Annotated in this window: 202 protein-coding genes, 6 tRNA genes, 3 pseudogenes and 1 CRISPR repeat array (1 of these 212 cut by a window edge); of the genes and pseudogenes, 89 read left to right on the top strand and 122 right to left on the bottom strand. The window is 46.3% G+C overall.

The features are described 5' to 3' along the window. On the bottom strand, positions 1-191 hold the 5' portion of the coding sequence (locus tag ZMOB_RS01075) for an integration host factor subunit alpha (RefSeq protein WP_011240950.1). The gene continues 151 nt to the left of window position 1, outside the view; only the first 191 of its 342 coding nucleotides appear in the window; it begins with the start codon at positions 189-191; its stop codon lies beyond the left edge, outside the window. Positions 192-447: 256 nt separating this feature from the next. Here ZMOB_RS01075 and ZMOB_RS01070 point away from each other — a divergent pair. Next, positions 448-534, top strand: a tRNA-Leu gene (locus ZMOB_RS01070). 469 nt (positions 535-1003) lie between these two features. Here ZMOB_RS01070 and ntrX read toward each other — a convergent pair. The 4 genes from ntrX to dusB form a co-directional block, all read right to left on the bottom strand. Continuing rightward, positions 1004-2431 (bottom strand): nitrogen assimilation response regulator NtrX, encoded by a 1428-nt coding sequence (ntrX, locus tag ZMOB_RS01065; protein ID WP_014500384.1) that lies wholly within the window; start codon positions 2429-2431, stop codon positions 1004-1006. Continuing rightward, entirely contained in the window at positions 2431-4734 is a 2304-nt protein-coding gene (locus tag ZMOB_RS01060) for a sensor histidine kinase (RefSeq protein ID WP_014500383.1), read from the bottom strand. The genes ntrX and ZMOB_RS01060 overlap by 1 nt, the downstream gene beginning before the upstream one ends. Before the next feature lie 133 nt (positions 4735-4867). Next, positions 4868-5182, bottom strand: coding sequence for a helix-turn-helix domain-containing protein (locus tag ZMOB_RS01055; protein ID WP_011240953.1), 315 nt, complete (start codon positions 5180-5182; stop codon positions 4868-4870). Between the two features lie 12 nt (positions 5183-5194). After that, the gene (gene dusB / locus ZMOB_RS01050) at positions 5195-6220 is read right to left on the bottom strand and encodes a tRNA dihydrouridine synthase DusB (protein ID WP_012816959.1); all 1026 of its coding nucleotides are present in this window, start codon (positions 6218-6220) and stop codon (positions 5195-5197) included. Positions 6221-6371: 151 nt separating this feature from the next. Here dusB and ZMOB_RS01045 point away from each other — a divergent pair, with 151 nt between their 5' ends. The 3 genes from ZMOB_RS01045 to ZMOB_RS01035 all read left to right on the top strand — a co-directional run bounded on the left by ZMOB_RS01045 (position 6372) and on the right by ZMOB_RS01035 (position 8774). Continuing rightward, positions 6372-7532 carry a bifunctional 2-C-methyl-D-erythritol 4-phosphate cytidylyltransferase/2-C-methyl-D-erythritol 2,4-cyclodiphosphate synthase gene (locus ZMOB_RS01045; RefSeq protein WP_014500382.1) on the top strand — a complete coding sequence of 387 codons (1161 nt, stop codon included), beginning with the start codon at positions 6372-6374 and terminating at the stop codon, positions 7530-7532. Beyond that, positions 7526-8083 carry a hypothetical protein gene (locus tag ZMOB_RS01040; protein ID WP_012816957.1) on the top strand — a complete coding sequence of 186 codons (558 nt, stop codon included), beginning with the start codon at positions 7526-7528 and terminating at the stop codon, positions 8081-8083. Before ZMOB_RS01045 ends, ZMOB_RS01040 begins: the two co-directional genes overlap by 7 nt. A 142-nt stretch (positions 8084-8225) precedes the next feature. Beyond that, on the top strand, positions 8226-8774 hold the full coding sequence (locus tag ZMOB_RS01035) for a CinA family protein (RefSeq protein WP_224453008.1): 549 nt from the start codon (positions 8226-8228) through the stop codon (positions 8772-8774). A gap of 94 nt (positions 8775-8868) precedes the next feature. Here the strand turns inward: ZMOB_RS01035 and ZMOB_RS09755 are convergent. The 3 genes from ZMOB_RS09755 to lipA form a co-directional block, all read right to left on the bottom strand. After that, positions 8869-9632 (bottom strand): IS5 family transposase gene (locus ZMOB_RS09755; protein WP_099045773.1). Its coding sequence is split into 2 segments (ribosomal slippage): positions 8869-9299 and positions 9299-9632, totalling 765 coding nucleotides; the frame shifts between segments, so codons are not numbered across the junction. A 174-nt stretch (positions 9633-9806) separates the two neighbouring features. Next, a complete protein-coding gene (locus ZMOB_RS01025) occupies positions 9807-10250 on the bottom strand; it encodes a type II toxin-antitoxin system RatA family toxin (protein ID WP_014500379.1) in 444 nt (147 codons plus the stop codon). Further along, positions 10250-11221, bottom strand: coding sequence for a lipoyl synthase (lipA, locus tag ZMOB_RS01020; RefSeq protein WP_014500378.1), 972 nt, complete (start codon positions 11219-11221; stop codon positions 10250-10252). Before lipA ends, ZMOB_RS01025 begins: the two co-directional genes overlap by 1 nt. A 100-nt stretch (positions 11222-11321) precedes the next feature. Here lipA and ZMOB_RS01015 point away from each other — a divergent pair, with 100 nt between their 5' ends. Both ZMOB_RS01015 and ZMOB_RS01010 read left to right on the top strand, forming a co-directional pair. Next, complete coding sequence (locus tag ZMOB_RS01015; protein WP_011240960.1) at positions 11322-11951, top strand: carbonic anhydrase; 630 nt, start codon at positions 11322-11324, stop codon at positions 11949-11951. A gap of 54 nt (positions 11952-12005) precedes the next feature. Then, positions 12006-12863 carry a hypothetical protein gene (locus tag ZMOB_RS01010; RefSeq protein ID WP_252507290.1) on the top strand — a complete coding sequence of 286 codons (858 nt, stop codon included), beginning with the start codon at positions 12006-12008 and terminating at the stop codon, positions 12861-12863. A 54-nt stretch (positions 12864-12917) separates the two neighbouring features. On the opposite strand, the gene ZMOB_RS01005 is transcribed toward ZMOB_RS01010, so the two are convergent. From ZMOB_RS01005 to serB, 3 genes are all read right to left on the bottom strand, one after another. Beyond that, positions 12918-14264 (bottom strand): TldD/PmbA family protein, encoded by a 1347-nt coding sequence (locus tag ZMOB_RS01005; protein WP_041573416.1) that lies wholly within the window; start codon positions 14262-14264, stop codon positions 12918-12920. A 124-nt stretch (positions 14265-14388) separates the two neighbouring features. Beyond that, the gene (locus ZMOB_RS01000) at positions 14389-15834 is read right to left on the bottom strand and encodes a cytochrome-c peroxidase (RefSeq protein ID WP_014500375.1); all 1446 of its coding nucleotides are present in this window, start codon (positions 15832-15834) and stop codon (positions 14389-14391) included. A 423-nt stretch (positions 15835-16257) separates the two neighbouring features. Next, a complete protein-coding gene (gene serB, locus ZMOB_RS00995) occupies positions 16258-17139 on the bottom strand; it encodes a phosphoserine phosphatase SerB (RefSeq protein ID WP_014500374.1) in 882 nt (293 codons plus the stop codon). Here serB and miaA point away from each other — a divergent pair. The 4 genes from miaA (at position 17132) to ilvC (ending at position 21610) form a co-directional block, all read left to right on the top strand. Next, positions 17132-18070: a tRNA (adenosine(37)-N6)-dimethylallyltransferase MiaA gene (gene miaA, locus ZMOB_RS00990; RefSeq protein WP_014500373.1), complete on the top strand. Its 939-nt coding sequence runs from the start codon at positions 17132-17134 to the stop codon at positions 18068-18070. The genes serB and miaA overlap by 8 nt on opposite strands. Positions 18071-18223: 153 nt before the next feature. Further along, a complete protein-coding gene (ilvB, locus tag ZMOB_RS00985; protein WP_014500372.1) occupies positions 18224-20011 on the top strand; it encodes a biosynthetic-type acetolactate synthase large subunit in 1788 nt (595 codons plus the stop codon). Between the two features lie 21 nt (positions 20012-20032). After that, positions 20033-20545 (top strand): acetolactate synthase small subunit, encoded by a 513-nt coding sequence (ilvN, locus tag ZMOB_RS00980; RefSeq protein ID WP_011240967.1) that lies wholly within the window; start codon positions 20033-20035, stop codon positions 20543-20545. Positions 20546-20590: 45 nt separating this feature from the next. Then, a complete protein-coding gene (gene ilvC, locus ZMOB_RS00975; protein ID WP_011240968.1) occupies positions 20591-21610 on the top strand; it encodes a ketol-acid reductoisomerase in 1020 nt (339 codons plus the stop codon). 705 nt (positions 21611-22315) lie between these two features. On the opposite strand, the gene trxB is transcribed toward ilvC, so the two are convergent. The 15 genes from trxB to rpsB form a co-directional block, all read right to left on the bottom strand. Next, positions 22316-23272 (bottom strand): thioredoxin-disulfide reductase, encoded by a 957-nt coding sequence (trxB, locus tag ZMOB_RS00970; RefSeq protein ID WP_012816950.1) that lies wholly within the window; start codon positions 23270-23272, stop codon positions 22316-22318. A 310-nt stretch (positions 23273-23582) separates the two neighbouring features. Beyond that, positions 23583-24002 carry a CatA-like O-acetyltransferase gene (locus ZMOB_RS00965; RefSeq protein WP_252507289.1) on the bottom strand — a complete coding sequence of 140 codons (420 nt, stop codon included), beginning with the start codon at positions 24000-24002 and terminating at the stop codon, positions 23583-23585. Between the two features lie 88 nt (positions 24003-24090). Continuing rightward, on the bottom strand, positions 24091-24444 hold the full coding sequence (locus ZMOB_RS00960; protein WP_012816949.1) for a VanZ family protein: 354 nt from the start codon (positions 24442-24444) through the stop codon (positions 24091-24093). Positions 24445-24503: 59 nt separating this feature from the next. Then, complete coding sequence (gene rpmE / locus ZMOB_RS00955) at positions 24504-24731, bottom strand: 50S ribosomal protein L31 (protein WP_011240972.1); 228 nt, start codon at positions 24729-24731, stop codon at positions 24504-24506. A gap of 128 nt (positions 24732-24859) precedes the next feature. Next, positions 24860-25336 (bottom strand): 3-hydroxyacyl-ACP dehydratase FabZ, encoded by a 477-nt coding sequence (gene fabZ / locus ZMOB_RS00950; RefSeq protein WP_011240973.1) that lies wholly within the window; start codon positions 25334-25336, stop codon positions 24860-24862. A 6-nt stretch (positions 25337-25342) separates the two neighbouring features. Then, positions 25343-26014 carry an OmpH family outer membrane protein gene (locus tag ZMOB_RS00945; RefSeq protein WP_011240974.1) on the bottom strand — a complete coding sequence of 224 codons (672 nt, stop codon included), beginning with the start codon at positions 26012-26014 and terminating at the stop codon, positions 25343-25345. Then, positions 26014-29241: an outer membrane protein assembly factor BamA gene (gene bamA, locus ZMOB_RS00940; RefSeq protein WP_014500371.1), complete on the bottom strand. Its 3228-nt coding sequence runs from the start codon at positions 29239-29241 to the stop codon at positions 26014-26016. The genes ZMOB_RS00945 and bamA overlap by 1 nt, the downstream gene beginning before the upstream one ends. A 128-nt stretch (positions 29242-29369) precedes the next feature. Next, positions 29370-30500 (bottom strand): RIP metalloprotease RseP, encoded by a 1131-nt coding sequence (rseP, locus tag ZMOB_RS00935; RefSeq protein ID WP_014500370.1) that lies wholly within the window; start codon positions 30498-30500, stop codon positions 29370-29372. Then, positions 30497-31663, bottom strand: a complete 1167-nt coding sequence (gene dxr / locus ZMOB_RS00930; RefSeq protein WP_014500369.1) for a 1-deoxy-D-xylulose-5-phosphate reductoisomerase — start codon at positions 31661-31663, stop codon at positions 30497-30499. Before dxr ends, rseP begins: the two co-directional genes overlap by 4 nt. Next, positions 31663-32292 carry a phosphatidate cytidylyltransferase gene (locus ZMOB_RS00925; RefSeq protein ID WP_014500368.1) on the bottom strand — a complete coding sequence of 210 codons (630 nt, stop codon included), beginning with the start codon at positions 32290-32292 and terminating at the stop codon, positions 31663-31665. Before ZMOB_RS00925 ends, dxr begins: the two co-directional genes overlap by 1 nt. Then, entirely contained in the window at positions 32289-33035 is a 747-nt protein-coding gene (locus tag ZMOB_RS00920) for an isoprenyl transferase (protein WP_012816944.1), read from the bottom strand. The genes ZMOB_RS00925 and ZMOB_RS00920 overlap by 4 nt, the downstream gene beginning before the upstream one ends. Then, positions 33032-33589 (bottom strand): ribosome recycling factor, encoded by a 558-nt coding sequence (gene frr / locus ZMOB_RS00915; RefSeq protein WP_011240980.1) that lies wholly within the window; start codon positions 33587-33589, stop codon positions 33032-33034. The genes ZMOB_RS00920 and frr overlap by 4 nt, the downstream gene beginning before the upstream one ends. Beyond that, complete coding sequence (gene pyrH, locus ZMOB_RS00910; RefSeq protein WP_011240981.1) at positions 33589-34317, bottom strand: UMP kinase; 729 nt, start codon at positions 34315-34317, stop codon at positions 33589-33591. The genes frr and pyrH overlap by 1 nt, the downstream gene beginning before the upstream one ends. A 136-nt stretch (positions 34318-34453) precedes the next feature. Continuing rightward, positions 34454-35377 carry a translation elongation factor Ts gene (tsf, locus tag ZMOB_RS00905; protein ID WP_011240982.1) on the bottom strand — a complete coding sequence of 308 codons (924 nt, stop codon included), beginning with the start codon at positions 35375-35377 and terminating at the stop codon, positions 34454-34456. A 107-nt stretch (positions 35378-35484) separates the two neighbouring features. Beyond that, complete coding sequence (gene rpsB / locus ZMOB_RS00900) at positions 35485-36237, bottom strand: 30S ribosomal protein S2 (protein ID WP_011240983.1); 753 nt, start codon at positions 36235-36237, stop codon at positions 35485-35487. A gap of 254 nt (positions 36238-36491) precedes the next feature. Between rpsB and ZMOB_RS00895 the strand changes: the two genes are divergently transcribed. Continuing rightward, entirely contained in the window at positions 36492-36839 is a 348-nt protein-coding gene (locus tag ZMOB_RS00895) for a hypothetical protein (protein ID WP_025420120.1), read from the top strand. Positions 36840-36879: 40 nt separating this feature from the next. Continuing rightward, complete coding sequence (locus tag ZMOB_RS00890) at positions 36880-37578, top strand: aspartate/glutamate racemase family protein (RefSeq protein ID WP_014500367.1); 699 nt, start codon at positions 36880-36882, stop codon at positions 37576-37578. 154 nt (positions 37579-37732) lie between these two features. Here ZMOB_RS00890 and pssA read toward each other — a convergent pair whose 3' ends face one another. Together pssA and ZMOB_RS00880 are read right to left on the bottom strand one after the other, a co-directional pair. Continuing rightward, the gene (pssA, locus tag ZMOB_RS00885) at positions 37733-38533 is read right to left on the bottom strand and encodes a CDP-diacylglycerol--serine O-phosphatidyltransferase (protein ID WP_014500366.1); all 801 of its coding nucleotides are present in this window, start codon (positions 38531-38533) and stop codon (positions 37733-37735) included. After that, positions 38530-39270, bottom strand: a complete 741-nt coding sequence (locus ZMOB_RS00880) for a phosphatidylserine decarboxylase (protein WP_014500365.1) — start codon at positions 39268-39270, stop codon at positions 38530-38532. The genes pssA and ZMOB_RS00880 overlap by 4 nt, the downstream gene beginning before the upstream one ends. A 341-nt stretch (positions 39271-39611) precedes the next feature. Here ZMOB_RS00880 and ZMOB_RS00875 point away from each other — a divergent pair, with 341 nt between their 5' ends. From ZMOB_RS00875 to phoB, 3 genes are all read left to right on the top strand, one after another. Beyond that, positions 39612-40739, top strand: a complete 1128-nt coding sequence (locus ZMOB_RS00875; RefSeq protein ID WP_252507288.1) for an ATP-binding protein — start codon at positions 39612-39614, stop codon at positions 40737-40739. A 206-nt stretch (positions 40740-40945) separates the two neighbouring features. Continuing rightward, entirely contained in the window at positions 40946-41659 is a 714-nt protein-coding gene (gene phoU, locus ZMOB_RS00870) for a phosphate signaling complex protein PhoU (RefSeq protein ID WP_011240988.1), read from the top strand. Then, positions 41659-42354 (top strand): phosphate regulon transcriptional regulator PhoB, encoded by a 696-nt coding sequence (gene phoB / locus ZMOB_RS00865; RefSeq protein ID WP_012816939.1) that lies wholly within the window; start codon positions 41659-41661, stop codon positions 42352-42354. Before phoU ends, phoB begins: the two co-directional genes overlap by 1 nt. Before the next feature lie 85 nt (positions 42355-42439). Here phoB and ZMOB_RS00860 read toward each other — a convergent pair whose 3' ends face one another. The 3 genes from ZMOB_RS00860 to ZMOB_RS00850 all read right to left on the bottom strand — a co-directional run bounded on the left by ZMOB_RS00860 (position 42440) and on the right by ZMOB_RS00850 (position 46600). Next, positions 42440-43285 carry a ComF family protein gene (locus ZMOB_RS00860; RefSeq protein ID WP_014500363.1) on the bottom strand — a complete coding sequence of 282 codons (846 nt, stop codon included), beginning with the start codon at positions 43283-43285 and terminating at the stop codon, positions 42440-42442. Positions 43286-43362: 77 nt separating this feature from the next. Continuing rightward, a complete protein-coding gene (gene recA, locus ZMOB_RS00855; protein ID WP_011240991.1) occupies positions 43363-44427 on the bottom strand; it encodes a recombinase RecA in 1065 nt (354 codons plus the stop codon). A gap of 217 nt (positions 44428-44644) precedes the next feature. Next, entirely contained in the window at positions 44645-46600 is a 1956-nt protein-coding gene (locus ZMOB_RS00850) for a CocE/NonD family hydrolase (RefSeq protein WP_014500362.1), read from the bottom strand. Between the two features lie 198 nt (positions 46601-46798). Here ZMOB_RS00850 and ZMOB_RS00845 point away from each other — a divergent pair, with 198 nt between their 5' ends. Both ZMOB_RS00845 and ZMOB_RS00840 read left to right on the top strand, forming a co-directional pair. Beyond that, the gene (locus ZMOB_RS00845) at positions 46799-47659 is read left to right on the top strand and encodes a glucosamine kinase nucleotide-binding domain-containing protein (protein ID WP_014500361.1); all 861 of its coding nucleotides are present in this window, start codon (positions 46799-46801) and stop codon (positions 47657-47659) included. A 52-nt stretch (positions 47660-47711) separates the two neighbouring features. Further along, positions 47712-48014 (top strand): putative quinol monooxygenase, encoded by a 303-nt coding sequence (locus ZMOB_RS00840; RefSeq protein ID WP_011240994.1) that lies wholly within the window; start codon positions 47712-47714, stop codon positions 48012-48014. Here the strand turns inward: ZMOB_RS00840 and nagZ are convergent. Continuing rightward, on the bottom strand, positions 48011-49045 hold the full coding sequence (gene nagZ, locus ZMOB_RS00835) for a beta-N-acetylhexosaminidase (protein WP_014500360.1): 1035 nt from the start codon (positions 49043-49045) through the stop codon (positions 48011-48013). The genes ZMOB_RS00840 and nagZ overlap by 4 nt on opposite strands. 125 nt (positions 49046-49170) lie before the next feature. Between nagZ and ZMOB_RS00830 the strand changes: the two genes are divergently transcribed. Next, on the top strand, positions 49171-50445 hold the full coding sequence (locus ZMOB_RS00830; protein ID WP_014500359.1) for an N-succinylarginine dihydrolase: 1275 nt from the start codon (positions 49171-49173) through the stop codon (positions 50443-50445). Here the strand turns inward: ZMOB_RS00830 and ZMOB_RS00825 are convergent. The 11 genes from ZMOB_RS00825 to ZMOB_RS00775 all read right to left on the bottom strand — a co-directional run bounded on the left by ZMOB_RS00825 (position 50442) and on the right by ZMOB_RS00775 (position 67875). Continuing rightward, positions 50442-54611 (bottom strand): translocation/assembly module TamB domain-containing protein, encoded by a 4170-nt coding sequence (locus tag ZMOB_RS00825; protein ID WP_014500358.1) that lies wholly within the window; start codon positions 54609-54611, stop codon positions 50442-50444. The two genes, ZMOB_RS00830 and ZMOB_RS00825, sit on opposite strands and share 4 nt — an antisense overlap. After that, entirely contained in the window at positions 54611-56827 is a 2217-nt protein-coding gene (locus ZMOB_RS00820) for an autotransporter assembly complex protein TamA (RefSeq protein ID WP_014500357.1), read from the bottom strand. Before ZMOB_RS00820 ends, ZMOB_RS00825 begins: the two co-directional genes overlap by 1 nt. Next, complete coding sequence (locus tag ZMOB_RS00815) at positions 56827-58167, bottom strand: ATP-binding protein (protein ID WP_224453009.1); 1341 nt, start codon at positions 58165-58167, stop codon at positions 56827-56829. Before ZMOB_RS00815 ends, ZMOB_RS00820 begins: the two co-directional genes overlap by 1 nt. A 74-nt stretch (positions 58168-58241) precedes the next feature. Continuing rightward, positions 58242-58967, bottom strand: coding sequence for a response regulator transcription factor (locus ZMOB_RS00810; protein WP_011241000.1), 726 nt, complete (start codon positions 58965-58967; stop codon positions 58242-58244). A gap of 27 nt (positions 58968-58994) precedes the next feature. Then, positions 58995-59369, bottom strand: coding sequence for a phosphoribosyl-AMP cyclohydrolase (gene hisI / locus ZMOB_RS00805; RefSeq protein WP_011241001.1), 375 nt, complete (start codon positions 59367-59369; stop codon positions 58995-58997). Positions 59370-59423: 54 nt separating this feature from the next. Then, complete coding sequence (locus ZMOB_RS00800; RefSeq protein WP_014500356.1) at positions 59424-60617, bottom strand: class I SAM-dependent RNA methyltransferase; 1194 nt, start codon at positions 60615-60617, stop codon at positions 59424-59426. After that, the gene (locus ZMOB_RS00795; protein WP_011241003.1) at positions 60614-62068 is read right to left on the bottom strand and encodes a bifunctional ADP-dependent NAD(P)H-hydrate dehydratase/NAD(P)H-hydrate epimerase; all 1455 of its coding nucleotides are present in this window, start codon (positions 62066-62068) and stop codon (positions 60614-60616) included. The genes ZMOB_RS00800 and ZMOB_RS00795 overlap by 4 nt, the downstream gene beginning before the upstream one ends. A gap of 359 nt (positions 62069-62427) precedes the next feature. Beyond that, entirely contained in the window at positions 62428-63165 is a 738-nt protein-coding gene (locus ZMOB_RS00790; RefSeq protein WP_014500355.1) for an N-formylglutamate amidohydrolase, read from the bottom strand. A gap of 160 nt (positions 63166-63325) precedes the next feature. After that, positions 63326-64174: a 4-(cytidine 5'-diphospho)-2-C-methyl-D-erythritol kinase gene (locus ZMOB_RS00785; protein ID WP_014500354.1), complete on the bottom strand. Its 849-nt coding sequence runs from the start codon at positions 64172-64174 to the stop codon at positions 63326-63328. 293 nt (positions 64175-64467) lie between these two features. Continuing rightward, positions 64468-66111 (bottom strand): tetratricopeptide repeat protein, encoded by a 1644-nt coding sequence (locus ZMOB_RS00780; RefSeq protein WP_011241006.1) that lies wholly within the window; start codon positions 66109-66111, stop codon positions 64468-64470. A gap of 117 nt (positions 66112-66228) precedes the next feature. After that, positions 66229-67875 (bottom strand): electron transfer flavoprotein-ubiquinone oxidoreductase, encoded by a 1647-nt coding sequence (locus ZMOB_RS00775; protein ID WP_014500353.1) that lies wholly within the window; start codon positions 67873-67875, stop codon positions 66229-66231. 303 nt (positions 67876-68178) lie between these two features. Here ZMOB_RS00775 and ZMOB_RS00770 point away from each other — a divergent pair, with 303 nt between their 5' ends. Next, complete coding sequence (locus ZMOB_RS00770) at positions 68179-68973, top strand: uracil-DNA glycosylase family protein (RefSeq protein WP_011241008.1); 795 nt, start codon at positions 68179-68181, stop codon at positions 68971-68973. Next, on the top strand, positions 68948-70888 hold the full coding sequence (locus ZMOB_RS00765; protein ID WP_014500352.1) for a lytic transglycosylase domain-containing protein: 1941 nt from the start codon (positions 68948-68950) through the stop codon (positions 70886-70888). Before ZMOB_RS00770 ends, ZMOB_RS00765 begins: the two co-directional genes overlap by 26 nt. Before the next feature lie 11 nt (positions 70889-70899). Here the strand turns inward: ZMOB_RS00765 and mutM are convergent, their stop codons facing one another. Then, positions 70900-71712, bottom strand: a complete 813-nt coding sequence (mutM, locus tag ZMOB_RS00760) for a bifunctional DNA-formamidopyrimidine glycosylase/DNA-(apurinic or apyrimidinic site) lyase (protein ID WP_011241010.1) — start codon at positions 71710-71712, stop codon at positions 70900-70902. Positions 71713-71861: 149 nt separating this feature from the next. On the opposite strand from mutM, the gene ZMOB_RS00755 reads away from it, so the two are divergent. The 6 genes from ZMOB_RS00755 (at position 71862) to ZMOB_RS00730 (ending at position 76799) form a co-directional block, all read left to right on the top strand. Then, positions 71862-71935: transfer RNA gene (locus tag ZMOB_RS00755), tRNA-Gly, on the top strand. 86 nt (positions 71936-72021) lie between these two features. Next, positions 72022-72750, top strand: coding sequence for a bifunctional demethylmenaquinone methyltransferase/2-methoxy-6-polyprenyl-1,4-benzoquinol methylase UbiE (gene ubiE / locus ZMOB_RS00750; protein ID WP_011241011.1), 729 nt, complete (start codon positions 72022-72024; stop codon positions 72748-72750). Positions 72751-72753: 3 nt separating this feature from the next. After that, complete coding sequence (gene ubiB, locus ZMOB_RS00745) at positions 72754-74292, top strand: 2-polyprenylphenol 6-hydroxylase (protein WP_014500351.1); 1539 nt, start codon at positions 72754-72756, stop codon at positions 74290-74292. Positions 74293-74318: 26 nt separating this feature from the next. Then, positions 74319-75572 carry a bifunctional phosphopantothenoylcysteine decarboxylase/phosphopantothenate--cysteine ligase CoaBC gene (coaBC, locus tag ZMOB_RS00740; RefSeq protein WP_014500350.1) on the top strand — a complete coding sequence of 418 codons (1254 nt, stop codon included), beginning with the start codon at positions 74319-74321 and terminating at the stop codon, positions 75570-75572. Positions 75573-75603: 31 nt separating this feature from the next. Next, a complete protein-coding gene (dut, locus tag ZMOB_RS00735) occupies positions 75604-76044 on the top strand; it encodes a dUTP diphosphatase (protein ID WP_014500349.1) in 441 nt (146 codons plus the stop codon). Further along, positions 76041-76799, top strand: coding sequence for a HesA/MoeB/ThiF family protein (locus ZMOB_RS00730; protein WP_014500348.1), 759 nt, complete (start codon positions 76041-76043; stop codon positions 76797-76799). The genes dut and ZMOB_RS00730 overlap by 4 nt, the downstream gene beginning before the upstream one ends. A gap of 426 nt (positions 76800-77225) precedes the next feature. On the opposite strand, the gene topA is transcribed toward ZMOB_RS00730, so the two are convergent. The 3 genes from topA to plsY all read right to left on the bottom strand — a co-directional run bounded on the left by topA (position 77226) and on the right by plsY (position 82876). Continuing rightward, positions 77226-80879 (bottom strand): type I DNA topoisomerase, encoded by a 3654-nt coding sequence (gene topA, locus ZMOB_RS00725; protein WP_014500347.1) that lies wholly within the window; start codon positions 80877-80879, stop codon positions 77226-77228. 151 nt (positions 80880-81030) lie between these two features. Then, positions 81031-82188 carry a DNA-processing protein DprA gene (gene dprA / locus ZMOB_RS00720; protein ID WP_014500346.1) on the bottom strand — a complete coding sequence of 386 codons (1158 nt, stop codon included), beginning with the start codon at positions 82186-82188 and terminating at the stop codon, positions 81031-81033. Positions 82189-82237: 49 nt separating this feature from the next. Further along, positions 82238-82876: a glycerol-3-phosphate 1-O-acyltransferase PlsY gene (plsY, locus tag ZMOB_RS00715; RefSeq protein ID WP_014500345.1), complete on the bottom strand. Its 639-nt coding sequence runs from the start codon at positions 82874-82876 to the stop codon at positions 82238-82240. Between the two features lie 293 nt (positions 82877-83169). Between plsY and ZMOB_RS00710 the strand changes: the two genes are divergently transcribed. The 7 genes from ZMOB_RS00710 (at position 83170) to ZMOB_RS00680 (ending at position 89991) form a co-directional block, all read left to right on the top strand. After that, positions 83170-84582, top strand: coding sequence for an MFS transporter (locus ZMOB_RS00710; protein WP_014500344.1), 1413 nt, complete (start codon positions 83170-83172; stop codon positions 84580-84582). A 24-nt stretch (positions 84583-84606) separates the two neighbouring features. Then, on the top strand, positions 84607-85437 hold the full coding sequence (gene murI / locus ZMOB_RS00705) for a glutamate racemase (RefSeq protein ID WP_014500343.1): 831 nt from the start codon (positions 84607-84609) through the stop codon (positions 85435-85437). Positions 85438-85572: 135 nt separating this feature from the next. Then, the gene (gene hemA, locus ZMOB_RS00700; RefSeq protein WP_012816914.1) at positions 85573-86787 is read left to right on the top strand and encodes a 5-aminolevulinate synthase; all 1215 of its coding nucleotides are present in this window, start codon (positions 85573-85575) and stop codon (positions 86785-86787) included. Positions 86788-87005: 218 nt separating this feature from the next. Further along, the gene (rpiB, locus tag ZMOB_RS00695; RefSeq protein WP_011241022.1) at positions 87006-87479 is read left to right on the top strand and encodes a ribose 5-phosphate isomerase B; all 474 of its coding nucleotides are present in this window, start codon (positions 87006-87008) and stop codon (positions 87477-87479) included. Positions 87480-87498: 19 nt separating this feature from the next. Next, entirely contained in the window at positions 87499-88788 is a 1290-nt protein-coding gene (gene glyA, locus ZMOB_RS00690; RefSeq protein ID WP_011241023.1) for a serine hydroxymethyltransferase, read from the top strand. A gap of 4 nt (positions 88789-88792) precedes the next feature. Further along, positions 88793-89263: a transcriptional regulator NrdR gene (gene nrdR, locus ZMOB_RS00685; RefSeq protein ID WP_012816913.1), complete on the top strand. Its 471-nt coding sequence runs from the start codon at positions 88793-88795 to the stop codon at positions 89261-89263. Continuing rightward, a complete protein-coding gene (locus ZMOB_RS00680) occupies positions 89260-89991 on the top strand; it encodes an RNA methyltransferase (RefSeq protein ID WP_011241025.1) in 732 nt (243 codons plus the stop codon). The genes nrdR and ZMOB_RS00680 overlap by 4 nt, the downstream gene beginning before the upstream one ends. Positions 89992-90118: 127 nt before the next feature. On the opposite strand, the gene ZMOB_RS10190 is transcribed toward ZMOB_RS00680, so the two are convergent. The 3 genes from ZMOB_RS10190 to ZMOB_RS00670 all read right to left on the bottom strand — a co-directional run bounded on the left by ZMOB_RS10190 (position 90119) and on the right by ZMOB_RS00670 (position 92125). Then, a complete protein-coding gene (locus ZMOB_RS10190; protein ID WP_158306275.1) occupies positions 90119-90292 on the bottom strand; it encodes a hypothetical protein in 174 nt (57 codons plus the stop codon). Between the two features lie 75 nt (positions 90293-90367). Next, complete coding sequence (locus ZMOB_RS00675; RefSeq protein WP_011241026.1) at positions 90368-90685, bottom strand: hypothetical protein; 318 nt, start codon at positions 90683-90685, stop codon at positions 90368-90370. Between the two features lie 489 nt (positions 90686-91174). Further along, positions 91175-92125 (bottom strand): LysR family transcriptional regulator, encoded by a 951-nt coding sequence (locus tag ZMOB_RS00670; RefSeq protein ID WP_014500342.1) that lies wholly within the window; start codon positions 92123-92125, stop codon positions 91175-91177. Positions 92126-92194: 69 nt separating this feature from the next. Between ZMOB_RS00670 and ZMOB_RS00665 the strand changes: the two genes are divergently transcribed. Beyond that, the gene (locus tag ZMOB_RS00665) at positions 92195-93184 is read left to right on the top strand and encodes a carbon-nitrogen hydrolase family protein (RefSeq protein WP_014500341.1); all 990 of its coding nucleotides are present in this window, start codon (positions 92195-92197) and stop codon (positions 93182-93184) included. A 159-nt stretch (positions 93185-93343) separates the two neighbouring features. On the opposite strand, the gene ZMOB_RS00660 is transcribed toward ZMOB_RS00665, so the two are convergent. The 5 genes from ZMOB_RS00660 to pgi form a co-directional block, all read right to left on the bottom strand. Then, positions 93344-93420: transfer RNA gene (locus ZMOB_RS00660), tRNA-Met, on the bottom strand. Between the two features lie 704 nt (positions 93421-94124). Then, the gene (locus tag ZMOB_RS00655) at positions 94125-96083 is read right to left on the bottom strand and encodes a potassium transporter Kup (protein ID WP_014500340.1); all 1959 of its coding nucleotides are present in this window, start codon (positions 96081-96083) and stop codon (positions 94125-94127) included. 214 nt (positions 96084-96297) lie between these two features. After that, positions 96298-96374, bottom strand: a tRNA-His gene (locus tag ZMOB_RS00650). Positions 96375-96549: 175 nt separating this feature from the next. Continuing rightward, positions 96550-97896, bottom strand: coding sequence for a glutathione-disulfide reductase (gene gorA / locus ZMOB_RS00645; protein ID WP_014500339.1), 1347 nt, complete (start codon positions 97894-97896; stop codon positions 96550-96552). A gap of 162 nt (positions 97897-98058) precedes the next feature. Then, complete coding sequence (gene pgi, locus ZMOB_RS00640) at positions 98059-99582, bottom strand: glucose-6-phosphate isomerase (protein ID WP_014500338.1); 1524 nt, start codon at positions 99580-99582, stop codon at positions 98059-98061. A 277-nt stretch (positions 99583-99859) separates the two neighbouring features. On the opposite strand from pgi, the gene ZMOB_RS00635 reads away from it, so the two are divergent. The 5 genes from ZMOB_RS00635 (at position 99860) to ZMOB_RS09750 (ending at position 104726) form a co-directional block, all read left to right on the top strand. Next, positions 99860-100339: a hypothetical protein gene (locus tag ZMOB_RS00635; RefSeq protein WP_014500337.1), complete on the top strand. Its 480-nt coding sequence runs from the start codon at positions 99860-99862 to the stop codon at positions 100337-100339. A gap of 127 nt (positions 100340-100466) precedes the next feature. Then, positions 100467-101987: a DEAD/DEAH box helicase gene (locus tag ZMOB_RS00630; protein WP_014500336.1), complete on the top strand. Its 1521-nt coding sequence runs from the start codon at positions 100467-100469 to the stop codon at positions 101985-101987. A gap of 356 nt (positions 101988-102343) precedes the next feature. Next, complete coding sequence (locus tag ZMOB_RS00625) at positions 102344-102544, top strand: NepR family anti-sigma factor (protein ID WP_224452955.1); 201 nt, start codon at positions 102344-102346, stop codon at positions 102542-102544. A 26-nt stretch (positions 102545-102570) separates the two neighbouring features. Next, complete coding sequence (locus ZMOB_RS00620; protein WP_014500335.1) at positions 102571-104223, top strand: sensor histidine kinase; 1653 nt, start codon at positions 102571-102573, stop codon at positions 104221-104223. Between the two features lie 368 nt (positions 104224-104591). Beyond that, the gene (locus ZMOB_RS09750; RefSeq protein ID WP_012816905.1) at positions 104592-104726 is read left to right on the top strand and encodes an entericidin A/B family lipoprotein; all 135 of its coding nucleotides are present in this window, start codon (positions 104592-104594) and stop codon (positions 104724-104726) included. Between the two features lie 556 nt (positions 104727-105282). Further along, a CRISPR array of direct repeats spans positions 105283-105612; the repeat unit is 28 nt; unit sequence GTTCACTGCCGCACAGGCAGCTTAGAAA. A gap of 152 nt (positions 105613-105764) precedes the next feature. On the opposite strand, the gene tatC is transcribed toward ZMOB_RS09750, so the two are convergent. The 6 genes from tatC to fabD all read right to left on the bottom strand — a co-directional run bounded on the left by tatC (position 105765) and on the right by fabD (position 110065). Next, on the bottom strand, positions 105765-106553 hold the full coding sequence (gene tatC, locus ZMOB_RS00610; RefSeq protein WP_011241036.1) for a twin-arginine translocase subunit TatC: 789 nt from the start codon (positions 106551-106553) through the stop codon (positions 105765-105767). Continuing rightward, on the bottom strand, positions 106550-107008 hold the full coding sequence (tatB, locus tag ZMOB_RS00605; protein WP_014500334.1) for a Sec-independent protein translocase protein TatB: 459 nt from the start codon (positions 107006-107008) through the stop codon (positions 106550-106552). The genes tatC and tatB overlap by 4 nt, the downstream gene beginning before the upstream one ends. Before the next feature lie 84 nt (positions 107009-107092). Next, positions 107093-107356: a twin-arginine translocase TatA/TatE family subunit gene (locus tag ZMOB_RS00600; protein WP_011241038.1), complete on the bottom strand. Its 264-nt coding sequence runs from the start codon at positions 107354-107356 to the stop codon at positions 107093-107095. A 152-nt stretch (positions 107357-107508) separates the two neighbouring features. After that, positions 107509-108210, bottom strand: a complete 702-nt coding sequence (locus tag ZMOB_RS00595; RefSeq protein ID WP_011241039.1) for a hypothetical protein — start codon at positions 108208-108210, stop codon at positions 107509-107511. A 112-nt stretch (positions 108211-108322) separates the two neighbouring features. Next, positions 108323-109060, bottom strand: coding sequence for a 3-oxoacyl-ACP reductase FabG (gene fabG, locus ZMOB_RS00590; RefSeq protein WP_014500333.1), 738 nt, complete (start codon positions 109058-109060; stop codon positions 108323-108325). Positions 109061-109129: 69 nt separating this feature from the next. Further along, on the bottom strand, positions 109130-110065 hold the full coding sequence (gene fabD / locus ZMOB_RS00585; protein ID WP_014500332.1) for an ACP S-malonyltransferase: 936 nt from the start codon (positions 110063-110065) through the stop codon (positions 109130-109132). A gap of 521 nt (positions 110066-110586) precedes the next feature. Between fabD and rpsF the strand changes: the two genes are divergently transcribed. The 3 genes from rpsF to rplI are packed head-to-tail and all read left to right on the top strand — an operon-like array spanning position 110587 to position 111850. Next, complete coding sequence (rpsF, locus tag ZMOB_RS00575; protein ID WP_011241042.1) at positions 110587-110961, top strand: 30S ribosomal protein S6; 375 nt, start codon at positions 110587-110589, stop codon at positions 110959-110961. Between the two features lie 20 nt (positions 110962-110981). After that, complete coding sequence (gene rpsR / locus ZMOB_RS00570) at positions 110982-111206, top strand: 30S ribosomal protein S18 (protein ID WP_011241043.1); 225 nt, start codon at positions 110982-110984, stop codon at positions 111204-111206. A 14-nt stretch (positions 111207-111220) separates the two neighbouring features. Further along, on the top strand, positions 111221-111850 hold the full coding sequence (rplI, locus tag ZMOB_RS00565) for a 50S ribosomal protein L9 (protein WP_011241044.1): 630 nt from the start codon (positions 111221-111223) through the stop codon (positions 111848-111850). A gap of 79 nt (positions 111851-111929) precedes the next feature. Here rplI and dgcA read toward each other — a convergent pair whose 3' ends face one another. Together dgcA and folE are read right to left on the bottom strand one after the other, a co-directional pair. After that, the gene (gene dgcA / locus ZMOB_RS00560) at positions 111930-112925 is read right to left on the bottom strand and encodes an N-acetyl-D-Glu racemase DgcA (RefSeq protein ID WP_011241045.1); all 996 of its coding nucleotides are present in this window, start codon (positions 112923-112925) and stop codon (positions 111930-111932) included. Positions 112926-113012: 87 nt separating this feature from the next. Further along, positions 113013-113618 (bottom strand): GTP cyclohydrolase I FolE, encoded by a 606-nt coding sequence (gene folE, locus ZMOB_RS00555; RefSeq protein ID WP_011241046.1) that lies wholly within the window; start codon positions 113616-113618, stop codon positions 113013-113015. A gap of 148 nt (positions 113619-113766) precedes the next feature. Between folE and recJ the strand changes: the two genes are divergently transcribed. The 3 genes from recJ (at position 113767) to ZMOB_RS00540 (ending at position 117203) form a co-directional block, all read left to right on the top strand. After that, a complete protein-coding gene (gene recJ / locus ZMOB_RS00550; RefSeq protein ID WP_014500331.1) occupies positions 113767-115527 on the top strand; it encodes a single-stranded-DNA-specific exonuclease RecJ in 1761 nt (586 codons plus the stop codon). Positions 115528-115642: 115 nt separating this feature from the next. After that, positions 115643-115718, top strand: a tRNA-Glu gene (locus ZMOB_RS00545). Positions 115719-115901: 183 nt separating this feature from the next. Then, complete coding sequence (locus ZMOB_RS00540) at positions 115902-117203, top strand: glycosyltransferase family 4 protein (protein WP_014500330.1); 1302 nt, start codon at positions 115902-115904, stop codon at positions 117201-117203. Between the two features lie 49 nt (positions 117204-117252). Here the strand turns inward: ZMOB_RS00540 and ZMOB_RS00535 are convergent, their stop codons facing one another. The 9 genes from ZMOB_RS00535 to ZMOB_RS00495 all read right to left on the bottom strand — a co-directional run bounded on the left by ZMOB_RS00535 (position 117253) and on the right by ZMOB_RS00495 (position 128480). After that, the gene (locus ZMOB_RS00535) at positions 117253-118665 is read right to left on the bottom strand and encodes a mannose-1-phosphate guanylyltransferase/mannose-6-phosphate isomerase (protein ID WP_014500329.1); all 1413 of its coding nucleotides are present in this window, start codon (positions 118663-118665) and stop codon (positions 117253-117255) included. 51 nt (positions 118666-118716) lie between these two features. Next, positions 118717-120666, bottom strand: a complete 1950-nt coding sequence (dxs, locus tag ZMOB_RS00530) for a 1-deoxy-D-xylulose-5-phosphate synthase (protein WP_014500328.1) — start codon at positions 120664-120666, stop codon at positions 118717-118719. Between the two features lie 177 nt (positions 120667-120843). Further along, the gene (locus tag ZMOB_RS00525) at positions 120844-121329 is read right to left on the bottom strand and encodes a Fur family transcriptional regulator (RefSeq protein WP_011241051.1); all 486 of its coding nucleotides are present in this window, start codon (positions 121327-121329) and stop codon (positions 120844-120846) included. 246 nt (positions 121330-121575) lie between these two features. After that, entirely contained in the window at positions 121576-122589 is a 1014-nt protein-coding gene (gene adhP, locus ZMOB_RS00520) for an alcohol dehydrogenase AdhP (protein ID WP_011241052.1), read from the bottom strand. Between the two features lie 448 nt (positions 122590-123037). Then, positions 123038-123801 (bottom strand): IS5 family transposase gene (locus ZMOB_RS09745; RefSeq protein WP_099045773.1). Its coding sequence is split into 2 segments (ribosomal slippage): positions 123038-123468 and positions 123468-123801, totalling 765 coding nucleotides; the frame shifts between segments, so codons are not numbered across the junction. Between the two features lie 340 nt (positions 123802-124141). Further along, on the bottom strand, positions 124142-125137 hold the full coding sequence (locus ZMOB_RS00510; protein WP_011241053.1) for a 2-hydroxyacid dehydrogenase: 996 nt from the start codon (positions 125135-125137) through the stop codon (positions 124142-124144). 470 nt (positions 125138-125607) lie between these two features. Beyond that, complete coding sequence (gene gpmA / locus ZMOB_RS00505; RefSeq protein ID WP_011241054.1) at positions 125608-126294, bottom strand: 2,3-diphosphoglycerate-dependent phosphoglycerate mutase; 687 nt, start codon at positions 126292-126294, stop codon at positions 125608-125610. A 249-nt stretch (positions 126295-126543) separates the two neighbouring features. Then, a complete protein-coding gene (locus tag ZMOB_RS00500; protein WP_014500327.1) occupies positions 126544-127686 on the bottom strand; it encodes a M14 family metallopeptidase in 1143 nt (380 codons plus the stop codon). Continuing rightward, the gene (locus ZMOB_RS00495) at positions 127683-128480 is read right to left on the bottom strand and encodes a DUF4136 domain-containing protein (RefSeq protein ID WP_014500326.1); all 798 of its coding nucleotides are present in this window, start codon (positions 128478-128480) and stop codon (positions 127683-127685) included. Before ZMOB_RS00495 ends, ZMOB_RS00500 begins: the two co-directional genes overlap by 4 nt. A 294-nt stretch (positions 128481-128774) precedes the next feature. On the opposite strand from ZMOB_RS00495, the gene ykgO reads away from it, so the two are divergent. Both ykgO and ZMOB_RS10055 read left to right on the top strand, forming a co-directional pair. Next, a complete protein-coding gene (ykgO, locus tag ZMOB_RS00490; protein ID WP_012816891.1) occupies positions 128775-128900 on the top strand; it encodes a type B 50S ribosomal protein L36 in 126 nt (41 codons plus the stop codon). A 143-nt stretch (positions 128901-129043) separates the two neighbouring features. Then, positions 129044-129205 (top strand): hypothetical protein, encoded by a 162-nt coding sequence (locus ZMOB_RS10055; protein WP_162094010.1) that lies wholly within the window; start codon positions 129044-129046, stop codon positions 129203-129205. A gap of 412 nt (positions 129206-129617) precedes the next feature. Here ZMOB_RS10055 and ZMOB_RS00480 read toward each other — a convergent pair whose 3' ends face one another. From ZMOB_RS00480 to ccmC, 10 genes are all read right to left on the bottom strand, one after another. Beyond that, positions 129618-130106: a DUF3617 domain-containing protein gene (locus ZMOB_RS00480; RefSeq protein WP_011241058.1), complete on the bottom strand. Its 489-nt coding sequence runs from the start codon at positions 130104-130106 to the stop codon at positions 129618-129620. 289 nt (positions 130107-130395) lie between these two features. Next, on the bottom strand, positions 130396-130839 hold the full coding sequence (locus ZMOB_RS00475) for a DUF3617 domain-containing protein (RefSeq protein WP_014500325.1): 444 nt from the start codon (positions 130837-130839) through the stop codon (positions 130396-130398). A 229-nt stretch (positions 130840-131068) separates the two neighbouring features. Continuing rightward, positions 131069-131557: a DUF3617 domain-containing protein gene (locus ZMOB_RS00470; RefSeq protein WP_014500324.1), complete on the bottom strand. Its 489-nt coding sequence runs from the start codon at positions 131555-131557 to the stop codon at positions 131069-131071. 31 nt (positions 131558-131588) lie between these two features. Next, positions 131589-132230 (bottom strand): tetratricopeptide repeat protein, encoded by a 642-nt coding sequence (locus ZMOB_RS00465; RefSeq protein WP_011241061.1) that lies wholly within the window; start codon positions 132228-132230, stop codon positions 131589-131591. Next, entirely contained in the window at positions 132227-132655 is a 429-nt protein-coding gene (locus tag ZMOB_RS00460; protein WP_014500323.1) for a cytochrome c-type biogenesis protein, read from the bottom strand. Before ZMOB_RS00460 ends, ZMOB_RS00465 begins: the two co-directional genes overlap by 4 nt. After that, positions 132652-133182: a DsbE family thiol:disulfide interchange protein gene (locus tag ZMOB_RS00455; protein WP_014500322.1), complete on the bottom strand. Its 531-nt coding sequence runs from the start codon at positions 133180-133182 to the stop codon at positions 132652-132654. Before ZMOB_RS00455 ends, ZMOB_RS00460 begins: the two co-directional genes overlap by 4 nt. Further along, a complete protein-coding gene (locus ZMOB_RS00450; RefSeq protein WP_011241064.1) occupies positions 133179-135125 on the bottom strand; it encodes a heme lyase CcmF/NrfE family subunit in 1947 nt (648 codons plus the stop codon). Before ZMOB_RS00450 ends, ZMOB_RS00455 begins: the two co-directional genes overlap by 4 nt. A 1-nt stretch (position 135126) precedes the next feature. Continuing rightward, positions 135127-135567 (bottom strand): cytochrome c maturation protein CcmE, encoded by a 441-nt coding sequence (ccmE, locus tag ZMOB_RS00445; protein WP_014500321.1) that lies wholly within the window; start codon positions 135565-135567, stop codon positions 135127-135129. Positions 135568-135590: 23 nt separating this feature from the next. Continuing rightward, positions 135591-135755 carry a hypothetical protein gene (locus ZMOB_RS10220; protein ID WP_011241066.1) on the bottom strand — a complete coding sequence of 55 codons (165 nt, stop codon included), beginning with the start codon at positions 135753-135755 and terminating at the stop codon, positions 135591-135593. Beyond that, positions 135752-136468, bottom strand: a complete 717-nt coding sequence (gene ccmC / locus ZMOB_RS00440; RefSeq protein ID WP_014500320.1) for a heme ABC transporter permease CcmC — start codon at positions 136466-136468, stop codon at positions 135752-135754. The genes ZMOB_RS10220 and ccmC overlap by 4 nt, the downstream gene beginning before the upstream one ends. A 599-nt stretch (positions 136469-137067) precedes the next feature. Between ccmC and ZMOB_RS00435 the strand changes: the two genes are divergently transcribed. The 9 genes and pseudogenes from ZMOB_RS00435 to ZMOB_RS10540 all read left to right on the top strand — a co-directional run bounded on the left by ZMOB_RS00435 (position 137068) and on the right by ZMOB_RS10540 (position 146008). Further along, positions 137068-138048, top strand: coding sequence for a TonB-dependent receptor plug domain-containing protein (locus ZMOB_RS00435; protein ID WP_252507287.1), 981 nt, complete (start codon positions 137068-137070; stop codon positions 138046-138048). 43 nt (positions 138049-138091) lie between these two features. Continuing rightward, a protein-coding gene (locus ZMOB_RS09740; protein WP_099045773.1) for an IS5 family transposase occupies positions 138092-138855 on the top strand; the annotation gives its coding sequence in 2 pieces (ribosomal slippage) (positions 138092-138425 and positions 138425-138855; 765 coding nt in all). Between the two features lie 343 nt (positions 138856-139198). Then, positions 139199-140032 carry an ABC transporter permease subunit gene (locus tag ZMOB_RS00420; protein ID WP_012816885.1) on the top strand — a complete coding sequence of 278 codons (834 nt, stop codon included), beginning with the start codon at positions 139199-139201 and terminating at the stop codon, positions 140030-140032. After that, positions 140033-140755, top strand: a complete 723-nt coding sequence (locus tag ZMOB_RS00415) for an ABC transporter ATP-binding protein (RefSeq protein ID WP_011241071.1) — start codon at positions 140033-140035, stop codon at positions 140753-140755. A gap of 37 nt (positions 140756-140792) precedes the next feature. Continuing rightward, entirely contained in the window at positions 140793-141974 is a 1182-nt protein-coding gene (locus ZMOB_RS00410) for a mandelate racemase/muconate lactonizing enzyme family protein (protein WP_014500319.1), read from the top strand. Between the two features lie 10 nt (positions 141975-141984). Next, positions 141985-142641 carry a DUF1847 domain-containing protein gene (locus ZMOB_RS00405; protein WP_011241073.1) on the top strand — a complete coding sequence of 219 codons (657 nt, stop codon included), beginning with the start codon at positions 141985-141987 and terminating at the stop codon, positions 142639-142641. A 219-nt stretch (positions 142642-142860) separates the two neighbouring features. Then, the gene (gene guaA, locus ZMOB_RS00400) at positions 142861-144441 is read left to right on the top strand and encodes a glutamine-hydrolyzing GMP synthase (RefSeq protein WP_014500318.1); all 1581 of its coding nucleotides are present in this window, start codon (positions 142861-142863) and stop codon (positions 144439-144441) included. Between the two features lie 82 nt (positions 144442-144523). Then, the gene (locus ZMOB_RS00395; protein WP_014500317.1) at positions 144524-145204 is read left to right on the top strand and encodes a hypothetical protein; all 681 of its coding nucleotides are present in this window, start codon (positions 144524-144526) and stop codon (positions 145202-145204) included. 25 nt (positions 145205-145229) lie between these two features. Next, a pseudogene (locus ZMOB_RS10540) lies at positions 145230-146008 on the top strand (IS5 family transposase). Positions 146009-146145: 137 nt separating this feature from the next. Here ZMOB_RS10540 and ZMOB_RS00380 read toward each other — a convergent pair. After that, entirely contained in the window at positions 146146-147165 is a 1020-nt protein-coding gene (locus ZMOB_RS00380; protein ID WP_012816881.1) for a helix-turn-helix domain-containing protein, read from the bottom strand. A gap of 265 nt (positions 147166-147430) precedes the next feature. On the opposite strand from ZMOB_RS00380, the gene ZMOB_RS00375 reads away from it, so the two are divergent. Together ZMOB_RS00375 and spt are read left to right on the top strand one after the other, a co-directional pair. Next, positions 147431-147679: an acyl carrier protein gene (locus ZMOB_RS00375; RefSeq protein WP_011241716.1), complete on the top strand. Its 249-nt coding sequence runs from the start codon at positions 147431-147433 to the stop codon at positions 147677-147679. A 61-nt stretch (positions 147680-147740) separates the two neighbouring features. After that, positions 147741-148952 (top strand): serine palmitoyltransferase, encoded by a 1212-nt coding sequence (gene spt / locus ZMOB_RS00370; RefSeq protein ID WP_014500316.1) that lies wholly within the window; start codon positions 147741-147743, stop codon positions 148950-148952. Between the two features lie 129 nt (positions 148953-149081). Here spt and cobA read toward each other — a convergent pair whose 3' ends face one another. Further along, entirely contained in the window at positions 149082-149948 is an 867-nt protein-coding gene (cobA, locus tag ZMOB_RS00365) for a uroporphyrinogen-III C-methyltransferase (RefSeq protein ID WP_014500315.1), read from the bottom strand. 232 nt (positions 149949-150180) lie between these two features. Between cobA and astD the strand changes: the two genes are divergently transcribed. Then, a complete protein-coding gene (gene astD / locus ZMOB_RS00360; protein WP_014500314.1) occupies positions 150181-151590 on the top strand; it encodes a succinylglutamate-semialdehyde dehydrogenase in 1410 nt (469 codons plus the stop codon). A 49-nt stretch (positions 151591-151639) separates the two neighbouring features. Here astD and ZMOB_RS00355 read toward each other — a convergent pair whose 3' ends face one another. Further along, positions 151640-153250, bottom strand: coding sequence for an amidohydrolase (locus ZMOB_RS00355; RefSeq protein ID WP_014500313.1), 1611 nt, complete (start codon positions 153248-153250; stop codon positions 151640-151642). Positions 153251-153577: 327 nt separating this feature from the next. On the opposite strand from ZMOB_RS00355, the gene ZMOB_RS00350 reads away from it, so the two are divergent. Both ZMOB_RS00350 and ZMOB_RS00345 read left to right on the top strand, forming a co-directional pair. After that, entirely contained in the window at positions 153578-154816 is a 1239-nt protein-coding gene (locus ZMOB_RS00350) for a threonine ammonia-lyase (protein WP_011241080.1), read from the top strand. Between the two features lie 32 nt (positions 154817-154848). Continuing rightward, complete coding sequence (locus ZMOB_RS00345; protein ID WP_011241081.1) at positions 154849-155088, top strand: hypothetical protein; 240 nt, start codon at positions 154849-154851, stop codon at positions 155086-155088. A gap of 204 nt (positions 155089-155292) precedes the next feature. Here the strand turns inward: ZMOB_RS00345 and mltG are convergent, their stop codons facing one another. From mltG to ZMOB_RS00325, 3 genes are all read right to left on the bottom strand, one after another. Beyond that, positions 155293-156264 carry an endolytic transglycosylase MltG gene (gene mltG / locus ZMOB_RS00335; protein WP_014500312.1) on the bottom strand — a complete coding sequence of 324 codons (972 nt, stop codon included), beginning with the start codon at positions 156262-156264 and terminating at the stop codon, positions 155293-155295. Between the two features lie 33 nt (positions 156265-156297). Next, positions 156298-157560, bottom strand: coding sequence for a beta-ketoacyl-ACP synthase II (gene fabF / locus ZMOB_RS00330; RefSeq protein WP_011241083.1), 1263 nt, complete (start codon positions 157558-157560; stop codon positions 156298-156300). 189 nt (positions 157561-157749) lie between these two features. Then, positions 157750-157986 (bottom strand): acyl carrier protein, encoded by a 237-nt coding sequence (locus tag ZMOB_RS00325; protein WP_011241084.1) that lies wholly within the window; start codon positions 157984-157986, stop codon positions 157750-157752. Positions 157987-158542: 556 nt separating this feature from the next. Between ZMOB_RS00325 and ZMOB_RS00320 the strand changes: the two genes are divergently transcribed. Further along, positions 158543-159667 carry a LacI family DNA-binding transcriptional regulator gene (locus tag ZMOB_RS00320; protein WP_011241085.1) on the top strand — a complete coding sequence of 375 codons (1125 nt, stop codon included), beginning with the start codon at positions 158543-158545 and terminating at the stop codon, positions 159665-159667. 22 nt (positions 159668-159689) lie between these two features. On the opposite strand, the gene ZMOB_RS00315 is transcribed toward ZMOB_RS00320, so the two are convergent. The 3 genes from ZMOB_RS00315 to ZMOB_RS00305 are packed head-to-tail and all read right to left on the bottom strand — an operon-like array spanning position 159690 to position 163377. Next, positions 159690-161132 (bottom strand): cytochrome c, encoded by a 1443-nt coding sequence (locus ZMOB_RS00315; RefSeq protein ID WP_014500310.1) that lies wholly within the window; start codon positions 161130-161132, stop codon positions 159690-159692. Then, a complete protein-coding gene (locus tag ZMOB_RS00310) occupies positions 161125-162762 on the bottom strand; it encodes a GMC family oxidoreductase (RefSeq protein ID WP_011241087.1) in 1638 nt (545 codons plus the stop codon). The genes ZMOB_RS00315 and ZMOB_RS00310 overlap by 8 nt, the downstream gene beginning before the upstream one ends. Positions 162763-162780: 18 nt before the next feature. After that, the gene (locus ZMOB_RS00305; RefSeq protein WP_012816874.1) at positions 162781-163377 is read right to left on the bottom strand and encodes a sorbitol dehydrogenase family protein; all 597 of its coding nucleotides are present in this window, start codon (positions 163375-163377) and stop codon (positions 162781-162783) included. A gap of 405 nt (positions 163378-163782) precedes the next feature. On the opposite strand from ZMOB_RS00305, the gene ZMOB_RS00300 reads away from it, so the two are divergent. Continuing rightward, positions 163783-164904 (top strand): MFS transporter, encoded by a 1122-nt coding sequence (locus tag ZMOB_RS00300; RefSeq protein ID WP_014500309.1) that lies wholly within the window; start codon positions 163783-163785, stop codon positions 164902-164904. A 108-nt stretch (positions 164905-165012) separates the two neighbouring features. Here ZMOB_RS00300 and ZMOB_RS00295 read toward each other — a convergent pair whose 3' ends face one another. After that, positions 165013-165261, bottom strand: a complete 249-nt coding sequence (locus ZMOB_RS00295; RefSeq protein ID WP_011241091.1) for a GlsB/YeaQ/YmgE family stress response membrane protein — start codon at positions 165259-165261, stop codon at positions 165013-165015. 192 nt (positions 165262-165453) lie between these two features. Beyond that, positions 165454-167064, bottom strand: a complete 1611-nt coding sequence (locus ZMOB_RS00290; protein WP_014500308.1) for a S10 family peptidase — start codon at positions 167062-167064, stop codon at positions 165454-165456. Between the two features lie 711 nt (positions 167065-167775). Here ZMOB_RS00290 and ZMOB_RS00285 point away from each other — a divergent pair. Continuing rightward, positions 167776-168684 carry an N-acetylmuramic acid 6-phosphate etherase gene (locus ZMOB_RS00285; protein WP_014500306.1) on the top strand — a complete coding sequence of 303 codons (909 nt, stop codon included), beginning with the start codon at positions 167776-167778 and terminating at the stop codon, positions 168682-168684. Then, positions 168681-169334, top strand: a complete 654-nt coding sequence (gene queE, locus ZMOB_RS00280; protein ID WP_014500305.1) for a 7-carboxy-7-deazaguanine synthase — start codon at positions 168681-168683, stop codon at positions 169332-169334. The genes ZMOB_RS00285 and queE overlap by 4 nt, the downstream gene beginning before the upstream one ends. Positions 169335-169521: 187 nt before the next feature. Here the strand turns inward: queE and ZMOB_RS00275 are convergent, their stop codons facing one another. Beyond that, entirely contained in the window at positions 169522-170082 is a 561-nt protein-coding gene (locus ZMOB_RS00275) for a hypothetical protein (protein ID WP_011241095.1), read from the bottom strand. Between the two features lie 311 nt (positions 170083-170393). Here ZMOB_RS00275 and ZMOB_RS10535 point away from each other — a divergent pair. Beyond that, positions 170394-171172 (top strand): annotated as a pseudogene (locus ZMOB_RS10535) (IS5 family transposase). Here the strand turns inward: ZMOB_RS10535 and ZMOB_RS00265 are convergent. Continuing rightward, positions 171146-171505, bottom strand: coding sequence for a hypothetical protein (locus tag ZMOB_RS00265; protein ID WP_252507286.1), 360 nt, complete (start codon positions 171503-171505; stop codon positions 171146-171148). The pseudogene ZMOB_RS10535 and the gene ZMOB_RS00265 overlap by 27 nt on opposite strands. A 496-nt stretch (positions 171506-172001) precedes the next feature. Continuing rightward, positions 172002-172754 (bottom strand): hypothetical protein, encoded by a 753-nt coding sequence (locus ZMOB_RS00260; RefSeq protein WP_014500303.1) that lies wholly within the window; start codon positions 172752-172754, stop codon positions 172002-172004. 636 nt (positions 172755-173390) lie between these two features. On the opposite strand from ZMOB_RS00260, the pseudogene ZMOB_RS10520 reads away from it, so the two are divergent. Further along, a pseudogene (locus tag ZMOB_RS10520) lies at positions 173391-175808 on the top strand (TonB-dependent receptor plug domain-containing protein). 175 nt (positions 175809-175983) lie between these two features. Beyond that, positions 175984-176634 (top strand): lipoyl(octanoyl) transferase LipB, encoded by a 651-nt coding sequence (gene lipB, locus ZMOB_RS00245; protein WP_014500302.1) that lies wholly within the window; start codon positions 175984-175986, stop codon positions 176632-176634. A gap of 126 nt (positions 176635-176760) precedes the next feature. Here the strand turns inward: lipB and proC are convergent, their stop codons facing one another. From proC to ZMOB_RS00225, 4 genes are all read right to left on the bottom strand, one after another. Next, positions 176761-177615: a pyrroline-5-carboxylate reductase gene (gene proC, locus ZMOB_RS00240; protein WP_012816865.1), complete on the bottom strand. Its 855-nt coding sequence runs from the start codon at positions 177613-177615 to the stop codon at positions 176761-176763. A 50-nt stretch (positions 177616-177665) separates the two neighbouring features. After that, positions 177666-178175 carry a type III secretion system chaperone family protein gene (locus ZMOB_RS00235; RefSeq protein WP_011241106.1) on the bottom strand — a complete coding sequence of 170 codons (510 nt, stop codon included), beginning with the start codon at positions 178173-178175 and terminating at the stop codon, positions 177666-177668. Positions 178176-178303: 128 nt separating this feature from the next. After that, the gene (locus tag ZMOB_RS00230; protein ID WP_011241107.1) at positions 178304-178519 is read right to left on the bottom strand and encodes an accessory factor UbiK family protein; all 216 of its coding nucleotides are present in this window, start codon (positions 178517-178519) and stop codon (positions 178304-178306) included. A gap of 205 nt (positions 178520-178724) precedes the next feature. Beyond that, a complete protein-coding gene (locus ZMOB_RS00225) occupies positions 178725-179474 on the bottom strand; it encodes a TlyA family RNA methyltransferase (protein WP_014500301.1) in 750 nt (249 codons plus the stop codon). Between the two features lie 292 nt (positions 179475-179766). Here ZMOB_RS00225 and ZMOB_RS00220 point away from each other — a divergent pair, with 292 nt between their 5' ends. Next, complete coding sequence (locus tag ZMOB_RS00220; protein ID WP_014500300.1) at positions 179767-181290, top strand: fumarate hydratase; 1524 nt, start codon at positions 179767-179769, stop codon at positions 181288-181290. A 92-nt stretch (positions 181291-181382) separates the two neighbouring features. Here the strand turns inward: ZMOB_RS00220 and ZMOB_RS00215 are convergent, their stop codons facing one another. Both ZMOB_RS00215 and ZMOB_RS00210 read right to left on the bottom strand, forming a co-directional pair. Further along, on the bottom strand, positions 181383-181829 hold the full coding sequence (locus tag ZMOB_RS00215) for a DNA polymerase III subunit chi (RefSeq protein ID WP_014500299.1): 447 nt from the start codon (positions 181827-181829) through the stop codon (positions 181383-181385). Positions 181830-181840: 11 nt separating this feature from the next. Beyond that, on the bottom strand, positions 181841-183325 hold the full coding sequence (locus ZMOB_RS00210) for a leucyl aminopeptidase (RefSeq protein WP_014500298.1): 1485 nt from the start codon (positions 183323-183325) through the stop codon (positions 181841-181843). A 384-nt stretch (positions 183326-183709) separates the two neighbouring features. Between ZMOB_RS00210 and ZMOB_RS00205 the strand changes: the two genes are divergently transcribed. The 4 genes from ZMOB_RS00205 (at position 183710) to rsmA (ending at position 189464) form a co-directional block, all read left to right on the top strand. After that, on the top strand, positions 183710-186034 hold the full coding sequence (locus tag ZMOB_RS00205) for an LPS-assembly protein LptD (RefSeq protein ID WP_014500297.1): 2325 nt from the start codon (positions 183710-183712) through the stop codon (positions 186032-186034). Positions 186035-186152: 118 nt separating this feature from the next. After that, positions 186153-187568, top strand: coding sequence for a peptidylprolyl isomerase (locus tag ZMOB_RS00200; protein ID WP_012816859.1), 1416 nt, complete (start codon positions 186153-186155; stop codon positions 187566-187568). Positions 187569-187609: 41 nt separating this feature from the next. After that, on the top strand, positions 187610-188617 hold the full coding sequence (gene pdxA / locus ZMOB_RS00195; protein WP_014500296.1) for a 4-hydroxythreonine-4-phosphate dehydrogenase PdxA: 1008 nt from the start codon (positions 187610-187612) through the stop codon (positions 188615-188617). A 10-nt stretch (positions 188618-188627) separates the two neighbouring features. Then, positions 188628-189464: a 16S rRNA (adenine(1518)-N(6)/adenine(1519)-N(6))-dimethyltransferase RsmA gene (rsmA, locus tag ZMOB_RS00190; RefSeq protein ID WP_011241115.1), complete on the top strand. Its 837-nt coding sequence runs from the start codon at positions 188628-188630 to the stop codon at positions 189462-189464. 11 nt (positions 189465-189475) lie between these two features. On the opposite strand, the gene ZMOB_RS00185 is transcribed toward rsmA, so the two are convergent. The 7 genes from ZMOB_RS00185 to guaB form a co-directional block, all read right to left on the bottom strand. Then, the gene (locus tag ZMOB_RS00185; protein WP_014500295.1) at positions 189476-190345 is read right to left on the bottom strand and encodes a hypothetical protein; all 870 of its coding nucleotides are present in this window, start codon (positions 190343-190345) and stop codon (positions 189476-189478) included. A gap of 16 nt (positions 190346-190361) precedes the next feature. Then, positions 190362-191696, bottom strand: coding sequence for a lipopolysaccharide biosynthesis protein (locus ZMOB_RS00180; protein ID WP_014500294.1), 1335 nt, complete (start codon positions 191694-191696; stop codon positions 190362-190364). An 85-nt stretch (positions 191697-191781) separates the two neighbouring features. After that, positions 191782-192552, bottom strand: a complete 771-nt coding sequence (locus ZMOB_RS00175; protein WP_014500293.1) for a nucleoside/nucleotide kinase family protein — start codon at positions 192550-192552, stop codon at positions 191782-191784. 4 nt (positions 192553-192556) lie between these two features. Further along, on the bottom strand, positions 192557-193279 hold the full coding sequence (locus ZMOB_RS00170) for a nucleoside/nucleotide kinase family protein (RefSeq protein WP_014500292.1): 723 nt from the start codon (positions 193277-193279) through the stop codon (positions 192557-192559). Positions 193280-193782: 503 nt separating this feature from the next. Continuing rightward, positions 193783-194373: a tetratricopeptide repeat protein gene (locus tag ZMOB_RS00165; protein ID WP_014500291.1), complete on the bottom strand. Its 591-nt coding sequence runs from the start codon at positions 194371-194373 to the stop codon at positions 193783-193785. 208 nt (positions 194374-194581) lie between these two features. Continuing rightward, positions 194582-195808, bottom strand: coding sequence for an RsmB/NOP family class I SAM-dependent RNA methyltransferase (locus ZMOB_RS00160; RefSeq protein ID WP_014500290.1), 1227 nt, complete (start codon positions 195806-195808; stop codon positions 194582-194584). 35 nt (positions 195809-195843) lie between these two features. Further along, positions 195844-197301 carry an IMP dehydrogenase gene (gene guaB, locus ZMOB_RS00155; protein ID WP_011241122.1) on the bottom strand — a complete coding sequence of 486 codons (1458 nt, stop codon included), beginning with the start codon at positions 197299-197301 and terminating at the stop codon, positions 195844-195846. 276 nt (positions 197302-197577) lie between these two features. Between guaB and ZMOB_RS00150 the strand changes: the two genes are divergently transcribed. The 11 genes from ZMOB_RS00150 (at position 197578) to wrbA (ending at position 209214) form a co-directional block, all read left to right on the top strand. After that, the gene (locus ZMOB_RS00150; RefSeq protein ID WP_011241123.1) at positions 197578-198285 is read left to right on the top strand and encodes a response regulator transcription factor; all 708 of its coding nucleotides are present in this window, start codon (positions 197578-197580) and stop codon (positions 198283-198285) included. Further along, positions 198254-199891, top strand: a complete 1638-nt coding sequence (locus ZMOB_RS00145; protein WP_014500289.1) for a sensor histidine kinase — start codon at positions 198254-198256, stop codon at positions 199889-199891. The genes ZMOB_RS00150 and ZMOB_RS00145 overlap by 32 nt, the downstream gene beginning before the upstream one ends. Before the next feature lie 142 nt (positions 199892-200033). Next, positions 200034-200525: an HPr kinase/phosphorylase gene (locus ZMOB_RS00140; protein WP_014500288.1), complete on the top strand. Its 492-nt coding sequence runs from the start codon at positions 200034-200036 to the stop codon at positions 200523-200525. Positions 200526-200547: 22 nt separating this feature from the next. Next, complete coding sequence (rapZ, locus tag ZMOB_RS00135) at positions 200548-201519, top strand: RNase adapter RapZ (RefSeq protein WP_011241126.1); 972 nt, start codon at positions 200548-200550, stop codon at positions 201517-201519. A 7-nt stretch (positions 201520-201526) separates the two neighbouring features. Further along, positions 201527-201931, top strand: a complete 405-nt coding sequence (locus ZMOB_RS00130; protein ID WP_011241127.1) for a PTS sugar transporter subunit IIA — start codon at positions 201527-201529, stop codon at positions 201929-201931. Then, positions 201928-202200: an HPr family phosphocarrier protein gene (locus ZMOB_RS00125; RefSeq protein ID WP_011241128.1), complete on the top strand. Its 273-nt coding sequence runs from the start codon at positions 201928-201930 to the stop codon at positions 202198-202200. The genes ZMOB_RS00130 and ZMOB_RS00125 overlap by 4 nt, the downstream gene beginning before the upstream one ends. Positions 202201-202217: 17 nt before the next feature. After that, positions 202218-203024 carry a TrmH family RNA methyltransferase gene (locus tag ZMOB_RS00120; RefSeq protein ID WP_011241129.1) on the top strand — a complete coding sequence of 269 codons (807 nt, stop codon included), beginning with the start codon at positions 202218-202220 and terminating at the stop codon, positions 203022-203024. Between the two features lie 52 nt (positions 203025-203076). Further along, a complete protein-coding gene (locus tag ZMOB_RS00115) occupies positions 203077-203853 on the top strand; it encodes an NAD kinase (RefSeq protein WP_011241130.1) in 777 nt (258 codons plus the stop codon). 323 nt (positions 203854-204176) lie between these two features. Further along, positions 204177-206990 carry a mechanosensitive ion channel family protein gene (locus ZMOB_RS00110; RefSeq protein ID WP_014500287.1) on the top strand — a complete coding sequence of 938 codons (2814 nt, stop codon included), beginning with the start codon at positions 204177-204179 and terminating at the stop codon, positions 206988-206990. Positions 206991-207717: 727 nt separating this feature from the next. After that, positions 207718-208332 carry a YceI family protein gene (locus ZMOB_RS00105; protein WP_014500286.1) on the top strand — a complete coding sequence of 205 codons (615 nt, stop codon included), beginning with the start codon at positions 207718-207720 and terminating at the stop codon, positions 208330-208332. A 279-nt stretch (positions 208333-208611) separates the two neighbouring features. After that, entirely contained in the window at positions 208612-209214 is a 603-nt protein-coding gene (gene wrbA / locus ZMOB_RS00100) for an NAD(P)H:quinone oxidoreductase (RefSeq protein ID WP_014500285.1), read from the top strand. A gap of 140 nt (positions 209215-209354) precedes the next feature. On the opposite strand, the gene ZMOB_RS00095 is transcribed toward wrbA, so the two are convergent. Then, a complete protein-coding gene (locus tag ZMOB_RS00095; protein WP_014500284.1) occupies positions 209355-210266 on the bottom strand; it encodes a LysR family transcriptional regulator in 912 nt (303 codons plus the stop codon). A gap of 131 nt (positions 210267-210397) precedes the next feature. Between ZMOB_RS00095 and ZMOB_RS00090 the strand changes: the two genes are divergently transcribed. Beyond that, positions 210398-211105, top strand: a complete 708-nt coding sequence (locus ZMOB_RS00090; RefSeq protein ID WP_014500283.1) for a pirin family protein — start codon at positions 210398-210400, stop codon at positions 211103-211105. Positions 211106-211108: 3 nt separating this feature from the next. On the opposite strand, the gene ZMOB_RS00085 is transcribed toward ZMOB_RS00090, so the two are convergent. The 3 genes from ZMOB_RS00085 to ypfJ all read right to left on the bottom strand — a co-directional run bounded on the left by ZMOB_RS00085 (position 211109) and on the right by ypfJ (position 214352). Next, a complete protein-coding gene (locus ZMOB_RS00085) occupies positions 211109-211723 on the bottom strand; it encodes a LysE family translocator (protein ID WP_014500282.1) in 615 nt (204 codons plus the stop codon). A gap of 28 nt (positions 211724-211751) precedes the next feature. Continuing rightward, entirely contained in the window at positions 211752-213050 is a 1299-nt protein-coding gene (locus ZMOB_RS00080) for an MFS transporter (protein WP_011241137.1), read from the bottom strand. Positions 213051-213431: 381 nt separating this feature from the next. Next, positions 213432-214352: a KPN_02809 family neutral zinc metallopeptidase gene (gene ypfJ, locus ZMOB_RS00075; RefSeq protein ID WP_014500281.1), complete on the bottom strand. Its 921-nt coding sequence runs from the start codon at positions 214350-214352 to the stop codon at positions 213432-213434. Between the two features lie 160 nt (positions 214353-214512). Here ypfJ and ZMOB_RS00070 point away from each other — a divergent pair. Beyond that, positions 214513-214587, top strand: a tRNA-Asn gene (locus ZMOB_RS00070). A 673-nt stretch (positions 214588-215260) separates the two neighbouring features. Continuing rightward, the gene (locus ZMOB_RS00065) at positions 215261-216109 is read left to right on the top strand and encodes an aldo/keto reductase (RefSeq protein ID WP_237331442.1); all 849 of its coding nucleotides are present in this window, start codon (positions 215261-215263) and stop codon (positions 216107-216109) included. Between the two features lie 124 nt (positions 216110-216233). Here ZMOB_RS00065 and pepN read toward each other — a convergent pair whose 3' ends face one another. The 4 genes from pepN to map all read right to left on the bottom strand — a co-directional run bounded on the left by pepN (position 216234) and on the right by map (position 221808). Further along, the gene (gene pepN, locus ZMOB_RS00060; RefSeq protein ID WP_014500280.1) at positions 216234-218837 is read right to left on the bottom strand and encodes an aminopeptidase N; all 2604 of its coding nucleotides are present in this window, start codon (positions 218835-218837) and stop codon (positions 216234-216236) included. A 67-nt stretch (positions 218838-218904) separates the two neighbouring features. Beyond that, positions 218905-219861, bottom strand: a complete 957-nt coding sequence (locus ZMOB_RS00055; protein ID WP_014500279.1) for a DMT family transporter — start codon at positions 219859-219861, stop codon at positions 218905-218907. Positions 219862-219898: 37 nt separating this feature from the next. Next, complete coding sequence (locus ZMOB_RS00050) at positions 219899-220912, bottom strand: threonine aldolase family protein (RefSeq protein WP_011241142.1); 1014 nt, start codon at positions 220910-220912, stop codon at positions 219899-219901. Between the two features lie 65 nt (positions 220913-220977). After that, positions 220978-221808 carry a type I methionyl aminopeptidase gene (gene map, locus ZMOB_RS00045; RefSeq protein ID WP_011241143.1) on the bottom strand — a complete coding sequence of 277 codons (831 nt, stop codon included), beginning with the start codon at positions 221806-221808 and terminating at the stop codon, positions 220978-220980. A gap of 112 nt (positions 221809-221920) precedes the next feature. On the opposite strand from map, the gene ZMOB_RS00040 reads away from it, so the two are divergent. Together ZMOB_RS00040 and ZMOB_RS00035 are read left to right on the top strand one after the other, a co-directional pair. Then, entirely contained in the window at positions 221921-222682 is a 762-nt protein-coding gene (locus tag ZMOB_RS00040; RefSeq protein ID WP_011241144.1) for a competence/damage-inducible protein A, read from the top strand. A 12-nt stretch (positions 222683-222694) separates the two neighbouring features. Beyond that, positions 222695-223699, top strand: a complete 1005-nt coding sequence (locus tag ZMOB_RS00035; RefSeq protein ID WP_014500278.1) for a dienelactone hydrolase family protein — start codon at positions 222695-222697, stop codon at positions 223697-223699. Between the two features lie 90 nt (positions 223700-223789). Here the strand turns inward: ZMOB_RS00035 and ZMOB_RS00030 are convergent, their stop codons facing one another. The 5 genes from ZMOB_RS00030 to dnaA all read right to left on the bottom strand — a co-directional run bounded on the left by ZMOB_RS00030 (position 223790) and on the right by dnaA (position 230413). Then, complete coding sequence (locus tag ZMOB_RS00030; protein ID WP_011241146.1) at positions 223790-224518, bottom strand: Bax inhibitor-1/YccA family protein; 729 nt, start codon at positions 224516-224518, stop codon at positions 223790-223792. Positions 224519-224748: 230 nt separating this feature from the next. Continuing rightward, entirely contained in the window at positions 224749-225309 is a 561-nt protein-coding gene (locus ZMOB_RS00025; protein ID WP_011241147.1) for a heme-degrading domain-containing protein, read from the bottom strand. Between the two features lie 182 nt (positions 225310-225491). Continuing rightward, the gene (locus ZMOB_RS00020; protein ID WP_014500277.1) at positions 225492-226583 is read right to left on the bottom strand and encodes an OmpA family protein; all 1092 of its coding nucleotides are present in this window, start codon (positions 226581-226583) and stop codon (positions 225492-225494) included. Between the two features lie 415 nt (positions 226584-226998). Continuing rightward, a complete protein-coding gene (locus ZMOB_RS00015) occupies positions 226999-228864 on the bottom strand; it encodes an ABC-F family ATP-binding cassette domain-containing protein (protein ID WP_014500276.1) in 1866 nt (621 codons plus the stop codon). A 94-nt stretch (positions 228865-228958) separates the two neighbouring features. Continuing rightward, on the bottom strand, positions 228959-230413 hold the full coding sequence (gene dnaA, locus ZMOB_RS00010; RefSeq protein WP_011241150.1) for a chromosomal replication initiator protein DnaA: 1455 nt from the start codon (positions 230411-230413) through the stop codon (positions 228959-228961). Positions 230414-230686 lie beyond the last annotated feature (273 nt).

Raw genomic sequence — 230686 nt, 5'->3', positions numbered from 1 at the left:
ATTTTGACATTTTCACCTTTTTTCAGGGCATCTGTAATGTGACCAAGCATTTGTTCGATCATCTTGGCGGAATCTGCCCGCGACAAACCTACTTCATGGTAAAGCATGTCGGTAATATCGGCGCGGGTCAAAGTTGGGATATCAGCTTGCATGCTCTGTCCGTTTGTGCGGTTATCATAGCGTTTATTCATAAAGAGAATATCCTCTCTTCAGCTATCAACGCAAGTAGGTGATTCTAATTATTTGCGTTTTCAATAGCCTAGCAAAAAAAGCGGGTCAGCTTTGGAAATAAGGCCTGATTTCGATCCGATTAGGGGCAAAAAGATAAAAAAACACAAAAAATAGAGATAAATAGCGTAAAATGGTTGCAAGCTTTGAAAAGCCCTGCTAAAGGTGTGCTCCTACCAACATGGAAGAGCAGATGCTCTGAAATGGCTTACATAGAGTGCGGTCGTGGCGGAACTGGTAGACGCGCAACGTTGAGGTCGTTGTGGCCGAAAGGCCGTGGAAGTTCGAGTCTTCTCGACCGCACCAATTTTCTAAAAAGCCTCTTTTTTCAGAGGCTTATAGGCTTTCCCCAAAATTATAATATATAATCTGCTTTTACCGAAGCTGGCTGGGATCGTCTTGGCTTTTCAAAATTTCTTTGAAAAAATTTACCCTGCCCTTCTAGTGGCAGCGCCACTACTATTTCCTAAAACAAGAATGTCTTCGTGCAAAATAGAGCACACCTACCTGGTCGGAATAGCGTTTTTCCAAATTCTTTATGGCAGGCTATAATATTCTGGCACTTTTATCAGAGATAAGAGGGTTAAATCCTAGTAAGATTTTATCACTAGACTAGAAAGATGGCTGCTGAACGCTTTGGATTGGAGCTTTGCTGATAAAATTCAGCATAGCAGCGAGCTTCGATGTTACAAATCTGCCAAGATGGCCACAATAAAAAAGCCCCCAGTATTTTAACTGGAGGCTAAAATAATGAGCTCAATTGAGGATGCAGGACTTATCCTTCGTTATTATCATTATTATCATTGTTGCTGGTCGCGGCATTGGCGTTACGAGGTTCGGCAAGACCAAGGCTTTTTAACTTACGATGTAGAGCCGAGCGCTCCATACCAATAAAAGAAGCTGTTCGAGAGATATTGCCTGAGAAACGGCGAATTTGCACCCGCAGATATTCCCGTTCAAAGGTTTCGCGTGCTTCTCTTAATGGCGTGCCGATAATCGAGCGGGTGGATTGCCCGTCTGCGGTCAAGCTGTTTTGATCGCCCAGCACTTCGGAAGGCAGCATATCGACATCAATCCGGCTTAAACGATCGCCCGGTGCCAGAATAATCGTCCGTTCAACCACATTACGAAGCTGTCTGACGTTACCTGGCCAGTCATAGGCCTGTAAGGCTGCCAGCGCTTCTTCTGATACCTGTGGGGTAGCCACACGCCGTTCTGTTGCATAATGCGCCACAAAATAGTCGATCAGCACTGGAATATCTTCGCGGCGATCGGCCAAAGCCGGTAAATGCACCGGAACGACATTTAGGCGATAATATAAATCTTCACGGAAACGGCCTTCAGCGATTTCGCGTGCTAAGTCCCGCGCCGTAGCGGAGACAACACGGACATCGACCTTGACCATCCTTTCGCCACCGACCCGCATAAAGCTCTGATCAGTCAGAACTCGTAAAATCTTGGCCTGTGTCGGAATGGGCATATCCGCGATTTCATCAAGAAACAGTGTTCCCCCATGAGCTTTTTCCAATAAGCCGGGGCGAACCACACCTTGACTATCTTCTACGCCGAATAATTCTTCTTCGACCCGTTCTGGTTCCATCCATGCCGCCGAAACGACAATAAAGGGTGCAGCGGCACGAGGACTCCACATATGGAGCAATCGGGCGGCGACCTCTTTCCCGACCCCAGCAGGCCCTGTTATAAGGACGCGGCTGCCCGTGCCTGCAACCCGTTTCAACGTAGCCCGCACGTGATTGATCGCACTGGAATTGCCGGTTAATTCTTCAGTATGGCCGATTTTGGCCTTTAAAGAAGCGTTTTCCTGCCGCAATCTTTCGGTTTCGGTTGCTCTTTCGACAAGCAATAGTAACCGTTCGGCTTCAAAGGGTTTCTCGATGAAATCAACGGCACCTTGTCGGATAGCCGTTACAGCCGTGTCAATATTGCCATGGCCGGAAATAACCAGCACCGGCAAAGTCGGATCACGCCGTTTGATTTCTTCCAATAATTCGAGACCGTCCAGTTTCGAACCTTTTAACCAGACATCCAGTAAAACCAGCGAAGGCCGTCTTTCTGCTAAAGCCTGTAAAGTCGCATCACTGTCCGCAGCCGTTCTTGTGGCATAGCCTTCATCATCAAGAACCCCCGCTACCAGTTCACGAATGTCCATTTCGTCATCAACGACCAGAATTTCTAGCGCCATTATTCGCTCCTTGATCGGGTAAGTCCGGGAATAGCGGGTTCCTGATTACCTATCCCCTTTTCTGCTACACTTTCGATTGTTACCGGCGCAAGAGCCACCAGATCAAAAGAAAGACGCACGATTGTTCCGCCACCTTCGCGGTCTGAAAAAGTCAATGTTCCGGCATGTTCCTCAACAATCTTTTTAACAATAGCCAAGCCCAGTCCGGTGCCACGAACACGGGTTGTCATATAAGGTTCGGTCAGTCTTTCCCGCTCTTTTGGCAGACCGATACCATCATCGGCAACCTCTATAATCAAATGGCTATCTTCCCGTTTTAAAGTCATCCAGACATGGCCAGAGCCGCCGCGATCATTTTCTTCGATAGCCTCAACAGCATTTTTGACCAGATTAGTCAAAGCCCGTCCTAATTGCCGTTGATCACAAACCATGAGCGGCAAGTCTTCCTGTGCTTCAAACACAAAGCCTATTTGCGGGTGAGCAACCTCGTGCAAGAATAGCGCGTGACGGCCAATATCGCTTATGGCCTCTTTCCTGAATACAGGCTTGGGCATTCGGGCAAAGGATGAAAATTCATCCACCATCCGCCGTAAATCCCCGACTTGTCTGACAATAGTACTGGTCAGACGGCTAAAAGTTTCTTCATCCGAAGTAATCTGACGCCCGTAACGGCGTTGCAATCTTTCGGCAGCGAGCTGAATCGGTGTAAGCGGGTTCTTGATTTCATGGGCAATTCGACGAGCAACATCTGCCCAAGCCGCTGAACGCTGATCCGCCAATTGCTGGGTAATATCATCAAAAGTCAGAACATGATTATCAGCGGCTCTGACAACCCTGACTGCGAAAGTGCGGGGTTCATTATCGACCAGAATATGGACAATACTGTCCCCTGCCTGCTGTGCCAGTAGGCTATCTAATTCAGGGGCGATATTATCGAGTTTCTCACCAATTAGGATTTTTTCATCGGCCTTTAACAGCTTTTGTGCTGAAAGATTGACAAGCTGAATGGTGTGTTGGCTGTTAACTGACAGAACGCCAGCAGAAACGCCCGACAAGACGGCTTCCGTAAAAGCACGGCGGCTATCAAGCAAATAATTGACAGACATCAAGGTATTAGTCTGTTCTTCAAGCTTGTTCGCCATGCGGTTAAAGGCAAAGCCCAGTGTCCCGATTTCATCACGATTATGTTTCAGATGAGTGCGCGCGCCAAGATCACCGGAGCCAATGCGACGGACAGCTTCCACCATATGAGAGATAGGCCGGACGATACGGTCTGCGACCACAAAGGCAATATAAATCGCAATGGCGACAATCAACAACGAGACAACCAATAATGCCCCGTTAAAACGAATTTGTAAAACACGCGAACTTTCGACCAGACGGTTATAATCCCCCAAAGCCGTTTTAGCACGAGAGGCCTGCAACAGAACAACAGGGTCAAGCTGGCGAGAAATATAGATATAGAGTCTGGAATGGGCATCGAGCAAAATTGCCGCTTCGATCCGGTCGCCGGAAGAAATAGATGTATGTGCCTGTTTATCCCGTAGCAAAGAAATCATCTTCGCCGGAAGGCGGTTTTCCAATGGACGCGTATCGGTAAGCGCCCCTGCCAACATAATCGGCGCGCCCGTATCCGAAGGCGGCATCTGTAAAAGAGCGACTTCATTCAAACCACGGTTGATAAGCTGCATAAAGATAAAGCGGCTCCAACGTGGATCTTCAATGGGGGCTTGCGATAACGCTGCCCTAAAATCATTGGGCATTGCGTTCAAATCGCCAATAATACGATCGGTATTTTCCTTTACATAGGATTGAGCAACGCGATCAGCATTGGCAAGAATCGTACGTGCGCTATCCGAAAACCAGAAAGAAACCCCGTATTGAAATAATAGTGAGGCAAAAATAACCACTAACAGGGTCGGAACGGCCGCAACAATAGAGAAAATAGCGACCAAACGGACATGAAGCCGCCCTCGCCCACCCAATGGAGATTTGGCTGCCCGCCTCAAAGCGAGCCTTCTCGCCAACAAAACCATCAACATCATTGCTGGCACCAGATTGGCAACCAGTAACAGAGCGATCACAAGGGGGCTAAGCGGTTTTGCAGGTGTCCCGTGATAAACAGTCAGTCTATAGCTAAAAAAAGCAATAACCAGACAGGCGACAAAGGTAAGCGTCTCCGCCCATGCAGGAAAGCGGCGATAGAGAAAATAATAAAGCTTTCTTTTGGAAAGAGGCCATAATCGGATTTTTTCCCGATCTACCTCTGTCTTTTCGGTGCTTTCTATAGCGCTATCCTCCATCATCGTTGCAACGATACTACAAAGACGATGCAATCAAAACACAATCAGATTTAATTTGATATATTTTTTGGCTGAAATCAAAATTTCAAGAAAGACAAATCGATTTTATAACAAAGAATATCTTTCGCCCATTCTAAAGATTGTCGGGATCGACATGGCGATTTAGACATTTTTGACGGAGGGTATTTCGGTTGATGCCAAGCAATTTTGCGGCTTTGATCCGATTGCCGCCGACAGCCCGTAAGGCAACTTTAAGCAAAGGTTTTTCTACCTCGCCAAGGATATGTTCCCACAAACCGTCCGGTGGTAAGCTTTCCCCGAAAACAGCAAAATAATACAGTAAATGGGCTTCCATCGCATCAGCCAGCCCATGTTCCGGCACAGCGACCTTGCCGCCGCCCAGATGGAGCGGCAGTGTTATTTCTGTCGTTTTTTTAATATTTCCCATAAAATCAATCCGTCAGGCGGCTATTTGGCTGAGCCAAGGTCGGTAAAATTCGGCCAGCATTTCTTTTACCCTGTCGGGGTCTTCTTCACGGTTGATTTTATTCCGAAATTCTGCCGAAGCAGGCAGGCCTTTGGTATACCATCCGATATGTTTGCGAGCGATATTGACGCCCGTGATCGTACCGTAATAGCTTAACATATGGTCATAATGTTCGGTAATGGTGCGATATTGTTCATCTATCGACGGTGCTTTTTCCATTTCACCATCAGTCAATCCCTGCATCAACTGGGATAAAAGCCACGGTTTACCATAGCTGCCTCGTCCAACCATAATGCCATCAGCACCGGATTGTTGCAGGGCTGTTTTAGCATCATCAAGGCTATTGATATCGCCATTCACAATAACAGGTATCGACACAGCGTCTTTGACTTGGCGAACAAAAGCCCAATCCGCATGACCTTTATAAAGCTGGTTACGAGTACGGCCATGCACCGTTACCATCTGAACCCCGATATCTTGGGCAATACGCGCAAGTTCTGGTGCATTCAGACTGTTTAGGTCCCAGCCCATCCGCATTTTTAAGGTGACAGGAAGAGAAACCGCTTTGACAGTTGCTTCGATAATCGAGGCCGCCAGTTTCAAATCACGCATTAAAGCAGAGCCAGCATCACCGCTGACAACTTTTCTGACAGGACAGCCCATATTGATGTCAATAATAGCGGCACCACGATCCTGATTCAGTTTGGCTGATTCGGCCATATCATCCGGTGTGCAGCCAACCAACTGAACCGAAATGGGCTCTTCAGAGGGATCCCATGTCGATTTTTGTAACGATTGGCGCGTTTCCCGAATCATCGCCTGACTGGCAATCATTTCCGTCACATTCAATCCCGAACCATAACGGCGGACAATCCGACGAAAAGGCAAATCCGTAACGCCTGTCATCGGAGCTAGAATAACCGGATTATCAATTCGGACAGAGCCTATCTGAATAGGCGAAATCAGATTATGGGTAGGATTATGTTCAGGGCTGTTCATGCGGTTATGGTTAGCTTGCTTTCAAAAATCAGACAAGCTTTCCTTGGCTGAAAAGGCTTTATAAAAGGCCAACTATTGCATAAAAACGGCAATTCAAGGAAGCGATAACTCTATTGCAAGCATTCAGAAAAGGCTTAAGGCTCGGCGGGTAATGATGAAAAGAACAGATAATATAGCGCTTATTGTGGCGGCCGGTCAGGGTAAACGTGCAGGTGAAGGCCTGCCAAAGCAATATCGGCAGATCGCTGGTAAAGCTATTCTGGCACATGCGATTGATAACCTGCTCGCCCATCCCGAAATTGATACGGTACAAGTCGTTATCGCGGACGGGCATCAGGCGTTATATCAAGAGGCTGTCGGAGACCGAGATTTACCGCAGCCAGTGATCGGTGGTGTTTTTCGGCGCGATTCTGTGATTAATGGTTTGAAGGCCGCACATGACCGTGGTTACAAACGGGTTTTGATTCATGATGCCGCCCGCCCTTTTTTACCCAAAACAGTGATTGATCGCCTACTTGACGCCTTGAAATCGTCTAAGGCAGCGATACCCGTTTTGCCAGTTGTTGATACTCTTGTTAATCAAGAAGTCGAAGCCGTTGACCGCAATCTGTTCCATCGCGTTCAAACCCCGCAAGCCTTTGATCTTGAGACCGTGATCGCTGCACATCAGGCATGGACAGGCAGCGATGAACCAACAGATGATGCGCAGGTTGTCCGCGCTTTTGGTAAAAAAATTGCCTTGGTAACAGGCGATAGACTACTCGAGAAACTGACCTATCCTGCTGATTTTTCTGTAGCCGAGGCTCAAATGACTGAAAAAATGATTTCTGTTTGCGGTTCAGGTTTCGATGTTCATTGTTTCGAAGCTGGTGACCATATTATGTTGGGTGGCATCAAAATTCCGCATGACCATGGTCTTGCCGGTCACTCCGATGCCGATGTCGCACTCCATGCTTTGACAGATGCTTTGCTGGGGGCGATTGCTGATGGCGATATCGGAACCCATTTTCCGCCAAGTGATCCACAATGGAAGGGTGCAAATTCGACCCAATTCCTTGAATATGCTGTTGCGCTTGCCAAGAAAGCCGGAGCTATCATTGACCATGCGGATGTAACGGTTATCTGTGAAGCGCCGAAAGTGGGGCCTTATCGACCAGCCATGCGTAAGCATATTGCCCAGATTCTGGGGCTTCCTGAACAAAGGGTCAGCATCAAAGCAACGACAACTGAAAAGCTTGGTTTTACAGGCCGCAAAGAAGGGATCGCTGCCCAAGCGGTTACCAGTATTCGCTTGCCGGATATTTTGTGCTAATTAGTTATTCCATGAATCCGGTTATTCGTCACTCGATAGCGCTTGTTGCCTGCATGTTTGGGACGGGCGCTATGGCTGCTGCCACCGAGGCCGCAGGGAGCCAGAGTCAATGTATGACTCATGCCGAAGCGCAGGCTTTGATGGAAACAGCTTTACCGGGCTTGCTGCAAGGCGCAAAACAGCAATGTTCTTCAGTGCTGGATAGCGATTCCTATTTGCTGAAGCAGGAAGCGACCCTTAGCAAGCGCTTTCGTCAGGAAAGTGAAACCGACTGGCCTAAGGCAAAAGCCGCTTTTGAACGGCTGGGCGGGTCGGCTGTGGCCGATATGGGAGATGCGGGCAAAAGAGCTGCGATTGAAACCATGGTTTCCGATATCGTCAGCCAAAAGATGAAGCCGCAATCCTGTGAAATCGTAAATGGCTTTTTGCCATTTGTAGCAGAACAACCCGCCAATAAAATCGGGGATGTTTCTGTTTCCACATTCGCCTTGATTAAGAAAATTGGCAAGGTTGGACGTATTTTGCCTTTTGATATTTGTTCGGGAGATTAAACCGATGACTATGGACAATAACCAGACGGATGGCCTGTCCTCGCAGCCTTCTGATACCGAGAAAGAAGCGCTTCAGCAAAAGGCAGAACAGCAGGATATTTCTGCCCAGGATAGTGAAGAATTACAAAAAACTATCCAAAATATGGAAGAAAACCAGCCGCAGGAAAATGTCCATTATAATTTACCGAATGAATTGGTAACCCGCGCCAGCTTGGTGATCGATGCCAATCGTGCAGCCGGTCAGCGTATTGCCGTTGCAGAAAGCTGCACCGGTGGTTTGGTAATGGCGGCCTTGACCGAGGTTCCGGGGGCTTCTGATGTCTTTGATGCCGGATTTGTGACCTATGCCAATCAGGCAAAAATAGACCTTCTGAATATTAGTCAGGACGTCATCGAAACCTTTGGCTCTGTTTCTTTGGCGGTTGCTTGGGCAATGGCACGGAATGCCGTTGAAAAAAGCGATGCTGATATTGCGGTTGCGATTACAGGTATTGCGGGCCCGACCGGCGGCGATGAAAGAAAACCCGTTGGCACCGTTGTTTTTGCACGGGCAAGACGGGATGCTGATCCGAATGAAGTCGTTGCGGAACAGAAATCTTTCGGAGATTTAGGGCGTTCCGGTATCCGTTTACAGGCAGCTTTATGCGCCCTCAGCCTGTTAATGCCGGATGCGTCGATCTCTCAAGGTTAAAAACTGACGGCCATTTGGCTGGCGAATAATTGGAAAGTAAGGTTGTCTTTCTTCGTTTTTAGAAGCGAAGAAAGACCAGACCTAGGCTCAGGACTCATTCTTTGAGATAGAAGATGAAACTTGCTGCGATATGGATTGCTGACATGAATGTGTGAGCGCACCGGTCGTATCGTGTTGCGACACGCCGCCAGTCTTTGAGCTTTGCGAACATATTTTCGATGAGGTGACGCTTTTTATACAGATGCCAGTCGTAAGGCGGCTTTGATTTCCGGTTCTTCTTCGGCGGAATACAGGCGGTGATATTCCGGTCTGCGAGAGACTGTCTGATTTTATTACTGTCGTATCCCCGGTCCCCGAGAATTTCTTGTGTTTCTTCCGGCAGATTTGCCAGCAGAACATCCGCGCCTTTGAAGTCACTGACCTGACCTGCGGTCAGATGCAGCCGGACAGGGCGGCCCTGACTATCGCATACAGCGTGAAGCTTTGAGTTCAGTCCGCCTTTCGTGCGTCCGATATGGCGGGGAAAAGCCCCTTTTTGAGCAGGGAGGCCGCTGTCCGGTGTGCTTTCAGATGTGTTGCATCGATCATCAGACGCTTCGAACGGCCTGCCTGCTCCGTCAGGGCGACGAAGATCCGGTCAAAGACACCCAGGCGGCTCCACCGGATAAACCGGTTGTATAAAGTCTTGTGCGGGCCATACGCTTTCGGGGCGTCTTTCCACTGAAGGCCGTTGCGGATCACGTAAACGATCCCGCTCAGGACACGACGGTCATCGACACGCGGCACACCATGCGCCAGTGGAAAAAACGGCTTAATCCGTTCCATCTGGTGCTCAGACAGCAAAAACACGTCACTCACAGCTTCACCTCCATCGGTAAACCTGTGAATCACAACAGCCCGCTCAACTCAAGAAATTAACAGGTCCTGAGCCTAAAAAAGATAACCTTCTTATCAAGGACAGAATAGATTTTCCCTATTTTTTATAGGATGTAATCTGCCTTTTTCTAAAGGCGCCATTTATCTAAAAAACCGCTAGGCATCGGATAAACCGTAAAGATTATTCGCCCTTTCTTCAAAGGCTTGAGTCATTTTTTGCACGGCTCGATCAAAGAATTGTCCGGCAAGTGCCTCGAAAATTCTCGACCGGAAAGAAAAATCGACCATAAAATCTAATCGGGTTTTTCCCTCTTCTTCTTCTGTGAAATGCCATTCATTATGAAGATGGGATAATGGCCCGTCGATATATTCAACCGATACCGAATGGGGTGAATCCAAGGTTACTTTTGACGTAAAGCTTTCCCGAAAAGCCTTGAAGCCCACAATCAAATCAGCCGTCATCCTGTTTTCTTCACGAGACCGAATCCGAACGGCGATTACCCATGGCAAAAATTCAGGATAACGGCTGATATCCGCGACCAGATCAAAAAGTTGCTGTGGCGTATAGGGCAATATTTTTGATTCTGTATAATGCGGCATTAGGCACCCTTCCCGCTATTTTTGGCGGCTATTTTTTCCAACTTCTTTTGGCGGGCTTCTTTTAAACGCGCAAAATCAGCACCGGCATAATAGCTGGAACGCGTTAAAGGAGAGGATGCCACCATTGAAAAACCCTTGGCTCTAGCTGTCGCCGCATAGGCCTTGAAGCTGTCAGGTGTAACAAACTCTTCTACCCGAACATGGCGCGGCGTAGGTTGCAAATATTGCCCTAAGGTTAAGAAGTCGACATCCGCTTGCCGCATGTCGTCCATGACCTGATGCACTTCCAAACGATCTTCGCCTAAACCCAGCATTAAACCGGATTTGGTAAAAATAGAGGGGTCCCGTTCCCGCACTTTTTCAAGCAAGCGCAAGGAAGTGAAATAACGCGCTCCCGGACGAATCGTCGGGTAAAGACGGGGCACCGTTTCAAGATTGTGATTGAATACATCGGGGCGGGCTTTGACGATCATATCCAATGCATGATCCGGCTTACCACGGAAATCTGGGGTCAGAATCTCAATCGTCGTTTTCGGGGTTCTTGCTCTGACAGCTTCAATAACTTTGACAAATTGTGAAGCGCCGCCATCTTCGAGGTCGTCACGATCAACCGATGTGATAACAATATGCTCCAAATTCATTTCGGCAGCGACATCAGCAACATGCCCCGGTTCCAAAGGATTGACCTTGTCGGGATGGCCTGTCTTTACATTGCAAAAAGCACAGGCACGGGTACAGACTTCCCCCAAAATCATGACGGTTGCCTGTTTTTTTGTCCAGCATTCTCCAATATTGGGACAGGCTGCTTCTTCGCACACCGTGGCCAGACCCAGTTTCCGTATCAAGCCGTGGGTTTCATTAAAAGCAGCGCCACCGGGAGAACGGACACGAAGCCAGTCCGGTTTACGCAAAATCGAGGAACCAGAATCGGATCGGCTGGTTTTTTCATTAGGTGCGGGAATTTTACTCATACCTTTATATTTAACGATACCTTTCGTTACTTGCCAGTGTGACAAGACACAGGCAAAAGATAATTATCAATTTTTCATTCTATGAAGAAAGATTTTTTCTATGATAGACTTTCAGAAACTGATTATGGGATATCAGCGCTTCCGTAGTGGTGACTGGACAGACCAACATGATCGTTGGGAGCATTTGTCAAAAGGTCAAAACCCGAAGGTTCTGGTTATCGCCTGTTCTGATAGTCGCGTTGATCCTGCCCAGATATTCGATACCAATCCGGGTGAAATTTTTGTTATTCGTGTCGTGGGTGCCTTGGTGCCGCCTTATGAAAGAGAATTAGGGCATCATGGTGTATCGGCAGCACTTGAATATGCCGTAACCAAGCTGGAAGTAAGCGATATTCTAGTTATGGGGCATGGTGCCTGTGGCGGTATCAAAGCTTCTTTGGAAGGCACCGGAAGCGAAGACGAAGATGATGATTTCTTCATCAAAAGCTGGATTTCCTTGCTGGATGATGCCCGCGACAGAGTCGTTGCCGAACATGGCCACGAATCTGATGTTGCTTGCCGTTTGGAACATGAAGGCGTCAGAACCAGTATTGCCAATCTCCGTAGTTTTCCCTTTGTTCGAGATCGGGAAGCCGCAGGTAAACTCGACCTGCATGGGGCATGGTTTGCGATCGAAAATGGTTCGTTACATTTGTTAGAACCGAAAAGTAGCGAATTTATTCGCCTTTAGGCCTATCCTATCCCGATGAATCAGCTTGCTTATTTCGGGATAGCTTTTTTTGCTATGCTCCTTAACACCGCGCTGTCTTTGGTTTTGGGGCAAGCCTTTTATCATACGGCTTTCGCCTCGGTTATGGCGATAGGATATGGCTTAGCCACCTGTTTTCTGATTATCGTCCAAGGCCATCCGCCTGCGATCTCTGCCAAAAAATGGCTTTGGGCTATAGCAATAGCGTCCTTGCAATCGGCTTCTTTCTATCTGGAAATGGCCGGATTACTCAAAATAGGAGCGCAACAAACCGCGACGATCATGGCATTGGTGGTCGTGATGGCTCTCTTGTTACAATATAGAAAGAAAATTTTTTCGCGCTCTGGGGCTATAGCTTTAATATCAGCGTCTTTTGCTTTTGGGGCATTGGCGATTTTGGCACAGCCCTCTTGGCCTAAAAGCTGGAATAATGGTTATCTTTTTGCCTTTATGGCTGCTTTTGCTTTTGCGGCTTTCTTCTTTGGCAACCATTATGTTTTGAAAAAGCGTATTATTGATCCGGTTTCTTTGGCCGTTATCGGCCTGCTTACCCAAACGGTATGGATAACCCCTGCCGCATTATTTTTAACCCGCCCATTACCGCTTGATTTTCATTCGGGTATTTTCCTTGGGCTGATCGTTTTGGCCATTTTGATGGCGGCGGCTCAACTTTGTTTAAACAAGGCGCAACAAGCTATGTCGGCTTTCCCGATGGCGCTGATTTTTTCAATCGAACCTTTTGCCAGCCGTTTTTTCTTATGGATGAAAGGTCATCCTTTCCCGCCATCCTTTGCTTGGGCTGCCGGATTATTGGTGGTCGCGCTGTTTCTGGGGCAACCTTGGGTTATGAAAGGACGGAAACCGGCTCTATTTCCGCTTATTCCCAAAAAATAAAAGGCACAGAGGCTTCTGCCGCCATGCCTTTCTCAATAAAATTTTAGCGAAGGATTATTGGCCAGCAACCATCAATCCATCGACCCGCAAAGTCGGCACTTCGGTTCCGCGACGGAAGCGCAGATCATTGGCAGGCACCATATGCATAAAGATGTCTTTCAAATTACCGGCAACTGTAATTTCGGCAACAGGCTCCGCAAGCTGCCCATCACGAATAATAAAGCCGGATGCGCCACGGCTATAATCACCCGTAATCATATTGACACCACTGCCAATCATTTCGGTCACATAAATACCCAGCTTGATATCTGACATCAATTCTTCGGGTGTGACCTTTCCAGCTTCCAGATAAAGATTGGCCGTTCCTGTTGACGGAGGCCCCCCGACGCCTCTTCTGGCATGGCCAGTCGGGGTCATGCCCAATTGACGAGCGGCGGCTGAATCAAGCAACCAGCCATTCAATCGGCCTTTTTCAATAATATTATTGGGTTTTGTTGGTAGGCCTTCGCCATCAAAAGCACGCGAGGCGATGCCTCTTTTCCGCCAAGGGTCTTCTTTGATGGTGATACCTTCATTGAAAACCGGCTTTCCAAGGCTGTCTAACAAAAAACTGGTCTTGCGCGTGATAGCGCCGCCGCTGATGCCTTGAATTAAATAGGATAAGAATCCGCTACCGACGCGTGGATCGAAAATAATCGGCATTTGACCGCTATCAATCCGCGTCGGATTCAATCGCGCAATTGTCCGTTCAGCGGCTCTTGTCCCAATCAATTCAGCCGCGTCTAAATCTTCAAAATAGCGGGTGGCGTGAAAATCATAATCACGCTGCATATTAACCCCCTGCCCTGCAATAACACAGGCAGAGCAGCCATAGCTTGAAGAGCTGGAACCGCGAGTGAAACCCTCACTCGTCGCGAGGGCAAAAATCGTGCGACCTGCGCTGGCAGAAGCCCCTTCACTATTTGTAATACCGTCAACTGAACGGGCAGCATCCTCAGCTTTTAAGGCCAGCTCTCGCAAGACGGCTGGAGCAATTTCTTTTCCATCATCGCTTTCGATTTCCGGTGCTGCGCCCTGCATCAGCAATTCTTTTGGTGCCAAGCCTGCCCAGCGATCTTCGGGCGCCTCGCGTGCCATCGCAACGGCTCTTTCAACCAAGGCATCCAAGGCTTCTTTCGAAAAATCAGAAGAAGAAACACTGGCCGAACGATGTCCGATAAACAATCTTAACCCGATCTCTGCGCCTTCAGAGCGACCCACATCTTCTAGTTGTCCCAAGCGAACGGAAATATCTTGGGATTGTCCTTGGACAAAAACAACATCAGCCGCATCGGCTCCGGCTTGACATGCAGCAGCCACCAAACGGGCTGCCTGTTCTTCTGCTTGCGATATAGTTAACATACCATTGGAATAAGCGAAGCTGACCACAGATAACAGCTAATTTTTAAAAAAATGCCCCTCTTTCATTAGGATTTTATCCTTTTGGAAGAGAGGCATCTGTTCTCTTGTTTAAAGAGGAGGATGATTATTTAGAAGGCAATATGCCTGCTTCTTCTTCTGTGATCGTTGCCAGATTATGGCCGCGATAGCTTCCCGTTTGAGTTTTCAAGAAGGCCACAATATCCTGAACATCCTTTTCAGGAATTTGGCCTTTCTGCGTCTGGTAGCGCACCATTTCACGAACGGCTTCTTCCAAAGTTTTGGCGCTGCCATCATGGAAATAAGGTGCCGTCAATTCAATATTCCGTAATGTTGGCACATTGAAACGATGCATATCAAGGGCATTATGCGTTTGAGAGAAACGGCCTTGATCGGCATCACTTGGGTGACCTCTTTTACCGAAATAGTCACCTTCAAGTCCCATAACTTCAAAACTTTGACCACCCATCGCTTTACCGACATGGCAAGAAGCACAACCCAGATCTTTAAACAACGCGTAACCGCGTTTTTCCTGTTCGTTGATCGCGTTTTCATGGCCTTTTAAATATTGGTCAAAACGACTGTCAGGCGTTACCAAAGTCGCCTCATAAACAGCGATTGCATTGGTAATACGTTCCTGATTGGCCTGACCGCCATAGACCTTTGTAAAGGCTTCTTTATAGCCCGGCTGTGCCATAACGCGCTTGCTAACTTCTGCCCAATCATGGGAACCCATTTCCAGAGGATTCATGACAGGACCCGCCGCCTGTTCCTGTAAATCTTTTGCTCGGCCATCCCAGAATTGCAGTTTGTTATAAACCGAATTGTAAACAGTAGGCGCGTTAATGGGACCCTTTTGTCCTTTGATACCCGTAGAGGTGACGAGATTATCCACCCCACCCTTGTTCAGGCCGTGACAGCTGGCACAATTTAAAGTGCCATCGCCAGAAAGCTGTTTATCAAAGAACAGACGTTCCCCAAGGGCGATTTTTTCTTTGTCAGAAAAATCAGCTGCCGGAATGGGTTGTATCGGTTCCGACTGAAATTGAGGCGCAACAAGCCCAGCCGCATCATAATTTTTAATCCGGCTTTCCTTGATCCATTCCAGCATAGCCTTTTTGCCCTTTTCACCAAGGGCGGCATGCCAATGCATGGTAAGATACATTTTCGGCGGCATCATGTCATGCTCAACGACGAACTGCATTCTTGCCAAGGATTCTTCATCGACCGCTTCGCCTTTTTCCAAGGCATTTAAAACCGGTTGTATCTGGAAATGCTGTAACCCGCGTTTGATGTCACGCTGCATCAACTGTTTTGCAACGGGCAAGCTAGCATAAAAAGGCAGTTTAGCATCTTTGGTATGACAGTAATCGCAGCGGGCTTCTGCAATTGTATCAAAGGCAGCCTTAGCTTTCGGATTGTTATTTGTCGGGGACAGCGAAGAAAGTTTGGGCGCTGTTTCATGATCGTAATGAACCAGATAAGAGGTTGTTGCCCCATAGGCCACCACTGCCAAGACGACCGCAGACCCGAATAAAGCCTTGATATTCATAAAACTGTGCTTGCCCCTCGTTATCTTAATCCAGCGCCAGAGATGATCGGATGAACGGCTATAAATTTATAGTATCCGATTCCCTATTGAAGATGATTTACCTTTTTATTTATTATGAATTAACAAAAATATGGCCTTATTCCAAGACAGAAAGCACATCCCTTTTAGAGTAAAAGGCATAACTGTCATTTCAATTTTGATTAATTCTTGATGATTTTGATGATGCCAATAGTTATCGTTAAAGTGATAAGAAAATTCTCGTTCTTTACAGATATTTTAACCTGATATTTCATTGGAAATATTGGCTATATTTACAAAAATTTTTAATCAGAAAAGCTAAGAAAGAATAAAGAAAAAGATAAAATAAAAGGTGGCTTTAACAGGAATAAAGCCACCTCTGAAATTTTAGAAAGGGAAAAGGTCTTATTTTACCCATTCATCGGGCGTATAGCCTTGGGCAAAAAGGATCGCTGTCATATCACCATAGCTGATATGAGCATCTGAGTGAGAAACTGTGCGTGGTTTGGCATGATAAGCAACGCCAAGGCCCGCGGCCTCGATCATCGGAATATCATTAGCGCCATCCCCCAAGGTGATGGTTTCTTCTAATTTAATACCGAAACGCTGGCATTCTTCCTGCAAAATTTCTTTTTTGGTTTCAGGCCCTAAAATTGGATCAAGCACCCGGCCTGTCAATGTATCGCCTTCGACCTCCAAGGTGTTGGCAAAGGGTTTTTCAAAACCGATTTCTTTCGCAACGGGTACAGCAAAATCAAGAAAACCGCCAGAAACCAGAAAACAATGAGCGCCATTGGCATTCATCGTCTGAATAAGCGTTTTGATCCCCGGGGTTAAATGAATGCGATCGCGGACGCATTCCTGAATCACAGATGTTTTCAAACCCGCCAGAAGTTTGGTTCTGGCTTTCAGAGATTCGTCAAAATTCAATTCCCCCCGCATTGCGCGGATCGTGATTTCTTCGGATTCTTTTCTGAAACCGGCATAATCCGCCAGCTCATCCATGCATTCATCCGCAATCGCGGTTGAATCCATATCGGATATCAGCAGTTTTTTGCGACGATGCTCGTCATTTTGCACAAATACATCGATGCCCGGCATCGAATCAAAAAAAACAGCCCGTGCATCTGCCAGACTGATATCTTCCAAGGACAGATCAATCGCTTTTTCCGGTGCCAGCCATTTCTGATCCCCGATTTTACCGCCCTTTGAAGCCAGAAGCGACCGAGCTTGATCAAGAGCATCTACGGGCAAGGATTTTGCTGCTATCAGTGTAGCAATGAGCATATCCGAATCTCCTAAAAAACATCCAGTTCTCCTCATCGCAGGCCCAACAGCAAGCGGCAAGTCGCAATTAGCTATTGCAATGGGGATAAAAACAAACGGCATTATTATTAATGCCGACGCCTCGCAATTATATACGGATCTTCAAATCTTAACAGCCCGTCCGAGCGATGCGGATGAAAAAATATTACCCCATCGTCTCTTTGGAATTCAGGATGGCAGCGAACCCGCATCGGCTGTTTTTTGGGCGGAACTGGCTAAAAAAGAAATAAAAAATGCCCATGAAAGTGGTAGACTTCCTATTCTGGTCGGCGGCACAGGTCTTTATATCAGAACCTTGCTAGAGGGCATTGCTCCGATACCGGATATTGCCCCCGAACTACGTGAAGAAGTCCGATCCATGTCTGTAGAAGACGCTTATAGTGCCCTACAGCAAGAAGATCCGATGGCAGCAGACAGGCTTCGTCCGACGGATAAGACGCGCATTATGCGGGCTTTGGAAGTGATGCGTTCGACGGGCCATCCTTTGCATTATTGGCAGCAGAAAAAAACGGGCGGCATCGCCAATGAAATAAAATTGCAATCTTTTGTCATTATACCGCCAGCAAATATCTTGAGATCTCGTTGCGACAAAAGATTTGATCAAATGTTGGAACAAGGTGCCGAGAAAGAAGTTATTCGACTAATGGGTCGTCAATTACCGGCAGATTTACCGATTATGCGGGCTATTGGCGTAAGAGAAATAGCGTCTTATATAAGAGGGGAAATTGATCGATTAACAATGATCGAAAAAGCAAAGGCAGCTACCCGTCAATATGCCAAAAGGCAGAGAACGTGGTTTCGTCATCAGACGGACGAGAGTTGGATAAAAATTTTCGATGACATCAATTTTAAAAAAATTGACGATTTCGCAATAAAATTATTATCAATATAGTTGACGTGAATAGTTTTATTCTTTTAAGGCCGTCCTCTACCTTTGCTGTTTTTAAATTCACTTAGATTTTTAGCCTTTCCCTTATCAAGGCTACAAACTGAACCATGACAATCATCGCGATTGGATCATGGGGTTTCGAAAAGGAAATAAAGCATGTGTCGCCAACTCAGCGGCGCCGCCATTGTTCTTGAAACACTCAAGGATATGGGTGTCGATCTGATCTTCGGCTATCCCGGCGGAGCAGTTCTCCCCATTTATGATGCCCTTTATCAGGATGAAGGCATCCGGCATATTCTGGCTCGCCAAGAAGGCGGGGCTGTCCATGCAGCAGAAGGCTATGCGCGGTCGACCGGAAAACCCGGTGTTGTTATAGTGACTTCAGGTCCGGGGGCGACAAATGCCGTTACCGGCATCGCTGATGCCATGCTTGATTCCATTCCGTTGGTTGTTTTTTCTGGTCAGGTCGCCACGAATTTAATCGGAACCGATGCTTTCCAAGAGGCGGATACCATCGGCATTACCCGCCATTGCACCAAGCATAACTATCTGGTTCGCGACCCGAAGGATTTAGCTCAGACGATTGTCGAGGCCTTCCATCTGGCGACCTCCGGTCGTCCGGGACCGGTGGTTATTGACCTTCCGAAAAATGTTCAGACGGCGGTTATCGACTATATCAAACCGGATCCTAACAAGCGGATGCATCGCGGTTATCGTCCGCGTGTTAAAGCGGATCCAGTCGAAATCACCAACGCTCTTGATATGATTGCCAAGGCAAAGCGTCCGGTTTTCTATACTGGTGGCGGCGTTATCAATTCTGGTCCCGATGCCAGCAAAGCCTTGCGTGAATTGGCCGACTTGACGGGTGTTCCGGTAACCTCAACCCTGATGGGCCTGGGCGCATTTCCAGCCTCTTCCCAGCAATGGTTGGGTATGCTTGGTATGCACGGCACTTATGAAGCCAATTTTGCCATGCATGACGCTGATTTAGTGGTTGCCCTTGGCAGCCGCTTTGATGATCGTGTGACATGTCGGGTTGATAGCTTTTCACCTCATTCCAAGAAAATCCATGTCGATATTGATCGTTCTTCGATCAACCGTATCATCCATGTGGACTTACCGATTGTGGGTGATGTCGGATCAGTCATGCAGGACATGGTCGCGCTTTGGAAAGAAAAGCATTACCAGATGCAGGATATTTCGGCATGGTGGGTGCAGATTGATGAATGGCGCGCCAAACAATGCCTGAACTTTACCAAGCAGGGTAACGAGATCATGCCGCAGCAGGCTATCCGTAGCCTGTGGGAAGCCACAAAGGGTAAGAATCCGATCGTCTCGACAGAAGTCGGACAGCATCAGATGTGGACCGCTCAATATTTTGGTTTTGACTCTCCCAATCATTTCCTGACTTCAGGTGGTTTGGGAACGATGGGCTATGGTTTCCCGTCTATTATTGGCGCGCAGGTCGGTAATCCAGACAGCCTCTGCATGACGATTGCTGGTGAAGCCTCTTTCCAGATGAATATTCAGGAAATGGCTACGGTTGCTCAATATCGTTTGCCGGTGAAAATTTTCATCTTGAATAACCGTTTCATGGGCATGGTGCGTCAGTGGCAAGATTTGCTTTATGATCATCGCCGGTCACAAAGCTATTCAGAAGCGCTGCCTGATTTTGTCGCTTTGGCCAAGGCCTATGGCTGGAATGCGCTTAAAATTGAGAAGCCTTCCCAGCTTGAAGATGGCATCAAAACGATGTTGGAAACGCCGGGGCCTGTCTTGGTTGATTGTCAGGTTGCTCAATTAGCGAATTGTTTGCCCATGGTGCCGCCGGGAGCCGGCCAGACTGAAATGATTTTGGAATCGGATATCACCGATAACCATGTCAAGAAGCCGGAATATACCCCTTCCGCTGCGCCTCCGTCTGCGACCACCATTCGCGGTTAATCTTTAAGGACTTTGCCCATCATGGATAGTGGAGAAGTGATAGAGCGCCATACGCTTTCTGTCACTGTTGATAACGTTGCTGGTATTCTTGCCCGGATTTCAGGCATGTTTTCTACCAGAGGCTATAATATCGAAAGCCTGACAGTTGCGGATGTCACAAAAGATAACGCCATAAGCCGGTTAAGCATTGTGACCAGTGGCCTTCCTCATGTCATCGACCAGATGGTTCACCAGTTGGACCGTCTGCCGCCGGTGCATCGGGTTGTCGATTTGACAGCCATTGGCCCCCATGTTGAACGGGAATTAGCCCTTATTAAAGTGGTTGGCGTGGGTGATAATCGTATCGAAGCCTTGCGTTTGGCTGAAGTTTATCATGCCCGGGTAGTTGATGCGACCATTGCCAGTTTTATCTTTGAAGTTACCGGCACAACTGAAAAAGTTGAAAAATTTCTCGAGCTTATGGGTGAATTGGGCTTGGTTGAAGTCGCGCGCACGGGTATTGCAGCCATGGCGCGCGGTCGGGATGCTTTTTAAGTTTCACCTGATATTTATGCGTTTAGAATTAGAGTAGGAAGTAAAATGAAAGTTTATTACGATAGTGATGCTGATCTTGGGCTGATCAAGTCCAAGAAAATCGCTATTCTTGGCTATGGTAGCCAGGGTCACGCCCATGCACAGAATTTGCGCGATTCCGGTGTTGCTGAAGTAGCTATTGCGCTTCGTCCTGATTCGGCTTCTGTTAAAAAAGCACAGGATGCTGGTTTCAAGGTTTTGACCAATGCTGAAGCCGCAAAATGGGCTGATATCCTGATGATCTTGGCACCTGATGAACATCAGGCTGCTATCTATGCCGAAGATTTAAAAGATAATCTGCGCCCTGGTAGTGCAATTGCTTTTGCTCATGGTTTGAATATCCATTTCGGTCTGATCGAACCCCGCAAAGATATCGATGTTTTCATGATCGCACCGAAAGGCCCAGGTCACACGGTTCGTTCTGAATATGTCCGTGGCGGTGGTGTGCCTTGCTTGGTCGCCGTTGATCAGGATGCCAGCGGTAACGCTCATGATATCGCTCTTGCTTATGCTTCTGGCATTGGTGGCGGCCGTTCTGGTGTTATTGAAACCACTTTCCGTGAAGAAGTCGAAACCGATTTGTTTGGTGAGCAGGCTGTTCTCTGCGGTGGTTTGACTGCGCTTATCACGGCTGGTTTTGAAACCTTGACTGAAGCCGGTTACGCTCCTGAAATGGCATTCTTCGAATGTATGCATGAAATGAAGCTGATCGTGGATCTGATCTACGAAGCGGGTATTGCCAATATGCGTTATTCGATTTCTAACACTGCCGAATATGGTGATATCGTATCTGGCCCGCGGGTCATCAATGAAGAATCCAAAAAGGCAATGAAGGCTATTCTGGACGACATCCAGAGCGGTCGTTTTGTCAGCAAATTTGTTCTTGATAACCGCGCTGGTCAGCCGGAACTCAAGGCTGCCCGTAAACGTATGGCTGCTCACCCGATCGAACAGGTTGGTGCACGTCTGCGTAAAATGATGCCGTGGATCGCCAGCAACAAGCTGGTTGATAAGGCTCGCAACTAGTTTTTAAGAACTAGATTGTTCAAGAAGGCCGGAAACATTGTTTCCGGCTTTCTTGTATCTGGCCGAATTGTCAGTATTTTTTATCTCAAATAGCGTTCTCAAGCTATTTAGAGCTTAAATATCCGCACAAAGGAGCCTCTTTGCGATTAAGGCTTTTGCCCGATATTAGCAGCCCTTTCTGCGCCTATAAAAAGCCACATAAGAATTGAGTTTGTCGATGGATGCGCCATACTGACGGACGCAGGGAAAGCCTTGCTTTATTTTGATTCTATTGGGTTAATAATCTAATATCTGCCAATATTTTAAACAGGCACAAGATATTGTTAAAGAAAAAATCGCTTATGTAAAAGCTTGAAGGCTATTAACGCTGGTTCTAAACTAATCAGAATAACGTGATTATTTTATATTTTGATTTATTACAGCCCTTAGATGAAAAGTAATCCTAAAATATCGATCTAATCTGTGGTGCGCTCTTTTATAGAAATACAGATTCTATAAGTCTTTTTATCTTAGCCACATCTTCTTTATTTATAATTCAGTTATAGGGTTTCAAGATTACACCCAACCCTTTCAATATTCTGATTCGTCGCCTTTATAAAAAGCGCGCGCTTAAAACGGTATTGTAAAGGCGACAATCAGAATTCAATAATCTCCTAGCTTTGATAGGATAAAATTATTCTGCCAAAGATAGCTTAGGATAAGAAATCAATCTTCCTTGAAATCAATTTCACCTAAAAAACGCTCGGCTTCTAACGCTGCCATACAGCCCGTTCCAGCAGCCGTAACGGCTTGACGGTAATGCTTGTCCATCACATCGCCGCAAGCAAAAATGCCTTTGATGCTGGTTTGGGTCGTACCGGGTGTAACTTCGATATAACCTTCATCATCAAGTTTTAAATGTCCCTGAAACAGTTCCGTGGCTGGTTTATGGCCAATAGCAATAAAGGCGCCTTCGGTCTCAAGGAGAGATTCTTCGCCTGTTTTCGTGTCTTTCAATTTGACTGCTGATAAGGCGCTATCTTCCCCAGCAATAAATTCAGCAACTTCGCTATTCCAGCGTATTTTGATCTTTGGGTTCGCTAAAAGGCGTTTTTGCATAATTTTTTCAGCCCGCAGGCTATCACGGCGATGAATCAGCGTCACTTCAGGGCTATGATTTGTCAGATAAAGTGCCTCTTCAACAGCGGTATTGCCGCCCCCAATCACGACAACTTTTTTTCCACGGAAAAAGAAACCATCACAAGTAGCGCAAGCCGAAATACCCTTGCCACGAAGGGCTGTCTCACTTTCGAGGCCAAGCCAACGAGCTTGTGCGCCGGTTGAGATAATTAAACTGTCAGCCAAATAGACCTGACCACCATCACCCGTTAAACGATAGGGGCGCTGGGAAAAATCGACCGAAGTAATGATGTCCCAGACCAGCTTTGCACCGACATTTTCAGCCTGCGCTTGCATTTCTTCCATTAACCAAGGCCCTTGAATGGGTTCACGGAAGCCGGGGAAATTTTCGACCTCGGTTGTAATTGTCAACTGACCACCGGGCTGCAAACCTTGTGCCACGATCGGGTTTAATCCGGCACGAGCCGCATAAATGGCTGCGGTTAATCCAGCGGGGCCACTACCAAGGATAAAAACACGGGTAGATATAGGATCAGCACTCATCACCAGCGCTCCTTCAAAAAGGGAAATGAGATAAAAAGATTGTCACTCTACAGCAGAATAAAAACGGCATTATAAGAGAAATATTTTAAAGCAGGATATAAACAAAAAAAGTCGTCCTTTTTATGGCCGTGACAATCCCATCCATATAGAGTGAGATAATCCTTCGGCAAAAGACAAGCTTATAAGGCCACGATATAAAGGTCTGATTTTTCTGCAATCAATTTTTGCTAACAGCAACATAAGTTTAAATAAGTCTGTTCTCGATGGCTTAAGAAAGACCATACTTTAAACGATAATCGCCCTTACCTTCTTATCTACCCTCTACCGGATGCTCTCTCCATAACGAATCTGGATCGGCGAATAGAGATTCGAGTTGCATAAAAAAGCGGCTGGCGTGAAGACCATCAACAAAAGCATGATTGAATTTGCAGGCAACCGGAATTTTGCCGTCTTTTAATTTTCCCCATGTCAGAGTTGGCACCGCTGAACCAAAAGAAAACTCGGCATGAGTGATTGCGCTGAAATGCACCCACGGGAGACAACTGGCGCAGAAGAAATTCTCTTTTTGTACCCTAAGGGGCGCAGCCTCTGTTGTTTTCGCTATTTCAATTTGAGGTGTAACGGCTTTCGTAAAAGATAAAAAATCAGCCGTATTTTTGCACCAGATCTGCCGGAAGCCTTCATTTGCCGTCATAACCGTCGATATTGGGATATTCGATAACCTTGTCACTTAAAACGCGCTGTTTTAACTGAGGCACGGAATTAGTGGCACGGAGAATGGCGTATAAAGCAAGCTGGAAGAAGGATACCCCGTTTTATTATAGCATAAATCGTTTTATGGCATTTCTGACAAGCAGCACGAAAAAGACGGCGCTGATATCAGCTAGCCAGTCTGCCAATTCAGCATCACGGTGAATAAAGGGGATAGCTTGGGTTAGTTCAATGAGAGCGCCAAAAAGGCCAAGACCTATAGCAATCTTAAAAGAAGGCGTTTTTTGCCAAGCCAAAGCTGCCAGAATAGTCAATGTCAGGAAAGCTATAATATGGTCTATTTTGTCGCTGGGTGCCAAATGAATCGTATCAGGTGCGGGTAAAATAGCCAGCACATAGGCCGTGAACAGCATCAGCCAAAAAACGACTTTGATGTAGGATTGTAACTTAGAAGAGGTCAAGAAGGTATATCATCAATAATAAAGTGACGAGGTGGCCGAAGCCACCTCGAAATAACAGCTTATTTCTTTTTCAACAGAGCGCCGAAACGCTTGTTAAAGCGGGCAACCTGGCCACCAGCATCAACCAACTGTGAACGACCGCCAGTCCATGCCGGATGAACGCGCGGATCAATATCCAGCTTCATGGTGTCGCCTTCTTTACCCCAGGTAGAACGGGTTTCGAATACGGTACCGTCCGTCAACTGAACCTTGATAAAGTGATAATCAGGATGAATATTCTGCTTCATGATAAACTCCGTTAGATAGCTGGTTACCGACCAGCCGGATAGAGAAGCTGCATCTAGCCTGCTCTTGCCAAAGAAACAAGAGCAGCCAAGATACAAATAATAATAAACGCTGTTTGCTAAAGCAAAAATCAGTTAGCTGGATCAGCGATCATTGCGGTGAATTCTGTTTCAGCCGCGACTTTGTCTTCAATCAAGGCACGGGCTTTAAATTTACAAATTTTTGCCCGTTTTTGTAAAAACTCGACTTCTAACCGCAATAAAATACCCGGTTCTACCGGAATACGGAATTTTGTCTCGTTAATAGCCATGAAATAAACCAGCTTACCGGTTCCGGTCAGTCCTAAACTTTCAATGGCAAGAACACCGGCAGCTTGTGCCAAGGCCTCGACAATTAAAACACCTGGCATAATCGGATTACCAGGGAAATGACCGGTAAAGAACGGCTCGTTGATTGTTACGGCCTTAATCGCAACAATTTTTTCGCCCGGAATCAATGTCTCGACCCGATCAACCAGCAGCATCGGAAAACGGTGAGGCAGAGCCGCCATAACCCGCTTGACGTCAAGCGGGCCTATCGATTCAACCTTTTCTGTTGTCTCTGTCATATTAAATTACCGGCTGGTTGGACGACGAGCGGCCGGAGGAACAGAGGCGTTCGTGGATGCACCAGAAGCACGAGCGGCCGGAGCAGCACCGGCACCCGCGTCACTTTGATTTTGGCGTTCAGAAGCCGGAACCCAATTAGCGGGCGGAGTGATCGAAACATTCGTCACACGGCGATTCAGTTCGGCGGCGACATCGCTTGTCATATCAGCCGAAGGGTCAGCAATAATGGCTGCCTGCGGATTGAGAACCAGATTGACCTTACGCGTTGTCATAACCGCGCGCATAGCTTCTTCGATATGGTCGGTAATCTGTTCTTCTGCATAGGTATTCGGGCGAATGAAAGGCATACCGAGAGTCATCAATTCGCGCTGTGCAGACTGCTGCTTTGACTGAAACGCATTGATTTTCGGCTGCATAACCGTCATTGACGCGCCGCTTTTCTGCATTTTGACCAACTCGTCACGAGCCTGTGACAACTCATTTTCCAGCGCAGTACGACGGTTATTATAAGCGTCAATTTGGGTGCGGTACGTCGCCTGAATCTGAGTCTGTGCCTGTTTCAGAGCCGATGACTGCATCAGAACACCCTGAAGATCAACAATGGCAGCCGTCTGTGCCAAAACAGGGGATGCAGTTGCGGCAGCGACAAGGGCTGCACCGGCAAATAATTTCTTCATTAAAATGCTGTCCCTACGTTGAAGGTTACAAGTTTTTTATCATCACCCGGCTGACTGACAATAGCCTTGGCAATATCAATTCGGAAAGGACCAAAGGGTGAATTCCAGTTCACACCAAAACCAACTGAAATACGGGGTTTCCACGTATCACCCAAGAAATATTCTTTAATTGGCGAGACAGAAGTTGTAACCGCCGTATTTTTAGTCCCATTGCTCCCCGTAGCACTTGTTGTATAGTTACCGCTGCTATCTGTATAGAGGGCTTGTCCTTTAGAATTAGTAACCTGACGTGCTGTAACCTGACACTGACCTTGTGACTTACCGGAAGAACCGCAGCTATCAATCAGCGCAGGTTTAGGCACGCCCCAGACAGAACCGATATCGGCAAAAATAGACGGTCTCAACCCCATTTCGCGAGCGCCGGCACCCATCGGGATTTCCAATTCAGCGTGACCCAAATATTCTTTGCTACCACCCAAAGAGTCATCGGAAGATTCACCGCCAAGGCTTGGATTGCCACTATCGTCAAAAGAATAATAATGGCGGGTAACGCGAGGGCCAACACCACGGAAATTAAACCCACGGAATTGTGGTTGTCCCAAGAAGAAACGGTCAATCAAGCGGACATTGCCGTCATAACCCCAAATATAACCAGCTTCTCCACGCAAGGAGAAGACAAAGCCGTGGGTCAGATCCCAATATTTGGCCGCTTCGATACGCGTTTTTAGATAATGAACCGTTCCGCCTAAACCAGCGAAATCCTGACTGAAGGTGAATCGTGCACCAGAGGTCGGATGCATGACGTTATTCAAACTGTTATAGGCAATAGAATAACCCAGTGTTGAATTGACCCATGAGCCCAAAGCTTCGCACAAATAGCGACCAGCCAATAAAGGATCACACTGACCATTTGTATAATAGCTGCTTTTGCTGATTTTCACCGTTTCATAGCTGATACTATAGCGCAAAAGCAGGTTTAAATATTCGGTGATCGGAATACCAGCGCGTAGCTGGAGCCCTGTCGAAGCCTGCCGGTAGGTCGTATTACGATCCGTCCCGTTCATATAGTTGAAGGCGTTATAATCGTTTCGGAAGATATCGCCACCAAAAGCGATCGCATGGTCGAACAGATAAGGTTCTGTAAAGCCGAGATCGACGGATTTTGAATAATAAGACCAGTTAGCCGAGGCGCGGACACTTTGTCCCTTACCCATAAAGTTATTCTGCTGGATTGAGATATCCAAAAGAATACGTTCAAGGCTGGAATAACCGGCCGAAACAGAAAGCTGTCCAGTCGATTTTTCTTGGAGATTCGTATCAAGAATTAGGCGGTCTGGTGTCGATCCCGGACGCTGGGTAATTTCCAAGCGATCCTGAAAATATCCGAGAGACTGAACACGGTCACGCGAACGCTTCACCCTTAATAGGTTAAACACGTCCCCTTCCGCCAAACGGAATTCGCGGCGAATAACCTTATCTCGAGTCGTCGTATTACCGCTGATATCGACGCGTTCGATATATTGACGCGGGGCTTCTGCAATGCGGAATTCAATCCCCATCGTCAGATTGTCTTTATCCGGCGTAAAATCTGGATTCACATCCGGCGTATAGCCCATAAGACCAGCGGCTTCTGTCAAAGTATCAATCGTATCTTCGACTAGCTTAGCATTATACCATTGGCCTTTTTTGATTTTGACCAAAGATTTAAAGTTTTCTGCCTTCACATCCCGAATTTGAGAATCAAGCGTGATATCGCCGAATTTATAACGATCGCCTTCTTCGACGACATAAGTAATGATGAAATCACGGCGATCAGGCGTTAATTCCGCAATGGCAGAAACAACGCGGAAATCGGCATAACCGTTAACCAGATAGAATTGACGCAGCTTTTGTTGGTCATAGGCCAATTTATCAGGATCATAGCTGGCACCTGAACTCATGAAACGCCAGAAACGCGCCTGTTTGGTGGCCATTGCTTTTCTAAGCTGGGCATCGGAAAAATGCTTATTCCCGATAATATTGATCTGGCGAACTTTTGATTTAGGCCCTTCGGTGATTTCAAAAACGATATCAACACGATTCTGCTCTAGCCGAACCATCTTAGGCTCAACCGTCGCCGCAAATCGGCCTTGCCGCCGATATAACTCGATGATGCGGGAAACATCTGCACGCACCGCATCACGGGTAAAAATCTGTCTCGGAGCGAGCTTGATTTCAGGACGGATTTTATCTTCTTTAAGGCGCTTGTTTCCTTCAAGAACGATCCGGTTGATAATTGGGTTTTCGTGGATTTGAAGGGTCAAGCTACCGGGATGTTCCGGATTATCTTCAATAACGACATCAGAAAAAAGCTGTGTCGCGTATAAATCCTGAATCGCGCTATCCAAGATTTCGGAATTGTAACGCTGCCCTGCCCTTAACTTCGTATAAGAAAGCACAGTATCAGGCTCAAGACGCTCCGTTCCGACCACGGACAGAGATTTTATCGTTCCATCAACAGGTTTTGGGATAGGCGCTGGTGTGGGTGCAGCCGCTTCCTGCTGGCTGGTAGCAGCGGAAGGTGTGTCGGTTGTATTATCCTGTGTCGGCGTTGTCTTTTCAGAAGTAGCTGATGCATTGCTATTTTCTGCAGGAGAAGCCGCTGCACCCGCATTGGAAGAAGATGTCGCCTCTACTTGATTTTGATTTTCTGGCGTGGCTGGAGCGGTATTATTTTGATTGCTCGCATCTTCTGTCGCCATATCGCTAGTTGTATTGGCGCTAGCCTTCTCAGCAACAGGAGAGCTATCCAACGGCGTGTTTTGTTCTATCGTTTTTGTAACGGTATTTTTATCGTTACTGACGCTATCTTGAACGGCTTCTTTGACATTTTTGGCCGCATGAGAAGCCTTTGTTTTTGCCTGACGGGGAACCGCTTTTGCCGTTTCGACTGTTGAATTTAAAGTGCTATCTACTGAGCTCTTTTCAACATCAGAAGTAGCCTGCCCTGATGATACAGCTTCAGATAACGAAGCTCCATCATTGGTCGAGTTCGTGGTATCTATGGCAGGAAGGCTATTACTGCTTTGTTCCGCTTGGGAAGTGGCCAGTTCTGAAACTGTCTGAGCCTGTAATGGAATCGCAGTTGACCCCATCAAAGTGCTTAAAATAACAAAAGAAGCCAAAGGCATATTCTGCCGGTTACGCCGATTGTTACGATCAGAATTACCCAAATTGCGCGCCGTCACCCGATTATTGCCCTCTTTCCAGAAATGACACCCGTTTTCCGGCTATCTTCTTTTTGTGATGGAACGGCCATCACCCCACCCCCTCAACAAAAACTGATAATACTCGATTTATCAATTGAGTTTATTTTTTATCCCAAAATCTGCTTTAGCCAGACTAATACGCCAAGATCATTCAAGGTCGCAAAAAGCGTCAGGCTCAAAAGCAAAAATAAGCCAAAGCGAAAAGCCCATGTCTGAATAACGGGCGTAAGTGGCCGTCTTATTATGATTTCCATTGCGTAAAACAGGAGATGCCCTCCGTCCAGCATTGGAACTGGCAATAAATTGATGAACCCAAGGTTAACAGAAATAGCCGCCATAAAAAGAACGAAAGGCAGAAAACCTAATTCAGTTATCTGACCCGACATCCTGGCTATACGAATTGGACCACCCAATTCGTCCATGGATCGACGACCTGTAATAATCTGGCCGATGCCATCAATTTGCTCATGGAGCATAGTGCCTACGGCAGAAGTAGCGGCCTGAGGAATCTCGGTCAAGGGGAGACGAACAATTACCGGCGCGCCTCCTAAAATTCCTAACAGACCAATACGACTGCTATTACCGAAACGGTCTTGAAAATGCTCTGCTTTCAGATGGACCTTGACGTCCATCGCCCGCCCGTCTCTGACTAATTTTATGAGAACTTGTTCATCAGGGTGCATCTGAACAACAGGCTGAAGATCATTGAAATAATTGACTTTATAGCTGTTAACCGCAGTGATTTTGTCACCGACTTTTAATCCGGCAGTGTCTGCAGCGGAATGCGGAACGATAGCTGAAACTACAGATGGGCTTCTGGCAACGCCATGCACTGAAAAAACAGCAGCAAAAAGTAGAATAGCAACAAAAATATTTGTTAAAGGCCCAGCCAAGACAATCAAAAAGCGATGCCATGCTTTTTTAGCCTGAAATGTCTTGGCTCTGTCCTCGGGAGATAACGCTAACCATTCGCTTGACGGTCTGCCAGAACTGGCAGGATCCATATCTCCGGCGAAGCGGACATAACCACCAAAAGGCAAGCAGGCGACCCGCCATCTTGTCCCCAAGCGATCTGTCCATCCGAAAATTTCTGGCCCAAAGCCAATCGAAAAGACATCTGCTTTTACCCCAAAAAATCGGGCAACGGCATAATGTCCTAACTCATGAACAAAAACCAGCGGACCAATAACCGCGATAAAACTAAGGATCGAAAACATTATCCCCGAATATGCATTCACGCGGGCAAACTCTCCATTAAAGCAGCGGCTTGTATCCGCGCTTCATTGTCGATCGCAAAGACATCTTCCAAAGAAGACGGGGTTGCGGGTGTATAATGATCTAATGTTTTCTCGACAATTTTAGCGATATCAAGAAAACCGATTTTCTTATCAAGGAAGGCCGCCACAGCGATTTCATTAGCGGCATTCATTACAGCGGGACGAGCCCCACCTGATTTGATGGATTCCATTGCCAAAGTTAACGCCGGAAAACGTTCATAATCCGGTGCCTCAAAATCCATCTGGCGCAATTTGGTAAAATCCAACGATTCGGCTGGAGTTTCCATCCGCTTTGGCCAAGCCAAAGTATGACCGATCGGTGTTCTCATATCAGGACTACCGATCTGGGCAAGGATAGAACCATCCAAATATTCCACCATGGAGTGAATAACTGACTGAGGATGAACCAAAATTTCAAATTTTTCTAATGGAATCTGGAAGAGATGAAAGGCTTCTATCAATTCAAGCCCTTTATTCATCATTGTAGCAGAATCGATAGAAATTTTGGCACCCATTGACCAGTTGGGATGCTGAACCGCGCGTTCTGGCGTGACCGTTGCCATTTCGGCAAGAGACGTTGTTCTGAAGGGACCTCCGCTGGCCGTAATAATAATCCGGCGAACATAGTCGCGATTATGATGCGGGAAGCATTGGAAAATAGCGTTATGCTCGGAATCGACGGGGAGAAGCGTCGTGCCATGTTCCCGCACGGCATCGATCATCAATCCGCCAGCTGAAACTAAGGATTCCTTGTTGGCCAAAGCGACCGTTTTGCCCTTGCGAATAGCTGCAAGCGTCGCTTTTAGACCGGCGCAACCGATAATGGCTGCCATTGTCCAATCGGCACCCATCATGGCGGCTTCGACCAAGGCATCAGCACCCGCGGCTGCCTCAACAGAGCTTCCGGCCAAAGCCTCTTTCAGATCATTATAAAGCGACGGGTCAGCGATAACCGCCCGCTTGGCATTCGTTCTTTTCGCCGCATCGGCCAGATCTTTGACATTGCGGTTGGCGGTCAAAGCGATGACCTGATACCGATCTAAATTCCGTTCGATTAAATCCAGTGTTGAATGACCAATGGATCCGGTCGCCCCTAAAACAGTGACTGTTCTTGGCTGACTCATCACAGAAAAGCTCCAATTTTTATTAAAATATCCGTCAGTAAGGCCACTGGCAGTAGTCCATCGACACGGTCCATAATACCGCCATGACCGGGTAAAAGATTGCCGGAATCTTTGACGTTGGCGCGTCTTTTTAGCCAGCTTTCAAAAAAGTCACCGGCTTGAGCAACAACAGCCATAGGCGCACCAGCTATCTTCATGACTGAAGGAAGCTGACCAAAATCTGCAATAAAATAAGCCGTAATAGCCGCCGCTATCATTCCACCGATCAGGCCACTCCACGTCTTTTTCGGACTTAAGGCCGGACATATTTTGGCGCCGCCAATGAGCCTCCCCGAAAAAAAAGCCCCGATATCGGTTGCGGCTGTAACCGCCACAATCCAGCTTACCAGCCATAGGCCATTAGGCTGCAATCGCAATGAAGTCAGTGCTAATACGGGTAAAAGGGCATAAAAAAAACCGGCAATTATCCAGCCTAAAGAGGCGCCGGTCAGATGCCGCCATTCGCGGAATATTAAGGCAGCGATGACCGCAGCCGATAGAGCAAAGACATAGCCGCCCGCCCAGATAAGGCCAACTGCCAGAACCGCTAATAAGAGTCCAACAATAATACGAAGTTTTAGCTCACTCACAAGCCACCATAGCGCCTTTCTCGGCGTGCATATTCTTCTACCGCAGCTTTCAGAGTTTCGCTGCCGAAATCAGGCCATAAGGTATCTATAAACAGTAACTCCGCATAAGCGGCTTGCCATAATAAGAAATTGGACAAGCGCTTTTCACCAGAAGTTCTGATAACTAGATCAAGGGGCGGTAAATCATGGGTATATAACAGAGATTCAATTGTCCCGACATCAATATTTTCGGGATCAAGCTGCCCTTCTCTAGCCTTCTCTGCAATGCGTTTAGTGACATGCACCAATTCGTCTTGTGCGCCATAATTCAAGGCAAAAACTAAAGTTAGCCTTGTGTTATTAGCGGTAATTTCAATCGCTTGATTGAGTAAAGCGACCAGATCCTGATCGAGGCGTGTATAATCGCCAATCACCTTAAGGCAGATGCCACGCTCTTTGATGTTGTGCATTTCCTGCCGAAGGCAAAGCCGCAATAATCCCATAAGATCAGCGACTTCGCTAGCAGGACGGCGCCAATTTTCAGAAGAAAAAGCATATAAGGTTAGAACCTCAATACCCATCTCCGCGGCAGCCCGCACCGTTGTTTTGACCGCATCGGCACCCTTTTTGTGCCCAGCAATTCTAGGTAAATGGCGCGCAGAAGCCCATCGTCCATTGCCATCCATAATGATGGCAACATGACGAGGCACAAAGGATGCGGACTTATGCGGTTTTACCGCAGAATTGGCCAGCGGGGCTATCACTTGCCAAGGATTTCCTTTTCTTTATGCACAGCCAGCGCATCGATATCAGCGATTGTCTTATCCGTCAGTTTCTGCACTTCATTTTCGAAGCGCTTCTTCTCGTCTTCGCTGATTTCGTTTTTCTTTTCATCCTGCTTGATCTGGTCATTACCATCGCGGCGAACATTGCGGACAGCAATACGTGCTTTTTCAGAATATTGTCCGACCAGTTTTGCCAGCTCTTTACGACGTTCTTCCGTCAAATCAGGAATAGGCAAACGAAGCATCTGACCATCAACCACAGGGTTCAAACCTAAACCAGCTGAACGGATGGCCTTATCCACGGGCGTGACATTGCTTTTGTCCCAGACCTGAACAGTAATCATACGGGGTTCGGGGACAGAAACAGTCGCCACCTGATTAAGGGGCATATTGGCACCGTAAACATCAACGGTAACCGGATCGAGCAAACTGGTCGAGGCGCGTCCTGTTCTGAGACCGGAGAAATCACTCTTCAATGATTCCACTGCGCCTTTCATACGCCGTTCCAGATCGGCTTTATTATAGGCAGCCATTATTCTTCCTCATTACATACTATCGTTGACACACCGTCGCCCTTAAGAACACGGCTAAAATTGCCTTGTTCCCGAATATTGAAAACAACGATCGGGATATTGTTATCGCGACATAAAGCGGTTGCGCTTGCATCCATAACTTTCAAGTCGTCAGCAAGAACACGATTAAAAGAAACGCAGTCATAGCGTCTGGCTTCTTTTACCTTTTTGGGATCGGCATCATAGACACCATCAACAGAAGTGCCTTTAAACAAGGCATCGCATTTCATTTCAGCTGCACGCAAGGCCGCACCGCTATCAGTGGTAAAAAAGGGATTACCCGTACCGGCTGCAAAAATAACGACCCGACCCTTTTCCATATGCCTTTCGGCACGCCGACGGATAAAAGGCTCACAAACGGTCGGCATCGGAATAGCGGATTGAACACGGGTATCAACGCCAAGATTTTCAAGCGCATTTTGGACAGCAATCGCGTTCATTACGGTTGCCAGCATACCCATATAGTCAGCACTGCTGCGTTCAATACCTCGGGCGGTTGCAGCTAATCCCCGAAAGATATTGCCTCCACCGACAACAATGCATAGCTGGTATCCGGCTTCGCGGGCAGCTCGAATTTCATCGGCAACGCGGGCGACAGTCGCCGGATCAATCCCGAATTGGCCGGGACCCATCAACACTTCGCCTGACAATTTAAGCAGGACACGGTTGAAGCGCGGGCGTTTATACACCGTCAATACCTCTCGTGACTATCGAAACAAGGTAAGCTCTACTTCTATCAGTAAATATCGCTATGCCAAGTAAAGGATTATAAAAAAGGCCAACTTCTCCTATTTTGAGAGAAGTTGACCTTGATGACGAATAAAATTAGACGCCAGCAGCAGCAGCGACTTCAGCAGCGAAGTCAGTTTCCTGCTTTTCGATGCCTTCACCGAGCTGGAAGCGAACAAACTGTTTCAGCGTGATCGGCTTACCGGTTTCTTTAGCGGCCTTGCTGACAACATCGGAAACGCGGGTTTTTCCATCAACAACGAAGATCTGGCTGAGAAGGGCATTTTCTTTGCGATATTTCGCAACAGCACCTTCGACCATGCGGGTCACGATTTCAGCGGGCTTACCAGATTCTGCGGCTTTTTCCTGTGCAATAGCGCGTTCGCGTTCAACAGCAGCATCGTCCAGAGAATCTTCATCCAAAGCTAACGGGGTAGCAGCGGCAACATGCATAGCAATCTGCTTGCCCAAAGATTCGAGGAAATCGCTAGGAGCTTCACTTTCGAGAGCAACCAAAACGCCGATTTTACCAACGCCTGGTGCAACCTGATTGTGAATATAAGGAACAACAACACCGTTTTCGACTTCAAGAAGAGCCGCACGACGCAGAGCCTGATTTTCACCGATCGTTGCGATATTGGCGGTCAGAACATCGTTGACGGAACCACCGGCTGGGTGTGGAGCCTTGGAAAGGGTGTCGATATCGCTGCCATGTTCGAGAACAAGAGCGGTAACACCTTTGACGAAGTCCTGAAATTTTTCGTTTTTGGCAACGAAATCGGTTTCACTGTTGACTTCGAGAACGGCACCTTTGGTACCATCGATCATAACACCGACGAGACCTTCAGCAGCCTGACGGCCTGATTTTTTCGCAGCGGCAGCCAAACCTTTGGCACGCAGCCAGTCAACAGCGGCTTCCATTTCGCCATTGGCTTCGTTGAGGGCTTTTTTACAATCCATCATGCCTGCGCCAGTGCGCTCACGCAGAGCTTTCACGGCTGCAGCGGTAATCTCCGCCATAGTTTTCCTCTTTATGTTACGGATGAGGCAGGGAAAGTCTTCCCTGCCTCCAAATTATCAGTGTTTCATATCGCGGATAAAAAGAACGCTGATATGAAACCGCAATATTAAGCTAAAGCTTCTTCAGCCGCTGGTTCTACAGCTGCGCCCAGATCTTCGCCCAGTTCCTGACGGTTTTGCTGATCGCCACGGGTAGCCGCTTCAGCAATCGCATCGCAATAATAACGGACAGCGCGGGCTGCATCATCATTGGCCGGAATCGGGAAAGCAATACCATCGGGGCTGACGTTGGAATCGAGGATAGCAACAACCGGGATACCCAGCGTGTTGGCTTCTTTGATAGCCAATTCTTCTTTATTGGCATCAACGACAAACATGATGTCGGGGATGGTGCCCATATCGCGGATACCGCCCAAAGACAGTTCGAGCTTGTCGCGTTCACGGGTCAGCTGAAGAATTTCTTTCTTGGTGAAACCAGCGGTATCACCGGACAGCTTTTCTTCGAGGCTCTTCAAACGTTTGATGGAACCAGAAATCGTGCGCCAGTTGGTCAACATACCACCCAACCAACGGTGGTTGACAAAGAACTGGCCAGAACGACGAGCTGCGTCAGCAATCGGTTCCTGAGCCTGACGCTTGGTGCCTACAAATAAAACTTTACCACCGTGAGCGACCGTCTGGCTGATGAAGTCAAGGGCGCGGGTGAACAAAGGAACAGTCTGAGACAGATCCATGATATGGATGCCGTTGCGATCACCGAAAATATAAGGTTTCATTTTCGGGTTCCAACGATGGGTCTGGTGACCAAAATGGGCGCCAACATCCAACAATGACTGCATAGTAACGGTAGGTACCGCCATAATTATTCTCCTTCCGGTTAAACCTCTTCGGGGAAGTGACCTTCCGGATCGACGAAAGGCACCGGTCGTTCAAAAACCCCGAGTGTGAGATATGGGGCGCAGTAACTATAATACGCCTAAAAATCAAGAGCAGGATAAGCTGCTTCGGTTATTTTATATCAGTTATCGCGATTTAGCCAGTTTTTAGTTCTCGCTTGACATTAGAACATTTGAAGAACAAAAAGAGCGGTAAGACATAATGATTACAGCCATCTATGTCATATTTTGCTTTAGATGCGATAAAATCGTTATGTTCTGATAACAAAGATGGAGGAAAAAATAGAACAAAACAAGAACTTAAATTAAAATCTCATGCTGTCTTTAAGAAGGGAAAGACAATGATAACTTTTTGTTTTTGGGGGATATTGTTCGTTGCTGCTTTATCCAGCGTAATAAGTTTAATCCGAGATATTCGCTATATTGGGCGTTGGATTTCGTCTTTCTATTTTCCGCCAATTCATAAAGCGATTACGATCAATATTAAATTGGCACCGAAAACGCCCTCTATAAAGCCAAGGCCAAGATTTTTCACTTGGTTTGAAATCCCTGATAATCTAGCCTAAATCTAATCATATAATGACGAGTATGATTGGCAAATAAGATATGAAAAAGCTTGGTCTTATCGGTGGAATTGGTCCAGAATCTACACTTCTGTACTACAAAAAGTTAGTCTATGGCGCCAACAATCGTATTGGCAGCCAATTTTATCCGAATTTAACAGTCGAGAGTCTTAATGTTTTCGATATACTCAGGCTGTGTGAAGACAAAGATTATACTAAACTTACCACCTATCTTATGCACGGTGTCAATAACTTGATTGCGGCAGGCGCTGATGTCATTGCACTGACTGGAAACACGCCCCACATCGTGTTCGATGATTTACAAAAACAATCAGATGTCCCGCTAATAAGTATCGTCGAGGCGACCTGTGACGAGGTTAAACGTCAAAATATTACGAAGGTTGGTTTACTTGGAACTCGCTTCACAATGGAAGCGGATTTTTTCAAAAAACCGCTGATTGCAAATGGTATGAGCGTTATAACGCCGCAGCCTAAAGAGATTGATTATATTGCGAACAAAATTGATTCCGAATTAGAAAAAGGAATTTTTAGTCAAAACACTCTTTCGGAATTTATTTCTATCATCAGCCGTATGCGGGATAGTGACGGCATTAAAGCTATCATTCTTGGATGCACCGAATTGCCATTACTTTTTAAAAATACTGAATTCACTATAAAATCACTGGACACAATGGAAATTCATATAAATGCTTTATTAAATATAATTTGCGATCAAAATTAAGATTAAGTGGTGCTGGTCTGTATTTTATATTTTCTAATACATTCAATTTTTATTGATATAATACACCAAAATAAAAATGTTTTTATCTATTTTTTAAAGGCTAGTGTTGGATAATTTGCACTAGCCTTTTCGTAATTATGCCAAAATTAATATTTTAAGAGTCTTCTGCGACTATGGTCTTTTCTTTGGATTTCATTATCTTGCTGTAACTTAGAATGCCAAAAGGTAGCATCACCGTATAAATAACACTGAAAACCGATAGGACTGCCCAAGGTGCACTAATAAAAGCCGCTGCACCGACCGCAACCATAACTAATAATCCCAACCGCAATTTTGGGCGGACTCGAAGCACTGACCAGCCAAATGTGGGAAGATCGGCAATCATCAGGAAAGCCGATAAACTGATCCATAAACCCACTAATAAAGGCATACGAAACAGATCATATCCTGAGACATACCAAGCATATAAAGGCATCATTGAAAAATTAGCTCCAGCAGGTGCCGGAACCCCTGTCAGAAAGCCGGCTGATTTGTGAGGCTGATCGAGATAATCGATATTGACGTTAAATCTCGCCAATCGCAACGCACAACAAACCGCATGAGAAAGGGCAAATAACCAGCCCCAACGCGGCCAATTTTGTAATGACCAAAGATAAACCAAAATCGCAGGGGCGACCCCAAAAGCGATAGCGTCAGAAAGGGAATCTAATTCTGCCCCAAAACGGGTAGCCCCTTTTAAGAGACGGGCAACGCGACCATCCAAGGTATCGAGAACAGCCGCTACCAAAATAGCATAAATAGCATGTTCCCATTCACCGGATACCGCATAACGAATGGCGGTTAATCCACTACATAAAGCCAGAGTGGTAATAGCATTAGGCATCAATGCCCGCACAGGAATACTGCGTCGTTCGCTTTGGTATCGGTTTTTTGAGCGAGTTTTAGGAAAGGTCATAACCGCCTCCCCGTCAGCGGCTTGGCTTGTGATCCAATCTGTCCCAGAATGGTTTCACCCGCAAGGCAACGCTGTCCCAGAGCGACTTGGGGCGTTACCCCTGCCGGTAAATAGACATCAAGGCGGCTGCCAAAACGAATAAGCCCGATACGCTCACCCCGTTCGACATAGTCTTCGACCTTGGTCAAAGGTACAATCCGACGGGCAATCAAACCGGCAATCTGCGTCAGACCAACATTGATGCCTTCTTTCGTTTCGATCATGAAATGCTGCCGCTCATTCTTCTCGCTAGCTTTATCAAGATCGGCATTCACAAAAGCACCCGGAATATAGGCAATACGGGCAATGCGTCCTGGAACCGGCGCGCGATTGATATGCACATCAAAAACGCTCATAAAGATAGAAACGCGCGTTAAGGGCGCATCACCTAATCCATCTGCACCAGCCAGTTCAGGCGGCGGCGGCACATCTGCAATCAGACAAACCATACCATCGGCTGGGGAAACAATAAGCCCATCGCCTTCTGGGACTGTTCTGATCGGATCACGAAAAAACGCGGCGACACAGAAACAAAGAACACCCAAAGGCCATGCCATCCATAACCAGCTAAAATAGGTGATGATAGCGGAAATAATGACCGCAATAACAAAGAATTTTCGACCTTCTGGATGGATAGAAGGAAAATGCCAACGGATAGATTGTGCTGCGCTGTTTTTGCGCTGTTCCTCTTTATTCATGCTTGCCTTTTAAAGGCCTCCTACTCTTCTGACAATGGCTACAATCAGTTATCCGTCGGATAGGACAGAAGCTTGATTTTTAATAAGGAATTTCAAAATACCAAAGGGATTATCGGTATAAAAATATTTTCGACAAGAGATAAAACTATCTTTTACACAAAATCCGATACTATCATAAAATTGTAATAAAAATATCATTTATAATGACTTTTCCCCAATCAAGGCTGAGAAAGGACTGCGTTATTAAATTTATCCCTGTCTATCTATCCGGATTATCAATCCTGGCTCTATTTATTATTGCCGTCAGTCATGTTTCTGTCGGGTGGCCGATCTTGTCGCTTATGCTGATTGTTATCCTTTGGGGATGGTGGTTTAAAAATATTTCCGAAGCGTCTACCCCCTTCCCTGAAAGTAAAAGCGGAAATAGCCTTACAGATCCGGCCTATCCTTTTTCTCAAGCGACAGCGGCAGATATTATTATAGCTATGGATGAACCAGCTTTACTGGTCAATCAGGGTCAAGTTGAAGTGGCTAATCGTGCTGCTGAAAATTTGTTAGGGATGCATATCGAAGGAGGCGACATCAGAATGGCTATTCGCCATCCTGCTGCTATCCGTCTTTTAACCGAGCCGCTCGATAATATGACCCCTGTTTTACTTGCCGGATTGGGAGGCGTTAATCGTCGCTGGGAATTATACGCTTATCCTTTGAACGAAGAACAACGGCTCATTTTGTTGCGCGATCAAAGTACGGCTCATTTAACGGAACAGGTTAGAATAGACTTTGTTGCGAATACTAGTCACGAATTACGGACACCGCTCGCGACTTTAAGCGGGTTTATTGAGACATTAGAAGATGATGATGTCATTAAAGAGCGCGATACGCGTCATCATTTTTTGTCTATCATGGCGCGTGAAGCCAAAAGAATGCAAAATTTGGTTGATGACTTGATGTCTCTTTCTCGGATTGAAGCCGGAAAATTTTCATTACCCAATGATATTGTTCATATGTCGCCTGTGGTTGAAGAGGTCGTGTCTAATATTCAGGCATCGGGACAGGCAAAAGCCGCCCAAATCACACTGAAAAATCATTTGTCCAGTGATAGCCTACAGGGTGACCGCGCCGAGTTAACGCAGCTCCTTTATAATATTATCGGCAATGCCTTAAAATATGGTCGTAAAGATGGAATAATTAAAGTCGCGCTCGATAATACTGACGATCATAGAATAAAATTAGCCATTGCAGATGAAGGCGATGGTATTCCGTTTCATCATATCCCACGCCTAACGGAACGCTTCTATCGGGTGGATAACAGCCGCAGTCGCGCTTTAGGGGGAACAGGATTGGGGTTAGCCATAGTAAAACAAATCGTCGAGCATCACCGCGGAGAATTACTGATAGACAGTCTTCCCGGTAAAGGGACGACGGTAACCGTTTTCTTGCCAACGACCGATTTTTTCCCTGAATAAGGGATTCTTGATGTCACAACAACATAATAAATATGTCACTTTCCTGTCATTGACAGGGGGTAAAAACTTTTAGTCATCAAAAGACAAAGTAAAATCAAGAATGGATCATAAGGATAATTTTGATCGTTTATGTGCTTTCTCTGCGGAAAAAAAAGAAAAACGCTGTTATCATCTCGATTAAAGCGTTTTAATGCCTTGAGGATAATATGAAAAAAGCATCGGAAATCGGTCATACAGTAAAAGCTTTTGATGAAGACCTTGGCGGGTTGCGTGCTCTGATCTGCGAGATGGGAGGGCTGACGGAAATTGCCTTAACCTCGACATTGGAAGCCTTGATCCATAGCAATAAAGAATTGGCCGCCCAGATCGTTGAAAAAGACAAGGAAATTGATGCGCTGGAAATAGAAGCCGAACGTGTGGCTATGCGTATTATTTCTCTGCGAGCGCCTCTTGCTGACGATCTGCGCGATGTTATCGCTGCGATGAAGATTTCAGGTATTCTTGAACGTATGGCTGATTACGCCAAGAATATCGCTAAACGTGTCCCGATATTGCAAAATATGGTTTCGATCCATCCCGTGCCGGTGTTGCCAGTTATGGGAGAAATGGTTTCGGAAATGGTGCGCAATGTGTTGGATGCTTATGCGGCAAGAGATCCGAAAAAGGCATTGCATGTCGCAGAATATGATATGGAAGTTGACGGGTTATATAATAATTTATTCCGTATCCTTTTGACTTATATGATGGAAGATTCTGGCAGAATAAGCACTTGTATCCACCTGATGTTTATCGCCAAAAATCTGGAACGCATTGGGGATCATGCCACAAATATTGCGGAAATGGTGTATTTTGCGGCTACCGGCAAGCAAATGCCGGAAAGAACGCGTGGTAAAGATTTGCTGGCATCGGAGGGTAGCTAATGGCCGCTTTACGGCTACTACTCGTTGAAGATGACGATGCTCTTGCCGAATTACTGAAATGGCATTTTAGCAAGCAAAATTTTGAAGTTGTTCATACGCGAGATGGGGATGAAGCCTTATTATTGGCGCGGGAAAATCCGCCCGATATTATGCTTCTTGACTGGATGGTAGAAGGCACTTCGGGGATCGAAGTCTGTCGGCAGTTACGGCGTTATCCAGAAACGGCTAATCTTCCGATTATTATGCTGACGGCGCGGGGCGAAGAAGATGACCGGATTAGAGGACTTGAAACCGGTGCGGATGATTATGTCACCAAGCCTTTTTCACCTCGTGAGCTGGTTGCAAGAGTGCTTGCTGTGTTGCGTCGCATCCGCCCCGCCCTTAGCAAAGAACAATTGACCTATAATGATATAGAAATGGATTTGGTCAGTCATCGCGTCAAACGAGCTGGCACAAATGTTTCGATAGGCCCGACGGAATTTCGTCTCTTAAGGCATTTGATGGAATATCCAAGACGCGTCTTTTCGCGAGAAAAGCTTCTGGATTATATCTGGGGGCAGGATAGTGACATCGAATTAAGGACTGTTGATGTTCATATCCGTCGTCTTCGGAAAGCTTTAAATCGGGACGGCTTGCCAGATCTTATCAGGACAGTCCGTTCCGCTGGTTATGCCTTGGATACAGATGAAGAATAAAGAACCAAGCTGAAAAAGCGGTTATTCTAATGGGCTATCTGAAAAGTCTGTTTGAATAACCGTGAAACGACTTGTTTTTTCGTTTTTATAAAAAATCATCTTTCGGGATAACCCTTGCCCAGCATAAGACATGAACTGATTTTACCCCAGCCGTTTTTAGCAAGCGAGCGCAGCTTTCTGTCGTTGCACCGCTGGTAAAAACATCATCGATCAAAATAATATCGCGACCTGCTAATGGTCTGTCTTTTTTTCCGATCCGTAGGCCAAAAGCATTTTTTACCATTTGATGGCGTTGTTTAGGCGTTAAATGCCCTAGTGGTTTTGTGGAATGACGGCGATATAAGCTATCGCAATCATAGTCATAGCCGCTGGCCTTAGCGAGATATTGCCCGATCAAAGCTGCCTGATTGAAGCCGCGCTGCCACAGCCTCCAACGATGAAGGGGCACAGGTATGATTAAAGGTGTTTGGGGCGAAGATGACGACATATTCGGCGGGCAGTTTTTATCTGCTAAAAGATTGTTCTGAATGGCCTTGATGTTGCTCTTTATAGGCAAAAAACGCATCATCAATTTGGCCATATCGCGCGCTAGCATGGTTTGCTTGCCATATTTACAACGCAAGATAAGCTGCTTCGAAATTTCATCATAAGCTACAGCGGCATTCATCCGATCAAAAGAAGGTGGATGCTGTAAACAACGGCCACAAAGAGGCTCATATTGTTGATCTCTCGGCAGAGGAAATCCGCATTGAATACAGGCAGGCTCAACCAAGAAGTGAAGAGATTGCCAACATTCAACACAAAAACTATGATCAGCCAGAATGACCGCGCCACAATTTGGGCAGCGTGGCGGTAAGGCATAATCAATGACCGTTTTTAGCCCTGAATATGCAGCTTCAAGGCATTTTTTAATGATGCTGATCTTTTCCATTTTACTGATGAATCCAATACAAAAAAGAGGCCAGATAAAACTGACCTCTTTTCAAGATTAGATTTTTGGTCAAAAACCTAATCTTCAGGGATAGATGGATCCAGCATTTCGTCGGCAATTTCAGCCGTATTATGACGAATCATTTTTTCAATTTTTTCAGTCATTTCAGGATGTTCACGCAAGAACGTTTTGGCATTTTCACGTCCCTGACCGATGCGAACGGAATCATGACTGAACCATGAACCTGACTTGTCGATAATACCGGCCTTTACGCCTAGATCGAGAATTTCGCCCATCTTGGAGACACCTTCTCCATACATGATATCGAATTCAACCTGCTTGAAAGGCGGAGCCAGCTTGTTTTTTACCACTTTGACACGGGTGGCATTACCAACGATTTCATCGCGATCTTTAATTTGTCCTACACGACGGATATCAAGCCGAACGCTGGCATAGAATTTCAGAGCGTTACCGCCCGTTGTCGTTTCAGGGTTGCCATACATAACCCCGATTTTCATCCGGACTTGGTTAATAAAAATAACCAAAGTTTGAGAGCGGTTGATTGAGCCGGTAATTTTGCGAAGCGCCTGACTCATCAAACGGGCTTGCAAACCAACGTGACTATCGCCCATTTCGCCTTCGATTTCAGCGCGAGGCGTTAAGGCCGCAACAGAATCGACAACCAATATATCAACAGCGTTAGAACGGATCAGGGTATCTGTAATTTCCAGAGCCTGCTCACCCGTATCAGGCTGAGAGACGATTAGATCATCCGTATTAACGCCCAGTTTTTTGGCATAGACCGGATCAAGCGCATGTTCAGCATCGACAAAGGCCGCTGTTCCACCTGCTTTTTGTGCTTCAGCGATAGCATGGAGGGCTAAAGTTGTTTTACCCGAGCTTTCAGGACCATAGATTTCGACGATACGGCCACGGGGCAAGCCACCAATGCCCAGCGCAATATCAAGGCCAAGTGATCCGCTGGAAATTGTATCAATCTCGATTTTTTCACGAGACCCCAAGCGCATAACCGAACCTTTACCAAAAGCGCGGTCAATCTGAGCCAAAGCCGCTTCAAGGGCTTTTTGCTTGTCCATATTATTATCCTTACCGGAAGTCGTAACCTTATTTTGCGGAGCCATCGCTACCCCCCTTCTCCTATAACGTCTCTCTTAAGGCATCAACCGGCATAATGTCAGGATTGCGTCGAATATACCGGAACAGCATGAAGAACATAAGGTGAACATAGAGAGCAGAAACAGAATAGCAAGTCTTAACTGACAGAATTTAAAACTTGTTTTTCTACTACCGAGAAAGCTGAAAAACAGCTTCCCCAGTAGTGGATTTATTCTCAAAGATTTATGGGATAATCGGCAATTCAACCGAGCTTGCCTGATCCGGTGAATGCATAACCGTTTCTACGGTTGCCGCATAATCAGAAGGCTTGGCGAACATAATATTTTCGACATAACGCTGCGGATTACGATCATAAAGCGGGAAAAGGCTTGACTGAATTTGAACCATAATCCGATGCCCCGGCAGAAAAACATGATCAACAACCGGTAAACGGAAGCGATATTGTTGGACTTTTCCGGCTGGCACGGGTGACGGCTTCTCAAAACTGTTGCGATAACGGCCTCTGAAAATATCCATGCTGATCGCCAGTTGATATCCTCCCATTTTGGGATCAGAGGGCATCTCATCGGGATAAACGTCAATCAACTTCACCACCCAATCAACATCACTTCCAGTCGTTGCTGCTAAAAGATTGGCGAAAGGCGCACCTCTTAATTTTACGGGATGATCAAGAACCGGTGTCTCATAGGTCAAAACATCAGGACGGCTGGCGGCAAAGCGCTGATCTTCGACCAACCATTGTTTCCAACGTGTTGTATCGGCAAAGGTGATTGGTGTTGGCAGATAAGGCACCGGCTTTTTAGGGTCAGAAATATATTGATCCGAAGGGGCATTACCAGATGTCGGCTTGGTAAAGGATAAAGCTGATTGTGCCTGTAAATAAAGCGGTGTGAGTTGCTTTTCCTTGTCCGTTTGCCAGTCATTCAATTTATCCCAATGATTTTCGCCGGTATTATAAATCAAGGCTTTGGGTGTTTCTTCTGCTGGCTGTTTATCTTTCAGATAGCGGTTAAAGAAAGGCAGCAATGTATCACGCCGGAATTGGAGCGCGGTATCCCCATCCCAATGTAAAGCCCCCAATGAAGAACCGTTATAATTGACCTGACTATGCCGCCAAGGCCCCATCACCAGATAATTGGTATCAATATGGCCTGCATTTTTTAAAGATTCAAAGCTATGGATAGCGCCCCACATGTCTTCCTGATCCCAGAGTCCTTGAATCCACATGGTTGGGACATGAGAAGGATGCGCGGCCACTAACTGATCTAAAGCCTGCCCTTGCCAGAATTTATCATAAGCCGGATGGATGCTTAGACGTTGCCACCAAGGAATTTGGTCAATACCTTCTTTTTTTGCCCAATTGCCTGCCGATCCGGTTTCAAGGAAAGCCTTGTAATCATCATAAGCACCATGGACAGGCGGTGCACCTGTCCCTTTTGCGGTCATTTGCCGGAGAAAATAGTCAAAAGCCGCCTGTCGGAACGCGCCGTAATGGAACCAGTCATCCCCCATCCAGCCATCAACCATCGGGCTTTCCGGTGCGGCAACTTTCAACGCAGGATGTGGATTAAGCAAGGCCGCGACAACGGTAAATCCTTCATAAGAAGAACCAATCATACCAACACGACCATTGCTTTCAGGAATATGTTTGGTCAGCCATTCAATCGTATCCCACGCATCGGTTGTATGATCGACTTTGGTCGGGTTTAAATCACCAACGGGCGGACGAGTGACGACATAGACACCTTCGGAACCATATTTGCCCCGCACATCCTGAAAAACACGAATATACCCGTCACGGACAAAAACCTCATCTCCCTCTGGTAAGGTTGCCAGCATAGAGGGGCTATCACTGCGGCTTGTTCGACTAGACGCATCATAGGGCGTTCGCGTTAACAGGATAGGAAGGTTACGACCGTTTTTCGGAACAACAATGACAGTGTGTAATTTAACACCATCTCGCATCGGGATCATGACCTCCTGCTTTTCATAATCATAATGCGCAGTCGGTGCCGAAAAATGCATCGCGATATCGCCATTTTCTGGCCAAATCGTCTTGTCCGGTGCAGAGGATAAGGCTGGTATCGCTAGAATGGAGGTCAGCGAGGCAACGACACTACCTCGCATCAGATATTTTTTCATAGCTGATAAATTTACACTGAGCTTTAATCGAGACATAACCCCTCCCTGAAATTGACCCGCCAGCTTAAATGTCAAAAAGAAAAAGAAAATACCTAATTCAAAAAAACAGATTCATAAATAAGGTGACAAGAACCAACAGATTTTGAAAAATTTCTGGCAACGAGCTGTAATATCTTGGATTTATCGCGATTTAATCGCAATCAAAGGGTCAAATCTAATCAGTGGAATTCTGAAATGGTCTATTTTTTGGGGGTTGATGCTGGAGGAAGTCATTGCCGGTCACGCTTGACCGATCAGAATGGCCGTATTCTTGGTAGCGCAGAAATCGGGGCAGCCAATGCCCGTATCGGAATTGCCAATCTTTGGCCTTTGTTGATGCAAGTGACTGAACTGGCTTGCCAAGAGGCTGGCTTGAATAAAAACGACTGGTCATCTGTCCATGCCGCTTTTGGAATCGCTGGCCTTTCTCGTCCGGGTCTACAACGAGCCCTTGAAGAAATGCCATCTCCTTTTGCTGCAATACGCTATACTGGTGATGATGAAATTGCTAATATTGGCGCGCATCGGGGGCATGACGGTGCCATTCTTATATTAGGCACCGGCAGCATTGCCCATATCCGAATAGACGGAAAAAGCGAAACATTAGGCGGGTATGGATTCCCTATTTCCGATGAAGCCAGTGGCGCATGGTTAGGCTTGGAATCTATTCGGCATAGCCTAAGAGCTTATGATGGTCGTATTCAAAAAACTATTTTTACAGAAAGGGTTATCCATCATTTTTCAGATGATATATTAGGATTGGTCGCATGGATGGATGCCGCAACAGCAACAGATTACGCTCTTTTTGCCCCTTGGGTTATAGAAGCTGGCATAGAGGGTGATCCTGTCGCCTATTCTATTATCCAAAAGGCCGTTGCCTATATCGAAAATTTTATTGAAGTCATTTTTCAAAAAGGGGTAGCGCGCTGCTGTTTGATGGGCGGATTGGCTGCCCCCTTTATGCCATGGCTTTCAAACCATATTTCCTGTAAATTAAGTCCATCCCAAGGTGATGCTTTAGACGGCGCTTTAATTCTTTCAGGGCTAAAATTTTAAAAATTCTATGATTACAGATAGGTAAACATATTTTTTCAGATGGAATATGAATATGACAGCCGAGTTTGATATTACCACCATTCTAACGGCTAAGGCCGATCAACAGGAAGCTCTTCAGCAGGCTTTGCTTCATTATGCCGACCAATCAAAAACAGAAGAAGGCTATCTGGCTTTCCATATTGGATATGACAAAAGCCAGCCACCCCGCTTTATTCTGAATGAGCGTTGGCAAGATCATGCCGCCTTTTTGGCACATGAAAAAAGTGATATTTTTCAGGATTTTGCCAGTATGTTCAAAAGGTTTTTGGAAAAACCGCTGTTGTCCGTTTTTTCAGTGCCTTTAATGGAGGACTAGACTGCTGCTTCTAGAAATAAAGCATCGCGCTCGGCAATGCAGCGATCAAAAAGAGCTTTATTCTCTGCTCTATCCAAATCAAAATCAGAAGCGCTTGAAAATTCATTGGTTACCTTTTCCAAGGCAGCAAAGCTTTCTGGTCTGATCTCATCCATATTTTCTAAAATAGCTTTCATCTCATCGAATTTTCCGGAGCAATGGAGCGCTATATCGCAACCGGCATCAAAAACGCGTAGCGCCCGTGTTACCGGATCACCATCCAGAGCATTCATGCCGATATCGTCGGACATAAGAAGACCTTCAAAACCGATTTTTTTGCGAATAATATCGTGGATAATTTTTGAAGAATAGCTGGCGCAGCTTTCCTCATCCCATGCCTGATAAATAATATGGGCGGTCATCGCCATTTTCGCATTACGTAAATGTTGAAAAGGCCTGATATCCCGTTCCAATATTTCGATAGGACTATCAACCACTGGCAAGGCTTTGTGACTGTCCACTTTGGCTTGGCCATGTCCCGGAATATGTTTAATAATGCCGCAAACGCTGCCTTTTGCCAGCCCGTCTAATACCGCCCGTCCTAAGGCTGCGACTTGTTCGGGATTATGACCAAAAGAGCGATCTCCGATGATGTTATCACCTTCAGGATCACGGAGGTCCAATAACGGCATACAATCAACATTGATGCCAACATCCTGTAATAATAAAGCCAGTGCATGGCTATTGGCACGTACAGCTTCAATCGCACTAACCGGCGCTTTCTGATAAAGCTCATCAAATCGGGCGGCGGCAGGAAAAGCTGGCCAGACCGGCGGCTTCATTCTGGCGACCCGTCCCCCCTCCTGATCAATTAAAATTGGAATATTCTGTTGGCTATTGGCTCTCAAATCTGCCGTCAATTTCTTTAGCTGCGTACGGTCTGTAATATTTCTCTGAAAAAGAATATAACCGGCAGGTTCATATTGACGGAATAGCTTTTTTTCCTGATCTGATAATCTAGTATCAGCGATACCAATAAAAACAGGTTTCATTTTATATCCTATTAACCTTTAAACCAATCTTGATTAAAAATTTAGGTCGAAAGCCCTTCCGCCGCGTCTTTCCAGATAGAATCTACTTAATGCATTGCCATTGATAGACCAAAAAAGGAAAAAACATGATTGTTTCTGAAGTGAATTTTGATGGTTTGATCGGTCCCACCCACAATTATGCGGGATTATCGCGGGGAAATGTCGCCAGCGCCCTTCATGCTGGTCAGCCATCCTATCCGCGGCAAGCGGCGCTTCAGGGAATAGAAAAAATGAAGCACCTGATGGATATGGGGCTAACTCAAGGGGTGTTTTTACCTCCTCTACGACCCGTTACCCATTTGTTGCACCATCTGGGTTATAAAGGTGATGACAAGACTATTTTGAAGCAAGCTGCGAAGGATGATCGGCTGTTATTTAATAATCTTTGCTCTGCTTCTTCAATGTGGGCGGCCAATGCAGCAACGGTTATTTCTGAATTTGACAGCCATGATGGCCGTGTTCACTTTATAACAGCTAATCTAGCAACGATGCTACATCGTCATCTGGAAGCGCAAACAACCTATGCTCAGCTAAACCAAATTTTTTCCAATAGCTGTTTCTTTGCTATGCACCATCCCTTGCCTTGCGGACAGCATTTCAGCGATGAGGGCGCCGCAAACCACATGCGAATTACCTCAGCACATGGGCGCACTGGAATAAATATTTTTGTCTATGGCGAGAAAAACGATATTTATCCGGCAAGACAAAAACTGCGGGCAAGTCAGGCGGTGGCTCGATTGGGAGAGGTGAAACCTGATTTGGCATGGTTTATCCCTCAGAAAAAAGAGGCAATTGCTAAAGGCGCTTTTCACAATGATGTCGTCGCCGTGGCTAATGAGTATGTCTTGCTAGCACATGCCGAAGCTTTTGAAGACCAAGGCGAATGGATAAAGCGGATAGCCGAAAAAATTGACGGTTTTATTCCGATTATTATTGATAATATTACTTTGGAACAGGCCGTTAAAAGCTATCTGTTTAATAGCCAAATTGTTACCTTAAAAGACCGGACAATGGCGCTTATTTTACCTCAGGAAGTAAAAAGCGATCCTGCAGTTTTGGAAACGGTCAACCGGATTATTAGCGGTAACAATCCAATTAAAAAAGCAGTTGTGGTCGATGTCCGTGAAAGTATGGCAAATGGCGGAGGGCCTGCCTGCCTGCGATTGCGAGTGCCACTATCTAAAGCTGCTTTGGACGCCGTTGATCAGCGCTTTATCTTGACACCGAAAAGATGGGAAAAGCTCTATCAACTCGTCGAAAATTTCTGGCCTGAAAAGATTACGCCAGATGACCTCGTTCTTCCTGAATTATGGAAAACAGCGGTCAGAGCGCATTGGGCTCTAACCAGTTGGTTAGGCTAATAATCTTTTGAATAACGCAAACTGACATTGGATGACCCGAAGCTACTGGCTTCACTTAGAAGTGACAGGGTTCGGGTCAAAGATATTCTGATCTGGGTTGCTGTAAAACCATGAGTATCGGTAATCACTTCCATATACACATTTTTGAAGAGATATTTTCCGGCTGCTAAAGACGTACCTTGGCCTGTCGAACTATTTGCTCCAACAACCCGTAATCTATCAATGCCGATCACAGAACGCAGTTTATCCAGTGGATCAAACCCCTTGCCGCCTGTCCGAAGTGTATTCAAGGCGGCTGCCAATTGTACGGCTTGAACGGCTGACAAGCTGGTTACAGAAGAACCGAACAGCAAGCGCGATAGAATTTCATCCTGTGCCAATGACGGTGAGGATGAAAAAGTAATTTCCGGTTTATTGGCAAAACCACTGATCTTTACCGTAGCGGTTATATCATCAACCGTTGCCTCGGCTGTAATATCAAGTGCCGGATTGGGTGGATTTCCGCCTGTAAACTGAATTTCACCATGATCAATATCGAAACGGCGGCCAGCAAAACTGTAGGTACCTCGGATAACCCGCATATCCCCTGTGATATTGGGCGCAGTGGCTGTTCCTCTGACGCGTAAATCAGCTTCCCACTCGGACTCCAATCCCATACCTGCAACAAATAACTGATCAGGAGCAGAAATCCGAATATCCAGCTTCCACGCCGAGGCCAGTATAGAGGCAGAGGCTGAAGATTCTTTCATTTCATGAGCGGCTGTGTCTTCAACCTGTCCTTTACGCTTAACACCGGATAAGTCGTGAACCGTTTCTTTGTTGTCCATGATAAAACGATAACGGGTTTCAGGTAACTTCAACTTACCTTTGATGGAACCGCCATCCTTACGATTACTTGTGATATCAAGGTTACCTGAAACAGTTGATTTCATTTCGTCGGCGCGGGCAAGCGTTGCCTTGTCTAATGTAATATTCAAGGCTGAATCATAATCACTTGCCGCATCAAAGCTGGCATAGCCCTTAGCCGTAAGTGTGCCTTTGCCGGCTTTGCCTGTCATTTTATCCAAAAAGAATTTTGATCGGTCGAAATGCCCATCAACATCAATTGAAGAAACAAGGGTATCATAGCTGCTATTTTCGTAACGGAGTGATCGGCCTCGAATAAGACCGGTTAAAACAGGCGCTTCAACCTCACCGGAAATATCAGCAGCAATGGCCAAGGGGCCTCTTATAGATTGACCACTGACACCACTCATTGACCATAGAATATCGGCATCAGCATTATAGCGAATGCCTCCGCTTAATCGGCCTTTTCTTAAGGCTTCTATCCAATCAACTTTATGTTGTTTTTCAGGAGCATAATTAGGCGTAACGCCTAGGCGCATTTGCCCAATCATTGTCTGTTTTTGGCGGATTACAGCTTCAGAAACCAAACCATTTTTATCATTGGTAGCGGCCACGACCAAATTAACAGGTTGAGATAATCCGGTGACAGAAACTCGTGTAAAATTATTTAAAGCCAAGCGAGCGGATATCTGAGGAATATTACCCGTCAAATCAGCGTTTGCTACGGCCGACAGTTGACCACTTAAATTGATTTCAGGCCACAATAGATTGGCTTCAGATAAATCGATATCGGCAATTTGAAGTGCGGCATAACTATTTTGCCCACCATAATGGCCGGATAGATCGATATGTCCTTTGGGAAGCTGGATTACTATTTTTGATATGTCATAGCCATTTTTACCAGAACGGATTTCAACAGGCGCAGCCATATGCCAGTTGAGATGGGCGACATTTCCTTGCGCGTTGGCTCTAATGACATCCGCAGAAAAACTGCTGTGAATAGCTGCATTAAATGGAACGGGAGAAGCGCCCGCTGCAGGTAGATTTCCCTGTAAAGTGAGCCCCCCCTCCCCTTGCTCTTTTTGATAAAAAGCGCGTCCAGCAGCTTGCTTTAATAGAAAATCATTATAGCGAATATTATTCAGCAAGGCTTCAACTTGAAAAGCCGGATCTGTTGAAAAAACAGCCTTTCCTCTTAGCCGTCCACTTTCAATGTCAATTGGCTGACTATAGACGAAACGGGCTTTGTCGATAGCAATATCGGCATTAACGGCTTGTGTTGCCTGTTCTTCTGTCAAGCGAATGATACCATCCAATCCCCGCCCGTTCAGTTCAAATTGCCCGTGATAAAGGTTACTTTTTGTTTGAGCCAAATTGCCATTAACGGTCAGACCCAAAGCCGTTGCCTTGATTACAGGATGAGAAACCATACCCCCGACATCAAGAGTCATGGCACCATAGCTTTTTGACTTACCCCGAACAAAAAGATTGATATTGCCTTTAGGCTGGTATCCACCGTTACCCTCTAGATGGAATTCTGGAGAAGCAAGGCTAAATCTTGGCATTCTTATATTACCCATGGCATTGGCGATCATATCTGTCCGTAAAACAGCTTCACCACCAAAAGCTTTTGCCAAAGCTGGTTTCTGCCAATCACGTCCCTTGATCATCATCTCGCCGACCATGCCTAGCCCCCCATTTTTTTCGGGCTGAAGATGACTATCAATTGTCAGGCTTAATCGGCCAATACCGTCTATTTTATACGGATCAATCCCGCCTTTAACCGCCGCACGCCATTTTTTTGTTACCAAATCGGTGATGATGGTGGTGTTCGCATGAATATATCGACTACTTATATTGCTGTGATCAACTCGCAAAACATGATCACCATAATTGATCGCACCTTCTATTTTTAAATTTTCCAGTAGATTGACTAAGCGCGGATCAAGACCTGAAATTTTTCCAACAGATAATCCCATAGGCATGGATAAATGATCGCCATCTACAAGCATCTTACCTCTGGATTGAATGTTCTCGGCAATCTTCTCCTGCCAACCAATCTGACCAGCCTTTAACCGCCAATCAATGTTAGGCGATCTGACAAGACCCGATAACACTGAAGAAAATGTAAAGTTCTTAAAGGATAAATCATCGCCAAGGAATTTTTGACTATTGGGAATAGCCAAATCGACTGACATGTTATTAAAGCGGCTCGATTTCCAATCGACACCCCCAAGGGCAGTAAGGCGGAACATTTCTCCGGTAATAGCCCCTCGAATATCGACAACGTTTTTATGATTATGGGTCGTCAGATCAATCTGTAAGCCTTTCTTAAAGAAAGCCTGCAACGAAGGCTGATCTGGTAATAATTCACTGGGATAAACCGCCCCATCCAGATGAACAGACCCATCTTTATTATGTATTTGCCAATCCAGTAATTTCTTATCGCCCGATTGTGCTTGAATATACCCGCGCCAATCTTGCCAATTTCCTTTTCCAGCGGTATCCATCGTAAGCGGTTTACCAAGGCGGGTCAGGCCATCTACAACCCCGCCGACAGGCGCATGCAAATGCGCTTCAACAATCAGAAGGTTAGCCGTTGGTTTAGCATCAAATTGTAAAGAGAGTGTATCTCCGCCGCTGATATCTTGTCCTTTGTCAGCTCCAGCCTCCGCCTTGACGGTTATCTGCCCTTTTATCAAAGCAAGCCGGCCATGCATGTGCAAACGATGATTTTGGCCATCCAGATTTTTAGAAATATCTATTCTATCTAAATGTATCTGATCGATATCCAAATGGATGTCAGGCAACAAAGGCGCATCAGGATTTGATTTTGTCGGTTTTAGTTCTGGATTTCGTAAGACTTCAATTCTAGGCGCATGGAGTTTTTTGATAGTGATAATACCGTAGCGATAATCCAATGGCCGCCATTCGACAAATAGTGAAGGTGCATCAAGGAAACGCCCACGCTGATCATAAGCCTCGATATCGACCAAACGAAAGGCCTGATAAATAGAACCATCGATACGCTGTATTTTAACTTTTAAGCCTGATTCTGTTGTGTATTTATTGATATAACGAACAATAAGCTGATGGCCAGTAGACGTATCTAGAAACAAAATAAGCGCGATAATAAAAAGCGCAATCCCACTCAGAAAGACGCATCCCCATCCCAAAATATGTTTCAAATTTTGAAATGGTGATGTCTTATTTGGATTTGCTTCGGTGTTTTCAGGTTGTGCGACTATATTCGGGTTCTTTTCCTTAATAGAATCCGAAGAATTTTCTTGTCTTTCTGGATTGTAATTTTGATCCGCCATTAGAAAGCCTGACCGATCGAAATATATACTGAAATACGCGATTCTCCAGGCTGCCGAGCTATAGGTGTCGCAAGATCAATGCGGAAAGGACCAAAAGCGGTGTAGTAACGAGCACCCAAACCAGTACCAAATCTTAAATTATGGAAGGTTGGGATAGCGTCTTCATATACCTGCCCTGCATCAATGAAAGGCACAAGACCAAAATTACCAAAACGGTAACGCACTTCGAAAGCAAGCTCTTCTTCGGACAGTCCGCCCACGGCATCTTTATATGGGTCTTTGGGGCCTAACTGCTGATAACCATAGCCACGGACAGAGCCGCCGCCACCTGCATAAATCCGACGAGAGGGCGCCAGTTCTTGAACCGAGGCACCTTCAATAGAGGCAACGCGAAACCGACCAGCCAGCACAACATTATCTGCTACAGGGTAGTAACCGCTCGCATCGAAAAGCATTCGGACATAGCCACGTAGCCCAGAACCGATTGAAGTTTCAGGACTCAAACGCATATTCAAGCGGTAACCTTTAGTTGGATTCATCAGATTGTTGGAGCGGTCATATCCCAATTGTCCGGGAAGCGCCGCGATCAGATAAGAACGGGTTAATCTTTCGGATCGAGAGAAATCATAACTCCGCTCGTTGGTCTGTGTTAATTCTGCTCCGATAGAATAAGTCCAGCGCTTTTGCCATAACTGGGTAGATTGTCGCGACAAGCTCCCTCCGAGAGAAAAGCTATAACCATTATAAGCGTCGTATCTCTCCCGACCTGCAGTCAAACCAATTTGAATAACACGGTCTCTTGCCCCAGCATTATTTCGGTTAAAGAGAGCAGAAAGCTGTTGTTGGCGAGTCCCCAAAATCCCCGAAAAAGTTAATGATCCCTCGGGTGGGAAATAATTACGGCTGATCCAGCTACCTTGCGCCTTAAAGCCCTCACCCGTGCCATAACCACCCGTAACAGCAATGCTGTGTTTCTTTCCTCGTCCCTGCCTAACGTCGAGATCCACAATTTCGCTTCCATCTTCGCGTTTTCGGCCTGTTGCAATGGGTTCAACTGAAACATAAGAAAATAGACTGGTTGCCGCTAGAGCTTGGCGGAGATCATCAACCATCTGGCTATCATAGCGCTGACCTTCTTTAAAACGCGCAATATGAGAGATGTGTTTGGCATCCAGAACAATATGCTTATTGTTGCTAACGATAATAGAACCGTAAGATCCAATATTTCCTGCATTTACGGGTAATGTATAGTCACCTGTATGCGTTTCATCATCCAGCAGGATTGTCCGATCGCCAATTTTTGCAAAAGGATAACCATAATGCGGCAGAGTTATGAGAATATTATTTTCAGCCTGCTCTATATGGGTCGCAATAATCGGATCCCCTCTATGCAAATTTAATGCGACGCGGGCAATTCTTAGAGGTTCATCCTCACTGCCGGTCAAATTTATTTGTCCTAGCTTGTAGATCGAACCTGCATTGACATCATAGCGAACATTATACTGCCCTTTTTCTATCGGAGTAATAGAAAGAGCTGCCTTGCCATCATAATAGCCTTGAGATCGTAAAATCCGGTTAATCAACTCTTGGTCATTGGTTGCTCTAGCACCAATAACCGATAGGCTATCGGCCTTATTCTTATTCGATAGTAAAACAGAATAGTTTTTGAAAGCCTGATCAGTATCGATATTGCTGAGACCTTTGGCATCTACCTTGTATCGGAGGTCGTCACTTTCTTTGGCAAGAACCACATGTTCATTCATATCAGGCATAAAGTGAGAAAGGTCGGGCAGTGGTTCTGATAAGGCAGGATCAAGCGTAACAGAAGTTGTCTCTTCGATATTCTGTGCCGTTTTTTCTTCTGATGCGTCAGAATTAGCCAAGAGGTTCTTCGGATCTGAAACAGTTTCGGTGTCTAAAGCTTTAACCCCTCTGCCATTAGAATTTTCTCCTTGAGATGAAGATTCTGATGTTCTTAAGGGTAAATGGGATGATCCATCTGCTTTAGAGGCTTCTATGGAAGGTTGGGATAACGTCGGCAAATGATCAAAAAATGACGGATCAAAAGGGTCAATGGCAGGATTAGGTGACGCTGCTTTATTACCGCTATCTGTTTTTGGAGTGGATACGTCTTCAGCATGGGCTGAAAGCGATATCAACCCAACAGAAAGTAAACATATTCGATGTATTTGACGGAAATAATGTCTAAAAAGCATTATTTTGGCCGACGAAGCAGTTCCAATCCTTTGCGTGCTGAAAAATAATAGCCTTTTCCCCCATCCTTTTTACGTATTTTATTCTGCGCTGCTGGCAGAAATATTTCTGCTCGTAAACCGCCTTCTTGAAGATTGGTTAGAGACAGTTTGCCCTCTTCTCTTTTTACCGTCCGATCGACAGTCGCCAATCCTAACCCAAGGCCAGCCGTATTGCGTTGGCGGGCTGTATCCAATCGCCGGAAAGGTTGCAAGACTTGTTCGATCTGATCTTCTGGAATACCGGGTCCGGCATCATCAACTTGGATATACACTCCATTTTCATCATGATGGAAGCGAACAATCGCCTTTTTTCCATAATGAAGAGCATTTTCGATCAGATTACTAATGGCGCGTTTCATAAGAAGAGGGCGAGTTGTTACATCGTAATGGGAAGGTCCTTCATAAGAAATATCTTTTCCTGCATCTTTAGCTGCATTGACCAAGGTTTCGATAATCGCCACAATATCGGTTAATCTTTTAACTTCAGGATCTTGATCACCGCGCAGAAATTGCAGGACAGATTTAATCATCGTGGCCATCTCTTGAAGGTCAGCCTCTACAGCTTCACGGATGTCATCTTCTTCAATAAAACTTGCCCGTAATTGCAAACGGGCAAGTGGTGTCCGTAAATCATGGCTAACGGCGGCCAGCATTTCGGTTCTTTCCCGTAGCATATGCTCAATGCGCATTTGCATCTGGTTAAAGGCCTGCGCGACATGCCGTAATTCTTTAGGTCCTGTTTCTTTGAATATATGCTGTTTCCCATCACCAACCTTGGCAACGGCTTTGGAGAGAGAGCGTAAGGGCGTCACAAAGGCTTGGATGATTAATCCACCGACTAATCCAGCGCCAATAACAAGAATGATAGCTGTTGTGAGGCGATTAGTTAGCCAAGGCATAGCTGGATTGGGTACCAATGTTTGGAAAACTAGCCAGCTTCCATCGGATAGCTTTATTTGACCCAATAAGTGATCCCGTCCCAATTTAGGGGCAAGATCTATATGAATATCCATAGGCAATATTTGGGAATCGTGGCTTAGAATTTGACCTTGGATCAGATCAACCAGATGGCTGTCGCTATTGATATGAATATGTTTAATTTGATCACGAGACCAAAAAAAACGGATTTCTCGATTGGAAAAATTATTGGCAATCATCGGACGTCGTGACGGCCTATCCTGACTGATAATCCGCCTTGCGACCAGCACCCGTTCGGTAATAGCCTGAGTGGCATCCGCAACATAGGTAAGTTGGCTCGCCTCTTCCGAAAAGACGAGGCTGAGCAGTAATTCAAGCAACATCGTTGCCAAAAGAACAATTGCAATCCTTCCGGCTAAACCCGGCGAAAGCTGCCGAAAAAGATTATGAGGCCACCTCAATCCTGAGAAACCGGTACTGTAAACATATAGCCGACCCCGCGAATGGTGCGTATCATGTCACCAGCCTCTGTTTGGCTAGACAGTTTACGACGCAATCGACTGACTAAAACATCAATACTTCGGTCAGAAGCCTCGCTTAGCCGACTGCGAGATAATTCTAACAGCCTTTCGCGTCCGATCACTCGTTGTGCATGTTGTAAAAAGGATAAGAGCAGATCAAATTCGGCACCTGACAATTCGACGCCAGCCCCTGTCGGAGAATGAAGTTCACGGCGGTCAGGGTCAAGTACCCAGCCTTCAAAATGAATAAGGTGACTTTGTGGATTCCCATCCGCTTCTTTAACCGCTTGACTGCGTCGCAAAACGGCACGAACTCTTGCTACCAATTCTTTTTTACCAAAAGGCTTCGGGATATAATCATCCCCACCCAGTTCTAATCCGACAACTCGATCAGTTTCGTCATCGCGCGCACTCAAGAAAATAACCGGAATTGCCATATATTGGCTGTTGCTGCGTAATTCGCGAGTTAGATCCAACCCGTTTTTACCAGGCAGCATGACATCCATTAAAATAAGATCGACCGTTCGGCTTTGTAACTCTTCCCACATTTCTTCGCCAGAGCCTACTGGACAAGGTATGTAGCCATTCTCTTTCAGCACGCGAGCAATTAACGCTCGTAAAGAAGCATCGTCTTCGACGATCATAATCGTCTGGCTTGCCATGCTTTTTCCCCTATATTCTATTGGTTCTTATATTTTATCTTTGGGTATTGTTACCAGATGTCCATCTTCGACTAACCGATAAAAACAACTTTGTGCACCTGTATGGCAGGCCGGTCCCATAGGGATAACTTTCAACCAAAGGGTATCCTGATCACAATCAATACGAATTTCCTGTATTTTCATAACATGACCGGATTCTTCTCCCTTGCGCCAGATCTTTTTGCGAGAGCGTGACCAGAAGGTAGCCTCTTTGGTTGCCATACTCAGTTCAAAGGATTCTTTGTTCATATGGGCGACCATCAATAAAAGGCCGGTCTTTGCATCGGTCAAAACGGCTGTAATTAAACCCTTTTCATCCCATGCAGGATTTAATTTATTTCCATAATCCTGATCGTTTTGCATTCCGCTGTTGCCTTTATTACCATAAAATATTGGGGTAAGATCATACCATAAATTTTACATTTTTGTAAAAAGTCCGACCATTTCAACATGCAAGGACCATGGGAATTGGCCAACTGGCTTCACCCAATGCAATACCCATCCAGCTTCCAAAAGTGTTTTAGCGTCACGGGCAAAGGTTGCAGGGTTACAAGAAACGTAAACAATCCGTCCATTAGGCAATATGGCTAAATTGGCTATTTGCTCTTTGGCGCCAGCCCTTGGCGGATCAAGAATAATACATTCGAACCGAACCAACTCATCTTTTTGTAAAGGGCGGCGGAATAGATCTCGATGCTCAACAAAAACAGCCTTTCCAGCAAGGGCTGCGGCCTGTTTTAAAGCAAGAACAGCATCACGCATACCTTCAGCGGCATAGACGCGTTTATCTTTTTCAAAAGAAAGGGCAAAGGTTCCTAAACCCGAAAAAAGGTCAGCTACAAAACGGGCATCGCCAACAGCCTCTTTGACCATATGGACTAAAGTCTGTTCGCCATCCTTGGTCGCCTGTAAAAAGGCATGTGCGGGCAACGCAACAGGTACAGCGCCTAATGTTACAGTAACCCGTTCCGATTCCCAACGCGTTTCAACGCCATAGCCTTGGTCGATTGAAAGACGAGCGAAACCTTTCTCTGCTGCAAAAGCGGTAATTGCTTCGGTTGCTTCAAGCGTTTCAGGGAATGGCATAACGAGCAAGCAGTCAATTCCTTGATCTGCTAACGTCATTTCTATCTGTGCTAAAGATCGTGGAGCCAGCCATTTTTGCAAAAAACTGCGCAAATCCATGGCGGCCTTAAACAGATTTTTGTCCAATAAAGGACATTCAACGATATCCACCAATTGGTGGCTAGAGGTTTTGTTATAGCCCAAGGTCAGCTTTTTACCGGCCTTAAACGCTCTCAAGGCTACTCTTCGACGACTATACGGGGGCGACAGATGAGCTGTTTTTAACACGGGAGCCGATAAAGCTTGCTGATGGAAAGCCTCGGCTATCCGGTCGGTAAGAAAATTTTTATAAACTTCTTCATCCGCATATTGTAAACGGCAACCGCCGCAGACAGAGAAATGCCGACAAACGGGTTCAATATGATGCGCCCCGAATTCTAATTTACCATCATCGGATATATAGTCATCGGGAACCGAATTAGGGACAAATTGCCCATCTTCAGTCACACCGTCTCCCTTTGATGCCAAGCGTATAATTTTTTTCATGAGGCTACTGTTACTTCCACAAAGGCTGAACGAAGGTGATGGATCAGGTCATCAGCAATCATTCCGGGACCAGCTAGGCGTGCCGCTTCACCATGCAACCACACTGCGGTACAGGCGGCATCGAAGGGATCCATACCGCGCGCTAACATAGCACCACAGATACCCGAAAGGACATCACCGGTTCCGGCATTGGCCAACCATGAAACGGCAGGTTGGGAAATCGCGGCACGACCATCAGGGGTTGCAATAACGGTATCGGCCCCCTTCAAAACGACGACCAAACCCGATAACGCCGCCGCTTTGGTCACTCGGGTCAACTTATCGCCACTAATTCCTTCAAACAGACGTTTAAACTCGCCTTCATGGGGAGTAATAATTGTTGGTTGTTGGATATTCCGTAAGCAATCCAAGCCTTCACGGCTTAATAAAAATAATGCATCCGCATCCAATACCAAGGGATGAGAGGTGTCTAAAGCCATGGAAAGGCGTTGAACGCCTAATTCATCTCTTCCTAGTCCAGGGCCAATAACAAGCGCATTGATACGTTCGTCCGCTAAAGCTTCGCGGCTCCATGAACGATGCACCAAAGCCATGGGGCCAGAAATGGTTTCACCGCCTAACAGAGCGACATAACCCGCCCCTGCCCGCTGTGCGGCAACTGCAGACAAAAGCGAAGCTCCGGCCATAGCGCCAGCTGTAATCGCAACATAGCCTCTGCTATACTTATAATCAGCAGGTGTTGGTGCTGCCAAACGGGGTTTGGGTATTTCAATCAGATCGGGATTTGATATGGTCAGATCAATATCCCCGACTGCAACCCGACCACAAATAGTTGCGGACGGTTCCAAACGGTGAGCCGGCTTTAATGCTCCGATAGCAATTGTCAGATCAAAAGCCGGAATATCAGATAATAAACTACCTTTATCAGTATCGACCCCACTTGGGACGTCAATAGCGATGCGCAACGAGGCGGCTTTCGATAAAGCTGTTAATTTTGATAATAGGGCATTATCCAACGACCGAGACATGCCAACACCGAATAAAGCATCAATAAGCAAAGGTGCCGCTTCGGCTTCATCCAAAGAAGTAACTTTACCAGAGAAAAGAGAACGGGCTTTTTTCGCTGCATCAGTCTTTGGCTCACTATAGGCTGCAACCGAGACAGGAATCCCCCATTCTGCTAAATAACGGGCAACCACATATCCATCGCCACCATTGTTGCCGGGGCCACAAAGGATCAGAGCAGGCATGTTCCCAGCAAAAGAACGTGTGATAGAAGCGGCAACCTTACCGGCTTTTTCCATTAAATCATCTACTGAGCTACCGCATTTCATAGCTGCCATTTCTGCCGCTCTCATTGCCTGTAGTCGTAAAATAGGGCGTGGATTTAGAGCGGATGATCTGATCGAACGATCATGCTGTGGCAATGTTTCTAGTTTGGATATAGTCATAGCTATGGCGCTCACTTCTGGCACCGGAATTTGTAATAATTTCACATAACAGAGAAATAAACATCTACCCTTGCTATGATGCAAGGATAAGGCCTCAAATTGAGGACAAGAAAAGGTTTAAAGCCCTGTTTGTGCATCTTCCGGTATATCGAACTAATACCTTAAATTTAATATCTTATGTTTAGCGCCTATATGGATGATATCTATCGCGTCAACAAGGGTAATAAAAATTATTCTCTTTCCCGATAGAGAAAAGAAATATGCCCGTAATAGCAGGATAAAAAAACTTAATTTTTATATTAAAAGTGGAAAGCTAAAACACATGGTTTTTTTAACCTGTGGTGTCCACCGAATATTTATCACTTATTTTTTAACGAGATAAGCGTTTCGTTAATAACCTTTTTCAAAATTGCGCACCAATTTCCGATTGTATTAGCCTCTTCCAACATATCCTGCCTTATTTCAAAAAGCAGGTAAGGAATACGGTTATTTTCTGCATGGCGATTCATTGTCGTATTCAGAATGCGGCCAGAATAAGGCTCATTTTCGCCAACAACAAGGTGGGCTTGCTTTAATAACGGAATAGCAATCTGTGTCGCTCGGTCATCATTATTGTAGAGCAAACCGATCTGCCATGGTCGATAACAATTTAGGTCGCTTTTCAAGCAAGGCGTAAAACTATGCAAAGAGATAATCAGCCGGGGTCGCTGTTTTTGAATAATATCATCAATATGTTGGTGATAGGGACGATAGAAACGCGACAAACGGGCTTCTTTTTCATCAGCGGTCAAGCCTGTATTCCCGTGAATGACATAGCCATCAGAAATGGCGGGCATCAGCCCTAAAAAATCATTCTCATCACGGTTGAGATCGACAACCAATCGAGATTGAGCCGCAAAAACCCCGTTGCATTGTAACGCCTGACATAGCTGCTCGCCTAATGTCTGAACGCCCTTATCAACGGCAACATGCTCATCATATAATCTTTTGTCGATTCCCAAATCAATATCTTCAGGGACAAAAGCTGAAGCATGATCAACAATCAACAAAATAGAAGAGTTACCTCCTATGATATCATGCCAAACTTGATAAGACACGACTCAACCTCTATCGATTTACGCTTAAGAAAAACACAAAAAACCTTATAGACGATCTTATATCATCTATAAGGTTTTTATTTAGATTAACTTTAATTAATTACTTTTAATTTTTACAATATTTTAAATATTTTTTAAAATTTTAATCATCGTTATAGATTCATCGTAATAATGACGACAAAGCCCACCACTCTGGATGGTCAATATTCAATTTTTTGTAGGCCGCATCTCGGTCTTCAATTTCATCAAAAAGTGCGAAACAAGTTGCTCCCGATCCTGACATCCGAGAAAAACTGACCCCTTTTTGTTGTTGTAACCACTCAACGACTTCTCCAATAATCGGCAATATCTTCCTTGCCGGTGGCTCCAAATCATTACGCCCAGATCGGGCGGCACCTAATATAGACCCATCGCTATCCAATGCGCCTCGATCAATACCATCCCAGTTTTTAAAAATCATTGGGGTCGAACAGGATACTCTAGGATTTACTAATAATAGGGGTTTTTCTTCCAAAGACCGGTCACCAATCTGTGTCAGTTTTTCGCCAACGCCTTCCCCTCTTACTAAACAGGAATCAACACAAGCAGGCACATCTGCACCAAGACTATTAGCAAGGGATAAAAGCAGTTCATGAGGAATTTGATAATGTTGCCCGATCATCCGCAGCATAGCCGCAGCATCAGCTGATCCGCCGCCGATACCAGCTGCAACGGGCAATCTTTTATCAAGAATAATAGAAAATCCAGCGGGTATTTTATTAGGACAGGCCTGCCGTAAAGCTGTGACTGCCCTTAAAACAAGATTATCTTTATTGGCTTCTAATCCTTCTGAAAAAGGACCCGTAATCGTTAAATTATCTTCTGTATCATTCACTTCGGCTTGGAGAATATCGCCATCTTTAGCAAAAGCAAAAATAGTCTCTAATGCGTGATAACCATTCGGCATTTTTCCCCGCACATGAAGCGCCAGATTAATTTTGGCATAGGCTATTTCTGTTAGCTTGGGCACCGCAAAAACTTTCCTAATAATGACGTAACATTCTTAAAATAGGGCTATAACGGATTAGGAAAACTCTGCATCTGTTTTCTAAACAACTTTAGTCAGAATTTTTTAAAATCGACAATGAGTAGCTTAAAATAGATAAAATACCGTTATTAACACATGAATCTTTTTCGCAAAAAATTCACATAAAGCGCAAATATTAATTTAAAATAACACTATAAAAAAAGAATTTTTTAAAAAATCAAAATATTTAATATGTTTAAATGTTTTTTATTCTCAATAAATTTAAATAACTATTTTCAAGGTGCAGCTAGATCAGAGGTTAAACCTAATTCTATTTTTTTCTTAATACGTGATATTGATTTTTCTTCTGCCGTTACTAACGAGGCTTGCCACGAATAGCGAGCTTCGAAATGCCGTCCAGCCGTCCAATAGGCATCGCCTAAATGCTCGGAAATAGTAGATTCTTGCGGCGCATTTTGAACGGCTTTTTCTAAAACTAAAATCGCGGTGTTAATGTTACCAGAAAGATATTGGCTCCAACCAAATGAATCAATAATCGCAGGATCAAGCGGCATCACTTTCAAGGCCTTCATAATCAGCAAGCTTGCGTCTTGAATATTTTCGCGCTTCTCCAATTGTGAATATCCCAAGGTATTCAAAGTAATCGGATTCTCTGGTGCCAAAGAAACAGCCTGCTGATAGGCCGCTTTTGCTTCTGGCCAACGTCCAGCAGAATCTAACAAAGTGCCTTTTAATATCCACATTTGCCAGTCTTGAGACTTTACGCGTTCAACATGAGCCAAAGCGGATAAAGCTGCCTCAAAATTTCCGTTATCGCCTTCTATTTCAGCTAAATTATACCAATCTTCAACAGTTGCATCGGGTTGCTCAACAACATGGCGAGCAAGATTGAGCGCCATATCCTTTCGTCCTTCTTGTAAGAAGAACGATATTTTCATTGAATTAGCCAGATTATAAAAAGGATCGTCGGCAAAAATATGATCAAGAGCAATTCTGGCATCTGATAACTGTCTGATAGAAGATAAAATTTCAGCTGTGACCAACCAACTCTCTGCATTATCGGGTGTCATCCAAGAGGATGCACGCCCTAACCCCAAACCAATAGGCTTCATCAGACTTTGCTTGTCTCCCATAAAAGAGGCAAGGCGAAGAAATAATTCAGAAAGACCAAGCTCGGCTGTCAGCTTAGTCGGGAATGCTTTAGGATTCTTTTCCAACAGCAGTCTAGCTTTCGCTAAAGAAGCACTGGAACCTTCCAACAAAGCCCTAAATTTGGGAGCGTTACGGTGCGACATTATCCCCGCAGCAATAATTCGCAAATGGTTTGCCCGACCGCTTCCGCCTTCCATTACCGGATCAAGAAAAGGCCATGCTTCATCATATTTCCCCATCGCCAGAAGCAGCAATCCACGCGTTTCGGGTACAAAAATCTGTATCGACGCATCTACTTTGTCTAATTCAGCTAAAGGATTTTTTTCTCCTGATCCGAATTTGACCCATGCCCGCAATAGCGGTGCAAAGGGAAAGAGTGGGTAATGGTTCTGCTCCATCCGATCGATGAGTTGATGGGCTTCTTTCCATTTATGCTGCTGAACGGCTCTTGCCAGAATAAGGAATGGCCCATCCCCTGTTCGGAAGCCATCTTTTTCCATATGGGATAATGTTGATAATATTATTTTTGTATTATCTGCGATTTGTGCCTGACGATAAGTCTTTAGAGCAAGACGAGCATCGTCGGGATGTTCTTCAAAAACAGAGAAAAAATCGCGAGCGGCAAGATCTGGATTACCAGAAAATGATGCCACTTGCCCTTCTACATAACGTTGAAGGGGGGACTGCTTCACTTTATGCGCAGAAGCCGAGGCTAATGGAAAAGTGAATAATAGCGATAGCGCTATAAGACGAGGAAGTGGGGTCATAACTGATAAAACAGACTAAAGTTTCTTGCCATGGCGAAACTCTACCAAAAAGATAGGCTTCCGACCTAGTACCATGGCAAGAGTTATTTAATCTGACCTTTTTGTTTCTTGGTATTTTTACATATTGGGATAGTTTGGGCCTTCGCCACCTTGAGGCGCTACCCATTCGATATTCCCAGTCGGATCTTTGATATCGCAAGTTTTGCAGTGCAGGCAATTTTGCGCATTTATTTGAAGTCGTGGCTTACTGTCTTCTTCTATGATTTCATAGACCCCAGCTGGACAATAACGACTTTCTGGAGAATCATATTCTTCCCAATTTACCTTTATCGCGACAGAAGGGTCTTTCAGCTTTAGATGACAAGGTTCATTTTCATCATGCTGCGTATTTGAGAGATAAACAGATGACAAACGATCAAAACTGATTGTCCCATCAGCTTTAGAATAATTTAGCTTTTTAGCCTTATCTTTGGAAACAAGTGTAGAATTGTCAGGACGATGCCCTAATGTAAACGGTAATTTGATCCCTAGACTTCTCATCCAAAGATCTGTTCCTGCAATAGCAGAACCTATTAAAGGACCAAAATGAGCAATAGCAGGTTCTGCATTCCTGGCATTTTTGAGCTCAGCAGCAAGCCAACTTTTTTCAAAATTATCAGGATAGTCTTGCAGTAGATCAGATGGAGTCTCTTTCTGTATAGCCGCGAAGGCCGCTTCAGCTGCTAACATAGCAGATTTCATTGCCCCATGTGTACCTTTGATACGAGGAACATTAACAAAACCAGCAGAACACCCAATAAGAGCACCACCAGGAAAAATAAGTTTTGGAATTGCTTGGTAACCACCCTCGTTAATGACGCGTGCACCATAAGCAATCCTGCGCCCCCCCTCCAGCAAGGGTCGAATGGACGGGTGTTCTTTCCAGCGTTGGAACTCTTGGAAAGGAGAAAGATAAGGATTGCTATAACCTAGGCCGACAACGAAGCCCAATGACACTTGATTATTTTCTTGGTGATAAATAAAGCCACCGCCGACTTCACTTTTTAATGGCCATCCTTGTGTATGGATAACGCGTCCAGCGACATGCTTTTCAGGCAAGACTTCCCAAAGTTCTTTAATCCCTAAGCCATAAACCTGTGGCTGACTTTCTGCGTCGAGCTCGAATTTGCGAATGACTCTTTTTGTAAGATGTCCACGTGCACCTTCTGCAAAGAAGGTATAACGGCCACGTAGCTCCATACCGGGCTGGAAATCAGGTCTTGCTTTTCCATCTTTGCCGACGCCCATATCTCCAGTAATGACACCTTTTACTTGGTCATTTTCGTCATACAAAATATCTGCTGCGACAAATCCGGGAAAAATATCGACACCTAAGGATTCAGCTTCTGTGGCAAGCCAACGGCATAAAGAACCAAGCGATCCCGTATAAAACCCTTTATTATGCATGAAGGATGGAAGAAATATCGATGGCAGGGTTAAATGTTTTTTAGGCGTTAAAACCCAATGCGGGGATTCTGTTACCTTAACAGTCAATGGGGCGCCTCGTTCACGCCAATCTGGGATAAGTTCATTGAGAGCGATGGGGTCAATTATAGCCCCAGAAAGAATATGGGCACCGACTTCAGCCCCCTTTTCTAAAACGCAAACAGTAATATCCTGATCGTTTTTTTCCGCCAGCTGCTTTAACCGGATTGCTGCAGAAAGACCTGCAGGTCCAGCCCCTACGATGACAACATCATATTCCATGGATTCGCGTTCTGACATTTCCCCCATAATCCTTATGGTTTATATAACAATCATCCAACCTATAGCGAAGATTGTTATCGTTGGTTACTGATAATAGGATATTGACTGAATTAGATTTTCAAGCCGGACGATTATATTTTTAACCTTGATATTAAGGTATATTTAACAAGGTTTCCTAAAAGGAAAGGAAGAATAATAGAAAATTATGCTACTTTCAAAAGGGTTTTATAAATAATTTTTATCGACAATTTTATAAGTTACCGCAATGATAGTAACTTTAAGATCAGAATTTTTATGTTTTGAGGAATTAGGTCCCTGAATATGGCATTCAAAAGTCTTCTGGAATGGTGGCAGCAAGCAGGTGTTGACATCTTAACCCAAGACATTCCTCAAAATTGGTTTTCAAAAAATCACCCAGAAAATTCTTTATTTAAACCGTCGGACAATAAAAATATCAGAGAAAATAATTTTTCTAAAAATAACCTGCTAAATTTTAAGAAGAATGAAGAGATATTATCAGCGCCATCTTTAATAAAAAACATCCCTCAGAATATATCTAGTTTTCAATTATGGCTTCAAAATATTTTTGGAGAAAAATGCCTTTTTTCTGAGGTCAAGATTTCGCCTAAATTGATGGTTTTAAGCGAATCTCCAGAAGCCGAGGACATGGCTCAAGGTCAACTTTTTTCTGGCAAGGCAGGTCGATTATTGCATGCTATGCTAGATACATTATCTATAAAAAAGCAGGATATATATTTTGCGACTATGTCGCCGATTGTTGAGCATATAGATTATGTTAAAATATCGTCCTATGCCGCAGGTAATTCTCTAACTTTTCATGACTATACTTTGATTGCAGCGCAACATATTTCGCTTATCAAACCAAGATATCTACTTCTTTTAGGGGATGCGCCCAATCGTGCATTGTTACAGATGAATACCATGGACGCACGCAAAAAAATACACGCAATAACAGTGAATAATGATAATATTGACGCATTCGCATTGCTGCATCCTAAAATGCTGTTGGAAACGCCTTCCTTAAAAGCCATAGCATGGAAAGATTTGAGGGTATTAAAAGGGAAGATAGATGAAAAGACAACCGCAGACGAATAAAGGCAATATCAATCTTCTTTCTTATAAGAAGAAACGGTATTTTAAAACAGCCTGTAGTTTGGCGATGTCTTTTTTGTTATTCCCTCCTACACCCTCCGCGTTTGCAGCAACAGTAACAAATAAAAATCCTGTTATTGAACCTGGTTTTCTTTCTGATGATGATATTGCATTAGAAAATAGCGAAACCGATTTTTCGCAAGTTGTTGTGTCCCGTGTGGTACCAATAGATAATGTAAAAGAAGTTTTATCTCCACGAGAGATACAGGGATATAAGGCTTGCCTTTCGGCCATACGCCATGGCAGTTGGCAAGCTGCACAGCAATGGATATCTTCGAATCCAGACGGCCTACTAACGGGTTTTGTAACAGCTGAACTTTATTTGGCAAAAAATTCACCTAAAGTCAGCCCAGATGATATTATCAATTTAATTCAGAAGTCACCTTACTTACCTCAGGGTGAGGCTTTGGCACGTCTTGCTTACAACCACGGTGTAAAAACACTTCCACCACTGCCAGAAAAAAATAATTTATTCTTTTTATCAGGCGCGCCACAAAGGCCTGTTAATCACCACAATGCTACAAACCGTTCAGCTATGGTCTTTGAAACTAAAGCACTGCCTTTAATAAAAGCCGATGCTTCTGATCAGGCTGAAAATTTATTTCAAGATTCTCAACAAAATTTATCTGATGATATCAAAACCGAATGGGCTCAACGTATTGCATGGAGTTACTATTTAAATGGTAATGATGATGCCGCGCGCCGCTTAGCTGTTCAAGCCGAAAATGGCACTGGGCGCTGGACAACTGATGCAAGCTGGGTTGAAGGCTTAGCCGATTGGCAAAAAGAAGATTTTTCAGCGGCTATGCAGGCTTTTTCTCGTGTTGCATCCTATAGCGAAAATAAAGAAATGAAGGCTGCAGGTCTATTCTGGGAAGCCAGAGCCGCGATGGCATCAGGGCACCCTGAATATACTCAAAATTTATTACGTTCAGCTAGCCACATGCCAGAAACTTTTTATGGTCTCTTGGCAGAAAAAGCCCTAGGAAAAACTGTTAAGTCCTCTGTTCGACCTGTCGCCTTATCTGAAGACGAGCTAAAATGTTTGACAACACAGCCTAATATCAGAATAGCCATTGCGTTGAACCAAATTGGCGAATATCAACTTGCCAGTGAAACTTTAAAACACCAAGCACGACTAGGCGACCCTAAAGACCATAACAATTTAATTCATTTAGCATCTTATCTTCGTTTACCAGAGGCACAATTGTGGTTAGCCCATCATGGTCCCGCGGGTTTTTCTGCAGATGTTGATGCACGTTATCCTTCTCCAAATTGGGCTCCTGCAAGCGGTTGGCATGTAGATCCCTATCTTGTTTATGCACATGCCTTACAAGAATCCCAGTTCCGTAGCCGAGCCGTTAGCAACAAAGGTGCGCGAGGTGTTATGCAAATTACACCTGCAACAGCTCGTTTGGTCGCTAAACAACATGCTACAAATATTGATATAGAAGATCTTGATAAACCGACTATCAGCTTTGAATATGGTCAAGCCTATATCGAATGGCTACGGGATACGAGCTACACAGGCGGGTTGTTGCCCAAAGTCATTGCAGCCTATAACGCGGGTCCAGCTGCCTTGCCCCGTTGGAAAGACCGTGATCATGGCGACCCACTGCTTTTTATTGAATCTATACCATATGCAGAAACCCGCGCTTATGTTGCGACTGTATTGCGTAATTATTGGATATATCAGCAAAAAGCATCTTCATCTTCTCAAAGCTTGAATGCGATGGCGCAAGGGATGTGGCCTAAATTTCCAGGAATGCCCGGCGATAATGCTGTCCGGTTAAATAATAAGGCAAAAGAAGTTAATAAATTACTTGCATCAAATAATATAAATAAACAAAATATGTAAATATTGTATGGTTATTTTTGACATGAAGAACACAAAAAAGTTGAACGACCGCCTAGGGTGTAACGCTCGATCGTATGACCACATTCACATTGTTCACCTTCTTTGCCGTATACTTTGAATTTAGTCGAAAAATAACCTAGCTCTCCATTAGGTCGTGCATAGTCTTTTAAGGTTGACCCGCCCTCAGCTATGGCCTTTTGCAAAATATTTTTGATAGAAAAAACAAGTGAAGTTATTTCATCAAAATTTAAATTTTTGCTAGGCCGTTGAGGATGTATCTTGGCTTGGTGCAAAGCCTCACAAGCATAAATATTACCAATGCCAGCAACTACTTTTTGATCTAATAATATTTTTTTTATGGGAGCAGAAGAAGAGAATAACTTCTTCTGTAAATATTCTGGATTAAAATTCCCAGTTAAAGGTTCTGGCCCGATATTTCTAAAATAAGACCATTCTAACAATTGATTTTTTTTTACTAAATCAAGAGAGCCAAAGCGACGCGGGTCATAAAGTGAAACTATAAAATTATTTTTTGTTTGAAGAACGAAGTGGTCGTGTTTCTCAAAATTTTCAGGATTTATTTTCCATCGACCGGACATCCCAAGATGAAAAATTAAAGCATCATCCCGATCATTGACAATAATGCCATATTTTGCGCGTCGACTAAGAGAAATGATAGTTGATCCTATTAGCCTTTCTTGAATATCAGAGGGTATTGGCCGTCTTAAAGATGCCCGGCGCACTTTCACATCTATAATTTTTTCACCCATCAGGACTTCAGATAGTCCACGAATGGTAGTTTCAACTTCTGGTAGCTCTGGCAACAGGATCTTCCGTTTAAATTGTCGAATATATCCAGAAATGGTTAATAGACAAAATTATTCAAGTATTCTGTTTTTGTGTAAACATAACATTGACCAAAAGATATTAGTTGTGGCAAAGAGCCTTTGATTTCAAGATCAAAATAATCCTAGCGGGTGTAGCTCAATGGTAGAGCAGGAGCTTCCCAAGCTTAAGACGAGGGTTCGATTCCCTTCATCCGCTCCATTCTCAACACCTAAAATAAGAAAAAACAGCAGCATAAAGTTTTTTACGCTTCAATGTTCTTTTGATTAGCATTAAAACTTTTTCATATGGAAAAAGTTTCTTTCGGTTTTTCAGACGTCTCGCCTCAGGAAAAAACACATCTTGTTGGCGATGTCTTTCGTCGTGTAGCATCGCGCTATGATTTAATGAATGATGCTATGTCAGGTGGACTCCATCGGTTATGGAAAGATGATTTTGTTCGTCTGGTTCAACCAAAGGCCAGTGAACATATTCTAGATATGGCGGGCGGCACCGGAGATATTGCCTTTCGATTGGCAAAATACGGTACAAATGTCACGATTGCAGATATCAATCCAGCTATGCTTGAAGTCGGAAAAAAGAGAGCTATAGCCCGCTCGATAGAAAACCTTACATGGAAAGAAGAAAATGCTGAAGCATTATCATTTAATGATAATGTTTTCGACGCTTACACTATAGCTTTTGGTATTAGAAACGTAACACATATACAAAAAGCACTAGACGAAGCGTGGCGTGTTTTAAAAGTAGGGGGACGTTTCTTTTGCATGGAATTTTCCCAGACGAAGTGGTCAGGATTTTCTAATCTTTATAAAATGTATTCAACACATATCGTACCTAAAATTGGTCAGCTATTAGCCAATGATGAGGACAGTTATCGCTATCTTATCGAATCTATCGAAAGATTCCCTAACATAGAAAAATTTTCTGATATGATTAAATCAGCTGGTTTTGTCCAAATACGAGCAAGGCCAATTTTAGGCGGTTTAGTGGCTATACATAGCGGTTGGAAAGTCTAATTAATGACATTAGCCGTTGTTCATTTTTGGCGTTTATTCCGCTGGAGCCGAATATTATCGAAACATGGCGTTTTAAAAACGGTAGAGAAATCTACAATTGTTCCGTTATCCCTTCGTTTGATAATAAGATTACTTAGGATCGGCTATCGAGTTCCAAACCCACCCGATTATACAGGCGCTTTTGTCGCCTTAGGACCAGCTGCAATCAAATTTGGTCAGACTTTAGCGACACGACCAGATCTAATCGGAGAAGAAACAGCCGCTCAATTGGCATGTTTACAAGACTCTGTACCGCCCTTGCCTTTTAAAGATATTCGTATAGTTATCGAAAATGCCTTAGGATGTCCTATTGAGAAATCTTTCCGTTTTTTTAACGAAATTCCTATTGGTTCGGCATCTATTGCTCAAGTGTATCAGGCAGAAACACTTGATGGCGTTACAGTCGCGGTAAAAGTACTGCGCCCAGGGATAAAGCAGGCTTTTCGAAAGGCTACAGAAACATATGAATGGGCCGCAACGAAAATAGAATCATTAAATGATGAGTTTATCCGCCTACGTCCTAAATTAGTTGTAAAAACTTTCCGCCAATGGACAATACGTGAGCTTGATTTAAGGAGAGAAGCTGCGTCTGCCTCGGAGTTAGCGGAAAATATGGAAGCAGTTCCCGGTTTTAAAGTCCCTGTAATAGACTGGAATCGGACATCCCAGTCGATGATGGTAATGCAATGGATTGATGGCATTAAGCTTTCAGATCATCAAAAATTGCAGGAGGCCGGATATGATCTAAAATCTTTGGCAACTCGGCTTGTTCGCAGTTTCTTAAGGCAGGCTATAGCTGATGGTTTTTTCCATGCTGACCTCCATCACGGAAATTTATTTGCATTAAAAGATGGATCTCTTGCTGTTGTTGATTTTGGTATTATGGGTCGGATCGACAAAAAAGCACGGCGCTGGTTAGCTGAAATATTATACGGCCTTATTACAGGTAACTATTCCAGAATAGCGGAAATTCATTTCGAAGCAGGCTATGTTCCATCTCACCATGACATAGCAGAATTCACGACTGCTTTGCGGACTATTGGAGAACCTATCAGAGGATTATCTGTTCGCGATATTTCTATCAGTCATATGCTGGATGGGTTATTTGCTATAACCCGTGAATTTGAGATGCAGACCCAGCCACATCTTTTACTTTTGCAAAAAACGATGGTTGTAGTTGAAGGAGTGGCTACCTCTTTATATCCTGATATCAATTTATGGGATACAGCGGAGCCTTTTGTAAGAGAATGGTTACGCTCAGAGTTGGGACCCGAAGCTAAAATAGCTGAAGAATTTTATAAAACACTTCAAAGCATTAAGCGGTTACCAGAACTCATTGATCGGATAGATCAATATTATCCGCCTCTCACCATAGAGGAACAGCTCTATCCTCTAGCGAATAAGAATTCGATTAAATCTGCTACTACAAAACATTATTTGTCTGTCTTCATCCTTAGCGCGTTTATTATCGGGATAGTTCTGGGCCATTACCATTTTTTTTAATTCTCTCCTCCAAATCGAGATAATCTATGTCTTCTTTTTTAAATGGAAAGCGAATCCTGTTAGTTATTTCTGGTAGTATTGCAGCTATCAAAGCCCCAGATATAATCCGCTTATTCAGGAAGAAAAAAGCTGACATCCGCTGTCTCATAACAAAAGGTGGAGCGAATTTTATAACGCCACTTGCCCTTGCTAGTTTATCAGGCAATCCAGTAGCGCAGGATATGTGGGATGAAAGCGAAGAGGCTTCAATTCGTCATATTCGTCTAGCCCGTGAAGCCGATATGATTATTGTCGCACCTGCATCGGCTGACTTTATTTCAAAAATGGCTCATGGATTGGCTAACGACTTGGCTTCTACTGTAGTTCTTGCAGCGGATAGTCCAATCTTAGTCGCGCCTGCAATGAATCATCGCATGTGGCATCACTCAGCAACTCAACGGAATATTCATCAACTAAAATCTGATGGAATATCTTTTGTTGATCCAGAAGCTGGAGCTATGGCTTGTGGAGAAACAGGAATTGGACGACTAGCAGCACCAGAAGACATTCTTTTATCTGCAGAGTCTCTCTTTGCAGAAGAACAAAATTATCAATTTTTAAAAAATAGACATTTTATTGTGACAGCAGGACCAACGCATGAACCAATTGATCCTGTCCGCTACCTAGCCAATCGCTCTTCTGGGAAACAGGGTTTCGCGATCGCTGAAGCCTTACAAAAATTAGGTGCAAAAGTTACACTTGTTACGGGGCCTGTTTATCAAAACACCCCAGACAGGGTAGAACGCGTGAATGTTGAAACGGCTATTGAAATGGAAAAAGCTGTCGAAAATACTCTCCCAGCAGATGGTGCTATTTTTACAGCTGCTGTTGCTGACTGGAGGTTTAATTATTCTCCATCAAAATATAAAAAAGGTAGATCAGAACCTGACCTTATACCGATAGAAAATCCAGATATCTTATCGAATATATCTCACAGGAAAATAGACCGTCCTTCTTTAGTTGTTGGTTTCGCTGCAGAATCAGAAAATCTATTAGAAAATGCAAAAGTAAAGTTACAACAAAAAGGTTGTGACTGGATAATAGCCAATCCTGTTATTGAGAGTGAAGATGCCCCCTCGGCAATGGGCGGAGACTATAATAAAATCTTCATTGCTAGCCATGCAGGTATAGAAAATTGGCCTCTTTTGTCCAAAAAAGAGGTTGCCTCTCGGTTAGCGAGTAAAATAGCCGATTACTTTAATCTTATAAATGAGCACCCATCATCAATTATATCAAAATAAAATTTTGCTTGGCATAAAGGGATATCATTTTATGAAAATAAAACTTGAAATAAAACGCCTACCCCATGGCGCAAACCTCCCCTTCCCTTCTTATGCTAGTGAGGGCGCTGCGGGAATGGATGTAGTGTCAGCAGAAGACGTAATTTTGCAACCTATGCAACGTTATCCGGTTAAAACTGGTTTCGCTGTAGCTATTCCTAACGGATATGAAATTCAGGTTCGTGCTAGATCAGGGTTAGCGTTAAAGCATGGTATAGCTTGCCCTAATGCTCCTGGAACTATTGATTCTGATTATCGTGGCGAAGTTAAAATTCTTCTTATTAATTTGGGCAACGAAGCTTTTGAAATTAAAAGAGGTGATCGTATTGCGCAGCTGATATTGGCTTCAGTAACGCAAGCTGTATTTTGTGAGGTCACTGATTTAGATGATACCCAGCGTGGCCATAACGGATTTGGATCGACCGGAATATGATACTTACTGATAATCAGCTAGATCGTTATGCCCGTCATATTGTTTTACCTGAAATCGGCGGTAAGGGACAAAAAAAACTCTTATCAGCTCATGTCGCAATTGTTGGTGCTGGAGGAATAGGTTCTCCGGTTATTCAATATTTGGCTGCTGCTGGTGTCGGTCGTCTTACTATTGTTGATAATGACGAGGTTTCTCTCTCGAATTTACAGAGACAAACACTTTTTGCGACCCGTGATATCGGAGCACATAAAGTAGCTATGGCTGCTAATGTTGTCCAACGTCTGAATCCTGATGTTAAAGTATTGCCTTATGACCAGAAACTGGATGCAGAGAATGCTAAGAAGCTGATTGGTCAGGCTGACATTATTGTGGATGGCAGTGATAATTTTGGAACCCGTTTGGTTGTCAGCGATGTAGCAACAGAGTTGAAAATTCCTCTAGTGTCAGCTGCTGTTATTCGTTTTGAGGCGCAGTTAGCCGTTTTCAAAGGATATGAAGCAAGTAAACCTTGTTATCGCTGTTTTGTCGGTGATGATCCGGGTGAACCGGAGATGACTTGTTCATCGCAAGGTGTTCTCGGTGCATTGACTGGAACGATCGGAAGTTTAGCTGCGATTGAGACTATCCGTTTGATTACAGGATTTGGTTCCGAGAGCGGTGACAAATTACTGCTGATTGATGCCAAAGATTTTCGTTTCAGAACTGTGTCTTTGAGCAAAGACCCGAATTGTCGCTGCAAGCATAACGCGGAATAGCTTTTGGTTGATTGGATAAATTAGATCGTAAGCGTATGAAGCGTATGAAGCGTATGATAAGACAATAACTAAAGGAATAGAAGTCATCGCATGAGCCAAGGCGGTGTGGAATATATGTATAGATAAATAGAAATCTCTGTCTATCTTTGCAGGCGCCTTCTCGAGAGTAGCAAGGCTGTCTTTCGAAATGGATGCGGATGCTCGTGATCTTGATACTATCGACGCGAGTTTTTGGATCGCCTTTAATAATCGCTTTGCGGATTGAGATTAGAGGATCTGTAAAGATAGGGTGTTATTGAATCTGTTGTCGGCCTTGAGTGGAATAGATAGTCGGGTGGCTGAAAGCGGGGCTGGGAAGCTTGGGGTGTAAAAAAGCTAATGATATAAAGTAGAAACGGGATAGCCATGGCTATCCCGTTTTTGTTTTTATTCGGCCACTTCGTCTTTGGGGGCAGCTTTAGAAGTCTTTTTCGCTGCGGTCGTTTTGCTGGCTGGAGCCTTTTTAGTCGCGCTTTTTGAGGCAGGCTTCTTGGCCGTTGTTTTTTTCGCGACAGCTTTCTTGGCGGGTGACTTGGCAGGAGTGGCATCGCCATCTTCTGAAGTCGCGTTGTCGGTAGTGGCCGATTTTGGGGTTGTAGTTTTTGTTGTCGCCTTTTTAGGGGCGGCTTTTTTTGTGGTGGTCTTCTTGGCGGCCGGTTTCTTGGCTGCTGCCTTTTTGGTTTTCTTCTTTTTCGGCATTTTGGCGCGGGCTTCTAATAACGCCAATGCCTCTTCGAAAGTTAGGCTTTCGGGGGTTGTGTCTTTCGGTAAAGAGGCATTGGTTTCACCATCGGTGACATAGGGCCCGTAGCGGCCATTCATCAGTTGAACTGGCTTTTCGGTAACAGGGCTATCGCCAAAAACCTTCAAAGGTTCGCGGGATAATGTCGCACCGGTGCGCCCCTTATTTTGGGCGGCTTCGGCCAGTTTTACAATAGCCCGATCGATGTCAATGTCCAACAGCTCTTCCGTGGAAGACAGGCGGGCATATTTGCCGTCACAATTCAGATAAGGACCGTAACGTCCGGTTCCGGCAATAATCATTTTGCCGCTTTCGGGATGAAGCCCAATTTCGCGAGGCAGTGCCAAGAGGCGGCTGGCTAATGAGAAATCAACCTCCCTTGGATTGACATCGCGGGGGACAGAAACCCGTTTAGCATTTTTGCCTTCACCAAGTTGGATATAAGGCCCAAAACGGCCTGTCCGGCGTGTAACCGCCCTTGCCTTTCTGGATTCTTCTTCCTCTTTGGCTTGTTCATCCGCTTTGCTAGCCGCCGTATCATTGTTTTCTGTTTCCAGAGCAACTTTTACCGAGGAGGTCGCAGAAGAAGGCGTGCTAGCCAGATGGGCGACATTATCTGAAGGGCTGTTATCAGACGTTATGGCATTGCCGACATCATGGCCGGTAGAAACGGCCTTGCTATCAATCTTTTTATCACTGTTAGAGACAGAGGCATCGTCAGAATTGCGGTCAGGAGAGAGCGCATGGCTGGCATTCTGATCGCTAGAACTGTCCTTGTGATCCGCAGGAATCGCGCGGCTATCAATGTCTCCATTACGATGAGATAGAAGCCTATTATCGGCATCCTGACCGGAAGAAGATGCCCCGCTGCCAATATCCCCATCAGGATCGGAGACCGTAGCATTATCGTCAGTAGAACCGCCTTTGCGCGCCGCAGCGATTGTGCTGCTGCTGTTTATTCCCTTGTTATCGGAGACGGCGATGCGACCTGCGTTATTTTTACCCGAAAGAGCTTGGGTGCCGATACCCGATTGTCTATGGGCATCGGCTTCGCCAGAGGCCACGACTGATTCCGAAGTCCCATGATGCCCTGATGAATCTACGCCATTACCGGAAGAAGTCGTTTCGTCACCTGTCATGCGGGATTGTGAGGAGGCGACATTTCCGGTTGAAGAGGCGGGTTCGTCAGGATCAAAAGGTAAGTCATCCCTGTCTGTATGGGATGCGCTATTCCCCTTGCCAGAAAAGGCCGTATTAGCCGCGACACCGCCGTCAGCAACGCCTGTTTCAGAGGTGGAAGCGTTGTTATCGGGTGAAATATCCCCTTGGTCTGCAAACGCCATATAGCCGTCATCATCCGAATTTTCGGGCATATAACCGAGCAGGACGGGTTCGTTATCGTCAACGCCGTCTTCACCCTGCCCAAAGCCACGGGTATATTTACATTCGGGATAATTCGAGCAGGCAATAAAGGCACCGAAACGGCCACCTTTTAACGCCAAACGACCCGTATGGCAGGAGGGACATTCACGGGGATCATGGCCGTCACCCTTGTCAGGGAAAAGCCAAGGTTCAAGGAATTTATCCAATTCTGCGGTGATAGCCGAGGGCTGTTGTTCCATGACTTCGGCGGTTTTGGGTTTGAAGTCATGCCAGAAAGCATCAAGGACTTTTTGCCAGTCAGCCCGACCGCCGGAAATTTCGTCAAGGCTGTCTTCCAAGCCCGCGGTAAAGTCATAGCTGACATAACGTTCAAAGAAACGTTCAAGAAAGGCCGTCAACAAACGTCCGGCTTCGCTGGGAATGAAGCGGTTGCGTTCCAGCGTGACATAGGCGCGGTCTTTTAGAACCTGAATAACCGAAGCGTAAGTGGATGGGCGGCCGATGCCCAAATCTTCCATTTTTTTGACCAAGCTCGCTTCCGAATAACGGGGCGGCGGCTGGGTGAAATGTTGATCTGCCCTGACTTCTTTTTTCAAAGGTGCATTGCCTGCCCGTAATAAAGGCAAACGGGCGCGGCCTTCTTTGCCATCGCGGTCATTGGCGTTATCGTCAGCGCTTTCTTCATAAAGCGTCAGAAAGCCAGAGAATAAGACGACCTGCCCCGTGACCCGCAAGACATTTTGCCCCGTGCCATCGGTTAAATCGACCGTTGTCCGTTCCAATTTGGCTGAGGCCATTTGGCTGGCAAGGGCGCGCTTCCAGATCAGTTCATAAAGACGGGCATGATCGCCGCTGGCCGCTTTGTCGCGCGAAAAATCGGTTGGGCGAATAGCCTCATGGGCTTCTTGGGCATTTTTAGCTTTGACCTGATATTGTCTCGGCTTGTCCGGCACAAAGCCGCCGTCATAGCGTTGGGTGATGGTTTTTCGAGCCGCGGCAATCGCGCTTTCATCCATCTGAACCCCGTCCGTCCGCATATAGGTAATAAGCCCTTCTTCATAAAGGCTTTGAGCGAGGCGCATCGTATGGCTGGCCGCAAAACCCAATTTACGGGCGGCTTCCTGTTGCAAGGTCGAAGTTGTGAAAGGCGGTTGCGGATTACGGGAAACCGGTTTGGTTTCGACATTCGAAACCGTGAAATGACCGGATTCAACATCGGATTGAGCGGCCTCGGCCTGCGTCTTATCTGCGATAGACAGCTTTTCGAGTTTTTGGCCGCGCCATTGGATAAGTCGCGACGTAAAGCCGATACTGTCGGCTTCCATATCGGCTTCTACCGACCAATATTCTTGCGGTTTAAAGCCTTCTATTTCTTGCTCACGGTCAACCACCAGCCGTAAGGCGACTGATTGCACCCGTCCGGCTGATTTTGCGCCCGGTAATTTCCGCCATAAAATCGGAGAGAGCGTGAAACCGACGAGATAATCCAAAGCCCGACGCGCCAGATAGGCATTGATTAAATCATTATCGAGTTGGCGAGGATGCGCCATAGCATCGGTAACAGCCGCTTTGGTAATAGCGTTAAAGGTCACCCGTTCGACATCATCGGGTAACAGTTTTTTGGTCTTTAACAATTCGAGAATATGCCAGCTGATCGCTTCCCCTTCGCGGTCAGGGTCAGTCGCGAGAATGAGGCTGTCAGACTCTTTTACCGCGTCTTCAATCGCTTTCAGGCGGTGGGCTTTGTCAGGATAATTTTGCCAGACCATGGAAAAGCCGTTGTCGGGATTAACAGAGCCATCCTTGGAGGGAAGATCGCGGATATGACCATAAGAGGCCAGCACCTGATAGCCCGACCCAAGATATTTTTCGATAGTTTTGGCCTTGGCCGGTGATTCGACAACAACGAGTTTCATGATACTCCTGACCATTCCGCGCAATTTACGGCGGAGAGTGAGCCTTTTTTTTCGTTATCAAAGGGGAAAATCCCTTTGAAAAAATGATAAACAGACAAGCGTTGATCTATTCTGTATTCGCGGGGCAGAGTTGAAAGCAACAAAAAATCATTCAAAAAAGCAGACTTACCCGTCCGCCTGCATGACTTTCGAGCCGTCCAGCTAGCTCCATTTCCAATAAGATGGTTTGGATTATCGCATTTTCTAGCCCTGATTGCCGGATAAGTTCATTTACCCCGACAGGAGCTGAACCAATCAGGCTTTGGATAATTTCGCGTTCCTTTGCCTTGACCTCGGCAATGGCCGGAGAAGAACGATAGCCAATCTGGCCATTTTCCAAGCCGGAAAAACGCGGTTCGAGGGGGCTTTTTTCGGTGGGTTCTTCAAAAAGCGCGGCCATGACAGAAACCGCCTCGATAATCTGATTACTATTTTGGATCAGTGTCGCGCCTTCCCTGATAAGTTGGTTACAGCCTTGGCTGCGCGCATCCATCGGAAAGCCCGGAATGGCCATGACTTCCCGCCCGATTTCTGTCGCCAATTTGGCGGTAATAAGTGAACCGGATTTAGGAGAGGCTTCGACGACCAAAACGCCAAGGGCAATTCCGGCGATAATCCGATTTCGCGCTGGGAAATGGCGGGCTTTCGGTTCGGTTTTGGGCGGCATTTCACTGACGACCAAGCCTTTTTCGGAAATAGCCTGCTGCAATTCTTTGTTTTCGGGTGGGTAAAAGCTATCGAGACCCCCCGCAATAACCGCAATCGTTTTCTCTATCCCCGCCCCTTGATGCGCGGCGGTATCAATGCCGCGTGCCAGACCGGAGATAACAGGATAGCCTTTATTCGCTAATTCTTGCCCGAGATCATGGGCAAAACGGCAGGCAGCGGCCGAAGCATTTCTTGCCCCGACCATCGCAATCGCCGGTTTTTGCAATAAACGTGGATTCCCTTTCACCAAGAGAACCGGAGGGGCATTATCCAATTGATCGAGAAGCGGCGGATAATAAGGCGTATGGCGAAAAATATAACGCGCGCCTAAAGTTTTGACTTGCTCTATTTCTTCATTGACCGTTTTTTCCGAGGCGATTTTCGGCGCTTGGCCGCCGCCCCTTTTAGCCAGAAGCGGCACGGCTTTTAGCGCTTCTTGGGGTGAAGAATATCGGGTTATCAATCGGTTATAGGTTACAGCCCCGATACGGGGCGTTCGGATAAGCCGTAAAGAGGCGCGGTAATCTTCCTCGGTCATAGACGGGAAGCGAGATGAGGTCATAACCTTTGCCTGTTATAGGATGAACGCGGATCGCCTTTGAATGAGGGCTTTATTGCGGGTCGCCGATGCGGCTTTCCTGCCCTGATAACAGTCTTTTGATATTACCGCGATGCCGCCACAATAATAAAATCGTCATACCAGAGAAAAGCGAAATATAGACCTGATGAATTTCGTGAGATGCAGGCATAAACATAACCGAAATCGTAGCCGCAATCGCACCAACCATGCCGCCGACCGAGGAATAACGGCTGATTTTAGCAGAGAGAAGCCATGCAACAGCAAAGACCACGCCCGCAACCCACCAAGCGGCAAAGGAAACCCCGAGCATGGTAGCGACCCCTTTTCCGCCGCGGAAGCCGAGCCAGACCGGATAGCAATGTCCCAGAAAAGCCGCCGCCCCTGCAATCAATGTGAGATCGGGAGCGCATCCGGTTTGTTGATAGAGGTGATAGGAAAAGCCATGGGCGAGAAGAACGGCTAAAGCACCTTTACCGATGTCGAAGAACAAGGTCAGAGCCGCCAAGTCTTTCCGTCCAGTTCTAAGCACATTGGTTGCGCCGATATTACCTGAACCGACCTGCCGGACATCAACAGAACCGAAAAGACGAGCTAAAATCAGGCCAAAAGGCACGGATCCCAACAGATAGCCCATCGTAAAAATCAGAACTGCAATCATCTCTAGCGACATGAAACCCGCCTTTATCATTCAAATATGCTTCAAAATGGAAGCTTTAAAGCGGAATGAAATAGGGAAAGCAAGGTCAAATGATTTCGGGCTAAACCCCCTGTTATCACATTAAAAGAAAGCAAATTTCAATTTTTGGGTAATGAAAATTTTTAAAACAACCCATGTGAGACATATTTTGTGGTCTGGCGGTAGTATTTTTCAAAATTTAAAGACATAGACGGTCTAATAAAAAATATAGGCCTTGTTAAATTTCTGATTTGAAGCAGATTACGTCGAGCCTTGATGGATATTTTATGATGCCAGATGACCAAAAGAACGGCCAAGCAAATTCTTCTGATGTTGAAGGGATGACCCGACAAAACAGAAATCAAGCGATGGGTGCCATATCGGTTTCTGTGGCGATGGCCATTCTTGATACCGCTATTGTCAACACCGCCCTCCCTTCAATCGCGAAAGATTTGGGCGTTGGCCATTCAGATTCCGTCTGGATTATTACCGCCTATCAAATGTCTATGGTGGCCGCCATGCTGCCTTTTGCCGCTTATGGCGATTTAAAAGGACATCGGAAAGTCTTTCTGACCGGTCTTGGCGTGTTTATTCTGGCTTCTTTGGCCTGTGGTATATCACCTTCTTTTCTGGGTTTAGTGGCGGCGCGTTTTGTGCAAGGCATTGGGGCGGCGGCCATTATGTCAGCCAATACCGCTTTGGTCCGTCAAATATATCCTGCCCGTATTTTGGGAAGAGGTCTTGGTCTAAATGCCCTTGTTATGGCCTTTAGCTTTGCGGCGGGCCCGCCAATGGCTTCGATTATTTTATCTTTCACATCATGGCATTGGTTGTTTTTAATCAATGTCCCTATCTGTATTTTGGCCTTTTTCCTATCATGGCAGAAATTACCCAAAGAAGATAAAGGCAAGAGTCAGAAATTTGATGTTGTTCCGGCTGTTATCTGTGCCAGTCTATTTGCTTTATGGGTGCATGGTTTAGGGCAACTTGCCCATGGTTCCATGACGTCCCTTCCGATTATTGAAGAGGCAGTTGCCCTTATTCTGGGCATATTTCTGGTTAGGTGGCAGTCTTCCCATGAAAGACCGTTATTGGCGGTTGATTTATTCCGTATTTCCTTCTTTTCGTTATCGGCCATTACTGCTTTTTTAGCCTTTATTGTGCAGGGTATGATTTTTGTAGCAATGCCTTTTCTGTTACAAGGCAAGCTTGGATTTGATGTCATTATGACCGGTTTTTTAATCGCCCCTTGGCCGTTAATGGGGGCGTTTCTGGCTCCGATTGCGGGGCGTTTGTCTGACCGATATCCAGCCGGTATTTTGGGTGGGATAGGCCTCGCTATTCTAGGATTGGGGATTGGTGTTATTTCTGTTTTACCGCCCCATACAAAACCCATTATAGCCGTTATCATGATGGCTTTATGTGGTGGCGGTTTTGGTTTCTTTCTATCGCCCAATCAACGCGCCTTGATGAGTAGTGCGCCGACGACCCGTAGCGGGGCGGCAAGTGGTGTTTTAGGGATTTCCCGTATTTTGGGACAGACTACTGGCGCGACATTGGTCGCCTTTTGCCTTTATCTTTCGAGCGATCATGGGGCAGAAATCGCGTTGCGGATCGGTATTTTTATTGCTTTTGCGGCCTGTATGGTCAGTTTGTCGCATTTGCTGAAAAAGCCGATTTTAAGAAAAAACCGCTCTTAGTGAGACTCTATTCAAGGATAAAGAATGTCCCGTCCTGTCTTATTTTTTGATTCTGGTGTGGGCGGTTTGTCAGTTTTGGCCGCCGTCAAAAAGGCTTTGCCGGAAGCGCCAATCCTTTATGTCGCGGATAATGGCGGTTTTCCTTATGGCACCAAAAGCGAAGAAGAGATTGCCACCCGTGTGCCGGCCTTATTAGGGCGTTTGGTCGAACGGTATGATCCGGCTTTATTAGTGATTGCCTGTAATACCGCCTCGACTATTGCCCTGCCCTTTATTCGGTCAGCGTTACAAATTCCGGTTGTCGGCACGGTGCCAGCGATCAAACCAGCGGCATTATTATCTAAAAGTCACGTTTTTGGAGTCTTGGGGACAGAAGCAACCATTCGTCAGCCTTATGTCGATCATCTGTCGGAAGAATTTGCCAGCGATTGTACCGTAATACGGCAAGGTTCTGCCAATCTGGTAACTTTGGCCGAAGCCAAATTACGGGGCGAAAAAAGCGATCTTGCCCTTTATCGCGCAGAATTAGACCGTCTGTTACAGCAGCCAGAAGGTGACCAGATTGATGTCGTGGTTTTGGCCTGCACCCATTTTCCTTTGGTCAAAGAAGAATTGGAGGCGGTTTCGCCCCGTCCCCTGTTATTTATTGATGGCAGTGAAGGCATCGCGAGAAGAGCCAGATATTTGGCCGATCAATTAGCGAGTAAATGCGAATTAAAATCATTATGCCCCGTAAAGCCAAATGAAAAACACCCCCCTAAGGGTCAGTTGCTTTATACGGCACCGACTGAAATTCTTATGCCTTTTAGGGAAAATATTAAGAAGCGGGGATTAAACGAAATTGTCTTTCTCTGAAATCGACCAGATTATTTTGTTTTTTTCGTTTTTTCCCTAGTCTGATCTTTAAGACAGGGTTAAAAGCGGATCTATTCTTCCTTCTTATAGTCAGGCTGTCACAAAAGCCTCTTTCGTCAAAAGGAGTGTCATCCTTTGGATTACAAACATATTTTCAGCCAAGCGATTGAGCGCCTGCATAAAGAAGGCCGCTATCGTGTGTTTATCGATATTTTGCGGAATAAAGGTCATTTCCCCAATGCCCGTTGTTTCGCCGGTCATAATGGCCCGACCCCAATTACAGTTTGGTGTTCCAATGACTATTTGTCGATGGGGCAAAATCCCGATGTTATTTCGGCCATGGAAGAAGCCCTGAATAACGTCGGTGCAGGTTCGGGCGGCACCCGCAATATCAGCGGAACCACCCATTATCATAGCGAATTGGAAGCCGAATTAGCGGAATGGCATGGCAAAGAAGCCGCGCTTACCTTTACTTCCGGTTTTGTGTCCAATGAAGCGACCTTGTCCACGATTGCTAAGGTTTTGCCGGGATGCGTTATCTTTTCCGATGAATTGAACCATGCTTCCATGATCGCCGGTATCCGTAATTCACGTTGTGAAAAGCGGATTTATCGGCATAATGATCTTGCCCATCTGGAAGAATTGCTGGCGGCTGAAAATCCAGACCTGCCGAAGCTGATCGCTTTTGAAAGCGTTTATTCTATGGAAGGCGATATTGCCCCTATTGCGGCAATTTGTGACCTTGCCGACAAATACAATGCCATTACCTATCTCGATGAAGTTCATGCCGTCGGTATGTATGGCCCGCGTGGTGCCGGTATCGCCGATCGTGAAGGCTTGGCCGATCGTCTGACCATCATTGAAGGCACCTTGGCGAAGGCGATTGGTGTGATGGGCGGCTACATCGCCGCCGATCAGTTGATCGTGGATGTCATTCGTTCCTATGCTCCGGGCTTTATCTTTTCCACTTCGCTTGCACCGGTATTGGCCGCAGGCGCTTTGGCCAGTATCCGCCATTTGAAGATATCTTCTAAAGAACGGGAAGCCCAGCAGAAGCATGCCGCTTTATTAAAGCAGATGTTTAAGGATGCCGGTTTGCCGGTCATGGCAACGACGACCCATATTGTCCCGTTATTTGTCGGTGATGCGGTCAAGACCAAGCGGATTTCAGACATTTTGCTGAATGAATATGGCGCTTATGTCCAGCCGATCAATTTCCCGACTGTCCCGCGTGGCACCGAAAGACTGCGCTTTACACCGGGCCCGACCCATAATGAAGCGATGCTGCGTGAATTAACTGACTCTCTGGTTGCGATTTGGCATCGCCTTGATATGCGTTTTGCCGCATAATTTATTATTTTATTTTAATTTTTGTTAAATAATGATAAAAACCGACCTGTTTTTGCTCTCAGGTCGGTTTTTTCTGCTTTTGATTATAGCAAATGGTTTTCATTCCTGATTGAAATGCTTAAGAACAAAGGCGCTTTAAGGCCTGAAAGGGCTTGCTTTCTGGAATTTTATCTTGCTGGATAAAAAAACAGACAAGGTTTGACTTGGGGAAAATTTAGGTGACCTCTGCTGTGCCATCAAATACGAAAAAAAAGCTGGTGATTGCTTCCGATCACGCAGCATTTGAGTTGAAATCAACCTTGATTACTTGGCTGAAAGAGCTTGGTCATGAGGTCGAAGACCTTGGCCCTCATGAAAACCATTCAGTCGATTATCCCGATTACGGTTATAAGTTGGCTGTCGCTATCGCGGAAAAAACCGCTGATTTCGGTATTGCTTTATGTGGCTCGGGAATCGGTATCTCGATCGCTGTCAATCGCCATCCGGCTGCCCGTTGCGCTTTGATTACGGATAACCTTACCGCCCGTTTGGCAAGAGAACATAACAATGCCAATGTTATCGCTATGGGTGCGAGATTGATCGGCATTGAAACCGCTAAGGATTGTATTTCAGCTTTCCTTGCAACGCCGTTTGGAGGTGAACGTCATGTTCGCCGCATCGATAAACTTTCGAATCCTCAGTTCAATATCTAGTTTAAGGGCTTAATCCTCTATGACTAAAGAAACGGCATCTTTCTTTACCGATCGCTTGGCTGCGGCTGATCCCGATGTGTTGACAGCGATCAATCATGAATTGAACCGCCAGCGCAAGCAGATCGAGCTTATCGCTTCTGAAAATATTGTCAGCCGTGCTGTTCTAGAAGCGCAAGGTTCTGTCTTTACCAATAAATATGCTGAAGGCTATCCCGGTAAGCGCTATTATCAGGGTTGCGCCCCTTCCGATGAAATCGAAACGCTGGCTATCGAACGCGCCAAGAAATTATTCGGCAGCGAATTCGTCAATGTTCAGCCGCATTCCGGCGCTCAGGCAAATGGTGCCGTTCTTTTAGCGGTCGCGAAGCCCGGCGATACCATTATGGGTCTGTCTTTGGATGCCGGTGGGCATTTGACCCATGGTGCCAAGGCGGCCATGTCTGGCAAATGGTTCAATGCAGTTCAGTATGCGGTGCATCCTGAAACCCAGTTGATCGATTACGATCAGGTGCGCGATCTGGCTTTGAAAAACAAGCCGCGCGTTATCATTGCGGGTGGCTCAGCCTATCCCCGTCATATCGATTTCGCCTTCTTCCGTAAGGTTGCCGATGAAGTCGGAGCTACCTTTATGGTTGATATGGCGCATTTTGCGGGTCTGGTTGCTGGCGGTGTTCATCCTTCACCTGTGCCACATGCGCATATCACGACCACGACGACGCATAAGACCTTGCGGGGCCCGCGCGGTGGTATGATCTTGACTGATGATCCGGCTTTGGCAAAGAAAATCAATTCGGCTGTCTTCCCTGGTATGCAGGGTGGCCCCTTGATGCATGTCATCGCGGCAAAAGCAGTTGCTTTCGGTGAGGCCTTGCAGCCTTCTTTCAAGGAATATGCAAAAGCTGTTGTCGAAAATGCTCAAGCCTTGGCAGCGCGCTTGAAAGAACGCGGTAGCGATCTCGTAACGGGTGGCACGGATACGCATCTGGCTTTGGTTGATCTTCGGCCTTTGGGTGTGACTGGCCGTGATGCTGATTGCGCTTTGGAACGCGCCGGTATCACCTGCAACAAAAACGGTATTCCTTTCGATCCGTTACCGCCAGTTAAAACCTCCGGTATCCGTCTGGGATCGCCTGCGGCGACGACCCGCGGTTTCCGTAAAGCGGAATTCCTTCAGGTCGCTGATATGATTGCTGATGTTCTTGATGCGTTGAGCAGCAAGGGCGAACAAGGTGATCCGGCGGTTGAAACCGCTGTTCGTCAGCGTGTCGAAGCGCTTTGTGATCGCTTCCCACTTTATCCGGAATTGTAATCTCTTGCGCTGTCCTTTTTGTTCTTGTGAAAATAGCCAAGTGAAAGATAGTCGTCCCACTGAAGATGGGACGGCTATCCGTCGGCGGCGGCAATGTGAAGAATGCGGTGCGCGATTTACGACTTTTGAGCGTATCCATATGCGCGATATTGTCGTTATCAAAAAAGATGACCACCGCCAGCCTTTTGATCGGAGCAAGCTGATACGTTCGGTCTCGATTGCATGCCGGAAGCGGCCTGTATCGCCCGATCAGATCGAGCTTTTGGTCAATTCTATCCAACAGAAAATTGAGGCTTCGGGCGAAAGCGAGATTACGGCTGTTCGCCTTGGTGAAATGACGATGGAAGGATTGAGGACGCTCGATAGTGTTGCTTATATTCGTTTTGCCAGCGTCTATAAGGACTTTACCGAAGCCCGTGATTTCGAAGATTTCGCTCGATCTGTCCGTTCTGTTATTGAAGCTGTCAAAGAATGAGTAAAGCTGTACCTGCTATTATCCTCGTCCGTCCGCAATTGGGCGAAAATATCGGTAAAGCGGCAAGAGCTATGCTCAATTTTGGGCTGGATGATTTGCGTCTTGTTGCGCCCCGTGATGGATGGCCCAATCCTTCGGCGGGCCCTGCTGCGAGCGGGGCTGATCGCGTATTACAACAAGCGCGCGTTTTTCCGACAGTCGCAGAAGCTGTGGCGGATTGTGCGCATGTCTATGCCACAACAGTCCGCAAGCGTGGTGTGACCAAGCCGGTGATGACGCCTGAACAGGCAGCGCAAACTATTCACGAGCAAGAAGGTGGCGTTGGTATCCTGTTTGGCCCCGAAAGAGCCGGATTGGAAACGGATGATGTCGCTTTGGCAAGAACGATCATTACGGTTCCGGTTAATCCCGAATTTTCAAGTCTGAATTTAGCGCAGGCTGTTATTCTTGTGGCTTATGAATGGTCAAAAGGGCAAACTTTAGCCCAGCCGACAAAAGTGGACATGGAACCGCCGGCCCCCCAAGAAGAATTGGAAGCCATGATCGGGCATTTGGAAAATATGCTTGATAAAAATGGCTATTTTTTCCCGATACCGCGTATCCCGACAATCAAAAGAACTTTGCGGACGCTTTTGACAAAGCCATCATGGAATAGCATGGAGATACGGACATTGCGGGGCGTGCTTTCAACCTTGGAAAAACCAAGACATAATGCCCATAAAGGGTGAGTAATTCTTAAAAGATGAGCTATTCTATCAATTGAGGGCGAAGACCTGATAAGAATTATAATGCCCGTAAAAACTTTGTAAAATTTATGGGCATAGCCCCTATAAGAAGGGGGATAGTCTTGTCGGGCTATTTTTTTAGGCGGTTGGCAGCAAAATTGAAAATGACCACCCCCAATGCCAGACAAAAGAGCAGGATAGTCGAGAAAGAAACATCCCGATGCGGTGCCGGATCAAAAGGGTCTGGTTGTTCTGTGATATTGTTTTGATGCGATGTTTGGTCTGTTATTACGTTATTGGCCAATTTCGATTTCCTGATTGCCAAGCTGGCCTATTTTACCTTTTTAAAAAAGGGAGGCCAATCCATTTTTGGGGTTTACTATTCTTCAACAGGAAGATTGCCAACGCGCTGGATCGCCAAGCGATAGGTCTCGTAAAAATATTCGCTGGTTTTCGTAATATCCTGATAAAGGCGCACGGCCTTGTCTTCTGCAAGCAGAAATTCATCTTCCGTTAGCAGGCCTTTTTCCCATGCCTCTTCAAGCAAGGTAAAATTTTGCATCAATGCAGGCGGGAAATCAGAACTGTAGCAATTCACGTCATGCGGAATAATCGGATGATGGGTAGCAGGCTCTGTCTCCGTATGTTTTTTTGTTTTCCAGCCTAAGAAATATAAAAGCTTTTGTATCAGATTCATGTTTCCACCCTTTTTTTAAAAAAATGATTTAAGGGATGATTAGTTGCTCTGTATCTTAATAGGGTTACAGAAAAATGGCTATGCACCCTGATAGATATAATTAGCCGAAAAAAAGGTAACAGATTGTTCTTAATGCCTTTTTTTAAACTGCCCTTTTCCTTCCTTATTTTAAGATAATTTTTTTGCTGTAAATTTTTTATAGCCTTTCAAATTAAACTTATTTTTTAAAAAATGAAAAATAAATAAAATTTTACAAAAGAAATGTAAAATATTGTAATTATTTATAGTTTTTTTATTTTATTATATATCATGATTGACGTAAATAAATTTCGCCACCCTCGTTGTTTCATTCTTATCCGAGATCACCAAAAGTATAAGAATAGTCAGACTTTGATATCTGCCATCAAAAAGATAGGGATGACAGATGAATATCTTGGGTAATGTGAAGCTGTCGGGTCAAAAATATCAGTCAATATACCAGAAAAAGCCTTAAGATTGTGGTGGCGGTAAGATATTCTGTTGAACCCTGATGGCCTGTTTTATAATTTGAAACAGCCATAAAAGGGCGGTGTCTTTTTGTGAGGATAAGCGCATCGTTGCGATGATGGGGTAGGCTGTTAATTCCAAAGGTGCCTCAAATATCGTTAATCCGGTATATCCAGCAAGGCTGATAGCGGCATGGCTTGGAATAGTCGCGATGCTTTTTGACCCAAGCAGAAAAGGTGGAAGTGCCGCGAAATGAGTCAGAGCCGTCTGAATTTTTCGAGACCGTCCCATTATTGATAATATTTCATCAACCAGCCCTTCCCTGCCTGAATAAGAAACCAAGATATGCGGCAGTGAAAGATACGCCTCCAATGTCGGATTTTCAGAAAAACCGCAGCTTTGGGCATCGCATAGACAAGCGTAACCGCCTTCTCCGATGACTTGTTGCCATAATCCCCGACGAGGCAGCGAAGCTGTAACAATAGCCAGATCAATATCATTATTTTCGAGCATCTGTTGCGCTGTGTAGCGGTTTGTTTGCCGATAGACGACCGAGGCATCTGGGGCGATAGCCTGTATTTGTTTCGATATTTCTGATCCCAGAGCTAATTGGAAATCATCGGACATTCCGATTGAAAAATGCCTGTTACATCGGGCTGGGTCGAATTCATTTTCAGAAATAAAGGCGTTGTAAATAAGAGTTGCGCCTTCGGATAGAGATTCAACCATATCTATGGCACGTTGTGTCGGTTCCATGCCTTGGCGAGTTCGGATGAAAAGCAGGTCATCCGCAGCCTGCCGGAGGCGGCTTAAAGAGGCACTGACAGCGGATTGGCTTAGCGAAAGACGGGCCGCCGCTTTGGTTACGCTTCTTTCATGCCACAAGGCCAAGAAGGTAATCACCAGATTAAAATCAAAGCGGGTAATATCACTTATATTGATTTTACGAATCATATCATTCGATTTGAATGATATGATGGCCAAGCGCAATATTTCCGACAGCTTATTAAGGAGATGAATAGAATGAGTTGTCATCGCGTAGCAGTTATCCAAGCTGGAACCAGCCTGTTTGATACTGAAAAAACATTGGATCGAATGGAAGCGCTTTGCTGTCAGGCCGCAGAGCAGAATGTTGAGTTGGCCGTTTTTCCTGAAGCCTATATTGGAGGATACCCCAAAGGGTTAGACTTTGGCGCGAGAATGGGCACACGGACAGAAGCCGGACGAGAAGATTTCTTGCGTTATTGGAAAGCGGCTATTGATGTCCCCGGAAAAGAAACGGCTCGCATAGGTAGCTTTGCTGCCAAAATGAAAGCCTATTTAGTGGTGGGTGTAATCGAGCGTTCGGAAGCGACGCTTTATTGCACCGCTTTGTTTTTTGCCCCCGACGGGACATTGATAGGCAAACATCGCAAATTGATGCCTACAGCGACTGAACGGCTGGTATGGGGGCAAGGTGATGGGTCAACCATAGAAATTTTGGATACGGCCGTTGGAAAATTGGGCGCGGCTATCTGCTGGGAAAATTATATGCCTGCGCTGCGTCAGGTTATGTATGCGGGCGGTGTCAATATTTGGTGTGCGCCAACAGTCGATCAGCGGGAGATATGGCAGGTATCTATGCGCCATATTGCTTATGAAGGTCGATTATTTGTTTTGAGTGCCTGCCAATATATGACGCGAGCAGATGCGCCCGCAGACTATGATTGCATACAGGGCAATGATCCAGAAACAGAACTGATTGCGGGCGGAAGTGTCATCATCGACCCGATGGGCAATATTTTGGCGGGCCCCCTCTATGGTCAGGAAGGTGTTCTGGTAGCAGATATTGATTTATCAGACACGATCAAGGCGCGCTATGATTTGGATGTATCAGGTCATTATGGGCGGCCCGATATTTTTGAAATCAAGGTCGATCGCCAATCACATCAAGTCATTACAGATCAATTTTCCCGCGATCCGGCAACAGAGAAGAAGCCTGTCTCCGATAGTGAGATCTCTCAATTAGATTAAAATTGAGCGGTTTTTGTTTTTATGGCGGTGTTATAGCGATGATACCGCCATAAGCGCTAAGGAATTAAGGCGTCCATTTGTTATGGGGAGGCGGATAAAATGGCGCAGAAATAATCTGGAATGAGCCATTTATTTTTTGGGAAGATTTAATTTTAAGGATGGTAGCGGAGGAGGGACTTGAACCCCCGACACGCGGATTATGATTCCGCTGCTCTAACCAGCTGAGCTACTCCGCCATTCATTTTGCGTCGCAAAATTTATTAGCTGACGAGGCGTGCGTATAAGAGAAAGGCAGGTATTTGGTCAACTGTTTTTTTCGGTATTTTGTTATTTCTGTTTGTTTTTTTTAAGAAAAATCGAGTTTGGGATTCTTAGCGCGAGAATGAAGGCCTGCTTTATCCGGCTTTTGGATGAAAAAGCTATTTTGAGCTATGAGCGAAGAAAAGCCCAATATCTTTTGATTGGCTTTTAAAGAGAGCCTTTTGAGACAAACAAGGGTAAAAACTAGCCCGAAAATACCCGAAAGAGAAATGATGGCCACTATCTGGTGATTTGGATAAGGATTTTGATTTCCTTGGCCAGAAAAGAAGCCGTGAATTTTTGCACGGAGATTGGTCTCTAGTGGGATAGGTCTTTTCCTCCATGCAGCTAGATGGATGAATTTGAGCCGCAAGAGGTACGGACTAGGAGAAGCCCTTCTTAAGGACGTGATGGGCTAGTTTGAGATATAAAAACGCTTACGATAGAAACCGTGATTATCGTCTGTAGCCTCTGCGATAGGGTGATAGCAGGACAAAGAAAAACGCTGCTCCGAATAATCGGAACAGCGTTTTTTTAGGAGGGAAAGGTTAAAGAAGAAGGCCTCAATCCTGAGTGGAAGAGGCTGTCTTCCGATAGGATAGAAGAACAACCATTCTTTTTATCCCATCTTTCCCCTGCCCTATTTTCCGTTACTGCCGACGAGTTCGATCTGGCTACCCAATTCAACCACGCGGTTGCTAGGCAGTTTAAAGAACTCTGTTGCACTTTCAGAGTTACGTAGCATCCATGCAAACAGCTTTTCGCGCCAAATTGCCATACTGGTATGGGTTGACGGGATAAGTGTCTGACGAGAGATAAAGAAGCTGGTATCGTCCATTCGGAGCATGGGCCCCGACTGTTCGATTTTATTGAGTGCCAAAGGCACGTCAGGTTCTTCCATAAAGCCGTAACGCACGATCAGGCGATAGAAGCCATCTTCAAGGCTGCTCATGCTGGCGCGATAATGCGGATCCACATAAGGCACATCTTCGATTTTCACGGTCAGAAGAATAACTCTTTCGTGAAGAATCTTGTTGTGTTTGAGATTGTGAAGCAGCGCATGAGGCACGCCATCATCTTCTGGCGTGAGGAAGATAGCCGTTCCCGGAATACGGACAGCCGAAGCCGCTGCCGAGCGGATGAAAAGCTGGATCGGCATGGCGACCTGCCGCATTCTTTCCGCCATTAAATGGCGACCGCGTGACCAAGTCATCAGCATCGTGAAAACAACGAAGCCGACCAAAAGCGGGAACCAACCGCCTTCAGGAATCTTTGTCACGTTGGACAGGAAGAAAGCGCCGTCGATCAAAAGGAAGAAGGAAACCAAAGGAATGGATTGCCATGCCTTCCAATGCCAAACCCGATGAACCAGAACCCCCATCATACAGGAAGTGATAAACATCGTACCGGTCACAGCGATACCGTAAGCATTCGCTAGATTAGTCGAGTTTTTGAACATGGCGATCAGCACCATGACCATAAACATCAAGACCCAATTAACCGAAGGGATGTAAATCTGCCCGACAGTGCTGGCGCTGGTATGGTTCACGCGCAAACGCGGGATATAACCGAGCTGAATGGCCTGTTGCGTAACCGAGAAGGCTCCGGTGATAACCGCCTGACTGGCAATAACCGCCGCAAAGGTTGCGAGAATAATCAACGGCACACGCAAGAAATCCGGTGCCAGAAAATAGAAGGGATTGGCGATGGCTTCGTGGTCAGCACTAAGAAGCGCGCATTGTCCGAGATAATTCAGCGTTAAAGCCGGAAAAACCACCCAATACCAACCAAGAGAAATCGGTTGCCGTCCAAAATGCCCCATATCAGCATAAAGCGCCTCGGCACCTGTTACTGAAAGCACAACCGATCCCAATGCCCAAAAGCCCTGCAACGGATCAGATACAAAGAAATGAATGGCATAATAGGGATTAAGTGCGAGAAGGATGGCTGGGCTGCGGGTGATGATGTTAAAGGCACCCAAAATGGCCAATGTCGCAAAATAAACCAGCATAATGGGCCCGAAAAGCCGACCCACTGATTCCGTTCCCCTCGCCTGAATACAAAACAGGCCGATGAGAATAACCACGGAAACCGGTGGCACCCAACTGTCAAAAGAGGGTTCGATAACCGTTAGACCTTCGACCGCAGAAAGCACCGACATCGCAGGGGTAATCATGCTGTCGCCGTAGAAAAGCGCCGTAGCAAACACCCCGAGCACAATCAGCCATCGGCTGAGTTTCGGATTGGCTCCGCGGATAATAAGAGATAGCAACGACATACTGCCGCCCTCGCCCTTATTATCGGCCTTCATAATAAACATCACATATTTGACCGTAACGACCAACCCCATCGTCCAGAAGATGAGGCTGACCAAGCCATATATATGAAAATCATCCACCGGAAGTTGGTGATGACCTTTGAAACATTCTTTCAGTGCATAGAGAGGGCTGGTACCGATATCACCAAAAACAATACCGATTGCCCCTAGCGACAATTTCAATAGATCTTTGTCGCTATGACTATGTCCGGGAACCCCATAAGAGGGATCTGAAGATTTGCTATCCACAGATGATGTCCCCGGGGAAGTATCGTTACTCATAACGATCTCCGTTTTATCGATAAAAAAAAGGTTCTTTGCAAAAAAGAGCTAAAAAATAATATTTCCCGCAAATGAACCGAAAGCAAAAAAGGGATTATGACCCTCTGCTGTTCTTGCAACAATCACGATATGAGCCATTCTGCAAGAAAAATATAATATTGCAGAATAAATTACATGTGATTTGGCGCATAAAGAGATATTTTTTAAGGAAAAATGGGGCGATCGACGGGAATTGAACCCGCAACCTCCGGTACCACAAACCGGCGCTCTAACCAATTGAGCTACGATCGCCATAATATCGAGCCGGACAGCGGAAGAAAACTTGATGCATGTCCGTGGATGTCCGGCTCAATTAAATTGTGTTTTCGTTTTGGTCAAGAGATTTCAAAAGAAAGATGAATAAAAAACAGTATTTTATCGGAATACGCCTCTTTTTTGACCAAAAGCGATTTGCGAGAGCGCCAAATTATCGCATTAAAACAAGTTCTTCAGCGCTACTGGGATGGAGAGCGACCGTGTCGTTGAAGGCCTGTTTCGTTAAGCCTGCCTTGATAGCGACCGCTGCCAACTGGATAATTTCAGGAGAATCCTGACCGATCAGATGGAGACCCAAGACTTTATCGCTGTCACCATCAACAACCATTTTATAAAGCGCGCGATCGGGGCTGTCGATCAAAGCATTCCGCATCGGCCGGAAATTGGATTTATAGATCTTAATATTTTTATAGCGTTTTTTGGCTTCCTCTTCGGTCAGACCTGCGCTGGCGAGAGGCGGGTGAGAGAAAACCGCCGTCGGAATAGTATCATAATCGACCGAGGCCGCTTTATGACCGAAAACCCGATCCGCAAAGGCTTGTCCTTCCCGAATGGCGACCGGCGTTAATTGCACCCGATCGGTGACATCGCCGACAGCATAAATAGAGGGGCAGCTTGTCCGATTTTCTTCATCGACCAGAATAGCCCCGCGATCATTGGTTTTGACATCAGCCTTGTCCAAGCCGAGGTCACGGCTTTTGGCGACCCGTCCAATCGCGAATAAGACAAGATCGCTTTCTATCTGGCTGCCATCTTTGAAATGAGTGGTAAGACGGCCGGATGAGTCTTTGTCGATGCGAGCAATATCGGCATTGAAACGGTAATCGATGCCATGCCCCTGCCCTATCTCAACCAGTCTTGCAGCGATTTCTTCATCATAGCCGCGTAAAATACGGTCGCCATGCGTGGCTATGGTGGTTTCGACGCCAAAGCTATTCAAAATTCCGGCAAATTCATTAGCGATATAGCCACCGCCGACGACTAAAGCGCGCTTGGGCAAGGAAGGCAGCAGAAACATTTCATTGGAAGTGACGGCATATTCTGCCCCCGGAATGTCGAGTTTAGCCGGCTCTGCTCCCACTGCGACCAGAATATAACGCGCCGTAATTTTTTTACCGCTGGCTAAACGAATCTGATTCGCGCCTTCGATCACCGCATGTTCTTTGTAATGGGTGATATGATTATTATCGAGCGTTTGAGTATAGAGACCTTCAAGCCGCGTTACATCGGATAAAACGACATCGCGAAGCGTTGACCAGTCGAATTTTTTTTCGGGTAATGTCCAGCCGAAGCGCTGGGCTTTTTTCAGATCTGCCGCGAAATCGGCGGCGTAATAAAGCATTTTTTTGGGAACGCAGCCCCGTATGACGCAGGTGCCGCCGATACGGTATTCTTCCGCAATGGCTACGGATGCCCCATGAGAAGCGGCAATGCGGGAGGCTCTGACACCTCCCGATCCGGCTCCGATCACAAAAAGATCGAAATCATAATCTGTCATATTTCATCTTCCCTTATCCGGTTGGGCAGAATGGCTGCCTTTCCTTTTTAACCGATATCCGAAGAGAACGGATATCGGTTGCTGATAAAGTGAAGAATGACCGTTTCAGATAGTGAAATCCAGCTAAGGATCACGATCAGAGCGATTGAAGAAAGCGGAAACCTATTTCAAAGCAGCCGCAATCAAAGCCTTGGTTGACGGGTCGAAATCGGAATTTTCAGGATGATCGGCAATGGCGTGAGCCATTTCTTTTCCGAGTTCAACACCGAACTGGTCAAAGCTGTTGATGCCCAAAAGAACACCATTCGTGAAAGTGCGATGTTCGTAGAAGGCAATCAAAGCACCCAACTGAGCCGGACGCAATTCTTCCATCAGGATCGTCGTTGACGGACGGTCACCCGGATAAGAACGTGCCGGATCCTTGTTGTCGCGGCCACTCATCAGGGCGGCACCCTGTGCGAAGGCGTTGGTCAGCAAGGTTTTATGATGCACCGGATTTAAAGTATCGTCTGCTTTGATAGCAGCGATAAATTCGATCGGAACCAGACGCGTTCCCTGATGCAAAAGCTGGAATACCGCATGTTGGGCATCGGTGCCGACACCGCCCCAAGTGATGAAAGCGCTGGGATGATCAATCAGATTGCCATCGAGGTCAACGCGTTTACCATTGGATTCCATTTCCAACTGCTGGAGATAGAAAGGCAAAAGTTGCAGGCGTTCGTCATAGGCGAAAATGCCATGAGTCTGCGCACCGCGGACGGCGCTGTAATACTGGTCAGCAAAAGCAGCCAGAATAGGCGCGTTCTTTTCAGGAGCGGCTTCGAGGAAATGGCGATCCATAGCCGCGCCACCTTCGAGAAGCTGCTGGAAGCCTTCCCATCCAAGAGCCAGCGCCGCCGGAAAACCGATGGAAGACCACAGAGAATAGCGGCCGCCGATGCTTTCTGCGAAAGGCAGGATGCGGGTATCATCAATACCCATTTCAGAAGCCTTCGCCGGATTGGCGGTAAGGGCAATCATGCGACCCTGAGGATCTTCGACGCCATGCTTCTTCATCCATTCCATCGCGGATTCTGCGTTCAGCATGGTTTCTGCGGTAGTGAAGGTCTTGGAAGCAACCGCAATCAGGGTTTTATGCGGATTGAATTTTTTGAAGACTTCTTCCAGAGCCTGACCGTCAACATTGGAAACAACCGCAACATCATAGCGGCCAGATTCACGAGTCAGGGCATCAATCAGCAATTTGGGGCCGAGAGCAGAACCGCCAATGCCGATATGCAATAAATGTTTGACTTCACCGAAGGCACCCGCATCGATAGCTTCGATCAGCGTACGCATCCGGGCATGATATTCTTTGGCGCGGGCGACGCTGGCAGGGGCACCCTGTCCACGTTCGGCCATATGCTCAACTGCACGGTCTTCTGTTATATTGATTTTTTCACCGGCAAAGAGCGCTTTTCTTCTGGTATCAAAGTCACAAGCCTCTAACAGCTTTTTGAAGGCAGTCAGCTTCTGGCTATCAAGGTGATTTTTGGAAAAATCAAAACGGAGTTTTGCTGTCTCCACAACCAGACCTGAAAGACGGTTACTGTCTTCTTCAAAAAGCTGTTTTAAAGTTTTTTCTGAGCAAGCGGAAACCTGTTTCCATGCAGCATCTATGGCTGCTTTATTTGCGATTCTTGCCATAACAACGCTCTCCTAAATGAATATGGCTTGTCATTTCTTTGCCAAACGAATGTAGGTTTCGTTTTGGTCAAAGTGAAGAGATAGTAGGACGAATAACAAGAACTGAAAAGAATAATTAAGTAGAAACAGCTATTTCTATCTTGATGGATTTTATGGATTGACTTCAATCAGATTCATCGGAAATTCATATTTTTTTTGCCATGCTCTGGCGAAAGCAAGGGGAAATTTGCGGTCTTATGCCAAGATTATGTCATTGATAGAAAAGGGATGCGCATTTTTGCTTCGCCCCGTTATCGGGGGATGCCTGTTTTTTTCCTTGCCTCTGTCGGCTATGCCGCCCCGCCATTTTCCACATTCCGGTGTGATGGAAATCCATTTGAATGTCAGAAATGCCAATGGTCGCAACCAAAGACCTTTGCCTCCGCCGCCTCCGCCACCGGATTCGCCCTATAATGCCCCGCCACCTCCGCCTGAAGCGGTCTGGCATGAGAAAAAGGGCCCGAAATGCGTCTCACCAGAAGATATTGGTGCCGCCGCTGTTTCTGAAAAAGATAGCGTTGATTTGATGTTAAAAGGGGGCAGCCGGATAAGAGCGCATCTGGAGCATTGCCCTGCCCTTGATTTTTATTCCGGTTTTTATGTCCATGCAGGCCGTGATGGACAGATATGCGCCAAGCGTGATCCTGTTTATGCCAGATGGGGTGGCGAATGTCTGATTAACCGATTCCGTGTGGTTGAAGGTGTTTTTAAACACTAAAAGGCTCGGGCATGACCGCGACGGTGAATTAAGATTCACTTTAATTTGCGGGGTTGGATATCCGTTGCTATAGCAGAATTTCACTTATCAAGATGTGGATGCCGCATCTTATTTTATTTAATCCGCGATGTCCGATAAGGATTATCGCCTGTTTCTGGTCAGATATTTCATGAGCTTTGCCGATCTAGGCCTTTCAAAAGAACTACTGCAAGCAGTTGCCGAATTGGGATATGAAGAACCCACCCCTGTTCAGGCAACGGCTATCCCGTCTGTTTTGATGATGCGTGACCTGATCGCGGTTGCCCAAACCGGCACCGGCAAAACGGCTAGTTTTGTTCTGCCGATGATTGATATTTTGGCGCATGGGCGGTGTCGCGCAAGAATGCCGCGTTCCCTAATTTTGGAACCAACGCGGGAATTGGCCGCTCAAGTCGCCGAAAATTTCGAGAAATACGGAAAATATCATAAATTATCGATGTCTTTGCTAATCGGGGGTGTCCCGATGGCAGAACAGCAAGCCGCCCTTGAAAAAGGGGTGGATGTTTTGATTGCAACCCCCGGACGTTTGCTTGATTTGTTCGAGCGGGGGAAAATCCTGCTTTCAAGCTGTGAAATGCTGGTCATTGATGAAGCTGACCGGATGCTCGATATGGGATTTATTCCCGATATTGAAACCATTTGCACGAAATTGCCGACCAGTCGTCAGACTTTGCTTTTTTCAGCGACGATGCCGCCTGCGATTAAAAAGCTGGCTGATCGTTTCTTGTCCAACCCGAAACAAATTGAAATCAGTCGTCCTGCAACGGCCAATACCCTGATTGATCAGCGTTTGATTGAAGTATCGCCCCGCTCGAAGAAAAAGAAGCTGTGCGATATGCTGCGGGCGGAAAAAGACCATACGGCGATTATCTTTTGCAACCGTAAAACGACCGTGAGACAGTTGGCAACAACCTTGGAGCAGCAAGGCTTTTCCGTCGGTCAGATTCATGGCGATATGAGCCAGCCAGAGCGTGGCAGTGAGCTTGAGCGCTTCAAAAATGGTCAGATCAGCGTTCTGGTTGCTTCCGATATCGCCGCAAGAGGATTGGATGTTAAAGGGATCAGTCATGTCTTTAATTTTGACGTGCCGACCCATCCTGATGACTATATCCATCGCATTGGCCGCACCGGACGCGGCGGCGCTAGTGGAGAGGCTTTGACCTTTGTTACCCCTGCTGATGAAGAGGCGATAGCCGCGATTGAAAAATTGATGGGCGTCGAGATTCCTCGATTAGGGAACAGAAAGAAAAATGCCCATCCGTCTAAAAGCGAAGAAGCAGTTAGCCCCAAACAAGCAAAGCCTGCGCAAGAGAAATCAGCCGCGCCTAGCCCAAGGAAAGCCCCAAGAAAGGCCGAAACTCCGAAAAAATCACCAGAGGATCGGCTGGATAGTGTTGAAAGTGACTTTCCTAAAAACCAAGCCCCAAGAAACACGGCTTCGCGTCCTGTTAGCAAGGCGCGGACTCAGGAACGGGCATTGCGGCCTGAAAATTTACGGCGTGTGAAGCCGGTTGCTTTGGAAACGGCAATTGATTGGAATGGCCCGATTCCGCCGTTTTTGAACTATTCCGTGCCGAAAACAACCGCGAGAAACGCCAAGAAAGACTAATTCCTGTAGACTTTTTTCTTTTTAGGTTAACGATTTAATCGTTAAATTTTGAGAAAATAAAAGAGATCCCGAAATAGGACAGGAACAAAGCCTATAATATTTTGTTTCTTTTATGAAGTCTGGCACTTTCTGACCGAAAATGCCAGTCAGACATTTTGTAATCCGGATAAAAGGGAAAAATTTTTTCGAGGTAGATCAAATTTAAAAATTCTTATCAATCCAGCCATTTTTTGTGGTTGAAATTTTATAATGATTCTGGACAGAATGAATGGATCTTATAATAAGAAAGATAGATTACCTCGGTAAGACTGAACCGTATCCGACCCAATCATAGAATAACTAAGATGAATGGCAGCATGACAGCACATAACCATAAAAGGCCAGTATCCCAAGAATTACCGGCTTCTTCCGGAAATGCCGCACATGCTGATGAATCGGCAAAACAGGCGGAAGATCGAAAAAACGCAATCGGTTTTGCCTTGCGTAATGTCTATCAGCAGACGGTTGAAGAAGCGGTGCCTGATGACCTTCTAGCCCTTTTGGCAAAACTCAACTAATTGATAACGATACGGATCGGTGCTTTATGAAGGCATTTTTTAAAAATTCGCCTTCAAAAACCTTCCACAAAAAGCAGCTTTTGACCCGTCGGTTATTTCTGCTTTTCGTTTCCATGCCTACATGGTTTCGGATGTTGGTGGTTTTAAGTTTGGCACAGCTTCCGCCGAGTTTTGTTGCACTTGGGGCGTTTATCGCTTCGTCCCATCAATACCGCCTTAATCACCAAAAAGAAGCGCAGCTTATTGCGACTGAGAGCGCGCGCACGATTGACGATTCTATCGATATTTTGGCCTATGATGTCAGAAATATCTTTGACGAAGAAGGTAGCTATGATTTTGCCGATATGGGCGAATGTTCCCTTCTGATTCAGCATATGCAAAGCCTTGGTTTCGTCCCAGTGGATTATGCCTTGATGGATACATCGGGGCGTTTACTGTGCAAAAGCGACAATTTTAAAGTGAATACGGCCGTGCTTTTGCCTTTTAAGCCGCTGGGTGCAAATAACTTTTATAATGTCGATATTCTGGAAAATGAGGGACAGCTTCAATTCTCTTTTCTGGGTGGGCATTATCCGCTGTCAAAATATCTGGTTGTCGGACAGATTGGCCGAGATTCTTTATTGAAAATAATCGAGCGGAAGGTTGTGCCGGATGGATCGGCGCTTTTTCTAGCCCAAAAAAGCCATTTATTGCCGTTAATTTCGCCGAAGAAGCCTTTATTAAAGCAAAGCCATCCGGTTGTTATTCCGACTTTTGATAATTCTATTAACCTGATTTACGATAACAACCTGCCCCCCTTTAGAAAAGTCGATTTGCTGTTTGTTTTGTTGCCCGTGTTGATCTGGTTTATGACGGCGAGCATTGGTTGGGTTGTTGTCCATTATATGCTGTTGCGCCCCTTGCGGCGCACCCAAAGGGCGATTGTCGATTATGGCAAGACGGGCGAAATACAAAAGATAAAACCGGCTTCGATTGGGGCGGCAAGAGAAATTAGGCAGGTTAGCAAGGCCTTTTATCATGTTGCGGTTAGATTGGCTGCCCATGAACGCGCCCTCCGCAATGCCTTACAGCATCAAAAAATGTTGACCCGTGAAGTGCATCATCGGGTGAAAAACAACCTTCAAGTTGTGTCCAGCCTATTGAGTATTCACAGCCGTCGAGCTGAAACCGCTAAAGAAAAATCCGCCTATGCGACTATCCAGCGGCGGGTAAATGCTTTGGCGATTGTTCAGCGCCAATATTATAATGAGCTAGATAAAGGCCAAGGGCTGGATTTATCCTTGCTGATTAAGGAATTGGTCAACGGGTTACAAACCAGTTTGCAGACATTTGAAAAGAATTTTCAGATTGAAACCGAGATAGATCAGGTTTTTGTACCTTTGGAAAAGGCGATGCCGATTGCCTTTATTCTGGTCGAAATTGTCGATTTTTCTTTGGCGGTTGATCCGTTGTTACCGATCACCATTATTTTGCATCGTCATAGCGCCGAATTTGAAAATACCCCCGACCATGCGGGCTTGGAGATCCGAGCCGAGGCCTTGAAACAGCTATCTTCCCGTAAGGGCAATGAAGTTATTCGGCGGATTATCAGCGCCTTTGGGCGGCAGTTAGGCGGTAAATCGGTAGAGAAAGAAGAAGACGGCTATTATTACTACGATATCGATATATTGCCGGATTAAGCCCTGATAAACGTTGTCGGCTTTGTGATAGGCGATATTTTTGTTCTGATATGCCTTTTTATGGGCGTGCTTAAAAATCGACAAAAATAATGCGGGAGCTTGGAACTTTCCTTTTCACGGTCAGTTCTATTGGCAAGATTGTCCGTAGGCTTATCCCCCCTTAGCCTGACTTTCTTAAAATTCATGATCCGGAATGTCTCCTCCTCCCCCCTCACTGACATTCCGGGTCATTTTTTTGTGTTTTTTCATTATTCTGTGGTTCATATAAATTCAGTAAAAGAACTTTGCTGTGAAGGCGATTTCTTCATATGCCAGAGCGTTTATGAAATCTGGAACAAGGTGCAGATAAGGCACCGGATGGGGGAATAATGCGTATTTTGATACATTGTTTAATGGCATCCGCTGTTTTGGCCTTGGCGGCTTGCAATACGGTACAGGGTTTCGGGCAAGATCTTTCTTCTGCCGGACAGTCGATGTCTAATTCGGCTGAAAGAAATAAATAAAATATAAGGTCGCTCTTTTGAAGAGCGGCCTTTTTTATCCTTTTATCGCGTGGTTTTGGATTAGACACCGCCGTATATTTTTGAAGCATAGCCGAAATTGAGTTTAATTTTGGCCTGTTGCGGCATGGCTGCCTTTGTAAGCTGTTTTAACCGCGGATAATGCGCGATATCCTATTTTCTGACGTTGGCATCCTTATGGCCGAGTGAAGGTCTTGGAATGGATGCGTTTAGTTTTCAGCCCTAGCATAGCGAAGATAGACGGTAATAAGAGCCATTCAATGCTGCCCATCGCTGAAGATTGGTCGAGAGAATAGCGGTGTGTATTAGCCTTGAGTATGGATTTTCTTATTAGCATGGCCTAAAGAATTGATGGCTTTTTGATATTGTGAAGATTCTTGCGGGATCAAATTTGACCCTTATTTTGACCCTCTTTTTTCGAGGGTATAAAAAATCCTTTCAATTCAATATGTTACATATGGGCGTATTTTTTAGGGTTATTTTGCCTTTTTGGCGAGATATCCCTTTATTTTAGGGGCAATTCTATCTTTTGCCTCTAGTTCACTGCCGCACAGGCAGCTTAGAAATATTTCAGGTGTCGCAGAACGTCCGGCAGTCGGTTCACTGCCGCACAGGCAGCTTAGAAAATATTGTTCGCTTCAAATAAGCGGATAGGTAAGTTCACTGCCGCACAGGCAGCTTAGAAAATTTTACAGATTGATGTGAAGTTAAACTTGCAAGTTCACTGCCGCACAGGCAGCTTAGAAATTTAATCCTATGCCGACCGGTCCTACACCAAGAGTTCACTGCCGCACAGGCAGCTTAGAAAAGCGACAGGCTACCGGCCACCAGCGACAGGCTGTTCACTGCCGCACAGGCAGCTTAGAAATGACCACGGAAGACTTGGCGCGTGGATAAATCTGTTCACTGCCGCGCAGGCAGTTGCTTAGATTTTATTGCATTGGGGTGGTTTTAAAGAGGGCATAACGCCCTCTTTTTTTAAGATTTTTATTGAAAAAACGGTTTATCTTTTATTGGGGTTTAGTCTTCTGCAACGACGAGGTCGGTCTCTTTTTTGCGGCGTTTTTCGCCGAAAAGCATAGCGAGCAAGGCCATTTCATAAAGCAGGATCAGAGGCACCCCAAGCAATAATTGTGAAACGATATCAGGCGGGGTTAAAACCGCAGCGATGGCCACAGAGGCGACAATCGCATAGCGACGGCCTGCAACCAATTGTTGGCGAGTGACAAAGCCTGCCCGTTCCAGCAGCAGCAGCACGAGGGGCAGAAGAAAAGCGACACCAAAGCCGAAGATGAATTTTGTCACAAAATTCAGGTAATTACCGACTGCGGGTAGAGCCGTTTGCTGCACGCCGCCAATATTGCCTTGATAGCCGAGCAGAAAATGAAGGGCGATAGGCATGGCGACATAATAGGCCATAGAGGCACCGACCAAAAATAACAGCGGCGTCATGACCAAGAAAGGCAGGAAAGCCCTTTTTTCATTGCTGTAAAGCCCCGGAGCGATAAAGCGCCATATCTGCATGGCGACAATCGGAAAAGCGAGCATGATAGCGGCGAAAAAGGCCACCTTGATATCGACAAAAAAGGCTTCAAAAATATCAGTATAGATCAGCCTGCCCTGTCCTGCCCGAAGTAAGGGTTGCACCAGAAACGCAAAAATAGAGCGGGAAAAATGGAGGCAAAGCAGGAACGCTATGCCTAGGGCGACCAAGCTGATGAGTAGTCTTTTTCGTAATTCAAGAAGATGATCGAGCAGCGGGGCTGCGCTTTCATCCACTTCGTCATGAATGTCGTCCGTCTCGCTCATGATTGTTTTTCCTGCTGGTCGGCTTCTTTGGGCGTGGCCGGAGTCGAGGCAGCGGTCGTTGCGGCTGTTTCCGTATGATTGGCGGCAAGATGGCTTGTGTCTGCCGTATTCACTTCCAAATCAGCGGGAGACGCGAAGACAATATTTTGTTCGGCTGGATCATCGGAAACAGGCGATGGGGTAGCTGGCGAAGAAGTCGAAGCGGTTTGATTGCCCTGCCCCTGATTTTCGGCAAGCAGCTTGGCGTTTTCTTCTGCCCAGCGTTTTTCCATATCTTCCATTTCGGATTGACGAATCATTTCATCAATACCGGAACGGAAATGACGGCTCAATTTCCGTGCTTTCCCGAGCCATCGACCGACGACCCGCATAGCGCGGGGTAGGTCTTTGGGCCCGATCACCACCAAGGCGACCACCGCAACGAGTAAAAGTTCTGAAGGGGCGACATCAAACATTTAAAAATCCGCACGACCTGCCAAAGGATAGAAAGCCGTTAAGCCTTCTGACCGTTTGAGGTAATATTCTGTTCGAACAATCAGTTATTGATTGTTTTTGATGTCGTTTGGCACATTCTGTGCCACATTTTGCGTCGTGTTTTCTGGCGGAAGGGGCTGATTTTCCAAGCGAGGTGCCGGAGCCGGTGGGGCTGCCGGTGGCGTGGTATCGTCTTCGGACATGCCTTTTTTGAAGCTTTTAATGCCTTTTGCGACATCGCCCATCATATCGGAAAAACGACCTTTTCCGAAAAAGATCATTACGACGACCGCAACAACGATCCAATGTGTAATACTCATGCCGCCCATGTCGAAATCTCCCTAAACCCCGAAAATAAGGTCTATATCTTCTTATAATGACGAAATTTGCGCTTCTCTACCAGAAGATAGCGCATTTATCTGCCTAATTTTTTATTCGGCTCTCTTTAGCCGAAATTCCAGCCGATTTTTCTTAAATAATGTTACCGCGTGGCATTATAGGCCAATTGAGGTTCCGTTAATTGGAAACCGACCAGCATTTCAAAGCTGGCCTCTTTCATCGCAGCTCTGACTTTCGGGTCGTTGGTCGGGTCAACCGAGGCATCAACATCGGTAACCTGTCTGACTTTGTTCAACTGCCGGATGATATCCCGTGGCAAAGTGGCGGAATCGTGGTCAATGGCCGAACTGGTGGTAACTTCGGTATCGGTTGCCATCTGGCCGGGTTCAAAATGGATTCTGACCGTTCCCATTTCTTTGGAAAGAAGCCGCGTCCCTGCCCGCATAACAGCCACAAAATAAGGTAAGGTGATATCCCTTGCGCCGCCGACATGGCGTCTTCTTGCCTGAACGGTGAAGGTCAGATGCGTGACGACGGGCCCAGAAGCGGTATCATCGCATTTCGGTCTTAATTTGGTGATGACGGCTTCGATATCAATAGCCGAAGCGGTGCGTTGATCGGACGGATTAAAAAGCGTGACATCGCCGGTATAGTCAGGCACCGCGACAGCCGGACAACTGCTGCGCCGGACAGTCATTGACCCCATTTCGTCAAATTGGCCATGATGAACGACACAACCGCCGAGCAAAAGCGATGCAAGCGACAGGGTAATGACAGGCGCAAAGCCGGACTTAAAAATCGACAAGTGACCCCCAGAAAATAACGGGATGAAAAAAAACGCCATAAACGGCCAAGAATAGAAAATCGGGAACAGGATATGATGATATCCTGTTCCTGACAACGTCTTATGAATACGAGATCAAAGGCCATGCCTCTGATGATGCCGTCTTTTCGGCTTAAAGCATCGACATGCCGCCGTTAACGCTGAGTGTTTGACCTGTCATATAGCCTGCTTCCTTGGAAGCAAGATAGACAGCGGCAGCGGCGATATCCTGAATATCCCCAAAGCGACCCGCCGGAATCTGGCTTTTGGCGGCTTCTTTCTGTTGTTCGGAAAGAATCTCCGTCATTTTGGTTTCGATAAAACCCGGAGCAATGCAGTTCACCGTAATGCCACGGCTGGCGACTTCCCGTGCCAGTGATTTGGACATGCCGATCATGCCGGCCTTTGCCGCAGCATAATTGGCTTGTCCGGCATTACCGGTCTGGCCGACGACTGAACTGATATTGATAATGCGGCCAAAGCGGGTCTTCATCATCGGTCTGATGACGGCACGGCTAAGACGGAAAACGGATTCCAGATTAAGCGCGATAACATCCGCCCAATCTTCATCTTTCATGCGCATCATTAAACCGTCGCGCGTGATACCGGCGTTATTAACCAGAATGTCAATTTTGCCGAGCTTTTCTAAAGCGCGCGGGACAAGCTGTTCGACATCTTCTTTTTGGCCGAGATTAGCGGGAAGAATAATCGGATCATTCGGTAAAATTGCCGCGACTTCTTTTAACGCAGATTCACGGGTACCCGATAAGGCAACCTGTGCGCCTTGATCGGCCAAGGCTTTGGCGATGGCAGAGCCAATGCCGCCAGAGGCACCCGTCACAAGAGCAGTCAGGCCATTAAGATCAAACATTGATTTTCTCCTGCCCCCTGTCTGGTTAGAGTATAGAACCAGAAGAGGGGCTGATTAAAGTCTATAGAATTATAAGCTGGCAGCAAAATTTTCGATGTCAGCCGGTGCGATCAGGCTGGTGGCTTTGCAATCAGGGGCAATCCGTTTAATCATCGGGGCAAGCACCTTGCCGCCGAATTCAACAAATTCCTCAACGCCAGCGGCCGCCATCGCGGCAATGGATTCACGCCAGCGCACCCGTCCGGTTACCTGTTCCACCAGTAAATTCATGATTTTTGTCGGGTCAGTTTCAGCCGTAGCCGACACATTGGCAAAAACGGGAACGATAGGCTGACGTGGCCTATTTTCTTGTAAGGCTTTGGCCATGACATCGGCAGCGGGCTGCATCAGGCTACAATGGAAAGGCGCAGACACATCGAGCATAACCGCTCGTCTTGCGCCTTTGTCTTTGGCAAGGGCAACCGCGCGTTCGATAGCGGCCAAGCTTCCCGAAATAACGACCTGCCCCGGTGCATTATCATTAGCGGCTTGGCAGATATCATTTTCGGCAGCTTCTTGCGCAATGGATTCTACTGTTTCAAAATCCAGACCCAAAATAGCGGCCATACCGCCTTCCCCAACGGGAACCGCAGCCTGCATTGCTTGACCGCGTTTTTTCAATAGGCGTGCTGTAGTCGGGAGATTAAAAGCATCGGCGGCGGCTAAAGCGCTATATTCACCAAGGCTGTGACCAGCGACAAAAGAGGCCGCATCTGTCAGCCGGATATTGCCTTCTTTTTCAAGCATAGCGAGAACGGCCATCGAATGTGCCATGATCGCGGGTTGGGCATTTTCGGTCAGCCGTAATTCTTCTTCGGGACCTTGCGACATCAGGCGGAATAGATTTTGTTTGAGCGCCTCATCGACTTCTTCAAAAACATGACGAGCCGCCAAACTGGCATCTGCGAGCGCTTGCCCCATGCCGACAGACTGGCTTCCTTGTCCGGGAAAGATAAAGGCACGCATGGATCAGATTCCTTATATATTTTATCTTGAAACAGAATGGCCGAATATCAGCCAAAAAAAATAACCGATGGCAAGAGCCAATATCCCATAGCAGTCGAAAAGCCTTGGTCTTTCCTCTGTCTTTATGGAAAGCGCGTTATTTAGAAATAATAATGCCATAGGCTTTATATCAGCTGGTCATGGCTGACAATATTGCTTTGTTTCGGGGAAAAAGGCTTTTGCGTTTTATAAACCGATTATTTGGAAGCCTATCCGGTCTTTTGGAAAAGATAGTCGCGATTATGTTCTTTTTATAAAACATCTTGCAAAACAGGACGAAATGCGGCATTGCCTCCCACCTATCAGACCTATAAATGTCTGGGCGTTTTTGAGTGGAAAAGATTTTATCCATTCAATGATCTTTTAATGATCGTCTTAGTTTGAGGCGGTTATTTTTTAATGGCCCGAATTAAGTAAACGACAGCCGGAGGGGCGTTGGCATGGTGCCACGTCAGCGATCGGCCAATATTTAAGGACAGACGATGCCTCTTTACGAGCATGTGTTTCTTGCCCGTCAGGACCTTGCACAGACGCAGGTCGATGGGCTTGCCGCTACGGCAACCTCTATTATCGAAGAAAAAAGCGGTAAGGTCGTAAAGACCGAAATCTGGGGCTTGCGTAACCTCGCTTATCGCATCCAGAAAAACCGTAAAGCCTATTACATCATGCTGGAAATCGATGCTCCGGCTGATGCTATCCAAGAGCTGGAACGCCAGATGGCGTTGAATGAAGACGTTATCCGTTACATGACTGTCCGTGTCGATGCCCATGAACAGGGCCCTTCGGCTATGATGCGTCGGGGTGATCGCGACCGTTCAAACCGCAGCGATCGTCGCCGCGATCGTGACGCAGCCTAAGCCTGAAAGGAAAAAATACTATGGCACGTCCTTTCTTCCGTCGCCGCAAAAGCTGCCCTTTCGCCGCTAAAGATGCGCCGAAGATCGACTATAAAGATGTTCGTCTTCTTCAGGGCTTTGTTTCTGAACGGGGCAAAATCGTTCCCAGTCGTATCACTGCTGTTTCTGCAAAAAAACAGCGCGAACTGGCTCGCGCCATCAAGCGCGCCCGTCACATCGGGCTTCTGCCCTTCATCGTTAAGTAAGGAGCGCCCGATCCATGGATGTTATCCTGCTCGAACGTATCGAGAAACTTGGTCATATCGGTGACGTTGTTGCCGTGAAAAACGGTTATGCCCGTAACTTCCTTCTTCCCCGCAAGAAGGCTTTGCGCGCTAACGAAGCCAACCGCAAAATTTTCGAAGCTAACCGCGCCCAGATCGAAGCCGATAATGCGGCTCGTCGCACGGATGCAGAAAAAGAATCTGAAGTCGTTAACGGTCTGACCGTTACCCTGATTCGTCAGGCTTCTAACACCGGCCATCTTTATGGTTCCGTTTCTGCTCGCGATTTGGCTGATGCTATTGTCGAAGCTAAACCGGAAGCCAAAGTGGCGAAAAACCAGATTGTTCTTGATCGCCCGATCAAGTCCATCGGTATTTCTGAAGTCCGCGTTGTCTTGCATCCGGAAGTTGCGGTTAAGATCAAAGTCAACGTTGCTCGTTCACCTGAAGAAGCTGAACTTCAGGCTGAAGGCGTTGATGTTATGAATCAGATGTTTGAACGTGATGGCGCAAGCTTCACCGAAGACTATGATCCCAATGCCGAACCGGGTCTTGCAACCGAAGCTGAAGAAGCTGTTGCAGATGCCGACGACAATGCAGAAACCAACAGCGAAGAATCTCTCTGATTTTTTACCGTTGTTTTTGCAAAAAAAAGCCGCCTGTTTTCAGGCGGCTTTTTTATTGTCCGAGTGAAATGGTTTTTATTTAAGGCCCACCCCAAAAAGTAGCAGAAGGTGGATGTAAAATCCCGTTATCAAGTAACATCCCGTCATTACGGTCATGAACAAGCCAATCGGCACCGTCGAGATCAACAAAATCAGCCTGTGCGGCTAGATGGAAGGCGGGTGCCAGTGACAAAGACGAACAAACCATACAGCCAACCATAATGCTAAGATTAAGGCTGCGCGCTTGTTTCATAATGTCGATGGCAGCAGTCAAGCCGCCGGTCTTGTCTAATTTGATATTGATGACCTGATAACGGTCAGCAATATGATCGAGATCATCCGCCGAATGGAAGACTTCATCCGCGCAGATCGGTACAGCCGGTGAAAAGCCTTTCAACGCCTCATCAGCGCCCGCCGCAAGCGGTTGTTCCAATAAAGCGACACGCGCATCAGCTAGAAAATTCTGCATCTTGTCGAGCAAATCGAAAGACCAGCTTTCATTAGGATCAACAATCAGCCGTGCTTTGGGTGCCTGATCTCGCACGGCCTTGATGCAGTCTTCTGGATTATGCTCATCCACCTTGACTTTGATTACCGGACAATAAGCCAGCTTTGCCGCCGCTTTTGCCATGACCTCAGGTTCATCAAGGCTGATTGTCACGGCAGTGGCCAGTGGCTCCAGCTTGGCTATCCCCATCATACTGGCAACGCTTTGCCCTGAAATTCGCGCTTCAATATCCCATAAAGCACAATCCAGCGCATTGCGGGCGGGCCCAGGTGGAAGCAATGTTAGCAAGGCTTCCCGTCCATAATGCTCGGTTATCTTATGGCTGACCGAATTGGCCTCTATCAATGCGCTTTCAACCGTCTGACCGTAACGTGGATAAGGAATGCCCTCCCCTCGTCCAGTGACGCCGCTTTCACTGATATTGGCGACGATCGTATCAATCGTATTTTTAACGCCCCGCGAAATCCTGAAGGGGGTTTTCAGCGGTAGGCTTTCACCCATAATAGAAAGGCTACGGGTCGCTGTCATAATCTTTTCCAGATAGCTAGTTCATCTTTGGTCATAACACCATTTCCACCGGAAAACGGTAAATTTTACCATTAACCTTGATCTGGATTACACACCCATAAGATTAAGGATCATTTTGGCCTGTTCAGGGTCTTCGCTGTAAATACCGCGCAGCGTTTTGGTGACGGTCTGGACATTGGGGGTTTCGACCCCACGCGCGGCCATACAACTATGCACCGCAGAAATAACCACCGCAACACCGCGTGGGCGCAGATTATTCCAGATACAATCGGCCACCTGTGCTGTCAGCCTTTCCTGTATTTGCAAGCGATGGGCATACCCTTTCAGCACCCGCGCCAGTTTTGACAGGCCAACAACCTTTTTATCCGGCAAATAGGCGATATGGGCATGCCCCATAATCGGCGCCATATGATGTTCGCAATGCGAATAGAAAGGAATATCTTTCAGCAGCACAATATCGTCATAGCCGCCGACTTCTTCAAAAACGGTTTTTAAATGGTTTTCAGGGTCTTCCCGATACCCCCGACAATAATATTTCCATGCCTTGGCAACCCGCTTTGGCGTATCAATCAGGCCTTCCCGATCAGGATCATCACCCGCCCAACGGATAAGGCTGCGAATGGCTTCCTGTATTTCTTCCGGCACATTGACCTGATCCGGGCGCATAACCGCCAGATCTTGTATTTCTTCCATTATGATATTTTGTCCTGTTTCGGGGTTATGGTCTAATAATGTCTGTTGCGCTATCATGTCAGGGATAGTGGAGCAATGATGGTTCTTTTGTTCTTTATCTCTTCATTTCAAGCGAATTCTTTCTTTATTATGCGAATTTGGGATATTTATGGCAAATCTTGTCTGTGGCGTTTCTTCTTCTGCTCTGGGTCAGGCATGGCAATGGCGCGGCCAAAATTCGGGGTTTAGTGGAGAAAATCCGCTTGAAGACCTGATTGATCGTATTCTTATCACGCGCGGCTGTCCTCGGGAAAGTCTGTCTGCCTATCGCGATCCCAAAATTAAAAATTTTATGCCTGACCCTTCTTTATTATGCGATATGGATCGCGCGGCAGAGAGGCTAGCAAAGGCTATCTATAAGAAAGAGTCTATCGTCATTTTTGGCGATTATGATGTCGATGGAGCCACTTCATCGGCTTTGATGATTGATCTTCTGCGTCAATTGGGTGTGAATGCCGGTTACTATATTCCTGACCGTGTGGCGGAAGGCTATGGCCCAGCGGTTCAATCGATGCGAAAATTGGCCGAAGAAGGGGCTAATCTGGTTGTGACGGTCGATTGCGGCGCACAGGCTTATGAAGCCCTTGAGGCAGCAAAAGAAGCCGGTCTGGATGTGGTGGTTGTCGATCATCACCAATGTCAGCCTCAATTGCCAGAGGCTCATGCTGTTGTGAATCCTAACCGTCTTGATGAAGAAGAAGGCGCACAATATGGGCATTTGGCAGCTGTCGGCGTGGCTTTTTTATTAGCGGCAGCTTTGGTACGGCATTTGCGGCAGGACGGCTATTTTTCGGATAGACCCGAACCCAAACTGATGGCGTTACTTGATTTAGTTGCCTTGGGAACAGTCGCTGATGTCGCGGCGTTACATGGCCTCAACAGAGCTTTTGTCGCGCAGGGCTTAAAAGTTATGGCGGCGCGGTATCGTCCCGGCATTGCCGCTCTATTGGATGTTGCAGGCGTTTCTCGTCCGCCGACGACATATGATCTTGGTTTTATATTGGGCCCGAGGATCAATGCCGGTGGACGGGTCGGTAAATCTGATTTGGGTGTCAGGTTGTTGACCAGTCTTGATAAGAATGAATGTGAGAATCTGGCGCTCGCTTTAAATCAATTCAATCTGGAACGACGATCGATTGAACAAACCGTAACCGAAGCCGCTGAAGGCCTATGTGAAGAGCAAGTTGAACGGCCTGTGATGGTTGTGGCGGGCGAAGGATGGCATCCCGGCGTGATCGGCATTGTTGCGGGTAGGCTAAAGCAAAAATATGACCGCCCTATTATCGTGATTGGTATTGACGAGGAGGGCAATGGGAAAGGTTCTGGACGTTCTTTATCGGGCGTCGATTTGGGCGCCGCAGTCTTATCAGCCAAGCAAGCAGGGCTGTTGGTGAATGGTGGTGGACATGCCATGGCAGCAGGTCTTAGCATCAAGAAAAATCAGATAGAGGATTTTGCGACTTTTATTTCAGAGAGAGTCCAAAAAGATGTCGAAACGGCTCGCGCGAATAAAGCCTTGTTGATTGATGAAGTTTTAAGCGCTGGGGGTGTCAATTTGTCTTTGATTGAGGCTTTGGAGGCCGGTGGCCCTTATGGAGCGGGATGGCCCTCCCCTCATGTCGTGGCGGGGCCTGTATATGCCATTCAGACACGGATATTAAAAGAGAAGCATTTGTCAGTTATTTTTAAAGGACAAGATGGGCAAAGCTTTAAAGCGATTGCCTTTAATGCGGTAGAGACCCCAATTACCCAAATCGTGGTAGCGGCTGGGCGTGACCGCAAGCTATGGGTGGCCGGAAAAATCCAGTTAAATGAATGGAATGGCAGAAAGGATGCCCAGCTTCATATTGAGGATATCGCTTGGGCATAAGGAAATAGGGCATTTTTCGCGAGACGGTAAAAGTTTTTGAAAAAAATAAAAAAATTTGAAAAAACCGCTTGACCTTATCGCGAGAATTCCATATCTACCGCCTCACACCGCGAGCGACCCCATCGTCTAGCGGTCTAGGACATCGCCCTTTCACGGCGAAAACACGGGTTCGATTCCCGTTGGGGTCGCCAATAAATTTAACCTCGGTGTTATAATTTATTGGACATGGTAAGCTGGCTTTTAGCCGGCTTTTTTTGTGTTTATAGCATGTCAAATCTACTTTTTATCTCATAAGATTAAATCGAGCTTCGCCTTTTAGCGAAGATTCTATTATCCAATTTTAATATTTTATGGCTATACGGATCACCTGTTCCATGTCTTCTAAATGTTTTGTCGATGGCCTCAACCTTGCTAACCCGCAAGGAACAGGCATTGCTTCTTATGCTCGATCTCTATTGAAAGCGATCAGAGGCATCGGCCATGAAACAGGCATTATTTATGGCAGAAATGTAAGCAATTCATCGAATCCTGCTTTAAGAGAAATTCTGTTTTTTCGCGACGAGCTAGTAATTTCTCCCAAAAAGGCCATTTTATCTGATATTAAAGATATTATTCGCTATAAAAAATCTGGAAAAATTCAACCATATAGAATAGATTTAAATATTGTTGATAAATTATATGCAAAAAACATCAATAATAATGTAGAATACATCTATAATTACAGAAATATTTTTACTATTTCTAAAAAAAATTATAAAACATTCCACAATTTTTTAAATATGGTCTTGGATGATGCACCCCAATTTATGCATTGGACGCATCTTATTCCTATAAAATTAAAGAATAGTATTAATATTTATACTATTCATGATCTGGTACCTTTTACACATCCCAATACGGTCGGTGGTAACCATCTTTTAAATTGGAACATTATCGCCGATATTTTAAAAAATGGGGATCATATCCTGACTGTATCGGAAGCCTCCAGACGGGATATTATTCGTCTGTTTAATGCCCCGGAGAGTCAGGTAACGAATTTATATCAGGCCGTTGAGTTTGAAGAGGGCTTGAAAAATCGTCCGGCGCATTTGGTTGAGCGGGATGTGAATGGTTTATTTGGCTTGGAATATGGTCATTACTTCTTATTTTATGGCGCAATCGAGCCAAAGAAAAATGTAAAGCGGTTAATTGAAGCCTATATGGCTGCGGACTGTCCTGACTATCCTCTTGTGATTGTTAGCAGTCGTAGTTGGAGTGCCGAAGAAGATCATGCTTTGCTGGAGCAGCTAAAGGGTCGAGAGCTGCCAGGGAAAAAGAAGATTATCCAGCTAGATTATATGTCCCGTTCTCAGCTTGTCAGTGTCGTTAAGGGCGCAAGGGCTTTAGTCTTTCCATCTATTGCAGAAGGCTTTGGTTTGCCTGTTGCTGAAGCGATGTGTTTGGGAACCGCGGTTATCAGTTCGACCCATCCTGCTATTCAAGAAATTGCAGGGGATGCCGCGTTATTAGTCGATCCTTATGATGTGGATGCCTTATCAGAAGCTATTAGCGCGATGGCTGAAGATGATAATTTGGTGAAGACATTACAGCAGCGCGGCCCTGTCCAAGCAGAAAAATTCTCAATGAAAAATTATAAGAAACGTTTGAAAGATTTTTATAAAAAATTTGGTTTCTAAAAGGGTATTTAAAGAGGCTTCTTAAAAACGAAGCCTCTTTGTTTTTCGTTTAGCGTCTATAATCGTCTTCCAGACGGACGATATCGTCTTCCCCCAGATAACAGCCGGTCTGAATCTCAATAAGAAGCAAATCAACCTTTCCTGGATTGTCCAAGCGATGCACTTCACCCATCGGGATATAAATGGATTCATTCTCGCGAATAAGATCGACATGGTCGCCAACCGTGACCCGTGCGGTGCCTTGCGTAACTACCCAATGTTCGGCGCGATTAAAATGCTTTTGCAGCGAAAGTCGATGACCTGGTTTAACCATGATCTGTTTCACTTGGAAACGAGGCCCCATAGCAATGGATTCATACCACCCCCAAGGACGAGCAACCTGTTTGGGATTTAAAGGCTCAAGCCGCCCTTCCTTGATCATTTTTTTGACCAGCGTCCCGACATTTTGAGACTGATCTTGGTTGACGACCAAAGTAACATCTGAAGTGTTGATAATGGTTAGGTCTTTAACGCCAAGTGTCGCGACCAAGCCGTTTTCAGAGCGGATAAGGCAATTAGAAGAATCTTCGGCGACCACATCGCCCATTAAAACATTACCATTATCGTCATGATCACTGATCGCCCAAAGAGACGACCATGAGCCGACATCGCTCCATCCGATATTAACGGGGACGACGGCTCTGTTATGGGCCGGTTCCATGATCGCATAATCTATTGAAATAGAGGGCGCTTTCGCAAAGGATTCTGCATCTAGGCGCGTAAAATCGAGGTCTTTTTGGCTCTTGCGTAAAGAGGCTTTAACGGCATCCAAAATATCGGATTGATAAAGCGCAAAATCTTCTAATATCCGCGATACGGGAAAAAGAAACATCCCGCTGTTCCAGAGAAAACGACCACTGGCTAAGTAATCTTCAGCCGTCTTGATATCCGGTTTTTCACGGAATCTGTCGATATGATAGCCACCCGCTATAGGTAGCGCTTCACCCATTTCGATATAACCGTAACCCGTTTCAGGAGAGGTCGGGCGCACGCCAAAAGTCACAAGAGCCTTTGCTTTACGGGCAATAGTTTCGGCATCTTTGATTGCTTCATGGAATGCTTTGACATCCCGGATAACGTGATCTGACGGTAAGATCAGCATGCAGGCATCAGGATCTTTATCTGCAATCATTGCCGCCGCTAAAGCAATCGCGGGCGCTGTGTTCCGACCTTCTGGCTCAAGGACAATCTCTTGCGCCTTAACGCCCATTTCCTGCAACTGTTCTGCAATAGTAAAACGGTATTCTTCATTGCAGATAACAAGAGGTGCCGTGAATAGAGAAGAATCTGTTACACGTGCAACAGCGTCCTGAAACAGGCTATTTTCGCCCATCAAGCTGAGGAGTTGTTTGGGATGGCTCCGGCGAGATAACGGGAAAAGGCGTGTACCTGAACCACCACACAAAACAACCGGATGTAGCATTATATATGATCTCTTTACTATTATCGGGAGCCGAGGCTCCCTAATAGCAAATTAAGCGCGAGCGATGCTACCCATATTCGCCATTTCGACGACTTCCACGGGTTTAGAATTACGATGCAATGCGGAGATAACCGCAGCAACGATGCCATCAGCATCAAGACCGGCTTCGGCATATTGCCGTTCTTGCTTGTCCTGCGGCTGGAACCGATCCGGCAGACGCAGGGTGCGGATTTTCAATCCGTCATCCACCAGGCCTTCATCCGAAGCCATCGTCAGGACTTGGGTTGCAAAACCACCCAAAGCGCCTTCTTCAATGGTAATAATGACCTGATGGCTTTTCAGAAGTTGGCGGGTCAGCGCTTCATCCAAGGGCTTAGCAAAACGCATATCAGCAACCGATGTCGACAAACCTTGAGCATCAAGCCGATCGGCAGCCTTCAAGGATTCTTCCAATCGAGTGCCGAGAGATAGGATCGCAACCTTTTTACCGCGACGGATCAGGCGACCTTTCCCGATAGGCAGAATTTCCTTTTCGCCTTCCAAGGAGACACCCACACCATTACCACGCGGATAACGCACCGAGATCGGGCCTTGGTCATAATGCGCCATGCTATGCACCATATTGGCCAATTCCCGTTCATCGGAAGGCGCCATCACGACCATATTCGGGAGATTAACCATAAAGGCGAGGTCAAAGCTACCCGCATGGGTTGCCCCATCGGCACCGACAAGACCCGCACGATCGACGGCGAAGCGCACCGGCAAATTCTGGATAGCAACATCATGCACCAACTGGTCATAGCCGCGCTGCAAGAAGGTCGAATAGAGACAACAGAAAGGCTTGTAACCGGCAGCCGCCAAACCAGCCGCAAAGGTTACGGCATGTTGTTCGGCAATACCGACATCAAACATTCTTTCAGGAAAATATTGCTGGAAGCGATCAAGACCGGTGCCCGTCGGCATAGCTGCCGTAATGGTCACAATCTTATCGTCTTGCTTAGCTTCCTTGATCAGCTGTTCCGAAAAAACAGAGGTATAGCTGGGAGGTCCCGGGGGGGCTTTCGCCTGCTTACCGGAAACCACATCCAAGCGCTGCACGGCGTGATATTTATCCTTGGCCGCCTCAGCCGGAGCATAACCTTGACCTTTGCGGGTGACGACATGCACCAAAATGGGGCCGTCCTTGGCATCGCGGACATTTTCCAAAACCGGAATGAGCTGATCTAAATTATGACCATCCACGGGGCCAACATAGTAAAAGCCCAGCTCTTCAAAGAAGGTGCCACCGGTTGCCATACCACGCGCATATTCATCAGCCTTGCGGGCAGCCGTTGCCAAGCCTTTTGGCATCCGGTTGACAACACCGCGCATGATATCGCGCAAATTCATGAAAGGCCGTGAGGAAATCAGGCGGCTCAAATAAGAAGATAAGGCACCTACCGGCGGTGAAATCGACATTTCATTGTCATTCAAAATGACAATCAGGCGCTTACCCGCCGCCTTGGCGTTATTCATAGCTTCATAAGCCATGCCTGCCGTCATCGAGCCATCACCGATAATCGCAACCGCTTTGTCGTCGCTGTCGGATAATTTGCTGGCCATCGCAAAGCCGAGCGCCGCCGAAATAGAAGTCGAACTATGCGCGGCTCCAAAAGCGTCATATTCGCTCTCCGCGCGCTGCGTAAAGCCCGATAAGCCGTCACGTTGCCGCAATGTCCGAATACGATCGCGGCGACCTGTTAAAATCTTGTGAGGATAGGTTTGATGCCCAACATCCCAGACCAAAGCGTCTTTGGGCGTGTTGAAAACATAGTGAAGGGCTACCGTTAATTCGATAACCCCGAGGCCGGAACCGAGATGTCCGCCGGTCACACCCACTGCCGAGATGGTCTCTTTCCGTAATTCATCCGCCAATTGCCGGAGGCTGTTGCGATCTAATTGACGCAATTCTGCCGGTGTCTTGATCTTGTCTAACAACGGCGTCTTGTCATTCGGAAACATAAGCTTAGGGCCTTAAATCAAACCGAAATTTAAGCCTGTTTAGTAAAACAATTCGCCCTAAAGGTGAACAGCAGGAACCCAAATTAGCCAAGATAAGCCCTGACTGCGACATAAAAGTTACAAAATCATGGCAGGTAATAGAGTCATTGCAACAGGTTAACCTGAGGTACATTTAGGTTAATGGGAAAGACAATGTGAACATTTACCCCGTATTTCTAAAACAGACCTTTCTGCGACAAAATCGTTTTTTTCTGCCGATTCTTTTAAAAAGCGGCTGATCTTGTCATCATCTATATGAATCACACCCCCACATTGGTCGCAGACGAGAAAAAGGCAGTCATGACGACACTCAGGATGGGCGTTGACGATATAGGCGTTAGCGCTTTCGACCCGATGCGCGAGATTGCTGCTGACGAAGATGTCGAGGATGCGATAAACGCTGTTGGCAGCTACTCTGCGTCCTTCGGATTGAGAGACAATATCGGCAATATCATAGGCTGAACTTGGCTTGTTGGTTTGTGCCAAGGCTTTGTAAACGGAGGCACGCATGGCTGTCCATTGCTCACCCGATTTCAATAAAGCCGCCTTGGCCGCTTCCAATAAGTCGGAACCGCTATGTTGAATATGGGCATGGGGCGCTGCTTGGAGGGTTGTTTCACCCAAGGCCAGATTTCCTTCTATTATATATAAACGCTAATATCCTTATATATAGGGCGAATGCCCCATAAAAACAGCCTTTAAATAGCGATCGCCGAATAGAAGGCATGAGAAGAAAAAAGCTTGGATAGCGGCTTATAGCAGCGATTGCTGTGTTAAATTCTGTATGAAAATTTTTATCAGACGACAAAGAAAAAGCCTTTCTGGTAAGAGAAAGGCTTTTTCCGTTTATGCTTCCGCCTTCACGGAAACCTAGTGATGGGTAAAATCAACAACCATACGGCCTGTGAATTTACCATGTTCCATTTCGTCAAAGATTTGGTTGATTTCTTCGACTTTACGCTTGGTGACTTTCGGTTTGACCTTACCTTCGGCTGCAAACTGGAAGGCTTCTTTCAAATCTTCCCGCGTTCCGACCAAGGAACCTAGGACTTCGATACCGTCAAGCACCAAACGAGGAATGCTCAAATCCATTTTTTCAGGAGGCAGACCAACAGCGACAACACGGCCACCCGCGCGGATAGCTTCAACAGCCGAGTTAAAGGCGGATTTGGCAACAGCCGTCACCACCGTCGCATGTGCGCCGCCGACTTTTTCCTGAATGATTTTGGCAGCATCTTCATTTTTCGGATTGATGACCATATCTGCGCCCAGCTCTTTGGCAAAAGCGAGCTGTTCATCATTGACATCGATCGCGATCACTTTGGCGTTGAAAACATTCTTGGCATATTGAAGGGCTAGATTGCCTAAACCGCCCAAGCCATAGATAGCCAGCCATTGTCCCGGCTGTATCTGAGAAACTTTGACTGCTTTATAGGTGGTTACACCCGCGCAAGTGATGCTGCTGGCAACCGCAGGATCAAGACCATCTGGCACTTTGACCGAGTAATCGGCAACGACAATGCATTCTTCTGCCATAGCGCCGTCAACCGTATAACCGGCATTTTCAACGTTGCGGCAAAGCGTTTCATTCCCGCTGACACAATATTCGCAATGGCCGCAGCCTTTGAAGAACCATGCAACACTGGCGCGGTCACCGACTTTCAGAGAAGTAACCCCTTCCCCGACCTGCTTGACGATACCGATGCCTTCATGGCCAGTAATTCTGCCGGTTTCATCGCCAAAATCCCCGTTTTTCACGTGGAGATCGGTATGACATACCCCGCAATATTCCATTTCCAAAAGCGCTTCCCCGTATTTCAGAGGGCGTAATTTGGTGTCTTTCACTTCGATCGTATGATCTTTAGTTATGACGGCTGCTTTCATGGTGACTACCTTTTGTTGATATATCTCGGAGAGATAGAGGTCAGTCGACAAATCTGCGGCTGACATACATCTTGCGAATATAGGGAAAACGATTGCCAGCCGATTACGATCCAGAAAGTTATAAAAACATTTATAGATATCACTTGTATCAATACTTAAATCTAAAATAATAAAAATGTGATTATTTAAATTTTCTTGATAAAAATACGCCCAAAAAAGTTTAATAAAAATTATTTGCAAAAACATATGAACAAGGCAGTGGATTGAGAGATATTAGGGGCGATTTTGTAAAAAATACCCTGCCTTTTTTGACGGAACTTTGGGATGCGATATTTGAGCAGGAAAACACGGTTTTGAGAGGCGCTTTTTGAAAATAGCAGCCGCTGAGATGGCGTGATTTTAGTAAATTTGGAGAAAATTTAAAAAGTCATAGAATTAGGCTCAGGACTCATTCTTTGAGATAGAAGATGAAACTTGCTGCGATATGGATTGCTGACATGAATGTGTGAGCGCACCGGTCGTATCGTGTTGCGACACGCCGCCAGTCTTTGAGCTTTGCGAACATATTTTCGATGAGGTGACGCTTTTTATACAGATGCCAGTCGTAAGGCGGCTTTGATTTCCGGTTCTTCTTCGGCGGAATACAGGCGGTGATATTCCGGTCTGCGAGAGACTGTCTGATTTTATTACTGTCGTATCCCCGGTCCCCGAGAATTTCTTGTGTTTCTTCCGGCAGATTTGCCAGCAGAACATCCGCGCCTTTGAAGTCACTGACCTGACCTGCGGTCAGATGCAGCCGGACAGGGCGGCCCTGACTATCGCATACAGCGTGAAGCTTTGAGTTCAGTCCGCCTTTCGTGCGTCCGATATGGCGGGGAAAAGCCCCTTTTTGAGCAGGGAGGCCGCTGTCCGGTGTGCTTTCAGATGTGTTGCATCGATCATCAGACGCTTCGAACGGCCTGCCTGCTCCGTCAGGGCGACGAAGATCCGGTCAAAGACACCCAGGCGGCTCCACCGGATAAACCGGTTGTATAAAGTCTTGTGCGGGCCATACGCTTTCGGGGCGTCTTTCCACTGAAGGCCGTTGCGGATCACGTAAACGATCCCGCTCAGGACACGACGGTCATCGACACGCGGCACACCATGCGCCAGTGGAAAAAACGGCTTAATCCGTTCCATCTGGTGCTCAGACAGCAAAAACACGTCACTCACAGCTTCACCTCCATCGGTAAACCTGTGAATCACAACAGCCCGCTCAACTCAAGAAATTAACAGGTCCTGAGCCTAGGACACCGAGTATGGATGGTTCCCTTGTTGGCCTTGGTATAAGATAGGGATTTCAAGAAAAACTCGGCATATTGATTAAATAATGCGGCGATGGCTAAGCAAGGTGAAAGGAAATTTTTTCCTAATAAAAAACATAGCCGGTATGATGTCCGGCTATGCCTTTATTTTGATATCAATTAGCGCGTAATAGCCTATGCCATAACTACCTAATTAACCCAAAAATTCGATCATTATGATCTTCAAAGGATAAATTGTCGCTTGTCTACTAAACAAGCGCATCCGGCATTTCTTTTCCAGCTTCGGCATCGCTGATATCTTGTAGAATACTGTGAGCAATGTTTGATAAGGCCTCTTTCGTCAAAAAGGCCTGATGTCCCGTGAAAACCACATTCGGGAAAGCAATCAACCTTTCGAGAATATCATCTTCGATAATATCGTCAGCGTGATTTTCGAAGAATAAAGGCCCCTCCTCTTCGTAAACATCCGCCGCATAACCGCCGAGATGTTTGGCTTTCAGCGATTTAATCACCGCCTTGGTATCAACCAAGCCGCCGCGACTGGTATTGACGAGGTAAAAGCCTTTTTTTGCCCTTGCCAGTGTTTCTTCGTTAATCATGTGATGATTTTCTGGCGTGAGCGGACAGTGAAGCGAAATGATGTCGCTGGTCTCGATCACTTCATCGAGAGAGGTGAAGCGGAAACCGACCTTTTTTGCCAATTCGGGGTCTGGATGCGGTTTATAGGCGATAACATTGGCACCAAAACCATGGGTCATAATATGGGCAAAGACACTCCCGATATGACCAACACCGATAATGCCGACTGTTTTGTCATGCACATCAAGGCCAATCAAACCTTCCAAGGAGAAGTTATTTTCCCGAACCCGCTTCAAACCGCGTGAAATTTGCCGATTCAGGGTGAGCAACATCCCTACTGCATATTCGGCAACCGAATAGGGCGAATAGGCAGGCACGCGCACAACCTTGATATTCAGCTTTTTGGCTGCATCGAGATCGACATTGTTATAACCGGCGCAACGAAGAGCAACCAATTTGATGCCTAAGCCTGCCAAAATTTCCAGCACTTCGGCATTGGCTTCGTCATTCACAAAGATACAAACAGCTTCTGCGTCTTTGGCTTTTTCTGCTGTCTCTTTGGTAAGCCGCTCATTCAGAAAAACAAGGTCATGGCCATAATGTTCATTTTCTTTTTCAATAGAATGATGGTCATAGTTTTTGGAACTGAATATTGCGACGCGCATAGACACCCTCTTGAAAAGTTTTTTGAAGAAAAAAGATATGTATTACCGATTGAATGAAGCGGTATTATTTTTTGTGAAATCGGTAAGCTAACTTTTATAGAACAAAGAAGGGCTTTATTTGTTCCCTAAAGAGGGAAATATATTACCAATAGAGTGGAATTTAATATTTTTAAGAGGATTCTGGCAGCAGAAAATGCCCGAGAAGGGCAATCTGAAATGGCGAAGGCTGCGTCTTCTATCTTTGGGTGATGATTTCCGCTTTTAATGATTTGGGCAAAGAGCGAAGAATAGCAAAGAATAAAAATCATCCCATCGGTGCAGAAAGCTAATTTAGTGGCCACCTTTTTTTGTCAACAAAACCGAGGTGATGGGGATAGAAAAATAAAGGGATAGACATAAATTTTCGGCCAGAGAAAACTCTGGCCGAAAAAACGGTTAACAAACCAAAAGGCTTTAAAAGCCCAAGGCTATTAACGTTCGTTAAGGAAGTAACGATCTTTCGGGGTCAGATCATCATTCAATTCGTAGACCAACGGCTGACCGGTGGGCAATTCGAATTTGACGATTTCTTCGTCCGACAATTTCGACAGATGCTTAACGAGAGCGCGCAGTGAGTTACCATGCGCACCGATCAGGACGCGCTTGCCAGCCTTCAGTTCAGGGGCAATGCGTTCTTCCCAATAAGGCAGCACGCGAGCAACGGTGTCTTTCAGGCTTTCCGTTTCAGGAATCTTGACACCATCATAACGGCGATCGCCAGACAGATCGAACTTGCTGCCTTTTTCCATCGGGGGCGGCGGAACGTCATAAGAACGGCGCCAAATATGAACCTGTTCTTCACCATGTTTAGCGGCGGTTTCAGCCTTGTTCAGACCGGTCAGGCCACCATAGTGACGTTCATTCAAACGCCAATCTTTTTCGGTCGGAACCCAAAGGGTTTTACCGGCTTCGAGAATAAGATTGGTGGTTTTGATGGCGCGGGTCAGAACGCTGGTGAAAGCGATATCGAATTCAAAACCCTTTTCAGCCAGAGCTTTACCACCGGCCGTTGCTTCCTGAACACCCTGTTCAGTCAGGTTAACGTCCCACCAACCGGTGAAACGGTTTTCAAGGTTCCATTCGGACTGTCCGTGACGGGACAAAACGAGCGTGGGCATATTCCACTCCTTTTCAATATCTCTTCGTTATGTGTTGTTCCGGTAAACGCTTGCAGTTCCCGAATCAACAAAAGAAGCCATGTATAATTAACGCTGACAATCTGTGCGGTCAGCAAAAATGGCCGCCAATCTTTCAGGAAAATTATTCGCCGTCAGATTATGCAGGCCTATCGCTTTTGGCAATAGCGGTTATAGCCTTTATGAAAAGCTCTATCAGACGCAAAATTACGATTGCGCCTGATAGTTTTATTACGCGAGATCTTTGCCGGAGATCGGGAGCTGATCAATCATTTCAGCCAAGATAGCGAGACAATCGCGGCCTAATTGTTTTGACCTTTCCGGTGACCAGCCTTTTTTCAAATCAGGCATATCGTCATGATCTTTGAAAGGCATTTCAAGCGTCATCGAAACCGCCTTGTAACGATAGGCTAATTGGTTAGTCGCCAAGGCTAGATTGGCCTGCCCCGGCTCGTCATTTTCATAGCCGTAATGACGTTGAAAATCGGGCGTGTATTTGGCCAATTTATTCCGGTAGCGGCGGAATAATTTATCCTGTGCCTTGTCGAGATCGGGTATCCCTTCAAATCCGGCAAGGAATACATGCGGAATAGCTTCATCGCCATGAACATCCATGACAAAATCAACGCCCGTTTTGTCCATATGATTGCGAACGGCCAACACTTCGGGGCTGCGTTCAGCCGTGGGTTCTGCCCATTCACGATTGAGATTGGCACCACAAGCATTCGTCCGCAAATGACCACGGCAAGAACCGTCCGGATTCATATTAGGCATGATATGAAAGCGGGCTTTTTGGCGAAGCAGGCGCGCAACCGAGTCATTTTCATCGGTTAACCTTTCCAAAGCACCTTCCATCCACCATTCAGCCATGGTTTCGCCCGGATGTTGCCGTGCGATCAACCAGATAGAGCGCCGCCCTTCCCCCATCGTCAGGCAATCCATGCTTTGACCATCGAGGCTTTTACCCAACATTTCGTAACCGACCCCTGACTTGCCAGCCATACGGGCAATCAGATCATGGTGTCGTTCCATTGAGTAAGGGGCGAAATAGGCAAAATAAGCAATATTACTACGCGGCGTATAACGGATGGTCAGCATCCCGTCGCGATAATCCGTTTCTGTCATTTGCCAGTCTTGGCGGTCTTCGGAAACGCGAGCCTGATAATCAGGCCAGCCAGCCGGATAGGCGGAATCGCTGGCATTGGTGACAACCAGTTCCAAGGCCTGATCTTTGGCACCGGTTACCTTGAAATAGAACCATTGGAAGAAATCCGACTGGTTATCTTTGATAATTTCCAGATAAATCCGGTTTCCGTCTTGTTCGACAACATGGATATTTCCGCCATCAAAGGCGGCATTGATTTGAAGGGTCATTTTACTTTTTCCGTTTCACCTGATTCACCGGGAAACTGGCCGAACATGGCTGTGGCTAATCTGTCCACCGCAATATCGGGCGTGCTTTCGGCTTTGTTACTTTTAGCTTCTGTTCGGGCGCGGCCTTCCCAGATAGCCTGATGCGTATCCCTGCGGCTGAGTTGTGCCGTTAGAATGGTTTCGACCTTGTTGCTGGTATGATAGCCGTTACCGACAGGGACAGAAATACCGGCACTGATACCGCCTCCGCCACCTCCGAAGCCGCGGCCACCCCCGCCACCGCCTCCGATACTGATACCGCTTCCGCCGCCGCCCCAGCCGACACCGCCGCCTCCAAAGCCGCCGCCGCCACCATAACCACCGCCAAGGCTGATGCCACCATGAGGGCGAGTATCACGCGGGGGCGTTTGGCCGTTGTCTCTGTAATGCGTTCCCCGCATCACGTCATACATCATCGTATATTCGGCTTGTTGCGGGTTGTCCGTGACTTGGAAACCGATTCTTGTGAGATTGCGGGCGATGCTGGCCGTGTAGCGCTGATATTCCAGCGTATTCCGTAAGGTCGGGTCATGAGGCATAATGTTGACGATGCCGGTTGTAGCCATATCGCTTTTGTGAAAGCGAGTGACTTCTATCGGCTGGGTCGCCTGTAACGGGAGCGCCGCCGCAAAGAAAAACATCCCTAAAAAGGGATAGATGCCTTTGCACCGGAGCTGTTTTTTTGCCTTGCGACCCTCTTTATTGGTCACGTCTTGCGGTATTGCGGGCTGTGATATCGTGATGAGATGCCTCAAGATAGTCTCCGTCAAGCCATCCGGTTATGAAGGGTGGTTGCTGTGGCTATGATCTTTAACGGATATCATAATATTTCAAAAAAGAATTATAGCCTTTTTTGTAATCGTGAAAAAAGTAACGAAAAAAGCCTGTATTCCAATGGTCTTTGGCTGTTTTGATGAAGAGATATCGGATTTTTCTTTCAAGGATATTTCCGATATATCAGAATTTTCCTTGACTTATAATAATTCAGCGCATAGGCAGAGGCCTCATTTTCTTTCCCAATTTTTAAGATGAAGGCAGGTAGTCCGGCCATGAAAATCCGCAACTCGCTCAAATCCTTAAAGGGGCGCCATCGCGACAATCGGGTGATTCGCCGGCGTGGCCGCACTTATATCATCAATAAAACGGTTCGCCGCTTTAAAGCCCGTCAGGGTTAATAAGGGTATCCGGTTTTAACCGGATCCTTTCCTGATAGAATAAAAAAGGCCTAATGGGTTTCCATTGGCCTTTTTTAATGTCTGCGTCAGATCTATTTCGGGTCTGCGATTGAGGGGTGATGCCTTTTTTCTGTGAGAGGATTTTGCCAGATATAGTTCGAGCATCTGGCATCTGGCATCTGGCATCTGGCATCTGGCATCTGGCATCTGGCATCTGGCATCTGGCATCTGGCATCTGGCATCTGGCATCTGGCATCTGGCATCTGGCACGGAGTGCTATCATGACAGAGATATGGTCAAGATAGCTTCTGCACTATCTTTCCCTGCGACAGGAATCTGCCACCAAAATAGAAGCTGATGATAAGCGTTCTATCCCGTAGCTATCGTTATAGGGTTATACCCTGACCTGACTCCAATCCTGAAATCAGCGAATTGGACGCAGCAACTACCTGTCAGAAAAAATGATAAATCAGATATCGGAAACGGAAAGTCTTTAGGATTTTACGCCTGTCGTCATTATGGTTTTAGGCATATCTGTCCTACAAGGATCGCCCCTTGTGATCGGGATATATTTTGCCCCGATATGCCCCGACAAATGCCTTGCTATCAAAAAAAGGCATGGAAGAAGCCCGTAAGGTCGATCCCTGCTATGATTTTAGCGGTTATGACGGAAGCCTATGATTGCTAAATAGTCTTATCGCCAAACGAACACCCGTATTAGTGGTTTTTGTTCCCCAAGGTGATATCATCGGCATTGCTATCTTTGGCAGGGCATAAGCCGATAGAATGCCCAGACATATGTCCACGGACTTCTAATTTATGGCCGTTTTCTTCACTTCGCATAATATAGGCCATAGAATAATCGCGGAGGTGATAGTCGCCTTTGGCTTCAATGGTGGTCAGATTTTTACCATTTTTCTGACAAACACCCGACATAGTCACCTGCCCTTTTCCGGCATTAAGCGATAAAGTCTGGCATTCGGGGTCTTCCGAATAGGCAAAGAAGGTCATCGGTTTATTTTCGGTATTTTTGACGCAGCGTGGCGGCTGTAATGTCGGGCGTTCTTTGACTGGCAATTCTTTCCCGTCAAGGCTGGCACCTTCGATCTGAATAGAGGACTGCCACTGTCCGGCGGCAAGATAATCATTATCAGCGGGTGCAGCGGCCAGCAGTAATGGCCAAGAGAGCAGCCAGAGTCTTTTCACGGAGATACTTCCTTTAGCGTCTTTGAATTGCCCTTGTTAAAGCAAAGTCAGGCAAGAACACAAAATTTTAAAGGCTGTTTAGCAAGATTCTGCCTGAAGGCAGCGTTATTTTTGTGCCAATTAGGCATCCCGTTATCATCAGGATTGAGGAATACAAGAGCGGTTTGAGCGGCTTTTATCGTGAGGCCAAGCTCAACAAGGCTTATTGAAGCGTAGCTCGTCGCTTAGACATTCTTGTTTTAAGCATGAATTAAAAGGAATAGCCTCGGCCAATCTGAATTATTGCGTCTTATTGGGATGGGCATAAGCCTTGATGAGAGCCAGTAATATGGCCTTTTACAGCTATTCTAACACCATCAAACATATTCCACATCAAAAAGGTCATAGAGTAATGATGTGGGTCGTAATGGCCTTTCGCCTCGATTGTCGCCATCGGATTACTCGCAGATTGACAAAGGCGGGTCAGCCTGATTTTGCCTTTTTCCGCTTTTAATGAAACGGTCTTACAGTCTGGGTCTTCTGGATGGGAGAAAAAGGCCATAGGTGCGGTCTCGCTCCCTTTAACACAACGGGATGGCGGATAAATAGGCGCGGTTTGTTGATGCTGTTTTTTACCATCTGTAGAAGAAGATTCTATTTGAAAAAGGGACTCCCACTGACCTTCTGCAAGGTGATCACTATCGGCGGCGTGTGCTGCGAGTAAAAAAGGCGCAAAAAGCAGAAGCCTTTTCATGGAATATCCCTTTTATAGGCATCACGCCTAACGCCATTAGGCTATAATTTAGGTGATTGTTTAGGAAACGCTGGCCTTGGATGAAATCTTGGTCATCAATCTCTAAAAGGCTCTGACGTTGGTAAAACAACAAGTAAGAGCCTCGTAAAAACGATACTCATAGAAAAGCCGATCAACGGCCTTTATCAAAGGCTATCCATTGACCGGCTTTCAGATTTTATCGAAGCAATTATTTCGGGGTGGCAGCAGAGGGAGCAGAAGCCGCAGGGGCTTCCGTCGGAACAGGGCAAGCACCGACATAATGAGCCGAGACATCAGCCGACATGGTCATCGGATGTTCGGCCGTTCCGCTGACAATGTTATAAGACATTTTATAGCTGGTTGGAGTATAGCTACCCTTTACGGTCATTTCACGGAAAGGCACGTGGGATTCAGGGGTGCATTCCTGCTTGACGGTGAAATTACCGTTTTTGATATCAAGCTGGGCGTTTTTGCAATGTTCCGGCGTGTTGGCAAAAACAACCCGTGGATCATTGTCTTTATCCGTCACGCAGTGCAACGCGGTATCCGTTTTATCCTTAGGAAGCGTTTTTCCGTCCATCTGCATGGTCATATTCTGAACGGATTCTTCCCATTGGCCAGTCTTGAGCTTGTCCGATGATGGAGCTGGTGCTGCGGCAACCAGAAGCGGCAAGCAGCAGATAAGATATTTTTTCATTTAATCCCCCTCAAAAAAACAACATGAATATTTAATGACTTTCATCGGACAGGCTGCTTTTCAGCCTTTCAAGAATAGCCATTCTTTCTTCGATATTATGGCGCCAAGCAGCCTTTTCCGGCGCGTCTGTCAAGAGACGGTGCCAGATAGCCAGCGTTTCATCCAGATGACCTTCGCCCAGTAAGGCAACAGCATGAAAATAAGCGGGGCCTGCGGCTTGGGGTGCCAATTTTTCGGCCTGCTCGAAAGAGAGTTTGGCTGCTGGAACAAGATGTCCGTCAGAAGCCTGAACAAGGGCATCCCCGAGAGCAGTCCAGAGCATAGCGCTATTCGGTCGTTGGTTGATTTCGCTTTTCAGCCAGCCAACCGCATAGGCATATTGCCCCTGTTTAATGAAGGCATCAGAAGTAATCAAGGCGCGGGCATCCTCGCCATAGCGCGAAAAGAACATTCCACGGTCTGTAATGAACGGGTCGTCTTTTTGGCCATTTTCTTCCGGTGCTTCGGCGGCGTGGCCTTTGAGAAAAGGGCTACCCTGCCATGCATAACCCGCAAGGCCAAAACAAAGGGCAGCCGCTAAGGCTTGCAAGGCCATAGAAGAAAAACGTGCCGTCTTCCAACAAAGCAGGAAAAGCAAGACTGCCAGCGAAAAAGCGATAATCCAGCCATTCATTCTTTATCTTCTTTTCTGAACAAGCGGATGATGAAAAAGAGCCCCGCCGACAAAACGACAAGCGGTAAAATCCATAATGGCCAGCTTCTTTTTGACCATGTCGGTTTATAGCTGACCCAATCGCCATAGCGGTCGATAAACCAACGGCGCACTTCTTCCGGTGACCAGCCTTTTTCAATGTCATGACGGACAATTGCCCGCATATCGGCCGCCATTGCCGCATTGGAATCGGCGATGGATTGGCCTTGGCAAACCAGACAACGAAGTGTGTGCATCAAATCTTGTGCCTGATTTTCTTGCACCGGATTTTGAAGCGGCTGTTCGGCATAAGGATCGGCGGGCTGCTCCGCCGTCACAAAAGCGGTCAGTGGCACCGCGAGAAACAGAAAAGCCATAAATGCCCCAAGGGGTTTAAGCCATGTCATGCGGTTATCTGCCTCCAGATGCTCATAAGCTGTGGCAAATCCTTTTCAGTGACGGCACCAATATGCTGGTAACGGATAACCCCCTGCCCATCGATCAGAAAGCTTTCAGGAACGCCAGAAGAGCCGATAGCTAATTGTATCTGGCTGCCCTGATCTATACCGATGGCCTGATAGGGATTACCATAGCGATTGAGAAAACGGGTGATGTCAGCCGGTTTATCCCGAATGGCAATCGCCATAATCGGAATGCCCGCTTCGTGAATAGCCATGAGGCTGCCGCTTTCTTCGGCGCAAGGCAGGCACCAACTGGCAAAAATATTGAGAAAATGCGGCTGGCCGTTTTTCATTTCACGGCTATTGACCCCTGCGATATCAGGCAAGACCGCTGGTAATTGAAATTCGGGGAGCGCTTTGCCAATCTGTTTTGAAGGCACCACCGTATTTTCAGGATGCGATAATGCTAGTCGAAAAAACAGGAAGCAAGCGGCAAAGCCAATAAAAGGCAGCCATTTTAGCCATGTTTTCATAAAGACAGCCTTTGTCTTTCATCGGGGCGATTTTGATAACGGCGTTTCTGGAGATAGCGCAAAAGCCTATCCAGCAGGATCAGTATGCCGCCGAAAGCGGTTAGGAAACCGCCATCCCAGATAAGCGTTACCAAAGGTTTCCACCAAGCACGAATTTGCCAGCGACCATCTTCGGCCTGTTGTCCCAATACCAGATAGAGTTGACCGGCCTTTGTTGTTTTAAGGGCGGTTTCACTGGTATCCGTGACAGGATTGGTAAAATGCCGCAAAGCTGGATGAAGGGTAAAAGATTGTCCGTTTCTTTCGAGGCGGATATCGGCGACAATCGCTGTCCAATCCGAACCAAGATCGGGCATTACCCTGTCGAAATGCAGTTGCCAATCACCCAAACGCGCCGTTTGTTGCGGTTTGAGGGCGGTGAGCAATTCTTGAGAAAAAAGTGTATCTGACGCAATACCGCCTAAAGTTATCGCAATGCCAAGATGCGCCAGCACCATGCCCCATAAATTGAGATGGATGGTCTTTTGCCGGAGGAGTGGCCAGAGGCAAAGAAGCCCTACCATCACCGCAACGCCCAAAGAAATTGAGGCAAGAGGTGCGGTTGAGAACAGGCCTTTTAAGGCAAGAATGACTTCTGTCAGGATGAATAGCCCTGCCCCGACCAGAAGCGGCCATTTGAGACTTGCCCAACGGTCTTGTTTCCAGCGGAGTAATGTACCGAAAGGCATCAAAAGGCAGAGAAGCAAGGCCAGCGGCGTGATAATCATATTAAAATAAGGCGCGCCGACGGATAGTTTTTCTCCGTTCATCATTTCCGCCAAAAGAGGATAGAGCGTGCCAATCAGCACGATTGCCAAAATGACGCCGAGGAAAAGATTATTCAGCACCAAACCGGCTTCACGGCTGGGTAGAATAAAATGATTGCCTTGGTGGATTTTAGCGATCCGAAGCGCAAACAGGGCTAAGGCACCACCGATATAAAGCCCAAGCAAGCCAAGGATAAAACTGCCCCGCCATGGATCAACCGCAAAGGCATGAACACTGACCAGAATACCGGAACGCACCAGAAAAGTGCCGATCATGCTCATTGAAAAAGCGGTAACAGCCAAGACCAATGTCCAGACCCGTAAAGAATCCCTTTTGGCGAGGACGGAAACGGAATGGAACAAGGCGGTAGCGGCGAGCCACGGCATCAAAGCGGCATTTTCAACAGGGTCCCAGAACCAGAAGCCGCCCCAGCCCAATTCGTAATATGCCCAATAGCTGCCTGCGGTAATGCCGATAGTCAGAAAAACCCAAGCGCCTAGAACCCAAATGCGCATGGCTTTCGCAAAGGCACGATCTGCTTTCCCTGTCAGTAAAGCGGCGACCGCAAAAGAAAAAGCGACCGATAGGCCGACATAGCCAAGATAAAGCGTTGGAGGATGAAAGGCCAATCCCGGGTCTTGTAACAGCGGATTTAAGCCAAGGCCTTCTGTCGCAGGTGGATTGAGGCGAGCGAAAGGATTGGAAACAAAGAGCAAAAAGGCAAAAAAGCCTAAGGCTAGAAAGGCTTGCGATCCCAAAGCCAAAGATAATAATTTCTGGTCGATCTTCCCGCCAAAAAGCGCAAGCAAAGCCCCGCAAAAGCTGAGAATAGTGACCCAAAGCAGCATTGAACCTTCGTGATTGCCCCAACTGGCAGCCACACGATAAAGCATCGGTTTTGCCCAATGATCGTTTTCAGCGACCAAGGTTACCGATAAATCCACCCGCATAAACAACCAAAGCAGCATTGCAAAAGCGGATAGCGCCAAGGCGGCTTGGATAAGGGCTGTTATTTTGACGGCACCGGAGAAGACGTCATCAAGGCGATTATTCAGAACAGACAGGCCAAAGAGGCCTTGCAACAAGGCCATCATGGCGGCGAGCCACAAAAAGATAAGACCGGATTCGGCAATCACATCATTTTTCCTGTAATGTCGTTTGGGTCGCGGCCGCCTGCTGTTGAGTCACCGGCGGCATGTAGCGTTCGTCATGTTTGGCGAGGATGGTTTCAGCCATGAAAGAGCCGGATGGGTCAAAATGACCGTCAGCGACCACGCCGGAACCTTCCCGAAAAAGGTCTGGCACTATTCCGCGATAGGAAACCGCAATTTTCTGGTAACCGTCCGTCACCCGAAAATGGATGGTTACCCCGTCTTTTTCACGGATGAGCGAGCCGCGTTCGACCATTCCTCCCAAGCGGATATTCCGGTTTACGGGCAGATGCGCCTTGACGGCATCTGTGGGCGTGAAGAAATAGGCAGCCTGCTTTTTAAAGGCGACAAGTGCCAAAAAACCGGCAGCTATAACCGCCGCAAGCGCGATAATCCCCAGAATAAGCCGTTGATGTTTGGCTTGCACTTTATATCTCCGTCTATTTTGGGTCAGGCCTTGCGCGGTGAATCTTTTTTTGCTCGGCTTAGTTTCATCAGACGTTTTTCTGCCCGCCGCATCTGATACCAACTACCGAATAAAGCGATAAGCGTGACGGTTATAACAAGGCTGTAGGCCGCAATCACAAAAGGCCATTGGTGGGATGCCGTATTCATAAGGCAGCCATCCGCCGGAGACGAGCTTCATATTGGGCATTGGCAAGCAAAAGACGCATCCTGAAAAGAGTTATAAGCGCAAAGAGACAGGAAAAGCCGATCAAAGTCAAAGGCAGCGGCCATAAAAGCGATGGATCAATGGAAGAATGGGTAAGGCTGATACTTTGGCCTTGATGGAGTGTGCGCCACCACAAAACAGAATAATGAATGATCGGCAAATTGATCGCACCGAGTAAGGCGTAAATTGCCGGTATGCGCGAGGTTGTGCTGTAATTGCTGACTGATCGGGATAAAGCGATATAGCCAAGATAGAGAAAGAAAAGCACCAGAACAGAGGTCAGACGACCATCCCATTCCCACCATGTTCCCCAAGTGGGTCTTCCCCAGATTGAGCCGGTCATAAGGCAAAGTCCTGTAAAAATTGCCCCCGGTAGAGCCATGGATTTGGCAGCAATGCCCGCCAAAGGATGTCGCCAGATAAATTGCACCAAAGAGGCCAAGGCAATACTGCTCCAGCCACCCATGGCAAGCCATGCGGTTGGCACATGGATATAGAGAATACGGACGGTTTCCCCCTGTAAATAATCAGGCGGGGTCACGAATAAGCCGCCGATAATGCCAGCGAGGCTGAAAAGAATACCCGCAAGGCCAAGCCATGGCGTTAATTTTCGGCTTAGGGATAGAAAAAAATGGGGATTTGCAAGTCTTATCATAGGATGGTTATCCTTGGCATTCTTTATCCCTTAAAAAACAAAAATAAGATAGATTGACCCACAATCAGGGCTTTATCATTTTTCCAAAAATCTTCCGATATTATCCGTGCTTTTATGTCTTTTGGATTATTTCCAGAAGAAAAATCTGTCGTAAAATATGGGCGGTATGGCACAAAAGGAGGATATTTCCTTATCAAATAATGCGTTTTTAGATATCTATTTATCAATGTCCAAGCCTGATTTCACCATTCCGGTATCAGATCATTTTCTTTTGATTTTGCCATAAAAATCCATTTCTTTTTTTAAAAGCAATTTGGAATTTAAATCTAAATTTTTAATTCATTCTTTATTTTAAGTTTAAATTAAAGTTATTTTTTAAGTAAAAATTTTAATTTTTAGGAAAAATGAAAAAGAAAAATTTCTCGAAAATTTCATCTATTTTTTCCCGCAAGAATTTCCCCTTTTCCGAAGATTTTAAAATTACCAAAATATAAAATGAAAGAATAATTTACTGTGATTAAATAAATTGTTTGTTGTCTTTAAAGTCAGTGAAGGAAATCATTTTAGGGAGGTTGAGGGACCGGAGGAGGGGGGAACCCATGAGAAGAAAATTGGCTATAGCGTCATCTTTGATAATAGCCTGTCCTTTATCGACGCCTATTTATGCAAAGGCATCTGATAACAAGGTATCAGAAGACAAACAAACGATTCAGGTGACGGCAAAAAGTCGATTTGAGGTCAATCAAAAGACACCGATTTCGACTTCGGTTTTTACAAAAGAGCAGGTCAAGAAGCTGAATGTCCACGATCTTCAGGGTATGTTGGCTTTTATTCCTTCTGCCAGTTTTAGTGCGGCTCCTTCTTCAAAAGATAGATCGATTTTTATCAGAGGTATCGGCACCGTTGCCCATTCCCGCGGGTTAGAGCCTTCTGTTTCGACGGTTATTGATGGCGTTGTGTTATCCCGAGGCGCACAGGCCACATCTGACATTTTGGATGTTGATCATATTGATGTTTTAAAAGGCCCCCAAGGCACCCGTTTTGGGAAAAATGCGTCGGCTGGACTTATCAATATTGTGACAGCTGCCCCGACCCAAGACTTCCATGGTTTTGGGGAGGCTTCTTATTTTTCAGGGAATGAATACCGAATTTCGGGCGGTATTTCCGGTGGCATTATCAAAGATAAGCTGGCCGCTAATGCGTCTTTTCTGGTGAGTGGTTTCGATGGCAATGTCCATAATGATTTTTTAGGAAACACGGTCAACGGCTATAAGCATCGGGGTGGAAGAACCAAATTCCTGTGGACGCCGAGTGACCGAACAAAAGTGACTTTGGGATTGGATTATATTTATTCCAACGACAATGTCCCAAATGGCATTTTTGTTTCGTCTGCAAAAACGGCTTATCCCTCTGGGAAAGTGACAAATAATGCCGCGCTACAGGCTGCTTTGAAAAATGAAGCGATCACCCCGACAAAAAATAACAACCATATCAGCAATGATACCTATGGTTATACGATTGACCATAACGGCGGTGCCTCCATTACCCTAGGCTCAGGACCTGTTAATTTCTTGAGTTGAGCGGGCTGTTGTGATTCACAGGTTTACCGATGGAGGTGAAGCTGTGAGTGACGTGTTTTTGCTGTCTGAGCACCAGATGGAACGGATTAAGCCGTTTTTTCCACTGGCGCATGGTGTGCCGCGTGTCGATGACCGTCGTGTCCTGAGCGGGATCGTTTACGTGATCCGCAACGGCCTTCAGTGGAAAGACGCCCCGAAAGCGTATGGCCCGCACAAGACTTTATACAACCGGTTTATCCGGTGGAGCCGCCTGGGTGTCTTTGACCGGATCTTCGTCGCCCTGACGGAGCAGGCAGGCCGTTCGAAGCGTCTGATGATCGATGCAACACATCTGAAAGCACACCGGACAGCGGCCTCCCTGCTCAAAAAGGGGCTTTTCCCCGCCATATCGGACGCACGAAAGGCGGACTGAACTCAAAGCTTCACGCTGTATGCGATAGTCAGGGCCGCCCTGTCCGGCTGCATCTGACCGCAGGTCAGGTCAGTGACTTCAAAGGCGCGGATGTTCTGCTGGCAAATCTGCCGGAAGAAACACAAGAAATTCTCGGGGACCGGGGATACGACAGTAATAAAATCAGACAGTCTCTCGCAGACCGGAATATCACCGCCTGTATTCCGCCGAAGAAGAACCGGAAATCAAAGCCGCCTTACGACTGGCATCTGTATAAAAAGCGTCACCTCATCGAAAATATGTTCGCAAAGCTCAAAGACTGGCGGCGTGTCGCAACACGATACGACCGGTGCGCTCACACATTCATGTCAGCAATCCATATCGCAGCAAGTTTCATCTTCTATCTCAAAGAATGAGTCCTGAGCCTAGAATCCGCAGAGAAAATTCTGTCTGGTGATTATTATTGGTATGCCACACCAGCCGCCATCAATGATCCCAAAAAACACGCCGCTCTTGTTGATTATCTTGCCCGTTATCACGAAGCCAATGAATGGGCGAGAGAACATCCTGAAGAATGGTCCGAAATTTACAGCAATGAAAATAATCAGACCCCAGAAGATTTCCTTCAGATTTTAAATCAAGAAAACAAACAATCCCATTCGAGAGTGGCACCGATAGATGAAAAAACAATCTCTTCTGAAAAAGACATAGCGGATACCTTCCATGATTTAAAATTATTAAATAATCGGGGGGATATCCATGAAATTTTCGACGATTCATTTAAGGCTGAAATCGGTAAATTCACTCCCTATTGAGACTATTCTATGGCATAGATTTCTCTTTCCCTGTCTGATTCCTATCATAGCCTTGTTGGCATGGTTTTTTCTTACCCAAGGACAGAATAGCGAAAGTATTTTTCCGACGCCCCAGTCAGTCTGGCATGTAACGGTTAGACTGACAAAAAATGGCGTTCTTTGGAATAATTTATGGGTCAGCAGCCTGCGCGCTATCGCTGGATTTATTATCGGTGGTGGCATCGGATTTTTGCTGGGGGTTTTGAACGGCCAATTCAAAATAGCTGAAGAAATATTGAATACGCCTATTCAGATGATCCGCAACGTGCCGCATCTTGCCTTGTTGCCGCTTATTTTAATCTGGTTTGGCTTGGGAGAAACTTCCAAAATTATATTGATTGCTTTGGGATGCTTTTTCCCGATTTATCTGAATAGTTTTTATGGCATTCGCCATATCGACAAAAAATTGCTGGAAATGGGAAAAGTCTATGGATTGACCCATAGAGAGACCTTTCAAAATATCATTTTCCCCGGTGCAACCCCTTCTATCATGGTGGGAATTCGCCAGTCTTTGGGCAGAATGTGGATCACCTTGATCGTTGCTGAGACCGTGGCTGCCAAATCAGGCATTGGCTATATGGCGACCAATGCCAGGGAATTCATGCAGATCGATATTATCGTTCTAACTCTCATTATCTATGCGGTTTTGGGCAGTTTTTCAGACTTTGCCGCTGCGAAAATCGAAAAGCATCTTTTACGCTGGCATCAAAATTACAGAAAAATTTTGGAGGAAAGCTAGATGGAAAAGATATCTATCCAACTTTCCAAATTACGAAAAAATTTTGGAACGGTAGAAGTTTTAAAAGATGTCGATATCGCGATTCCAGAAGGGCAATTTGTGGCTTTGGTCGGAGAAAGCGGTTGCGGCAAAAGCACCCTTTTACGATTAATTTCTCATCTGGAACGCCCAACTTCCGGTCAGCTTCTGATTGATGGAAAAGAAAGAAGAAAAATAAATCCGTCTGTCCGCTATCTCTTTCAGGAAGCGCGATTATTACCTTGGCGAAGCGTTCTCGACAATGTTCGTTTGGGTGCCAAAGATCGAGATAAAAAGACCGCCCGTGAATCCTTGGAATCGGTCAACCTTCTGGACAAAGAAAACGAGTGGCCAGAGATTCTATCTGGCGGTCAATGTCAACGCGTTTCGCTTGCAAGAGCCTTGGCTGGGAAACCCAAAATTCTTCTGCTGGATGAACCTTTGGGTGCGTTAGATGCCTTGACCCGTGTTCAGATGCAAAAGCTTATTGAAAGCTTATGGCTTGAACAAAAATTTACGGTTCTATTGGTGACCCATGACGTTAGTGAAGCCGTCTATTTAGCTGACCGTGTCATCGCTCTTGAAAAGGGACAGATTGGTCTGGATCGCGAAATTCCCCTTCCAAGGCCAAGAGTTAAAGACAGACATTTCGCCTGTTTTGAAAATGAAATCCTCAATTTTATAATGAAAAATTATTATATCTAATTTTTTTATACTAAAATTTCAAAATGAGGCTTGTAAAATGAAGATTACCAAAATTGAAATATTTCATGTTCATACCCGCCCCCAATCCGGTCAGCGTCCTATTCTCGTAAAAGTCTCTACGGATGAAGGTATCTATGGTCTTGGTGAAGCCGGTATTGCCTATGGTGTTGGCGGCAGTGCGGCGGCTGGTATTTTAAAAGATTATGCGGCTCTTTTAATAGGCGAAGATCCCTTTAACACTGAGGCTATTTGGGAAAAGCTCTTCAAAAAAACCTTTTGGGGACAAGGGGGTGGAACCGTTATTTTCTCTGGCATATCCGCTTTTGATATCGCTTTTTGGGATATCAAAGGGAAAGCCTTGAATTTGCCGGTTTATAAACTTCTGGGCGGTAAAAATCGTGAAGACTTAAGAGTATATGCTTCGCAGTTACAGTTTGGATGGGGAAAAGAGCGCAAATCGAAAGGCCGTAAAGAAGAATATGCAGAAGAAGCCTTGAAAGCGGTCGCAGAAGGTTATGATGCCGTCAAAGTCGATGTTTTGGCTCATGATCGAAATGGTAGCCGAGAAGGTGTTTTTCTTGAAGGCCCCCTTCCCTCTGAAACGATTAAAATCGGTGTAGAGCGCGTCGAAGCTATTCGGAATGCCGTGGGACCTGATGTCGATATTATTGTCGAAAATCATGGCCATACCGATCTTGTCAGCGCGATTCAATTTGCGAAAGCGATCGAAGAATTCAATATCTTTTTCTATGAAGAAATTAATACCCCCCTCAATCCTCGTCTTTTGAAAGAGGCCAAGAGGAAGATAGATATTCCTTTGGCATCAGGTGAAAGAATTTACTCGCGCTGGGGATTCCTGCCTTTCCTTGAAGACCGCTCAATCGATGTTATTCAGCCCGATTTGGGAACTTGTGGTGGATTCACTGAATTTAAAAAAATTGCCGATATGGCGCATATTTTTGAAGTCACAGTACAGGCACATGTCGCAGGCACAGGTGTAGCCGAAGCCGCCTCTTTACATGCAGAAATTGCTATCCCGAATTTCTGTATTCATGAGCATCACCAAAAGACTTTGCTGCCTGAATATGAAGAGCTTTGTGTGCATAATTATCAGCCGGTCAAAGGCCGCTATAAAGTGCCGGAATTGCCGGGCATCGGACAGGATATCACGGAAAAGCTGTATCAGATTTCCGACTATGTCAGCATAGAGGCATCCTAGGAGCAGGAAAATGGCGAATAAAGCTGAAAATGATGGTTTGAGCTGCACTAATTGCGCAGTTAATACCTGCAAAAAAGAAGCCGGAAAATATCCCGAATTCTGTCCAACCGTCAGCCTCTCCGATCAAGAAATTGATGATATTATAGAGCTGTATAGTCATGACCAAGAGGTTCGCAGGCTGGCTGTGGCGGGGTCAGAAGTCGAAGGCGCATTCTATGGCAAATATACCCGTGTTGAAGAGGTTATGGAGTTTGCTCGCCGGATTAATGCCAAGAAAATCGGGATTGCGACTTGTATTGGCCTTATAGAAGAAAGTCGTATTTTCGCGCGTATTTTGAAAGCCAAGGGGTTTGAGGCGTTTGGAGTGGCTTGCAAAGTAGGTGCCGTCGAGAAGACCAAGATAAATATTGAGCTGCAATATTTGCGGCAGCCTTTTGAACGGATATGCAATCCGGTCTGGCAAGCAAAATTGCTTAACAAACAAAAAACCGAGCTGAATGTTGTCATGGGATTATGCGTTGGACATGATAGTTTATTCTATCGCTATTCCGAAGCACCAGCAACAACCTTGGTCACAAAAGATCGGATAACAGGACATAATCCGATAGCCCCTCTACAAGGGGTAAAGACCTATTACAGCCATTTGTTGAAAACAGAAAAAGCTTAATAGCAAAGAGTGGCGGGCTTCCTTCTGTGTCATCTGAAAAGAAGAGGCAGAAGGAGGTCTTGATAAGCCAAGAATATCAGCGCATCCTTTTCAGACAATCATTAAAAAAGCTTGAATCTGAAAGTCCTGTTAAAAAAATTGGCCTGATTAAGGACAGGAAGTGTTCTTCTGGCATGAAGCATCTGGACAGGAGCGTTTTCCCCCCTTATCGAAAGCTCTATGTCCGTTTCTTCAATCGCCGATAAAATTGTTTCTGAATCGATTCTCATTGTCGATTTCGGAAGCCAAGTCACCCAGCTTATCGCTCGCCGTGTCCGTGAAGCCGGTGTATATAGCGAAATTGTCCCTTTTAACCGTGCAGAAGAAGCCTTTCAGCGCTTGCAGCCAAAAGGTATTATCCTTTCGGGTAGTCCGGCTTCTGTTGTCGCAGAAGGCAGCCCGAGAGCGCCGGAATCCTTCTTTCAGGCAGGTATTCCGATTTTCGGCATCTGCTATGGGCAGCAGGTTATGTGCCATCAATTGGGCGGCAAAGTTACCGCCAATGATGTTGATGGCGAATTTGGCCGTGCCTTTATTGATGTAATCGCCCCCTCGCCTCTGTTTGAAAATTTGTGGAAGGTCGGCGAAAAGCATCAAGTATGGATGAGCCATGCCGATCGGGTCGAGGCTTTGCCTGAAGGCTTTAAGCCTATTGCGGTTTCTGATGGTGCGCCTTTCGCTTTGATCGCTGATGAAAACCGCCGTTTCTATGGCATGCAATTTCATCCTGAAGTGGTGCATACCCCTGATGGAGGTAAGCTGATCGCTCATTTTGTCCATGACATCTGCGGTTTGGCCGGTGATTGGACGATGGCGGAATTTCGTCAGACAAAAATTGCTGAAATCCGCAAACAAGTCGGCGATGGTCGTGTTATTTGCGGCTTGTCTGGTGGTGTTGATTCTTCTGTGACTGCCGTTTTGGTGCATGAAGCTATTGGCGACCAGTTGACTTGTGTTTTTGTCGATCATGGTTTGATGCGTCAGGGAGAAGCCGAGCAGGTCGTTTCCCTGTTCCGTGAGCATTATGGTATCAAACTGGTTCACGTGAATGCTGAAGACCGCTTCTTGGCTGGTTTAAAGGGCGTAACTGACCCTGAAACCAAGCGAAAATTCATCGGCAAAACTTTTATCGAAATTTTTGAAGAAGAAGCCAAAAAAATCGGTGGTGCCGACTTCCTTGCTCAAGGCACGCTTTATCCTGATGTGATCGAAAGCGTGAGCTTCCTTGGAGGCCCGTCGGTAACGATTAAAAGCCATCACAATGTTGGTGGCCTGCCCGAACGCATGAATATGAAGCTGGTCGAGCCGCTTCGTGAATTGTTCAAGGATGAAGTCCGCGATTTAGGGCGCGAATTGGGAATGCCTGACATCTTCGTCGATCGTCATCCCTTCCCAGGTCCTGGTCTGGCTATCCGTATTCCGGGTGAAGTGACCAAGGAACGCTGCGATATTTTGCGTAAGGCGGATGCGGTTTATCTTGAAGAAATCCGTAATGCTGGTTTGTATAATGCGATTTGGCAGGCTTTTGCGGTATTGTTACCCGTCAGAACCGTTGGTGTGATGGGTGACGGCAGAACTTACGATTCTGTTTGCGCCTTGCGAGCGGTGACTTCGACCGACGGAATGACCGCTGAAATCTATCCTTTCCAGCCGGAATTTCTCGCCAATGTCGCCACCCGTATTGTGAATGAGGTCAGAGGCATTAACCGTGTGACCTATGATTTCACCTCTAAGCCACCCGGAACGATTGAATGGGAATAGCATTCAATTTTTGAACAGACAAATTACCATTATGGTCTCTATAGAAAAAAGAATGTATTATTTAGTTCTCTAGGAGACCATAATGGTTTTAAGCAGCGAAGATCAAAAAATATTACAATCATTCTTATGGTATATGACAGCTAGAAAGACAGCACTTCGTACAGCCTTAAAATTTCGAACGCCTCTTTCTACAGGTGATTGTATAGATATGAGGATTCACTATTCTAATTATTTTATAAATTTGATTTCAGCAGTAGATCTTATCTTTGAGCAAAAAAAATTTAAAGATGATGATTTACAAAAAACATTGCACTCTCAGTTTTCATTTGAAGATTTTCCAGATGGAAAATCTAATTATTTATATATACATGAAATCCGAAATGCTATTGTTCATCGCGGATTAGATATCACCGCAAATGCTCATATTAAAAATAATTTTGTTTTAATTATAGCACCAGAAAAAATACCCAATCGATTGGGTAGCAAAAGCTATAAAAGTTTTGCAAAGTATCTTTTAGATATTATCAGAAAATGTGAGAGTACTATCTGTAGTATAATGTTTTCTTTTTTGGATAAGAATGGAATATTTGAATCAGATATCGACACGAAATCTTCTGAAGAAGAGTATAAGCTATCTATTGACCAAAATAAAGTTATGCCTGAACCTATCAAAAAATTAGCTCAAAAAATTGGAATTAAACCAGAGTGGATACTAGGTTCTGTTGACAAAGGGTATAATTTAAGATTTTTAGAGATAACTTGAGAACAAGTTTTGTAGGGTAGATAGGATGCGAGGAGATCTGACGGACGCGGAGTGGGAGATAATACAGGGTCTTCTTCCAAGCGAACGAGGCCGCTGCGCGCGTCCCGCCAAAAGTAATCGGTTATTTCTCAATGGTATGCTTTATGTGCTTCGAACAGGCTGCCCGTGGCGAGATATGCATGAACGTTATGGGAAATGGAATTCGGTCTATGTTCGGTTTCGTAGGTGGGCAGAACAGGGTGTGTGGGACGCTCTTCTTGAAACTCTCGTTGACCTTGGCCTGACAGATGACTGGCAACATATGATAGATAGTACGATTATTCGCGCCCACAGCCAAGCGGCTGGCGCAAAAGGGGGACGTATAAGGAAGGCTTTGGTCGCAGTCGCGGAGGCTTTACGAGCAAGATCCACGCCCGTTCCGATGGTCAAGGCCGCCCTCTAGCTTTCGCACTAACCGGTGGTGAGGTCTCTGATTATTCTGGCGCTGATAGCTTGATAGATATCCCTGTCACAACACCCCACTGTTTTCTCGCTGATAAAGGATATGATAGCGATAGGTTACGCGAAAAACTGCTTTTTCGAGGCATTCTTCCTGTTATCCCGCCTCGTTCCAATCGAAAAAAGCCTATTCCTTATAATCTCCAGCACTACAAAGATCGTAATCGTATTGAGCGGATGTTTAATAAGCTAAAGCAGTTCAGGCGCATTGCCACACGCTATGACAAAACCAGAAAATCTTTTCTCGCCTTCCTTCATCTCGCGGCCGTAAAATTGTGGTTACCTTCCTTTGTCAACAAAACCTAGAGGGCCATCAACACCTTATAAAGAATATTAAGGACGCACTTAGACCCTTTGAAATTAGAGATGCAGATCTACAATGATTTTATAAAAAAGCCCGCATCATGCGGGCTTTTTTAGTGGGTAGAGTTTTATAGGTTATTTTAAAGCGCGCGCATGACAAGGCTGATTGAGGCAGCAAGATAAGGAATCATGGCATCCATCGCCATATCTGACAGCTGGATAAAGACGCGGCGGCCATCGCGAGGATCGGCGATACGGACGAAGATTTTTTCTTCCGTCAATGATTTGATCCAGCGCAAGGCTGTGGTTGGCGGCACGGCGGAAGCGATACACAAGCTGGAAACCGAGACTTGGCGGCCTTCTAATCGGGCAGCCGTCAGGTCTAGCAGCATATCCCAAGCCGGATCCGCGAAAAGCGAAGCCGAGAAATACTGATCCCGCAAGCGGCGTGAACGGATGATAGCCCGAACCACAGCGGCATTGATATTGATCTTCTTTTGTTCGGGTTGTGCTTCGGTCGTGACAACCCCATTGCTACGGCTTTCCCCGTTAAAAGAAGAGGGCAGCGCGTAATTCATCTTGGCATTTTCTTCACTGGATAATGATTCCAGCATTCTGGCAATGCGGCTGACTTCTTCGCTGATCGTTTTTAACGGTGGTCTTCTTGTGTCGGAAACCACATCATGCAGAGTTAAAGAAAGAGGACGAACCGCCTTTTTTAAAGCAGGGAGCCAACTTTTTTCATCGCCGCCGACCAGTAACTGTACATCCGTTTCAAAGAAACGGTTATAGGCCATATCGATAAACGCCAAGGGGATATTCAAAACCACCCCGATAACGTCATAAGACAATCTGGCAAGAACCGCATCCATCAGTTCATCGGCTAGTTTTTCATCTTGAAGCGATGTCATATCAAGCAAAATAGCATCCCCCGCCATGCCATTTCGCAAAACTTCTACCGCTTCATCCATCGGAAACATACGGGTTGTAAAACCCATATGGGTAACGGAATTTTCTAATTCCGTTTGCCGCTCGGCATCCGAGGCAATCACCAAAATCTGGGGCGCCGTTTTATAAAGCAAAGCGCCTTGGCTCTTTTGCACATTGCCCAGATTATAGAAAGAAGGATTGGTGCTTGCGGATTTTTCCAGTCCCACCATCGCGTATACTCCCTGTTTAGACATGCTCTCGCTATTACTCGTGATGTCGATGTCTGTAGGCTATCTTCTCTGTCAAAGCGGAGCATTCCTAGATTAACCAACTCCATAACGGAGACATATTTTTGCCCATGTTAGCGCCTTATATGTGGAGCATACCCATGGGGGTGCTGTTTTTCCCGAATAAAGACAGGAAAAAAAAATATTTTAGTTTAATACCTTTAATTACGTAACAAATGCGCTTTTGTTGAGTGAAGGGATATCAATTATGACTGAAAATAAGGCTATTTGGCAGCAGACTGTCGCGCTTATCGAACCGTTCAACAAAAAAGCGGTTCCTTTGACCGAAGAGACCAGCTTTGCGACTGGCCTTGAATGGGACAGTTTGACGGTTATGGATTTCGTTGCTGCCGTTGAAGATGAGTTCGATATTTCGATTTCGATGAATTTACAGGCTGAAATTGAAACTGTCGGCCAGCTTGTGGCGGTAATTGAAAAGCTGGTAAACGAAAAATAATCGATATTCCCAAAGAGATAGGCGGTTGATACCGTCTGAAAAGAATAAGAATTGAAAGTATGTGCAGGTGACTGATCTTTTTTCAAAATTTGACCCGCTGATTGCTATCCGTAAGGAAATGTTAAGTCATGGCGGCCGTGATCCTTTTGCCGTGGTGATGGAAAAGGTATTATCCCCGACAAAGGCCATTATTAAAGGGAAGCCGGTTATCCTGCTTGGCACCTATAACTATATGGGGATGACTTTTGACCCCGACGTTATTGCTGCCGGTGAAAAGGCATTAAAAGAATTCGGCGCAGGCACCACCGGTTCTCGCGTTTTAAATGGCACCTATCAGGGGCATAAGGCCTGTGAAGAAGCCTTGAAAGACTATTACGGTATGGAACATGCCATGGTCTTTTCAACCGGATATCAGGCCAATCTTGGTATGATTTCAACTTTGGCGGGTAAAGGCGAATATGTCATTATCGACGCCGATAGCCATGCTTCGATTTATGATGGCTGCCGTCTTGGCAATGCGGAAATCATCCGTTTTCGTCACAATTCTCCCGAAGATCTTGATCGTCGTCTTGCCCGTTTACCCAAAGAAGCAGGCAAACTCGTTGTTTTGGAAGGCGTTTATTCAATGCTGGGCGATATTGCGCCTTTGGCAGAGATGGTTGCCATCGCCAAAAAGCACGATGCCTTGATTCTTGATGATGAAGCCCATGGTATGGGATTCTTTGGGAAAAACGGCCGTGGTGTCTTTGAAGAATTGGGGCTTGAAGGTCAGATTGACTTTATCGTCGGCACTTTTTCAAAATCTGTTGGCACTGTTGGCGGTTTCTGTGTTTCCAACCATCCTCAATTTGAAGTGCTGCGATTGGTATGCCGTCCTTATGTCTTTACGGCGTCTTTGCCGCCAAGTGTGGTCGCTACCGCAGAGGCTTCTATCCGCAAACTTCAAAAGGCCAATGACAAGCGGGAACATCTTTGGAAGAACTCCCGTCGTTTGCATAGCGGCCTGAAGGAAATGGGTTTCAATCTGGGAACGGAAACAGCTCAATCTGCAATTATTGCGGTCATCCTGCCGGATCAGGAACAAGCCGTTGCCATGTGGCAAAATCTGCTTGAGCTGGGTCTTTATGTCAATCTGGCACGCCCACCGGCAACGCCTGCCGGTATGTTCTTGCTGCGTTGTTCGCTTTGTGCCGAGCATAGCGACGATGATGTCACTGAAATTCTGGCGATGTTTAAAAAAGCCGGTCAAGCAACTGGCGTTTTGGCGGCCTGAGTTCCTTTGTGATATTAAAAAATCTTCCGGTCAAAAGACTTGGCCGGAAGATTTTTTATCAATTGCAGCGTTATTTTGAATTTTAAATAAAGGCGTTAACGTCTGATTTTCTGATAAAAGAAAAAGCCGTTAATCGGCCATAGCGTCCAGTTCTTCGTAATCCTGATGCAGTGTATTTTTGGGTTTAGCGAATAAAGCGACATCCCCGACGATTAAAATAGCGGGCCCGACAACTTTTTCATTTTGAATCGTATTTTCAAGATTGATAAGCACAGAGCGTATAATACGGCTGTCCTTGCACGTCCCGCGCTCGATAATTACAACGGGGATATGGCTGTCTATGCCTTCATGGATCAAGCATTGCGTGATAAAACGCGCTTTTTTGATGTCCATATAAACGACCAAGGTATGCCCCGATCCAGCAAGGCCTTTCCAATTCACCGAAGAAGCGGTTTCCTGTTCCGGTGTGGAAACAAAGCTGACGACATCCGATAAGCCCCGATGAGTCAGCGGCAACATCGCATCAGCCGCACAACCCAAAGCCGCAGAAACCCCCGGCACCACTTCCACCGGCATACCGGCTGCCCGAACAGCCTCAACCTCTTCCCCGCCCCGACCGAAAACAAAAGGGTCACCCCCTTTCAGGCGAACCACAATCGAACCGGTTCGGACATGCGCGATTACCAAAGCGTTAATTTCGCCCTGTGTTAAAGGTTGCCGTTCGTTCTTTTCCCCTTCACTCTCGGAACAGACCGAAATTGCCTGTGCCGTTTTCGGAATATAGGTAAGAATACCTTCGTCTATTTCCGCATCATAGACTACAACATCCGCTTGCCGAAGCACCTCAACAGCACGCAAGGTCAGTAGTTCGGGGTTGCCGGGGCCGGCACCCACAAGAATAACCCGCCCTCGGGCATCTGGATCGAGCAAATTCGTCATAACACTATCTTTTTGTCTGTTTTCACGACCTTTGGGCAAATCATCTTTGCTTTCCATGCCGTTAGGGAAACTTTACGCCTTGGGCAGGCAAGATGAATGATGGGGTGGCCAGTCGCGAAAAACAATCATCCTTCCTAAAATTTATTATCGTTGTTTACTCCGGAATAAATCCAAAGCTTTATTGATTGTCTGATTTTCTGCTTTGCGATAGCCTGAACAAAAGCATTCGAGCGTTCTTTTCAGTAAAGAGCAAGGCTTTTAAGAAAAAATGAGGAAGAGGGGATATAAAATGTCAGAGATGATTATTTCGACTGATCCAGTGACGGGTCAAATACTATGGCAAGGTTCAGTGGGGGATGTTGATCAAGCCGTCAGCCGCGCCCGTTCTGTTTTGAGCGGATGGGCGAAAACGGCTTTAGAAGACCGGATTGTTATTTTAGAACGTTTTGCCGCGATTATTCGCGAAAAAGCTGATATTTTCGGCAGTATTATCGCGAGAGAAACCGGTAAACCTTTTTGGGAAGCGAAAACCGAAGCCCAGATCGTTGCCAATAAGGTCGATATATCTATTCTCGCCTATAAAGACCGCAGTTATCCAGTCGCTTTGCCGGATATCGCGCCCAATATTAAAAGCGGAATTAGTTATAAGCCGCATGGTGTTTTGGCGGTATTAGGCCCGTTTAATTTTCCGGCACATCTGCCAAATGGTCATATTGTTCCGGCCTTGATTGCCGGTAATGTCATTATTTTCAAACCATCGGAAAAAACGCCTGCCTCCGGCGAATTTCTGGTGCAATGTTATCATGAAGCCGGTGTGCCAAAAGAGGTCGTTCAATTACTGATTGGTGGACGGGCTGAAGGTGAAGCCTTGAGCCGCCATAATGGTATTGATGGCTTGTTATTTACCGGATCTTCGCAAGGCGGCGTTGCTTTAAGCCGCGTTTTTGCCGAAAATCCCGGGCGGATTTTGGCCTTGGAAATGGGCGGGAACAATCCGCTGGTAATCTGGAATAGCGAGGATATTGAATCCGCAGCGGCTATTGCTGTTCAATCCGCTTATTTATCAGCGGGGCAGCGTTGCACCTGTGCGCGCCGGTTGATTGTAGAGGATGGCAAACATCAGCCTTTATTAGACGCTATTCAGCGGTTAATTGGGCGGTTGATTATTGACCAGCCTTTTGCTGATCCCCAGCCTTTTATGGGATCAGTGATTGACAATGCCGCCGCCGATCATGCTGAAAAAGCCTATAATGATCTGGTTGCGAATGGTGCCAAAATACTCCATCCGTTACAGCGTCTTGAGCAAGACAAGCCTTTTTTGACCCCTGCCCTGTTAGATATGACCGATTGTGCCGACAAGGTGGATGAAGAAATCTTTGCGCCTGTCTTGAAAGTTATTCGCGTATCCGATTTTGAGGCTGCCATTAAAGAAGCCAATAATACCCGATTTGGATTGTCGGCGGCTTTGGTCGATGATTCCCCAGAAGATTTTATGCGCTTCCGTGATGAAGTGCGGGCGGGTGTTATTAACTGGAACCGTCCTACCAATGGCGCGCCATCAACGGCTCCCTTTGGTGGGGTCGGTTTATCCGGCAACCATCGTCCAAGCGCTTATTTTGCTGCGGATTATTGTGCTTATCCGGTGACCTCTACCGAGGCATTGAAGCCTGATACGCGTATCACGGTTGGTTTAAAATAAAGCCTGTAAAGATATGCTGCCAATTTGATATTGGCAGCATCCTTGCCTTTTATTTGTTAGAATTTTGTGACCATGCTTGTCGGCCGCCAACCCATGTTTCCAAGATTTTGGTCTGGCGTAAAGCGTTGTTATCAACCGTCAGCGGGTCACGATCGACAAAGATAAAATCAGCATAATAACCCGCCATTAGTCGCCCAACCTGCTTTTCCGAAAAAGAGGCATAGGCCGGTTGAATGGTATAATAGGCGAAAAGGCTTTCGCGATTGATCTTTTTGTCTTTTTGATCGGGATGACTGTCTTGGCGATCAAGAATATCAGCCATCGTTTCAAAGGGTGAAGCTGAAATAGCCCCGAAGGTCACCGGAACTGAGTGATCAATCAGAGTATCCCATGCCTCTATTTCTGAAAGTCGGTTCGCGCCTATCCGCTGTTCGATCACGGATTTATCCGTAAAATAGCTGGAAGGCTGCATCGAGACGACTAAATCATATTTCGACAGTCGTTTAAAATCTTCGCTGTCGATAAGGCTGGCATCTTCCATCCGCCAACGCCGATCGCCTTTATAGCTTTCGGATAATTCATCAATCGCATTTAAAAGCTGGTTATTGGCAGCATCGCCGGAGGCCTGAACCGCAACCTGAAAACCATCCATCGCGGCGCGGCTCATTAGATTGCGTAATTTGGCATCGTTAAGATTATCGCTGCCTTGCTGATTACTATCGGCATAAGCTTGTTTCAGCCACGCATGACGCGAAACGATATTCCCATCAATCGAGAAGGTCACGCCGCTCATCGAGAGGTGACCATTATATAATAAAGCTGTCGGATATTTGCCGGCGATGGATAGTAAGGGTTCCAATCCTTGGGCATAGGATTTTATTCGTAGGCGCAGCCTCCCCATATCCCCCATACGGCGCATAATATTCCAGTCGTCAACCGAGCTTCCCATATCCGTGACTGTGGTAATGCCGCGTTCGAGAAATATCTTTTGCGCTTTTAGAAAAGCAGCATCGCGATCAACCGGCTGTAACGGTGGAATGGCCTGTTTCATCCGCGTGATAGAATCCCCTGTCAGGATACCGATGGGGCTGCTTTTATCTGCATTTTGAGCCGGTTTGATTTGGGCTTTTTCCAAAGCGAGACTATTCGCCCATCCGATATCGCCATCAGAACGCAACAACCAAACAGGACGGTCATTCACGATTTTATCAATATCGCTGGCCTGTGGCATGGTCGGGCTATGCCATATTTGTTCATTCCAACCGCTGCCTAAAATCCAGCGAGCAGAAGGATGCTCATCCGCAAATTTTTTCAGTTTTTCTTGCGCTTCCGCCAAGGAATGGCTGTCGGAAAGATCCAGTTCTAAAGCCTGCTCTCCTAAAGCCATGACATGGCTATGTGCCTCAACAAAGCCAGGAATAAGCGTTTTATTTTGCCCATTGAGATAAAAATCAGGCGAAGATGGCCTTTTGTCATTTTTACTGAGTAGTTTGACAACCTTGCCTTCGCGGTCAATCTGGAGGCCGTTAAAGCGATAAGGATGCCCTTTATTATCAAATGTTATACCGTTAACCTGATCTATCAGACCGTCAGCATAGGCGGGTAAAGCGAAAAAAGTGGACAGACCTGCCATTAATGCCAGCGTTTTTACTATTTTCAACGCAGATTTCTCCTGAATATCTCGGGTGAGCGGCTCTTTTGAAAAAGACTATTCTTCTATTTTATGCCGGATAAAAAGCCGTCAAAAGGAATAAAGTTGAGATGTGGTATTTCGATGATAGCGGAAAGAAATCTTTCATCCGGTGAGATAAATTTCCCGATCACTTTCGTGAAATAAGATTATGTCGGTAACTTGCCTGCCTTCTGTTATGTAAGAATCTACCCTATTTTTTTAAGAGGTAGGGGTATAGAGGTAGAGAATACTATCTGTTTTAGATTAAAAGTAATAACGCCGGAAAAACGTTATTGCCCAGACGCAGGATAAAGCATGGTAAGCTTGGATAATCCAGAGACTCTTCCCGTTTCACTTGATGATATCAAACAGGCGCATCAACGCATTAAGAATGCCATTATTAGAACCCCGACCCTTTACAGTCGGACTTTGTCTGACCTGATTGGTGCCGGTGTCTGGCTGAAATTTGAAAATTTCCAGTTTACCGCCGCCTATAAAGAACGGGGTGCGTTAAATAAATTATTGTCGCTGGACAAGGTTGCCCGCGAAAGAGGGGTTATCGCCGCTTCGGCCGGAAATCATGCCCAAGGTCTCGCCTATCACGGGAATCGTTTAGATATTCCGGTCACGATCGTGATGCCTGTCCATACCCCGACGGTAAAAGTCGAGCAGACCCGTGGACATGGTGCGAATATCGTCCTTTATGGCGAACAATTCGATGAATCCCTTGCCCATGCGTTAGAATTGGCTGAAAAAGACAATCTGACCTTTGTCCATCCTTTCAATGATCCAGCTATTATTGCCGGTCAGGGCACGGTTGCTCTTGAAATGTTGGAAGATGCCCCAGCGATTGACACTCTGGTTGTGCCAGTGGGTGGTGGCGGCCTGATTTCAGGCTGTGCTGTGGTTGCCAAAAACGCAGATCGGCCTTTGGATGTTATTGGTGCCGAAGCCGAGCTTTATCCTTCGATGTATGATTATATCAAAGGGAAAAATCTGCCTTGCGGTGGGGATACTCTGGCAGAAGGGATCGCGGTTCAGGTTCCCGGGCAGTTAACTCGCCGTTTTGTTGAAGCCTTGGTCGATGATATTTTGCTGGTCAGTGAAAGCAATATCGAACATGCTTTGTCTTTGATTGTTCAGATTGAAAAGACGATTGTTGAAGGGGCTGGCGCGGCTGGTTTGGGGGCGTTGCTATCGCATCCCGAACGATTCCAAGGCAGACAGGTAGGCATTATCTTTTCTGGCGGTAATATCGACACCCGCTTGTTAGCCAATGTTCTGTTGCGTGACTTGGCTCGTTCTGGTCGTTTGGCGCGGTTGCGGGTCAGAATGAAAGATCAAGCAGGTCAGCTTTACAAAGTAGCGCGTGTTTTTCATGATCAGCAGGCGAATATTGTCGAAATTTCTTATCAGCGCATCTTTACAACCCTGCCCGCTAAGGGATTATGTGCCGATATTGAATGTGAAACGCGCGATCAGGCTCATTTGCGGCATTTAATCGATGCTTTACGTGAAGCGGGTTATGGTGTGACCTTGATTGAACCGGCCTGATATCGGCTATTTTAGAAATAGGGATAAGATTTATGGGTAAAATGCTCCTTTTAGGAAGCGCGGCTTCTTTCGTTGCGCATCGTGTTGCCAAACGCCAGCGGCGTGGTCTGGCCTCGGCCATTGTCTCAACGACCTTGGTGCCGAGCTTGGCGGCAGCGGGTGGTATGATGTTGGGAGCGGCATCTTCCGGTATTGTCGCCCAGCTTAAAAAAGGAGCGGAAACCCGCCCGATTACCAGCCGTTTGGCAAAGCTGAAAAACCTTCGGAAATAATACTGAATATTTTTTTAGAGTTTTCGGTAGAGAAAAGGCGCTATTTCGATAGCGTCTTTTTTTTGTGCTTTTTTACGCAATAGCGAAAGAAAACCCTGTTTTAAAAAGATTTCTGAGGTAATTTTTTCAAAAAATCTGCGGCGAAAAGACGAAATCAAGAGATTGTTTTTTCGGGTTTTCGAAAGAATTAAGTAATCGGAGAAATCAGTTTTTCTTTGAAGCGTAATAGTCGCGGACATGACGGTTTTGATCTTCCAAATTATTGGAAAAGATATGGCCGCCTCTGCCATTTGCTACAAAATAGAGCGCTTCGCTTTTGGCGGGATGCAAAACAGCTTCAATAGACTGCCGCCCCGGATTGGTGATGGCTCCCTTAGGAAGGCCAGTCATCTGATAGGTATTGTAATCGTTATGCGCCTGTAATTCCGAACGCAAGATAGGATGCCCCAAAGGATAGCCGTGCGTAATCGGATAAATGATAGTCGGATCAGCTTGTAACCGCATATTTTTGGCAAGGCGATTATAATAGACTGCCGCGACAATCGGGCGTTCTTCAGGAAGCGCCGTTTCTTTTTCAACAATAGAGGCGAGAATAATCGCTTCCTTAGGCGTTTTAACCTGTGCCAAAGGTGATTTTTCGCTCCATAATTTATGAAGCATTTTCTGCATTGCAGCCTGCATTCTGGCGATCACAAGCGACCGTTTTTCACCCGGCGTAAAAGAATAACCGTCTGGTAGTAAGCTGCCTTCTTCGGGAACAGCGATTTCCCCCGTCAAAAGGGGTTCTGCCATCAGTCGGTCATGCACTTCCAAAGAAGGCATCCCTTCTGGAACGACAAAGATATGCCGCACATTGGGCCCATGAGAAAGAAGGTCTATGACCTGACTTAGAGAACGAGATGCACCGATACGGTAATCCCCTGCCCGTAACATAAAAGCAGGTTTGCTATGAAGCAGCCACAAAAAGACATTCTCAGAGCGGATAACGCCTGCCTCTTTTAAGATGCGGGCTGCTTTACCAAAAGAACTGCCTTCGGGGATGGTGACGACCAATTCTTTGTTATTGGGGGTCACCATTGCCCGATTAAAAGCAATGCCGCCTAGAAACACCAGAGCAAGTAACAGAAAGAGAAGCAAGCGACCAAGCCAACGGCTGGGCGGCTTTTGTCCGCTCATTCTGTCTTGCCGGTGAAAAAGGCGGCACATAATTTAGTCTACAGCTTTGAAGATCAAGCTGGCATTGGTTCCACCAAAACCAAAGCTGTTATTCAAAACGGCCTTGATTGAGCGTTTTTTTGGAACATTGGGCACCAGATCAAAGCCAGCTAAGCCATCGCTCGGATTTTCGAGGTTGATGGTCGGAGGCGCAATCTGATCACGCATCGCCAACAGGCAGAAAATCGTTTCAACAGCCCCTGCACCGCCCAATAAATGGCCGATGGCAGATTTCGTTGAACTCATTGACATATTTTTAATGTCATCCCCAAACAACCGGCGAACGGCGTTGGCTTCGATTTCATCGCCCATGGGCGTCGAGGTGCCATGTGCATTGATATAATCAATATCAGCGGTGGTAAGATTGGCCTGCTCAAGCGCCATTTTCATGGAGCGATAGGCACCATCACCATCTGGCTGGGGAGCGGTCACATGATACGCATCACCCGTCATGCCATAGCCGATAATTTCGCCGTAAATTTTGGCTCCACGTGCCTTGGCATGTTCATATTCTTCGAGAATAATAATACCGGCACCATCACCCATGACAAAACCGTCGCGGCCTTTGTCATATGGACGGGAAGCTTTTTCGGGCGTGTCGTTATGCCCCGTTGAAAGAGCATGTGCCTGTGAGAATCCGGCGATACCGAGAGGGCAAATAGCCGATTCAGAACCCCCTGCAACCATCACATCGGCATAGCCCATGCGAATCATCCAGCTGGCATCGCCAATGGAATGACAACCGGAAGAGCAAGCCGTGACGACAGCGTGGTTAGGCCCTTTCAGGCCATAGCGGATAGAAACCTGTCCAGCCGTCAGATTGATAAGGCTGGCATGCACGAAATGAGGCGAAACGCGGCGGGGCCCTTTTTCATGGCAGATGATGGATTCTTTTTCGATACGGGGTAAACCACCGATACCAGCGCCGATAGAAAGACCCGTTCTGAGTTTTTCTTCTTCGCTCATATCCATGAGACCGGCATCTTCCAAAGCCTGTCCAGCGGCATCAATGCCATAGATAATGAAGGGTTCGACCTGTCTTATCGTCTTGCTGTCAACGCGTTTGGACGGATCAAAGCCATATTCATGGTCGGCCGGTTTAACTTCACAAGCAACCGTACAAGCAAAACCTTCCGGATCGAAACGCGTGATACGCCCAGCACCGGACTTTGAGGCCAGAATATTCGACCATGTTGTTTCGACATCGCCACCCAGCGAAGTCACCATTCCCAAGCCGGTAGCGACTACACGACGCATATTACTTTTCTCCCCTTGACAGAATGCCTTCAGCATTATGCCGCATGACACCCCTCCTTCGATTTCTTAAGACAAGACGTGAATATAGACAATTTTATTCTTAATAGAAGGTAGAGGCAAAAGATAATAGAATAAACAGAGATAAAAACAGGATCGGAGGATAAACGCCGATCCTGTTTTTAGGATTAATTAAGCCTTGTGCTCGTCGATATAGCTGACGGCATCTTTGACCGTACCGATTTTTTCTACGGAATCGTCAGGAATTTCAACGCCGAATTCTTCTTCGAAAGCCATAACCAATTCGATGATGTCGAGGCTGTCGGCACCCAGATCGTCAAGGAAGCTGGCATTTTCAACAACTTTGTCGGGTTCAACGCCGAGATGTTCGACAACAATCTTCTTGATGCGCTCTGCAGTATCGCTCATTTTTTAACCTTTCACTTCACTAAGAACCGGAGTCTTGCATTTTCCTGAAAAGTAAGACAATCCGAAAAAAATCTGAACACAAGCAAAACCGTCTGCTGTTTCTTTTGTCCGTTTTTGCGGGACGGAAAAAACGAAGGCGGGCTTATCTATAAATAACATTCATGCCCCTAGCGGGGCATAGGCGCGCTTGGCAAGAGGGGAGATTGCCTTTATTCTGTTTTTGAAAATCATGGAAGGCTATATTCAGCTTTCTTTATTCAGACAAGACGGCATTCTCGATGAATATTTTTGTCTGAAATCCGTGACCGGAATGATATTAAAAAACAGGGTTGAATAGTGTTATTTTCTTTCTATTGATTTTCTCTCTCGCCAAAAGCTAAAAATTAAATATAAATGTTTGTTAACCGATTAACACATATAAAATGAAAATAACGGGATAATTGTTGAAATCTAGCTTTTACAACTGCATCATTCAGGTGTTTCTTAAAAGTTTTGCTCTTTTTTGTCAAAATATTGCCCTTGAAACCCAAAAAGTGATGCGGAAGGATAATTTATTGTGACTTCCCGCTCTAAAAATGACAGCGTTTACCAAGCTGCAAAAACCACAGATTCTGCCTCTGGCACCTGTAAACGGATGCCAATGGTTACTATCCGTGATGTAGCCGCCATGTCGGGGGCTTCGATCAAAACCGTGTCACGCGTTTTGAATAACGAACCCAATGTCAGGCCGGAAATGCGTGAACGGGTTTTACAAGCAGCCCATAAACTGAATTATCATCCCAATATGGCCGCAAGAAGTCTGGCAGGTCGCCAATCTTATATGATCGGCCTGTTTTACGAAAACCCAAGTCCGAATTATGTCGTTAATATCCAGACCGGTGCTTTAGACCGTTTACGCGGCGAGCCTTATCGTCTGTTGATGTTTCCGGTTGAAAATTTCAAAGAATTTCATGGCAAAATGATTGCCATTATTCGCAGTTCTGGTCTGGCCGGTGTGATTTTAACCCCGCCTTTGTCCAATGATCCCGAAATTATGGATGAATTGGATCAAAGCGGCGTTCCCTATGTCCGCGTGGCAGGCACCGAGCCACGCCCCGGTTCGCCTTGTGTCGCCATCAAGGATATGATCGCCGCCAGAGAGATGACCCGTTATCTGTTAGGTCTGGGGCATCGACGGATTGCTTTTTTACGAGGCAATCCAGTCCATCCGGCCAGTAACGCCCGTTTTGAAGGCTATTGTTATGCTTTGCAAAGCGCCGGTATCCCGATTGATCCCGATCTGGTGATTGCGGGTGATTTCCGTTTCGCCAGTGGTTTGGAAGCAGCACGGAAAATATTTGCCCTGAACCCACGACCAACTGCCGTCTTTTCATCCAATGACGACATGGCCGCCGGTATTGTTCAGGCTGCCCATGAGCATGGGATTGCAGTGCCGCGTCAATTATCGGTAGTTGGTTTCGATGATAGTCAGCTGGCTTCTATTGTTTGGCCACGGATTACAACGATGCGCCAGCCGATATCGGCCATGGCTTATACCGCGACCGATATTATCCTTAATCTGTTGGAAAATGGTTGGAATACCGAAGAAATCAGGAATGTCGAACTCGATCATGCCTTGATTATTCGAGATTCTGCGGGCCCGCCCTTTCTAGCTAATGTGGCAGAGAAGGAAGACGCCTAGGCGTCTTCCCGTCAGCGACCTGTCAGCTCTGCGCGCTTTTCCTGTCTGTTTTTTTGAAAAAACGGTAAATGAGCGAAAGAACAAGCAGGAAGCCCAAGCCGCCTGTCAGCATCAGCACCGAAATATAGCGAACCAAAAATGGTTTTGCGCCGCCTTGCCGAATGGTTGCAATATCGGCCGCTTTTAAATGGGCATCACCCCGTCCAAAACGTCCGGTAACATAATTGGCAAGGCTGGCGATGTCTTTATCGGAGAGGTGCTGCACCAGTGATTTATCCCCAAAAGAAGGCATAAACACTTCCTGCCCGTCTATTTTACGCTGCACGCCGTTTAGAATAGTCATCACCAGATTATTGGCTTGAGCTGATCCGATCACGCTATTGTTATATAAAGAAGGAATATGCTGATCGGGGCTGCCATTGCCATCACCGCCATGACAACTGGCGCAGTTATTGTCATAAACCGCAGCACCATCCATAGCTATCGGGCGATCAACCCGAATGGTTTCGCCACTTCTAAGATCAGTTGTCACTACAGGGGCGCTATATTGATCGCGTGGACGTGAATCATGGCGATCATTGATAGCGGGAACCTGTTTGATATAGCGCGCCAGATCGTGCAAATCTTGATCGCTGAGATGACTTAGGCTGTTGCTGACAGCTTCGGCCATGCCGCCCCCTGCCCGTGCTTTTCCAGTGACTTTTCCGGTTTTGAAATAAGTGACTAGCTCTTCTTCGCTCCAATGACCGATGCCGCTATTCAGGCTGGAGGTGATATTGGGCGCATACCATCCCCCTAGAGGGCTGCCACCGAGATAACCGGATTTTTTTTCAGCCATCAAAAAATTGCGAGGCGAATGGCAGGTGCTGCAATGTTCAAGCGTATCTGCGAGATAGCGGCCTCTTTCTAAACCAGACAAATGCTCGAAATCAGTTTTGGCAGGCTTGTCATTCAAGAACAGAAGATTCCAGCCCATCATCAAAGCGCGGATATTGAAAGGAAAGTCCAGTTTTGTCGGCTGGTTCTTTTGTAAAACCGGCGTAACCGATTTCATAAAATAGAGATAAAGTGCGTGGATGTCTGCCTTGTTAAGGCCAGCATAAGCCGTATAGGGCATGGCCGGATAAAGATGGCCACCGTCTTTTCGGATACCGCGTTGCAACGCACGGGCAAAATCATCTTCGCTATAGTGACCTATGCCGGTTTCATTATCCGGTGTGATATTGGTTGAAAGGATGTCCCCCATAGGTGAAGTGATCGCAAGGCCACCTGCAAAAGCCTTGCCATTAGGGGCGGTATGACAAGCGACGCAATCCGCTGCTTTGGCTAGATATTCGCCTTTTTGAAGAAGGTCGCTAGTATCCGTGGTTGCTGCATAGGACGCCGCCGACATGACCAAGCCGAAGCCTGTTGTTATCGCCCATATATGCCGGAATTGGGCGAAGAAAGAGCGTGTTTTAGCCATGATATATCTCTTTTTTCAGCGTATCGGCTACCCGTAACGCCAAGGCAGCCACGGTCAGGGTAATGTTACCCGTTCCCATAGAAGCGAATACGCCGGAACTGGCGATAAACAGATTTTCGTGGTCATGTGTCCGGTTATATCCGTCAACGACAGAATCTTTGGGATCATGCCCCATGATGGTGCTGCCCGCTGGATGGTCTTGGGGAAAATAGCCCGGCGTCCAGCGTGGATCAGAGCCTTTCATCAGCCCCATGATTTCCCTAAATACCTTGCGGGAGTGATCGCAGCTTCTCACCGTATAATCCGGCAATTTATAATAAACTTCGGGATGGGGAATCCCGAGAACGTCTTTATGGGTTTTGCTGAGCGTTAAACGGTTATCGGGATCCGGCATCCCTTCATTATGGCTGAACAAACGCACCAGATGTGATGCCCCATAGCGGATTTCATCTTCGAGGTCTTTACCGACATAGCCTTTGTCGATGGCTAAAGCCGTGGCGAGGTCGATCTGGTTATCATCCACCATATGCACCAGATAAGCACCCCTTTCATTCCGCCATGATCCATCTCGGAAGCTGTCGATGACATTGGTTTCGAGAGGCCCTCTGCCACACCAAAGAGAATCCAGACCGCTCATGAAAGTGACCTGCACGCCGGTATGATCCATCATATTCCGGCCTACTTGATCCGAACTATTGGCGATGCCGTTTGGATTTTTTTCATCGGCAGAAAGGAGCAATAATTTGGCGGATTCGATGCAATGCGCCGCGATAACAAAAATACGTCCCGTGACCTTATGACTGTGTTTGTCAGGGTCATAATAGTGAACAGCCGTGACCTTTTTATTAGAGGTATCGGTTTCGATTTTATAAACCACGGCATTGTCAATAAAGCGCGCCCCTGCGGCTTCGGCATGAAGCACGGTATGAATACCGTTATACATCGCACCGATAGGGCAAAGCGGCATACAGTTATTATTGCCTTCGCAGACCGGACGATTGTCATAGCGGCGGGTATTCCGCGCCTGTGGTTCATGCACCACACGATAGGCTGTGCGGTTATCAATCAGTTTTTTAAACTGTTCTGCCGCATAGGAAAGCGGCAAGGCTTCCATCGGATAAGGTTGGCGGCGGGGTGAGCCAAGGTCTTCAACCTTGGGATCAGGCCCGCAAACGCCCATCATGCTTTCGGCCTGATAGTAAAAAGGCTCGAGATCATCATATTTTAACGCCCAGTCGCGCCCTACCCCATAGCGTGACCGTAATTCAAAATCAGAGGGCAGATAACGCCATGCGCAGGCTGACCAATGCCATGTTGTGCCGCCAAGAATACGGAGATAGCTTTGCTGATAGGCCTGTGCATCGGGGCCGGTGGTATGGAGATAAGCGTTAGGGGTGCTTTGGTCGGGCGGATGCATTGACCAAGGGGATGGCGGATAAGGCTCGTCATATTTGTTTTTATTGACCGTATTTCGGCAATTATCGAGGATATGTTGCCTGTCAATACGGGGCCCTGCCTCAAGGACGATGACCGATGCCCCTGTACTCGCCAATTCTTTGGCGATGCTGCTACCGGCGACACCGGAACCGACAATCACAATATCGGCAGAAAGATCGTTGCTGGATGTCATCTGTTATACCTTCTGCTTTTATTGTCCCAGAGTTTCGGGAACGTCCGGCTGCATAGCGGGCTGTGCTTTGGGAAGGGGCACTTCTGGCGGGCGCGTTGTCCAATAGAATAAATCGCCATTGGCATAGGTTTTGGGATAGAGAATATTACGGGTCAGAGAAAACATCATGGCCGAACGGTAAACGACGACTTTGTTATCGACGATACCGCGATACCATCCGTGTAGAATATCCCTGATAAGTGGTGGTGCATCTGGATTTTCTTTGACCGCTTCTTTGACGAAGTGATTAGCATTATCCCATGTCTGCCGATTGAAAAGAGCAAGAAGCTGATCAAGCTGTGTCCGGCGTTTTGGATTATTGTCGGTTAATTTAGAAAAAAGCGCTTTGCCAAGCACCGGATCAAGCGTTTTCCGATCTGTCAGACAAAGCGATAATTTCATAAAATGAAGAACATCCGCAGACGAAAGCGGAGAAGATGAGGCGTTAGAAGCGATATCCGCCGTCACCGAAAGAGCGACAACAGATAATCCGGTTGTCAAAATATGGCGGCGGCACCAAGGAAAAGAAAAAAAGGCCGAAATCGGCCTGCCTTTCGGAGGAGAAGAGCCCATCATCAAGAACACCCTACAGCTTGATCCCTTTGAATATCGTGCAGATCGATATCAAAGGTTGTTTATTATATTTTACTTTTTAACGTTTATCTTTCGAAATATTTCCATCGCATTGCACCAAAGATGAATTTTTATTTATCATTTTATAAAATTATCTTTTGAGGCTTGTTTTTATAGCTTGGAATGTCGATGGCTGAAAAAGGCTAATGATCGGGAATGAAGCTTTTTCCGATTTAGGAGATGTGAGGCCTTTATATCCAAAAGGCAGTTACCCTATCGCCTTTTTATTCAAGGCGTGCTTTCAGAAGATAGGGACAAAAGAAGCGAGATTCTTTTAACGGGGCTTCCTATCCATTCATAAAAATGACGGCGTAAAAAATAATAACAAAAATATTTTGAGGATTTGCCATGGAAAATGCGAGGAACGGGACGGCGGCGATATTCTTTCTTTTAGGATGCGCCATTGCGACATGGGGGGCGTTAATTCCTTTTGTCAAAATCCATACGGCTATTTCTGACGGACAGCTTGGTTATCTGCTTTTATGTTTGGGATTAGGAGCGCTGTTCTCTTTGCCTTTAGCGGGCAGTATGGCGAACCGCTTTGGGTGTCGTGCAGTTATTACGACAGGCGTGATTATTACCGCGATAGCGGTCCCTTTTCTGGCGACTTTATCCTCCGCCATCCTTTTGGGAGGCAGTCTATTGATCGTTGGGGCATCGGTCGGTGCCATTGATGCCGCCATGAATATTCAATCGGTTATTGTCGAGAAACGCGCTCAGCGTCCCCTTATTTCAGGCTTTCATGCCTTATATAGCATTGGTGGCGCAGCGGGGTCAGCCGGATTGGCCTTGGTCTTTTCCAAATCCTTTAGTCCGCTTACGGCTGGTATGATGGCTTCGGCCTTGCTTCTTTTGATTTTAGCGATCTTCTGGAAGGATTTACTGCCTGATAAAGGCGAACCCGGTAGTGCGGCAGGTATTGCTATACCGAAAGGCATGGTTTGGATTTTGAGCATTATCTGTTGCATTGCTTTTCTGGCGGAAGGCGCTGTGCTTGATTGGGGCGGTGTTTTCCTCACTTCGATCAGGAAATTACCACCGGAACAAGCCGGTTGGGGCTATGCCGGTTATGCAACAATGATGACAACGGGACGGTTATTCGGGAACAAAATTATTGCCAAATTAGGCAATGTTAAAACGGTTTTTTTCGGTAGCCTTTTGGCTATGGCGGGTTATTTGGCGGTTATTTTTATACCTTACACCCCCGCGACTTTCATTGGTTATGCCTTAATCGGTTTGGGATGTGCCGATATCGTTCCGGTTGTGTATAGTGTTGCCGGACGGCAAAATGTGATGCCGAGCCATCTCGCGATCTCAGCGGTGACCACCATTGGCTATATGGGTGTTTTGGCGGGCCCGATTGCCATTGGTTTTATTGCCAATGTTGTGGGTTTAAAAATATCATTTTTCTTGATCGCAGCTTTGTTGGCTGGTGTTGCTGTCTTTTCCAAAAAAATGGCCGTGCAATAAATATATTTTAGGGTGAGGCCGTGTTTTCAGCCTCACCCTTTCAAGTCCAAAATAAGCATCCAGATATCAGGCTATTTGAGCCATCCTGACCTGAAAGATCACATGGGGTCAGTTGCGTGATTTAAAGAAATTGATCACCGCCAACAAAATAACGGCACCGATCAATGAGACCAGAAAACTTTGCAGGGTCAGGCCGACATCGCCAATATCACCACGGTTGAAGATAAAGCCCCCCAAAGAAGCCCCGACAACACCGATAATAATATTAAGAAAAACGCCGCTGCCGCTGCCTTTCATAATAAGTCCAGCGAGCCATCCAATAATACCGCCGACGATAAGCCAAGAAATGAGCCCCATTACCAAACTCCCTTAAAAAAAGAATTGTCAATATTTGTGTATAAAACGCCTAATCTTTAACATCTGTTCCCTGACGTGAAATTTTTTCAAAAAATCGTAAAATGAAAAATCGTAGCGTAAAAAGATTCTCTTCAAAAAAAAGAAGCGACCCCGTTGAGGTCGCTTCTTTTACTTCAAAATGGGATAAAAAATTTAGGGCTGATAGCTACGACGGATGAAAGAAGAAACATCGTCATGTAGCAATTTCAAAGACTCTTCATTCACGTAAACCATATGGCCTGATTTATAATAGTGATATTCAAGATTCTGTTCGAGGCTCTTTCTAATCGGGAGATGGTGCATTTCATACCAGCCCTGATAGTAAGGCGTTGCCAGATCGAAATAACCACCTGCGACCATTACCTTTAATTTAGGATTGGTCGTCATGGCCGCCGCCAGATCAGGCATCATATTGGTAACCCACGGCACCACGCCACCGCTGGGCGAACGATGTTTGAAATCCCAGCCACCGGGGAAATTGACCATAGATTTATATTCGCGACCCTGCCCAAAATGGAGCTGGTTCAAAGAATAATCATTAAAGGCCGAGACATAGGCTGAAGACAAAGCCGAGCTTTGTGGATCATAGCCCGATTCTTTATCGAGAGGATCAAGAGAAGGCCCTGAAAAACGCGTATCAAGACGACCCGTCGTGATATCGCCGCCTTGCAGCATTTGTGTAAATTGGCCGCCATTTAACCGCAAATCAGCTTTCAGCACATAATCCACCGGAATACCGGTATATTGGCTGTATTTCTGGGCAATAGCCTGTTTTCTTGAAGGATCAAGTGCAGAGCCTTGCTGTAACGCCATCGCATATTCTGTGGTAGCGAAATATTCGACTTCCCGAAGGAATTTTTCCAAATCGGCCGGTTTCTGCCCCTGTAAACGGTTATGATACCAAGCCGTTGCAGCATAGGTTGGAAGATTGGTGATGAAAGCCTGATCTGCCCCCGGATTGGTATTCGGAAAATCGGAATCCAGTGTGAAGTTTAATATCTGGGACAGCAGGATAACGCCGTTAAAATCAATCGAGTTGTCGTTTTCCAGCATATTCGACAAAACAGCAGAACGGGGCGTGCCGTAGCTTTCACCGAATAGATATTTCGGGCTGTTCCAGCGATTGAATTTACCAAGAAAACTTTTGATGAATTCACAAAAAGCATAAGCATCCTGATCGACACCAAAGAAGGCTTTGGCCTTATCCTTGCCAGCGACCCGGCCAAAACCGGTCGCAGGGGCATCAATAAAGACGACATCCGCGACATCCATCAAGCTGTAGTCGTTATTGACCAGACGGTAAGGTGCGCCTTCGCTATGTTCATGATCGGGAACAACAATACGTTTGGGCCCGAAAGACCCCATATGCAGCCAGACCGAAGCAGAACCCGGCCCGCCATTATAGAAAAAAACGACCGGTCTTTGTGACGATGGCACGTCTTTTTTAAAATAGGCGGTATAGGACATTGTGGCGCGAGGTTGTGTTTTATCTTTATCCTCGACGGTTTCATCCCAGCCTTTCGGATGAACCAATAACGTTCCAGAAACTGCCTGATAACGGATGGTCTGCCCCTTGACCGTCACGCTGCCTTCGCTGGTAGCTTCGGCGGGTTTTAAGACATCATCACTTGCGGATGTCGCCGTCTGTGTTTCTGCGGCTTTGTCTTTTGTTTTATTATCTGCTTTTTCTGCGGAAACCATGCTTGCCATGCCAAGCGTCGTCATGGCTGTCATACCTAATAATATCGACCGAATTAAGCGCATTAAACGCCCCCCTTTGATGCAGTTTTTATATTCAACTTGGATAAAGGGTCAGTTTTTCAGAAACTTTGATAGATATAAAGAAATGCAACTGCCCTTCCCCCTTAAAACAGCAAGAGAGCATAATATTACCCTATTTAATAGTCAACAAAACGGTATTTTACAATTTTTAAAAACTCTTTATAAATACTAATTATGATATAATATATCAAAGTAAATAATTTATTTTTCTTTTAAATTTTTAAAATTTTACAATTAAATACTTCTTGTTATCGAAGGATCGGCCTTGAAGATGAAAGTAAGTCGTAAGGTGAGCTTTGAGGATGAGGCTGTTTTTATTAAATGTCTATTTCTTATAAGTTATAATAATCTTGGCTTGCTTTATAAGTTCTATGATTACTTTTTTGTAATCTTTCATATCAAATGACATATTTGTGTCAAAATTTTTCAGAAGTTTAAAAAGAGAGCCCCGTTTTAAAAAAAGCAAAAAAAGATTATAGATAAAAAGTCTATAATTGATGCCTTTTTGATAATATCGAAGCCGTGACTAGCCTTTATTTTGGGGCTTATTGGCCTCTCTTGCTGCAAAGAATAACGCCGATGATGCGTTATTTTCAAATTATGACTTCATAAAATCAAATGGCCTGTTTATGAAAACAGGCGTTTTGAATGACGCTTTCTTTTCCTGATATATTCCAGACAAGGCAATCCTCTATGTCCACTGAAACGGTCGATCCGCGCTATATTGATCTTGATAGCTGGCCTAGCGAATATGCGGTTGAGGCCATGTTAGAAGGTCAGATGGCGGCTGTCGCCGCCGTTGCTGATCAATCCTCTCGCATTGCGGCGGCCAGTATCGCGGCGGCTGAAAGATTATTGGACGGTAATCGGCTGGTTTATGTAGGGGCTGGCACCTCTGGCCGAATTGCCGTTCAAGACGGGGTTGAATTAACCCCGACTTATAATTGGCCATCCGAAAGACTGGCTTTTATGATGGCGGGAGGCATGACGGCCTTGGCCGCTAGTGTCGAAGGTGCAGAGGACAATATTGAACGCGCCCTTCAGGAAGTCGAGGCATTGCATCTTGATCGTCGCGATGTTGTGATCGGTGTCGCAGCCAGTGGCAGAACGCCCTATACGGTTGAAGCTATTAAAGCGGCCAGAAAAACGGGTGCTTTGACCATTGCTATTGCCAATAATGCCGATAGTGCTTTGTTGGAGGCCGCTGAGCATCCTGTTTTAGCTGCGACTGGAAGCGAAGTCGTGGCAGGATCCACCCGTATGAAGGCCGGAACGGCTCAAAAAGTCGTTTTGAATACCCTTTCGACGGCGATTATGCTGCGTCTGGGCCTGGTTTGCCGTGGTCTGATGGTCAATATGCGGGTCTCCAATGTCAAATTGCAACAACGTGCCGTTTTGATGCTGTGTCGATTAGCAAAAGTCGATCAGGATAAAGCAGAAAAAGCCCTTGTGATTGCCCAAAATGATATTCGGAAAGCTGTTCTGGTGGCGATGGGTCAGAGCATTGCAGAAGCAGAAAAGACCTTGGCTGACTGCCGAGGTAATTTGCGGCAGGCGATGGAGATTTTAGCTGCGCCTTCTGGGGATAAAGGTCTGTTATGAGCCGTCATTACGCCGTTAAAGAAAGTTTCCTGACGTTACAGGGTGAAGGTATCCAAGCTGGAAGACGGGCTGTCTTTATTCGCTTTGCCGGTTGTAATCTGTGGAATGGTCGCGAAGATGACCGTGAACAGGCGACTTGCCGTTTTTGTGATACTGATTTTGTCGGTATTGATGGCGAAAATGGCGGACGATTTACCGCAGAAGAATTGGCAGAACAGGCCATTCGATTGTGGAAAGAGGCGCTTGAAAGCCGATATCAATATGTTCGGCCTTTTGTCGTTTTGACGGGCGGTGAGCCATTATTACAAGTAGATGAGGCTTTGCTGCTGGCTTTAAAAAATCAGGCTTTTGAAATCGCTATCGAGACCAATGGAACGCAGCCTGTCCCGTCTGCGATTGATTGGGTTTGCATGAGTCCCAAGGCAGGAAGCCAGATTATCCTTGAAAAAGGCAATGAAATAAAACTGGTATGGCCACAAAAAGGCATTGATATTGAGGCTTTGGAAAAGCTGGATTTCGATCATTATCTGATCCAGCCAATGGATGACGAATATCAAAAAGAAAATATCCAAAAGGCTATCGCCTTTGTGATGCAGCGGCCTTTATGGCGGTTATCTATTCAAAGTCATAAATTGATCGGGGTGAAATAGCGGATGATCGCCCCTTTTAAAGGGGCGATATCCTCTTTTTTAAAAGCCGGTTTTCTTGAGGCTCTCAACATGGAAATTCGATTAACCTTTATCAGATATAATATAAAACTATTTATACCTGCTAAACTCTGCCTTTCTACTTTAGATAAGAACTTTTGGAATTATTTTCCAAAGTACTAAGTTAGATTTAAATCGGAAAACTTCCTTGATCCATGAGATTATGTTTCTCCATTTGCCTACGAATAGTTCGTAATCCTTGCAGTTTGGATAATGCTTCAGGGTCAGTGCAGTTTATTAGGTTTTCAATATCATTAGCTGTCTTGATATTAAAAAATTTTTTATGTGTAGAAAGATAGACTACTGCTTTTTTTTGACTATTCAAAAGCTCAAATATATTATTGATCGATCCTTCACTTATTCCATCCCATAAAACGAAGCCAAAGTCAGCTTCCGCAGCCATTGCTTTGTCTTTTTCGGTATAGAATGCTCTTCCTTTCAGATTTTTATCTACTGCTATTTGTTTAGTATTCCAATTACCAATATTGTTACGACAAATACTCCCTACAAAGTATATAGATACATTTGGGTAGTGCTGATCAGCGAGATATGACTGCATAGCTTTATCTGCACCATTAGCATCACCAATAAAAATCTGAAAATTTTGTTTCATGATATTTTGTAAACGAAAGCGAATTTTATCATTTAAGCGGCTAATTCTACGTGAACCAGATAAGAATACAACCGTCATCTGTTCTTCCTAGTTTTTGTCATTGTCAAAACACAGATATTTTTTACTTGTGTACTTTTCTTGAGGGCGCGACAGCATGCATCAAGGGTTGCACCTGATCTATATAGATCATCCACGAGTAAAACATTCTTTTCAGAAAGATCTGTTGTCCCTGCTACGACAATACTATCAAATAAAGCTCTGTCACGATCTGCTGGATCTGTAATACCTTTTAATTCGATATCACCATTTTTTACTAGGTTCTGTTGACAAAGGGTATAATTTAAGATTTTTAGAGATAACTTGAGAACAAGTTTTGTAGGGTAGATAGGATGCGAGGAGATCTGACGGACGCGGAGTGGGAGATAATACAGGGTCTTCTTCCAAGCGAACGAGGCCGCTGCGCGCGTCCCGCCAAAAGTAATCGGTTATTTCTCAATGGTATGCTTTATGTGCTTCGAACAGGCTGCCCGTGGCGAGATATGCATGAACGTTATGGGAAATGGAATTCGGTCTATGTTCGGTTTCGTAGGTGGGCAGAACAGGGTGTGTGGGACGCTCTTCTTGAAACTCTCGTTGACCTTGGCCTGACAGATGACTGGCAACATATGATAGATAGTACGATTATTCGCGCCCACAGCCAAGCGGCTGGCGCAAAAGGGGGACGTATAAGGAAGGCTTTGGTCGCAGTCGCGGAGGCTTTACGAGCAAGATCCACGCCCGTTCCGATGGTCAAGGCCGCCCTCTAGCTTTCGCACTAACCGGTGGTGAGGTCTCTGATTATTCTGGCGCTGATAGCTTGATAGATATCCCTGTCACAACACCCCACTGTTTTCTCGCTGATAAAGGATATGATAGCGATAGGTTACGCGAAAAACTGCTTTTTCGAGGCATTCTTCCTGTTATCCCGCCTCGTTCCAATCGAAAAAAGCCTATTCCTTATAATCTCCAGCACTACAAAGATCGTAATCGTATTGAGCGGATGTTTAATAAGCTAAAGCAGTTCAGGCGCATTGCCACACGCTATGACAAAACCAGAAAATCTTTTCTCGCCTTCCTTCATCTCGCGGCCGTAAAATTGTGGTTACCTTCCTTTGTCAACAAAACCTAGGTAATTGATGAGTACAGGAACTTTACATTTATCACCGAGGGCTTTAGATATTGCATCTACAGGTTGAATTCTTCGAATTTTAGAAGATGGAACTGGGATGATAGCATCAAATGATTCGATACCTTTAATGTTTTGGAGAAGAAGATCAATAATCTTGGGAATAGTCGTCTGGTCGTTCTGATACTTGAGCTGATAAACTAATTCACCAATTACACTTCTTGTGTTTTCAAACCTATTATGTCCATATTCATCTACCCCAAGATAGATGCTCTCTACAGTGTGAAGATCACAGGCAACGCCTATTAACCAATTTCCTGAAATCCTATAGACCATAATTCAACTTCTTTCTAAAATTCTGTAAAATTGTATATTTATACAGTAAATCACAAAATACGTCGAGTCTATTTTTTAATTGAATACGGTATAATTAAAATAAATTTGGTAAAAAATTTAAATAATATAAGATAATTTTTTTTAATATTATTTCTATACTTAAGTGGAGGCTAAATTATCTCGATGCACAACTCCTAGAAATGATCACTGTCAAATAAGTGCTACAGAAAATTGCTCGGCATGCAGAACAGGCACCAGGGGTTTCGACGTTTTTTTCCTTCCCAGCCATTCTATCCTTCGCCTGGGGGCGATAGTAATTACCGAAAAAGCAGTAGTGGTTCATTTCGTAAAAGGCGAGTTGATCAAAACCTACGTCATGCTGTTGCAGTATTACTTAGCTTAGTTGATCGTCGAGATGTATTTCTATTGTCATGCCTGAGATGATCGGAAGAGGGGAGCTAAAATGTTATATAATCAATTCGAATTGCGTGGCATTTCATTCTAGTTTAGCAATTTTGTATAATGTTGCCTGAATAATAACCTGCATTGTGCTGATGGCGGTCGTCAGCAATACTACGAGAATACTCACTGCCATTTTCAGCGAGATCGACATTGAGGCGGCTAGTCCTAAAATTCTCGACAGACCATAATCACCGATTAAAAAAGGCAATAAAATTAAAAGCAACGGCCAGAAAAGCCCGCGCGTTAAAGAAAAACTATGTTTGATAGCCTGAAAAGCGGAATCTTTTTCAGCCATCATCGGATACCAGAAAAAGAATTTGACCTGAAGTGCCAGAAAAAGCATGACGCATAGGCCGCCCAAGCTCAAAAGCATTGAGGTTGAAACCGGAAAATGATGCGCTGCATATAATTTTAACAGGAATGTCCCAACCAAAATAAGGGTCAGCGATAACAAAATCGAAATCGTAAACAAAAAGGCAAAAATCGAAATCAGACGATTCAGCGCTACTTTAAAAGCGTCTTTGACGGTTTCGCCCCCAATAAGGGTTAAGCGCGACAGAGCCAGAATACCAATCAGATTGAAACTGCCCCCGATCAGTAAAACCAGCAGCGGGAAAAGACGCGGCTGACTTCCGGCTTCCATCATGGGCGTTGTCGGAAAAAGCAACAAAATCAGAAGATTGCCAAAGCCGATAGTCGATAGCGCCACCGGCGTAATCAGCTTGATCTCTCGTTTGAGGAAAGCCCAGCTATCAATGATAAGATTGTTTATGCGAAAAGAAGGCACCAATTTTTCCTTATTAACCCGAAATTCTGCGTTATGTCAGTTTTGATAATGAAGCCGTTACAGGGGCTTGGATATTAAAATAAACGCGTTTTTATAAAAAAGGCTATCCGGCTTTTTTGTCCCCTCGCCTTCTATGAAGGATTTTTTAATCCAAAGCAAAAGCCTTGGGATTGAAAATAGAGAAAAGGCAGAATCTGAACCGCTGCCATTAAGAAAAAGGACGGTAATTGCATTATCGTCCGATGTAGAAAACCACCCTATCAGGTCAGCATATCCCTTTAAAAAAGCAGCATTGTGCTTGGATAAAAGTAAAATCATTAAAGTCTATGGGATGTATAAAATTTATTTTAAAATAAATTTTCACCTAATTTTTGCTGATTATAGTCAACCCGACCAATTTTCATTTTTTTATAAATTATCATTTTTAAAAAATAAAAACCCTAAAAAATCAATATTTTAGCATTTAAATTTCAAAATAAACGGGATATTCATTACTTTCTATTGAAAAGATGCAAATTATTAGTAAAATAAGAAATGTTGTTATAAATATTTTATTTTAAGACAATAAAATTTCAAAATAAATGGAAGAAAAAATTAAAATATAAGGAATTAATTTTATAATAATTGGGGTGGGGTATGAAAAATTTTATTAAAAAAGGAAGCTTTTTCTTTTCGCTTTCATGGACTATTTTTCAATACCCATATGCGAGCTTTGCAGCTGAACAAACGGATGCTGCGTCTAATAACAATGGTGATGCTATCATCGTTACCGGCACCCGTGAAACCGGCAAAAAAGCCCGTGAGAGTATATCGCCTATCGATATTATTTCAGCCAAGCAGCTTACCCAGACAGGTATGCCCAGCTTACGCAATGCCTTGACGCAATTACTGCCTTCTTTGAGTGTTCCCAATGGAGGATATGATAGCGGCGCTTTAACGGATTCTATCAGCCTGAGAGGGTTAAACGCCAACGAAACCCTTGTTCTGGTTGATGGCAAACGCCGCCATACCACCGCCAATCTTTATGCTGATTCAGGCCCCCAACAAGGCACAACCCCCGTCGATATTGATATGATACCAATGGCGGCGATCGATCATATCGAAGTATTACGAGATGGTGCCTCTGCACAATATGGCTCAGATGCAGTGGCTGGCGTTGTGAACATTATCCTGAAAAAACAAGATCATGGTTTTCATGCCCAAACTGTGACAGGCGTAACCGCAGCCAAAGATGGCTTTCAACAGGGTGTTTATCTTGATGGCGGCACCAAGCTGGGATCACGCGGTTACCTTCATGTCAGTGGTGATTTTCTGCGTCAGAATCATAGTTATCGCAGTGCTGCTGATTTAAGAACGGGTAAAAAAGACAACAAATTATTAGGGCAGCCCGAACAGACACGGGAAAGTTTTGCGATTAAAGGTGGCTACGAAATTACCGATAATATCGAAGCCTATGGTTTAGCGACTTATGCTCATCGCTATTCCGAAGCCTTTGAAAATTATCGCCTAGCCAGTAGTTTGGCCGGATATCCCGGTTATTCGGCGATCTATCCTAACGGATATTCACCCATAGAAACCATGAATGAAAATGATTGAGAAATTATGGGCGGTCTGAAAGGCACGATCAAAGGTTGGAATTGGGATGTTTCTAGCGTCTATGGGCGTGACTATAATACGATCGGTTTAAAAAACTCTTCAAACCGGCAGATAGAAGCCGATACAGGAAGAACGCCCACGACATTTAAGGGGGTTCAGCGTTTTAATAACCAGCAATGGAGTAACTCGATTGATTTCAGCAAGGCCTTTCATATTGATGGCTGGCCTCATGAAATTAATGTCGCGGGTGGTGGAACCCATCGCTATGAAAGCTATACCATTGGGGTCGGGTCGGCGGATTCCCTTTATGGTGGTGGATCAGAGGCTTTACCAGGGATATCAGCGGCAAGTGCAGGCAAATTCAGCCGGAATGTCTTTGGCGGTTATTTCGATGTAGCGACCCATTTGGTCAAACAGTTACAAATTGATGTCGCAGGACGTTACGAGCATTATTCCGATGTTGGCAGCGCTAAAACCGGAAAAGTGGCTTTGCGTTATGATCCTTTCAAATGGTTAGGATTCAGAGGCACCATTTCAAACGCCTTTCATGCCCCGACTTTGGCACAAGAAAATTATAGTGCGGTTGCGGTGTCACCTACCTCTGCGGATGGGATTATCAGTCCGAATTCAGTCGGTGCACTCGCTAATGGTTCCAAAAAATTGAAGCCGGAACATTCAACCAATATTACAGCCGGTGTTACTTTTGAACCGATCAAAAGGCTACATATCACGGCTGACCTTTATCAAATTAAGCTGCGTGGCCAAATTTTGCCCGGAGGCAATGTCTATGGCAATCAGGCTTTAAGTGCGCTTGCCATGAATGGGTTTTCCTTGCCGATGGATGCAGGAAGCTGGACGGCGGCCTCTATTTCGACCCATTGGTTTGCCAATGTCGCCAATACCCGCACCAGAGGTATTGATATTACGGCCACCTACCCGACCTATCTTGGTGATATTGGTCATATTGACTGGAGTGTGTCAGCCAATATCAATCGCACTATTTTAACGCATCAGGGAAAAGATGCTGATGGCAATGATCTTCTGACCAAGCAAAGCATTGCCTATATCACTACCGCTTATCCACGTAGTAAAATTATCTGGGGTGGTCAGTTTACCAGTGGCGATAAAAAATGGATTGTCGGTTTACATGAAATCCGCTGGGGACATACAACCTCGCAGCTATCCTATTATGGTGGCACCGCTAATAGCGATATATTATCGAATTACGACTTCGTCGCTTTTCATAATCGGGTAAAATATACAACCAATTTGGATATAACTTATCGGGTTAATGCCAAGCTATCTTTGACGGCCGGTGCGAATAATCTGTTTAATACCTATCCTAGCCGTGTCCCTCTGGCACATCGTTATTTAGGGACAGAAAAATACGTAATGGATACTTCACAATTAGGAATCAACGGCGGATTCTATTATTTTAAAGTCGACGTAAATTTGTAAGATTGGCTATCATAAGGCTAGAGTAAGATTACTCTAGCCTTTTTAAAAATCTATTCGATATTCTCGGAAGGGCTTCTGGTCTTTGATTTTGCCTTTGAAGCTATTTGCAGTAGAAGCTCTGTGAATTAGGCATGATGACCTTAAAAAATAATCAAAATATCGAAACGGATACAGCATGTCTTCTATTGAATGGCGGGTCAGTGAGGGGCTGACAGATTACGAATATGCCCGTTCAGAAATGACGAAACGGGTGGCGGATATTGCCAATCAGGAAGCCTCTGAAATGCTGTGGTTTTTGCAGCATCCGCCGCTTTATACCGCCGGAAGTAGTGCGGATAGGCGGGAATTGTTAATGCCTGATCGTTTCCCGGTTTATCCCGCGGAACGTGGGGGGCGTTATACCTATCATGGTCCCGGTCAGCGGATTGGATATTTAATGATGGATATCCGAAAACACGGTAATGATATTCGACGTTTTGTTCATTCTATTGAAAAATGGGTGATTGAGAGCCTCGCTGAATTTGGGGTGACGGCCTATAGTCATCCTGAACGGATCGGGATTTGGGTCGATACGCCTGACGGCGAAGCTAAAATTGGAGCGATTGGTATCCGAGTTCGGCGTTGGATTAGTTTTCACGGCTTTTCTTTAAATATATGCCCTGATCTTGAGCATTTTTCTGGTATTATTCCTTGCGGTATCAGTGAATTCGGCGTGACCAGCCTTCATGCCTTAGGGAAAAAGGTGAGTATGAGCGATGTCGATCAGGCTTTAGCCGATCGTTTCCCGCATTTTTTAGAAGTCTTGCAATCAAAAGAGGCTTTCTAATCGCGGCTATTGAGAGAGATGATCGGATTTAGCGAAGGCTTGAGAATAAAAAACGCGCAGCTTTCTGAAAAACTGCGCGTTAAAAGGAATTTCAAAACTATCTCAAAATAGAGAGTTATAATCGGCTTATTGCGCGATAGTCTCTTTGGCTTTTTCGGCCATATAGCGGTTTTGTTTGAAAGACGCCTCTAAGGTCGCATCCATCAATTGATATAAGGCTTCATCCTTATCAAGGACATCCATACCTTTCCGCGTGCTGCCCCCCGGACTAGCAACTTTATCAGCCAGTTCAGCCGGTGTAATATCGGCTTGTTTTGCCATGCTGGCCGCGCCTTCGACTGTAGCGATAGCCATGGGTAAAGCCTGATCCGCAGTCAGCCCCAATTTTTGTCCAGCCTGTGCCAAGGCATCAATGAAGCGATAAACAAAAGCGGGCCCGCATCCGGCCAGTGCCGTGGCAGTATCAAACTGGTTTTCGTTGACCCATTCAAAGATACCAAGCGTTGAAGCCAATTTTTCAATGCATTTGCGCTGTTCATCCGTCAGCTTGTCAGTGCAAAGGGCAACAACGCCCTTCCCTAACGCCACCGGAAGATTGGGCATGGCACGAACAATGCTTTTGGCTTTCGGGAAGAAATGCCGCAAAGTTTCCAATTCTACGCCGGCTAGAATGGAAATCAGAGTTGTCTTTTCCGTGATATAGGGCGCCAATGCCGGAGCAATCTGGGGCAGCATTTGCGGCTTGACACCCAAAAGTAAAGTGGCCGGTGTAGAACCGTCTTCTGGCAGACTGGTAACAACCTTGACCCCTTCGGCAACGGGTTTGCCGGAGGGACGGATAACCAGCATATCTTTGGGATTAAGCCCATTATTGAGCCAGCAGCTTATCATACTGCCTGCCATGTTACCGGCACCGAATGCCCAGAAAGGGGCTTGGTCTTTGGGTAACAAAGGAGCGGAATCTGATGCGGTATCACTCATAAAGCTATCACTTTTTGTCAAAAATCAGTCAGAAAACGGTCTTTATGCCTTTAGGCTTCCCCGATGGTTTCGATCAGGGCAGCGGCAATAGCTTCGGACGGTTTTTTATTTGCCCAAAGCACGAATTGGAACACCGGATAGAAGCGTTCACATTCATCTATGGCGGCTTCGACCACGGTTCCAGCTTGAATCAAGGAAAGTGCCGTTTCGCTGTCATCATCTAGCAAGACGGCATGACGGAACAGAACAATGCCGGAAGTTGACCACATTTCAAAATGGCCAATCCAGAGCTGTTCATTGATAAGCCCCAAGGTTTCATACAAGACAGCGTGACGATCCGGTGAAACCCGAATATCAGGCAAAGCGAGAAATTGAAGGACATTATCTTCTTCCCGCCAGATTGCCCGTAATTCATATTGCGCCCAACTGCCTTGGAAATGGGCAATCACCTCATCATCGCTTTGACGCTCATGAGTCCAGCCATGTGCCGAAAAATATTGTTCCAGCATCTCGAGTGGCCCGAAATCATCATGGGCGAACTCATATTCGTCAGTAATCACGACAAGCCCCCTACAAGGCAGAATGAAATAGTAAAGGCTGATTAGCGGATATATATCAAAAATTCACGCGAAAGATCAGCGTTTATTCGCTTTTTGGAGCTAATAACACCGCTATCAGCCTTTTATTTTCAGGCGTTGTCTTTTTTAGAAGCGGCTTCCAAGGCTTCGACGCGCATTTTCAGCGTTTCAAATTCATCCCGGCTGACAAAATCAAGGCCGCCGATCCATTCCCGCAAACGATCTTTTAAAACATTTTCAGCTTCGCGTCCCATACCGACAAAGGTACCGGCCGCGCCATTGATAACTTTAACGAGGTCATCAATCAGATGGTTTTCTGTCTGCATTGTCTATTCCACTCTTTAACGGCGTTTAAAGAACAGATGTGACGGTTATCATAGCCGGTTACAAGTATCTTGTTGTTGCGGATAAAGGATAAAACCGGAAATATTTTATCCTGTCACATAAAAATGACTTCATTCAAGCGATGACAGTCGAGGATTTCTGATAGGATAAATTTTATCCGCGCTTTAAAGCGCTTGTCGAATAAATTTACCCGATTTTTTCAGCGGCAAGCAGAAATTCGACATTGCCGTCATGGCCGGTGATAGGGCTTTTTTCGAGGCCTATGACATGCCAACCGAGACCTTCCAGCCATGCTTTAACCTCTGAACAGACTCGTTGCCTGACTTCGGGATCGCGGACGATGCCGCCTTTTTCGACTTCCTCTTTTCGGGCTTCAAATTGCGGTTTAACCAAGGCCAATAAACGACCGCCTTTTTTGGCAAAAGAAAGTGGGATTTCCAAAAGTTTGGTAATCGAAATAAAGCTGACATCGCAGACGACGATATCAACTTCTTCGGGGATATGGTCTGTTGTCAGCAAGCGCGCACTTAGCTGTTCATATAGGATAACCCGATCATCTTGCCGTAATTTCCATGCCATTTGATTGGTGCCGGAATCTACCGCATAGACACGATCAGCCCCCGATTGTAACAATACATCGGTAAAGCCGCCGGTCGAAGAACCGACATCCAGCCCTATGGCGTTATCGACCGTCCAGCTGAAATATTTTAGGCCATGCGCTAATTTAATCCCCCCGCGAGAAACCCAAGGATGGCCTTTTCCTTTCAGATGCAACGGCGCATCAATCGGTAGAAGCTGCCCTGCTTTTTCAATACGACGGTCTTTGTTCCAGACTTCTCCGGCCATAATCAAGGCCTGTGCCAAGGCCAAGCTATCAACCATTTCCCGTTCAACAAGTTGTTGATCGACCCGTTTTTTCTTTATTTTTTGCGCCATGGAAACCTTAATAGGGGCTGTTCTGTCAGGAATGTCGGACAAGCTTTTGAGATTGCCGGTTTCTTTTTGAGTGTAAAATATTTATCTGCTGTCACCTTGTGAAGGCAAATGCGATATGCCCTGTTTTATGGATCTCTGCAATCGCCCGATCAAGTGAGCGGATCAGAAATCTATCGGCCTTGGTTCAGAAAGGGAATGGAGAAACGATCCGTTAGCGCCGCCGGAAGATGAATTGGCCTTTTTTAGCTTTCGGCTTTTTCTTGCCCTTTCTGTTCAGGAGGCGTTTTTTGTTATGACCGTTATTCGCCAAAATGACCTGATTGATAGTGTTGCCGATGCTTTACAGTTTATCGCTTGCTATCATCCTCGTGATTTTATCCAGTCGCTTTATGAAGCCTATCAGCGCGAGGAAAATCCGGCAGCAAAAGAGGCTCTGGCGCAAATCCTTATCAATTCCCGCCTGTCTGCTATCGGCAAGCGCCCCATGTGTCAGGATACCGGCATTGTCACCGTTTTTGCTGAAATCGGTATGGGAGTGCGTTTTGAAGGCGAAATGACGCTGGACGAGATGATTAATGAAGGCGTGCGACGAGCCTATACCTGCCCTTCCAATCGTCTTCGATATTCAGTGGTGGCCGATCCCGATGGCAGCCGGAAGAATACCGGTGACAATACCCCAGCCATTATTCATCATCATTTAGTCGCAGGCGATCAGGTAAAATTGCGGCTGGCAGCGAAAGGCGGAGGCAGCGAGGCAAAGACCCGTTTTGCGATGCTGAACCCGTCTGATAGCGTTGTGGATTGGGTGTTAGAACAAATTCCCCATTTAGGTGCCGGATGGTGTCCGCCCGGTATTATCGGTATCGGGATTGGGGGTAATCCCGAAAAGGCTATGGAAATGGCCAAATCCCAAGCGATGGAATCTATTGATATTCATCAATTGCAGGCAAGAGGCCCACAAAATCACGAAGAAGCCTTGAGATTAGAATTATATCGTAAGATCAATGAATTGGGGATTGGTGCGCAGGGATTGGGCGGATTGACCACGGTTTTGGATGTCAAAATTGAAAGCTATCCAACCCATGCCGCGAATAAGCCCATTGCCTTGGTACCGAATTGTGCCGCGACCCGTCATATTGAAATCACTTTGGATGGGCATGGCGCAGCGATTATGCCGGAAATTCATTTAGATGATTGGCCAGAAATCGCCAAGAAAAGCGATGGCGCGGTTAGACGGGTCAATATTGACGACATTACTAAAGAAGAAATGGCTGATTGGAAGGCTGGAGACAGCCTATTACTGTCCGGTAAAATCCTGACCGGACGAGATGCTGCCCATAAAAGGCTGGTTGATTTGTTAGACCAAGGGCAAGCCTTGCCTGTCGATCTTGAAAATCGTTTTATCTATTATGTGGGTCCCGTTGATCCGGTTAAAGGCGAAGTGATGGGCCCTGCGGGCCCGACGACGGCCACCCGTATGGATAAATTCACCCCCCGTTTATTAGCCGAAACTGGATTAATCGGCATGATTGGCAAAGCCGAAAGAGGTGAAGCCACGATCAAGGCCATTCGTGACAATAAGGCCGCTTATTTAATTGCGGTCGGGGGTGCGGCTTATCTCATTTCAAAAGCGATCAAATCCGCGAGAATTTTGGCTTTTGAAGATTTGGGTATGGAAGCTATTTATGAATTTGAGGTTGAGGATATGCCCGTTACGGTAGCGGTCGATAGTGACGGCCAAAATATCCATAAAATAGCCCCGAAAAAATGGCAGGCCTATATTCAAGAGAAAGCTTGTTCCGCCTGTTTAAGCTAGATTGATTTTTGAGGATGCCGCCTTTTTTGAGGCGGTATTCTTTTGAAAAGAGATTTTAGGATACGAGTGCGACGATTAGGTCTTTTTACTTGTTAGGCTATGGCCTTCCACTGCCCCGCCTGTTCATCCTGTTTCCAGTAATGGCATTCACCGTCGATATTTTTCAAAGAACGCCAAGCTTGCCGAGCTTGTTGCACCGCGATTTCATCGAAAAAATAAAATACTCTCTCGAAATTTAAGGCCTCTGCTCGCCATAATCCGTCTGTTAGCGCAATATAGCTTGCCTGATTGACCGCCTCCATTGCCGTCGAGATTAGAACGGGATGTTCGGCTTCATCGCCACCGCCTACCCTGCCATGAGGGAGAAAGCTGGTATCTTCATAACGCCAAAGATAGTCATCCCAGTAGCGGGCTTGCTGGTCATCGGGGACGACAACCAGCAATTTTTTATCGCTGGACAATGTTTTTTCCGCAATACGCGGCAGAATATTTTCCAGCTTTGCCGAAAGCAAATGATAAAAATCAACCCGTGCTACCAAAGGAGAATGCCTTAATCTTCAAAATTATCGGAAATAAACTGGTTTAACAAACGCACGCCAAAACCGGTTGCGCCTTTATCCCAGAAGGATGCGGCTTTGTCTGCCCAGACCATACCGGCAATGTCAAGATGCGCCCAGCGGACCTCTTTTTCGATAAAGCGTTTAAGGAATTGTGCCGCCGTGATCGAACCACCATAACGCGGCCCGACATTTTTCATATCGGCAATATGGGATTCCAGCAATTTGTCATAGGCATCGCCCATCGGCAAATGCCACAAACCATCGCCAGATTTCTGTCCTGCCTTTAACAAATTATCGGCCAATTTGTCGCAATTCGAGAAAAGACCGCCATATTCGTGACCCAAGGTGATAATCATCGCCCCCGTCAAAGTGGCAAGATCAACCACGACTTCCGGTTTATATTTCTGTTGCACCCAAGTCAGAACGTCACAAAGCACCAACCGGCCTTCGGCATCGGTGTTAATGACTTCAACCGTTTGGCCGGACATGGTTTTAACCACATCGCCCGGACGTTGCGCATTGGCATCCGGCATATTTTCAACCAGACCACAAACTCCGATCACGTCGGCTTTAGCTTTACGGAGTGCCAAAGCCTTCATCGCGCCGACAACGGCACCAGCACCGCCCATATCCCATTTCATGCCTTCCATTCCGGCGCCGGGTTTCAGGGAGATACCGCCACTGTCAAAGGTTACGCCTTTACCAACCAAAGCCACTGGGCGGGAATCCGCCTTACCCGTGCCATTCCAGCGCAAAGCGAGCAAACGCGGTGCACGGGCTGAACCCTGAGCGACACCGAGAAGCGCACCCATGCCCGCCTGTTCCAAGGCTTTTTCATCAAGAATTTCGATCTCAATACCGAGATCCGTCAGGCTTTTGCACTGTTCAACGAAAGTTTCAGGATAGAGTTTATTGCCCGGTTCCGTCACCAGCATACGGGTGAAAAGGATACCTTCGGCAATAGCGGAAAGTTTTTTCCATTTCTTTTCAGCGGTTTCAGAATTGATCTGGCTGAAATAAAGCGTTTTCAGGCTGGGTTTTTCATCCTCTTTCAAGGTAGTGCGATAGCCATTCAAGCTGTTGCCTCGCAGAACCGCGCCAAAGGCAAAAGATGCCGCCGCCTTGCCTGCTTTATCCGCGTCAAAACCGGTAAAATCGACTTCTAAGGCCTGAATACCGGAAGTCAGGAAACGAGCGGCCACCGCAGCACCCGCCTTGTCATAGTCAGCATCAGCACCGATGCCCGCTAAAACGCATTGTCTTGGCGCGCCCTTTTCCAATAGAACCAGTTCGACCAGACTGCCTGCCTTGCCCGTAAAGCGGGCATTTTCAAGGGCAACGGCGGCCAGTGCCTGAGATTCCTCTCCAAAACGGGAAAGATCTGCTGCTGTAAAACCCTTTTTGGCCGGTATAACCAGTGGGGTCTTTTTATCACTATTGCCAGTCGTAAAATCGATATTTAAAGGAAGCGCCATCGTTAAAACTCTCATTCAAAAACAGCCGTCATCTTTATCAGGCTACAGGATATAGCTATTTCATCAAAATAGAATATCAAGGAAATAATCTAACATACTGATTGATTTATCGGTCAGGGGTTATAATAACCGGAAAAGATGGCTTTCATTTTTTGATAGAAACAGGCAAAAACAGCCCGTTCTTTTATCTGGATACGAAAAATTACTGTATGATTTTCCAAAGCGCCTTATAGAAAATATCCTGTCATTACATTTTATCAAACGGTTATTCATATACTATCGCTTATCAACCCTGTTTTGGTTCGCAAGAGAGTAGCCGCCTTTTCGGAATGACACCGAAAGCTGTTTTTTGGGAAAATCAAAGATTACACGTTAAGGAGAAATGTGAAGTATCTCAGAACCGACATGCTCACGGCCATGCCGCTGATTCTGTCCAGCATTTTCCTATCGCAAGCTGCGGCTGAAACAGGCACGCCACCTTCGGTTGCGCCTTCTTCAGATCAAACAGCGACCAATAAGGCTTCAACCTCTGATGCAGGTAGCAAAAAAGAGGCACCCATTACATTTGAAGCCGATAATCTTGTCTATGACCATGACAATGACATTGTAACGGTAAATGGCAAAGTCCATGCGGTTCAAAATGAAACGCGTTTAAGTGCCGATGAGCTGCAATGGGATAGAAAAGCCGATAAAGTAACGGCAACCGGTCACGTCATCATCATTCAGGAAGATGGCACGATATCCTATAGTGACAAGGCCGATCTTGATCCCCATCTGAAAGATGGCGTTATCCAGAATATCTTGCTGGTTATGCAAAATGGGTCACGGATGGCGGCGAATAAAGCGACCCGTGTCAATGATGTGACGACCCTTGATATGGCGGCCTATACCCCTTGTCGCGTTATCAATGACGAGGGATGTCCAAAGACCCCTTTATGGCGCATTTCAGCGGTTAAAATTATTCGTGATCCGAATAAGGAAAAAGTCGTTTTCAAATCTCCGAGACTGGATGTTTTGGGGCATACGATCCTTAAATTGCCGAATTTTTCCTATCCTGACCAAAATTCAACCATGAGTTCAGGGCTTTTGATTCCGCATATCCAGCGGTCAAAAATGAACGGTTTTGAATTTTCTGTCCCTTATTATTTCCGATTGGCACCCGACCGTGATTTAACCCTGACCCCTTATATTTTTACTAAAGCTGATCCGGGGTTAGGCGCGAAATATCGCCAGCTTTTCAGCAAGGGATTTTTCCAGATTGAAGGCATGTTGACGCGAAGCACGCCTTTGCCAACGGAATCCCAAAACCCAACTCTTGCAGATAGCAATGCCCATTCCAAGATGCGTGGATATATCAATACCAATGGTAAATTCCAGATCGACCCCAAATGGAGTTTGACCGGCTCTATTCGATTAACGACTGATAAAACCTTCTTGCGGCGTTATGACTTTGCTTGGGATGACCGTTTGCGTTCGACGCTGAATCTTGAACGGATTACCGATAATAGTTATTTCTCGGTCGCCGGTTGGGTTATCCAAGGTTTGCGTCCAACCGATCATTCCGGCACCCAGCCTATGGCTTTGCCTATTATTGATTGGCGGATGCGGATGCCTGATCCTTGGTTGGGGGGTGAATTTTCCTTCCAAGCAAATAGCATGAATTTGACCCGTATCACCGGACAAGATACCCAGCGTGCCTTTGCCAGTGCGGAATGGAATTTAAGAAAATATACACCTTTGGGGCAAAGAGTAACCTTTACGGCTTTGTTGCGCCAAGATTTGTATCATAGCAGCGGCAATGCGTTGACCAGCGAATTATATCGCGGCTCCAGCGGATGGCAGCAACGTGGTATCGCCGCTGGTGCGGTCGATGTTAGCTGGCCGTTTGCAGGCGAAGCCTTTGGCGGCAATCAGGTTTTAACCCCAAGAGTCCAGATTGTGACATCGCCACATGTCAGAAATTTATCGATTCCTGATGAGGATTCACGGTCAATCGATCTTCAGGATACCAATCTTTTTTCAATCAACCGCTTTCCCGGCTATGACCGTTGGGAAGATGGCACGCGTGTGACCTATGGCGGTGAATATACCTTCCATCGTCCGATGTTTTCTTTTTATGGCAATGTCGGACAGAGTATGCGGATTATTACCGAAGATGAAATCTTCCCGCAGGGTACCGGATTTAATCGCCGCTTCTCTGACTATGTCGGTCGTGCGACTTTAAGCTATGGTTCTTTCTTTAAATTAACAGAGCGTATTCGCCTTGACCGCAAGACATTGGCTATCCGTCGTCAGGAAGTGAATGCCACAATCGGTAGTAAGCGCACCTATCTTATGGTGGGTTATCTCCAATTGAGCCGTGATATTGATACCCAGTTGGAACCTGATTTGGGTAACTATCGAGAATTGCGTCTGGGTGGGCGTATTCAGATTTCCCATTATTGGTCTATTTTTGGTTCGACCACGGTCGATATGACCACCAAGAAAGATCAGCGCGCTAACCAGCAGCAGGCGGATCTCTATAATAATACCAACAGCAGCCTTTTGTCTGATGGTTTCCAGCCTGTCCGGCATCGTTTGGGCATCGAATATGACGATAACTGTCTGACTTTGGGTGTGACATGGCGGCGCGATTATTCAACGGTCGGGGATTCCCGCCGTGGTAATAGTTTCATGCTGCGATTTGCCCTTAAGAATATGAATAGTTAGCCTTGGGCATTAGGCAGAAGAAAGCTGCCTATCTTGAGATTTTGCTTAAAATTTATAGTGAAAAAAGTATTTTTCATTTTCAAAACCAACGTGCTTCCCCATATAAAGGTGAAGTCTTGTGGAAGCCATTGAGGATACAAAGTTGCGGGTAACGCAGAAACTATACACCGTTTCAAAAAAACGCATCAAAAGAACTGTCGCGATGATATTCGCGGGAGGCGTGGCAGTGGCTGCCCCCGCCTTCCTATTAGCACAAAGCGATAATCTAGGGCTGAAATTACCGCAGCAAATGACGGTTTTTGGTAAAAGCAACCCGAATGTCCATAAAGCGACGGCTATCGTCAATGGCACCATCATTACCAATACGGATATTGAGCAGCGCTTTGCTTTGATTCTGGCTTCGGCTGGCGGTGATGTCAGCAGGATTTCTGAAGAAGATCGCAATATGGCGAGATTGCAGATTTTGCGCAATCTGATCGATGAAACTTTGGAAATCCAAGAAGCGAAGGCCAATGATATTATCATCACGCCGACTGAATTGGATCAAATCTTTGAGCATTATGCGCGCAATATGAAAAAAACGCCGGAGGCCTTTAGCGCAGATTTGCAGGCTATTGGCTCTTCAGCGAAATCGGTGAAGCGTCAGGTTGAAGCGGATATGGCTTGGCGGCGTCTGTTAGGCCGCCGCGTTGAACCCTTTGTTAATATCAGTAATGAAGAAGTTCAGAATATCATCAATCGGATGAAGGCGGCCAAGGGTAAAGATGAATATCATATCGCTGAAATTTTCTTTTCTGCGAATGATACCAACCGTGCCGAAGTCCGTGCCAAAGCGAACAAAATTCAAGACCAGATTCTGCAACGGGGTAACACCAACGAAAGAATGGGGCTTTTTAGCGCCTTTGCATCCCAATATTCCGAGGCTTCTTCGGCAGCGAGAGGCGGCGATATGGGCTTTATTCAAGCAGAGCAATTGCCTGATGCCTTGGCAGCCGTCGTTAAAAATATGCCAGTCGGAAGTTTGATGGGCCCGATTGAAACCCCCGGCGGCTTTTCTATTGTGGCATTATTGGAAAAACAGCAGATTTTGGGCATTGATCCCAAAGATGCAATCGTGGCGTTGAAACAGATATATGTCAATTTCCCGCCCGGCACATCACAAAATGTGGCTGATGAGAAAACAGCCAAATTAAGAGATGCCACAAAAGAATTAAAAGGCTGTGGCTCGGTGGATGAAATCGCCCACAAAATCGGGGCTGATGTCATGTCGAATGACCAAATCAGCATTCGTTCGATGCCGCCGCTTTTGCAAAATATGGTCGCCAAATTGCAAGTGGGTGAATCGACTTTGCCCTTTGGTTCTATTCAAGAAGGCGTCAGTGTTTTGGTTGTTTGCGGCCGAGATGATCCGAAAGTGGCAAAACAGCCCAATTTCCAGCAGATTCATAATCAGTTGCAGGAAGATCGAGTCAATAAAAGAGCTATTCGCTATCTACGCGATTTAAGACGTGACGCTATTATTGATTACCGTTAAATCCGGTACCAAAATCGGATAGCGTTAGATTGGAAAAGAAGATGAAACCGCTTGCTGTCACATTGGGAGACCCATCGGGTATAGGCCCTGAAATCGTTGCGAAAGCATGGTCACGCCGCAAAAGCGATCAGATTATGCCTTTCTTTGCGATAGGCAGCGCGGCTTCTATTCAGGCGGTTTCATCGATTCCTGTGGTCGCGATCACTGATCCGAACGAAGTGATTTCTATTTTCGATCAGGCTTTACCGGTGTGGGATATCCCCTCAAAAGAAACCATTATCCCTGGTAAACCCAATAAAGCCGGCGCTGAGGTCGCGTTTGCTGCCCTTGAAAAAGGCGTGGCTTTGGTCAAACAGGGACAGGCTTCGGCTTTGGTAACCGCACCGGTTTCAAAAGCCGAACTCTATCAGGTGGGTTTTACCTTTCCGGGACAGACCGAATTTGTGGCTAATCGCTGCGGTATTGCTGCCGATGATGCGGTTATGATGTTGGCGGGGCCTGATTTAAGAACGGTGCCGCTGACTATCCATATTCCCTATCGTGATGTTTTGGAACAGCTAACGCCTGAACTGATTATCAGCCGAGCCCGGGTTACTGTAGAAGATCTGAAACGGAATTTTGCTATTCCGTCCCCTCGTCTTGTCGTTGCCGGATTAAATCCCCATGCCGGAGAAAATGGCACGATTGGACGCGAGGAAATCGATAGTATCGAACCTGCAATCAGGCAGCTTCAAGCCGAAAATATTGATATTAAAGGCCCCTTTGCTGCGGATACTCTGTTTAGCCCACGGGCGCGGGCCACTTACGATGTCGCATTATGTCCGACCCATGACCAAGCCTTGATCCCGATCAAAACGATCAATTTTGATAATGGTGTGAACACAACATTGGGCTTGCCGATTATCAGAACCTCGCCAGATCATGGCACGGCTTTTCCTTTGGCTGGGAAGAATAAGGCGGATGAAGGCGCCATGGTGGCGGCTTTGGTGATGGCGGCCAATTCTGCCCATAATCGCCAAGCCTATGCTCAAAATTCTATAGACGGATAAGCCTATCACTATGCTGGATCAAACGCTTGAACCGTTGCGGGCTGTCATTGCGCGTCATGGGTTGTCGGCAGACAAACGCTTGGGTCAAAATTTTCTTCTTGATAGCCAGCTATTAGATAGAATTGCCCGTGTTCCCGGAGATTTAACGCAAAAAACCGTCTATGAAGTGGGGCCGGGTCCCGGAGGACTAACACGTGCCTTGTTAAAGGCGGGAGCAAAGGTGACTGCTGTAGAACGGGATAGGCGGTGCTTACCGGCTTTGGCAGAATTATCGGCTCATTTTCCCGATCAGCTTCAGGTCATTTCCGGCGATGCGATGGAAATCGACGAAGCAGCGGTCTTGGGTGAGCATGTCCATATCGTTGCCAATTTACCGTATAATGTTGGAACCGCGCTTCTTATCCGTTGGTTGACAGCAAAAACATGGCAGCCTTGGTGGTCTTCCTTGACCTTGATGTTTCAAAAAGAGGTTGCCGAACGCATTACAGCCAAGGTGGGGACACCTCATTACGGGCGTTTATCTGTTCTGGCACAATGGCGGAGCGAGGCAAAATTAAGTTTTCCTGTGCATCGCTCGGCCTTTGTGCCACCGCCAAAAGTGATGTCTGCGGTGGTGCATTTAACCCCGAAAGATCAGCCGGAAGGTCTGTCTCTAGGGACGTTAGAAAAAATTACCGCAGCAGCCTTTAATCAGCGGCGGAAAATGTTGCGCCAAAGCCTGAAAAACATCGAGCATATGATGGAAGCCCTGGAATTGGCGGGCATTGACGCAACCCGTCGTCCTGAAACCGTTTCGGTTGCGGAATTTATTGCCATTGGACGACATTGGGAAAAACTGTCGGCGTAAATTTGTCGTGATTAAAAACCGGTTTCACCCAGTTTTAACAGAGTTTTTAAACGGCTAAGGATCGAATCCGGTATCGGAAAAGCGAATTGGGTATAGTCCTGTTCACCTCGAATCTGCTTTTCGACCAATTCGTCATGCATATCGCCCATAAGGCCATTGATCGTAGCCAGATAGAAAGACATCTGGTGATTCCAATTGGCCGGATGGATAACCCGCAGGGTATCGTTAAAAGAAATGCGACGGCTGATGATTTTGCGAATATTATGGAATTTATGACCTGTGACCTTGTCATCTTTCAAGGCGGTTTTGATTTTACGATTTTGATCCGCAAAATAAGTCATCAAGCTTGATACACTGGCAGGTCTGAAATCGGCGAGTTGCCAGCGCACAATATTGTAAAAAGGCGGCATCAGCGCAGCCCAAAGCAATGCGCCCCACAAAATTGTTTTGCCTTTTTGCCGATTTTTAAACGCATCCTGCATATGTCCCATCAGGCTGGTTACCAGATTGACAGACCATGGATAGCGATGCCGTTCATCCATATTGGCACAAGCAAAGCGAATATGTTTGAAACGAGCGCGGGCATATTTGAACGCCTGTTTTTCTTCGGCATCCTCTGTACCACCGCGTCGGATAATCGTTAAAACCAGTCGTCTAAAATCCGGTATATTGACGCCTCTTTCAAGAAGTTGCCAGCAAAGGCGATAACATTCTTCGCTATCATGCTCTTTTAAGGCAGGTCGATCACCGTCAGGGCAGATGGCTTCAAGATGGGGTTCATCATCTAGCAGGACATTTTCAAATAATTGATCAAGTTCGGCATCTGTAAAACGCGGATTAGCCAGCGAGATATTCTTTTTCGGTGCTTTTTTATAACCCATCGATTCTCTGCTCTCTTTAAACTTCGCTGTTGGTAACAGTTTCGGATTCCAGAAGATAGCGACGTGTATAGCCTATAAGAGCCGGAATCATGGCTAAAATATTTAATAGGAAGATACCGAAAATATAAGAGATCCCTGCCCCATGCAGGCCAAAGGCATGGGTTAAGCACACAAGAGCCGTAATATAGGTGATGACCGACACAATCTGGGCAACAAGCACAGCCTTGGCCTGCCCCGCCATATAGAGCAGCGATTCCAGAGGAAAGCAGGCCATAGAGATCACCAAGGCTGGTGACATGATTGTCATCAATGTCGAAGCTTCGGCATATTTATGGCCAAACAGACTGATAAGAGGCTTGCCACCGATTAAGATAACCAACATGACGCATAAGCCTATCGCCCCTGACAGAAGGCCAGTTCGTAAAGCCAGATGCCAAGGATGGCGGCTTTTGGGATCAAGACGCATAATTTCAGGATAGAAACCTTTTTCCAGAAAACGCGCGGGTTTGACCGCAGAATCCAATAATGTCGTGGCAATCTTGTATCGACCAGCCGCCGCCGCCCCCAACATACCGCCCACAATCAGATTGCCAACCGGAGACCAGCAAGCATCCAGTGTTGTGTTAAGATTGGTCAACCAGACGAAATTCCATACCCCTGGTAAAGACGCGGGTGCCTCGCGAAGGCTGGGACGCAAAGCGGATTGCATGTCCCGTTCACGGAGTTCTTTTACCGTCATTACCCATAAAACGAGGTCTCCGGCGATATCCGCTAGATACCATGTCGCAACAAAGCTGACAAAACCGAGGCCCAATATCCAAGAAAGCAGCGCGCCAACGCCCCGCAAAAGAGGGGTAATAATTTGTTGTTTGGCAAGAAGGTCAAAACGCCCAACCAAGCGCAAAACACCCGTTGGAGTCGCCGATGACATTGTAGGGATAAGGGTACAATATAAAAGCGCGATAGGTGTATATTGTTGACCAATTCCGACATAGGAAGCCGCAAAGCACAATATCGTCATACCAACGACCATACCAAAAACACCTGAAGCCATATCCAGTCCAACCGCAAAACGGATGGCTTTGGCTACAATAGAACGGTTGCCTTGTTCGTAAGGACGGGCACCAAATTTTAAAATCATCTGCCAGCTTTGAAACTTGGTTAAGGCACCGACCCCCAAAGCATATGTGTGAATCAGCATCAACGTACCGAATTCCACCGCCGTCAGCATCCGCCCTGCCCCAATCAGCGCGCCTAGCCCGATTAAAGCGCCGATCAGTTTTGTTGATCCCAGATATCCTGCGTTTTTCAGAACAGTTCGAAAAACGCGGTCTTTCAACCATCCTGACATAGGCGGTTCTTGCCTTTTCTTACCTTAGTAAAATTTAAGGCCAAAATTCGGGATGAAGTCTGGCCCTATTGAATGGATTTTTGTGCTATTTCTGGTTTGAAGCGAGGTCAACCGTTAGATAGGGTTGCACCAAACGCACAATATCTTTCCAGACAGCCTTATAGGGGCGCGTGGCATCGATGACTTCCATATGGGCGCCACCGAAAGTCAAATGCTGCATAATTTCCGATTTAATACGCAGCGCCTCAATATCATGATCGGGTTTACGAGCATGGGCTGTCTCGGGATCGACATCCAGACGTAAAACGAGATCAGGTTGGAAGGACGCCATTCGTTGGTAAAGTGCAGCTTCTGACCGCACCAGCCAACTGACAAAACGATTGCCAGCCTTAGCGGCTGACAAGCCGGGTCCGTCACATTGTCCAGCGATTTCAGCCTGTGGATAGCGGTCTGTGATAACCGTAATACCAGTCTTTAAGGCGCGTCTCATTTTGAGATAGGAACAAAAACGCCGTAAAGAGAAAAAATAAACGACTAATGCCGTCATAACACCCGGTATCTTTTTGCCTTTTGTCCGAGTGGTAGTCGCCCTTTGCTTGAGAAGATTTTCGATCCATGATCCGACTACAGGAATTTGTCCGATTTTTCTGCCCAAATCCCCTGATCCCAAGCCAAGATAATAGCGTTTGACAGGCGTATATTTTTGTATGGCCGCAATGAGATCTGTCGTCAGACTGGATTTCCCACTGCCATCACAGCCGACAAGCGCGATCAATTTACCCGTCGGATGAGTATGAGCCTTTGGGTAGGGAGCCTTTTCAATCGGTGGCGTCTTGTTATCCAATAATAATTCCATGGGTTTACTTGGCGGTCGCTTGGTCATAACGCGCAATAACGTCGAGAATGGCAGCTTTTGCTTTGCCAATTACCTGATCCAAGGGTTCGCGGCTATCCAGATCGAGAATAGGGGCCCCATTAAAAGACAAGCGAGGAACATCCCTTACTTTTCTTTCCAAAGAAGCGGGTCGATGATCGGGTTTGCGTTTGAGTGCCGTTTCGAGATCGACATTGAGCCTGATCACGATATCCGGCTTATAAGAAGCCATCCAATCATATAAGGCTTGCTCTCGCCCCGTCAAAAAGCGAGCAATCATGCCTTTCGGATTTCTGGCGACCAAGCCGGGCCCGTCCATGGGCCCAGGAACAACCGCTTGAGGGTAACGATCGGTTAAGATCATAAAGCCCTTGCGATGGAGTCTTCGCATCCGCAAAAAACGAAATACCCGACGCATGGAAAGCGCAAAAATAACGATTGAAACCGTTGCCCCTGCCCCTTTTTCATCCCGTGCTTTGGAAGAGCGGGCAATAACTTGTTTATCAAGTTTTTTGCCCACAAAAGGCATACGGGCAATAGCCCGACCCCAATTTCCGGTTTGTTTTCCAAGATGACAAAAAGCCGTCGGCCGCATTGTCTGCAACCATTCAAGCAATTCCTGACCAACAGTGGTCTTGCCACTTCCATCGGCACCGACAAGGGCGATGAGAGGGGCTGATCTATTTCGGGAAGGCTCGGGTTGGGGCATTGCTATAAACCTAGGGAGTAATGATCTTGCTTAAGTCCGTTACAAGATCGTTGATTATACTATCAAGTATTTTTGCTGCAAAAATACAATAATTTTATGCAAAGCAAAGAGGCTATTTCTTCCGTTATTTCAGGGAGAAATGAATAAGATGAGACATTGCTTGCCATGATACCATCTTGATGATGAATAAACGATGGAATTCATTTCCCATAATATCGTCAGTCATCACAAATAGAGTATTTTCAGATATCTTTTGAAAGCGCAGTGCACATCCTCCTCAAAATACCAAATGAATAAAAAGACATAGCCATTATAAAACAACAAAATCAGCAAGATATGAGTTTTATAGGCTCTGGCGAATTTTATAGGTAAAAGTTGAAGAGGAGATACACAAAAAAACACGGACAGAAAAGGCTTTACCCGCAGAGCTTTGCTATTCGATTCCAGAAAAGGAATAAAACCCCATTTTTGGTATAAAAAATTAAAATTATGACCTTAAAATATTATTTTATAATATTTTTGGAGGTGTTAGGCGTTTTAGAAGTGGCTTCGGAAGACGAAGTGTTTTTAGGCGTATTCGAGGCAACTGTTGCGGAATTGTCATTTGCTATGTGGCTATCAGCAGTTTTGACCTGTGAGGTGGCCGGTGGGCCTTTGGCAATAACGGCAGCAAGGGCATTATAGGCAGGGCATTCTGTTTTACAGATTTCTTTTATTTTCGTAAGATTTTGCTGCGCTCTATTCATGGCACCTTTGGCCACCATGGCTTCGCCTTGCGCTTCCAATGCCGTGGTGTCGGTCGGATCAATCGTTAATGCGCTGCGATAAAAACGAATGGCTTTTCCGGTTAAATCCTGTGCAGCGGCCACACGTCCCAAAGCGATAAAGGCATTTTTATTGCGAGGATCGACGGCCAGAGCGCTTTCAAGAAGTTGTTCGGCCTCGACCAGATGGCCTTCTTTTTGCGATTTTTCAGCCTGAAGCATCAAATGGGTAGAATAGGGATTGATATCGCTATCCGCTCTACCTTGAAGCACCGGTGTTCCTGAGGCCAATGTCAGAGAAAGGACAAGGGCTAGAGGCGAAAAATGCATTATTTTCTCCGGAAAAGGAACAGACTGAAGACTACCCATGACAACCGATAATGACCGATTAAGGAAAACTCTAACCTGACTATCTTGCCATCGCAACGAATAGTTATGATGGCGGAAAGAGACAATCAGGTCAGTAAAGATTTTATCCGTTATTGATGAGAGGCAAAAACGCCGATTTTGGCTTTAAATTTTGCGTTCTATCGCGGCTTTAACGGCCGATATAACGGAGCCGACTGACAAAAAAGCCATCACTTTTGTCTTGAAGCACAGTAAAGCGACGACCATCCCCGCGTAAACACCCCGCTTGGATATCTGGATTTTCGACTGTCCAATCAGGATGACGATTGAGGAAAGCCGTGATCTGGTTGGCACCTTCATCATCCAGTACAGAACAGACGACATAGACCAAATAGCCGTTAGGGCGAACCAGTTGAGAGGCAACATCCAAAAGATGGCTTTGCGTGTCGATAACCCGTTGCAAGCGCGTCGGATTGAGGCGCCAGCGGGCTTCGGGATTACGCCGCCATGTGCCACTTCCAGAACAAGGGGCATCAATTAACACGAGATCCGCTTGATGTGCGAGGTCGCCTAATGCCTTCTCTTCCTGTTTAGGATTAAGGAGCCGTTGTTCAATGGGGGGCAGTTTGGCGCGTTCCGCGCGAGGTTGCAATCGAGACAGACGATTGCGGTCGGTATCGCAAGCGATCAAATCCAATTTTGCCGCATTGTTATTGGCCAACATATCGCTAGCCAAAGCGAGGCTTTTACCCCCTGCCCCTGCGCAAAGATCAATGACCTTCATGCCTAATTGGGCTTGGCAGATAGAACTTGCCCATTGGGAACCGGCATCCTGTATTTCGATCGCACCCGATTTCCACAAAGGAGATTGATCGACTTTTGTGCCTTCGGGAAGACGAACCGCATAAGGTAAGCCGGATATTACTTGCCCTTCTGGGAAGGCTGCAAGAACCGTGTCTATATCCGTTAAATGGGGATTAAAGCGAATATCGAGCGGAGCGCGCCCCAAAAGAGCATTTTGCTCGGCGGTGTCGATATCGCTGGCCGCCATCTTTTCAGCTAGCCATGCAGGCAGCAAAGATGTGTTTTTTTGAGAAATTTTAGCCGCTTCAGCGAATTCTTTATCGGATATGGGCGCAGGAGCGCGCATTGATCCGTCAAATAAGAAAGCCAGTTCAGCATCATTTTGTGCCAACTGGATCATCGCAGCGCGCCCATTTATCGGACAATCGCCTATCTCGCGAATAGCCCGATAGACCAAGCTGCGAATGGCTGCCCGATCTTTTGAACCAGCATAGCGGCGCGTTTTGAAATATTGGCTAATCAGTCGATCAGCCGCAGAACCTTCGTCACGCACCGCCTGAATAATCTGGTCAAGCAGTTCTATGGCGGCTTCTACTCTGGCTTGAGGGATCACCGCCAAGACTCCTTTTGATCGTTACAACAAAGCTTCTAGCGAAGCGGATAGTTCGGGGCTTCACGGGTGATGGACACATCATGCACATGGCTTTCACTTAAGCCAGCATTGGTGATGCGAACAAATTTACCGCGTTTTTGCAATTCGGGAATGGTAGCCGAACCGGTATAGCCCATAGCGGCTTTGATACCGCCCATCAACTGATGGATAACGGCAGAAGCGGCACCCTTGTAAGGCACCTGACCTTCAATACCTTCTGGAACCAGTTTCATCTGATCTTTGACATCCTGCTGGAAGTAACGATCAGCTGAACCCAGAGCCATCGCGCCGACAGAACCCATACCACGGTAGGATTTGTAGGAACGACCCTGATAGATGAAGGTTTCACCCGGAGCTTCTTCGGTACCAGCAAGGAGCGAACCCACCATGACGGTAGAAGCACCAGCGGCCAAAGCCTTGGCCAAGTCACCGGAAGTCCGAAGACCACCATCAGCGATCACCGGAATATTCGATTTGGCGGCTTCTGCAGCGGATTCCATAACAGCGGTTAACTGCGGAACACCGACACCAGCGACAACGCGGGTCGTGCAGATAGAACCCGGACCAATACCGATTTTGACGGCATCCGCACCAGAATCAATCAGGAAGCGCGTGGCTTCTGGAGTAGCGACGTTACCGGCAACAACCTGAATTTTGCTGGAAAGTTTTTTCAAGCGTTCAACAGCAAGTCCGACATTGCGGTTATGACCATGTGCCGTATCAATAACGATCAGATCACATTCGGCATCGATCAGAGCTTCTGCCCGTTCAAAACCAGAATCACCCACCGTCGTCGCAGCGGCGATCCGAAGGCGGCCGGAAGGATCCTTGGTAGCTGCCGGATAAGCAACCGACTTTTCGATGTCTTTGACCGTAATCAAGCCAAGGCAGTGATAATTGTCATCAACGACCAACAGCTTTTCAATCCGGCGCTGATGCAGCAAGCGACGGGCTTCGTCCTGCGTCACACCCGGTTTCACGGTTGCCAGATTTTCATGGGTCATCAGCTCGGAAACGGGCTGATCGAGATGTTCGGCAAAACGGACATCGCGGTTCGTCAGAATACCGGCAAGACGGCCAGAGGCTTCGACCACTGGAATACCGGAAATCTGGTATTTATCCATCAAAGCGCGCGCTTCGCGGAGATTACTGTTAGGCGTAATCGTGATCGGATTAACGACCATGCCGCTTTCATAGCGTTTGACCTGACGCACGGCTTCGGCCTGTTCTTCCACCGTCATATTGCGGTGTAAAACGCCAATGCCGCCGAGCTGCGCCATGACGATACCCATTTTGGCTTCGGTTACCGTATCCATAGCCGAAGAAAGCATCGGAATGTTGAGTGAAATTTCCCGTGTCAGGTTGGTACGGAGGTCGGCCTGACTGGGAAGAACATCAGAGGCTGCGGGACGAAGCAATACATCGTCAAAAGTGAGGCCTAGACTGATTTCCATTGTGAATCCCCCGGATCAGGCCCGTTCAAAACCTTAATCATAGAAATTCATAAGGATCTGATTGGGCAATAAGATTCGTAGCCCTATATAATGGGATGGCTTTGCTTTCTAGCACCCTGATAGGGTTTTTCCTTATTTATTTTGCATTTTTTGTTTAAACCCGTTGTTAGAAGCGGAAATAAATCAAAGAACCGATCAAGAGTAGCAAAAGGATAAAAAAATTTGGCCGATAATGGTTGCCATTTCACAATGATTTATGCAGTAGAGCGAAAATAAATGACTGCTTCAATCGCCTTGGTCGATGATGACCGTAATATTTTAGCCTCGGTTTCGATGACGCTTCAGTCAGAGGGATTTTCTGTCAGAGTCTATTCTGATGGGAAAACGGCTCTGAATGCACTTTTGGAATCGCCGCCCGATTTGGTTGTTTTGGATATCAAAATGCCCATCATGGACGGAATGGAGGTTTTGCGGCGATTGCGTGAAAAAAGCATGGTGCCGGTCATTTTTCTGACCTCCAAAGATGATGAGCTGGATGAGGCCTTGGGTTTGGCTTCCGGTGCCGATGATTATATCGCCAAGCCTTTCTCTTTGCGACTGTTGATCGCGCGGATTCGGGCTTTGTTACGGCGCACCGAAGCCAGATTTCAGGAAAAATCTGAAGAAACGCCCCAAAATAGCCATATCATTGTTAGAGGTCGTCTGGTGATGGACCCTGATCGGCATCAGGTGTCATGGGACGGTGAGGATATTTCCTTGACGGTGACAGAGTTTCTGATCCTTGAGGCCTTGGCGCAGCGTCCCGGTTTTGTAAAATCGCGTGACCAATTGATGGATACCGCCTATCAGGATGATGTCTATGTCGATGATCGCACCATAGACAGCCATATCAAGCGCCTGCGGCGTAAATTCCGCCAGGTAGATAATCAATTCAAAAGTATAGAGACGCTCTATGGTATCGGCTACCGATTTGCCGAAGAATAAAGAAGAAGACGCGGCTTCCCGCTATCACTGGCGGAGAAACGAGCTTGCGCTTGGTTGGTCAGCGCGTTGGTCGCTGACTGCCCGTATTCTGGCCGTGAATATTTTCGTTCTTCTGATATTTGCTGGCACCTTTTTCTATGTCGCCCAATATCGCGATCGCCTGACGGGTCTTCAGACCGGTAAATATAAAGCGATGGTCGAGCTTATTACCGATAATCTCGAAAATACACCGGAAGCGGAATGGGATCGCCTGATCGGTAAGATGGGACAGCAAACCGGCTTTCGTATTCGGATTTTTAATTCCGACGGAAAAAGGCAATTTGATAGCTGGGACGGACAGCCGCCTACTTATACCATTCATGACCCGAAAAAAGATGACTGGCAGCACCGTCTTGCCCGCACATTGGATCGGATCAATGATATTGTCGTCCATGCCAGCCCGTTAAGTTATTATCAGGAACCGAAAGATGACCGGCTGCAAGCATGGCCGGAAGCGGTGACTGCCCGTAGCCAGAATGAAATGGCAGCGCAGATAAGATGGGCGGCGGATCGGACACCGTTGATTTCAATCGCGACCCCTATCGGGAAAGATGGCGCTACCTTATTTGCAACGGATAACCCGCGTTATATTACCCATAAGGTCAGACGGCAGCGTTTTTGGGCAATGATCGTTTTATTGGTCGTTACCTGTGTTTCTGTCGGATTGTCTTTATTTTTGGCGCGAACAATTGTTCACCCATTGAAAAGCCTTGCCAAAGCAGCGGTACGCGTCCGTTTAGGACAGGCAAGAGAGGTTAAAGTCCCTCGCCTGCCCGCGCGCCGTGATGAAATTGGTCTATTGGCGAGATCGCTGTCTGATATGAATACCGCCTTGCAACAGCGGATTGATGCGACAGAGGCTTTTGCTGCTGATGTAACGCATGAGCTGAAAAATCCGTTGGCTTCGTTACGGTCGGCGGTCGATAGTCTGGAAATGATAAAAGACGATCATTTGCGGCAGCAATTGATCGGCGTCATTCGTGACGATATTCAGCGGTTAGATCGCCTGATTACCGATATTTCAGAGGCTTCGCGTGTTGACGCAGAAATGGCGCGTTCCAGCTTTGAAGTCATTGATTTAGGCCCGTTAATTCAAGGTGTCACCAAGCATTGCGAGAGGCGGCCTGATGCAGCCGATGTCCGTATTGCTTTTGCCCGCCCGCAATCCGGTATTGCCGTGGTTTTGGGCGATGGCACGAGATTGACGCGGGTTGTTGAAAATCTGATCGATAACGCGATTTCATTTTCGCCGCCGGATGGTTTGGTAACGATTACCACAACCCGCGACAAAGATGATGTTGTCATCAGAGTAGAAGATGAAGGCCCCGGCGTGCCGGATGATGCCAAGGAAGAAATTTTCCGGCGATTCCATTCTGTCCGCCCCAGTCAGGAAGCCTTTGGTCGCCATAGTGGTTTGGGATTGGCGATTGCGAAAGCGACGGTTGAAGCCCATCACGGCACGATTGAGGTCGCCAAGCGGTCGCATGGAAAAGCCGGTGCTAGCTTTATTGTCCATCTTCCCGCCGCTCCGATCATTCATCCGACCCAAAATGGTAAAAAAGCCTAGAGAATGGATAAAATAGCTCTGACATTCCAAGCGAAATGGATGAAAATTTCCACCGAAAAAGGTGATTTTGGAATATCTATTTCTTATCGCTTTTGACTGTGATTATCTTTGTAATGTCATGGGCTAAAGCGTTCTAATTGAGATGTCTTCTGTAACTATTGAAAATACCCGCAAGGCCGATGGTTCAAACGAATCATCGGCCTTGATTCATGCAACGACGATATTCATCAAAAATCACGGCGTTCTTTTGATCGGTGCGTCTGGTAGCGGGAAGTCCGACCTTGCTTTGCGCCTGATAGATCGCGGAGCCATTCTGGTCAGTGATGATTACAGCTTGATAGAAGATGATCCCGAAAAACGGCTTTTGGTTGCCTCTCCGCCTTCTCATATTGCAGGTTTGTTAGAAATAAGAGGTGTGGGGATTGTCAAGATGCCCTTTTCGCCTAAGGCGAATCTGGCCTTGGCTGTCATTTTGGATGACAGCGTTGAGCGGATGCCTGATCCTGCCGATTCTGTAGAAATTTTAGGGCGGGCTTTGCCGCTTTTAACGCTTAAGGCTTTTGAGGCTTCGACACCGATAAAAATTGAAATGAAAATAGCGTGTTTACAGGGAGATATTCTGCTAAAAGATTGAGATTGAAGAGGATATCTTACCTATGAGCCGGAATGATTTGTCTTCTGCCCCCTCGTCTTCTGCGGCTCCGCCTGCGCGTATTTTATTGGTAACCGGATTATCGGGTGCCGGAAAATCAACAGCGCTTCGCACTTTTGAAGATATGGGATGGGAAACCGTCGATAATTTGCCGCTCTCCCTGTTGGAGCGGTTAATTCTTACGCCGCCGTCATCGGTCGCGGCCTATAAAGGGCGGCCTTTGGCTTTGGGTATTGATAGCCGCACCCGAGGTTTTACCGTTGACGCTTTTCTAAAAGGGGTTGAGCAGCTTCGCCAGCATCATAGCCAGCCAATTGATATTCTTTTCCTCGATTGTTCTGACAGCGAGTTAATGCGGCGCTTTGATACAACCAGGCGGCGGCATCCTTTAGCCCTTGATCGACCGATGGAAGATGGCATTTCCGAAGAACGGGCATTTTTAGCACCTGTCAGAGAAATTGCCGATTTTCTCATTGATACCACCACGACCAGCAGCCACAGCTTGCAAAGCGAATTAAGACAGCAATTCGCACCGGAAAACAGTGTTGCCCCGAATGTGTCGATTTTGTCTTTCGGTTTTTCGCGCGGTATTCCCAGAAATTGCGACCTTCTTTTCGATATGCGCTTTCTTCAAAATCCTTATTGGGAAGAGGCTTTGCGGCCTTTGACCGGACTTGATCCAGAGATTGCCGACTATATTGAGCAAGACCCCTCTTTTTTACCGGCGGTTACAAAAATTAAAGATCTGCTTCTTTTTTTGTTACCACGCTATATAGATACAGGAAAAAGCTATATTGTTATTGCTTTTGCTTGCACAGGTGGGCGGCACAGATCGGTTTATGTTGCGGAGTGGATAGCGGCTCGGTTGCGTCAGGCGCATTTTTCTCTCACTATTACCCATCGTGACCTAAAACTACCTCTGCTCGAATCGCAATCAAACCGGATACGGGCAGGAAAGGCATATCAAGGCGGATGATCACTTCATGATTGGATTGGTGTTAGTAACGCATGGGGGGCTGGCGGCAGAGTTTGTCACAGCCATGGAGCATGTCGTTGGAAAACAAGAAGCGGTTGCCGCGATTTGTATCGGCCCCGATGATGATATGGAAAACCGGCGTGCCGACATCGCCAAGGCTATTGCCGAGGTCGAAAATGGTGACGGTGTTATTCTGTTAACCGATTTATTCGGTGGAACGCCTTCAAATCTGGCGATTTCATTGATGCAACCGGGTAAAATCGAAGTGATTGCCGGTATCAATTTACCGATGCTTATCAGGCTGGAACGCGCCCGCAGACAACAAGACGTTCAAGCGGCAGTTGCAGCTGCCCGCGAGGCTGGACGAAAATATATATCAGTGGCTTCTGAAATATTAGGCGAATCATTATGACCCCTATTATCCGAAAAGTGCAGATTACGAATAAACGCGGTCTTCATGCCCGTGCAAGCGCCCGTTTCGTGGCTTTGGCCTCTGCCCAGTCAGCCGTGATTGAAGTTGAAAAAGACGGCAATAAAGTCGTTGGCACCTCGATTATGGGGCTGATGATGTTAGGGGCCGCTATTGGTGATTATGTGACCATTTATGCGTCAGGTGTCGGTGCCGAACGGGCTGTCAGTGCCTTGGCCGATCTGGTTGAACAAAAATTCGGCGAAGAATAAGGACTATCTGTTTTTTCATGCCTAGAGCTATTACCGCCTTTTCCAATCCGCTTATCAAACGTGTTCGTTCCTTGCGCGATAAAAAACATCGCCGCGAAGAGGGACTGTTCCTAGCTGAAGGCTTACGCATTCTGACCGAAGCCCGTGAAGCGGGTTTTATTCCGGTCTATATTTTCTTTGCGGCTGATAGTGCCGCGCATCCTTTGGTTCAGCAATTGATCGAAGCTGTCGAAGATAACGGGGGCGAAGCCATCGAAACCAGCCGTGATATTTTGCATAAATTATCCGGCAAAGATAATCCCCAGACCGTTATCGGGGTTTTTGAGAGTTTTACCCTTCCTTTGTCCTCTATTGACCGCAGACAGGCTCCGATCTGGTTAGTGGCTCAATCGTTGAGAGATCCGGGGAATCTTGGCACCTTGTTACGCACCGGTGATGCGGTCGGTGCGGGTGGCTTGATCTTGATTGACGACTGTGTTGATCCTTTTTCTGTTGAAGCTGTCCGCGCCACGATGGGAGCGTTGTTTACCCAGAAAATAGCCACCGCCCGTTGGGAAGATTTCCTTGTATGGTTACGACAGGGAGAAGGTGATCTGATCGGCACCAGTTTGCGGGCAACCCAAGATTATCAGGAACCCCGTTATCAAACGCCCAGCTTTGTTCTGGTCGGGAATGAAGCCCAAGGTTTACCGGATTCTTATGAAGATGCCTGCGACCATCTGGTTAAAATTCCGATGATGGGGCGTGCGGATAGCCTGAACGTTGCCGTAGCGGGCGCCATTATGGCCTATGAAGTCTTAAATCAGCAGCGAAAAAGCCGCTAAATGGATTTATCAGGACATTGCCATTTCCGTTAAGGGCAGGAAAAGATCAGCTATGAAATTCAACAGAATGACCCTTATTGCCTCCCCGACCCCGAAGGCACAAAAAGCCGCAGAAGAGCTGAAGAAATTATACCAATGGTATCCGTTGGAAGAAGCTGATGTCATTATCGCCTTGGGCGGTGATGGTTTCATGCTGCAAACGCTGCATCATCTTCTGGATAATAGCTTTAATCTGCCAGTTTTCGGGATGAATTTGGGAACGGTCGGTTTTCTGATGAATGAATGGCGGCCATCCAATCTTCTTAGGCGGCTGATAAGAGCCAAACAATTTACCGTTTATCCTTTGCGGATGGACGGCCAGACGGTTTCCGGCGAGCAAAAAATATATAGAGCAATCAACGAAGTATCTATGTTGCGGGAAACCCGTCAGACAGCGCATCTGGAAATCAGCGTCGATGGCCGGATTGTTTTGCCTGAATTGGTTTCAGATGGTGTTTTGGTTGCGACCCCTGCGGGATCGACGGCTTATAATCTGTCTGCTGATGGTCCGATTTTGCCTTTTGATTCCGGTATGCTGGCTTTAACCCCGATTAGTCCTTTCCGCCCAAGGCGGTGGCGTGGCGCGATTGTGCCGGATGGTTCTATCATTGATATGCGTGTGGTTGACCCCGACAAAAGGCCGATGAGTGCTGTCGCAGATCAGCGCGAATTACGCGAAATTGCCAATGTAACAATCACGCTTGACCGGACAACGCCGCTTCATCTTCTCTTTGATCCTAATCATGCTTTGGATGACCGGATTGCGCGCGAACAATTTCGCTTATGTTAATCCGGCTTTGCTAAGAAGAAATGCGGTTTTCTGTTGAGGAACAAAAAAGCCTGTGATGGTTTTATAAAGATTATCGGATTCAGCGATGCTGAATTGCAGATTCATATCTGAAAATATATCTTTGTTTTTTGGATGTCAGGCTAATTTTGAAGCCTTTTATTCAGAAAGAAATTGTTATTTTCGAGAATATCGGCATAGAGCTTGTATTCATAAGGAAGTTGTCTGATTTTTGACGACAACGTCACGTCAGAATAAGAATTTTATAACCACTGATTTGGTTTTTGTCTGATTTTGTCTTGATACGGCTATAGAGAAGGTAAAGCGTGTCTGTTTTTATGAAAATGCTGTCGCAACTCAATCATAGGCTTTTTCACAAAATACGTTTTATTTTGCCGCTGCTTTTCTCTTTTTTCTTTTTAAATCAGTCTCTCTATGCCCAAGATGCTGCTACAGATAATAGCAGTCAGACCAGTCAGGCACAGCCGCAAGGCAATCAGGCTTTATCAAAATCAGAAGCCAAAAAATTACTAAATATTCTGGATAATCCTAAAAAACGGGAAGAGTTCACCCAGACGCTTTCTTTGATTGCAAAGGGATTACCGAGCGATCAGGCTAGCGCTAATACTGCCGCTAGTGATAGCACGGATAGCGATTCCAGCGCCTCTAATGCCGCATCGAATAATCAGGATGCAACGGCTCCGAAGGCAGCGGCTGTAGCGGCAAAACCAGCCAGTAAAGCCGCTGCGCCTGCGACAACAGATAGCAGCAGCACTGAAAATAGCAGTGAGCCGGCGGCTTTGATTGATAAAGATGTAAGTGACGATCTTAATATCGTCTCGCGTTATATCGTCAAATATACCACCAGTTTCGCCGCTATATTCAAGGATATGGGCTTTGTCAGTCGCTGGTTCCATTATGAGATGACCCATCAGGCTGCTCGAACTATTCTGTTTAAGGCTGTTCTTTATGGGTTGTTGATTTTTGGTATTGGGCTGGCGCTTGAATATACGATAGTCTTTTTTACGCGTGGGTTACTTCGAACCATCAAAGAACGCGCCCAATCTTATGAGACCGCATGGAGCCTGAAACATGCGCCCCAGCCCGAAAATAATGACGACAGCAGCGACAATCTAGAAATTGCTTCAGATGTAGGCGATGCTGGTTCGGACAATTCCGAAGAAAAAGCGGCCGAGACCAAGGAAACGCGGGCAGAAGACCATCGTCGCCAAAATGAAGTGATGGCCTTTATTATCCGTATTCCTTTTGCCTTTTACCACTTGATCACCAAGTTATTGCCGGTCGCTATTTTCTTAGGCTTTAACTATATCGTTTCGGCGTTGATATCGCCCAGCCGTCAGGCTGAGGCTTTGACCTTGTCTCTTGCCAATGCTTATGCCTTGTCACGCACTGCCTATATCATTCTGGAATCAACTTTTGCGCCAAAATCGCCCCCGATCAGGCTTCTTCCTGCTTCGGATTCGACGGCAGCTTTGGTTATAAAATGGGCGAATATTCTCGTTATCACGCCTTCGATCGGTATGTTTTTGATCTCTATGGGAGATGAATTTCACATCGCAAGGCGCGGTATTGAGGCTTTGATCTTAGCCTCTATTCTGGTTGAACATCTGTTTTTAGCCGCCTTTATTTGGCGAATCCGGCATATTGTCGCACAAGCTTTGCGGCCGCCGGAAAAATTACAGAGCCGTCCCTTTTGGCGCTTCATCAGCACGATTATTGGCCTTTGGTGGATACCGGCTATCTTTGTCGATATCGCCTTGTGGGTGGTCTGGGCAACCCGTTTCCATGGTGGCTATCGATGGATGCTCCGCAGTTGTATTTTGACGGTCGCGATTTTAGTTTTCTCTCGTCTGGCGGCGGTTTTGGCCTATGGCGCGCAAGAAAATCTGTTCAATTTCAATGATGACATGAAAAGCCGCTATCCGCGGTTACAGAAGCGCGCTGATTTCTATTATCCTTATGTCCGCAGCATTATCACCTTTGTGATTACGGCGGTCTCGCTGATTGCTTTGACCCAGAGTTGGGGTATCCCTACCCTTCGCTTTCTTTTCAAATCATCAATCGGGGCGCGCCTGACCAGTCTGGCCTTTAGCCTTTTTATCGCGATCACTGTGGCTGTAACCCTGTGGGAAGTCATCAATGCGATGTTGAACCGCCAGATAGATCGCTATCATGAAAGCAATCAGTTCAGTCGGGCAACACGGTTGCGCACGGTTTTCCCGATTATTCGCACCGTGCTTTTGGTCTTTATCATAGCGATCGTTGCGGTGACGACCTTATCCCAAATCGGTATTAATGTGGCTCCTTTGCTGACCGGTGCGGGTATCATGGGTGCGGCAATCGCCTTTGGTTCGCAAAGCCTTGTGAAGGATTTTATCACCGGCTTCTTTATGCTGGTGGAAGATGCGATTCAGGTTGGTGACTGGGTTTCAACTGGTGGTGTTTCCGGCACGGTCGAGCATCTATCAATCAGAACCTTGCGCGTCAGAGCCGTGAATGGTGATTTGCACATCATTCCCTTTTCTTCGGTGTCGTCTATTGCCAATACAGGCCGCGATTTTAACCAGATTATTATTCGTCAGACACTTGATCTATCTGAAGACCCTGATCGTCTCGTTAAAATTATGCAGAAGACTATCGACGAAATGCGAAAAGAAGATGCCTATAAAGACATTATTTATTCCGGTTATAATGATCTGGGTGTCGATATTTCAGACAGCAATGGTTCGGTTCTAGTAGGCTCTATCCGCACTGCGGCAATGATGAAATGGAAAGTCCAAAGAGAATTCTATCGCCGTCTGGGTAACCGTATGGCGGAAGCGAATATCAAATTCTATACCGGCACTTCCTATTATACGACGCCGCCAGGATCGCCGTTACATTGGATCAACGATCAGCCTAGCCCTGCGCCGCAATCGGATACCGATATGATGCGGAAACTGGAAGCGGCTAATGCGCATTCTGATGACGCCGTAAAGACCGGTCAAAAGATAGATGGCTCCTCTTCTAGAAAATCAGCAGGGAAAGAGGCTGATACGGAGTCCCATGCGGCGAAGAATAGTCGAGGCAAAGCCTCTGGTGCGGAGTCTGATCAGAAAGACTCTGGAGAAGAGAATTAGAATTTAAATCCTGACAGGGTTTTATCCGGTTACCTGATATGCATCACGCATAGGTAGCCGGATTTTTTTGTGCTCTATCTATGACTGTTTAAAAGGTAGATTTTATTAGAAGAAAAATTTTTCGGCAGGCATAAGATATTTTAAAATGGGCTTTTTTGCTTGTGGTAAAGCGTCTTCATTCTGTTTGAGAGAAGAAGATTATATCTGGTATTCCGCTAGATTAAGCCATTTTACGAAAGAAATATTACCTGTGACATAAGCCGACAGACCCAAAAAGGCTTTGTTATTATCTTGTCATTTTTAATCGCATTATCTCGGATGAAACAGTGAGATGGCTGGCTGTTTTTTATTGGTGATAATGACCTTGTCCCTTGAGAGGTGAAAGCCTGTCAGGGGATTTTTTTTAATATATGGAGAAAATGATTTATGATTTATGATTTATGATTTCTTGGTTTTGAATTGGTCTGTTTTATAAGCCGCTATTTTATTGATTATTGGCCGGTTTTTAGTGGTTTTTGATGATCTTGGCTTAGTTTGATGTAAAATTTGGAAATGATAGATTTCATTTGTTTCTATTTATGGAATTAAAGGCTTTCGGTAAGCCTATGTTGAAAGAGCTAGCAGGAATAGCTTGAACAGGGAAAATGGCTTGATGTCTTTTTAGGCGACTATCCTTGTTAGGCAAAATCTTGGGCTTTTGATGTTGTTTTGACCGGAGTTTCGTCAAATGAAGCCGTTTATTTCTTTAGCCGCTACGGCATTTTTCTTGTCTTTTACGGCTGTTGACATGGCTTCGGCTGAAGCGGTGACCCATGCCGAACAAATTCAGGCCGGAAGCTATGATGTTGAGCCTTATCATACCCAAGTCGCCTTTTCGGTGCTGCATTTTGGCTTTACCTATTATCAGGGTATTTTTTCGCAGATATCGGGCAGACTTGATCTTGATACGCAGAATCCTGCCAAATCGAGTCTTGCTGTCACTATTCCGATCGCTTCGGTTTTGACGACCAGTTCAAAACTGGATGACGAGTTAAAAGGCGACCAATGGTTTGATAGCGCAAAATTTCCTGAAGCCCGCTTTGTGTCAACTCAGATCCGTCAGACGGGTAAAAATGAAGCGGTGGTGACAGGTAATCTGACTTTGCATGGCATTACCAAACCTGAAATTTTGAAAGTGCGTTTCGTCGGAGCTGGTATCAATCCTTTGGATAAAAAATATACTGCTGGTTTTGAAGGCGACACGACAATCAAACGCAGTGATTTTGGCATTAAAACCTATGTTCCTTATGTCAGCGATAATGTGACGCTGCATATCGCCGGTGCTTTTGAAAAGCGGAGCTAAAATCTTTTAAGCGGATGTCTGTAATCCAGACTGAAGGCCTTCCTTTTGGAAAATTATCATTGAGGTCTGGAATCAAGGAATCGGCATGGCTCTTTTCAGGATTAGAAGCGTTTATCAAAAAGGCTTCATATTGATACCGTAGAAATAGTCCCCTTCATGAAGTGCGGGGGAGAAGATTTCAGCTAACCATGGTCTGGAAAATAGTGGCCTTTTGTCACCGGATTAAAGGGCAAAATACGGTCATAAAGATTTTACCATCACAAAAGAAGGTTGTTGATTATGCCTAAAATTCTTGTTCTTTATTATTCCACTTATGGTCATGTCGAAAGCATGGCCTATGCTGTGGCAGAAGGCGCTCGCGCCGCCGGTGCCGAAGCCGATGTGAAACGGGTGCCGGAATTAGTGCCGGAAGAAGCCGCCAAGAAGAACCATTTCAAGATCGACCAGAAAGCACCGATTGCCGAGCCGAAAGACTTGCTTGAATATGATGGCATTATTGTTGGCGCACCAACCCGATTTGGGCGTTTGCCATCACAAATGGCGAATTTTTGGGATCGGACGGGGGGCATCTGGGCGCAGGGTGCCTTGATCGGAAAGGTCGGAGCGGTCTTTACCTCTACCGCGACCCAGCATGGCGGACAGGAAACCACGCTTTATTCCTTGATGTCTAGCCTGTTGCATCATGGCCTTGTTATCAGCGGCCTGCCCTATAGCTTTCAAGGCCAAGGACGGCTGGATGAAGTAACAGGTGGTGCGCCCTATGGCGCGACGACCATTGCCGCAAGCGATGGTTCACGGCAGCCTAGCGAGAATGAGTTGGATGGCGCGAAATTCTTAGGCCAGCATGTGGCCGAATTGGCCAAAAAACTGACAGCCCAATAGAACTGAAACATAATGCCTCCGAAATGGGCTTCGGAGGCATTGTGGTTTTCGTAGGGTTTAATTTCTGAATTCCTTTGCCGCAGAAAGCAGGGCAAGGCATTCGGAGACAATGCAGAAAACTTCTGAGCTCGTGGAGTAATTTATTTTGTCCAAGGTGGATTTTTAAACGCTTTGGTCAGATAATCAAGTAATACATTCACGCGCATTGGTCTTAGTGGATTGGCAGAAGTAACGAGATAAAGCGCAATTGAACCGGCGTCCCATTCTGGCAATATCTGTTCCAATTTGCCGGATTTCAGGCCTTCCCAGACCATAAAATCAGGAAATATTCCAAAGCCCAATCCGGCTTCTAAGGCAGGTAGAAAAGCTTCGGCATTATCAGCCCTGAAACGGGAAGATTGCGAGAGAACATATTCCTTGCCGCTCTGTTCATGCCGCAGACGAATCATGCCTGAAGCCCGACTGTTGGTATAGACAAAACTTTTTTGCTTCTCGAGTGCCTTGGGATGCTGTGGCCGACCAATACGATCGAGATAATCGCTGGTTGCCACCAATAAAAGGCGCACCGGACAAAGCCGCCGCGCCCGTAAGGCTGAATCCGCAAGAGAAGCTATTCTAAGAGCGATATCATAGCCCTCCCCCACAAGATCAACGAGCGCATCACTGAAATCAATTGAGATATCTATTTCCGGATATTGCGCCAAAAAATCTGGCAGAACCGGTGATAAATGCCATAGGCCAAAAGTCGTTGGTGCAGCTATTTTGATAAGCCCCGAAGGGCGCTGGATACCACCACGGGCTTCGGTTTCGGCCATTTCGGCTTCGGCAATAATTTTATTAGCATGTCCCAAAAGTGACCGCCCGAGATCGGTCAAAGAAATATGACGGGAATTGCGATTGAATAGCGCACTGCCCAAGGATTGCTCAAGGCGACTTACCGCCTTTGAAACCGTGGGTTTGGAAAGCTGGATCGCTTCGGCTGCCCGCGCAAAAGAACCTAATTCAGCTACCTTGGCAAAAATCGCCCATGCTTCAAAATCGGGTAATTTCATTTTGGCATCTCGATCAAAATCGCTTTAATTTAGTAAAAATACAGAAATGATATATTTATATTATTTCTATATATTATCTATAGCACGTCTTCTAGTCATTGATCTTGGGACAACAGGAAAGGATCAGTGATATGATTGTAAAGCGTCCTTATAAAAATCTGGGCTTTGCTGACCATGGATGGTTGCAAGCCAGACATCATTTTTCCTTTGCTCGATATTTTGATCCCGACCGGATAAATTGGGGCGCGGTTAGAGTGTGGAATGATGACCGGATTGCGCCTGATACCGGCTTTGGCATGCATCCTCATAAAGATATGGAAATCGTTACCTATATTCGCGAAGGCGCGTTAACCCATGAGGACAGCCTTGGGAATAAAGGGCGGATAGAGGCCGGTGCTGTCCAAGTTATGTCGGCCGGAACCGGTATTATTCATAGCGAATATAACCGAGAGGCTTCTGATACTCGCTTGTTCCAGATTTGGATTATGCCCAATCAGTCAGGCCATAAACCGTCATGGGGAAGCCGCTCCTTTCCGAAAAAAGATCACGCCGGTCGTTTTGTGGTTTTGGCCTCGGGATATCCTGAGGATAAAGAAGCGCTACCTATTCATGCGGATGCAGCCGTTTTAGGCGCGACTTTGAATAAGGGCGATGTCATCAACTATCCTCTGGAAGAACAACGATATGGCTATCTGGTTGTCTCCAAGGGGATAATCGCAATTGAGAATTGCACTCTTCAAGAAGGCGATGCGGCCGGATTGGCTGAAGTCGAAACGATATCCATTGAAGCCAAAGAGGATTCTGAAATCGTCATGGTTGTGACAGGGGCAAAAATTTGAACGCTATTTGGCCTTGGAAAGAGCGATTTTCAAACCGAAAGCAATAAAAACGCAGCCGGTTAAGCGATCAATCACAGACAAGAATCGCGGTCTTTTTAAAAATCGGAGAAGCGGTGCTGTTGCCAAGGCCAAAATGGCGAACCAAAGAATTGTAATCATGGCATGGATAAAGGTCAGTAAAAACGCATATTGAATTAAATGGCTAGATGACGGCATGAATTGCGGCAAGAAAGTAACGTAGAATATCCCGACTTTGGGGTTAAGGATGTTGGTGAAGAAGCCTTGTCTTAAGGCCTTTGTCGCTGATGGCATCGATGGATCGAGGCTATCCACCAGATTTTTTCGGGGGTGAATAAGCAGATTTATGCCCAGCCAACATAAATAAGCCGCGCCACTCCATTTAATGAGGTTATAGGCTAATTCAGAGGCTCGTAAAACAGCACCTAAACCCAGTGAAGCCGCAATGCCCCAGAGCAGACATCCAAGAGCCACACCTATACCCGCCATAAAGGCCGGACCTGTTCCGCTGCTTGTAGCGACACGCAAGACCATAGCCGTATCAAGACCCGGTGTTATAGTCAGAAGAGAGGCGGCCGCGATAAAAGCTATTAAGGACATGGTTTCAAATCTCAAATTCTTTTTAGATTTACCTGCGATGGAATGGGTGTTTTATTTTATCGCCAACAGCCTTCATTTTAAAAGCGATGTCGCCTTTTTTAAAATATAAATGCAATCGATGATATTTGACGAGATAGCATAAGCCGATCAAGGCGGCTGTGAAGCCAGAAATTGCCCCTATGCCTAAGGCGTAGCGTGCCCCCCAAATATCGGCTACTCGGCCAATCAATAAACTACCGACAGGGGTGCCACCGACCGAGACTGCCAGAAGAATGGCGACAACCCGTCCTCTGACCTTGGAATCGGTCGATAATTGCACCAGACTATTGGATGCGGTTGTAAAAATCTGCGCCGATAAGCCGATAAGAACCAAAACTAGACCAAAGGTCAGTGCATCCGGCATTAAAGCCCCTAAAAGGCAGCTTATCCCGAATAGAATTGTGCTGAGGAATAACAGACGAATATGCGGATTGGCCTGACCGGCAACGAACAAGGTGCCTGTCACCGAGCCGATAGCCATAGAAGACATCAACAGGCCATAAAGGCGGGCTTCGCCATGAAAAACCGTGACAGCCATTGTTGAAATAAAGATCGGGAAATTAAGTCCGAAAGTACAAATCAGGAAAAGCATGGCCAGAATGGTTTTGATATCCGGCCGATGGCGGACATAACGAAAACCATCCGATAGACCGTGTTTTTGGTCTGTGGGTTTGTCCCTTTGATACAATTCATCAAGGCGCAGAAAGGAAAGCGCCAAAATGACAGCTCCGAAAGAGGCTGCATTGAGCAGGAATACGCCACCGCTTCCAAATGCAGCAATCAGAAAACCAGAAATCGCGGGCCCAATTAGGCGTGCGCTATTGAAAGAGGTGGAGTTTAAGGCAACCGCGTTGGGAATATCCTCTTCCTTGACCAGTTCAGAAACAAAAGTTTGACGCGCAGGAGCATCTATCGCCGTGATTGCTCCCAAAATGAGACCGAATAAATAGACATGCCATAGACGCACCAAACCGCTTAACGTCAGGATCCCCAGCCCTAAAGCGGTTAATCCCATAGCCGCTTGTGTAAAAATCAGAAATTTTCTGCGGTCAAAATGGTCGGCCGCATAACCCGAAAAAGGCAAAAGTAAAAAAACAGGGGCGAATTGTAGCGCCGTAATAATGCCGACAGCGGTCGCATTATGATGGGTTAAATGCACCAGAACCAGCCAGTCCTGTGCAATGCGTTGCATCCATGTCCCGATATTGGACACGAACATTCCACTTATCCAAAGGCGATAATTGAAGCTGTTCAGTGACCGGAAGGTTCCATGGAAAAGTTTTTTCATCAGAGGCTCGCTCTATTTTTACATGCCGAGCAGAAGCGCCTTGATCCGCTAGCATCCCATATTGGGAGGATGTTTTTGTGCGCCAGAAAAGCGGAAAAAATATCTACAATCATAGACGGTCGTCAGATTTTCCGGTGATTGGCTTGTTCAAGCTATGCGTCGAGAGCGGGATATCAAGCGTCATGATAAGAAAAAGGATACAGGATAGACGCTTTTGAAAAAGGCCATCGCTGTATCCTAAGAGTATTTTAGTTGATAATTTTTACTAAATAAGGCGTATAACCTTATGTTTTTACGGTAAAATATTTATTATTTTTTATTGACCGAATATGTGTTTTTCGCTTTCGCAAAGACATGAACAACATTTCATCTCAACAGAATTTAACTATCAATATCATGATGGAAGGTATCGCAAACGGCTGGATCGCCGCTATCAATCCCGCGTTTGAGCCAGCGCATTCTTTCCGCAGATGTGCCATGAGTGAAACTTTCAGGAACGGGTCGCATCCCTGCTGCTTTCTCTAAGGTATCGTCGCCAATAGCCTGCGCTGCCCGCATACCTTCTTCGACATCGCCCTCTTCTATCCGGTCGCGGTTATGCGCTGCCCAGACTCCGGCATAGCAATCGGCCTGTAATTCCATTCTCACCTGTAGGGCATTAGCGGCAGCTTTGCCGACATTAGCTTGTTGTTCACGGATTTGGTCGGATAAGCCCATTAAATCTTGAACGTGATGCCCGACTTCATGGGCGATAACATAGGCTTGGGCAAAGTCACCGCTGGCATGGAAGCGGTTGACCAGTTCATTATAGAAATCTGTATCGAGATAAACGCGCTGATCTGCTGGGCAGTAAAAAGGCCCCATCGCCGATTCTGCTGCACCGCAGCCTGAACGACCTCTTTGACTATAAAAGACCAATGTTGTCGGTTTATATTTTTTACCGGCATCAGCAAAAATCTTGCCCCATGTGTCTTCGGTACTAGCCAAGACACGGCAGGAGAAAAGGCTTGCGGCGTTAAGTTGGCAGGCCTGTTGTGCCGAACGAACAGAATGCACCTGATGAGGTGCCATCGCGGGTTGTGTCGAACTGCCACCCCCTATAAAGCCCAGTGGATTTATTTTAAAAATAAAACAAATGATCACCAAAACGATCACGCCGCCGATACCGAAACGACCAAGGACAAAGCCGAGCAAGCCGCTAATCAGGTTAAACCCGCCGCCACCGCCGTTATTACCACCGCTAAAATCTTCACCACGTTCGTCTTCGACGTTATCGCTGCTTCGGTAGTCATCAAGCCGCATTATGAACCTTCCCAATTTACCCGCAGGCCTATTTATAGGCCGACGGCGGGTTTTATCTATAGCTTTCATTTTTTTGTGTTTTTTTTGAAAAAAACGCTTGCAGAACACATAGCTGATTGTTATACGCGCTTCACACCCAACGCGGTGATTGACATAGTGTTCCCTGATAGCTCAGCGGTAGAGCGTCCGACTGTTAATCGGCAGGTCGTAGGTTCGAATCCTACTCGGGGAGCCATTTCAACGATAGTCCTTATCGTTTTATTTTCTCTTTAAAAATTTATCTTATTTCCGATCAATCGGTTATATATCGCCTGATAGATTAAAGACTTTCTGCATTGGGATTGTCTGAATGTATTTCGGGTAGATCTGTTACTCTGTTTAAAGTGTTTTTTTCGTCTACTTTCCTAATTAGGTTATTTCCATAACGTGACCCAATAGCGTGGCCGTGAGCGCTTGGCTGCCATGGGATAGGGATATTTTCTTTTTTCGAGATACCACCAGCTATTAAGCCATTAAGCCATTAAGCCATTAAGCCATTAAGCCATTAAGCCATTAAGCCATTAAGCCATTAAGCCATTAAGATATCGCTACGCATTCTTTCGGCAAGGAAAAAGGTGATTAGTCGTTATTTGGGGTAAGAAATGTTTATCCTCGGATCGAGATTTCTTGAATAAAGAAGGACGAGTGGTTTTCTTCATTTGAGCCTTTTTTCTTTTTTGCTTTTTCTATTTCGCTGAAAACACCCCTTTTCACCTATTCCAGATAGATTGTCCCCTTTCGCTTTTTTAAAGCATTGATCGTAGAAATCGCTCCGATGGTCGTATGACAGCGTTTTCTTTGGAAAGCGGGGTTTTACAGCCTTTATCAATAGGGTCAGGATGAGGGAATCATCCTCTATATGGAGAAGTATGATGTCCCCTATTTCGATACCCTCGATCCGTCTGAATGACGGCAATGATTTGCCTGCGGTAGGTTTTGGCACCTATAAGCTCAATGGTTCGGCCGGTGTTTCCGATATCGTCAGCGCGATTAAAGTCGGATACCGCTTGCTCGATTCCGCTTTTAATTATGAGAATGAAGGTGCTGTAGGCGAAGCTGTTCGCGAGGCCGGTATTGCCCGTGATAAATTGCGGATCGTGTCCAAATTACCGGGGCGACATCATCATTTTGAAGAGGCCATTGCAACGGTCGAGGAGTCGCTTTATCGGGCACAGCTTGATTATTATGATCTCTATCTGATTCATTGGCCTAATCCGAGCAAAGATCTCTATGTCGAGGCGTGGCAGGCCTTAATTGAAGCCCGAAAAAAAGGGTTAATCCGTTCGATTGGTGTCTGTAACTTTTTACCAGAACATCTGGAAAGGCTGATTAAAGAGACAGGTGTAACGCCGGTTGTCAATCAGGTGGAATTGCATCCCTATTTTCCGCAGGAAGAGCAGCGGGCATGGGATAAAGCCCATGGCATTGTTACCGAGTCATGGAGTCCTTTGGGACGTGCCAGCAAGTTGCTACAGGACGACACGATTAAAAAAATTGCGGATCGCTTGGGTAAGTCTATCCCGCAGGTTATTTTGCGTTGGCATGTCCAGCTTGGAGCGATACCGATTCCGAAAGCCTCTAGCAAAGAGCGTCAGATTGAAAATCTATCCTTGTTTGATTTCGAGCTGTCGCCGCAGGATATAGAAATAATCGCGACTTTAGCACGGCCTGATGGCCGCTTGGCCGACCAAGACCCTGCCCGCTATGAAGAATTTTAAGTGATTATTGTGCGGTAAGTCGGTCATATCCGACATAACAGGATCTATTTCGAGATAAAAAAGGCTGCCATGAAAGGCAGCCTTTTTTGTTGAGGGATTATTTATTGATTAGGTCATTTCAGTTTTAGGCTTTGTTCGGAAGCAGGCTTTTTGAGGCTTGCTCGAACACGTCACGGGACAAATCAGGCGTGGATAAAATGCGTTTCAAGGCATTCTGCATCATTTCTGCCCGATCGGAACCGTAGCGTTGCCAGCGGCCAAAGGGTGCAATCATTCTGGCCGCCGTCTGCGAATTGATCTTGTCGAGCGCGATGACCATATCCGTGACAAAGCGATATCCCTCCCCTGATAAATCATGGAAAGCGCGGGCATTATGAGCGAAGCTGCCAATTAAAGCGCGCGCACGGTTCGGATTTTTCAGTGTAAAATCAGGATGTTTTGCCAGTTTCTTCACATTTTCTATGACATCTGGACGGGTTGAGAAAGCCTGAACCGCAAACCATTTGTCAATAACCAGCGCATTGCCTTTATAGCGTTCATAAAAAGCGGTGAGCGCCTTTTCTCTTTCTGGCGAGAAGCCGTTAACCAGCACATCCAAAGCGCCGCGCCGATCGGTCATATTGTCGGCTTTTTCAAATTGTAGCCATGCTATGCTGGGCGCATCAGCCAGTTCCCCAGCTGCCAGATAGCTGAGTGCGACATTTTTCAAACGACGCGCCCCAACGGCTTCGGGGGTATATTGGTAGCTTGGCCGTTCGCAGCTTTGATAGGCTTGCTGCCACAATTTTTCGAGCGTCTGCCCCAGCATTTTACGGAGATCATCGCGGATTTCTGCAATCCGTTTCGGATCAACGATATCGAGTTTTTCGCCGACCATATTTTCAGAAGGCAGAATAACGGCTTCGGCAATGAAGGCGTTATCCAAATCTTTGTTAGTCAGCGTTTTTTCAACCGCATTGATAACCGTTTTTGGATCGACCTGTTCACCCCGCACGCGAGCAACCATGAAATCAAGCATCAATTGCTGCATGGCTTCATAGCGAGCAAAAGGATCATCATCATTGGCCGAAAGGAAGGCGAGATCTTCGGGGCTGACTTGGTTTTCAACCGTAACAGGTGCCGAGAAATGGCGGTTGATTGAAAGAAGCGGTTCTTCAGCCAGATTCTCAAAACGGTAGCTTTCGCTGTCTTTGGTCAGCGTGAGCAACTGTTCCCCAATAAGATTTTTACCCGTTTGCTTGCCAATTAAGGCTATCGCGACAGGTAAAACAACTGGCTGTTTTTCAGGTTGGGATGGTGTGGCGGCTGTTTTTTGCGACAAAGTAAGCGTTGCTGTTTTTGTCGCGCCATCCCATTTCAAACTGGCTTTTAATTCAGGCGTACCTGCCTGATGATACCAGTGGCGGAAATCCGTCAGATCGACCCCGCTTGCCTCTTCCATGGCAGCGACAAAATTTTCGCAGGTAGCCGCTTCACCATCATGGCGTTCAAAATAAAGATCAGTTCCCTTCCTGAATTTTTCTGCACCTAGCAACTGATGCATCATTCGGATGATTTCTGCTCCTTTATTATAAACCGTTGCTGTATAGAAATTCGAGATTTCGATATAGCTATCGGGCTGGATCGGATGGGCTAAAGGCCCTGCATCTTCGGGAAATTGAGCCGCCCGCAAGCTACGGACATCTTCGATACGTTTGACCGCAGGAGAGCCGAGATCGGCCGAAAAACTTTGGTCGCGGAAAACGGTGAAGCCTTCTTTCAGAGAAAGCTGGAACCAGTCGCGACAAGTGACGCGATTGCCTGACCAGTTATGGAAATATTCATGGGCAACGACCCCTGCAATCGCATCGTAATCAGCATCGGTTGCGGTATCAGGATCGGCAAGAATATAGCGTGAATTGAAGATATTCAGGCTTTTATTTTCCATGGCACCGAAGTTGAAATCATCAACTGCCACAATATTGAACTGATCAAGATCATATTCGCGGCCATAGACCTTTTCATCCCATGCCATTGCCATTTTTAAGGCATTCATGGCGTGATGAGTCTTGTTGATGTCATCCGGTCTAACCCAGATAGCGAGCGCAACTTTACGGCCTGACTGGGTTATAAATTCGTCACGATACGCAGCCAAATTACCCGCGACCAAGGCAAAGAGATAACAGGGTTTCGGAAAAGGATCATTCCAAAGCGCAAAATGGCGGCCATTTTCGCTTTTGCCTTCCAAAGTCAGATTGCCGTTGGAGAGCAAGACTGGAAAAGCCTTTTCATCGGCTTCCATCCTGACGGTATAGCGGCTGAGAATATCAGGACGATCAGGGAAATAGGTGATCCGGCGGAAGCCTTCGGCTTCGCATTGAGTGCAAAGCAGTCCCGAAGAAGCATAGAGTCCCATAAGCTGGGAATTGCTTTCGGGCGAAATTTCTACCTCGGTTTCGATCGTATGGGCTTCACCGCCAAGCGCGATAACCAGACCCTCTTTTTCCTGTTTTACCTGTGATTGGGCATCCTGCCCGTCAACTGAAAAAGCAAGAAGCTTTTGGTTATTACCGTCCAATTTTAAAGGGCGGTTATGGTCGCCGTTGCGTTTTACCTGAAGGCGTGCCTTGACGCGTGTTTTTTGAGGATCAAGGGCAAAATCAAGCGCGATTGTCGGCACCAGCCAATCAGGAGGTCTGTAGGCATGACGGTGGATGACCACGGGCGTATCAGAGTGATTCTCTGACATATTTATCTCCTGACCTTGATTGAAGATTGTGCAAGAAAGGAAGCGGATCGAAGCTTGATAAGCGGATTTAATCGATCCTTGCCTTTACCATGACAGAACGTATTGATTTTTTTTGTGATTTCATAGCGAGCAGAAGGCCTGCCAACACCATGATGCTGCCTGCAATGGCAGAGCTGCTCCAGATATAATTTTCATAGAGCGTCGAAATGACCATCGCGAGCACGGGGCTTAACACATGGGCATAAGCTGCCATATCGGGCCCAATGATATGTAAAACATAAAAATATAAAACAAAGGCGAGCACCGAGGCAAAAAGTGTGAGGTATAGTAGCCCACCCAAATAGGCTATGCCGCCGATAACCGGTGCGCCATCCAGAAAGAAAGCCGCCGAACCGATTCCAAGACTACCCCAGAGCATTGACCATGCCAAAAAGACCGGCATCGGTTGTGATTTTCCTCGTGGGGTTGAGAGTAGAATTTCACCCAGCGAAGTGGCCAGAACCGCCAGAAGAGACATGCCCAGACCTAATTTCATTTCCGTTCGATCTGGCAAATAAGCTAGCTGACTACGGAAAAGCAGGCCTAGGCCGATACCGGCCAAAACAGCACCGAGAATAAAATAAGGTGAGCTTTTTTTGCCTAAGAAAACCCGTGCAAAAAAGCTGTTGGGGATAATGATAAGGGCAAAGACAACCGCAACCAGCCCCGAAGTGATATGTTTTTCAGCCGCATAAAGAAAACCGTAATCAACGGAAATCAAAAGCAGGCCAACGGTTATGCAGAAAAATTGGTTGCCACGATCCAAGGCCAATTTGTACCCTTTTATCCGGCAGAAGAGCATCATCAGCAATCCGGCGACAAAAAAGCGGTAACAAATTGACCAGTTCGCGGGGACAGAATGTAATTGATCCCGAATGACAATCCATGTCGTACTCCAGATCAAAATTACCAGCAAAAAAGGCAAAAATACCTTGGGGGATGTCAGCTTTGATTCTGACTGACTCTCCCTTTCTGCTTCGTTCATTCTATCCCCTCTTTCGGATGGTTATCCGACCTTCTTTTTATAAAGCCTTTAAGGCTTTTTCTAATGCAACGACTTCATGTTCCGGCTGATCCCATGAGGCAACCAGACGAATTTTGTCATGACCCCAGTCATAGAAAACAAAGCCCTGTTTCCGCAATTCTGCCCGTTCTTCCATCGAGATGAATAAGAAGACTTCATTGGCTTTGACCGGATAGGCATGTCTTTTGGGATCAACAGCTTCTGCAATCCGTTTGGCAACGGTATTGGAAGAACGCGCCAGATCAAGCCATAAATCATTTTTCAACATGGCTTCGATTTGGGCGGCAATGAAGCGACCTTTGGACAGCAAATGACCTGCCCGTTTCCGGCGACGTTTATTGTGGGCAGCAAGCTCACGATCGAAGAAAACGATCGCTTCTGCGGCCATGGCACCATTTTTGGTAAAGCCGAAGCTCATCAAATCAACACCGGCTTTCCATGTCAGATCAGCCGGATTGCAACCGAGAGCAGCAACCGCATTAGCAAAACGGGCGCCATCCAGATGGAAACGCAAGCCTTTTTCACGGGCAACGGCACCAATAGCCGCTGTTTCTTCTGGTGTGTAAACCTGACCTAATTCAGTTGAATTGGTAATGGTCACCGCATGAGGTTGCACCATATGGACGCTGTCAGCAATCGCTTCAGCTCTTGTCTTTAAGGCTTCGGGCGTAATTTTAGCGCCTTCACCTGGAACCAACAGCAATTTGGAACCGCCGGTATAAAATTCAGGAGCGCCCCCCTCATCCGTTTGGACATGGGCATCCTGACTGCATAAGACCCCCCCAAAAGGCGGGCAGATAGCGGATAAAGACAGGGCATTGGCCGCCGTTCCGGTGACTGCCCAATGAGCCGTTACGTCTGTCCCGAATAATTCCGAGAAAATAGCGTCAAGTTTCTGACTCCATTTATCGGAATCATAAGCCATGTCGCTTTGATTGGCGGCGATAATAGCATCCATGACGGGGGCTGCGACAGTGGCAGCGTTATCGGAAAAGAAACGAATACTTTGCATTATATTCACTATCCCCAAATTATGTATGATAGCTTATCATGAATTTTTGTTATAAAATAACAATGTTATACCTGGTAAGGTGGTGCATCTAATCCGGCTGCGCTTTTTGTAAAGATTTCGCAACCCTTTTCTGTGATGCCGATAGAATGCTCGAACTGGGCGGAAAGTGAACGATCGCGGGTAACGGATGTCCAACCATCATCCAGAATTTTGACATCCGGCTTGCCGATATTGATCATCGGTTCAATCGTGAACAGCATCCCCGGCTTTAACTCAACACCTTCACCCGGAATACCAACATGGACGACTTCTGGTCGGTCGTGGAAAACCTTGCCCAAACCATGGCCGCAGAAATCACGGACAACGCCGTAGCGATGTTTGGCAGCCAATGTCTGGATAGCATAGCCGATATCGCCGATATGATTTCCGGGTTTGGCCTGTTCGATGCCAAGCATTAAAGCCTGATAGGTCACATCAACCAGTTTTTTAGCCTTTAAAGGCACATCCCCGACGAAGAACATCCGGCTGGTATCGCCATGCCATCCATCGACAATAACGGTCACATCAATATTGATGATGTCGCCTGATTTGAGTGCTTTTGGCCCCGGAATACCGTGGCAAATCACATGATTCGCAGAGATACAAACCGATTTCGGATAACCGCGGTAATAACGGCAGGCAGAAACACCGCCGCCCTGACGGATCAGGTCATCGGCCAGAGTATCAAGGGCTTCGGTAGTGACGCCCGGTTTGACATAAGGCACCAACGCATCAAGAACATCAGCCGCCAATCGGCCTGCTTTCCGCATTCCGGCAAAAGCGTTTTCATCGTAAAGTTTGATGGCATGCGTACGAATAGCCGCATCACCTTCTTTGACATGGATATATTCGGTCATAACTTCTGCTATAACCAATAAGCTTTCCCTTTGCGAGCCGCATTAACATATTCCGTTTTCGGATTCGGAATATCTGCCGCATCAGAGGAAAGAGGAAAAGGACGGACTGAAAATGACAACAAATAATCGCGTATGGACGGCCGCTTTGTTGGTTATCGGTGATGAAATTTTGTCTGGACGCACCGAAGATCGAAATATTGCCCAGATTGCTTCATGGTTGAACATGCAGGGAATCAGGTTAGCGGAAGTTCGGGTTATTCCTGACGACAGTCAGGCCATTGGAGAGGCCGTTCTCGCCCTGAAAGACAATCATGACTATTTATTTACAACTGGTGGCATTGGCCCGACCCATGACGATATTACTGTAGAATCTATCAGTCAGGCTTTGAGGCTTCCCGTTATTATTCATCCCGAGGCCAAAGCCTGTCTTGACGCCTATTATGCCGATCGTGGCGGTGTGACCCCTGCCCGGCTCCGGATGGCAAGAACACCAGAAGGAGCAACACTGATTAAAAATCCGGTTTCTGGTGCGCCCGGTGTCCGTATCGGCAATATTTTTATCATGGCCGGTGTGCCTAAAATTGTAACAGCCATGCTTGAAAGTCTGAACGGCACTTTATCCGGTGGGAAACCTGTTCTATCCCGCACTGTCGGAAGCTGGAATGGTGAAAGCCAGATTGCCAAAATCTTGCAAGAAACCGAGAAAGATCATGCCCTCTGCAAATTGGGAAGCTATCCTTTTTTCCGAAATGGCAGCGGTGGAGTCAATCTGGTAATCCGCTCGGTCGATCGCGAGGCTTTAAATCGTTGTGCCGAAGATTTGATTAACCGACTTTTGAAAGAAGACTTGTCGGCTGTCGATGGTGCTATTTAGAAGAGGTTTTTTATGGCTTTAAAAGGCCTTTTTTTAGACAAAATAAGAGATCAGGCGATTAACCGCCGCCGTCTTGGAAAAGCAATTCTACAATTTGGGACGGCTGGTCTGTTATCAGAGACGGTTATAGGACGCGCTTTGGCAGCAGAAGAAAATCCCCCTGCAAAGAAGTCCTTCCCTTTTCCGATTGATAAAGGGGACGATAATCCTTTGCTGAATACCCATCGGGTTAATTGGCGGGTTACCAATGGGGAATTGATGCATGGCTATATTGCGGTACCGGCCGCTGCCAGAAATAAATTACCGACTGTTCTCATTATCCATGACGAGCAAGGGCTGGATTTTGCCACGCGGGAATATACCCGTAAAATGGCATTGAATGGCTATATTGCCTTGGCACCGGATTTTCTGTCTGCTTGGGGTGGTATGCCGGACGATCCGGCCAAAACACGCGCCTTGCTAAGGGGTGTCGATTGGTCATGGCTTGTCAAAGATGCCGCGATGACGGTCGATTGGCTTAAAAATCAGCGCTATTCTACAGGAAAAGTCGGAGCTATCGGTTTTGGTTGGGGTGGCAAACTGGCTCAATATACTGCTGCGCAAGCCCAAGATGCGTTAGCGGCAGCAGTCGCTTATTATAGCGAGACGCCCCCTATGAATGAAGCTGCCCATATCAAAGCGCCGTTACAGCTTCATTTCGGCACATCGGATTCTGCGGTTAATGCGGCGGCTTTAAATTGGGTGTCAGCCCTAAAAAGCGCCTCTGTGCCATTGGAATGTTATTTTTATCCCAATGCCGGACATGGTTTTATGAATGAAACCCAGCCTGCTTATAATGAAGTGGCTGCAAATGAGGCGTGGAAGCGTAGCGCTGAATTTTTGGCAGCTAACCTTAATCCCAAAGAAAGCCTGCTTCATAAAATCAATAAGGGAGAGCAAAAGTTAGAGAAAGAGCAAGCGGTGGCCTCTTCTACGAAACCCAACGTTACCCAAAAGGCCAATCAACAGCCGAAATAAAGCGCTTAAAGCCTGAAAATTTACTCTTTATACTAAAAAAGCCCGAAACAGAATTTCGGGCTTTTCTTTTTTAGCAATCAATTAAGGTGATTAGCGACGGTCACCCATGAAGTTCAGCAGGAAGCTGAACATATTGATGAAGTCCAGATAGAGGCTTAAAGCGCCCATCACTGCCATTTTACCGGCGTATTCACCACCAGAAGTCATGAAATACATGCTTTTGATTTGCTGCGTATCATAAGCGGTAAGGCCAGCAAAAATAAGCACGCCTAAAGCACTGATACCGAATTGCAGCGATGAAGAGTGAATGAACATGTTCAGTAAAGAGGCTACGATCAAGCCGAAAACAGCCATAATCAGGAAGCTACCAATACCAGACAAGTCCTTCTTCGTCAGATAGCCAAAAACACTGAGCCCTGCAAAGGCAGCAGCCGTTGCAAAAAAGGTCTGGGCAATAGACGTGCCGGTATAGACGAAGAAAATCACCGCCATCGAAAGTCCCATGACGGCCGCATAAGACCAGAAAAGCGTTTTTAACGTCGAAAGCTTGAAGCGGTTTACACCAGCGCTAAGGGCGAAAACAAAAGCCAGCGGCGCCAGAATAACCAGCCAACGCAAAGGTGAGAAAATAATGGCCGCGCCTAAGGCTGAATGTGCCACAAGATAGGCAACAATGCCGGTAAGCAATACACCGCCAGCCATATAATTATAAACCGAAAGCATATAGGAGCGAAGACCGGCGTCCCGCTCCGAAGCTCCGTTACGGCCACGCGCAGCAGATTCCGTCACGGTCATCCGGGAATCATTCCAATTTGCCATAATAGATAATCTCCAATTGAGATATTGTTGCTACCTATATCAGCATGAGAATAGGAGGTTTCAAGCCGATATAAGATAACTTTTTTCCAGAAAATAACGCCTCTGACAGGCAAAATAGGTCGTATTTTGACCTGAATGCAGAGAAATTATATTCAACGAATTGTTATACTATGATGAATAAGATTGTAACAAATTGTTGAGGATATCAAATTTTATAACAAGTGATATCGTCAGACAATGGTTTCATCAAGTCTTGCCTTGCCAAGGCTATCTTGGGTCAGATATTCGAGCGCTGTTTTTTCAGCCGGAAGGCCAAGATGAACAGCCAAGGCTTGAACGACAAGAGCGTGATCGTCTCTTTGATCTAAGCCTGAAACGGCAATATATCCAACAATACCAGCCTTTTCTACCGTGATTGGAAAAGCCCCACCATGCGTGGCGTAATCTTTATCATCGAGGCCATAGCCAGATAAGGTTGTAACGCCTTTTTTCTTCAACTTTAGGCCAACGGCATAGGAACTGGTGTAATAATGGGCGACTGTTGCGGCTTTCCGTCGGAGCCAATTTTTATTGTCGGGTGAGCTGTTGGGCATAGCACAATAAAAAAGCGGCTGATTAAAACGGGCGACGGTAATCGCAATCGGGTAGTTTTTCTGAACAGCAATCTGGCGAATATAAGAGCCGAGTTGCCATGCAATATCTTCATTAAATTCCGGTAAGCGCAGCAATTTTTCTTGCTGTTTCACTGCGGCGATATCTGCATCGAGAGCTAACTGTTGAAGATTACCCATGAGAGGCACCTCTTATCTTTTGTTATGAAAAGAGCTTAGCCTCATCATGCCCATAAAGACAGTTACATTCTGTATTTTGTCGAAAAGGCAAAGAGCGACAAGGAAGTAGACTGCAAAAGATAAAAAAAGGCCAGTCAAAATGACCGGCCTTTTTTTGTTGAAGCCTAAAAAGGCAGTGAAAATTACTGACCTGAACCCGGGCCGAAAGTGATTTCGACGCGACGGTTCTGAGGTTCACGAACACCATCAGCCGTCTGAACCAGAAGATGCGTTTTACCGTAAGCTTCGGTAGCCATTGCATCGTCAGGAACACCCTTGCCGACCAGATAAGCTTTAACAGAATCTGCACGACGCTGTGACAGACCCATGTTGTATTTAGCCGGACCTGCGGTATCGGTGTAACCAGCAACAACCACGCGAGCCTGCCCAGTCTGGGCGTAGGAAGACGCAACGTTGTCGAGGATAGAAGCCGCTTCTGGCGTAATGTTATACTTATCAAAGTCGAAGAACACCAGGAACGGCCCCGGAATAGCTGGGACCGGTGGCGCAGGCGGTTCTTCGGGGGGCGGAGGCGCCGGTGGCGTCGGAGGCGGAGGAGCCGGCATCGGAGGAGGCGCAGGCTGAGCAGCCTTCGGTTCACCGAAGTTGAAGACCAGACCGGCCAAGACGCTATGCGAACGATAGCGGCCAGACATGTTGCCCATGTCGGTCGTCCGGAAATTCAAACCGTTTACGTTGAAGAAACGATACTTCAGTTCGAAGTCGATCATTTTGGTGACCGGCTTACGGATACCAGCGATGACCTGCCATGCGAAATGGGCATCGTTATCGTTGGCGAAGCTGTTACCGCCACCTAATGAATAATGGTTAAGTGCGACGCGAGCGACACCGACACCGCCTCCGATAAAGCCGGAAACACCGTCATTTTTGCCGCCAAAGTCGAACATACCGTTCAACATGAAGCTCAAGACATCGGTTGAACCATGGCTTTTAGCCGTGGTACCACCTGCCGAAAAGTTCCCATTATTGGAGCTTTTGTAGGCAGCTTCACCTTCAACACGGAACGGCCCGAAGTCGTAACCAACATTGGCGTCGACATCATAGCCTGCTTTGTTACCCATTCTAGCAGACTGGGCGTTCGGAAGTTTATAATGTATGTCTTCGACGAACAGACCACCGCCGTCGACGCTGACATACCAAGCACCGTCGCGAGCGAGCGCCGGTGCAGCTATTGCGCTAGAGGCGAGCGCAGCCACAATGGCCAGCTTACGCATTGTCATCCCCTTTCAATCAAACCCTTACGGATTACTATCGTAACTAAACAAAGCAAGCGAGCGGTGCAAGCACACATATAGCTCAAAATGTTGCCAAAAAGCATCGCATATCAAACGAAAAGCGTGTTTTTGCCTAATTACGCATAATCGAACCAGCGATTTCTTCAAAGAAATCTTAAAAGAAATTTCAAGCTAGTTTGTTTTGTCATAGTAGTTTTAGTTAGAAACGCAAAAAAATAAAATAAAAAGCGACATCTTTTTGCGGATTAGTCCCTTTTACCGCGAATAGAGACTTTTATAACGCAGTTGACATCCAAGAGAGTGGGATATCTATAGCGCTTTCCTTGAGCATGGAAGCGGGCTTTTAGAAAAGAACCCGCCTACACGCTAGATAAAAAGTGATATTTCACCCAAGCTATTCAAGCATTTCGCTTTTTTCGAGCCAGATCGCTTCTTTTTTATTGATTTCGTCTTCAATATCAGCGCGCGACTTCATTAACTGGGTAACGGTCAGTTTTTTGTCCTTGGGAGAGGCCTGATCGGGATCAAATAAAGCCTGATCTATCTCGCTTCTGCGAGAAGTTAACTTGCTGATTTCACCTTCAAGTTTTTTGATTTCATCGCGCAAGGCTTTGTTTTGTTGCCTTTTTTCTGCCCTAGCGCGCTTGTCGGCTTTTTTATCTTGTGCTTTTACCGGAGCATCTGAGGTGGGTTTATCAGATTTGCCTAAAATGAAATTGGTATAATCATTCAAATCGCCATCGAAATCAGTGGCTTTACCATTATCGACCAAAATGAGGCGGTCTGCAGTTAATTCTAACATATGGCGATCATGGGAAACGATGATAACGGCGCCCTGATAATCAGCCAAAGCCTCGATCAAGGCTTGCCGAACATCTACATCAAGATGGTTCGTTGGTTCGTCCAAAATAAGCAGATGAGGTGCGTCGCGGGTAATCAATGCCAAGGCCAATCTTGCCCTTTCACCACCAGACATGCTGCCCACTTTTTGGGTCGCTTTATCACCCGAAAAACCAAAACGCCCTAATTGTGACCGCACGGCTGTTGTTGACGCGCCCGGCATAAGCCGCGTCATATGGTCCAGCGGACTATCGTCAACATCCAGTTCTTCCACTTGATATTGGGTGAAATAGCCTACCTTTATCTTGGAAGAAGTAACCATCTGGCCATCGACTGTAGGCAATTGGCCAACAATCAGCTTTGCCAAGGTTGTCTTACCGTTACCGTTCCGACCGATGAACGCGATTCGGTCATCAGGGTCGATGCGCAGATTAAGCTTGGTCAAAATCGGCTTGTCATCATAACCGACCGCAGCTTGATCTAGCGTGATTAAAGGCGGTTTCAGATTGTCATCGGGACTTGGAAAAGAAAAGCTGAGTGATGGATCTTCGACCGCAGCGGCAATCGGTTCCATTCTTTCCAGTGCTTTCATCCGGCTTTGTGCCTGACGGGCAGAATGAGCTTTTGTCCGCCAACGATTGACAAAACTTTGTAATTTTTCCCTTTCGGCTAATTGCCGATTACGTGCCGATTCGAGTTGGGAGAGTCTTTCTGCCCGCTGTCTTTCAAAAGCATCATATCCCCCCGGATAAAGGGTCAGCTTGCCTTGCTGTAAATGCAAAATATGGTCGGCAACCTTATTCAGAAAATCGCGTTCGTGACTGATTAAAAGTAACGTCCCACGATATCCCCGCAGAAAGTTTTCAAGCCAAAGCACGGCTTCCAAATCAAGATGGTTGGAAGGTTCATCCAACAGCAACAGATCAGGCGCTGAGAATAAAAGTGCGCCCAAGGCGACCCGCATCCGCCAACCACCTGAAAAAGCCGAAAGCGGTTGATGCTGCATAGTTTCGTCAAAACCAAGACCAGCCAGAATACGCGCTGCCCTTGCTGGCGCGGTATAAGCATCAATCGTGTTCAGTCTTTCATGAATTTCGGCCAGTTTTTCAAGATCGCTTTCCGTTTCGCTTGCTTCCATCAGGCGCGAACGTTCTTCATCAGCCGCCAATACAGTTTCATAAGGCGTGGCTGATCCTTCGGGCGCTTCCTGTGCTATATAGCCGATCCGTGTCCCGCGCGGCATGGATAATTCGCCGCTGTCGGCTTCCAATAAACCGGCAACCACCTTCATTAAGGTTGACTTCCCTGCCCCGTTACGACCGATTAAGCCGACATGGCTACCGGGTGGTAGGCTGGCCGTGGCCTGATCAAGGATAAGTTGGCCTCCAAGCCGGACAGTAATAGCCGAAAAACTAAGCATAATTCTCAATTCGGATGGTTGGTCGGGAATAGGAAAGAAAGTGATTCATAAAAATCACAAGCGAGGCATTCAACCCTTATTCTAAAAAAAGCGGTTAGCCTTCAAATTGGCGCATCAGCAAACGGACATCCGAATCGACATCTTCATCCGTTATCCGCAGCTTTTCTATCTGCCGAATGGCATGAATAACCGTGGTGTGATCGCGCCCACCAAAACGTTGCCCGATTTCTGGTAATGAACGGGAAGTAAGTTGCTTTGAAAGATACATCGCAACTTGGCGTGGGCGAGCAATAACCCTGTCCCGTCTTTTAGAACTCATATCCGCTAATTTAAGGTGATAATGGTCACAAACCCGTTTTTGAATATCTTCAACCGTTACGCGCTGTTGCGTTGTCCGAAGGAGATCGGCCAAGGTTTCGGTAACGAAATCCATATTGATGGGGCGATTGGAAAGCGTTGCATAGGCAACCACCCGATTAAGCGCGCCTTCCAATTCCCGCACATTGGTACAAATCCGTTTGGCCAGAAAGAAAACGATATCTTCTGGCATTGAGACCTGTGGCATGGCTTCGAGTTTTTTGAGGATAATATTTAATCTCAACTCGAAATCGGCCGGATTGACATCAGCCACCAAGCCCCATGACAAACGGGATAGAATACGGCTTTCAATCCGTTCAAGATCTTGTGGGCTGCGATCGGCAGAAATAACCAGACGACGGCCAGCGGTGATGACCTCGTTCATTGTGTGAAAGAATTCTTCCTGTGTGGAATCCTTTCCGGCAATGAATTGGACATCATCAATCATCAGAAGATCGGCAGAACGCAGGCGGGCTTTGAAGCTATGGGTATCCTTGGCGCGCATCGAAGCGACAAAATCATACATGAATTTTTCAGCCGACATATACAAAGCCGTGCTGTTCGGATGCCGTTTGAGATATTCAATGCCCACGGCATGCATGAGATGGGTTTTTCCAAGCCCCGTTCCGCCATAGAGAAAAAGCGGATTGAAATCGAGTTTGCCACCTTCGGCAAAAGTGCAAGCCGCCCGATAGGCTAGATCATTTGCTTTACCGACAACAAAATTGTCGAAATTATAGCGTTCTTCGAATTGATTTTGATCCTCACCCTCCGCCTTTTTTTCAGGGCTAGTGCTTTTGGGTGTGGCGGGAACAGATTGTTTTTTCTTTGCCGGTTTTTTCGGCAATGGGCGAGGTTGATCCCCTAGCGGTAATTCTATTTCGGTAACATCGAGGAGCAAAGGTTGCGATTCTGGGTTACGGACGCTGACCTTGACTTCGGCAATGCCCGGCCAGACTGTCCGCCATGCCAGCAAAAGCTCATCTGACAGATGAGAGGATATCCAGTTAGCCATAAATTCGCTGGGGCAAGCCAAGCGAATGATTTTTTTCTGGCTATCAAAATCGGCAAGCATCAGGGATTTAAGCCAGCTTTCAAAAGTCCGGCTGCCGCATTTTTTGCGCAATATCTGGCGCGCTTCGCTCCATGCAGCTGGCAGTAATGAAGCCCAGTCCTGTGACGGGGGCTGCATATCTCCACCTTCTTTTTGCACTGGATTCAGCACGCTATTCTACTACCCCGCTTTGCTTTGCCTTGTATCAATGGAGAGTGTATTTCCGGCAAACTGTATCTTTTGAAAAGACAGCTTTTGCGCTCTTGAGCCTCTTGTCGCGGAGACCCGACATATCTGATTCTTTGTCTATTGAAGCCTAAATAACAGACTCAAATATGATCCGGTATGTTCTTGCTTTTTGGAAGAGCAATCCCCGCCAATCAAGGGGGAAGCGACAAGAGTCTTAAAAAT

The sequence above is a fragment of the Zymomonas mobilis subsp. mobilis ATCC 10988 genome, assembly GCF_000175255.2.
Classification (GTDB): Bacteria; Pseudomonadota; Alphaproteobacteria; order Sphingomonadales; family Sphingomonadaceae; genus Zymomonas; species Zymomonas mobilis.
This window is presented reverse-complemented; position numbering and strand designations above follow the sequence as displayed.

Bases quoted from the DNA above. Each gene is read 5' to 3' on its own strand.
- nagZ (WP_014500360.1), bottom strand. From the start codon at position 49,045: ATGAAACCTGTTTTTATTGGTATCGCTGATACTAGATTATCAGATCAG.
- ZMOB_RS00630 (WP_014500336.1), top strand. From the start codon at position 100,467: ATGTCCGATAAGGATTATCGCCTGTTTCTGGTCAGATATTTCATGAGC.
- ZMOB_RS00455 (WP_014500322.1), bottom strand. From the start codon at position 133,182: ATGAAAACATGGCTAAAATGGCTGCCTTTTATTGGCTTTGCCGCTTGC.
- ZMOB_RS00050 (WP_011241142.1), bottom strand. From the start codon at position 220,912: ATGCAAAGTATTCGTTTCTTTTCCGATAACGCTGCCACTGTCGCAGCC.
- dprA (WP_014500346.1), bottom strand. From the start codon at position 82,188: ATGACCTCATCTCGCTTCCCGTCTATGACCGAGGAAGATTACCGCGCC.
- rpmE (WP_011240972.1), bottom strand. From the start codon at position 24,731: ATGAAGCAGAATATTCATCCTGATTATCACTTTATCAAGGTTCAGTTG.
- ubiE (WP_011241011.1), top strand. From the start codon at position 72,022: ATGGAAAAAGTTTCTTTCGGTTTTTCAGACGTCTCGCCTCAGGAAAAA.
- fabF (WP_011241083.1), bottom strand. From the start codon at position 157,560: ATGCGTCGTGTAGTCGCTACCGGCTTGGGAATGGTGACTTCGCTGGGT.
- ilvC (WP_011240968.1), top strand. From the start codon at position 20,591: ATGAAAGTTTATTACGATAGTGATGCTGATCTTGGGCTGATCAAGTCC.
- ZMOB_RS00765 (WP_014500352.1), top strand. From the start codon at position 68,948: ATGAAAAGACAACCGCAGACGAATAAAGGCAATATCAATCTTCTTTCT.
- ZMOB_RS00105 (WP_014500286.1), top strand. From the start codon at position 207,718: ATGAAGCCGTTTATTTCTTTAGCCGCTACGGCATTTTTCTTGTCTTTT.
- map (WP_011241143.1), bottom strand. From the start codon at position 221,808: ATGACCGAATATATCCATGTCAAAGAAGGTGATGCGGCTATTCGTACG.
- ZMOB_RS00895 (WP_025420120.1), top strand. From the start codon at position 36,492: ATGTCATATTTTGCTTTAGATGCGATAAAATCGTTATGTTCTGATAAC.
- ZMOB_RS00230 (WP_011241107.1), bottom strand. From the start codon at position 178,519: ATGCAGACAGAAAACCATCTGATTGATGACCTCGTTAAAGTTATCAAT.
- dxr (WP_014500369.1), bottom strand. From the start codon at position 31,663: ATGAGTCAGCCAAGAACAGTCACTGTTTTAGGGGCGACCGGATCCATT.
- ZMOB_RS00220 (WP_014500300.1), top strand. From the start codon at position 179,767: ATGACCGTTATTCGCCAAAATGACCTGATTGATAGTGTTGCCGATGCT.
- ZMOB_RS00345 (WP_011241081.1), top strand. From the start codon at position 154,849: ATGGGTAAAATGCTCCTTTTAGGAAGCGCGGCTTCTTTCGTTGCGCAT.
- recJ (WP_014500331.1), top strand. From the start codon at position 113,767: ATGGCAAATCTTGTCTGTGGCGTTTCTTCTTCTGCTCTGGGTCAGGCA.
- ilvB (WP_014500372.1), top strand. From the start codon at position 18,224: ATGTGTCGCCAACTCAGCGGCGCCGCCATTGTTCTTGAAACACTCAAG.
- ZMOB_RS00175 (WP_014500293.1), bottom strand. From the start codon at position 192,552: ATGGAATTATTATTGGATAACAAGACGCCACCGATTGAAAAGGCTCCC.
- ZMOB_RS01060 (WP_014500383.1), bottom strand. From the start codon at position 4,734: ATGGAGGATAGCGCTATAGAAAGCACCGAAAAGACAGAGGTAGATCGG.
- guaB (WP_011241122.1), bottom strand. From the start codon at position 197,301: ATGGAAATCAGTCTAGGCCTCACTTTTGACGATGTATTGCTTCGTCCC.
- ZMOB_RS00655 (WP_014500340.1), bottom strand. From the start codon at position 96,083: ATGAGTAACGATACTTCCCCGGGGACATCATCTGTGGATAGCAAATCT.
- ykgO (WP_012816891.1), top strand. From the start codon at position 128,775: ATGAAAATCCGCAACTCGCTCAAATCCTTAAAGGGGCGCCATCGCGAC.
- ZMOB_RS00945 (WP_011240974.1), bottom strand. From the start codon at position 26,014: ATGAAGAAATTATTTGCCGGTGCAGCCCTTGTCGCTGCCGCAACTGCA.
- ZMOB_RS00800 (WP_014500356.1), bottom strand. From the start codon at position 60,617: ATGAAAAAAATTATACGCTTGGCATCAAAGGGAGACGGTGTGACTGAA.
- ilvN (WP_011240967.1), top strand. From the start codon at position 20,033: ATGGATAGTGGAGAAGTGATAGAGCGCCATACGCTTTCTGTCACTGTT.
- ZMOB_RS00880 (WP_014500365.1), bottom strand. From the start codon at position 39,270: ATGAATAAAGAGGAACAGCGCAAAAACAGCGCAGCACAATCTATCCGT.
- rplI (WP_011241044.1), top strand. From the start codon at position 111,221: ATGGATGTTATCCTGCTCGAACGTATCGAGAAACTTGGTCATATCGGT.
- dgcA (WP_011241045.1), bottom strand. From the start codon at position 112,925: ATGACAGCGACCCGTAGCCTTTCTATTATGGGTGAAAGCCTACCGCTG.
- ZMOB_RS00465 (WP_011241061.1), bottom strand. From the start codon at position 132,230: ATGAATGGCTGGATTATCGCTTTTTCGCTGGCAGTCTTGCTTTTCCTG.
- ZMOB_RS00670 (WP_014500342.1), bottom strand. From the start codon at position 92,125: ATGATTCGTAAAATCAATATAAGTGATATTACCCGCTTTGATTTTAAT.
- queE (WP_014500305.1), top strand. From the start codon at position 168,681: ATGAGCCGTCATTACGCCGTTAAAGAAAGTTTCCTGACGTTACAGGGT.
- ZMOB_RS00015 (WP_014500276.1), bottom strand. From the start codon at position 228,864: ATGCTTAGTTTTTCGGCTATTACTGTCCGGCTTGGAGGCCAACTTATC.
- frr (WP_011240980.1), bottom strand. From the start codon at position 33,589: ATGGCTGCCTATAATAAAGCCGATCTGGAACGGCGTATGAAAGGCGCA.
- ZMOB_RS00540 (WP_014500330.1), top strand. From the start codon at position 115,902: ATGTCTTCTAAATGTTTTGTCGATGGCCTCAACCTTGCTAACCCGCAA.
- pssA (WP_014500366.1), bottom strand. From the start codon at position 38,533: ATGACCTTTCCTAAAACTCGCTCAAAAAACCGATACCAAAGCGAACGA.
- ZMOB_RS00500 (WP_014500327.1), bottom strand. From the start codon at position 127,686: ATGACCCTTCAAATCAATGCCGCCTTTGATGGCGGAAATATCCATGTT.
- ZMOB_RS00095 (WP_014500284.1), bottom strand. From the start codon at position 210,266: ATGAAATTACCCGATTTTGAAGCATGGGCGATTTTTGCCAAGGTAGCT.
- ZMOB_RS00410 (WP_014500319.1), top strand. From the start codon at position 140,793: ATGAAGATTACCAAAATTGAAATATTTCATGTTCATACCCGCCCCCAA.
- rpsF (WP_011241042.1), top strand. From the start codon at position 110,587: ATGCCTCTTTACGAGCATGTGTTTCTTGCCCGTCAGGACCTTGCACAG.
- ZMOB_RS00620 (WP_014500335.1), top strand. From the start codon at position 102,571: ATGAAGGCATTTTTTAAAAATTCGCCTTCAAAAACCTTCCACAAAAAG.
- trxB (WP_012816950.1), bottom strand. From the start codon at position 23,272: ATGAGTGCTGATCCTATATCTACCCGTGTTTTTATCCTTGGTAGTGGC.
- ZMOB_RS00860 (WP_014500363.1), bottom strand. From the start codon at position 43,285: ATGGAAAAGATCAGCATCATTAAAAAATGCCTTGAAGCTGCATATTCA.
- ZMOB_RS00125 (WP_011241128.1), top strand. From the start codon at position 201,928: ATGACCCCTATTATCCGAAAAGTGCAGATTACGAATAAACGCGGTCTT.
- ZMOB_RS00775 (WP_014500353.1), bottom strand. From the start codon at position 67,875: ATGTCAGAACGCGAATCCATGGAATATGATGTTGTCATCGTAGGGGCT.
- lipB (WP_014500302.1), top strand. From the start codon at position 175,984: ATGTCTTCTATTGAATGGCGGGTCAGTGAGGGGCTGACAGATTACGAA.
- ZMOB_RS00085 (WP_014500282.1), bottom strand. From the start codon at position 211,723: ATGTCCTTAATAGCTTTTATCGCGGCCGCCTCTCTTCTGACTATAACA.
- ZMOB_RS00595 (WP_011241039.1), bottom strand. From the start codon at position 108,210: ATGGCGTTTTTTTTCATCCCGTTATTTTCTGGGGGTCACTTGTCGATT.
- ZMOB_RS00675 (WP_011241026.1), bottom strand. From the start codon at position 90,685: ATGAATCTGATACAAAAGCTTTTATATTTCTTAGGCTGGAAAACAAAA.
- ubiB (WP_014500351.1), top strand. From the start codon at position 72,754: ATGACATTAGCCGTTGTTCATTTTTGGCGTTTATTCCGCTGGAGCCGA.
- ccmC (WP_014500320.1), bottom strand. From the start codon at position 136,468: ATGATAAGACTTGCAAATCCCCATTTTTTTCTATCCCTAAGCCGAAAA.
- ZMOB_RS10220 (WP_011241066.1), bottom strand. From the start codon at position 135,755: ATGAATACGGCATCCCACCAATGGCCTTTTGTGATTGCGGCCTACAGC.
- ZMOB_RS00285 (WP_014500306.1), top strand. From the start codon at position 167,776: ATGTCCACTGAAACGGTCGATCCGCGCTATATTGATCTTGATAGCTGG.
- fabG (WP_014500333.1), bottom strand. From the start codon at position 109,060: ATGTTTGATCTTAATGGCCTGACTGCTCTTGTGACGGGTGCCTCTGGC.
- ZMOB_RS00680 (WP_011241025.1), top strand. From the start codon at position 89,260: ATGAGTAAAGCTGTACCTGCTATTATCCTCGTCCGTCCGCAATTGGGC.
- ZMOB_RS00115 (WP_011241130.1), top strand. From the start codon at position 203,077: ATGAAATTCAACAGAATGACCCTTATTGCCTCCCCGACCCCGAAGGCA.
- dut (WP_014500349.1), top strand. From the start codon at position 75,604: ATGAAAATAAAACTTGAAATAAAACGCCTACCCCATGGCGCAAACCTC.
- ZMOB_RS00810 (WP_011241000.1), bottom strand. From the start codon at position 58,967: ATGGCAAGCCAGACGATTATGATCGTCGAAGACGATGCTTCTTTACGA.
- dusB (WP_012816959.1), bottom strand. From the start codon at position 6,220: ATGAACAGCCCTGAACATAATCCTACCCATAATCTGATTTCGCCTATT.
- ZMOB_RS00325 (WP_011241084.1), bottom strand. From the start codon at position 157,986: ATGAGCGATACTGCAGAGCGCATCAAGAAGATTGTTGTCGAACATCTC.
- ZMOB_RS00145 (WP_014500289.1), top strand. From the start codon at position 198,254: ATGGTATCGGCTACCGATTTGCCGAAGAATAAAGAAGAAGACGCGGCT.
- ZMOB_RS00470 (WP_014500324.1), bottom strand. From the start codon at position 131,557: ATGAAAAAATATCTTATCTGCTGCTTGCCGCTTCTGGTTGCCGCAGCA.
- lipA (WP_014500378.1), bottom strand. From the start codon at position 11,221: ATGAGTAAAATTCCCGCACCTAATGAAAAAACCAGCCGATCCGATTCT.
- folE (WP_011241046.1), bottom strand. From the start codon at position 113,618: ATGGAAGAAATACAAGATCTGGCGGTTATGCGCCCGGATCAGGTCAAT.
- ZMOB_RS00300 (WP_014500309.1), top strand. From the start codon at position 163,783: ATGGAAAATGCGAGGAACGGGACGGCGGCGATATTCTTTCTTTTAGGA.
- ZMOB_RS00830 (WP_014500359.1), top strand. From the start codon at position 49,171: ATGATTGTTTCTGAAGTGAATTTTGATGGTTTGATCGGTCCCACCCAC.
- ZMOB_RS00840 (WP_011240994.1), top strand. From the start codon at position 47,712: ATGACAGCCGAGTTTGATATTACCACCATTCTAACGGCTAAGGCCGAT.
- ZMOB_RS00315 (WP_014500310.1), bottom strand. From the start codon at position 161,132: ATGGCTAAAACACGCTCTTTCTTCGCCCAATTCCGGCATATATGGGCG.
- ZMOB_RS00225 (WP_014500301.1), bottom strand. From the start codon at position 179,474: ATGGCGCAAAAAATAAAGAAAAAACGGGTCGATCAACAACTTGTTGAA.
- ZMOB_RS00710 (WP_014500344.1), top strand. From the start codon at position 83,170: ATGATGCCAGATGACCAAAAGAACGGCCAAGCAAATTCTTCTGATGTT.
- mltG (WP_014500312.1), bottom strand. From the start codon at position 156,264: ATGAGCGGACAAAAGCCGCCCAGCCGTTGGCTTGGTCGCTTGCTTCTC.
- fabD (WP_014500332.1), bottom strand. From the start codon at position 110,065: ATGCGTGCCTTTATCTTTCCCGGACAAGGAAGCCAGTCTGTCGGCATG.
- ZMOB_RS00395 (WP_014500317.1), top strand. From the start codon at position 144,524: ATGGTTTTAAGCAGCGAAGATCAAAAAATATTACAATCATTCTTATGG.
- tsf (WP_011240982.1), bottom strand. From the start codon at position 35,377: ATGGCGGAGATTACCGCTGCAGCCGTGAAAGCTCTGCGTGAGCGCACT.
- ZMOB_RS00130 (WP_011241127.1), top strand. From the start codon at position 201,527: ATGATTGGATTGGTGTTAGTAACGCATGGGGGGCTGGCGGCAGAGTTT.
- ZMOB_RS00020 (WP_014500277.1), bottom strand. From the start codon at position 226,583: ATGCGTAAGCTGGCCATTGTGGCTGCGCTCGCCTCTAGCGCAATAGCT.
- ZMOB_RS01010 (WP_252507290.1), top strand. From the start codon at position 12,006: ATGCTCCTTAACACCGCGCTGTCTTTGGTTTTGGGGCAAGCCTTTTAT.
- plsY (WP_014500345.1), bottom strand. From the start codon at position 82,876: ATGTCGCTAGAGATGATTGCAGTTCTGATTTTTACGATGGGCTATCTG.
- ntrX (WP_014500384.1), bottom strand. From the start codon at position 2,431: ATGGCGCTAGAAATTCTGGTCGTTGATGACGAAATGGACATTCGTGAA.
- rpsB (WP_011240983.1), bottom strand. From the start codon at position 36,237: ATGGCGGTACCTACCGTTACTATGCAGTCATTGTTGGATGTTGGCGCC.
- gpmA (WP_011241054.1), bottom strand. From the start codon at position 126,294: ATGCCCACGCTCGTTTTGTCCCGTCACGGACAGTCCGAATGGAACCTT.
- ZMOB_RS00815 (WP_224453009.1), bottom strand. From the start codon at position 58,167: ATGTTGCTTGAATTACTGCTCAGCCTCGTCTTTTCGGAAGAGGCGAGC.
- coaBC (WP_014500350.1), top strand. From the start codon at position 74,319: ATGTCTTCTTTTTTAAATGGAAAGCGAATCCTGTTAGTTATTTCTGGT.
- ZMOB_RS01035 (WP_224453008.1), top strand. From the start codon at position 8,226: ATGGAAGAAAACCAGCCGCAGGAAAATGTCCATTATAATTTACCGAAT.
- phoU (WP_011240988.1), top strand. From the start codon at position 40,946: ATGAAAAAAGCATCGGAAATCGGTCATACAGTAAAAGCTTTTGATGAA.
- ZMOB_RS00065 (WP_237331442.1), top strand. From the start codon at position 215,261: ATGATGTCCCCTATTTCGATACCCTCGATCCGTCTGAATGACGGCAAT.
- ZMOB_RS00405 (WP_011241073.1), top strand. From the start codon at position 141,985: ATGGCGAATAAAGCTGAAAATGATGGTTTGAGCTGCACTAATTGCGCA.
- ZMOB_RS01055 (WP_011240953.1), bottom strand. From the start codon at position 5,182: ATGGGAAATATTAAAAAAACGACAGAAATAACACTGCCGCTCCATCTG.
- rsmA (WP_011241115.1), top strand. From the start codon at position 188,628: ATGCTGGATCAAACGCTTGAACCGTTGCGGGCTGTCATTGCGCGTCAT.
- ZMOB_RS00780 (WP_011241006.1), bottom strand. From the start codon at position 66,111: ATGACCCCACTTCCTCGTCTTATAGCGCTATCGCTATTATTCACTTTT.
- ZMOB_RS01045 (WP_014500382.1), top strand. From the start codon at position 6,372: ATGATGAAAAGAACAGATAATATAGCGCTTATTGTGGCGGCCGGTCAG.
- rapZ (WP_011241126.1), top strand. From the start codon at position 200,548: ATGAGCCGGAATGATTTGTCTTCTGCCCCCTCGTCTTCTGCGGCTCCG.
- ZMOB_RS01015 (WP_011240960.1), top strand. From the start codon at position 11,322: ATGATAGACTTTCAGAAACTGATTATGGGATATCAGCGCTTCCGTAGT.
- ZMOB_RS00140 (WP_014500288.1), top strand. From the start codon at position 200,034: ATGTCTTCTGTAACTATTGAAAATACCCGCAAGGCCGATGGTTCAAAC.
- ZMOB_RS00475 (WP_014500325.1), bottom strand. From the start codon at position 130,839: ATGAAAAGGCTTCTGCTTTTTGCGCCTTTTTTACTCGCAGCACACGCC.
- ZMOB_RS00625 (WP_224452955.1), top strand. From the start codon at position 102,344: ATGACAGCACATAACCATAAAAGGCCAGTATCCCAAGAATTACCGGCT.
- dxs (WP_014500328.1), bottom strand. From the start codon at position 120,666: ATGTTTCCGAATGACAAGACGCCGTTGTTAGACAAGATCAAGACACCG.
- rpsR (WP_011241043.1), top strand. From the start codon at position 110,982: ATGGCACGTCCTTTCTTCCGTCGCCGCAAAAGCTGCCCTTTCGCCGCT.
- pdxA (WP_014500296.1), top strand. From the start codon at position 187,610: ATGAAACCGCTTGCTGTCACATTGGGAGACCCATCGGGTATAGGCCCT.
- dnaA (WP_011241150.1), bottom strand. From the start codon at position 230,413: ATGCAGCCCCCGTCACAGGACTGGGCTTCATTACTGCCAGCTGCATGG.
- ZMOB_RS01005 (WP_041573416.1), bottom strand. From the start codon at position 14,264: ATGTTAACTATATCGCAAGCAGAAGAACAGGCAGCCCGTTTGGTGGCT.
- guaA (WP_014500318.1), top strand. From the start codon at position 142,861: ATGTCCGTTTCTTCAATCGCCGATAAAATTGTTTCTGAATCGATTCTC.
- ZMOB_RS00275 (WP_011241095.1), bottom strand. From the start codon at position 170,082: ATGACGGTTGTATTCTTATCTGGTTCACGTAGAATTAGCCGCTTAAAT.
- ZMOB_RS00420 (WP_012816885.1), top strand. From the start codon at position 139,199: ATGAAATTTTCGACGATTCATTTAAGGCTGAAATCGGTAAATTCACTC.
- ZMOB_RS00180 (WP_014500294.1), bottom strand. From the start codon at position 191,696: ATGTCAGGATGGTTGAAAGACCGCGTTTTTCGAACTGTTCTGAAAAAC.
- ZMOB_RS00770 (WP_011241008.1), top strand. From the start codon at position 68,179: ATGGCATTCAAAAGTCTTCTGGAATGGTGGCAGCAAGCAGGTGTTGAC.
- gorA (WP_014500339.1), bottom strand. From the start codon at position 97,896: ATGACAGATTATGATTTCGATCTTTTTGTGATCGGAGCCGGATCGGGA.
- ZMOB_RS00350 (WP_011241080.1), top strand. From the start codon at position 153,578: ATGGTAAGCTTGGATAATCCAGAGACTCTTCCCGTTTCACTTGATGAT.
- ZMOB_RS00265 (WP_252507286.1), bottom strand. From the start codon at position 171,505: ATGGTCTATAGGATTTCAGGAAATTGGTTAATAGGCGTTGCCTGTGAT.
- ZMOB_RS00185 (WP_014500295.1), bottom strand. From the start codon at position 190,345: ATGGGTTATAAAAAAGCACCGAAAAAGAATATCTCGCTGGCTAATCCG.
- ZMOB_RS00820 (WP_014500357.1), bottom strand. From the start codon at position 56,827: ATGCTTTTTAGACATTATTTCCGTCAAATACATCGAATATGTTTACTT.
- tatB (WP_014500334.1), bottom strand. From the start codon at position 107,008: ATGTTTGATGTCGCCCCTTCAGAACTTTTACTCGTTGCGGTGGTCGCC.
- ZMOB_RS00310 (WP_011241087.1), bottom strand. From the start codon at position 162,762: ATGACATCCAGCAACGATCTTTCTGCCGATATTGTGATTGTCGGTTCC.
- ZMOB_RS00040 (WP_011241144.1), top strand. From the start codon at position 221,921: ATGACAACAAATAATCGCGTATGGACGGCCGCTTTGTTGGTTATCGGT.
- ZMOB_RS00030 (WP_011241146.1), bottom strand. From the start codon at position 224,518: ATGGCAAATTGGAATGATTCCCGGATGACCGTGACGGAATCTGCTGCG.
- pgi (WP_014500338.1), bottom strand. From the start codon at position 99,582: ATGGCAAGAATCGCAAATAAAGCAGCCATAGATGCTGCATGGAAACAG.
- hisI (WP_011241001.1), bottom strand. From the start codon at position 59,369: ATGCAAAACGATCAGGATTATGGAAATAAATTAAATCCTGCATGGGAT.
- ZMOB_RS00535 (WP_014500329.1), bottom strand. From the start codon at position 118,665: ATGCTACATCCGGTTGTTTTGTGTGGTGGTTCAGGTACACGCCTTTTC.
- ZMOB_RS09750 (WP_012816905.1), top strand. From the start codon at position 104,592: ATGCGTATTTTGATACATTGTTTAATGGCATCCGCTGTTTTGGCCTTG.
- miaA (WP_014500373.1), top strand. From the start codon at position 17,132: ATGAGCATATCCGAATCTCCTAAAAAACATCCAGTTCTCCTCATCGCA.
- ZMOB_RS00665 (WP_014500341.1), top strand. From the start codon at position 92,195: ATGAGTTGTCATCGCGTAGCAGTTATCCAAGCTGGAACCAGCCTGTTT.
- ZMOB_RS00305 (WP_012816874.1), bottom strand. From the start codon at position 163,377: ATGATGGGCTCTTCTCCTCCGAAAGGCAGGCCGATTTCGGCCTTTTTT.
- glyA (WP_011241023.1), top strand. From the start codon at position 87,499: ATGACTAAAGAAACGGCATCTTTCTTTACCGATCGCTTGGCTGCGGCT.
- ZMOB_RS00825 (WP_014500358.1), bottom strand. From the start codon at position 54,611: ATGGCGGATCAAAATTACAATCCAGAAAGACAAGAAAATTCTTCGGAT.
- wrbA (WP_014500285.1), top strand. From the start codon at position 208,612: ATGCCTAAAATTCTTGTTCTTTATTATTCCACTTATGGTCATGTCGAA.
- ZMOB_RS00165 (WP_014500291.1), bottom strand. From the start codon at position 194,373: ATGCATTTTTCGCCTCTAGCCCTTGTCCTTTCTCTGACATTGGCCTCA.
- ZMOB_RS00120 (WP_011241129.1), top strand. From the start codon at position 202,218: ATGCCTAGAGCTATTACCGCCTTTTCCAATCCGCTTATCAAACGTGTT.
- topA (WP_014500347.1), bottom strand. From the start codon at position 80,879: ATGAAACTCGTTGTTGTCGAATCACCGGCCAAGGCCAAAACTATCGAA.
- proC (WP_012816865.1), bottom strand. From the start codon at position 177,615: ATGAGTGATACCGCATCAGATTCCGCTCCTTTGTTACCCAAAGACCAA.
- ZMOB_RS00090 (WP_014500283.1), top strand. From the start codon at position 210,398: ATGATTGTAAAGCGTCCTTATAAAAATCTGGGCTTTGCTGACCATGGA.
- ZMOB_RS00875 (WP_252507288.1), top strand. From the start codon at position 39,612: ATGCTGATTGTTATCCTTTGGGGATGGTGGTTTAAAAATATTTCCGAA.
- ZMOB_RS00210 (WP_014500298.1), bottom strand. From the start codon at position 183,325: ATGGCGCTTCCTTTAAATATCGATTTTACGACTGGCAATAGTGATAAA.
- phoB (WP_012816939.1), top strand. From the start codon at position 41,659: ATGGCCGCTTTACGGCTACTACTCGTTGAAGATGACGATGCTCTTGCC.
- ZMOB_RS00080 (WP_011241137.1), bottom strand. From the start codon at position 213,050: ATGAAAAAACTTTTCCATGGAACCTTCCGGTCACTGAACAGCTTCAAT.
- ZMOB_RS00380 (WP_012816881.1), bottom strand. From the start codon at position 147,165: ATGGTGGGACTGGAAAAATCCGCAAGCACCAATCCTTCTTTCTATAAT.
- recA (WP_011240991.1), bottom strand. From the start codon at position 44,427: ATGGCTCCGCAAAATAAGGTTACGACTTCCGGTAAGGATAATAATATG.
- ZMOB_RS00845 (WP_014500361.1), top strand. From the start codon at position 46,799: ATGGTCTATTTTTTGGGGGTTGATGCTGGAGGAAGTCATTGCCGGTCA.
- ZMOB_RS00025 (WP_011241147.1), bottom strand. From the start codon at position 225,309: ATGGGTAATCTTCAACAGTTAGCTCTCGATGCAGATATCGCCGCAGTG.
- adhP (WP_011241052.1), bottom strand. From the start codon at position 122,589: ATGAAAGCAGCCGTCATAACTAAAGATCATACGATCGAAGTGAAAGAC.
- ZMOB_RS01025 (WP_014500379.1), bottom strand. From the start codon at position 10,250: ATGCCGCATTATACAGAATCAAAAATATTGCCCTATACGCCACAGCAA.
- ZMOB_RS00290 (WP_014500308.1), bottom strand. From the start codon at position 167,064: ATGCGCTTAATTCGGTCGATATTATTAGGTATGACAGCCATGACGACG.
- ZMOB_RS00730 (WP_014500348.1), top strand. From the start codon at position 76,041: ATGATACTTACTGATAATCAGCTAGATCGTTATGCCCGTCATATTGTT.
- ZMOB_RS00295 (WP_011241091.1), bottom strand. From the start codon at position 165,261: ATGGGGCTCATTTCTTGGCTTATCGTCGGCGGTATTATTGGATGGCTC.
- ZMOB_RS00510 (WP_011241053.1), bottom strand. From the start codon at position 125,137: ATGCGCGTCGCAATATTCAGTTCCAAAAACTATGACCATCATTCTATT.
- ZMOB_RS00170 (WP_014500292.1), bottom strand. From the start codon at position 193,279: ATGCCCCAACCCGAGCCTTCCCGAAATAGATCAGCCCCTCTCATCGCC.
- ypfJ (WP_014500281.1), bottom strand. From the start codon at position 214,352: ATGCGGCTTGATGACTACCGAAGCAGCGATAACGTCGAAGACGAACGT.
- ZMOB_RS00600 (WP_011241038.1), bottom strand. From the start codon at position 107,356: ATGGGCGGCATGAGTATTACACATTGGATCGTTGTTGCGGTCGTCGTA.
- ZMOB_RS00435 (WP_252507287.1), top strand. From the start codon at position 137,068: ATGAGAAGAAAATTGGCTATAGCGTCATCTTTGATAATAGCCTGTCCT.
- cobA (WP_014500315.1), bottom strand. From the start codon at position 149,948: ATGGAAAGCAAAGATGATTTGCCCAAAGGTCGTGAAAACAGACAAAAA.
- tatC (WP_011241036.1), bottom strand. From the start codon at position 106,553: ATGAGCGAGACGGACGACATTCATGACGAAGTGGATGAAAGCGCAGCC.
- ZMOB_RS00150 (WP_011241123.1), top strand. From the start codon at position 197,578: ATGACTGCTTCAATCGCCTTGGTCGATGATGACCGTAATATTTTAGCC.
- ZMOB_RS00795 (WP_011241003.1), bottom strand. From the start codon at position 62,068: ATGACTATATCCAAACTAGAAACATTGCCACAGCATGATCGTTCGATC.
- murI (WP_014500343.1), top strand. From the start codon at position 84,607: ATGTCCCGTCCTGTCTTATTTTTTGATTCTGGTGTGGGCGGTTTGTCA.
- astD (WP_014500314.1), top strand. From the start codon at position 150,181: ATGTCAGAGATGATTATTTCGACTGATCCAGTGACGGGTCAAATACTA.
- ZMOB_RS00850 (WP_014500362.1), bottom strand. From the start codon at position 46,600: ATGTCTCGATTAAAGCTCAGTGTAAATTTATCAGCTATGAAAAAATAT.
- ZMOB_RS00035 (WP_014500278.1), top strand. From the start codon at position 222,695: ATGGCTTTAAAAGGCCTTTTTTTAGACAAAATAAGAGATCAGGCGATT.
- ZMOB_RS00415 (WP_011241071.1), top strand. From the start codon at position 140,033: ATGGAAAAGATATCTATCCAACTTTCCAAATTACGAAAAAATTTTGGA.
- ZMOB_RS00375 (WP_011241716.1), top strand. From the start codon at position 147,431: ATGACTGAAAATAAGGCTATTTGGCAGCAGACTGTCGCGCTTATCGAA.
- ZMOB_RS00055 (WP_014500279.1), bottom strand. From the start codon at position 219,861: ATGAACGAAGCAGAAAGGGAGAGTCAGTCAGAATCAAAGCTGACATCC.
- fabZ (WP_011240973.1), bottom strand. From the start codon at position 25,336: ATGACAGAGACAACAGAAAAGGTTGAATCGATAGGCCCGCTTGACGTC.
- ZMOB_RS00890 (WP_014500367.1), top strand. From the start codon at position 36,880: ATGAAAAAGCTTGGTCTTATCGGTGGAATTGGTCCAGAATCTACACTT.
- serB (WP_014500374.1), bottom strand. From the start codon at position 17,139: ATGCTCATTGCTACACTGATAGCAGCAAAATCCTTGCCCGTAGATGCT.
- ZMOB_RS00460 (WP_014500323.1), bottom strand. From the start codon at position 132,655: ATGACATGGCTTAAACCCCTTGGGGCATTTATGGCTTTTCTGTTTCTC.
- ZMOB_RS01000 (WP_014500375.1), bottom strand. From the start codon at position 15,834: ATGAATATCAAGGCTTTATTCGGGTCTGCGGTCGTCTTGGCAGTGGTG.
- pepN (WP_014500280.1), bottom strand. From the start codon at position 218,837: ATGTCAGAGAATCACTCTGATACGCCCGTGGTCATCCACCGTCATGCC.